Origin of the sequence: Kitasatospora sp. NPDC048298 (assembly GCF_043201465.1) — a bacterium.
Lineage (GTDB): Bacteria > Actinomycetota > Actinomycetes > Streptomycetales > Streptomycetaceae > Kitasatospora.
Genome location: NZ_JBICYZ010000002.1, coordinates 173,015 through 402,281, shown reverse-complemented (window position 1 = coordinate 402,281; position 229,267 = coordinate 173,015). Strand labels below are relative to the sequence as shown.

The 229,267-nt window shown below is 73.3% G+C and carries 189 protein-coding genes, 1 tRNA gene, 1 pseudogene and 2 riboswitches (1 of these 193 only partly in view); of the genes and pseudogenes, 106 read left to right on the top strand and 85 right to left on the bottom strand.

Annotated elements, in window-relative coordinates; all coding sequences use genetic code 11:
- Positions 1 to 131: 131 nt before the first annotated feature.
- The 4 genes from ACGF0D_RS02920 to ACGF0D_RS02905 form a co-directional block, all read right to left on the bottom strand.
- Positions 132 to 734, bottom strand: a complete 603-nt coding sequence (locus ACGF0D_RS02920) for a malonic semialdehyde reductase (protein WP_392873713.1) — start codon at positions 732 to 734, stop codon at positions 132 to 134.
- A 144-nt stretch (positions 735 to 878) separates the two neighbouring features.
- On the bottom strand, positions 879 to 1,136 hold the full coding sequence (locus ACGF0D_RS02915; RefSeq protein WP_355255301.1) for an exodeoxyribonuclease VII small subunit: 258 nt from the start codon (positions 1,134 to 1,136) through the stop codon (positions 879 to 881).
- Positions 1,137 to 1,200: 64 nt separating this feature from the next.
- Positions 1,201 to 2,412 (bottom strand): exodeoxyribonuclease VII large subunit, encoded by a 1,212-nt coding sequence (gene xseA, locus ACGF0D_RS02910; protein ID WP_392913713.1) that lies wholly within the window; start codon positions 2,410 to 2,412, stop codon positions 1,201 to 1,203.
- Positions 2,413 to 2,474: 62 nt separating this feature from the next.
- The gene (locus ACGF0D_RS02905; RefSeq protein ID WP_392913712.1) at positions 2,475 to 3,854 is read right to left on the bottom strand and encodes an APC family permease; all 1,380 of its coding nucleotides are present in this window, start codon (positions 3,852 to 3,854) and stop codon (positions 2,475 to 2,477) included.
- A gap of 110 nt (positions 3,855 to 3,964) precedes the next feature.
- Here ACGF0D_RS02905 and ACGF0D_RS02900 point away from each other — a divergent pair, with 110 nt between their 5' ends.
- Together ACGF0D_RS02900 and ppgK are read left to right on the top strand one after the other, a co-directional pair.
- On the top strand, positions 3,965 to 4,939 hold the full coding sequence (locus ACGF0D_RS02900) for a 4-hydroxy-3-methylbut-2-enyl diphosphate reductase (protein WP_392913711.1): 975 nt from the start codon (positions 3,965 to 3,967) through the stop codon (positions 4,937 to 4,939).
- A 153-nt stretch (positions 4,940 to 5,092) separates the two neighbouring features.
- A complete protein-coding gene (gene ppgK, locus ACGF0D_RS02895) occupies positions 5,093 to 5,839 on the top strand; it encodes a polyphosphate--glucose phosphotransferase (RefSeq protein WP_392913710.1) in 747 nt (248 codons plus the stop codon).
- A 60-nt stretch (positions 5,840 to 5,899) separates the two neighbouring features.
- Here the strand turns inward: ppgK and ACGF0D_RS02890 are convergent, their stop codons facing one another.
- Positions 5,900 to 6,517, bottom strand: coding sequence for a DUF6542 domain-containing protein (locus tag ACGF0D_RS02890; RefSeq protein WP_392913709.1), 618 nt, complete (start codon positions 6,515 to 6,517; stop codon positions 5,900 to 5,902).
- 370 nt (positions 6,518 to 6,887) lie between these two features.
- On the opposite strand from ACGF0D_RS02890, the gene ychF reads away from it, so the two are divergent.
- Positions 6,888 to 7,961, top strand: a complete 1,074-nt coding sequence (ychF, locus tag ACGF0D_RS02885; RefSeq protein WP_392873695.1) for a redox-regulated ATPase YchF — start codon at positions 6,888 to 6,890, stop codon at positions 7,959 to 7,961.
- 88 nt (positions 7,962 to 8,049) lie between these two features.
- Positions 8,050 to 8,658 (top strand): ABC transporter ATP-binding protein, encoded by a 609-nt coding sequence (locus ACGF0D_RS02880; RefSeq protein WP_392913708.1) that lies wholly within the window; start codon positions 8,050 to 8,052, stop codon positions 8,656 to 8,658.
- Positions 8,659 to 8,795: 137 nt separating this feature from the next.
- Here ACGF0D_RS02880 and ACGF0D_RS02875 read toward each other — a convergent pair whose 3' ends face one another.
- Positions 8,796 to 9,458, bottom strand: a complete 663-nt coding sequence (locus ACGF0D_RS02875; protein ID WP_392913707.1) for an HAD-IA family hydrolase — start codon at positions 9,456 to 9,458, stop codon at positions 8,796 to 8,798.
- A 76-nt stretch (positions 9,459 to 9,534) separates the two neighbouring features.
- Positions 9,535 to 10,676, bottom strand: a pseudogene (locus tag ACGF0D_RS02870) (dihydrofolate reductase family protein).
- A gap of 164 nt (positions 10,677 to 10,840) precedes the next feature.
- On the opposite strand from ACGF0D_RS02870, the gene ACGF0D_RS02865 reads away from it, so the two are divergent.
- From ACGF0D_RS02865 to ACGF0D_RS02835, 7 genes are all read left to right on the top strand, one after another.
- Entirely contained in the window at positions 10,841 to 11,659 is an 819-nt protein-coding gene (locus ACGF0D_RS02865) for a methyltransferase domain-containing protein (RefSeq protein ID WP_392873686.1), read from the top strand.
- A gap of 284 nt (positions 11,660 to 11,943) precedes the next feature.
- The gene (locus ACGF0D_RS02860; RefSeq protein ID WP_392913706.1) at positions 11,944 to 13,362 is read left to right on the top strand and encodes a DUF4190 domain-containing protein; all 1,419 of its coding nucleotides are present in this window, start codon (positions 11,944 to 11,946) and stop codon (positions 13,360 to 13,362) included.
- A gap of 158 nt (positions 13,363 to 13,520) precedes the next feature.
- Positions 13,521 to 13,712: an SPOR domain-containing protein gene (locus tag ACGF0D_RS02855; protein WP_392913705.1), complete on the top strand. Its 192-nt coding sequence runs from the start codon at positions 13,521 to 13,523 to the stop codon at positions 13,710 to 13,712.
- Between the two features lie 18 nt (positions 13,713 to 13,730).
- Positions 13,731 to 14,240, top strand: a complete 510-nt coding sequence (locus ACGF0D_RS02850; protein WP_392913704.1) for an NUDIX domain-containing protein — start codon at positions 13,731 to 13,733, stop codon at positions 14,238 to 14,240.
- A 139-nt stretch (positions 14,241 to 14,379) separates the two neighbouring features.
- Positions 14,380 to 17,142 carry a SpoIIE family protein phosphatase gene (locus ACGF0D_RS02845; protein ID WP_392913703.1) on the top strand — a complete coding sequence of 921 codons (2,763 nt, stop codon included), beginning with the start codon at positions 14,380 to 14,382 and terminating at the stop codon, positions 17,140 to 17,142.
- A gap of 228 nt (positions 17,143 to 17,370) precedes the next feature.
- On the top strand, positions 17,371 to 19,971 hold the full coding sequence (locus tag ACGF0D_RS02840) for a SpoIIE family protein phosphatase (protein ID WP_392913702.1): 2,601 nt from the start codon (positions 17,371 to 17,373) through the stop codon (positions 19,969 to 19,971).
- 93 nt (positions 19,972 to 20,064) lie between these two features.
- Positions 20,065 to 21,888 (top strand): ABC transporter family substrate-binding protein, encoded by a 1,824-nt coding sequence (locus ACGF0D_RS02835; protein ID WP_392913701.1) that lies wholly within the window; start codon positions 20,065 to 20,067, stop codon positions 21,886 to 21,888.
- Here the strand turns inward: ACGF0D_RS02835 and ACGF0D_RS02830 are convergent.
- Positions 21,885 to 22,604 (bottom strand): alpha/beta fold hydrolase, encoded by a 720-nt coding sequence (locus tag ACGF0D_RS02830; protein ID WP_392873667.1) that lies wholly within the window; start codon positions 22,602 to 22,604, stop codon positions 21,885 to 21,887. The two genes, ACGF0D_RS02835 and ACGF0D_RS02830, sit on opposite strands and share 4 nt — an antisense overlap.
- Positions 22,605 to 22,938: 334 nt before the next feature.
- Between ACGF0D_RS02830 and typA the strand changes: the two genes are divergently transcribed.
- From typA to ACGF0D_RS02770, 12 genes are all read left to right on the top strand, one after another.
- On the top strand, positions 22,939 to 24,846 hold the full coding sequence (gene typA, locus ACGF0D_RS02825) for a translational GTPase TypA (RefSeq protein ID WP_392873664.1): 1,908 nt from the start codon (positions 22,939 to 22,941) through the stop codon (positions 24,844 to 24,846).
- Between the two features lie 431 nt (positions 24,847 to 25,277).
- Positions 25,278 to 26,912 carry an ABC transporter substrate-binding protein gene (locus tag ACGF0D_RS02820; RefSeq protein WP_392873661.1) on the top strand — a complete coding sequence of 545 codons (1,635 nt, stop codon included), beginning with the start codon at positions 25,278 to 25,280 and terminating at the stop codon, positions 26,910 to 26,912.
- Positions 26,913 to 27,052: 140 nt separating this feature from the next.
- Positions 27,053 to 27,979, top strand: coding sequence for an ABC transporter permease (locus tag ACGF0D_RS02815; protein ID WP_392873658.1), 927 nt, complete (start codon positions 27,053 to 27,055; stop codon positions 27,977 to 27,979).
- Positions 27,972 to 28,916: an ABC transporter permease gene (locus ACGF0D_RS02810; protein ID WP_392873655.1), complete on the top strand. Its 945-nt coding sequence runs from the start codon at positions 27,972 to 27,974 to the stop codon at positions 28,914 to 28,916. The genes ACGF0D_RS02815 and ACGF0D_RS02810 overlap by 8 nt, the downstream gene beginning before the upstream one ends.
- Positions 28,917 to 28,935: 19 nt before the next feature.
- Entirely contained in the window at positions 28,936 to 29,985 is a 1,050-nt protein-coding gene (locus ACGF0D_RS02805; RefSeq protein WP_392873652.1) for an ABC transporter ATP-binding protein, read from the top strand.
- The gene (locus ACGF0D_RS02800; protein ID WP_392873649.1) at positions 29,978 to 30,997 is read left to right on the top strand and encodes an ABC transporter ATP-binding protein; all 1,020 of its coding nucleotides are present in this window, start codon (positions 29,978 to 29,980) and stop codon (positions 30,995 to 30,997) included. Before ACGF0D_RS02805 ends, ACGF0D_RS02800 begins: the two co-directional genes overlap by 8 nt.
- 179 nt (positions 30,998 to 31,176) lie before the next feature.
- On the top strand, positions 31,177 to 32,802 hold the full coding sequence (locus ACGF0D_RS02795; protein WP_392913700.1) for an ABC transporter substrate-binding protein: 1,626 nt from the start codon (positions 31,177 to 31,179) through the stop codon (positions 32,800 to 32,802).
- Between the two features lie 162 nt (positions 32,803 to 32,964).
- On the top strand, positions 32,965 to 33,891 hold the full coding sequence (locus tag ACGF0D_RS02790) for an ABC transporter permease (protein WP_392873644.1): 927 nt from the start codon (positions 32,965 to 32,967) through the stop codon (positions 33,889 to 33,891).
- Positions 33,884 to 34,888, top strand: a complete 1,005-nt coding sequence (locus ACGF0D_RS02785; RefSeq protein WP_392873641.1) for an ABC transporter permease — start codon at positions 33,884 to 33,886, stop codon at positions 34,886 to 34,888. Before ACGF0D_RS02790 ends, ACGF0D_RS02785 begins: the two co-directional genes overlap by 8 nt.
- A gap of 16 nt (positions 34,889 to 34,904) precedes the next feature.
- Positions 34,905 to 35,963, top strand: a complete 1,059-nt coding sequence (locus ACGF0D_RS02780) for an ABC transporter ATP-binding protein (RefSeq protein WP_392913699.1) — start codon at positions 34,905 to 34,907, stop codon at positions 35,961 to 35,963.
- The gene (locus tag ACGF0D_RS02775) at positions 35,947 to 37,074 is read left to right on the top strand and encodes an ABC transporter ATP-binding protein (RefSeq protein WP_392873635.1); all 1,128 of its coding nucleotides are present in this window, start codon (positions 35,947 to 35,949) and stop codon (positions 37,072 to 37,074) included. Before ACGF0D_RS02780 ends, ACGF0D_RS02775 begins: the two co-directional genes overlap by 17 nt.
- Positions 37,075 to 37,231: 157 nt before the next feature.
- Entirely contained in the window at positions 37,232 to 38,281 is a 1,050-nt protein-coding gene (locus tag ACGF0D_RS02770) for an ABC transporter ATP-binding protein (protein WP_392873632.1), read from the top strand.
- Between the two features lie 35 nt (positions 38,282 to 38,316).
- On the opposite strand, the gene ACGF0D_RS02765 is transcribed toward ACGF0D_RS02770, so the two are convergent.
- The 5 genes from ACGF0D_RS02765 to ACGF0D_RS02745 all read right to left on the bottom strand — a co-directional run bounded on the left by ACGF0D_RS02765 (position 38,317) and on the right by ACGF0D_RS02745 (position 44,445).
- Positions 38,317 to 40,035 carry an ABC transporter family substrate-binding protein gene (locus ACGF0D_RS02765; protein ID WP_392913698.1) on the bottom strand — a complete coding sequence of 573 codons (1,719 nt, stop codon included), beginning with the start codon at positions 40,033 to 40,035 and terminating at the stop codon, positions 38,317 to 38,319.
- A gap of 195 nt (positions 40,036 to 40,230) precedes the next feature.
- Positions 40,231 to 42,612 (bottom strand): peptidoglycan binding domain-containing protein, encoded by a 2,382-nt coding sequence (locus ACGF0D_RS02760; RefSeq protein ID WP_392913697.1) that lies wholly within the window; start codon positions 42,610 to 42,612, stop codon positions 40,231 to 40,233.
- A 244-nt stretch (positions 42,613 to 42,856) separates the two neighbouring features.
- The gene (locus ACGF0D_RS02755) at positions 42,857 to 43,315 is read right to left on the bottom strand and encodes a DUF6113 family protein (protein ID WP_392913696.1); all 459 of its coding nucleotides are present in this window, start codon (positions 43,313 to 43,315) and stop codon (positions 42,857 to 42,859) included.
- Complete coding sequence (mshB, locus tag ACGF0D_RS02750) at positions 43,312 to 44,220, bottom strand: N-acetyl-1-D-myo-inositol-2-amino-2-deoxy-alpha-D-glucopyranoside deacetylase (protein WP_392913694.1); 909 nt, start codon at positions 44,218 to 44,220, stop codon at positions 43,312 to 43,314. Before mshB ends, ACGF0D_RS02755 begins: the two co-directional genes overlap by 4 nt.
- A gap of 30 nt (positions 44,221 to 44,250) precedes the next feature.
- Positions 44,251 to 44,445: a DUF2304 domain-containing protein gene (locus tag ACGF0D_RS02745; protein WP_392873618.1), complete on the bottom strand. Its 195-nt coding sequence runs from the start codon at positions 44,443 to 44,445 to the stop codon at positions 44,251 to 44,253.
- 313 nt (positions 44,446 to 44,758) lie between these two features.
- Here ACGF0D_RS02745 and ACGF0D_RS02740 point away from each other — a divergent pair, with 313 nt between their 5' ends.
- From ACGF0D_RS02740 to ACGF0D_RS02725, 4 genes are all read left to right on the top strand, one after another.
- Positions 44,759 to 46,912, top strand: coding sequence for an alpha/beta fold hydrolase (locus ACGF0D_RS02740; RefSeq protein ID WP_392913693.1), 2,154 nt, complete (start codon positions 44,759 to 44,761; stop codon positions 46,910 to 46,912).
- Positions 46,913 to 47,094: 182 nt separating this feature from the next.
- Positions 47,095 to 48,069: an ABC transporter ATP-binding protein gene (locus ACGF0D_RS02735; protein WP_392873612.1), complete on the top strand. Its 975-nt coding sequence runs from the start codon at positions 47,095 to 47,097 to the stop codon at positions 48,067 to 48,069.
- Positions 48,066 to 48,788: an ABC transporter permease gene (locus ACGF0D_RS02730; RefSeq protein WP_392913692.1), complete on the top strand. Its 723-nt coding sequence runs from the start codon at positions 48,066 to 48,068 to the stop codon at positions 48,786 to 48,788. Before ACGF0D_RS02735 ends, ACGF0D_RS02730 begins: the two co-directional genes overlap by 4 nt.
- Before the next feature lie 8 nt (positions 48,789 to 48,796).
- Positions 48,797 to 50,047, top strand: a complete 1,251-nt coding sequence (locus tag ACGF0D_RS02725) for a sensor histidine kinase (protein ID WP_392873606.1) — start codon at positions 48,797 to 48,799, stop codon at positions 50,045 to 50,047.
- An 85-nt stretch (positions 50,048 to 50,132) separates the two neighbouring features.
- On the opposite strand, the gene ACGF0D_RS02720 is transcribed toward ACGF0D_RS02725, so the two are convergent.
- Complete coding sequence (locus ACGF0D_RS02720; protein WP_392873603.1) at positions 50,133 to 50,624, bottom strand: GNAT family N-acetyltransferase; 492 nt, start codon at positions 50,622 to 50,624, stop codon at positions 50,133 to 50,135.
- Positions 50,625 to 50,708: 84 nt separating this feature from the next.
- On the opposite strand from ACGF0D_RS02720, the gene ACGF0D_RS02715 reads away from it, so the two are divergent.
- Positions 50,709 to 51,338, top strand: coding sequence for a response regulator (locus ACGF0D_RS02715; RefSeq protein WP_392913691.1), 630 nt, complete (start codon positions 50,709 to 50,711; stop codon positions 51,336 to 51,338).
- Positions 51,339 to 51,344: 6 nt separating this feature from the next.
- On the opposite strand, the gene ACGF0D_RS02710 is transcribed toward ACGF0D_RS02715, so the two are convergent.
- Together ACGF0D_RS02710 and ACGF0D_RS02705 are read right to left on the bottom strand one after the other, a co-directional pair.
- Positions 51,345 to 52,217 carry a transglutaminase family protein gene (locus tag ACGF0D_RS02710; RefSeq protein ID WP_392874259.1) on the bottom strand — a complete coding sequence of 291 codons (873 nt, stop codon included), beginning with the start codon at positions 52,215 to 52,217 and terminating at the stop codon, positions 51,345 to 51,347.
- Positions 52,218 to 52,302: 85 nt separating this feature from the next.
- Positions 52,303 to 53,157 (bottom strand): GNAT family N-acetyltransferase, encoded by an 855-nt coding sequence (locus ACGF0D_RS02705; RefSeq protein WP_392873554.1) that lies wholly within the window; start codon positions 53,155 to 53,157, stop codon positions 52,303 to 52,305.
- Positions 53,158 to 53,446: 289 nt separating this feature from the next.
- Between ACGF0D_RS02705 and fdxA the strand changes: the two genes are divergently transcribed.
- Positions 53,447 to 53,773, top strand: a complete 327-nt coding sequence (fdxA, locus tag ACGF0D_RS02700; protein ID WP_030061559.1) for a ferredoxin — start codon at positions 53,447 to 53,449, stop codon at positions 53,771 to 53,773.
- Positions 53,774 to 53,793: 20 nt separating this feature from the next.
- Positions 53,794 to 54,942 carry a succinyldiaminopimelate transaminase gene (gene dapC, locus ACGF0D_RS02695; RefSeq protein ID WP_392913690.1) on the top strand — a complete coding sequence of 383 codons (1,149 nt, stop codon included), beginning with the start codon at positions 53,794 to 53,796 and terminating at the stop codon, positions 54,940 to 54,942.
- Between the two features lie 105 nt (positions 54,943 to 55,047).
- Here dapC and ACGF0D_RS02690 read toward each other — a convergent pair whose 3' ends face one another.
- Positions 55,048 to 55,851, bottom strand: a complete 804-nt coding sequence (locus ACGF0D_RS02690) for a hypothetical protein (protein WP_392873549.1) — start codon at positions 55,849 to 55,851, stop codon at positions 55,048 to 55,050.
- 305 nt (positions 55,852 to 56,156) lie between these two features.
- Complete coding sequence (locus tag ACGF0D_RS02685; RefSeq protein WP_392873546.1) at positions 56,157 to 57,227, bottom strand: hypothetical protein; 1,071 nt, start codon at positions 57,225 to 57,227, stop codon at positions 56,157 to 56,159.
- Between the two features lie 176 nt (positions 57,228 to 57,403).
- On the opposite strand from ACGF0D_RS02685, the gene dapE reads away from it, so the two are divergent.
- Positions 57,404 to 58,480 (top strand): succinyl-diaminopimelate desuccinylase, encoded by a 1,077-nt coding sequence (gene dapE, locus ACGF0D_RS02680; protein WP_392873544.1) that lies wholly within the window; start codon positions 57,404 to 57,406, stop codon positions 58,478 to 58,480.
- 111 nt (positions 58,481 to 58,591) lie between these two features.
- Complete coding sequence (locus ACGF0D_RS02675) at positions 58,592 to 59,401, top strand: TIGR00730 family Rossman fold protein (protein ID WP_392873541.1); 810 nt, start codon at positions 58,592 to 58,594, stop codon at positions 59,399 to 59,401.
- Between the two features lie 40 nt (positions 59,402 to 59,441).
- Here ACGF0D_RS02675 and folP read toward each other — a convergent pair whose 3' ends face one another.
- Positions 59,442 to 60,254, bottom strand: coding sequence for a dihydropteroate synthase (gene folP, locus ACGF0D_RS02670; RefSeq protein ID WP_392874256.1), 813 nt, complete (start codon positions 60,252 to 60,254; stop codon positions 59,442 to 59,444).
- A 180-nt stretch (positions 60,255 to 60,434) separates the two neighbouring features.
- On the opposite strand from folP, the gene ACGF0D_RS02665 reads away from it, so the two are divergent.
- The gene (locus ACGF0D_RS02665; protein ID WP_392913689.1) at positions 60,435 to 60,875 is read left to right on the top strand and encodes a DivIVA domain-containing protein; all 441 of its coding nucleotides are present in this window, start codon (positions 60,435 to 60,437) and stop codon (positions 60,873 to 60,875) included.
- The gene (locus ACGF0D_RS02660) at positions 60,872 to 61,459 is read left to right on the top strand and encodes a DNA-3-methyladenine glycosylase I (protein WP_392873535.1); all 588 of its coding nucleotides are present in this window, start codon (positions 60,872 to 60,874) and stop codon (positions 61,457 to 61,459) included. Before ACGF0D_RS02665 ends, ACGF0D_RS02660 begins: the two co-directional genes overlap by 4 nt.
- Before the next feature lie 57 nt (positions 61,460 to 61,516).
- On the opposite strand, the gene ACGF0D_RS02655 is transcribed toward ACGF0D_RS02660, so the two are convergent.
- Complete coding sequence (locus ACGF0D_RS02655; protein ID WP_392873532.1) at positions 61,517 to 62,317, bottom strand: enoyl-CoA hydratase-related protein; 801 nt, start codon at positions 62,315 to 62,317, stop codon at positions 61,517 to 61,519.
- 297 nt (positions 62,318 to 62,614) lie between these two features.
- On the opposite strand from ACGF0D_RS02655, the gene ACGF0D_RS02650 reads away from it, so the two are divergent.
- Positions 62,615 to 62,782, top strand: a complete 168-nt coding sequence (locus ACGF0D_RS02650; RefSeq protein WP_380552276.1) for a DUF3117 domain-containing protein — start codon at positions 62,615 to 62,617, stop codon at positions 62,780 to 62,782.
- Positions 62,783 to 62,918: 136 nt separating this feature from the next.
- On the opposite strand, the gene ACGF0D_RS02645 is transcribed toward ACGF0D_RS02650, so the two are convergent.
- Positions 62,919 to 63,551, bottom strand: coding sequence for an O-methyltransferase (locus tag ACGF0D_RS02645; protein WP_392874254.1), 633 nt, complete (start codon positions 63,549 to 63,551; stop codon positions 62,919 to 62,921).
- A gap of 288 nt (positions 63,552 to 63,839) precedes the next feature.
- Between ACGF0D_RS02645 and sigE the strand changes: the two genes are divergently transcribed.
- The 4 genes from sigE to ACGF0D_RS02625 all read left to right on the top strand — a co-directional run bounded on the left by sigE (position 63,840) and on the right by ACGF0D_RS02625 (position 67,052).
- A complete protein-coding gene (sigE, locus tag ACGF0D_RS02640) occupies positions 63,840 to 64,577 on the top strand; it encodes an RNA polymerase sigma factor SigE (RefSeq protein WP_392874251.1) in 738 nt (245 codons plus the stop codon).
- Positions 64,574 to 65,581, top strand: a complete 1,008-nt coding sequence (locus ACGF0D_RS02635; RefSeq protein ID WP_392873528.1) for a zf-HC2 domain-containing protein — start codon at positions 64,574 to 64,576, stop codon at positions 65,579 to 65,581. The genes sigE and ACGF0D_RS02635 overlap by 4 nt, the downstream gene beginning before the upstream one ends.
- 146 nt (positions 65,582 to 65,727) lie before the next feature.
- Positions 65,728 to 66,162, top strand: a complete 435-nt coding sequence (locus tag ACGF0D_RS02630; RefSeq protein WP_392873525.1) for a sec-independent translocase — start codon at positions 65,728 to 65,730, stop codon at positions 66,160 to 66,162.
- A gap of 221 nt (positions 66,163 to 66,383) precedes the next feature.
- Positions 66,384 to 67,052: a hypothetical protein gene (locus ACGF0D_RS02625; RefSeq protein WP_392913688.1), complete on the top strand. Its 669-nt coding sequence runs from the start codon at positions 66,384 to 66,386 to the stop codon at positions 67,050 to 67,052.
- A 74-nt stretch (positions 67,053 to 67,126) separates the two neighbouring features.
- Here the strand turns inward: ACGF0D_RS02625 and ACGF0D_RS02620 are convergent, their stop codons facing one another.
- From ACGF0D_RS02620 to ACGF0D_RS02605, 4 genes are all read right to left on the bottom strand, one after another.
- The gene (locus ACGF0D_RS02620; protein WP_392873521.1) at positions 67,127 to 68,287 is read right to left on the bottom strand and encodes an Mrp/NBP35 family ATP-binding protein; all 1,161 of its coding nucleotides are present in this window, start codon (positions 68,285 to 68,287) and stop codon (positions 67,127 to 67,129) included.
- Between the two features lie 56 nt (positions 68,288 to 68,343).
- Positions 68,344 to 68,892 (bottom strand): DUF1003 domain-containing protein, encoded by a 549-nt coding sequence (locus ACGF0D_RS02615; RefSeq protein WP_392874248.1) that lies wholly within the window; start codon positions 68,890 to 68,892, stop codon positions 68,344 to 68,346.
- A gap of 76 nt (positions 68,893 to 68,968) precedes the next feature.
- Positions 68,969 to 70,267 (bottom strand): magnesium transporter MgtE N-terminal domain-containing protein, encoded by a 1,299-nt coding sequence (locus ACGF0D_RS02610; RefSeq protein WP_392873518.1) that lies wholly within the window; start codon positions 70,265 to 70,267, stop codon positions 68,969 to 68,971.
- A gap of 128 nt (positions 70,268 to 70,395) precedes the next feature.
- Positions 70,396 to 70,935, bottom strand: coding sequence for a hypothetical protein (locus ACGF0D_RS02605; protein ID WP_392873515.1), 540 nt, complete (start codon positions 70,933 to 70,935; stop codon positions 70,396 to 70,398).
- A 106-nt stretch (positions 70,936 to 71,041) separates the two neighbouring features.
- On the opposite strand from ACGF0D_RS02605, the gene ACGF0D_RS02600 reads away from it, so the two are divergent.
- Positions 71,042 to 72,007 carry a DMT family transporter gene (locus ACGF0D_RS02600; RefSeq protein ID WP_392913687.1) on the top strand — a complete coding sequence of 322 codons (966 nt, stop codon included), beginning with the start codon at positions 71,042 to 71,044 and terminating at the stop codon, positions 72,005 to 72,007.
- Between the two features lie 3 nt (positions 72,008 to 72,010).
- On the opposite strand, the gene corA is transcribed toward ACGF0D_RS02600, so the two are convergent.
- Positions 72,011 to 73,132 (bottom strand): magnesium/cobalt transporter CorA, encoded by a 1,122-nt coding sequence (gene corA / locus ACGF0D_RS02595; protein WP_392873509.1) that lies wholly within the window; start codon positions 73,130 to 73,132, stop codon positions 72,011 to 72,013.
- A gap of 473 nt (positions 73,133 to 73,605) precedes the next feature.
- On the opposite strand from corA, the gene ACGF0D_RS02590 reads away from it, so the two are divergent.
- Positions 73,606 to 74,247 (top strand): suppressor of fused domain protein, encoded by a 642-nt coding sequence (locus ACGF0D_RS02590; protein WP_392913686.1) that lies wholly within the window; start codon positions 73,606 to 73,608, stop codon positions 74,245 to 74,247.
- A 138-nt stretch (positions 74,248 to 74,385) separates the two neighbouring features.
- Here the strand turns inward: ACGF0D_RS02590 and ACGF0D_RS02585 are convergent, their stop codons facing one another.
- The 5 genes from ACGF0D_RS02585 to ACGF0D_RS02565 form a co-directional block, all read right to left on the bottom strand.
- A complete protein-coding gene (locus ACGF0D_RS02585; protein ID WP_392913684.1) occupies positions 74,386 to 75,246 on the bottom strand; it encodes a PHP domain-containing protein in 861 nt (286 codons plus the stop codon).
- Between the two features lie 96 nt (positions 75,247 to 75,342).
- Positions 75,343 to 75,981 carry a DUF6758 family protein gene (locus ACGF0D_RS02580; RefSeq protein ID WP_392873500.1) on the bottom strand — a complete coding sequence of 213 codons (639 nt, stop codon included), beginning with the start codon at positions 75,979 to 75,981 and terminating at the stop codon, positions 75,343 to 75,345.
- 307 nt (positions 75,982 to 76,288) lie between these two features.
- Positions 76,289 to 76,447, bottom strand: a complete 159-nt coding sequence (locus ACGF0D_RS02575; RefSeq protein WP_392874295.1) for a hypothetical protein — start codon at positions 76,445 to 76,447, stop codon at positions 76,289 to 76,291.
- Between the two features lie 425 nt (positions 76,448 to 76,872).
- Positions 76,873 to 77,748: an alpha/beta fold hydrolase gene (locus ACGF0D_RS02570; RefSeq protein ID WP_392913683.1), complete on the bottom strand. Its 876-nt coding sequence runs from the start codon at positions 77,746 to 77,748 to the stop codon at positions 76,873 to 76,875.
- Positions 77,749 to 77,890: 142 nt separating this feature from the next.
- A complete protein-coding gene (locus tag ACGF0D_RS02565; protein ID WP_392913682.1) occupies positions 77,891 to 79,969 on the bottom strand; it encodes a DEAD/DEAH box helicase in 2,079 nt (692 codons plus the stop codon).
- 689 nt (positions 79,970 to 80,658) lie between these two features.
- On the opposite strand from ACGF0D_RS02565, the gene ACGF0D_RS02560 reads away from it, so the two are divergent.
- The gene (locus ACGF0D_RS02560) at positions 80,659 to 81,387 is read left to right on the top strand and encodes a ferritin-like fold-containing protein (protein ID WP_392873491.1); all 729 of its coding nucleotides are present in this window, start codon (positions 80,659 to 80,661) and stop codon (positions 81,385 to 81,387) included.
- 19 nt (positions 81,388 to 81,406) lie between these two features.
- On the opposite strand, the gene ACGF0D_RS02555 is transcribed toward ACGF0D_RS02560, so the two are convergent.
- The 3 genes from ACGF0D_RS02555 to ACGF0D_RS02545 all read right to left on the bottom strand — a co-directional run bounded on the left by ACGF0D_RS02555 (position 81,407) and on the right by ACGF0D_RS02545 (position 82,896).
- Positions 81,407 to 81,733 carry a hypothetical protein gene (locus ACGF0D_RS02555; protein ID WP_392913681.1) on the bottom strand — a complete coding sequence of 109 codons (327 nt, stop codon included), beginning with the start codon at positions 81,731 to 81,733 and terminating at the stop codon, positions 81,407 to 81,409.
- A 141-nt stretch (positions 81,734 to 81,874) separates the two neighbouring features.
- Positions 81,875 to 82,102, bottom strand: coding sequence for a DUF3107 domain-containing protein (locus tag ACGF0D_RS02550; RefSeq protein ID WP_049660675.1), 228 nt, complete (start codon positions 82,100 to 82,102; stop codon positions 81,875 to 81,877).
- A gap of 131 nt (positions 82,103 to 82,233) precedes the next feature.
- On the bottom strand, positions 82,234 to 82,896 hold the full coding sequence (locus tag ACGF0D_RS02545) for a TetR/AcrR family transcriptional regulator (protein WP_392873485.1): 663 nt from the start codon (positions 82,894 to 82,896) through the stop codon (positions 82,234 to 82,236).
- A gap of 222 nt (positions 82,897 to 83,118) precedes the next feature.
- Here ACGF0D_RS02545 and ACGF0D_RS02540 point away from each other — a divergent pair, with 222 nt between their 5' ends.
- The 5 genes from ACGF0D_RS02540 (at position 83,119) to moeZ (ending at position 89,860) form a co-directional block, all read left to right on the top strand.
- Complete coding sequence (locus ACGF0D_RS02540) at positions 83,119 to 84,021, top strand: alpha/beta fold hydrolase (RefSeq protein ID WP_392913679.1); 903 nt, start codon at positions 83,119 to 83,121, stop codon at positions 84,019 to 84,021.
- Positions 84,022 to 84,563: 542 nt separating this feature from the next.
- Positions 84,564 to 86,204, top strand: coding sequence for a DUF3492 domain-containing protein (locus ACGF0D_RS02535; RefSeq protein ID WP_392913678.1), 1,641 nt, complete (start codon positions 84,564 to 84,566; stop codon positions 86,202 to 86,204).
- A complete protein-coding gene (locus ACGF0D_RS02530; protein ID WP_392913677.1) occupies positions 86,204 to 87,301 on the top strand; it encodes a hypothetical protein in 1,098 nt (365 codons plus the stop codon). The genes ACGF0D_RS02535 and ACGF0D_RS02530 overlap by 1 nt, the downstream gene beginning before the upstream one ends.
- A gap of 162 nt (positions 87,302 to 87,463) precedes the next feature.
- Positions 87,464 to 88,453, top strand: a complete 990-nt coding sequence (locus tag ACGF0D_RS02525; protein ID WP_392873474.1) for an NAD-dependent epimerase/dehydratase family protein — start codon at positions 87,464 to 87,466, stop codon at positions 88,451 to 88,453.
- A gap of 228 nt (positions 88,454 to 88,681) precedes the next feature.
- Positions 88,682 to 89,860 carry an adenylyltransferase/sulfurtransferase MoeZ gene (moeZ, locus tag ACGF0D_RS02520; RefSeq protein ID WP_392873471.1) on the top strand — a complete coding sequence of 393 codons (1,179 nt, stop codon included), beginning with the start codon at positions 88,682 to 88,684 and terminating at the stop codon, positions 89,858 to 89,860.
- A gap of 58 nt (positions 89,861 to 89,918) precedes the next feature.
- Here moeZ and ACGF0D_RS02515 read toward each other — a convergent pair whose 3' ends face one another.
- Positions 89,919 to 92,675 carry a flippase-like domain-containing protein gene (locus ACGF0D_RS02515; RefSeq protein WP_392913676.1) on the bottom strand — a complete coding sequence of 919 codons (2,757 nt, stop codon included), beginning with the start codon at positions 92,673 to 92,675 and terminating at the stop codon, positions 89,919 to 89,921.
- Between the two features lie 136 nt (positions 92,676 to 92,811).
- On the opposite strand from ACGF0D_RS02515, the gene ACGF0D_RS02510 reads away from it, so the two are divergent.
- From ACGF0D_RS02510 to ACGF0D_RS02495, 4 genes are all read left to right on the top strand, one after another.
- Positions 92,812 to 93,165, top strand: a complete 354-nt coding sequence (locus ACGF0D_RS02510) for an MGMT family protein (RefSeq protein WP_392873465.1) — start codon at positions 92,812 to 92,814, stop codon at positions 93,163 to 93,165.
- 44 nt (positions 93,166 to 93,209) lie between these two features.
- Positions 93,210 to 96,608, top strand: coding sequence for an ATP-dependent helicase (locus tag ACGF0D_RS02505; RefSeq protein WP_392913675.1), 3,399 nt, complete (start codon positions 93,210 to 93,212; stop codon positions 96,606 to 96,608).
- A 91-nt stretch (positions 96,609 to 96,699) separates the two neighbouring features.
- Positions 96,700 to 100,008, top strand: coding sequence for a UvrD-helicase domain-containing protein (locus tag ACGF0D_RS02500; RefSeq protein ID WP_392913674.1), 3,309 nt, complete (start codon positions 96,700 to 96,702; stop codon positions 100,006 to 100,008).
- A 191-nt stretch (positions 100,009 to 100,199) separates the two neighbouring features.
- The gene (locus ACGF0D_RS02495; RefSeq protein ID WP_392913673.1) at positions 100,200 to 101,414 is read left to right on the top strand and encodes a PP2C family protein-serine/threonine phosphatase; all 1,215 of its coding nucleotides are present in this window, start codon (positions 100,200 to 100,202) and stop codon (positions 101,412 to 101,414) included.
- Between the two features lie 15 nt (positions 101,415 to 101,429).
- Here ACGF0D_RS02495 and ACGF0D_RS02490 read toward each other — a convergent pair whose 3' ends face one another.
- Positions 101,430 to 102,401: an endonuclease/exonuclease/phosphatase family protein gene (locus ACGF0D_RS02490; protein WP_392913672.1), complete on the bottom strand. Its 972-nt coding sequence runs from the start codon at positions 102,399 to 102,401 to the stop codon at positions 101,430 to 101,432.
- A gap of 79 nt (positions 102,402 to 102,480) precedes the next feature.
- Here ACGF0D_RS02490 and ACGF0D_RS02485 point away from each other — a divergent pair, with 79 nt between their 5' ends.
- The 6 genes from ACGF0D_RS02485 to ACGF0D_RS02460 all read left to right on the top strand — a co-directional run bounded on the left by ACGF0D_RS02485 (position 102,481) and on the right by ACGF0D_RS02460 (position 110,549).
- Complete coding sequence (locus tag ACGF0D_RS02485) at positions 102,481 to 103,110, top strand: PadR family transcriptional regulator (protein WP_392913671.1); 630 nt, start codon at positions 102,481 to 102,483, stop codon at positions 103,108 to 103,110.
- Positions 103,111 to 103,180: 70 nt separating this feature from the next.
- Entirely contained in the window at positions 103,181 to 103,945 is a 765-nt protein-coding gene (locus ACGF0D_RS02480; RefSeq protein WP_392913670.1) for an ABC transporter ATP-binding protein, read from the top strand.
- Positions 103,942 to 106,788, top strand: coding sequence for an FtsX-like permease family protein (locus tag ACGF0D_RS02475; RefSeq protein ID WP_392913669.1), 2,847 nt, complete (start codon positions 103,942 to 103,944; stop codon positions 106,786 to 106,788). The genes ACGF0D_RS02480 and ACGF0D_RS02475 overlap by 4 nt, the downstream gene beginning before the upstream one ends.
- Before the next feature lie 146 nt (positions 106,789 to 106,934).
- Positions 106,935 to 108,338 (top strand): dipeptidase, encoded by a 1,404-nt coding sequence (locus tag ACGF0D_RS02470; protein WP_392913668.1) that lies wholly within the window; start codon positions 106,935 to 106,937, stop codon positions 108,336 to 108,338.
- Between the two features lie 151 nt (positions 108,339 to 108,489).
- The gene (nudC, locus tag ACGF0D_RS02465) at positions 108,490 to 109,431 is read left to right on the top strand and encodes an NAD(+) diphosphatase (protein ID WP_392913667.1); all 942 of its coding nucleotides are present in this window, start codon (positions 108,490 to 108,492) and stop codon (positions 109,429 to 109,431) included.
- A gap of 278 nt (positions 109,432 to 109,709) precedes the next feature.
- Entirely contained in the window at positions 109,710 to 110,549 is an 840-nt protein-coding gene (locus ACGF0D_RS02460) for a GntR family transcriptional regulator (RefSeq protein ID WP_392913666.1), read from the top strand.
- 96 nt (positions 110,550 to 110,645) lie between these two features.
- On the opposite strand, the gene ACGF0D_RS02455 is transcribed toward ACGF0D_RS02460, so the two are convergent.
- Complete coding sequence (locus ACGF0D_RS02455) at positions 110,646 to 110,903, bottom strand: mycoredoxin (protein WP_355268016.1); 258 nt, start codon at positions 110,901 to 110,903, stop codon at positions 110,646 to 110,648.
- Positions 110,904 to 111,067: 164 nt separating this feature from the next.
- On the opposite strand from ACGF0D_RS02455, the gene ACGF0D_RS02450 reads away from it, so the two are divergent.
- From ACGF0D_RS02450 to ACGF0D_RS02435, 4 genes are all read left to right on the top strand, one after another.
- Positions 111,068 to 113,335 (top strand): ATP-dependent DNA helicase UvrD2, encoded by a 2,268-nt coding sequence (locus ACGF0D_RS02450; RefSeq protein WP_392873432.1) that lies wholly within the window; start codon positions 111,068 to 111,070, stop codon positions 113,333 to 113,335.
- A gap of 279 nt (positions 113,336 to 113,614) precedes the next feature.
- Positions 113,615 to 114,073, top strand: coding sequence for a hypothetical protein (locus ACGF0D_RS02445; RefSeq protein WP_392913665.1), 459 nt, complete (start codon positions 113,615 to 113,617; stop codon positions 114,071 to 114,073).
- Positions 114,074 to 114,244: 171 nt separating this feature from the next.
- The gene (locus ACGF0D_RS02440) at positions 114,245 to 114,613 is read left to right on the top strand and encodes a WhiB family transcriptional regulator (RefSeq protein WP_392873426.1); all 369 of its coding nucleotides are present in this window, start codon (positions 114,245 to 114,247) and stop codon (positions 114,611 to 114,613) included.
- Positions 114,610 to 115,008 (top strand): hypothetical protein, encoded by a 399-nt coding sequence (locus ACGF0D_RS02435; protein WP_392913664.1) that lies wholly within the window; start codon positions 114,610 to 114,612, stop codon positions 115,006 to 115,008. The genes ACGF0D_RS02440 and ACGF0D_RS02435 overlap by 4 nt, the downstream gene beginning before the upstream one ends.
- A 119-nt stretch (positions 115,009 to 115,127) precedes the next feature.
- Here ACGF0D_RS02435 and ACGF0D_RS02430 read toward each other — a convergent pair whose 3' ends face one another.
- On the bottom strand, positions 115,128 to 116,612 hold the full coding sequence (locus ACGF0D_RS02430) for an ABC1 kinase family protein (RefSeq protein ID WP_392913663.1): 1,485 nt from the start codon (positions 116,610 to 116,612) through the stop codon (positions 115,128 to 115,130).
- A gap of 606 nt (positions 116,613 to 117,218) precedes the next feature.
- The gene (locus ACGF0D_RS02425; RefSeq protein ID WP_392913662.1) at positions 117,219 to 118,307 is read right to left on the bottom strand and encodes a TOMM precursor leader peptide-binding protein; all 1,089 of its coding nucleotides are present in this window, start codon (positions 118,305 to 118,307) and stop codon (positions 117,219 to 117,221) included.
- Positions 118,308 to 118,751: 444 nt separating this feature from the next.
- On the opposite strand from ACGF0D_RS02425, the gene ACGF0D_RS02420 reads away from it, so the two are divergent.
- Positions 118,752 to 119,303 (top strand): M48 family metallopeptidase, encoded by a 552-nt coding sequence (locus tag ACGF0D_RS02420; RefSeq protein WP_392873388.1) that lies wholly within the window; start codon positions 118,752 to 118,754, stop codon positions 119,301 to 119,303.
- 147 nt (positions 119,304 to 119,450) lie between these two features.
- Here the strand turns inward: ACGF0D_RS02420 and ACGF0D_RS02415 are convergent, their stop codons facing one another.
- Positions 119,451 to 120,038, bottom strand: coding sequence for an NUDIX hydrolase (locus tag ACGF0D_RS02415; protein WP_392913661.1), 588 nt, complete (start codon positions 120,036 to 120,038; stop codon positions 119,451 to 119,453).
- A complete protein-coding gene (locus tag ACGF0D_RS02410) occupies positions 120,035 to 121,558 on the bottom strand; it encodes a zinc-dependent metalloprotease (protein WP_392873382.1) in 1,524 nt (507 codons plus the stop codon). Before ACGF0D_RS02410 ends, ACGF0D_RS02415 begins: the two co-directional genes overlap by 4 nt.
- Positions 121,559 to 121,757: 199 nt before the next feature.
- Between ACGF0D_RS02410 and ACGF0D_RS02405 the strand changes: the two genes are divergently transcribed.
- The 4 genes from ACGF0D_RS02405 to ACGF0D_RS02390 all read left to right on the top strand — a co-directional run bounded on the left by ACGF0D_RS02405 (position 121,758) and on the right by ACGF0D_RS02390 (position 125,118).
- A complete protein-coding gene (locus tag ACGF0D_RS02405; protein ID WP_392873379.1) occupies positions 121,758 to 122,906 on the top strand; it encodes an NAD-dependent epimerase/dehydratase family protein in 1,149 nt (382 codons plus the stop codon).
- Positions 122,907 to 123,076: 170 nt separating this feature from the next.
- Positions 123,077 to 123,517 carry a molybdenum cofactor biosynthesis protein MoaE gene (locus ACGF0D_RS02400; RefSeq protein ID WP_392873376.1) on the top strand — a complete coding sequence of 147 codons (441 nt, stop codon included), beginning with the start codon at positions 123,077 to 123,079 and terminating at the stop codon, positions 123,515 to 123,517.
- A 257-nt stretch (positions 123,518 to 123,774) separates the two neighbouring features.
- On the top strand, positions 123,775 to 123,966 hold the full coding sequence (locus ACGF0D_RS02395; RefSeq protein ID WP_392913660.1) for a hypothetical protein: 192 nt from the start codon (positions 123,775 to 123,777) through the stop codon (positions 123,964 to 123,966).
- Between the two features lie 42 nt (positions 123,967 to 124,008).
- Positions 124,009 to 125,118, top strand: coding sequence for a PDZ domain-containing protein (locus ACGF0D_RS02390; RefSeq protein ID WP_392873371.1), 1,110 nt, complete (start codon positions 124,009 to 124,011; stop codon positions 125,116 to 125,118).
- A 193-nt stretch (positions 125,119 to 125,311) separates the two neighbouring features.
- Here ACGF0D_RS02390 and ACGF0D_RS02385 read toward each other — a convergent pair whose 3' ends face one another.
- On the bottom strand, positions 125,312 to 125,884 hold the full coding sequence (locus ACGF0D_RS02385; RefSeq protein WP_392873369.1) for a PPA1309 family protein: 573 nt from the start codon (positions 125,882 to 125,884) through the stop codon (positions 125,312 to 125,314).
- Positions 125,885 to 126,041: 157 nt separating this feature from the next.
- On the opposite strand from ACGF0D_RS02385, the gene ACGF0D_RS02380 reads away from it, so the two are divergent.
- From ACGF0D_RS02380 to ACGF0D_RS02370, 3 genes are all read left to right on the top strand, one after another.
- On the top strand, positions 126,042 to 128,987 hold the full coding sequence (locus ACGF0D_RS02380; protein ID WP_392913725.1) for a UPF0182 family protein: 2,946 nt from the start codon (positions 126,042 to 126,044) through the stop codon (positions 128,985 to 128,987).
- Between the two features lie 64 nt (positions 128,988 to 129,051).
- Positions 129,052 to 129,125, top strand: a tRNA-Met gene (locus tag ACGF0D_RS02375).
- Positions 129,126 to 129,493: 368 nt separating this feature from the next.
- Positions 129,494 to 131,470 carry a tetratricopeptide repeat protein gene (locus ACGF0D_RS02370; protein ID WP_392873364.1) on the top strand — a complete coding sequence of 659 codons (1,977 nt, stop codon included), beginning with the start codon at positions 129,494 to 129,496 and terminating at the stop codon, positions 131,468 to 131,470.
- A gap of 78 nt (positions 131,471 to 131,548) precedes the next feature.
- Here ACGF0D_RS02370 and ACGF0D_RS02365 read toward each other — a convergent pair whose 3' ends face one another.
- On the bottom strand, positions 131,549 to 131,962 hold the full coding sequence (locus ACGF0D_RS02365; RefSeq protein ID WP_392913659.1) for a Fur family transcriptional regulator: 414 nt from the start codon (positions 131,960 to 131,962) through the stop codon (positions 131,549 to 131,551).
- A gap of 104 nt (positions 131,963 to 132,066) precedes the next feature.
- Here ACGF0D_RS02365 and ACGF0D_RS02360 point away from each other — a divergent pair, with 104 nt between their 5' ends.
- Positions 132,067 to 133,542 (top strand): catalase, encoded by a 1,476-nt coding sequence (locus ACGF0D_RS02360; RefSeq protein WP_392913658.1) that lies wholly within the window; start codon positions 132,067 to 132,069, stop codon positions 133,540 to 133,542.
- 115 nt (positions 133,543 to 133,657) lie between these two features.
- On the opposite strand, the gene hisN is transcribed toward ACGF0D_RS02360, so the two are convergent.
- The 5 genes from hisN to ACGF0D_RS02335 form a co-directional block, all read right to left on the bottom strand.
- Positions 133,658 to 134,455, bottom strand: coding sequence for a histidinol-phosphatase (gene hisN / locus ACGF0D_RS02355; protein ID WP_355259466.1), 798 nt, complete (start codon positions 134,453 to 134,455; stop codon positions 133,658 to 133,660).
- Positions 134,456 to 134,496: 41 nt separating this feature from the next.
- Entirely contained in the window at positions 134,497 to 134,820 is a 324-nt protein-coding gene (locus tag ACGF0D_RS02350) for a DMT family transporter (protein WP_392873356.1), read from the bottom strand.
- Between the two features lie 128 nt (positions 134,821 to 134,948).
- The gene (rsgA, locus tag ACGF0D_RS02345) at positions 134,949 to 136,001 is read right to left on the bottom strand and encodes a ribosome small subunit-dependent GTPase A (protein WP_392913657.1); all 1,053 of its coding nucleotides are present in this window, start codon (positions 135,999 to 136,001) and stop codon (positions 134,949 to 134,951) included.
- 15 nt (positions 136,002 to 136,016) lie between these two features.
- Positions 136,017 to 137,348 carry a 3-phosphoshikimate 1-carboxyvinyltransferase gene (gene aroA, locus ACGF0D_RS02340; RefSeq protein WP_392873350.1) on the bottom strand — a complete coding sequence of 444 codons (1,332 nt, stop codon included), beginning with the start codon at positions 137,346 to 137,348 and terminating at the stop codon, positions 136,017 to 136,019.
- A gap of 92 nt (positions 137,349 to 137,440) precedes the next feature.
- Positions 137,441 to 138,166 carry a M50 family metallopeptidase gene (locus ACGF0D_RS02335; protein ID WP_392913656.1) on the bottom strand — a complete coding sequence of 242 codons (726 nt, stop codon included), beginning with the start codon at positions 138,164 to 138,166 and terminating at the stop codon, positions 137,441 to 137,443.
- 151 nt (positions 138,167 to 138,317) lie between these two features.
- Between ACGF0D_RS02335 and ACGF0D_RS02330 the strand changes: the two genes are divergently transcribed.
- The 12 genes from ACGF0D_RS02330 (at position 138,318) to ACGF0D_RS02275 (ending at position 152,101) form a co-directional block, all read left to right on the top strand.
- Entirely contained in the window at positions 138,318 to 139,070 is a 753-nt protein-coding gene (locus tag ACGF0D_RS02330; protein ID WP_392913655.1) for an SOS response-associated peptidase, read from the top strand.
- Between the two features lie 20 nt (positions 139,071 to 139,090).
- Positions 139,091 to 139,729 (top strand): alpha/beta family hydrolase, encoded by a 639-nt coding sequence (locus ACGF0D_RS02325; RefSeq protein ID WP_392873342.1) that lies wholly within the window; start codon positions 139,091 to 139,093, stop codon positions 139,727 to 139,729.
- Between the two features lie 153 nt (positions 139,730 to 139,882).
- Positions 139,883 to 140,788, top strand: coding sequence for a sigma-70 family RNA polymerase sigma factor (locus tag ACGF0D_RS02320; RefSeq protein ID WP_392873339.1), 906 nt, complete (start codon positions 139,883 to 139,885; stop codon positions 140,786 to 140,788).
- On the top strand, positions 140,785 to 141,192 hold the full coding sequence (rsrA, locus tag ACGF0D_RS02315; RefSeq protein ID WP_392873336.1) for a mycothiol system anti-sigma-R factor: 408 nt from the start codon (positions 140,785 to 140,787) through the stop codon (positions 141,190 to 141,192). The genes ACGF0D_RS02320 and rsrA overlap by 4 nt, the downstream gene beginning before the upstream one ends.
- A gap of 412 nt (positions 141,193 to 141,604) precedes the next feature.
- On the top strand, positions 141,605 to 143,020 hold the full coding sequence (locus tag ACGF0D_RS02310; RefSeq protein ID WP_392913654.1) for an HD-GYP domain-containing protein: 1,416 nt from the start codon (positions 141,605 to 141,607) through the stop codon (positions 143,018 to 143,020).
- Between the two features lie 167 nt (positions 143,021 to 143,187).
- Complete coding sequence (locus ACGF0D_RS02305) at positions 143,188 to 144,450, top strand: HD-GYP domain-containing protein (protein WP_392873330.1); 1,263 nt, start codon at positions 143,188 to 143,190, stop codon at positions 144,448 to 144,450.
- A gap of 351 nt (positions 144,451 to 144,801) precedes the next feature.
- Positions 144,802 to 145,794, top strand: coding sequence for a tetratricopeptide repeat protein (locus ACGF0D_RS02300; protein ID WP_392873328.1), 993 nt, complete (start codon positions 144,802 to 144,804; stop codon positions 145,792 to 145,794).
- A 43-nt stretch (positions 145,795 to 145,837) separates the two neighbouring features.
- Positions 145,838 to 146,479: a peptide deformylase gene (gene def / locus ACGF0D_RS02295; RefSeq protein WP_392873325.1), complete on the top strand. Its 642-nt coding sequence runs from the start codon at positions 145,838 to 145,840 to the stop codon at positions 146,477 to 146,479.
- Between the two features lie 264 nt (positions 146,480 to 146,743).
- Positions 146,744 to 147,391, top strand: coding sequence for a two-component system response regulator CseB (gene cseB, locus ACGF0D_RS02290; protein WP_392913724.1), 648 nt, complete (start codon positions 146,744 to 146,746; stop codon positions 147,389 to 147,391).
- Between the two features lie 17 nt (positions 147,392 to 147,408).
- The gene (locus ACGF0D_RS02285; RefSeq protein ID WP_392913652.1) at positions 147,409 to 148,647 is read left to right on the top strand and encodes a sensor histidine kinase; all 1,239 of its coding nucleotides are present in this window, start codon (positions 147,409 to 147,411) and stop codon (positions 148,645 to 148,647) included.
- A gap of 164 nt (positions 148,648 to 148,811) precedes the next feature.
- Positions 148,812 to 149,573: an ABC transporter ATP-binding protein gene (locus ACGF0D_RS02280; RefSeq protein ID WP_392874239.1), complete on the top strand. Its 762-nt coding sequence runs from the start codon at positions 148,812 to 148,814 to the stop codon at positions 149,571 to 149,573.
- Between the two features lie 32 nt (positions 149,574 to 149,605).
- Positions 149,606 to 152,101 (top strand): ABC transporter permease, encoded by a 2,496-nt coding sequence (locus ACGF0D_RS02275; protein WP_392913651.1) that lies wholly within the window; start codon positions 149,606 to 149,608, stop codon positions 152,099 to 152,101.
- 55 nt (positions 152,102 to 152,156) lie between these two features.
- On the opposite strand, the gene ACGF0D_RS02270 is transcribed toward ACGF0D_RS02275, so the two are convergent.
- The 3 genes from ACGF0D_RS02270 to ACGF0D_RS02260 form a co-directional block, all read right to left on the bottom strand.
- Positions 152,157 to 153,218 carry a ferritin-like protein gene (locus ACGF0D_RS02270; RefSeq protein ID WP_392913650.1) on the bottom strand — a complete coding sequence of 354 codons (1,062 nt, stop codon included), beginning with the start codon at positions 153,216 to 153,218 and terminating at the stop codon, positions 152,157 to 152,159.
- 185 nt (positions 153,219 to 153,403) lie between these two features.
- A complete protein-coding gene (locus ACGF0D_RS02265; RefSeq protein WP_392913722.1) occupies positions 153,404 to 154,399 on the bottom strand; it encodes a ribonucleotide-diphosphate reductase subunit beta in 996 nt (331 codons plus the stop codon).
- Between the two features lie 20 nt (positions 154,400 to 154,419).
- On the bottom strand, positions 154,420 to 156,825 hold the full coding sequence (locus ACGF0D_RS02260) for a ribonucleoside-diphosphate reductase subunit alpha (RefSeq protein WP_392913721.1): 2,406 nt from the start codon (positions 156,823 to 156,825) through the stop codon (positions 154,420 to 154,422).
- Positions 156,826 to 157,016: 191 nt separating this feature from the next.
- Positions 157,017 to 157,160: riboswitch (cobalamin riboswitch) on the bottom strand.
- Positions 157,161 to 157,493: 333 nt separating this feature from the next.
- On the opposite strand from ACGF0D_RS02260, the gene ACGF0D_RS02255 reads away from it, so the two are divergent.
- From ACGF0D_RS02255 to ACGF0D_RS02235, 5 genes are all read left to right on the top strand, one after another.
- Positions 157,494 to 158,495: a hypothetical protein gene (locus ACGF0D_RS02255; protein ID WP_392913649.1), complete on the top strand. Its 1,002-nt coding sequence runs from the start codon at positions 157,494 to 157,496 to the stop codon at positions 158,493 to 158,495.
- A 184-nt stretch (positions 158,496 to 158,679) separates the two neighbouring features.
- Positions 158,680 to 160,128 carry a glycoside hydrolase family 26 protein gene (locus tag ACGF0D_RS02250; RefSeq protein ID WP_392913720.1) on the top strand — a complete coding sequence of 483 codons (1,449 nt, stop codon included), beginning with the start codon at positions 158,680 to 158,682 and terminating at the stop codon, positions 160,126 to 160,128.
- Positions 160,129 to 160,303: 175 nt separating this feature from the next.
- Positions 160,304 to 161,092: a hypothetical protein gene (locus ACGF0D_RS02245; RefSeq protein WP_392913648.1), complete on the top strand. Its 789-nt coding sequence runs from the start codon at positions 160,304 to 160,306 to the stop codon at positions 161,090 to 161,092.
- A gap of 111 nt (positions 161,093 to 161,203) precedes the next feature.
- Positions 161,204 to 162,655 carry a glycosyltransferase family 2 protein gene (locus ACGF0D_RS02240; RefSeq protein ID WP_392913647.1) on the top strand — a complete coding sequence of 484 codons (1,452 nt, stop codon included), beginning with the start codon at positions 161,204 to 161,206 and terminating at the stop codon, positions 162,653 to 162,655.
- 15 nt (positions 162,656 to 162,670) lie between these two features.
- Positions 162,671 to 163,867, top strand: a complete 1,197-nt coding sequence (locus ACGF0D_RS02235; protein WP_392913646.1) for a glycoside hydrolase family 113 — start codon at positions 162,671 to 162,673, stop codon at positions 163,865 to 163,867.
- Positions 163,868 to 163,903: 36 nt separating this feature from the next.
- Here the strand turns inward: ACGF0D_RS02235 and ACGF0D_RS02230 are convergent, their stop codons facing one another.
- From ACGF0D_RS02230 to ACGF0D_RS02205, 6 genes are all read right to left on the bottom strand, one after another.
- A complete protein-coding gene (locus ACGF0D_RS02230; protein WP_392913645.1) occupies positions 163,904 to 166,093 on the bottom strand; it encodes an acyltransferase family protein in 2,190 nt (729 codons plus the stop codon).
- A 151-nt stretch (positions 166,094 to 166,244) separates the two neighbouring features.
- Complete coding sequence (locus ACGF0D_RS02225; protein WP_392873298.1) at positions 166,245 to 166,739, bottom strand: GNAT family N-acetyltransferase; 495 nt, start codon at positions 166,737 to 166,739, stop codon at positions 166,245 to 166,247.
- Between the two features lie 116 nt (positions 166,740 to 166,855).
- The gene (locus tag ACGF0D_RS02220) at positions 166,856 to 167,734 is read right to left on the bottom strand and encodes a histidine phosphatase family protein (protein WP_392913644.1); all 879 of its coding nucleotides are present in this window, start codon (positions 167,732 to 167,734) and stop codon (positions 166,856 to 166,858) included.
- Positions 167,735 to 167,888: 154 nt separating this feature from the next.
- On the bottom strand, positions 167,889 to 169,499 hold the full coding sequence (mctP, locus tag ACGF0D_RS02215) for a monocarboxylate uptake permease MctP (RefSeq protein ID WP_392913642.1): 1,611 nt from the start codon (positions 169,497 to 169,499) through the stop codon (positions 167,889 to 167,891).
- Positions 169,496 to 169,759, bottom strand: coding sequence for a DUF3311 domain-containing protein (locus tag ACGF0D_RS02210; RefSeq protein ID WP_392913641.1), 264 nt, complete (start codon positions 169,757 to 169,759; stop codon positions 169,496 to 169,498). Before ACGF0D_RS02210 ends, mctP begins: the two co-directional genes overlap by 4 nt.
- A gap of 393 nt (positions 169,760 to 170,152) precedes the next feature.
- Positions 170,153 to 170,944, bottom strand: coding sequence for a GntR family transcriptional regulator (locus ACGF0D_RS02205; RefSeq protein ID WP_392873287.1), 792 nt, complete (start codon positions 170,942 to 170,944; stop codon positions 170,153 to 170,155).
- Positions 170,945 to 171,281: 337 nt separating this feature from the next.
- Between ACGF0D_RS02205 and ACGF0D_RS02200 the strand changes: the two genes are divergently transcribed.
- The 7 genes from ACGF0D_RS02200 (at position 171,282) to ACGF0D_RS02170 (ending at position 181,058) form a co-directional block, all read left to right on the top strand.
- Positions 171,282 to 172,553 (top strand): extracellular solute-binding protein, encoded by a 1,272-nt coding sequence (locus tag ACGF0D_RS02200; RefSeq protein ID WP_392873284.1) that lies wholly within the window; start codon positions 171,282 to 171,284, stop codon positions 172,551 to 172,553.
- Positions 172,554 to 172,644: 91 nt separating this feature from the next.
- Positions 172,645 to 173,664, top strand: a complete 1,020-nt coding sequence (locus tag ACGF0D_RS02195; protein WP_392873281.1) for a carbohydrate ABC transporter permease — start codon at positions 172,645 to 172,647, stop codon at positions 173,662 to 173,664.
- Positions 173,661 to 174,491 carry a carbohydrate ABC transporter permease gene (locus tag ACGF0D_RS02190; RefSeq protein ID WP_392873278.1) on the top strand — a complete coding sequence of 277 codons (831 nt, stop codon included), beginning with the start codon at positions 173,661 to 173,663 and terminating at the stop codon, positions 174,489 to 174,491. The genes ACGF0D_RS02195 and ACGF0D_RS02190 overlap by 4 nt, the downstream gene beginning before the upstream one ends.
- Before the next feature lie 6 nt (positions 174,492 to 174,497).
- Complete coding sequence (locus ACGF0D_RS02185) at positions 174,498 to 176,051, top strand: glycoside hydrolase family 3 protein (protein ID WP_392873275.1); 1,554 nt, start codon at positions 174,498 to 174,500, stop codon at positions 176,049 to 176,051.
- Positions 176,052 to 176,508: 457 nt separating this feature from the next.
- The gene (locus ACGF0D_RS02180) at positions 176,509 to 177,789 is read left to right on the top strand and encodes an extracellular solute-binding protein (protein WP_392874228.1); all 1,281 of its coding nucleotides are present in this window, start codon (positions 176,509 to 176,511) and stop codon (positions 177,787 to 177,789) included.
- 237 nt (positions 177,790 to 178,026) lie between these two features.
- Positions 178,027 to 179,085 (top strand): SIS domain-containing protein, encoded by a 1,059-nt coding sequence (locus ACGF0D_RS02175; protein ID WP_392913640.1) that lies wholly within the window; start codon positions 178,027 to 178,029, stop codon positions 179,083 to 179,085.
- A 452-nt stretch (positions 179,086 to 179,537) separates the two neighbouring features.
- A complete protein-coding gene (locus ACGF0D_RS02170) occupies positions 179,538 to 181,058 on the top strand; it encodes a sensor histidine kinase (protein WP_392873269.1) in 1,521 nt (506 codons plus the stop codon).
- 478 nt (positions 181,059 to 181,536) lie between these two features.
- Here the strand turns inward: ACGF0D_RS02170 and ACGF0D_RS02165 are convergent, their stop codons facing one another.
- Both ACGF0D_RS02165 and ACGF0D_RS02160 read right to left on the bottom strand, forming a co-directional pair.
- Positions 181,537 to 181,788, bottom strand: a complete 252-nt coding sequence (locus tag ACGF0D_RS02165; RefSeq protein WP_014138019.1) for a WhiB family transcriptional regulator — start codon at positions 181,786 to 181,788, stop codon at positions 181,537 to 181,539.
- 368 nt (positions 181,789 to 182,156) lie between these two features.
- The gene (locus tag ACGF0D_RS02160) at positions 182,157 to 183,128 is read right to left on the bottom strand and encodes a diacylglycerol/lipid kinase family protein (protein WP_392913639.1); all 972 of its coding nucleotides are present in this window, start codon (positions 183,126 to 183,128) and stop codon (positions 182,157 to 182,159) included.
- Between the two features lie 50 nt (positions 183,129 to 183,178).
- Between ACGF0D_RS02160 and ACGF0D_RS02155 the strand changes: the two genes are divergently transcribed.
- Entirely contained in the window at positions 183,179 to 183,607 is a 429-nt protein-coding gene (locus ACGF0D_RS02155; RefSeq protein ID WP_392913638.1) for a hypothetical protein, read from the top strand.
- A 72-nt stretch (positions 183,608 to 183,679) separates the two neighbouring features.
- Here ACGF0D_RS02155 and ACGF0D_RS02150 read toward each other — a convergent pair whose 3' ends face one another.
- From ACGF0D_RS02150 to sodN, 8 genes are all read right to left on the bottom strand, one after another.
- Positions 183,680 to 184,693: an RNA polymerase sigma factor SigF gene (locus ACGF0D_RS02150; protein ID WP_392873261.1), complete on the bottom strand. Its 1,014-nt coding sequence runs from the start codon at positions 184,691 to 184,693 to the stop codon at positions 183,680 to 183,682.
- 179 nt (positions 184,694 to 184,872) lie between these two features.
- On the bottom strand, positions 184,873 to 185,283 hold the full coding sequence (locus tag ACGF0D_RS02145) for an anti-sigma regulatory factor (protein ID WP_392873258.1): 411 nt from the start codon (positions 185,281 to 185,283) through the stop codon (positions 184,873 to 184,875).
- Between the two features lie 191 nt (positions 185,284 to 185,474).
- Positions 185,475 to 185,951, bottom strand: coding sequence for a GNAT family N-acetyltransferase (locus ACGF0D_RS02140; protein ID WP_392873255.1), 477 nt, complete (start codon positions 185,949 to 185,951; stop codon positions 185,475 to 185,477).
- Positions 185,952 to 185,961: 10 nt separating this feature from the next.
- A complete protein-coding gene (locus ACGF0D_RS02135; RefSeq protein ID WP_392873252.1) occupies positions 185,962 to 186,345 on the bottom strand; it encodes a nuclear transport factor 2 family protein in 384 nt (127 codons plus the stop codon).
- Positions 186,346 to 186,433: 88 nt separating this feature from the next.
- Complete coding sequence (locus tag ACGF0D_RS02130; RefSeq protein ID WP_392913636.1) at positions 186,434 to 187,426, bottom strand: ABC transporter substrate-binding protein; 993 nt, start codon at positions 187,424 to 187,426, stop codon at positions 186,434 to 186,436.
- A 27-nt stretch (positions 187,427 to 187,453) separates the two neighbouring features.
- On the bottom strand, positions 187,454 to 188,263 hold the full coding sequence (locus ACGF0D_RS02125) for an ABC transporter ATP-binding protein (RefSeq protein ID WP_392913719.1): 810 nt from the start codon (positions 188,261 to 188,263) through the stop codon (positions 187,454 to 187,456).
- A gap of 5 nt (positions 188,264 to 188,268) precedes the next feature.
- Positions 188,269 to 189,348: a FecCD family ABC transporter permease gene (locus ACGF0D_RS02120; protein WP_392913635.1), complete on the bottom strand. Its 1,080-nt coding sequence runs from the start codon at positions 189,346 to 189,348 to the stop codon at positions 188,269 to 188,271.
- A gap of 91 nt (positions 189,349 to 189,439) precedes the next feature.
- Positions 189,440 to 189,589, bottom strand: a riboswitch (cobalamin riboswitch).
- 88 nt (positions 189,590 to 189,677) lie between these two features.
- Complete coding sequence (gene sodN / locus ACGF0D_RS02115) at positions 189,678 to 190,073, bottom strand: superoxide dismutase, Ni (protein ID WP_045699892.1); 396 nt, start codon at positions 190,071 to 190,073, stop codon at positions 189,678 to 189,680.
- 268 nt (positions 190,074 to 190,341) lie between these two features.
- On the opposite strand from sodN, the gene sodX reads away from it, so the two are divergent.
- Complete coding sequence (gene sodX, locus ACGF0D_RS02110; protein ID WP_392874222.1) at positions 190,342 to 190,704, top strand: nickel-type superoxide dismutase maturation protease; 363 nt, start codon at positions 190,342 to 190,344, stop codon at positions 190,702 to 190,704.
- A gap of 44 nt (positions 190,705 to 190,748) precedes the next feature.
- On the opposite strand, the gene ACGF0D_RS02105 is transcribed toward sodX, so the two are convergent.
- The 5 genes from ACGF0D_RS02105 to ACGF0D_RS02085 all read right to left on the bottom strand — a co-directional run bounded on the left by ACGF0D_RS02105 (position 190,749) and on the right by ACGF0D_RS02085 (position 195,548).
- Positions 190,749 to 191,330 carry a CGNR zinc finger domain-containing protein gene (locus ACGF0D_RS02105; protein ID WP_392913634.1) on the bottom strand — a complete coding sequence of 194 codons (582 nt, stop codon included), beginning with the start codon at positions 191,328 to 191,330 and terminating at the stop codon, positions 190,749 to 190,751.
- 134 nt (positions 191,331 to 191,464) lie between these two features.
- Positions 191,465 to 192,217, bottom strand: a complete 753-nt coding sequence (locus ACGF0D_RS02100) for an amino acid ABC transporter ATP-binding protein (RefSeq protein ID WP_392913718.1) — start codon at positions 192,215 to 192,217, stop codon at positions 191,465 to 191,467.
- Positions 192,218 to 192,264: 47 nt separating this feature from the next.
- Positions 192,265 to 193,239 carry an amino acid ABC transporter permease gene (locus ACGF0D_RS02095; protein ID WP_392873240.1) on the bottom strand — a complete coding sequence of 325 codons (975 nt, stop codon included), beginning with the start codon at positions 193,237 to 193,239 and terminating at the stop codon, positions 192,265 to 192,267.
- A 36-nt stretch (positions 193,240 to 193,275) separates the two neighbouring features.
- The gene (locus ACGF0D_RS02090; RefSeq protein WP_392873237.1) at positions 193,276 to 194,199 is read right to left on the bottom strand and encodes an ABC transporter substrate-binding protein; all 924 of its coding nucleotides are present in this window, start codon (positions 194,197 to 194,199) and stop codon (positions 193,276 to 193,278) included.
- 419 nt (positions 194,200 to 194,618) lie between these two features.
- Positions 194,619 to 195,548, bottom strand: a complete 930-nt coding sequence (locus ACGF0D_RS02085; RefSeq protein ID WP_392873234.1) for an ABC transporter substrate-binding protein — start codon at positions 195,546 to 195,548, stop codon at positions 194,619 to 194,621.
- 581 nt (positions 195,549 to 196,129) lie between these two features.
- On the opposite strand from ACGF0D_RS02085, the gene ACGF0D_RS02080 reads away from it, so the two are divergent.
- Both ACGF0D_RS02080 and ACGF0D_RS02075 read left to right on the top strand, forming a co-directional pair.
- Positions 196,130 to 197,323 (top strand): NADP-dependent malic enzyme, encoded by a 1,194-nt coding sequence (locus tag ACGF0D_RS02080; protein WP_392873231.1) that lies wholly within the window; start codon positions 196,130 to 196,132, stop codon positions 197,321 to 197,323.
- 97 nt (positions 197,324 to 197,420) lie between these two features.
- Complete coding sequence (locus ACGF0D_RS02075) at positions 197,421 to 198,383, top strand: zinc-binding dehydrogenase (protein WP_392913633.1); 963 nt, start codon at positions 197,421 to 197,423, stop codon at positions 198,381 to 198,383.
- A 97-nt stretch (positions 198,384 to 198,480) separates the two neighbouring features.
- On the opposite strand, the gene ACGF0D_RS02070 is transcribed toward ACGF0D_RS02075, so the two are convergent.
- The 7 genes from ACGF0D_RS02070 to ACGF0D_RS02040 form a co-directional block, all read right to left on the bottom strand.
- Complete coding sequence (locus tag ACGF0D_RS02070; RefSeq protein ID WP_392913632.1) at positions 198,481 to 199,521, bottom strand: PadR family transcriptional regulator; 1,041 nt, start codon at positions 199,519 to 199,521, stop codon at positions 198,481 to 198,483.
- 1 nt (position 199,522) lies between these two features.
- Entirely contained in the window at positions 199,523 to 200,431 is a 909-nt protein-coding gene (locus ACGF0D_RS02065; RefSeq protein ID WP_392873222.1) for a DUF4097 domain-containing protein, read from the bottom strand.
- 222 nt (positions 200,432 to 200,653) lie between these two features.
- Positions 200,654 to 200,833 (bottom strand): DUF6104 family protein, encoded by a 180-nt coding sequence (locus ACGF0D_RS02060; RefSeq protein WP_049649445.1) that lies wholly within the window; start codon positions 200,831 to 200,833, stop codon positions 200,654 to 200,656.
- Positions 200,834 to 200,893: 60 nt separating this feature from the next.
- On the bottom strand, positions 200,894 to 202,867 hold the full coding sequence (locus ACGF0D_RS02055; RefSeq protein WP_392913631.1) for a serine/threonine-protein kinase: 1,974 nt from the start codon (positions 202,865 to 202,867) through the stop codon (positions 200,894 to 200,896).
- Positions 202,868 to 203,148: 281 nt separating this feature from the next.
- The gene (locus ACGF0D_RS02050) at positions 203,149 to 206,898 is read right to left on the bottom strand and encodes a multifunctional oxoglutarate decarboxylase/oxoglutarate dehydrogenase thiamine pyrophosphate-binding subunit/dihydrolipoyllysine-residue succinyltransferase subunit (protein ID WP_392873216.1); all 3,750 of its coding nucleotides are present in this window, start codon (positions 206,896 to 206,898) and stop codon (positions 203,149 to 203,151) included.
- A 233-nt stretch (positions 206,899 to 207,131) separates the two neighbouring features.
- Positions 207,132 to 208,319, bottom strand: coding sequence for a sensor histidine kinase (locus ACGF0D_RS02045; RefSeq protein ID WP_392873213.1), 1,188 nt, complete (start codon positions 208,317 to 208,319; stop codon positions 207,132 to 207,134).
- A 92-nt stretch (positions 208,320 to 208,411) separates the two neighbouring features.
- Complete coding sequence (locus tag ACGF0D_RS02040; RefSeq protein ID WP_392874216.1) at positions 208,412 to 209,149, bottom strand: response regulator transcription factor; 738 nt, start codon at positions 209,147 to 209,149, stop codon at positions 208,412 to 208,414.
- Positions 209,150 to 209,710: 561 nt separating this feature from the next.
- Between ACGF0D_RS02040 and ACGF0D_RS02035 the strand changes: the two genes are divergently transcribed.
- From ACGF0D_RS02035 to ACGF0D_RS02020, 4 genes are all read left to right on the top strand, one after another.
- On the top strand, positions 209,711 to 210,478 hold the full coding sequence (locus ACGF0D_RS02035; protein ID WP_392913630.1) for a rhomboid-like protein: 768 nt from the start codon (positions 209,711 to 209,713) through the stop codon (positions 210,476 to 210,478).
- 217 nt (positions 210,479 to 210,695) lie between these two features.
- Entirely contained in the window at positions 210,696 to 213,161 is a 2,466-nt protein-coding gene (gene lon, locus ACGF0D_RS02030) for an endopeptidase La (protein ID WP_392913629.1), read from the top strand.
- A 107-nt stretch (positions 213,162 to 213,268) separates the two neighbouring features.
- Positions 213,269 to 213,838, top strand: coding sequence for a GtrA family protein (locus tag ACGF0D_RS02025; protein WP_392913628.1), 570 nt, complete (start codon positions 213,269 to 213,271; stop codon positions 213,836 to 213,838).
- Between the two features lie 66 nt (positions 213,839 to 213,904).
- The gene (locus ACGF0D_RS02020; protein WP_392913717.1) at positions 213,905 to 215,095 is read left to right on the top strand and encodes an ROK family protein; all 1,191 of its coding nucleotides are present in this window, start codon (positions 213,905 to 213,907) and stop codon (positions 215,093 to 215,095) included.
- A 106-nt stretch (positions 215,096 to 215,201) separates the two neighbouring features.
- Here ACGF0D_RS02020 and ACGF0D_RS02015 read toward each other — a convergent pair whose 3' ends face one another.
- Positions 215,202 to 216,278: an ABC transporter permease gene (locus ACGF0D_RS02015; RefSeq protein WP_392873201.1), complete on the bottom strand. Its 1,077-nt coding sequence runs from the start codon at positions 216,276 to 216,278 to the stop codon at positions 215,202 to 215,204.
- Between the two features lie 120 nt (positions 216,279 to 216,398).
- On the opposite strand from ACGF0D_RS02015, the gene ACGF0D_RS02010 reads away from it, so the two are divergent.
- Together ACGF0D_RS02010 and ACGF0D_RS02005 are read left to right on the top strand one after the other, a co-directional pair.
- On the top strand, positions 216,399 to 216,848 hold the full coding sequence (locus tag ACGF0D_RS02010) for a MarR family winged helix-turn-helix transcriptional regulator (protein ID WP_392913627.1): 450 nt from the start codon (positions 216,399 to 216,401) through the stop codon (positions 216,846 to 216,848).
- A gap of 154 nt (positions 216,849 to 217,002) precedes the next feature.
- The gene (locus ACGF0D_RS02005) at positions 217,003 to 218,559 is read left to right on the top strand and encodes an MDR family MFS transporter (RefSeq protein ID WP_392913626.1); all 1,557 of its coding nucleotides are present in this window, start codon (positions 217,003 to 217,005) and stop codon (positions 218,557 to 218,559) included.
- 120 nt (positions 218,560 to 218,679) lie between these two features.
- On the opposite strand, the gene ACGF0D_RS02000 is transcribed toward ACGF0D_RS02005, so the two are convergent.
- Entirely contained in the window at positions 218,680 to 218,934 is a 255-nt protein-coding gene (locus ACGF0D_RS02000) for a hypothetical protein (protein ID WP_392913625.1), read from the bottom strand.
- A gap of 26 nt (positions 218,935 to 218,960) precedes the next feature.
- Positions 218,961 to 220,139 carry an anion permease gene (locus tag ACGF0D_RS01995; protein ID WP_392873190.1) on the bottom strand — a complete coding sequence of 393 codons (1,179 nt, stop codon included), beginning with the start codon at positions 220,137 to 220,139 and terminating at the stop codon, positions 218,961 to 218,963.
- Between the two features lie 337 nt (positions 220,140 to 220,476).
- Here ACGF0D_RS01995 and ACGF0D_RS01990 point away from each other — a divergent pair, with 337 nt between their 5' ends.
- Positions 220,477 to 222,021, top strand: a complete 1,545-nt coding sequence (locus tag ACGF0D_RS01990) for an NlpC/P60 family protein (RefSeq protein WP_392873187.1) — start codon at positions 220,477 to 220,479, stop codon at positions 222,019 to 222,021.
- A gap of 81 nt (positions 222,022 to 222,102) precedes the next feature.
- Here the strand turns inward: ACGF0D_RS01990 and ACGF0D_RS01985 are convergent, their stop codons facing one another.
- Entirely contained in the window at positions 222,103 to 224,382 is a 2,280-nt protein-coding gene (locus ACGF0D_RS01985) for an FdhF/YdeP family oxidoreductase (RefSeq protein WP_392913624.1), read from the bottom strand.
- A gap of 178 nt (positions 224,383 to 224,560) precedes the next feature.
- On the opposite strand from ACGF0D_RS01985, the gene ACGF0D_RS01980 reads away from it, so the two are divergent.
- Positions 224,561 to 226,450 (top strand): protein kinase, encoded by a 1,890-nt coding sequence (locus ACGF0D_RS01980; RefSeq protein WP_392913623.1) that lies wholly within the window; start codon positions 224,561 to 224,563, stop codon positions 226,448 to 226,450.
- A gap of 45 nt (positions 226,451 to 226,495) precedes the next feature.
- Here the strand turns inward: ACGF0D_RS01980 and ACGF0D_RS01975 are convergent, their stop codons facing one another.
- Complete coding sequence (locus ACGF0D_RS01975; protein ID WP_392913622.1) at positions 226,496 to 228,427, bottom strand: FAD/NAD(P)-binding protein; 1,932 nt, start codon at positions 228,425 to 228,427, stop codon at positions 226,496 to 226,498.
- Positions 228,424 to 229,267: the 3' portion of an amino acid ABC transporter permease gene (locus ACGF0D_RS01970; RefSeq protein ID WP_392913621.1), read on the bottom strand. 110 nt of this gene lie beyond the right edge of the window; 844 of the gene's 954 nt are visible here — the last part of the coding sequence; the start codon falls outside the window, past its right edge; it ends in the stop codon at positions 228,424 to 228,426. The genes ACGF0D_RS01975 and ACGF0D_RS01970 overlap by 4 nt, the downstream gene beginning before the upstream one ends.

The following is a 229,267-nucleotide window of genomic DNA, read 5'->3' as shown; positions in this document are numbered from 1 at the left end:
AGCTTCACAGGCCCCTGGGCCGTCCGGTCCTTGCGGATCTCGAAGTCCAATGCATCCCCTGAACTGGGGTGTTGCAACGACTCCTAGAACCCAAGAACCGGTACGGGGCCCTTCGGCGTGCGCGGGGCGGATCAGACCGTGGTGACGACCTCGTCGTAGGCCAGGCGCGGCGAACGCGGGAACCAGGCGTCCTCGCCCGGCCGGCCGATGTTGACCACGGCCAGCACCGAGTGCTCGCCGTCCTCGAAGAACTCCTTGTTGATGCCGTCGGCGTCGAAGCCGGTCATCGGGCCGGCGGCCAGGCCGGCGGCGCGCACGCCGACGATGAAGTAGGCGGCCTGCAGGGCGCCGTTCAGCGTGGCGGACTGCTCGCGGACGCTGCGCTCCGAGAAGAACAGGTCCTTGGCCTGCGGGAAGTGCGGGAGCTGGGTCGGCAGCTCCTCGTGGAACTCGTTGTCCACGGCCAGGATGGCGACCAGCGGGGCGGCGGCGGTCTTGTCCTTGTTGCCGTCCGCCATCTGCCGGACGAGGCGCTCGCGGCCCTCGGCCGAGCGGACCAGGACGACGCGCAGCGGCTGCTGGTTGAAGGCGGTCGGGCCGAACTTGACCAGCTCGTAGATGGCCTGGATCTGCTCCTCGGAGACCGGCTCGTCGGTGAAGGTGTTCGCGGTGCGGGCCTCGCGGAACAGCAGGTCCTGGGCGGCGGCGTCGAGTACCAGAGCGTCGGTGGTCATGCTTGTGCACCTCATGCGGAAAGGGGTTCGTCGGTGTGACCGGCCGCGGCCGATCACCTCTTCCAACATAGGTGAATATTCAACGATTCCCCAAGTGGATGTGACCCGCCTCACCTTCCGCCCGGTTCCACCCGCCGCGCGGCCTCACTCCCCGCCCGGGTTCGCGCCCTCCTCGGCGGCCAGCGCGGCGTCCAGCCGGGCCCGGGCGCCGTCCAGCCAGCGCTGGCACACCTTCGCCAGCTGCTCGCCGCGCTCCCACAGGGCCAGCGACTCCTCCAGCGAGGTGCCGCCGTTCTCCAGCTGCCGGACGACGTCCAGCAGCGCGTCCCTGGCGTGCTCGTAGCCCAGCGCGTCGTCCGGGTTCGGCGCCGCCGCGTCCTGCTGTTCCTGCTGCTCTGCCATGCGTGCCAGCGTAGGGGCTCGGGCCGACACTCCCCAGCCCCGTCCGGCCGTGGTCGGGGCCTGCCTACCGGGGGTCCACGGTGACGTCGAGGCCGCCGCCCGCCACCCGGGCGTGCAGCCCCTCGCCGGGCGCGACCTGCGCCGGGTCGGTCACCACCGTGCCGTCCGCCCGCTGGAGCACCGCGTAGCCGCGCTCCAGGGTGGCCGCCGGGGAGAGCGCGACCACCCGGGCCAGGGTGTGCCCGAGGTCGCTCTGCGCGTGGTCCAGCCGGTGCCGCAGGGTGCGCCGGGCCCGCTCCAGCAGGCCGTCCACCTCCTGCCCGCGCCCGTCCAGCATCCGGTGCGGGGCGGCCAGCGCCGGACGGCTGCGCACCCCGTCCAGCCCGTGCTGCTCGCGCTCGACCCGGGACAGCACGTGCCGGCGGGCGCGGTCCCGCAGCTGGCGGATCTTCGCCAGCTCCTCGCCGACGTCCGGAACCACCCGTTTGGCCGCGTCGGTCGGGGTGGAGGCGCGCAGGTCGGCCACGAAGTCCAGCAGCGGCTGGTCCGGCTCGTGCCCGATCGCGCTCACCACCGGCGTACGGGCGGCCGCGACCAGCCGCACCAGCCCCTCGTCCGAGAACGGCAGCAGGTCCTCCACGCTGCCGCCGCCGCGGGCCACGACGATCACGTCGACCTCGGGGTGCTCGTCCAGCTCCCGCACGGCCGCGCTCACCCGCTCCACCGCGCTGACCCCCTGCACCGGGACGTTGCGCACCTCGAAGCGGACGGCCGGCCAGCGCCGCCGGGCGTTCTCCAGGACGTCCCGCTCGGCCGCCGAACCGCGCCCGGTGACCAGCCCGACGCACTGCGGCAGGAACGGCAGCGGCTTCTTGCGCTCGGCCGCGAACAGGCCCTCCCCGGCGAGCCGCCGCTTCAGCTGCTCCAGCCGGGCCAGCAGCTCGCCCAGGCCCACCGGCCGGATCTCGGAGGCGCGCATCGACAGCTGCCCGCGCGCCGCGTACCACTCCGGCTTGGCGTGCACGACGACCCGCGCGCCCTCCTGCACCACGTCCGCGACCTGGTCGAACACCGAGCGGAAGCAGGTCACCGTGAGCGACACGTCGGCCTGGGGGTCGCGCAGGGTCAGGAACACCACGCCCGCGCCGGGCCGGCGGCTGAGCTGGGTGATCTGCCCCTCCACCCAGACCGCGCCGAGCCGGTCGATCCAGCCGCCGATCAGCGCGGAGACCTTGCCGACCGGGAGCGGCGCTTCGGGGGAGCTGGTGTTGGCCATGCGTACGAGGCTAGCGGCGCCGGCCGACACGGCTACCGCCACCGCAACGGCCACAGCCGCGCCTACGGCTGTCGGCGCCCGCCGGCCCGGCCGGGGCCGCCGCTTCGGCCGCTCGCCCCCTGGACGGCGAGCACCACCAGGCCGACCGTCAGCCAGACCAGCCCGACCAGCTGCGCGGTGGGCGAGGCCTCGTACACCACCGCCCCGATCACCGCGATCCCCAGCACCGGCACGACCAGGTGCCGCAGCCACCGCCGCGAGCGGTGCCGCACCGCGTACCAGCCGATCACCGAGGCGTGCAGCAGCGCGAAGGCGGTCAGCGCGCCCACGTTCACCACCGAGGTGAGCTGGTCCAGCCCGTCGTCCCGGTCGGCCGCCCAGACCGCCGCCGCCATCGTGATCACCGCGGCCGTCAGCAGCGCCCGGCGCGGCACCGCGCTGGCCGGGTCGACCGAGCCGAGCGCCCGCGGCAGCCGGCCGTCCCGGGCCATCGCGAAGACCAGCCGGCCGGCCGCGGCCTGCCCGGCCAGGGCGGCGAAGGCCGCGCCGATCGCCTTGCCGGCCGCCACCAGCACGTGCAGCCAGTGCCCGACCCCGCTCTCCACGGTGTCGTAGAAGGCCGAGCCCTGGGCCGCCGGGTCCGCCGCGAGCTGCTGCGGGCCGGTCGGCTCCAGCAGCGCCGCCAGGTAGGTCTGGACGACGAACAGCACCCCGGCCAGCGCCAGGCACCAGAGCACCGCCCTGGCCACCGCCGCGGACGCGCCGACCGCCTCCTCCACGAAGGTGGCGATCGCGTCGAAGCCCAGGTAGGAGAGCACCGCGACGGACACCGCCGAGATCACCGCGGTCAGCGAGAACGCCCCGACGGCGGTGAACGGGGTGTCCCAGCCGCGCCGGGCGCCGTCCTGGACCAGCGCCACCACGGCCGCGGCCGTGAACACCAGCAGCACCGCGATCTCCATCGCGAGCACCGCGAACCCGACCGCCGCCGCCGTCCGCACCCCGACCAGGTTGAGCGCGGTGGTCACCACCACCGCGAGCGCCGTCCAGACCCAGCGGGAGACGTCCGGCACCAGGGAGTTCAGCGCGATCCCGGAGAACAGGTAGGCCACCGCGGGGATCAGGAGGTAGTCGAGCATCGCCATCCACCCGGCGACGAAGCCCGGGCCCTCGCCCAGGCCGGCCCGCGCGTAGGCGAACACCGAGCCGGTCTGCGGCACCGCGCGCACCATCTCGGCGTACGAGAAGGCGGTGAGGCCCATCGCCACCGTCGCGGCCAGGTACACGGCGGCGACGGCTCCGTGGCTCCTGGCGTCCAGCACGCCGAACACGCCGACCGGGGCCATCGGGGCGATGAACAGCAGTCCGTAGACCATCAGATCGCGCACGCCCAGGCTGCGGCGCAGGCCGCTCGGCGTCGCCTGCTCGCTCACAGAGCTCATAGACACCACATTTTGAGCGGTATCGACCGAGTCCGCACGGAAAGCGTCCACCGTTGGCGCGGCTCCCCGGCCGGGGCGGCGGGACCCGCCACCGCCCGTACGATGGAGCCATGTCCAAGACCGCGCAGCGCCGTGTCCTGCTCGCCGCCCCCCGGGGCTACTGCGCGGGAGTCGACCGCGCCGTGATCGCCGTGGAGAAGGCCCTGGAGCAGTACGGGGCGCCCATCTACGTCCGCAAGCAGATCGTCCACAACAAGTACGTGGTGCAGACCCTGGAGAAGAAGGGCGCGATCTTCGTCGACGAGACGGAGGAGGTGCCGCAGGGCGCGATCGTCGTCTTCTCCGCGCACGGCGTCGCCCCGTCCGTCCACGACGAGGCGCGGGCCGGGAAGCTCGCCACCATCGACGCGACCTGCCCGCTCGTCACCAAGGTGCACAAGGAGGCCGTGCGCTTCGCCGACGAGGGCTTCGACATCCTGCTGGTGGGCCACGAGGGCCACGAGGAGGTCATCGGCACCATGGGCGAGGCCCCGGACCGGATCCACCTGGTGGACGGTGCCGAGGATGTCGCCAACGTGCGGGTCCGGGACGAGTCCAAGATCGTCTGGCTGTCCCAGACCACCCTGTCCGTGGACGAGACTATGGCCACCGTCGGCGAGCTGAAGAAGCGCTTCCCCGCGCTGGTCAGCCCGCCCAGCGACGACATCTGCTACGCCACCCAGAACCGCCAGGTCGCGGTCAAGCAGCTGGCCGCGGAGACCGACCTGCTGATCGTGGTCGGCTCCAGGAACTCCTCCAACTCCGTCCGCCTGGTCGAGGTCGGCCTGGAGTACGGCGCCAAGGCCGCCCACCTGGTGGACTTCGCCGAGGAGATCCGCGAGGAGTGGCTGGAGGGCGTCACCACGGTCGGCCTGACCAGCGGCGCCTCGGTGCCGGAGATCCTGGTCGACGGCGTGCTGGAGTTCCTGGCCGCGCGCGGTTACGACACGGTCGAGACGGTCAAGACCGCCGAGGAGCACCTGACCTTCTCGCTGCCCAAGGAGCTGCGCCGCGACCTGCGCGCCGAGGCGGCGGGCAAGCTCTGACCCCACCCGGAAGGCCCGGCACCCCCGACGCGGGGCGCCGGGCCTTCCGCTGTGCACGCCCCGGCGCGCTCTCGTAGCTTTGTGCACAGGCTGTGGACAATCCACCGGCCGCGGACCGGCCCGGTCCGCGGCCGACGGCGGAGGGCGGACGTGATGACGGCGGTATTCGGCGTGGACATCGGCGGTTCGGGGATCAAGGGGGCGCCCGTCGACCTCGCCCGGGGCGCGCTCGTCGAGGAGCGCCACAAGGTGCTCACCCCGCAGCCGTCCGCGCCCGAGGCCGTGGTCGCCGCCGTCTGCGAGGTGGTCCGCCACTTCGACCACCGGGGCCCGGTCGGGCTGACCTTCCCCGGCGTGGTGGTCGACGGCCGCACCAGAACGGCGGCCAACGTGGACAAGGGCTGGATCGGCCTGGACGCGGCGGGCCTCTTCCGCGAGGCACTGGGGATGCCCGCGACCGTCCTGAACGACGCGGACGCGGCCGGCCTGGCCGAGCTGACGCACGGCGCCGGCCGGGGCGAGCCGGGCGTGGTCCTGGTGCTCACCTTCGGCACCGGCATCGGCAGCGCCCTGTTCGTGGACGGCACGCTGGTGCCCAACACCGAGCTGGGCCACCTGGAGCTGCGCGGCAAGGACGCCGAGCGCCGGGCCTCCTCGGCCGCCAAGGAGCGGCACGGGCTGGACTGGGAGCAGTGGGCCGGGCGGGTGGACGACTACCTGGACCTGGTGGAGAGGCTGTTCTCGCCGCACCTGATCGTGATCGGCGGCGGGGTGAGCCGCAAGCACGAGAAGTTCCTGCCGCTGCTGAGGGACCGCGAGGCGCGCGTGGTGCCGGCGGAGCTGCGCAACGACGCGGGCATCGTCGGGGCCGCCATGGCGGCGGCCCGGGCGGAGGGCTGAGCGGGCCGGGCCCCGGGCTCGGCACTCGGTCCTCGGCTCAGGCCTCGGGGCAGGGCGGCGTCAGCGGGAGCGGTGGATCCGGCGCTGGGCGACGAACCGCGCGAGCACGATCAGCACGGCCAGCCCGGTGCCGGAGAACAGCCACCCGGCCCGCAGCGCCAGCCCGGTCGCCAGCGAGACCACCTGGGCGGTGACGCCCGGGGAGCTCACCGGCTCGAGCAGCAGCAGCGCGAGGGCGAAGGCGATCGGTCCGCTGATCGGTGCGGCCAGCAGGTCGACGTAGCGCACCCGGACGGCCAACTGGAAGCAGACCACCAGGTAGCCGAGGCCGAACACCCAGCCCAGGCCGTCGAACAGCAGCCGGTCCACGCCGGCCACCGCGAGCGTCGCCAGGACGGCGACCACCCCGGTGCCGACGGCCGTCAGCCGGGCCCGCCGGCCGGTGCGCCGCCGCCCGTCCGACGGTTCCTCGCCGCGCTGCCCGGCCCCCGGCACGCGCAGGCGCAGCCGGGGGCTGGCCGGGGGCTCGGTGGCCGCCGGGCGCGGCCGGGAGCCGCGCCCGGCGGGGGCCCCGGCGCTCTCGGGGGGCCGGCCCGGGCCGGGGACGGCGGCTGCGGCCCGGCCGGTCGGCGGACGGCGTCTGGGCTCTGGCGGCTGGGTACGGATGCTCTGCTCCACCCGCCCAACGTACGGTCCGATCATCGCCACACTGTGTAATGGACCGTTCAGGTCTTGCCCCGTGTCTTTGGACGGAGTGGTGATGTGATCGTCATTCAGGTCGGCTGACCTGCTCGGACGAGCCGACGGGCGATGAGCGCCGGATCCGTACACGGGCTTCCCGCGGGGGGACAACATGACCGATTTCACGTTCGAACGGCTCGATCACGTCCGGCTCGACATCCCGGCCGGCGCCGAGGACGAGTGCCGGGCGTTCCCGGAGCCCGAGGCGGCGACCGAGGAGTGAGGCGGGGCGGGGGCTGCCCGTAGACTTGGGGGTCGGCCCGTACGGTGCCGACCCAACTCCTCCAAGCCCACGGGACTGCGCTTCATGTCGCTCACGATCGGAATCGTCGGCCTGCCGAACGTCGGCAAGTCGACCCTGTTCAACGCCCTGACCAAGAACGACGTGCTGGCGGCCAACTACCCGTTCGCCACCATCGAGCCGAACGTCGGCGTGGTCGGCGTCCCGGACGAGCGGCTGACCAAGCTCGCCGAGATCTTCGGCTCCCAGCGCATCCTCCCGGCGACCGTCGACTTCGTCGACATCGCCGGCATCGTGCGCGGCGCCAGCGAGGGTGAGGGCCTGGGCAACAAGTTCCTCGCCAACATCCGCGAGTCGGACGCGATCTGCCAGGTCGTGCGCGCCTTCACCGACCCGGACGTGGTGCACGTGGACGGCAAGGTGTCGCCCAAGGACGACATCGAGACCATCCACACCGAGCTGATCCTGGCCGACCTCCAGACCATCGAGAAGGTCCTGCCGCGGCTCCAGAAGGAGGCGCGCCTCAAGAAGGACACCGCCCCCGTGCTGGCCGCCGCCGAAGCCGCGCAGGCGGTCCTGGAGACCGGCAAGACCCTCTTCGAGGCGGGCTTCGACACCGCCCCGATCCGCGAGCTCCACCTGCTGACCTCCAAGCCCTTCCTCTACGTCTTCAACGTGGACGAGGACGAGCTGGCCGACGAGGACTTCAAGAACGCCCAGCGCGAGCTGGTCGCCCCGGCCGAGGCGATCTTCCTCAACGCCAAGATCGAGTCCGAGCTGATCGAGCTGGACGAGGCCGAGGCCCTGGAGCTGCTCCAGTCCATGGGCCAGGAGGAGCCCGGCCTCGCCACCCTCGCCCGGGTCGGCTTCGACACCCTGGGCCTCCAGACCTACCTGACGGCCGGCCCGAAGGAAGCCCGCGCCTGGACCATCAAGAAGGGCGCCACCGCCCCCGAGGCCGCCGGAGTCATCCACACCGACTTCCAGAAGGGCTTCATCAAGGCCGAGGTCATCTCCTTCGCCGACCTGGTCGAGACCGGCTCCATCGCCGAGGCCCGCTCCAAGGGCAAGGCCCGCATCGAGGGCAAGGAGTACGTCATGCAGGACGGCGACGTCGTGGAGTTCCGCTTCAACGTCTGATCGGTGACACGGCACGGCACTGCTGATCCGGCGAACGTGCAGGTCGGAGGGGGTCTGTTCCTTTCGGTTCAGACCCCTCGCCGCTCCTGTGCCGAGTTGGTGCCGACCTGGGGACACCCCTGATCACCCCTCGTCGGCGGTCCGGCGCCGACTTCGTGCTGACTCCGGCGACGCACGCCGGGTCACCGCTCTCGACCGGGTCTCCGTCGAGTTCCAGCAGGGCCAGTTCACCGCCATCATGGGACCGTCCGGATCGGGCAAGTCCACGTTGATGCAGTGTCTGGCCGGCCTGGACTCGCCCACCTCGGGCTCGGCCAGGATCGGCACGATGGAGCTGGCACGCCTCTCGGACCGGCTCGGCCACCGGCCCGGAGAGCTCTCCGGGGGGCAGCAGCAACGCGTCGCGTGGGCACGGGCGTTGGCGGGGCGCCCGGAGATCGTCTTCGCCGACGAGCCGACCGGCAACCTCGACACCCGCACGGGGGCCGAAGTCCTCTCCCTGCTCGGTCAGCTGGTCCGGGAGATGGGCCAGACGATCGTGATGGTCACGCACGACCCGGCCGCCGCGGCGTACGCGGACCGCGTGGTCTTCCTCGCCGACGGTCGCATCGTCGACGACCTCTGGCGGCCCGGAACGGGACAGCTCCTGGAGCGCATGAACCGGTTCGACGGCCCGCGGGGACCTCGGGGCCGTTGATCCCACTGTCAGAGCACGCCGCCGCGTCCGGCTGCCGTGGGGCCTCGGCCGGGTGCGCCCGGACACTGCGGACCGACTCGACGGCCGGGCGCGTACCCGTACCGGTCCGGGCCCGGAGCGGTACGGCGTTGCGGGGGTCAGGCGATGGTGACGGTGAGGAGGCCGTCGGGGGTGGTGGTGACGGTGACGGCGGTGAGGGTGTCGGCGTGGGCGTCCGGGTGGTGGGGGAGGGCGCGCGGGCCGATGCCGATGACGCGGACGCCGGCGGCCCTGGCGGCGGCGATGCCGGCGCCGGAGTCCTCGAAGGCGAGGCAGTCGGCGGGTGCGAAGCCGAGGGCGGCGGCGCCCTTGAGGAAGCCCTCGGGGTCGGGCTTGCTCGCGCCGACGGACTCGGCGGTGACCAGGACGGGCGGCAGCGGCAGGTCGGCGGCGGCCATCCGGACCCGGGCGAGCGGCTGGTCGGCGGAGGTGACCAGGGCGTGCGGGAGCCCGGCCAGCGAGGCGAGGAAGGCGGCGGCGCCGGGCACCGGGACGACGCCCTCGGTGTCGGCGCGCTCCTCGTCGAGCATCCGCTCGTTGTCGGCCAGGTTGAGCTCGGCCGGGCGCTCGGGCAGCAGGGCGGCCATGGTCGCGTGGCCCTGGCGGCCGTGGGCGACGGCGAGTACCTCGGCGGGGTCCAGGCCGTGCCGCCCGGCCCAGCGGCTCCAGCAGCGCTCGACCACGGCGTCGGAGTCGACGAGCGTCCCGTCCATGTCGAGGAGGACGGCGCGGGCGGTCAGGCGGACGGGGGTGGCGGGCACGGGGTGGCTCCTCGGGGAGTGCGGCGACGGGAGAGCCGGAGAACGCGAGCTCTTTGTTTCGAAATGATACAAAAGATCATCCGAGCAGGTGGGCGTTGACCGCCCGGGCCTCCTCGGCCAGCTCCGCCAGCTCCACCACCTCGACCTCGGCCGCCGTCAGCAGCGCGGTGCCCTGGCAGTCGGTGACGAACAGGTCCGGCTCGCGCCAGGCGACCACCACCCGCGGCACGCCCGCCGCGACGAGCAGCCGGGCGCACGGCGCCGGCCGCGAGGCGCGCTGCCCGCAGGGCTCCAGCGAGCTGTAGACGGTCGCCCCGCGCAGCCGCGGGTCGCCCGCCGGGAGCTTGGCCAGGGCCGCCTCCTCGGCGTGGTCGTGCGGGTCCGTCTCCCGGCTGTAGCCCTCCGCCAGCACCGTGCCGTCGGCGCCGACGATCACCGCGCCGACCGAGAAGGCCGTCTCCGACGGCGGGCAGCGGCGGGAGAGTTCGACGGCCCGGCGCAGGTGGTCGAGATCGGTGGACGCGGACTGGGTCACGGCGCGGGCTCCTTCGGGGCGTACCTGAGCAGGACGACGTCGCCCACGGTACGTGCCTCCAGCAGCCGCATCCGCCGGGCCGGCCCGCCCGGGAACGCGGCCGGGCGGACGAACCGCGGCGCCTCGGCCTGACCGACCAGCAGCGGGGCGACGGCCAGCTGGAGTTCGTCCGCCAGGCCCCGGGCCAGGAACTGGGTGTGCACGCCCCCGCCGCCCTCGACCATCAGCCGGCGCACCCCGCGGGCGCCCAGGTCGTCCAGCACCGCGCCGAGGTCCACCGTCTCGCCCACCGCGACCACCTCGGCCAGCCCGTCCAGCCGGGGTCGCAGCACTGCCGCCCCGCGGTCCGTGGTGTACGCGAGCCGGGCGCCGCCGGTGTGCCAGAAGCGCAGGCCGGCGTCGAGGTCGCCGCTCGCGCTGAGGGTCACCTTCAGCGGGTACTCGGGCCGGCCCGCCGCCAGCCGGGCCTCCCGGCGCCCGGGGTCGTTGACCAGCAGTCGGGGGTTGTCGACGCGCAGCGTGTTGCCGCCGACCAGGATCGCGTCGGCGGCGGCGCGCTCCTCGTCGACCCGGTCGAAGTCGGCGGCGTTGGAGAGCAGCAGCCGGTCGGGGGAGGCGTCGTCGAGGTGGCCGTCGAGCGAGACGGCGGCGCTCAGCAGGACGAAGGGGCGCGGGCCGGGCATGGGCGGGGACCGTTCTGTCGGAGGCGCCTCCACGGTACGGCGGCCGGGAGCCGGTCGGGCGGACCGGGTCCGTGGGGGTCGGAATGTGAGACGGATCTTCTCGCGATGCGGGACGGGGAGTAGCGTCGGGGAGCACCGGGACCGACCACATCCAGGGGGACCTCATGACCGGACCGCGGCCCGCCGCCGTCTACACCCACGGCCACCAGGAGGCCGTGCTGCGCTCGCACCGCTCCCGCACCGCCGCCGACTCGGCCGGCTACCTGCTGCCCGAACTGCGGCCCGGGCAGGCCCTGTTGGACGTCGGCTGCGGGCCCGGCACGATCACCGCGGACCTGGCCGGGCTGGTCGGCCCGCAGGGGCGGGTGGTGGCCGTGGACACCTCCGCCGAGGTGCTGGAGCAGGCCGCCGGACACGCCGCCGGCCGGGGCCTGGCCAACGTCGTCTTCGAGCGCGCCGACGTCCACCGACTGCCCTACCGGGACGGCGAGTTCGACGTGGTGCACGCCCACCAGGTGCTCCAGCACGTGGCCGACCCGGTGGCCGCGCTGCGCGAGCTGCGGCGGGTGACGGCGCCGGGCGGCGTGGTCGCGGTCCGCGACGTCGACTACACCTCGATGACCTGGTTCCCGGAGGTCCCCGCGCTGGACCGGTGGCTGGAGCTGTACCGACGGACCGCCCGCGCCAACGGCGGCGAGCCGGACGCCGGCCGACGGCTGCTGTCCTGGGCCCGCGCGGCCGGCTTCACCGAGGTCACCGCGAGCGCCTCCACCTGGACGTTCGCGACGCCCGAGCAGCGCGCCTGGTGGGGCGGGATGTGGGCGGACCGGGTGACGGGCACCGCACTGGGCCGGACGGCCGTCGGGCTGGGCCTCGCGGACCGGGACGAGCTGGACCGGATCGCGGACGGCTGGCGGGAGTGGAGCGCCGCCGGGGACGGCTGGTTCTCGATGCTGCACGGCGAGATCCTGGCCCGCGGCTGAGCCGGCGGAAGGCGGGCCGGAAAGAGTGGACGGACGTTCGGAAAGATCGGGTAAAGTCGCGCGACCGTTCAGATTCGGGCCCGTTCGGGTCCGAGCCATGGTGCCGAGCGCCGAGCCGATGCCCGTTCCGGCGGGGTGGGGGAGTCCACGTGTCCAAGCCTGAGACCGAGCCGCCCGTCCTGGGGCCGGAGGCGGAGACTGCAGTGGCGGCGGAAACGGAAACGGAAACGGAAACGGAAACGGAAACGGCGCCGGAGACGCCGGCAGCCGGGCAGGACCCGCGAGTGGACTTCCGCAAGGACACCGCCGAGTCCGGAGCCGAGCCCGCCCCGGCCGGAGCCGAGCCCGCCCCGCCCGCCGACCCCTGGGCCGCACCCGACCTCTCCGCCGGCCCGCCTGCGACCCCGCCCACCGCTCCCGCCCCCGCCCCCGCCCCCGGCCCGGGCCCGACCGAGGCATCGACCGCGGCCCCGGCCCCGCAGGCCGTCCCGCCGTCGGCCGCCCCGCCCCAGCCGCCGCACCCGCTGCCCGCCGGCGGCTGGGCCTCCGTCACCCCCGCCGCCCAGTCCGGCTTCCAGCCGGGCAACCCGTACGCCCCGACCCACGGCCCGGTCCCGGCCGGCGCCCCGCTCCCCGGATTCGCCCCGGGGTTCGCGCCAGGTCCCGGCCCCGCCCCGACCAACGGCTTCGCCGTCGGCTCCCTGGTCACCGGCCTGCTCCTGGTGGCCCCGGTGGCCCTGGTGTTCGGCATCCTCGCGCTGGCCCAGATCAACCGCCGCAAGGAGCGCGGCACCGGCATGGCGGTGACCGGCCTGGTGCTGGGCACGGTCGGCACGGTGCTGCTGGCCCTGATGCTCGGTGCGGCCGACTTCAGCTCGGCGCGGGCCGGCCGCTACGGCCAGGCCCCGAAGGCGCCGGCCGGCTCGGTGCACTGGTCGGACCTCAAGGCCGGCGACTGCTACGACTCGCCCGAGGACGGTTCGACGGTCGACGGGAACGGCGACGCGAAGGTGTACTGGGTGAACCGGGTGGCCTGCGCCAAGCCGCACCACGGCGAGGTGGCGGGCACCGCCGACCTCCCGGACAGGGCCGGCCCGTACCCGGGCGAGGACGTGGTCCGCAAGATGTCCGTCCGGCTGTGCCGCACGGTGCTGGACTCCTACGCGCTCGACCAGTGGGCCGTCCCGGACGGCATGGACGACGTCTACCTCTACCCGACCGCGAAGAACTGGGCGGCCGGCGACCGGTACGTCACCTGCGCCTTCGAGGACGCCGAGGACCGGCACCAGGGGACGGTCCGCACCGACCGGAGCCGCCTGACCGCGCCGCAGCTGGCCTACCTGGAGGCCGCCCGGAGCTTCAACGACGACTACCTGGACGAGCCGGAGCGGGAGGTCTCCGAGGCCGAGGCCGACTACCGGGCCTGGGCCCGCCGGGTGGCCTCCGCCTCCCGGACCCAGGCGGCGGTGCTGGGCCGGACGGGGGTGGCCTGGCCGCTCGACGTCCAGCCGATGATCGCCAAGCTGGCCGAGGCCAAGGCGCAGGCGGCCGCCGCCTGGGACGCCGCGGCCTCCGGCACCGACCTGGCGGGTGACCTCCGCCGGGCCAGGGCGGCGGAGGCCAGGTCGGCCCCGACGATCCTGGAGATCCGCCGCGGGCTGGGCCTGTCGACCGGCGAGCAGGTGCCCGACTTGCGGGTCTGAGCGGCCGCGCATCCGGTTACCGGGCGTTGACCTCGCCCGTACCTGCCGGTAACCCGCCGACCGTACGGTCGTGAGCGCGTCCACGGCGCGTCCCCGGCCCGACCCCCACGCGAGCCGGGGACCGTCCCGTCCCGGGATGGTCCCGGTACCCTCCCGCCATGGGCACCCACCGGGTCATGCGGCAGGACGACAACGGCAACCGCTTCGTGGTCGCCAAGGACCTCGACCCGGCCGAGGCCCGACGGCTGGCCGCCGAGTTCGAGGCCCGCGGCCACAAGCAGATGTACTGGGTCGAAGCGGACGGGGAGGCCCGGCCGGAAGCGGCGGACGGGACGGTCCGCAACGCCTGAACCCGTAGGGTCGGGGCCATGGACGCGACCCACGCCAGTCACCCGGCTCCCGACGGCTCCGACACCCCCGCCGCCCCTGCCGCGCCCCGGATCGTGGTCGGCGGCGCGCTGGTGCGCGGCGGCCGGGTGCTCGCCGCCCGGCGCAGCGCGCCCGAGTCGGTGGCCGGCCGGTGGGAGTTCCCCGGCGGGAAGGCCGAGCCCGGCGAGACCGAGGCGCAGGCGCTGGAGCGGGAGCTGCTGGAGGAGCTCGGCGTCCGGGCGCGCGCGCTGACCCGGCTGCCGGGCGCGTGGGCCGTGCGCCCCGGCCTGGAGCTGCACTTCTGGGCCGCCGAATTGCTGGCCGGTGAGCCGAGCGCACTGGAGGACCACGACGCGCTGCGCTGGCTGGGCCCGGAGGAGCTGGACGCCGTGGACTGGATCGACCACGACCGTGACGTGCTGCCGCATGTCGCACGGCTGCTCACGGGTGCCCCGGCGCGGGCCGTGGACGGCGTGTCGGCGGTCGGCGACGCGCCGTCCTCCGAGTAGGTCAATCGGACAAGACGACCTAGGCGCCGGGATAGCCTGGGTGCTGCTGGGTATGTCACTTTTCGGCACTATTCGTCACCATCGGTGAGCCGTCCCCAGCCGGCGACGCCGATCCCGACCAGAGCCGGAGGCCCCGTCGGTGTCGAGTTCCGGGAACGGCGGCGGGGGAGAGCGGCGGGCAGGCTCCGCGGGGAGCGCCGCCGCCCGCGCCCGACTGCGCCGCGCCGCCCGTCCTGCCGCCCCCCAGCCTCCGGCCGGCCGCCGCCGCGGCGGCACCGTCGAGGCCGCCGGCACCGCCACCCCCACCGCCGCGCGGCCCCACCAACCGGCCCCGACCCTGGCGGTGGCCGAGCCGGCTCCCCGGCCCGGCGGCCTGCGCAGCCGTCCCGGACGGCCGTTCCCCGGCGGGTCCGCCGACGCCCCGGGGGGCTCCGGCACGCCCGCCGAGGGCCTGCTGGACATGCTCAAGGTCGCCATCGCGATCCTGGACACCGCGGGCCGGGTGGTGCTCTGGAGCCCGGCCGCCGAGGAACTGCTGGGCTGGCCGAACGAGCTGCTGGTCGGCCGCCGGATCGACGAGCTGATCCCCGACCGGGAGCAGGTCGCCCGGATCCGGGCCGCGATCCAGTCCACCCTGCGGGACGGCCGCTGGGCCGGCCACGCCGAACTGCTCGACCGGGACGGCCTGGCCGTCGCCATGGACGCCCGGATCTCCCTCCTGGTGGACGGCGACGGCACCCCGTTCCTCCAGGTCAACATGGCCGAGGCGGCCGCCGTCCAGGCCGTCGAGCGGGACCTCGCGGTGCGCGACGCGCTGTTCGAACAGTCCCCGCTGGGCATCGCCATCATGGACACCGACCTGCGCTACACCGCCGTCAACCGGACCCTCGCCGAGATGAACGGCGTCGCCCCGGACGGCCACGTCGGCCGGACCACCGGCGAGACCCTGCCGGAGCGGGCGGCCGACGAGATCACCGCCATCCAGCGCCAGGTGCTGGCCACCGGCGAGCCGGTCATCGACGTCACCCTGGCCTCCCCGGTCACCACCCGGGCCGGCTACCGCTCGATCTCCTACAGCCGGATGACCGACCGCTCCGGCCGGGTGCTCGGCATCTCCGGCACCGTGATGGACGTGACCGAGCGTTACCGGGCGGTGGCCAAGGTCGAGCACGCCCGGCGCCGGCTCTCGCTGCTCAACGAGTTCGGCTCCCGGGTCGGCGACCTGCTGGACGCCTCCCGGATCGCCCAGGAGCTGGCCGGCTCGGTCGTCCCCCGGCTGTCCGACCACTCGGCGGTGATCCTGCTCCAGGCCGTCGCGCACGGTGACGACCTGCCCCGGCACGGGCACGACCGGCGCACCTCGCTGCTCCAGCTCGGCACCGCCTCCGTCCAGGACGGCCCCGAGGTGGACGTGATGCTGCGCCGCGGCGCCCGGATCACCTTCGCCGAGGACTCCGTCTGCGGCCGGGTGCTGCGCACCGGCGTGCCCGAGCTGGTCTCCGGCGCCGACCAGCTGGACGACGTCACCTACCCGGGCGACCCGAAGATGCAGGCCGCCCGGGACCTCGGCGTGCACTCGATGCTGGTCGTGCCGCTGCGCGCCCGCGGCATCGTGATCGGCCTGCTGCTGATCAGCCGGGCCGGCTACCGCGAGGGCTTCGACCGGGACGACCTGGCCTTCACCGTCGAGCTGGCCGACCGGGCCGGCAGCTCACTGGACAACGCCCGCCTCTACGCCCGCGAGCGCACCGCCGCGCTCACCCTCCAGCGCACCCTGCTCCCGCAGCAGGTCCCGCAGCCCACCGGCGTCGAGGTCGCCTACCGGTACGTGCCCGGCAGCAGCGGCACCGAGGTCGGCGGCGACTGGTTCGACGTCATCCCGCTGCCCGGCGACCGCACCGCGCTGGTGGTCGGCGACGTGATGGGCCACGGCCTGCGGGCCGCCGCCACGATGGGGCGGCTGCGCACCGCCGTCCGGGTGCTGGCCGCCCTCGACCTGCCGCCGGACGTCCTGCTGCGGCACGTCCACGAGCTGGCCGACGACCTCGCCCAGGGCCCGGACGAGGCGCTGCTGGCTACCTGCGTCTACGCGGTGTTCGACCCGGCGACGGCCCGGCTCACCGTCGCCAAGGCCGGCCACATCCCGCCGGTGCTGGTGGCGCCGGGCGGGAACGCCGCGGAGCCGACCCGCACCGGCGGCCCGCTGCCCGGCGGCGTCGGCCACATCCTCGACCTGCCCTCCGGCGCCCCGCTCGGGGTGGGCGGAGTCCCGTTCGAGTCGGTCGAACTGAAGATCCCCGAGGGCAGCCTGCTGGCGCTGTGCACCGACGGCCTGGTGGAGTCCCGGGACAAGGACCTGGACGTCGGCCTCGGCCGGCTGGTCACCGTGCTCCAGGAGCCGCACGCCTCCATCCAGGCCGCCTGCGAGGCGGTGCTGGACACCATGGAGCAGGGCCGGGAGCCGGACGACGTCGCCCTGCTGCTGGCCCGGCTCGGCCACGGCCAGGCCGGCACCCCGACGGCGGGCTGGACCCTCCCGGCCGAGCCCACCGCCGTCTCCCGGGCCCGCCGGCTGGTCCGCGCCACGCTCCTCGAGTGGGGCGTCGAGGAGCTCACCGACATCGGCGAGCTGCTGGTCAGCGAGCTGGTCACGAACGCCGTCCGGTACGCCAGCGCCCCCATCGGGGTGCGGCTGACGCTCGGTGAGACGCTGCTGGTCGAGATCTCCGACCCACTGCCCGACCCGCCCCGGGAGCGGCACGCGGCCGTCGCCGACGAGGGAGGGCGCGGCATCGAACTGGTCCACCGGCTGGCACTGCGCTGGGGCGCCCGGGCCGAGGGCGTCGGCAAGGTGGTCTGGTTCGAGCAGGCGCTGCCGGGTAGTGAGCCGGATGGATCGTGATCGGAGCGAACAGCAGGGGAGCGGTGTCGAACATGCCATCGGGCGCCCGGGGGGAGCGCGCGCTCCGGAAGGGGGCGCGAGCGTGGCATTGTGGTTGCGCGGGCGGTAGGACAAAAACCTTCGCCCGATCTGATGTTGTGATGTTGAGGGCGTGTGAACGTACCCCTCGATGATGAATACTCGGTCTTCTCGACATCCGGACGGTCGCGGGTTGGAGGGGTCGGTCCGTTGAACAGCACTCCGGCGCGGAGCGCGTCGCCGAGCAGCAGCGGTCATGCCGCCGTGCCCGGACAGGCCGGGTCCGCGCACCTGCCCGTACGGGACGGCGCGGCCGCGGGCCGCGGCCACCGCCCCGCCGACCGGGACCGGTCCTGGGGTGGCAACGACCCCGGCTCGATCTACGACTACATCCGGGTCGCCACCTTCGCGATCGGCCCCGACGGGCGGATCAGCCAGTGGAGCGAGCGCGCCGCCGAGTTCTTCGGCATCCCGGCCGCCGAGGCCGTCGGAGCCGACCCGATCGCCACCTTCGTCCCCCGCGAGCTCTGGCAGCGCGGCCGCGCCCGGCTGGAGCGCACCCTGGCGGGTGAGGAGTGGGTCGGCACCACCCCGTACCGGGACGCCGACGGCGGCGAGGGCCTCGCCGAGCTCTACCTGATGCCGGACAGCTCGCTGCCCACCGCGGGCGCCACCTGTCTGGCCGTCGACCTCGGGCGGCTGCGCCGGATCGAGACCGACCTGGCCGCCTCCGAGGCCGTCTTCGGGCAGACGCCCACCGGCTTCGTGCTGTTCGACGACCGGCTGCGGCTGCAGCGGGTCAACGACGCCTTCGCCTCCGGGATGGGCCTGGTCCCCACCGACCTGGAGGGCCTCACCCCGCACGACCTCTTCCCGCCGTCCGAGGCCGACCGGCTCACCGCCGCCCTGCGCAAGGTCCTGGCCACCGGCGAGCCCGTCTTCGACCTGCGCTTCCACGGCGCCGTCCCGACCCGCGAGGGCAACCGGCTCTGGGCCGTCTCGCTGTACCGCCTGAACGGCGTCGCCGGGCAGACCATGGGCGTCGCCGGGCAGGTCTCCGACGTCACCAGCCGGCACGTCGCCGAGCGCGAGGCCGACGGCGTGCGCCGCAACCTGGCCCTGCTCAACGAGGCCAGCGCGCACATCGGCTCCACGCTCGACCTGGAGACCACCGCCAAGGAGCTGCTGGACGTCGTCGTCCCGCCGTTCTGCGACCTCGCCACCGTCGACCTGTACACCGCGCTGCTCTCCGGCGAGACCGTGCCCAGCGCGGGCCGGCTCGGCGACACCGTGCTCACCGACGGCAGTGGCGAACTGCGCCGGGTCGCCGTCTCCAGCGTGGTCGGCGGCGCCTCCTCGGTGCTCGGCTCGGTCACCGGCCTGCCGATCGCCGAGGCCGGCGGCACCCTCTGCTACCCGCGCCGCTCCCCGCACGCCCGGGCGCTGCGCACCGGCCGCAGCGTCGTCCCCGAGCCAGGACGCGACCCGCTGCTGCGCTCCACCCTGATCGTCCCGCTGGTCGCCCGCGACCAGGTGCTCGGCCTCGTCCAGCTCTCCCGGGCGATCGGCAGCGAGCCCTTCGACGCCCGCGACGTCGCGATCGCCGAGGAGCTGGTCGCCCGCGCCGCCGTCTGCATCGACAACGCCCGGCTCTACCGGCGCGAGCACGAGCGGGCGCTGATCCTCCAGCGCAGCCTGCTGCCCCCGGGCAACCCGGCCGCCAGCGGCCTGGAGATCGCCTGCCGCTACCTGCCCAGCAACAACAACACCGAGGTCGGCGGCGACTGGTTCGACGTCATCCCGCTGCCCGGCAACCGCACCGCGCTGGTCATCGGCGACGTGATGGGCCGCGGTCTGCGCGCCGCCGTCGCGATGGGCCAGCTGCGCACCGCCGTCCGCACCCTGGCGATGCTCGACCTCGACCCGGCCGAGGTGCTCACCGCCCTGGACGAGATCGCCCGCGGCCTCGGCGACGACTCGGTCCCGGCCGGCCCGCCCACCCCGTACGGTCGGCTCACCTCGACCGCCGACGAGGAGGCCCGCGAGGTCTACCTCGCGACCTGCGTCTACGCGGTCTACGACGCCGTCACCCGCCGCTGCCTCTTCGCCAACGCCGGCCACCTGCCGCCCGTGCTGCTCAGCCCCGGCGAGGGCTCCCGGATGCTCGACGTGCCGCCCGGCCTGCCGCTCGGCGTCGGCGGCGAGCCCTTCGAGGAGGTCGAGCTGACCCTCCCGGACGGCGCCGTGCTCGCCCTCTACACCGACGGCCTGGTGGAGAGCCGCAAGCACCAGCTGGACGAGGGCCTGCGGGCCTTCCGCTCCGCGCTCTCCGACGAGGGCAAGGGGCTGGAGGACCTCTGCGACCACGTGCTCGGCGAGCTCAACCCGCACCACGGCGAGGACGACATCGCCCTGCTGATGGCCAAGGTGCACGCCTTCCCCGACGACGCCGTCGGCAACTGGTTCCTGCCGCCCGAGCCCACCTCGGTGGCCAAGGCCCGGGAGCTGGCGTGCAGCTGGCTGCTCTCCCGGGGGCTGGAGGAGCTGGTCGACACCACCGAGCTGCTGGTCAGCGAGCTGGTCACCAACGCGCTCAAGCACGGCCGGGGCGAGATCCGGCTGCGGCTGCTGCGCGAGCGCAGCCTGGTCTGCGAGGTCTGGGACGACGGCTACGCCCAGCCCCGGCAGCGGCGCGCCCAGGAGACCGACGAGGGCGGGCGCGGCCTGCAGCTGGTCAGCCTGCTGGCCGAGCGCTGGGGCAGCCGGCGCACGCCCAAGGGCAAGATCGTCTGGTTCGAGCTGGCGCTGTAGTCATCGGAAACGGTGGGCCGGACGGGTGCAGTCGCCCGGCGGCCCGCCGTGTCGGCACGGTCCCGGGGCCCCGGGCGGCGTTCGATGGCCGCCATGCGCGTCCGCCAGCTCACCGCCGCAGCCGCCGCGCTGCTGCTCGCCGCCGGTCTCGGCGGCTGCTCCGACGACTCGGGGCCCGCCCACACACCCGCCCCCGTGCCCGTCCCGGCCGATCCCACCGCCACCACCGGGGACGTCGGGCCCGCCGACCGTGCCGCCGTCCGGGACGGCGGCACGCTGCGCTGGGCCGTGGACGGTGTCCCGGCCACGCTGAACGTCTACCAGGGCACGGCCAACGCCGACTCGGCGCTGCTCGCCCACGCCCTGTACCCCTCGCTGTTCCGGCCCGACGAGCACGGCCGGCTCGTCCCCGACCCGGACTACCTGGCCGGAGCCGAGTCCACCCCGCCCGGGCCGGGCCCGCAGGTGGTGACGTACCGGCTCAACCCGAACGCCGTCTGGAACGACGGCACCCCGGTCTCGGCCGCCGACCTCGACGCCCAGCGGACCGCGCTGTCCGGCCTGGACCCGGCGTACGGGGGCGCGCGGGCGGTCGGGTACGACGCCATCGACTCGGTCACCCAGGGCGCCGACCCGTCCGAGGTGCGGGTGACCTTCCGGCGGCCGTACGCCGACTGGCGCTCGCTGTTCGGCCCGCTCTACCCGGCCGCCGAGACGGCCACCCCGGCCGCGTTCGGCCGACCGCTGACCGGAGGCGGGCCGAGCGCCGGGCCGTACACCGTCGCCCGGTACGACGCCGAGGACGGGACGGTCAGTGTGGTGCGCAGCCCGCTCTGGTGGGGCGACCCGCCGAAGGCCGACCGGATCGACTTCCTCGCCGCGCCGCCCGAGCAGCGACTGGACGCGCTGGACCAGGACCGGCTGGACATCGCCCCGCTCACCGCGGCCGTGGACCGGGCGGTCCCGGTCCCGGACGCCGACGCCACCGCCGCCGCCTCGGCCTCCCCCTCCGTCGCGCCGCCGCCCGCGGCCGCGCCCGAGGCGGCGGCACTGGCGCTGCACCGGGCCGAATCGCTGCCCGGCGTCACCGTGCACCGGGCCGCCGCGGCCTCGCTCACCCAGCTCACCCTCAACGCCGCGCGCGGCCCGCTGACCGACCCGCTGGTGCGCCGCGCCCTCACCCGGGCCGTCGACCGGCAGCGGATCGCCGACGCCGCGCTCACCCCGCTCGGCCTGCCCGCCGCGCCGCTGGGCAGCCACCTGCTCGCGGGTGACCAGGAGGGCTACCGGGACAACAGCGGCGCGGCCGGTCCGGGGGACCCGGGCCGGCTGCTGGACGAGGCGGGCTGGAAGCGGCCCGGCGGCGGGGGCACCCGGACCAAGGGCGGCAAGCCGCTCTCCCTCTCGATGCTCGTCCCGGCCGGTTCGGCGACCGCCAAGCGCACCGCCGACGCGCTCACCGCCGGCCTCGCGGACGCCGGGATCGCGGTGCAGCAGGTGCCCGCGCCCGCCGACTCCTTCGTCGGGGAGCACCTGGCCGCCGGGGACTACGACCTCGCGCTGCTCACCTGGCCGGCCGGCCCCAGCCCGGCGATCGAACAGCGCCCCGCCTACGCCAAGCCCCGGCCCGACCCCGACGGGGTGCCCGAGCCGGGCGGCAACTTCGGCCGCAGCGGCACCGAGGAGATCGACCGACTGTTCGAACGGGCGGCCACCGAGCCGGACCAGGCGGCCCGGCTGGACCTGCTCCAGCAGGCGGACGTACGGATCTGGGAGCTCGGGCACTCGGTGCCGCTCTACCAGCGGCCGGAGCTGGTCGGGGTCAGGACCGGGGTGCTCGGCGCGGGCGCGTACGGCTTCGGGTGGCCGCGCTTCCAGGACGTGGGCTGGAGCGAACCGGACACCGGGCAGGACTAGGGCCGCAGCTCCCGGGCGAAGCGGCGCAGGGCGTCGGTGAAGGCCTCCGGGGCGTCGAAGTTGGCGAGGTGCCGGGCCCGGGGCACCAGCTCGATCCGGGCCCGCCCGTGCGAGTGGGCGGCGGCGAAGGCGCGCTCGCCGGAGCGGAAGGCCGAGTCCTTCTCCCCGTTCAGGATCAGCACCGGGGCCTCGACCCGGCGCAGGACGCCGGGCTCGAAGCGGCCCAGCACCGAGGCCCAGGCGGCGGGCAGGGCCTCGAAGCCGTACCCGGCGCGGATCGTCTCCGCGACCACCCGCGCCGGGTAGAGCCGGCGCAGCAGCCCGTCGTTCCACCGGGACAGCCGCGCGGCCGGGACGCGCGGCACCAGCGCGCCGACCGCCCGGTACGGGACCGCCCAGCGCCCCCGGGTGTCGGCGCTCGCGCCGGCCAGCACCAGCCCGCGCAGCAGTTCGGGCCTGCGCAGGGCGAACTCCAGCGCGACGTACCCGCCCAGCGAGTGCCCGACCACCAGCGCGGGCCCGCCGCCCAGCTCCTCCACCCCCGCGGCGACGCTCGCGCAGGCGGCCGTCAGGCTCCACGGCTCGCCGCGCCGGGTGCCGTGCCCCGGCAGGTCGACGGCCACCACCGGGAACTCCTCCCGCAGCGCCGCCAGCTGCGGGCTCCACTGCCCCGCGCTGAAGCGGGTGCCGTGCACCAGGACGATCGGGACACTCATCGGGCCACCTCCGCGGGCTCCGGCATGCGTTCGACATCGGAGATCCGGCGCAGCCGGGCCCCGGGCCGTCGGATCACGAACGGAAGACTGTCGGAGCACGGCCGGTCGGTGAAGGGTGTGTGACCCACCTGTGATCTTGATCCCGCCGGACCAGCTCGTTTCCGCCCACCTCCGCCCTTCCCCGTACGATAGGAGGAAGCCGCGGCATGGCCATGTGCCCGGCGGGTGGACCGGTAGTAGCAGGCGGAACGGGCGGCGGCGATCGACAGGGATCGCAAGTGCGCGTCACGCAGCCGGGCGCCGCAACCCACGATTCCGGGAGAATTCGCAAGGCATGCCCACGCGCAACGACATCCGTAACGTCGCCATCGTCGCCCACGTCGACCACGGCAAGACCACGCTGGTCGACGCCATGCTCAAGCAGGCCGGCGCCTTCGCCGCCCACCAGCAGCTCGATGACCGGATGATGGACTCCAACGACCTGGAGCGCGAGAAGGGCATCACCATTCTCGCGAAGAACACCGCGGTCAAGTACCACCCCAAGGATGGTGGCGCGCCGATCACCATCAACATCATCGACACCCCGGGCCACGCCGACTTCGGTGGCGAGGTCGAGCGCGGTCTGTCGATGGTGGACGCGGTCGTCCTGCTGGTCGACGCCTCCGAGGGCCCGCTGCCGCAGACCCGCTTCGTGCTGCGCAAGGCGCTCTCCCAGCGCCTGCCGGTCATCCTCTGCATCAACAAGACCGACCGTCCGGACTCCCGGATCGACGAGGTCATCAACGAGACCTACGACCTGTTCCTGGACCTGGACGCGGACGAGGAGCAGATCGAGTTCCCGATCGTCTACGCCTGCGCGCGTGACGGCGTCGCCTCGCTGACCAAGCCGGAGAACGGCACCGTTCCCGCGGACAGCACCAACCTGGAGCCGTTCTTCTCCACCCTGCTGGAGCACGTCCCGGCCCCCAGCTACGACGAGGACGCCCCGCTCCAGGCCCACGTCACCAACCTGGACGCCGACAACTTCCTCGGCCGCATCGCGCTGCTCCGCGTCGAGCAGGGCGAGCTGCGCAAGGGCCAGACCGTGGCCTGGATCAAGCGCGACGGCTCGATCCAGAACGTCCGCATCTCCGAGCTGCTGATGACCGAGGCGCTCACCCGCAAGCCGGCCGAGGTGGCCGGCCCCGGTGACATCTGCGCCGTCGCCGGTATCTCCGACATCATGATCGGCGAGACCCTGGCCGACCCGGAGAACCCGATCGCGCTGCCGCTGATCACGGTGGACGAGCCGGCCATCTCGATGACCATCGGCACCAACACCTCCCCGCTGGTCGGCCGTGGCGGCAGCGGCAAGGGCGCGGACGCCAAGTCCGGCGCGGGCAAGGTCGACCGCAAGGTCACCGCCCGCCAGGTGAAGGACCGCCTGGACCGCGAGCTGATCGGTAACGTCTCGCTGCGCGTGCTGGACACCGAGCGTCCGGACGCCTGGGAGGTGCAGGGCCGCGGTGAGCTGGCGCTGGCCATCCTGATCGAGACCATGCGCCGCGAGGGCTTCGAGCTGACCGTCGGCAAGCCGCAGGTGGTCACCAAGGAGGTCAACGGCAAGACCCACGAGCCGGTCGAGCGCCTCACCGTGGACGTGCCCGAGGAGCACATGGGTGCCGTCACCCAGCTCATGGGCGTCCGCAAGGGCCGCATGGACAACATGTCCAACCACGGCTCGGGCTGGGTCCGGATGGAGTTCGTCGTCCCGTCCCGCGGCCTGATCGGCTTCCGGACCGAGTTCCTCACCAACACCCGCGGCACCGGCATCGCCCACTCGATCCACGAGGGCCACGAGCCGTGGTTCGGCCAGCTGACCACCCGCAACAACGGCTCGCTGGTCGCCGACCGCTCCGGTGTGGTCACCGCCTTCGCGATGACCAACCTCCAGGAGCGCGGCGTGCTCTTCTGCGACCCGGGCACCGAGGTGTACGAGGGCATGATCGTCGGTGAGAACTCGCGCTCCGACGACATGGACGTGAACATCACCAAGGAGAAGAAGCTCACCAACATGCGTTCCTCGAACGCGGACGTGGCCGAGTCGATCGTCCCGCCGCGCAAGCTCTCGCTGGAGCAGTCGCTGGAGTTCTGCCGCGAGGACGAGTGCATCGAGGTGACCCCGGAGACGGTTCGCATCCGTAAGGTCGTTCTCGACGCGAAGGACCGCGGCCGCACCGCCTCGCGCGCCAAGAAGGTGTGATCCGGACGCACTGAACGGCCATTGGCCGGAATGATTCGCCCCCCTTTCCCATGGAGAGGGGGGCGAACTTTTTCAACTACTCCAAGTTGTCGGGGCCGCTATTCACGGAATAGCGCTCATCACACCCGGGTGTCCGCTGAGCGGACGTGACAGTTCGTCATCCGTGACGACTGTCCGTTTGGTGCCTGTCTGGCTATGTCTCAAATGTCCGGTTTTCGAAACTTACCGACTGTTCATGTGACCTAATTGAGATCGTCACTGGTCACTTTCGTGTCCGTGCGTGACGGATAGTGGGTGCAGTCAGGCTCGGGTCAAGGGTGAACGCGCAGGGGTGCGCGCCGAAACCACGAGCGCGGACGGCACAGCGGGCCCGGTGACCACCGTTCCGCGATGCCCTCCTCGTTGCAACGTCGAATTCAGGAGGCACACCGATGCGCGGTGCGAGCCAGGCCAAGTGGGTTGTCGCAGCTGTTGCTGTCGCCCTCGCTGCGACTGCGTGCAGCAGCAGCGACTCCTCCGGGGGTAGCTCCGAGGGCGGTGCGGTCAACGCCGCCGCCAGCTTCAGCTACCAGAGCGGTGAGCCGCAGCGTCCGCTCCAGCCGGCCAACGCCAACGAGAACATCGGCGGCCGTATCGTCAAGGAGCTCTTCAAGGGCCTCGTCGACTACGACCCCGCGACCGGTGCGCTGCGCAACCAGGTGGCCGACAAGATCGAGACCACCGACGCCAAGAACTACACCGTCACGCTGAAGTCCGGCTGGACCTTCCACGACGGCACCCCGGTCACCGCCGCGTCCTTCGTCAAGGCCTGGAACTGGTCGGCCAACACGAAGAACAACCAGATCAACTCGTCCTGGTTCTCCGACATCGTCGGCTACGACGCCGTCCACCCGGAGAAGGGCGACCCGACGGCCACCGAGATGTCCGGCCTGAAGATCGTCGACGACACCCACTTCACCATCGAACTGACCAGCCCCGTCTCGTACTTCACGTACAAGCTCGGCTACGCGGCCTTCTCCCCGCTGCCCGAGGGCTTCTTCTCCGACCCGGCCGGCTACGGCCAGAAGCCGGTCGGCAACGGCCCCTACAAGTTCGTCTCGTGGGAGCACAACAAGGCCATCACCGTCCAGACCTTCGACAAGTACGCGGGCACGGACAAGCCGAAGAACGGCGGAATCGTCTTCCGCAACTACAGCGCCGGTGAGGCCGCGTACAAGGACCTGATGTCCGACACCCTGGACGTCCTGGACCAGGTCGACTCGACCGACCTCCCGAAGTACAAGGACGACCTGGGCAAGCGCGCCGTCGACCAGGCTCAGGGCGCCATCCAGAACGTCGGCTTCGCGCTGTACCAGGGCGACTGGAACGCCCCGGGCAAGGAGAAGGTCCGTCAGGGCATCTCGATGGCGATCGACCGCGACACCATCACCAAGACCGTGCTGAACGGCAACCGCCTCCCCGCCGACTCGTGGGTCGCCCCGGGCGTCATGGGCTACAAGGCCGGCACCTGCGGTGAGTTCTGCAAGTTCAACCCGGAGAAGGCCAAGCAGCTGATCCAGGAGGGCGGCGGCGTCCCCGGCGGCAAGGTCACCATCCTGTACAACGCCGACGGCAGCCACAAGGAGTGGGTGGACGCGGTCTGCAACTCCATCCGCCAGTCGACCGGCGTGGACTGCACCGGTGACCCGAAGCCGGACTTCAAGACCGTGCGTGACGTCGTCACCAACAAGCAGGTCCAGAGCATGATGCGTACCGGCTGGGTGCAGGACTACCCGCTGAACGCCAACTTCCTGCGTGACGTCTACGGCACCGGCGCCTCGTCGAACGACAACCAGTACTCCAGCCCGGAGTTCGACCGCCTGGCCAAGGAGGCGGACGCCGCCACCTCGGTCGAGAAGACCGCCGAGCTGTACCAGCAGGCCGAGGCCCAGCTGGCCAAGGACATGCCGTCCATCCCGCTCTGGTACTACAAGACCAGCTCCGGCTACTCCAAGAACGTCCAGAACGTGAAGTTCGACTCCTTCGGCGACCCGGTCTTCACCGACGTCGAGGTCAAGAAGAAGTAATCGGTCGGCACCGCCTGACCCGGTGACAACGGCCGGTGCCCGTCCATCCCCACAAGGGCGAGGACTGGCACCGGCCGTTGGCACGCCGACTTATCTCTTGCCGGGTTGACGGGCCCGGCAGAGCCATACATGGAGGCACGATGGGGCGCTTTGTCGCGAGGCGACTGCTCCAGATGATCCCGGTCTTCTTCGGAACGACCTTGCTCATCTTTGTCATGGTGCACGCGCTGCCGGGTGATCCGGTGGCCGCGATGTGGGGCGACAAGGCGCCGGACCCGGCCCAGGTTGCCGCCCTGAAGCACCAAATGGGTTTCGACAAGCCGATGTTGCAGCAGTACTTCCACTACATGGGGGGCCTGCTCACCGGTGACTTCGGGACCACCCTGGCCAACCGGCCGGTGCTCGACGTGATCACCGAGGCGCTGCCGGTCACGCTCCGGCTGGCGCTGTTCGCGTTCGCCATCGAGATCGTGCTGGGCATCGGCATCGGCCTGTTCGCCGGCCTGCGCCGCGGCAAGGCGTTCGACAAGGGCGCCCTGATCTTCACCCTGCTGCTGATCTCGATCCCGGTCCCGGTGCTCGGCTTCATCTTCCAGACGATCTTCGCGGACGACCTGAAGTGGGTCACGCCGACCGTCCAGGACTCGAACGACATCACCCAGCTGGTGCTGCCGGCCATCGTGCTCGGCTCGGTGTCGCTGGCCTTCGTGGCGCGTCTCACCCGCACCTCCATAGCCGAGAACATCAAGGCCGACTACGTCCGCACCGCGGTGGCCAAGGGCCTGCCGCGGCGCAGGGTGATCGGCACCCACCTGCTGCGCAACTCGCTGATCCCGGTGGTCACGTTCCTCGGCACCGACCTGGGCGCCCTGATGGGTGGCGCGATCGTCACCGAAGGCATCTTCAACGTCAAGGGTGTCGGCAACGCGCTCTTCCACGCGATCAACCTGAAGGAGGGCTCGACGGTCTCCGGCTTCGTCGCCTTCCTGGTGATCGTGTACCTGGTTGCCGGCCTGATCGTCGACCTGCTTTACGCGGTCCTGGACCCGAGGATCCGTTATGCCTGACCTGACCGAGAAGAAGACGGCCGGGGAGACCCCGGCCCCGGCCGCTGCCGCCGCTGCGGTCGCCAAGCCGGAGAAGGCGCGCAGCCTCGGCTCCGACGCCTGGCACGACCTGCGCCGCAAGCCGATCTTCGTGATCTCCGCGCTGCTCATCGTGCTGCTGATCGTCATCGCGATCGCGCCGGGCCTGTTCACCTCGGTGGACCCGCGGGCCGGCGACCTGCGCAACCACTACCTGTCGAAGCCGAACTACAGTCACTTCTTCCAGCCCGACTGGTTCGGCTACGACCTCCAGGGCCGCAGCATCTACGCCCGCGTCATCTACGGCGCCCGCGCCTCGGTCGTGGTCGGCATCTGCGTCACCGTGGGTGTGACCGTCATCGGCGGCATCGCCGGTATGCTCGCCGGTTACTTCGGCGGCTGGATCGACACGATCATCTCCCGGGTCACCGACATCTTCTTCGGTATCCCGCTGCTGCTCGGCTCGCTGGTGGTCCTGAACGCCTTCACCTCGCGCACCGTGTGGAGCGTGGTCTTCGCGCTGGTCGCCCTGGGCTGGACCCAGATGACCCGTGTCATGCGCGGCTCGGTGATCACGGTGAAGCAGGCCGACTTCGTGACGGCGGCCAGGGCCCTCGGCGCCGGCACCACCCGGATCATGTTCAAGCACATCCTGCCGAACGCGATCGCCCCGGTGATCGTCGTCGCGACCATCGCCCTCGGCGGCTACATCGCCACCGAGGCGACGCTGAGCTTCCTCGGCATCGGTCTGCAGGACCCGACCATCTCCTGGGGTATCGACATCAACTCGGCCCAGAAGGTGATCCGTACGGCGCCGTTCGCCCTGTTCTTCCCCGCCGGCATGCTGAGCCTCACCGTGCTGGCGTTCATCATGCTCGGCGACGCGGTGCGCGACGCCCTCGACCCGAAGCTCCGCTGAGAGAAGAGGTGACGACCCGATGACCACCGTGATCGAGAACAACCAGAAGAACGATCGTCTCGAAGTTGGCACCCCTCTCCTGGAGGTGAAGGACCTCCACGTGGAGTTCCACACCCGGGACGGGATCGCCAAGGCCGTGAACGGCGTCAACTACTCCGTCGCGGCCGGCGAGACGCTCGCCGTGCTCGGCGAGTCCGGCTCCGGCAAGTCCGTGACGGCGCAGACCATCATGGGCATCCTGGACATGCCCCCGGGCAAGGTGACCCAGGGCGAGATCCTGTACCGCGGCCAGGACATGCTCAAGATGAGCAACGAGGAGCGGCGGCAGGTCCGCGGCCGGAAGATCGCGATGATCTTCCAGGACGCGCTGTCCGCGCTGAACCCGGTGCTCAGCGTCGGCTACCAGCTCGGCGAGATGTTCCGCGTGCACCAGGGCGCCTCCAAGAAGGAGGCGAGGGAGAAGTCCATCGAGCTGATGGACCGGGTGCGCATCCCCGCCGCCCGGCAGCGGGTGGACGACTACCCGCACCAGTTCTCCGGCGGTATGCGCCAGCGCATCATGATCGCCATGGCGCTGTCGCTCCAGCCCGACCTGATCATCGCGGACGAGCCCACCACCGCCCTGGACGTGACCGTCCAGGCCCAGGTGATGGACCTGCTCGCCGAGCTGCAGGCCGAGTACAACATGGGCCTGATCCTGATCACCCACGACCTCGGCGTGGTCGCCGACGTCGCGGACAAGATCGCCGTGATGTACGCGGGCCGGATCGTGGAGACCGCCCCGGTGCACGAGCTGTACGCGAACCCCGCGCACCCGTACACCAAGGGCCTGCTCCGCTCCATCCCGCGCCTGGACCAGAAGGGCCAGGAGCTGTACGCGATCAAGGGCCTGCCCCCGAACCTGCTGAAGGTCCCGACCGGCTGCGCGTTCAACCCCCGCTGCGACGTCGCCACCGACCTGTGCCGCACCGAGATCCCGGCGCTGCACCACGTGACGGACAAGGACGGCAAGGAGCTCGCCGGCCGCCGCAGCGCGTGCCACCTCTGGAAGGAGACCCTCCATGGCTGAGAACATCCTGGAGGTCAAGGACCTGCACAAGCACTACCCGCTGACCCAGGGCATCCTCTTCAAGAAGCAGGTCGGTGCGGTCAAGGCGGTCGACGGCATCTCCTTCGAGCTGAAGAAGGGCGAGACCCTCGGCATCGTCGGCGAGTCCGGCTGTGGCAAGTCCACGCTGGCCAAGGTGCTGATGAACCTGGAGCGGGCCACCTCCGGCCAGGTGCTGTTCAAGGGCGAGGACATCTCCCGGCTGTCCGGCGCGGCGCTCAAGTCCGTCCGCCGCAACATCCAGATGGTGTTCCAGGACCCGTACACCTCGCTCAACCCGCGCATGACGGTCGGCGACATCATCGGCGAGCCGTTCGAGATCCACCCCGAGGTGGCGCCCAAGGGCGACCGCCGCAAGGCCGTCCAGGACCTGCTGGACGTCGTGGGTCTGAACCCGGAGTACATCAACCGGTACCCGCACCAGTTCTCCGGCGGCCAGCGTCAGCGCATCGGCATCGCCCGCGGCCTCGCGCTCAAGCCCGAGATCATCATCTGCGACGAGCCGGTCTCCGCCCTGGACGTGTCCGTCCAGGCGCAGGTGATCAACCTGCTGGAGCAACTGCAGGGCGAGTTCGGCCTCTCCTACATGTTCATCGCGCACGACCTCTCCATCGTCCGGCACATCTCCGACCGCGTCGGCGTGATGTACCTGGGCAAGATGGTCGAGATCGGCTCGGACGAGGAGATCTACGAGAACGCCACCCACCCGTACACCCAGGCGCTGCTCTCCGCGGTGCCGGTGCCGGACCCGACGGCGCGCGAGTCCCGCGAGCGGATCATCCTCAGCGGTGACATCCCCTCGCCGGCCAACCCGCCGTCCGGCTGCCGCTTCCGCACCCGCTGCTGGAAGGCGGAGGAGAAGTGCTCCGAGGAGATCCCGCTGCTCGCGGTCCCCTCGCTGCTGAAGGGCCCGGCCGCGCACGAGTCGGCCTGCCACTTCCCCGAGGTCCGGGAGCAGGCCGCAGCGGCCTGATCCCCCGGTGGTCCCAGGAAGGGCCCGTGGCGTTCGCGCCGCGGGCCCTTCCGGCGTTCCGGCGCCGCGTCAACTCGACGGGAGGTCACCGCACCCGTCCGGGTGCTCCTGACTCGCGCCGTCGCCGGGGCGCGCTTCTCATGGGGTGTGATGCGACAACACCCTGAGGAGGAACCTCCATGCCCGTAGCCGCCCGTGCTCGCTGGGTCCTCGCCGTCGCGACGTCCGTGGTCCTGGTGGCCACCGGGTGCAGCAACAACGACGGCGGAGGAGGCAGCGGCTCGTCGGACGCCAGCAAGTCCTTCAGCTACCAGAGCAACGAGCCGCAGAACCCGTTGCAGCCCGCCAACGCGAACGAGGTCGGCGGCGGTCGCATCATCCAGAACCTCTTCAAGGGGCTGGTCGACTACGACCCGAGCAACGCCCAGATCCGGATGCAGGTCGCCGAGAAGATCGACACCAGTGACTCGCAGACCTTCGAGATCACGCTGAAGGACGGCTGGAAGTTCCACGACGGCACCCCGGTGCACGCCCGGAACTTCGTCGACGCCTGGAACTGGGGGGCCAACCCGGCCAACAACCAGATCAACAGCTCCTGGTTCTCCGACATCGAGGGCTACGAGGACGTCCACCCGGCCTCCGGCCAGCCCACCTCGGACAAGATGTCCGGGCTGACCGTCACCGACGACCTCCACTTCACCGCCAAGCTCAGCCACAAGGTCTCGTACTTCGAGTACAAGCTCGGCTACATCGCCTTCTCGCCACTGCCCGAGGGCTTCTACTCCGACCCGGCCGGGTACGGGCAGAAGCCGGTGGGCAACGGCCCGTACCAGTTCGTCAGCTGGTCGCACAACAGCAACGTGACGACCAAGGCCTTCCCCGACTACCAGGGCGTGGACAAGCCGAAGAACGGCGGCATCGTCTTCAAGATGTACACCACGTCCGAGGCCGCCTACGCCGACCTCCAGTCCAACAACCTGGACGTGATGGACCAGGTGCCGCCGTCCGCGCTGGCCACGTACAAGAGCGACCTCGGCGACCGCGCGGTGGACGAGCCGCAGGGCGCCATCCAGAACATCGGCTTCACGCTCTACCAGGCCAACTGGGCCCCGCCGGAGAAGGCCAAGGTGCGCCAGGGCCTGTCGATGGCGATCGACCGCGCCACCATCACCAAGACGGTGCTCCAGGGCTCCCGCAAGCCCGCCACCGCCTGGGTGGCCGAGGGCGTCGAGGGCTACAAGTCCGGTACCTGCGGCGACTTCTGCACGTTCGACGCGGCCAAGGCCAAGCAGCTGATCCAGGATGGCGGCGGCGTCCCCGGCAACAAACTGATGATCACCTACAACGCGGACGGCGGCCACAAGGAGTGGGTCGACGCGGTCTGCAACTCGATCCGGCAGAGCACCGGGGTCGACTGCCTGGGCGACCCGAAGCCCGACTTCAAGACCGCGCGGGCCGCGATCACCGGGCACACCGTCAACGGCGCCTTCCGCACCGGCTGGGTGCAGGACTACCCGCTGAACGCCAACTTCCTGGCCGACGTGTACCGCACCGGCGCCGCGTCCAACGACTTCGGCTACAGCAGCCCCCAGTTCGACGAGGCGGCCACCCGGGCCGACGAGGCCGCCAGCGTCGCCGACACGGTGACCGGCTACCAGCAGGCCGAAGCGGTGCTGCCGAGCGGGATGCCGGCCATCCCGCTCTGGTACTACCGCACCAACTCGGGCTACTCGACCAAGGTGCAGAACGTGAAGTTCGACTCCTTCGGCAACCCGGCCTGGACCCAGGTCGAGGTCAAGGGCTGAGCCCCGACTCCTCGCACCGGCCCCGCCCTCCCCGCACGGAGGGCGGGGCGCGGTCTCTCGGCCGACCGGCCCGGTCGGCCGGGCACCCCGACCGGACAGCCGGCCGGACACCCGGTCGGAACCCGGCCGGAACCCGCTCGGACACCTAGGAAGGAGGCTCGGATGGGCAGTTACGTGCTGCGGCGGGTGCTGCAGATGATCCCGGTGTTCTTCGGCACCACGCTGCTGATCTTCCTGATGGTCTACACGCTGCCGGGCGACCCGGTCGCGGCGCTGTTCGGCGAGAAGGCCGCCGACCCGGCCGTGGTCGCCAGCATCAAGCACACGTACTACCTGGACCAGCCGATCTGGAAGCAGTACCTGCACTACATGGGGAACCTCTTCCAGGGGGACTTCGGCACCAGCTTCACCGGCCGTCCGGTCACCGACATCATGGCGGACGCCTTCCCGGTCACGATCCGGCTCGCCCTGATGGCGTTCGTCTTCGAGATGGTCGTGGGCCTCGCCCTGGGCCTGGTCTCCGGACTGCGGCGCGGCAGCATCCCGGACACCCTGGTGCTGATCCTGACCCTGGTGGTCATCTCGATCCCGGTCTTCGTGCTGGCCTACATCGCGCAGACGGTGTTCGCCACCAACCTGGGCTGGGTCACGCCGACGGTGCAGGACAGCTACGACCTGACCCAGCTGATCCTGCCGGCGATCGTGCTGGGCTCGCTCTCGCTCGCGTACGTCGCCCGGCTCACCCGGACGTCGATCGGCGAGAACCTGCGGGCCGACTACATGCGCACCGCGGTCGCCAAGGGCCTGCCCCGGCGCACCATCACCTCCCGCCACCTGCTGCGCAACTCGCTGATCCCGGTGGTCACCTTCCTCGGCACCGACCTCGGCGCGCTGATGGGCGGGGCCATCGTCACCGAGGGCATCTTCAACGTGCAGGGCATCGGCAACGTCCTGTACCGGGCGATCAACCAGAAGGAGGGCCCCACCGTGGTCGGCATCGTGACCGTCCTGGTGATCGTCTACCTGGTCGCCAGCCTGCTCGTCGACCTGCTCTACGCGGTCCTGGACCCGAGGATCCGCTATGCCTGAGCCCGACATCCACGACGAGGAGTCGTACGAACCGCACCCCAAGCCGGGGGTCGTGCGCCTCGACTACGCGGGCGAGCAGGGCATGGCCGTCGAGCAGGAGACTTTAGTCGAACCCGACGTGGAGAAGCGCGAGGCGGCCCGCAGCCTGTGGGGCGACGCCTGGCGGGACCTGCGCCGGCGGCCGATCTTCCTGCTCTCGGCGCTGCTGATCCTGCTGCTGGTGATCATGGCGATCTTCCCCGGGGCGTTCACCGACGCGGACCCGCGCGCGGCCGACCTGGTGAACAACTACCTCAGGCGGCCGGACTGGAGCGACTTCTTCGGGGCCGGCTGGTTCGGCTACGACGCGCAGGGCCGCTCCATCTACGCCCGGGTGGTGTACGGCGCCAGGGCCTCGATCACCGTCGGCATCTTCGTGACCGCCGCCGTCACCCTGCTCGGCGGGCTGACCGGGATGGCGGCCGGCTACTTCGGCGGCTGGATCGACGCACTGCTCTCCCGGATCACCGACATCTTCTTCGGCATCCCGCTGCTGCTCGGCGCGCTGGTGCTGCTGAACGCCTTCGCCACCCGCACGGTGTGGACTGTGGTCGTCGCGCTGGGCGTGCTCGGCTGGACCCAGATCGCCCGCGTCATGCGCGGGGCGGTGCTGACCGTCAAGCAGTCCGACTACGTGGTGGCCGGCCGGGCGCTCGGGGCCGGGACGGGCCGGCTGATGTTCCGGCACATCCTGCCGAACGCGATCGCCCCGGTGATCGTGGTGGCGACCATCGCCCTCGGCGGCTACATCGCCACCGAGGCGACGCTGAGCTTCCTCGGCATCGGTCTGCAGGACCCGACCATCTCCTGGGGCATCGACATCGCCTCCGCCCAGAAGGTGATCCGGACCGCGCCGTACGTGCTGTTCTTCCCGGCCACGGCGCTCTCGATCACCGTGCTGGCCTTCATCATGCTGGGCGACGCGGTGCGCGACGCCCTCGATCCGAAGCTTCGCTGAGCGAGGGGAGCGCATCGTGAGTACAGCGGTGGACACCGCCGGGCGCGAGCAGGAGGCGCCGTACCAGGGGCCGCTGCTCGACGTCCGCGACCTGCACGTCGAGTTCGTCACCCGGGACGGCGTCGCCCGGGCGGTGAACGGCGTCAACTACTCCGTCGCGGCGGGGGAGACGCTGGCGGTGCTGGGGGAGTCCGGTTCGGGCAAGTCGGTGACGGCGCAGGCGATCATGGGCATCCTGGACATGCCGCCCGCCCGGATCCCGCGCGGCGAGATCCTCTACCGGGGCCGGGACATGCTCAAGCTGGGCAAGGAGGAGCGGCGGCGGATCCGCGGCCAGAAGATCGCGATGATCTTCCAGGACGCGCTGTCCGCGCTGAACCCGGTGCTCAGCGTGGGCTACCAGCTGGGCGAGATGTTCCGCTCGCACCGGAAGGTCTCCCGCAAGGAGGCCAAGGAGAAGGCCGTCGAGCTGATGGAGCGGGTGCGCATCCCCGCCGCCCGGCAGCGGGTGAACGACTACCCGCACCAGTTCTCCGGCGGCATGCGGCAGCGGATCATGATCGCGATGGCGCTGGCCCTGGAGCCGGACCTGATCATCGCGGACGAGCCCACCACGGCCCTGGACGTGACGGTGCAGGCGCAGGTGATGGACCTGCTGGCGGAGCTGCAGGCCGAGTACAACATGGGGCTGATCCTGATCACCCACGACCTGGGTGTGGTCGCGGACGTCGCGGACAAGATCGCCGTGATGTACGCGGGGAGGATCGTGGAGACCGCCCCGGTGCACGAGCTGTACGCGCGGCCCGCGCACCCGTACACCAGGGGACTGCTGGACTCGATCCCCCGGCTGGACCAGAAGGGCCAGGAGCTCTACGCCATCAAGGGGCTGCCGCCCAACCTGCTGCGCATCCCCAAGGGCTGTGCCTTCAACCCGCGGTGCCCGCGCGCCCAGGACGTCTGCCGGGTCGAGGTGCCGGAGCTGTTCCCGGTCACCGAGGAGGACGGGACGCCGCTGGAGGGGCGCGGCAGCGCCTGCTTCTTCTGGAAGGAGACGCTCCATGACCACGACCGCTGACGGGGCCGGCGCGCTGGGCGGCGCGGCGCTGCCGGAGGAGGTCGTCTTCGCGCAGGAGGTGCCGCGCGGCGAGCCGATCCTCGAAGTCCGGGACCTGGTCAAGCACTTCCCGCTCACTAGGGGCGTCCTGTTCAGGAAGCAGGTCGGCGCGGTGAAGGCGGTCGACGGGGTCAGCTTCGACCTGATGCAGGGCGAGACGCTCGGCGTCGTCGGCGAGTCCGGCTGCGGGAAGTCCACGCTGGCCAAGGTGCTGATGAACCTGGAGCCGGCCACCTCGGGATCGGTCCGCTACAAGGGGGAGGAGATCTCCCGGCTGTCCGGGGCGGGGCTGAGGGCCGTCCGGCGGAACATCCAGATGGTGTTCCAGGACCCGTACACCTCGCTCAACCCGCGCATGACGGTCGGCGACATCATCGGCGAGCCGTTCGAGATCCACCCCGAGGTGGCGCCCAGGGGCGAGCGCCGCAAGGCCGTCCAGGACCTGCTGGACGTGGTCGGGCTCAACCCCGAGTACATCAACCGCTATCCGCACCAGTTCTCCGGCGGCCAGCGCCAACGCATCGGCATCGCCCGGGGGTTGGCGCTCAAGCCGGAGATCATCATCTGCGACGAGCCGGTCTCCGCCCTGGACGTCTCGGTGCAGGCGCAGGTGATCAACCTGCTGGAGCAGCTGCAGGGCGAGTTCAACCTGTCGTACATGTTCATCGCGCACGACCTCTCGATCGTCCGGCACATCTCCGACCGGGTCGGGGTGATGTACCTGGGGAAGATGGTCGAGATCGGCAGCGACGCGGAGATCTACGACCACGCGACGCACCCGTACACCCAGGCGCTGCTCTCGGCGGTGCCGGTGCCGGACCCGAGGGCGCGGGAGACGCGCGACCGGATCGTGCTCACCGGCGACGTGCCCTCGCCGGCCAACCCGCCGTCCGGCTGCCGGTTCCGCACCCGCTGCTGGAAGGCGCAGCAGCGGTGCGAGGTCGAGGAGCCGCTGCTGGCCGCGCCGTCCTGGCTGGACGGGGCGGCGCGGCACGACTCGGCGTGCCACTTCGCGGCGGAGAGGGGGGCCGATCAGGCGGAGGCGGGGGCGGACGGGCAGGGCTCCGGCTGACCCGGGTCCGATGTCAGGGCGCGTCCCCGCAGGTGGGGGCGCGCCCTTTCCCGTGACGGAAAAGAGATCTGCCGCAGGCTCGCCAAGTGCGGCCCGTTCCTTGATAGTTGCTCTGCGCCCGGCGGTGGACGCGGGGACGCCGAGGAGGGCTGCGCAGATGGACGCGGTGGAGGTGATCGGCGGCGGTCGGGGGAGCCTGGAGCCCGGGACGCCGCTGCTGGAGGTCGAGGACCTGCACGTGGAGTTCCACACCCGGGACGGCGTCGCCAAGGCCGTCAACGGGGTGAGCTACTCCGTCGCGGCGGGGGAGACGCTGGCGGTGCTGGGGGAGTCCGGTTCGGGCAAGTCGGTGACGGCGCAGGCGATCATGGGCATTTTGGACATGCCGCCGGGGCGGATCGCCTCGGGGCGGATCCTGTTCCGCGGCGAGGACCTGCTGACCATGGGCGGCGATGCCCGGCGGTCCATCCGGGGCCGGCACATCGCGATGATCTTCCAGGACGCGCTGTCCGCGCTGAACCCGGTGCTCAGCGTGGGCTACCAGCTGGGCGAGATGTTCCGCTCGCACCGGGGCGTCTCTCGCAGGGAGGCCCGGGAGAAGGCCGTCGAGCTGATGGAGCGGGTGCGCATCCCGGCCGCGAAGCAGCGCGTCGGGGACTTCCCGCACCAGTTCTCCGGCGGCATGCGGCAGCGGATCATGATCGCGATGGCGCTGGCCCTGGAGCCGGACCTGATCATCGCGGACGAGCCCACCACGGCCCTGGACGTGACGGTGCAGGCGCAGGTGATGGACCTGCTGGCGGAGCTGCAGGCCGAGTTCAACATGGGGCTGATCCTGATCACCCACGACCTGGGTGTGGTCGCGGACGTCGCGGACAAGATCGCCGTGATGTACGCGGGGAGGATCGTGGAGACCGCCCCGGTGCACGAGCTGTACGCGCGGCCCGCGCACCCGTACACCAGGGGACTGCTGGACTCGATCCCCCGGCTGGACCAGAAGGGCCAGGACCTGCACGCCATCAAGGGGCTGCCGCCGAGCCTGCTGAGCCTCCCGGAGGGCTGCGCGTTCAACCCGCGCTGCAACCGCGCCCAGGACCGCTGCCGTACCGAACTCCCGCCGCTGACACCGGTCACCGGCGAGCACGGGACGGAGTTGGCGGGCCGGCGCAGCGCCTGCCACTACTGGCGCGAGACGCTGCACGGCTGAGGCCCGCCCCGGACCCGCCCCGCGCCGGCGGGCGGCTACTTCACGAAGCCGACGTTCTCCCAGACGATGTCGGACAGGCCCGGCGCGCCGATGTTGGCGAGGTCGGCGCGGGCCCCGAACAGCTGCGGGCGCTGGTAGAGCGGCAGGACGCCGGCCACCTTCCAGAGCTCGCCGTCGGCCTGGTTGATCGCCTCGGAGGCGGTGGCGGCGTCGCTCGCGGCGGCGGCCCGGTCGAGCGCGGCGTCCACCGCCGGGCTGCCCGCGCCGACGTGGTTGGTGCCGCCGCTCTGGACGAAGTTGGCGCGGTTGCCGCTGGCCGGGAAGGGGGTGCCGATCAGCGAGTAGGCGGCGATGTCGAAGTCGTTGCGGTTGACGTACTTCTCGAAGAACTCGTTGGCGGGGGCGGTCACCGTGGTGACCTTGATGCCGACGTCCTTGAGCATCCTGGTGGTGTTGGCGGCCTCGGCCTGGGCCGGGGTGACGCCGGCCGGGACGACCATCCGCAGGTTCAGCTCCCGGCCGTCCTTCTTCCGTACGTCGCCGTCCGGCTTCCAGCCCGCGGAGTCCAGCTTGCGGGCGGCCTCGGCGGGGTCGTAGCGGGCCAGGCCGAGGGAGTTGTCGCGGTAGCCGTTCTGGTTGGTGACCAGCAGGTGGTTGTTGAGGGGGACGGCCGGCCAGTCCAGGCCGCTGAGGTCGGAGCGGATCACCACGTCCCGGTTGATCGCCTGGAAGACGGCCTGACGGACGGTCGCGTCGCTGAGCGCGGGGGTGCGGGCGTTCAGGGTGAGCTGGCGGAAGTCGGGCCCGCCGGCGCGGCGCACCACGGCGCCCCTGGTGTTCTTGACGGCCTGGTAACCGGCCACGTCCGGGCCGATGTTGACGAGGTCGATCCCGCCCTTGGCGAAGGTGGCGGCCATCGCGTCGGGCAGCATCGCGTGGAAGACGATCCGGTCCAGCACGGGCTTGTCGCCCCACCAGGCGGGATCGGCGACCAGGGTGACGGTCTGGGCGGCGCGGTCCAGCTGCTCGACCTTGAACGGGCCGGCGGTGACCGGGAACCCGTCCAGGTAGGAGGTGTTGAAGAGCTCCGGGGTGGAGATCCGGCTCGCGGGCAGCAGCGGGGCGTTGCCGGCGCTGTTGAACATCGACTGCCACTCGGAGAACGGGCGGTCGAAGGTCATCACGGCCTGGTAGTCGTCCTTGCCGCGCTCGACCGCGGAGACCAGCTCGAAACCGGTGCTGCTGGAGGACTTGTAGGCCGGGTCCTTCCCGTTCAGGGCGCGCCAGTTGGCCTCGATGTCGCGCCAGGTGATCGGGGTGCCGTCGGACCAGTGGGCCTTCGGGTTGAGCGTCCAGGTGACCACCTGCCGGCCGTCCCTGAACTCGGCGTGCGCCTCCTGAAGGTAGGCGGGGTTGGGGGTCTGGGTGCCGGCCGCGTCCGAGCGGAAGAAGGTCGGCAGCAGCGGCTTGCTGACCATGACGGTCGAGGAGTCGCTGCCGTCGGCGTGGATCGGCGACCACTGGCGGGAGAACTGGGCGGCCGCCAGGTTGAGGGTGCCGCCCTGGCGCAGCTGGGCCCGGTCGTGGGGGTTGATGTCGATCGAGGTCAGCTTGGGCGAGGCGAGGGCGGACGGCAGGGCGTCGGCGGCGGTGTCGTCCTGGCCCGAGGTGCAGGAGCAGAGTGCCAGCGAGAGCGTGAGGGCGGTGAGACCGGCGAGCAGGGCCGTCCCGTGGTGCTGGAGGCGGCGGCGCATCGGCGTGCTCCCCGGGGTGGATGTGGCGGATGGTGTGGCGTCACATCTTGCTGACCGGGAGGGGCGTTGTCGAGGGGCGGGCCCGGATGGGGCCCGCCCCTCGGGGCGCGGGTTCGTCGGCCGCCACGGCGTCCGGCCGCTACGGCGTCCGACCGCGACGGGTTCCGAGCGCGACGGGTTCCGACCGTGAACGTGTCAGACCGCGAACTTGAAGGTGCGGTCCTTGTCGCCGGTCTTGTCGAACACCGAGGTGATGCCGTCCGCGACGTCCTGCGGGGTGATCGCGGCGAGCTGGCCGTTCTTCTTGACCTTCACCTTGTCGAACGCGGTGCCCAGCTGGCCGGTGAGCGCGTCGAGGTCCCACTTGGGCACGATCTTGCCGGAGGCGTCCGGGACGAGGGTGAGCGCCTTGGCGGCGGTCTTCGGGCCGAAGTCCCAGGTCTTGGCGCCGGCCGTGACGTGCACCTTGCCGGAGGCCACCTGCTTGCCGAGGCTGTCGGCGGCGGCCTGGAGGGCCTGGGTGGAGATCTTCGGCTGGGCGGCCGTGACGGCCAGGGCGATCGGCTGGTCGGGCTTGCCGTCGGCGCGGCCGCGGTAGGCCTCCTCGATCGCGTCCAGGGCGCTCGCCGAGTCCACCGCCTGGCCGGCCCGGCCGGGCACGACGATCGGCTCGCCGTTGACGTCGCCGAACTTGACGTAGCCCTCCTGGAGGCCCTGGCCGGAGCCGGCCGCGAGGGAGTCGAGGGCGGCCTTGAGCTTGGCCCGGTCGACCTTGACCTCCGGGGCGACGGCCTTGGTGCCGCCCTTGAGCGACTTGATGACGTCGACCGGGTTGTAGCTGTGCTGGGCCAGGCCGTCCACGGTGGCGGTGGTGTCGAAGCTCAGCCCGGCGACCGCCGGGTCGAGGTCCACGGTCTGGTCGCCGATCTTCAGCTTGAGCGGCTGCTGGCCGGCCTTGCCGACGGACTCGTCCAGCTGGTGGATCGCCTGGTCACGGCTGCTGCCGCCGATCTCGGCGCCGAGCACCACAGTGCCCTTGGGGACGTCCGACTGGTTGAGCATCAGGCCGGTGCCGTAGGCGGCGGCGCCGAGGAAGAGCACCGCGGTGACGCCGTAGACGCCCAGCTTGACCAGCTTCTTGCCGGCTCCGCCGCGCTTGGCCTTGGCGGGGGCGGCCGGCTCGGCCTTCGCGGGGGCGGGGGCCGGAGCGGGCGCCGGGGTGGGGGCCGGAGCAGGGGCCGGGGCGGCCTTGTCGCCCTTGGCACCCTTGGGGCCCTTGTCGCCCTTGGGGGTCTTGCCCCCCTTGGCGTTCTTGGCGCCCTCGGGCCTCGGGCCGGGGGCCGGCAGCGGGGTGAGCGCGGTGGCCTCGGGGTCGCCGCCGGGCTGCGGGGTGGCACCGGGCGCGCCCGGGAAGAGGGCGCCGGGGCCCGCCGGGGTGGCCGCGTCCTGGCCGGGAGCGGCCGGGCGCTGGGCGGCGAACGGGTCGGTGCCGGTCGGGGCCGAGGCGAACAGGCCCGGCTGCGGACCGCCGTCGGCGCCGAGCGGGGCGCCGTTCAGGGGCAGACCGGGTATCGGGGCGGGCGGCGGGGTGTTGTCGCGGATCGGCGCGAAGCCGTCGACCGAGGTGTCCTCCGGGCTCGGCTCGGCGCCCGGCCCGGCCTGCGGGTGCGGCGCGGCGGCCGGGTGGCCGTTCGCCCGGAAGCCGTTCTGCGGGCCGGACTGCGGCCGACCACCGGCCTGCTGCCCGCCCCGCTTCCCGCGGTTGCGCTGGGGGAGGCCGTTCTGCGCGTCGGCGTCGGGGACGGAGGTGCCGAACGGGTCGGCAATCGGGGCGAACGGGTCGGCGACCGGAGCGAAGGGGTCGGCGGGCTCGTACACGCCGGGCTCCTCCACCGGGGCCTCGGCGTGGAACGGCGCGGCGGGCGCGGCCGCGGCCTGCTGCTTGCCCTGGGCGGGCACCGGACGGCCGTTCGGGGCGCCGCCCCCACGGGCCGCCGGACGGGCACCCTGCGGGCGCGGTTCGGCGGTGGCGGGCGCGGCCGGGGCCTGCGTCGCGGCCGCGGCACCGGCCGGCACGGCGGCCGGGGCGGGCTCCGCGACCGGGGCCTTCTTCTGCCGCGGCCGGAACCAGGCACCGGTGGACTCCGACTCGGAGGTGGCCGGCGGGATCGGCGGGATCTGCCACTCCGGCGGCAGGTTCGGCGGGGAGGCCTGGTGGCCGCCGTCCTCCATCACACCGAGCACGGGCGAGGCCGGCGCGGAGCGGTGCCGCGGGGCGTCCGGGGCGGCGGCCGGAGCGTCATCGCCCGGGCCGTCCTCGTTCTTGACGGTGCTGCGGACGACGACCGGCGGGATCGGGCGCGAGCCGGGGATGTTGATCCGGACCCGGGTGGTCAGGGTGGTCTCGGTCTTCGGACCGTCGTCCTCGCCGCCCGACGCGGCGCCCGGTCCCGCGTCGGCCCGGTCGCCGCCGGGGAGCCCCGCCGGTGTGCCGTAGGGCGGCGTGCCCGACGGGTAGGCGTCCGGACCCGTGCGCCGGGGCGTCGGGTGGGCGTTGTCAGATTCGCGGCTGCTCAATGCTGCTCTGCTCCGGGTTCGCGGGCGGGCCGTGCGGCGCGACCGCGGTTCGTGGTCGCCGGGCCTTGACTGGGGCGGGCGGCGGTCGGGTACGGCGTTCTGCGGGACCACCATACTGGGAAGAACAGAGCGGCGAACGGCTTCGGACAGATCCTGATACGTCCGGTTCCTCCGGTATGAGAGTAAGGCCGTTCGCTCCTGACTGCGCGTCGTACGCGGTACGGTACGCCGTGCACGACCGGGGTCAGCGCGGGGGGCCGGGCACTCCGGGGAACCAGCTGGTGCGGGTGGGCAGGGTGGCGCAGATCACGCCCAGCACCGAGCCGGCGAACAGCCAGGCCAGCGAGGTGGCGTTGGACCACAGCACGTTGTCGCCCTCGGGACGGGGCACGATCAGCAGCAGCATCGCCAGGAACCAGCCGGCCGCGGGCGCGCCCGCGCCGAGCCGGGTGCCGGTGACCCGCAGGCCGGCGTAGAAGGTCGCGGCGGTCGCGGCGAGCGCCAGCAGGACCCCCACCGGCGGCCACAGGGCCTGCACAAAGGATCCGCAGACCGACACCGCGACGCCCAGCAGGAAGAACAGGACATAGGCCACGATCCGGGCGATGCGCGGGGGCTGGGACTCGGCCAGCCGCTCCTCGCGGGTGCCGAGGACGACGGCGGCGAGCGGGCGGCGGGCCGGCCCGGCGGCGGGCTTGCTCATCGGGTGCCCTCCTCGGCGTGCGCGGCGTCCGGCCCGAGGCCGGCGAACAGGTCGTCCTCCGGCTCGCCCGGCCCGGCCTGGCCGTGCACCAACTGGTAGTACTCGGTGGCGAACAGCGGCTGGGCGAGGTCGTTGGAGAGCGCGAAGAACGCGCCGTCCACGGTGATCTGGGTGGCGTGGGCGGCCATCGCGGCGGCCTTGCGCCCCGCGTACGCGGAACCGTCCAGCACGGTGGTGACCAGCTCGTCGTCGACCACGCCGGGGACGTCGGCGGGCTGCGCGACGCCCGGGAAGGACGCCTTGACGGCGGCCTCGGCGAGCCCGGCCTCGATCACCGAGCGGGGCATCCGGTTCCAGTACACCTTGGCGATCCGCCAGGCCGGGCCCAGCTCCGGCCGGTGCGCCGGGTCGGCGGCCAGCTCGTACGCGCGCGTCGCGACCCGGTGCGCCTGGATGTGGTCCGGGTGCCCGTAGCCGCCGTCCGGGTCGTACGTGACCAGCACCTGCGGGCGCTCCTCGCGGATCACCGCGACCAGGTGGCCGGCCGCCTCCTCGACGTCCGCCCGCCAGAAGCAGCCGGGCACGTCGTTCTCGGGCACACCCATCATCCCGGAGTCGCGGTAGCGCCCCGGGCCGCCGAGGAAGCGGAAGTCGGCCACGCCGAGGGCGCGCATCGCCTCGGTCAGCTCGCCGATCCGGTACGCGCCGAGGGTGTCCTCCCGATCGGCCGTCAGGTGGGCCAGCTCCGGGGGGATCACCTCGCCGCCCTCGCCGAGGGTGCAGGTCACCAGCGTGACCCGGGCGCCCTCGGCGGCGTACCGGGCCATGGTGGCGCCGTTGCCGATCGACTCGTCGTCGGGGTGCGCGTGGACCAGGAGGAGGCGGCGGCCGGTAGTCGCGGTCATGGGAGGAAGCCTACGGCCGCCGCGGCGGGGTCAGAGCTTCAGGCCGTTGATCATCCCGGCGAGGTTGCTGGTGACCTGGCTGATCGACGGGGCGATCGAGCTGGAGGCCAGGTAGAAGCCGAGCAGCGCGCAGACGATCGCGTGCGCCAGCTTCAGGCCGGACCGGCGGATCAGGATCACCACGATGACCAGCATCAGCACGGCGGCGGAGATGTTCATGGCCATGTCGGCTCACACCCCTTCTCGGGCACGCCGCCCCCGGGGAGGGCGGCGAGGGACGGTGCGGGACTGGGGGCTGCGGGCGACCGCGGTCCGGGACGGGCCCGACGATCACTCGCCGGACAAGTCATACCCGATGAGTGAGGGGGTCATTACCCTCGGTGAGTCCACGTGCGCCGGGGCATCGTGGCATCCGAGGGGCGCATAGGCCGGTCGGAGGCGGTTTGGACCTCTTTGGGGCGTACTTGGTGACGATGCTCCGAACGAGTGATCAGCACACGTCCGGGTGCGGTGGCTCGGCGTCATAAGGTCTGGTGCCATGACCTCCCACACCTCTGCCGACACCTTCCCCCGGCAGTACGCGCGGACCCTGCGCTACACCGTCGGCGCGCCCCGCTCCTTCTCCGTCGCGCCGGACGGCTCGCGGGTCGTCTTCCTCCGCTCGCCCTCCGGCCGCGACCGGGCCAACCTGCTCTGGACCCTCGACACCGCCACCGGCGAGGAGCGGATCGCCGCCGACCCGGCCGCGCTGCTCGGCGGCGGCGAGGAGGACCTCTCGCCGGCCGAGAAGGCCCGCCGCGAGCGCAGCCGCGAGGGCTCGGCCGGCATCGTCGGCTACGCCCTGGACGCGGCCGGCACCCTGGCCGCCTTCGCCCTCTCCGGCCGCCTGTTCACCGCCGACCTGGCCTCCGGCGCCACCACCGAACTGCCCGCCGAGGGGCCGCTGTTGGACCCGCGGCCGTCTCCGGACGGCACCCACGTCGCGTACGCCAACACCGCCGGCGAGCTGCGGCTGACCCGCGCCGACGGCAGCGGCGACCGGGTGCTCGCCGAACCGGACGGCCCGAACGTCACCTGGGGCCAGGCCGAGTTCATCGCGCAGGAGGAGATGGACCGCAACCGCGGCTTCTGGTGGTCCCCGGAGAGCGACCGGCTGCTGGTCGAGCGCGCCGACGACAGCCCGGTGCGCCGCTGGTGGATCGCCGACCCGGCGAACCCGGACCGCGAGCCCGCCGAGGTCGCCTACCCGGCGGCCGGCAGCGCCAACGCCGAGGTCGGACTCTGGCTGCTCGACCTGCACGGCGGGCGCACCGAGGTGGCCTGGGACCGCGCCGCGTTCCCCTACCTGGGCCGGGTGCACTGGTCGAAGGGCGGCGTCCCGCTGCTCCAGGTCCAGTCCCGCGACCAGCGCCACCAGCGGATCCTCGGCCTGGACGTCGCCACCGGCACCACCGAGGTGCTGCACGAGGAGAAGGACGGCGCCTGGCTGGAGCTGTTCGCGGGCGCGCCGGCCTGGACCCCGGACGGCAAGCTGGTCCGGATCTCCGACGAGGGAGGGATGCGGGCGCTGGTGATCGGCGACCGCACCGTGACCGGCGCCGACCTGCACGTCCGCTCGGTCGTCGCGGTCACCGAGGAGGAGGTGTTCTTCAGCGCCTCCGGCGGCGTCGGCGAGACCGACCCCGAGCCGGGCTGGATCGCCGTCGGCCGGATCAGCCACGACGGCAAGCGGCTGGGCTGGGAGTCCGCCAACGGGCGGCCGTTCACCTCCGTCACCAGCGCGGTGCACGGCGGCGGCATCACCGTCCGGGCCACCGCCGAGCCCGACCTGCCCGGCACGCTCGTCCAGGTCGCCGGGGACCTGCCCGAGGGCGTGGCGGTCGACGACGTCGCCACCATCGCCTCCCACGCCGAGACCCCGGTCATCACCGCCCGTCCGGTCTTCCGCTTCGCCGGTGAGCGCCGCATCCCCGCCGCCGTCTTCCTGCCCACCGGCTACGACCGCGAGCGGGACGGCCTGCTGCCCGTCCTGATGGACCCGTACGGCGGCCCCGGCGGCCAGCGCGTCTACCAGGCGCACAACCCGCACCTCCAGTCGCAGTGGTTCGCCGACCAGGGGTTCGCGGTGGTCGTCGCCGACGGCCGCGGCACCCCCGGGCGCGGGCCGGCCTGGGAGAAGTCGATCGCCTTCGACTTCGCCGGGGCCACCCTGGACGACCAGGCGGACGCGCTGCGGGCGCTCGCCGGGGAGTTCCCGCTGGACCTCGACCGGGTCGCCATCCGCGGCTGGTCGTACGGCGGCTACCTCTCCGCGCTCGCCGTGCTGCGCCGTCCGGACGTCTTCCACGCGGCGGTGGCCGGGGCGCCGGTGACCGACTGGGAGCTGTACGACACCCACTACACCGAGCGCTACCTGGGCGACCCGGCCGAGCGGCCCGAGGTGTACGCCGCCAACTCGCTGAGCGGGTACGCGGCCGGCCTGGAGCGCCCGCTGATGATCATCCACGGGCTGGCGGACGACAACGTGGTGGCCGCGCACACCCTGCGGCTGTCCTCGGCGCTGCTCGCCGCCGGGCGCCCGCACACCGTGCTTCCGCTGTCCGGCGTCACCCACATGACCCCGCAGGAGGAGGTCGCGGAGAACCTGCTGCTGCTCCAGGTCGACTTCGTGAAGCGCTCGCTGGGCCTGTGACACCCCGCTGACCAGCGCCTTCCGCGGCCGGTGCCCCTGACGGGGGTACCGGCCGCCGGCATGACATCCGTCATGCCGAAGGCACGACGGCGGACACTGCCGCCGCCACCCGCCCGCGCGGGACTCTGAGGTGGTGCGAACAGCACCGGACGTGAAGACCATCAGGGGAGAGGAGCGGGGCGATGGGTACCGAGGTGGCCGCCTTCCGCGGCGTCGGCAAGAGCTACGGGCGGGTGCGCGCCGTGGACGGACTGGACCTCGTGCTGAGGCCGGGCGAGACCGTCGCCCTGCTCGGGCCGAACGGCGCCGGGAAGTCCACCAGTCTGGACCTGCTGCTCGGCCTGCGCGAGCCCGACCGGGGCAGCGTGACCCTGTTCGGCGGCGCCCCGCGGGCGGCGATCGAGGCCGGCCGGGTCGGCGCGATGCTGCAGAGCGGTGGGCTGATGTCCGACGTCAAGGTGCGCGAGCTGGTCCGGCTCGCCTGCGACGTGCACCCGCGCGGTCGGTCGGTCACGGGGGTGCTGACCGACGCCGGGATCACGGAGCTGGCGGAACGGCGGGTCGACAAGCTGTCCGGCGGCCAGGAGCAGCGGGTCCGCTTCGCCCTGGCCATCGCCGGCGACAACGACCTGATCGTGCTGGACGAGCCCACCACCGGCATGGACGTCAGCGTGCGGCAGTCGTTCTGGGCGAGCATGCGCGCCCAGGCCGACGCCGGGCGCACGGTGCTGTTCGCCACCCACTACCTGGAGGAGGCCGACTCGATCGCCGACCGCGTTCTGGTGCTCCACCGGGGCCGGCTGATCGCCGACGGCAGCTCGGCGGAGATCAAGGCCAGGGCCGGCGCCCGCCGGATCGCCTTCGAACTCCACGACACGGACGGCGGGTTCGACGAGTCCGTGCTGCGCGCCCTGCCGGGCGTGCAGTCGCTGGACGTCACCGCGAGGGTCCCCGGGGTGCGGACGGTGCGGATCCGCACCGCGGACGCCGACGCCACCGTGGCCGGGGCCTACCGGGCGGGCCTGTACCCGCGCGGGCTGGAGGTCACCGGCGTGGGCCTGGAACAGGCCTTCCTGACCATCACCGGGGAACTGGACCGCGAGGACGGCGCCCGGGGCGCCGACACCGGGAGCACCGAGAAGGAGAGCGTGCGATGACCACCCTGATCGGGCTGGAGATCCTGCGGACCCTCCGCAACCGGCGCTACCTGCTCTTCACCATCGCCTACCCGGCGCTGATGTACTTCTTCTTCGTCAACGCCTACGGCTCCACCCAGCTGGCCAGCGGCCTGTCGGTGAAGACGTACTTCATGGTCTCGATGGCCACCTTCGGCGCGGTCGGCGCGGTGCTGACCGGCAACGCGCAGCGGATCTCGCTGGAGCGCAAGAGCGGCTGGGTGCGCCAGCTGAGGCTGACCGCGCTGCCCGGCCGGGCGTACACCGTCGGCAAGATCGCGGCGACCGCGGTCACCACGCTGCCGGCGATCCTGGTGGTCTTCGCGGTCGGCGCGAGCCAGGGCGTCTCGCTGGGCGCGGCGCAGTGGATCGCGCTGGCGGCCGCGCTCTGGCTGGGCAGCTTCGTCTTCGCCGCGCTCGGGGTGGCACTCGGGTACGCGGCGGCGCCGGACGCGGTGCAGCCGATCGTGATGATCACCTACATGGCGATGGCGCTGCTCGGCGGCACCTGGTTCCCGGTGAGCGGCTCGCTGGAGAAGTTCGCCCGGTTCAACCCGGTGTTCCTGTACAACAAGCTGGCCGCCTTCATCCAGCCCGGGCACTCCCTGGACACCGTCGCCGTCGCCGGTCTGGCCGGCTTCCTGGTGGTGTTCGCGGCCGCCGCCGCCGCGCTGTACCGCCGCGACACCCGCCAGGCATGATGATCGACATGAGTGACGCGCGCCAGGCCCACCGCCCCGACGAATCGCCGGAGGTGGGCGTGGCGCGCACGTCCTTCATGAACGTCCCCGGTTCCCCGGTGGAGACCAGGCGGCAGCTGCTGGTCAAGGTCGCCTGGATGATGCTGTGGATGCTCTACCTGGCCTACCCGGCCGGGGACCTGCTGCGCGGCGGCCACAGCACGACCGGGACGGTGCTCGGCTGGTGCTGCCTGGCCGCGTTCATGGTCGCGTACGTGCTGCTGGTGATCTTCCGCTCGCAGGCCGGGATGCGGCCGCGGGCCTGCCTGGCGATCGTCACGACGATGGTCGGGCTCGCGATCGCCGCCTCCGTCGGGCTCGGTGACGCGTTCCTGACGCTGTTCATCTACGCCTCGGTGTGCGTCGCGATCATCACCCCGGCCCGCTACGGGCTGCGCGCGCTGGTCGCCATGGCCGCGCTCACCGCCGTCGTCGGCGTGGGCATCGGAGCCGATGTCGACAACGTCTCCACCTTCGCGCTCAGCGCCTTCCTCTCCGGCGTCGCGATGACCGGCCTGCAGCGGCTGGTCGCCACCATGAAGGAGCTGCGCGAGGCCCGGGCCGCGGTCGCGCACCTGGCCGCCTCGGAGGAGCGGCTGCGGCTGGCCCGCGACCTGCACGACCTGCTCGGGCACTCGCTGTCGCTGATCACCCTGAAGAGCGAGCTGGCCGGACGGTTCATGGACGCCGGCAAGGACGAGGCCGCGCGGGCGCAGGTCGCCGACATCGAACAGGTCGCCCGGCAGTCGCTGATCGACGTCCGGGAGGCGGTCACCGGCTTCCGCCGCCCGACCCTGCCGGTCGAACTGGCCGCCGCCCGGACCGCGCTGGCCGCCGCCCAGGTCCGGCTGGAGGCCGCGCCGGAGCTGGTGGACGCCTGGCCGGCGCTGTCCGACGAGGAGCGGGGCGCGCTGGCCTGGGCGCTGCGCGAGGCCGTGACCAACGTCGTCCGGCACGGCGAGGACGCCACCGTCTGCACGGTCACGGCGGACGAGAGCTGGGAGGCGGGCGGCGAGCACTACGCCGTCCTGGAGGTCACCGACAACGGGCGCGGGCCGGGCAAGTCCCATCCGGGCAACGGCCTGTCCGGTCTGGAGGAGCGGCTGGCGCTGGTCGGCGGGCGGCTGGAGACCGGGTCGGGGGAGCGCGGGCGGGGCTTCCGGCTGCGCGCCTCGGTGCCGCTGCGCACGGTGTCGGCCCCGGCCTCCGAGCCGCGTTAGGGCCTGGCCGCCCACCCGGCACGGGCCCTTCGCCCGGTCGTCAGGCCCGCCGTCCCGCCGGTTCCGCCCGCCGGGGCCCCGGCTTTCAGCCGAGGCCGGCGAGGGAGCGGCGGTAGGCGAGGGCGGGGCGGCCGTCGAGGAGGAACTCGTACCGGGGCTTGAAGCCGTTGTGGGCGAGGACGGCCTGCGAGGCGGGGTTGTCGAGGGTGGTGACGGCGGTGAGGGAGCGCAGGCCGTAGGCGGTGGCGGCGAGTCGGCAGGCCTCGGCCACGGCGGCGGTGGCGACGCCTCGGCCGGCGGCGGATTCGGCGACGCGGTAGCCGAGTTCGGCGCTGCCGTCGACGAGGTCGAGGAGGTTGACGCGGCCGACCAGGTCGCCGGCCGCGTCGCGGACGACGTGGAACCTGCAGATGCCCTCGGCCTGTTCGGCGAGGAGGGCGGCGTGGCGGTCCGCGAACCGGGCGAAGTACGCGTCGCCGCGGTCCGGGACGGTGCGGGCGAAGTACGCGCGGTTGGCGCGCTCGAAGGCCAGTACGGCGTCGGCGTGGTCGGGGCGCAGGAGTTCGAGGGTCAGCACCGGGACAGTCTCGTCCGCAGGGCCTCGGCGAACCACTGGAATACGTCGGCCGGGTCCCCGGAGGCAGGCCCTAAGGTCGTGGCCATGAACGACACTGACAACGGGGCCTCGATCCGCGTGCTGCTCGCCGAGGATCAGGGGATGGTCCGGGAGGCGCTGGCCGCGCTGCTCGGGCTGGAGGGGGACATCGACGTCGTCGCGCAGGTCGGCCGCGGGGACGAGGTGGTGGCGGCGGTGCTCGCGAACGACGTGCAGGTCGCGGTGCTGGACATCGAGATGCCGGGGATGACGGGCATCGAGGCGGCCGCCGAGCTGCACCGCCGGGCGCCGCGGACGAAGGTGGTCATCGCGACGACCTTCGGCCGGCCCGGCTACCTGCGCCGGGCGATGGAGTCGGGTGCGGACGCCTTCCTGGTGAAGGACGCGCCGGCCGCCGAGCTGGCGGAGGCGATCCGCCGGGTGCTGCGCGGCGAGCGGGTGATCGACCCGACGCTGGCCGCCGCCGCGCTGGTCGAGGGCGCCAACCCGCTGACCGCGCGCGAGCGGGACGTGCTGGACGCGGCGGCCGACGGCGCGGTGAACGCGGACATCGCCAGGCGGCTGCACCTGTCCGAGGGGACGGTGCGCAACTACCTGTCGATGGCGATCCAGAAGACCGAGGCGCGCAACCGCACCGAGGCGGTCCGGATCGCCCGTGAGAAGGGCTGGCTCTGACGGAGGTCAGTTGAGCCGGTGCCGGGCCGCCCGGGCTTCCTGCCGGACCTTGGCGGCGGTGTCCGGGTCGAAGGCGTCCAGGATCTGCGCGTAGGCGTCCATTTCCGCCGAGCCGCCGAGGAAGTCCCCGGTGCGGACGAGGAGTTCGGCCCGTTCCAGGCGCAGCTGGGCCGGGTGCCGGGGCAGCAGCAGGGCGAGTTCGGTGGCCCAGAGCTGGGTGCGGGCGTGCTCGGGGCGGTCGGCGGCCCAGAGCCGGATGTTGCCGAGGACCCGCAGCACGATCTCCAGCGGCTGGGCCGGGGTGAGCAGGGCGGGGGTGAACTCGTGTCCGGCGGCGGCGACCAGCTGCTCGACGTCCTCCGGGTCGAGCAGCCGCCCGCCGTGGAACGGGTCGGCCAGGACGTAGTCCTCGCCGCCCGCCGGGCCGCCGACCGCGACGATGAAGTGGCCGGGCAGCGCGATGCCGTGGACGGTCAGCCCGGCCCGCCGTCCGACCGCCATCCACACCAGGGAGAGCATGATCGGCAGCCCGCGCCGCCGCCGCAGTACCTCGGGCAGCAGCGAGGACTCCAGCCGCCGGTAGTCCGACTGCCGCCCGTGGAAGCGCTCCCGCCCGCCGAGCACCGCGGCGAGCAGGGCGGCGGTCTCCTCCGGTCCGGTGGGCGCCCGCTCGGCGACCGCCGTCCGGACCTCCGCCGCGTGCCGCTCCAGCGCGGCCTCGCAGGCGGCGAGCAGCGCGTCCACGCCGGGCGGCTCGCCGGGGTCGCCGGGGTCGGGCACCATGCCGTGCTCGGCGGCGGCGAGCAGGCACAGCAGCACCGGGTCGGGCTGCTCGGCGCGGGCGGCGGTCCGGAAGCGGTCTCTGCTCTGCTCGGTCACGGTGACGGCGACGGCTTTCGTACGGCGGACGGACAAGGCGGCGATCGGACAAGCGGGTGATCGGACGGACGGTACGGCCTGGCGGCTACCCCTGGGGGAGGAGCGCGTAGTGGTAAGTGTGACTGGTCGTGAAGCCGAGTCCGTCATAGAGCGCGATAGCCCCCGCGTTCTCCGCCTCGACCTGGAGGTAGGCGCCGCTCGCCCCCTCCTCGGCCGCGCGCGAGGCGAGCACCGCCATGACCGCCGTCGCCAGCCCGGCCCGCCGGGCGTACGGCTGGACCTCGATCGCGCCGAAGCAGGCCCAGGCCCCGTCGATGACGCAGCGCCCGATCGCCGGCGGCGGCTGCCCGGGGGCGCCCGGCACGGTCGCGAACCAGACCGACGGCCCGCCGTTCAGCACCTGTCGGGCCGCCTCCTCCACCGCCGGGTCGCCGCCGACCCGCCGGTACACCGACAGCCACCCGTCGTCCGCCGTGCGCGCCAGCCGCACCCTCTCGTGCCCGGCGCCGCCCCGGGCGAGCCCGGCCAGCGGGGCGGTGCGGACCAGGGTGGGCGCGTACCCGGCCCCGAGCCGGTCGAGCTCGGCGACCAGCGTCGGAGGCGAGCCGGGGGAGAGCACCTCGACGTACGCGGGCAGCCCGCGCGCCGCGTACCAGTCGCGGACGGCCGCCAGCGCCTGAGGCAGCGGCAGACCCGGCTCCCCGAGGGCCTGGACGGAGTTGGCCCGCCGGGTGAACCCGGCCGAGGCGCGCAGCGTCCACTCGCCGAGCGACTCCTGTTCGACGGCCGGCCAGCCGCGCCCCGCGATCCGCTGCAGTTCGACCGGCCCGGTGACCGGCAAGGGGGCGCGCCGGGCCGGAAACGGCGGCACGACCTTGCCTGCGACCAGCAGCTTCTCCGGCAAGAACACCGGATCGCCGGTGCGGGGGACGACCGTCAACCCATGATCGTCCCACGATGTGAGCACCCCGATCGAATCCCGGAACACCGGACGGTCGTCCACGAACTCCGCAAGCCGGCGGACGGACACGCGTCGTCCCACGTCAGAGCGGTCTATCCGGACCTCCGGACGGTCGCCGACCGGGTTGACCGAGGCCATCTGGCCACCTCCTGTGCATTTGCGGTCTCCGACCCGCGATACTAGGGGCGGGCATCGACGACGCCGCGCTCACCGCGCACGGCAGCAGAACAGAACGGGCCACCAGGCCCTTCCGAGGAGGAACGACAGCGTGACCTACGTCATCGCGCAGCCTTGTGTCGACGTGAAGGACAAGGCGTGCATCGAAGAATGCCCGGTTGACTGCATCTACGAGGGCGAGCGATCGCTCTACATCCACCCGGATGAGTGTGTCGACTGCGGCGCTTGCGAGCCGGTCTGCCCGGTCGAGGCGATCTTCTACGAAGACGACACCCCGGAGGAGTGGAAGGACTACTACAAGGCGAACGTCGAGTTCTTCGACGACCTGGGTTCGCCCGGCGGCGCCTCCAAGCTCGGCCTGATCGAGCGTGACCACCCGTTCATCGCCGCTCTGCCGCCGCAGAACGCCGACCACTGACGATCGGTGGCACAACAGCTGTGAGCACCAACAGCACGCACGCGCCGTTCCCGGGCCACCCGGGGGCGGCGCGCCGCGTTTCGGACAAGCTGCCGGTCTTCCCCTGGGACAAGCTGGAGCCGTACAAGGCGACCGCGCTGGCCCACCCCGGCGGCCTCTGTGACTTCTCCGTCGGCACCCCGGTGGACCCGGTCCCCGAGGTGATCCAGAAGGCGCTGGCCGCGCACACCGACACCCCCGGCTACCCGACCGTCTGGGGCCCGCTGGAGCTGCGCGAGGCGATCGCCGGCTGGCTGCACCGCCGCGTGGGCGCGCGGATCGGCCCGCAGGCCGTGCTGCCGACCGTCGGCTCCAAGGAGCTGGTGGCCTGGCTGCCGACCCAGCTGGGCCTCGGCCCCGGCGACCAGGTCGCCTACCCGCGCCTGGCCTACCCGACCTACGAGGTGGGCGCCCGGCTGTGCGGCGCCGAGCCGGTCGAGTACGACTCGGTGGACGAGCTGGACGGCTCCCGGGTGCGCCTGCTCTGGGTGAACTCGCCGTCCAACCCGACCGGCCGGGTGCTGGGCGCGGACGAGCTGCGCCGCGCCGTCGAGTGGGCCCGGGAGCACCGGGCGCTGCTGGTCAGCGACGAGTGCTACCTGGAGCTGGGCTGGGAGGCCGACCCGGTGTCGGTCCTGCACCCGGACGTCTGCGGCGACGACCACGAGGGCCTGCTGGCCGTCCACTCGCTCTCCAAGCGCTCCAACCTGGCCGGCTACCGCGCCTCCTTCGTGGCGGGTGACCCGGTGGTGGTCAGGGAGCTGCTGGAGGTGCGCAAGCACGGCGGCATGATCGTGCCGGCGCCCGTCCAGGCGGCGACCGTCGCCGCGCTCGCGGACGACGCGCACGTGGCCGAGCAGCGCGAGCGGTACGCGGCCCGGCGCTCGGCGCTGCGGGCGGCGCTGGAGGCGTACGGCTTCCGGATCGAGCACTCCGAGGCCAGCCTCTACCTGTGGGCGACCCAGGACTGCCCGTGCTGGGAGACGGTGGCCGAACTGGCCGGGCTGGGCATCCTGGTGGCGCCCGGCGACTTCTACGGGCCGGCCGGCGACCGCTTCGTGCGGGTCGCGTTCACGGCGACCGACGAGCGGGTCGCCGCGGCCGTGGAGCGGCTGGGCGCGGCGCGCTGACCGCACCCGGGGAGCGCACCCCGGGACCGTACGGCGAAGGGGGCCGGTGTCACGGACACCGGCCCCCTTCGGGGTCCTCCCCGGAGGAAACGGGGTGCGGACGGACTACAGCGGCAGGCCGCCGAGGCCGCCGCCGTTGAGGCTGCCCAGCAGGCCGCCGAGCGGGCCGAGCGCGCCGGTCAGGCCGGACAGCGGGCTGTTCTTGCCGAGGTCGGCACCGCCGAGGCGGTTGGCCGAGCCGTGCTCGGCCAGGCCCAGCACGTCGGTGGCGGGCAGCTCGGCCGGCAGGGCCTGCTCGACCGGGCCGAGCGGCAGCGCGCGCTGCACCGCGCCCACCGGCAGCGCGTCGGCGACGGCGGTGCCGCCGGGGACGGCGCCGGTGAGCGTCTCGGCGCCGGGCACGGCCTGGGTGACCGAGCCGGCCTGGGTCAGGCCGCCGAGCGGGCCGGTGCCGGCGGTGGCGCCGCGGGTCTCCGCGCTCTTGCCGGTGACGGCCTCGCCGAGCTTGCCGGCCAGGGCCGAGGCGACCTTCGGGGTGACGGTGGAGAGCTGGCCGGCGGTCGCGGCGGTCTGGTCGACCGGCGCGGTCAGCGAGCCGGCCTTCTCGTTGGCCTCGGGCAGCTGCTGGGCGACGATGTTGCCGGCGGCGTCGGTGGAGGCCGGTACGCCGGCGGCGACGGTGGCCGCCCCGGTGGTGCCGGCGGCCTGGCCGAGCTGGTGGGTGGTGTGCTGGAGCGTCGAGCCGGCGTCGGAGTTGGTCAGCTGGCCCAGCGGTGCCGCGAGGTCGCTCTTGGGCAGCAGGGCGTCCCCGCCCAGAGCGGACGCGGAGCCGGCCGCGAGCAGCGGGGTCGCTCCGGCGGCCACGACGAGCGCGGCCTGGGCGATCCGGCGCGTGAGGGGGTGAGACATGGGGCTCCTCGAAGGGGTCTGGGTCCGTCCCGTCCGCCCTGGGGAGCCGGGCGTTGCCGACCGGGCGGACGACGTTGTTACCGCTTGAGAAGCCAGAAGGTTTCGGCCGGTGCAAGGAAGAGTCCTGACCGACCATCGGATCGTACGACTGCAGCAGGGCCGCTTGCCGGGCCCGGTCGGACGCCGCCGAACCGGCCCCGGACAAGGGGAGTGACGGTTCTTCACCCCGGTTCGCCGGAACGGGCTGTCGGTCCACCGGGGTTGACCGGAATCACTCGTCCGGCGGCAACCCGAACACCAGTGCGTCAGCTCTTCGTGGGCGGGGCCAGGGTGACCTGGACGAGCTTGGTCGAGGTGCCCGAGGTCTGGGTCTGCCAGCCGTCCTCGGACTTGGACTTGCGCCAGATCTTCCCGTCGTAGGCGACCGTCGCGATGCCCAGCTGCTGGGCCTGGGCGACCGCCCAGTGGGCGACCTCCCAGCCGCTCGCCCGCTCGGCGCTCACCCCGCCGTCCGCCCCCGCGTCCGGTCCCGAGGTCAGCGCGGTGGTGGCCGGGTCCGGGGTCAGCGCGACGGCGTTCTCGGCGCCCTTGATGGTCGAGGTGTAGCCGGTCGCCGGGGTCACCGTGCGGCCGAACTCCCGGCGCACCCGGTCGGACAGCACCTGGGCCCGGTCCGGCGCCGCGGCCGGGGTCGCGGTGGCGCCCGGGGCGGTCCCCGCGGTGGGGGAGTCGGAGTCCGCCGGGTCCGGCTTGGCGTAGTCGTGCACCACGCAGGAGAACGAGGCGGGCTCGCGGCCGGCCAGCGCCGAGGTGAGCAGGGTCGCCTTCGTCTCGTGCTTGGCGTAGGCCTGCGGGTAGCCGCTCTTCTGCACCGTCTGGGCGGCGTCGGTCAGCGGCATCCGGGTGTAGCCGGGGACCTTGACCAGGCCGTCCAGGAACTTGTTGGTCGCGTACACCGGGTCCGCGATCTGCGTCGGGGTGCCCCAGCCCATCGACGGCCGCTGCTGGAAGAGGCCGATCGAGTCCCGGTCGCCGCCCGCGAGGTTGCGCAGCTTGGACTCCTGCATCGCCGTCGCCAGCGAGATCGTGGTGGCCCGGTCCGGCAGCCCGCGCGAGCGCGCCACCGCGGCGATCGTCGCGGCGTTGGCGGCCTGCGGCAGCTCCAGCGTGCCGTTGCCGGCCGCGGTCTTCACCGTGCACTCCTCCGACACACCCGGCTTGAAGCCGAACCACCAGATCCCGACCACGGCCAGTCCGGCGACCAGGGCCAGGCCGAGCAGCCCGACGATCACCATCAGCAGGGCGCGCAGCGGCCCGCGGCGGCGAGTGGGCTCCTCTTCGTCGCCCAGCTGCTCGCTGCTCCTTCTCCTGGCCACCGTCGCCCCTCTCGCGCCTGCTCCTTGATCCGACACCGTACCCACTCGGACGGATGTACGGCGCCCCCCGGTTGCCGTCGCCCGCCCACTCGCCACCGAGTCCGAACCGCGTCACGCGGCGGCCGCGCCGGGCGGACCGGACCGGACGAACCGGGCCGCGGACTAGGCTGACGCCCATGAGCAGCCCGAATCCGACGCCCCTGGACCTCACTCTCGACGGCGGGACGCTGACCGCCCGGCTCGTCGACTTCCCCTCGGTGAGCGGCGACGAGCAGGCGCTCGCCGACGCCGTGGAGGCCGCGCTGCGCGGCTACCCGCACCTCACCGTGGACCGCCACGGCAACAACGTGGTCGCCCGCACCGACCTGGGCCGCGCCGAGCGCGTCGTCCTGGCCGGCCACCTGGACACCGTGCCGATCGCCGACAACCTCCCCTCGTACGTCGAGGGCGACCTGCTCTACGGCTGCGGCACCTCGGACATGAAGTCCGGCGTGGCCGTCCAGCTGCGCCTCGCCGCCACGCTGCCCGAGCCCAACCGGGACCTCACCTTCGTCTTCTACGACTGCGAGGAGGTGGAGGCCCACCGCAACGGCCTGGGCCACCTCGCCAAGGACCACCCGGAGTGGCTGGCCGGCGACTTCGCGGTGCTGATGGAGCCCAGCGGCGCCATGGTCGAGGGCGGCTGCCAGGGCACCCTGCGGGCGCAGGTGCGGCTCACCGGCGTGCGCGCCCACGCGGCCCGCAGCTGGCTCGGCGACAACGCCATCCACCACGCCGCCGAGGTGCTCACCCGGCTCGAGCGGTACCAGCCGCGCCGGGTGGAGATCGACGGCCTGGAGTACCGCGAGGGCCTGAACGCGGTCCGGATCGACGGCGGCGTGGCCGGCAACGTGATCCCGGACGAGTGCGTCGTGACCGTCAACTTCCGCTACGCGCCGGACCGCAGCGAGGTCGAAGCGGAGAAGCACGTGCGCGAGGTCTTCGACGGCTTCGAGCTGACCGTCACCGACTTCGCCCCGGGCGCCCTGCCCGGACTCGCCCAGCCGGCCGCCCAGGCCTTCCTGGCGGCCACCGGCGGCCAGGCCCGGGCCAAGTTCGGCTGGACCGACGTCGCCCGGTTCAGCGCGCTCGGCGTCCCCGCGGTCAACTACGGCCCCGGCGACCCGAACCTGGCGCACAAGCGCGAGGAGCACTGCTCGCTGAGCGCCATCGCCGAGGTCGAGGAGCGGCTGCGCGCCTGGCTGACCAGCTGAGCCGCGCGCCGCGCCGACCGTCGGGGCGGCGGCCGAACGCCACCTTCCGGATGCTCAACCGACCTTCCCCCGTTGCCTGAAAACGGGGGAAGGCGGGCGTAGGGTTTCGTCATGACAGGCACAGGAGACGAGAAGCACTACGGTCACGGCCCCGAGCAGGTCGGGGTGCCGCGGAAGAAGAAGGCCTGGCCCGAGAAGCAGAAGGGCCCGGTGCTGGTGCGCCGGGACCAGGTCGGCACGAGCACCACGGACCAGCGCCTGCTGGACACCACCGGTCCCACCGACTGGCTGCACACCGACCCGTGGCGGGTGCTGCGGATCACCTCCGAGTTCGTCGAGGGCTTCGGCGCCCTCGCCGAACTCCCGCCCGCGATCAGCGTCTTCGGCTCCGCCCGGACCCCGGCCGACTCGCCCGAGTACGAGGCGGGCGTGGCCATCGGCCGGGCCCTCGCCGAGGCCGGCTACGCGGTGATCACCGGCGGCGGCCCGGGCGCGATGGAGGCCGCCAACCGCGGCGCCTCCGAGGCCGGCGGCCTCAGCGTCGGGCTCGGCATCGAGCTGCCCTTCGAGCAGGGCCTCAACGAGTTCGTCGACCTCGGACTGAACTTCCGCTACTTCTTCGTCCGCAAGACGATGTTCGTGAAGTACGCCCAGGGGTTCGTGGTCCTGCCCGGCGGCCTCGGCACGCTGGACGAGCTGTTCGAGGCGCTCACCCTGGTGCAGACGAAGAAGGTCACCCGCTTCCCGGTGATCCTCTACGGCAGCGCCTACTGGGGCGGCCTCTACGAGTGGCTGAAGAACACCCTGGTCGAGCAGGGCAAGGCGGCCCCGCACGACCTGGAGCTGTTCCACATCACCGACGAGATCGACGAGGTCATGAAGATCCTCGCCGACGCCCGCCGGCCCGCCGGCGAGATCTAGGAGCCCCGGACGGGTCCTCGGCGGGCCCGGGCCGAGGCGCTCACGCCAGCCCCCGGCGGGCGACCGCCGGGGGGCGGGTGCCCCGGATCGAGGCGACCATGTCCAGCACCTGGCGGGTCTCCGCGACCTGGTGCGCCCGGTAGACCCGCGCGCCCAGCCAGGCCGAGACCGCGGTGGTGGCCAGGGTGCCGAGCAGCCGCTCGTTCACCGGCCGGTCCAGGGTCTCGCCGACGAAGTCCTTGTTGGAGAGCGAGACCAGCACCGGGAAGCCGGTCGCGGTCATCTCCGGCAGCCGCCGGGTGGCCTCCAGCGAGTGCCGGGTGTTCTTGCCGAAGTCGTGCCCCGGGTCGATGATCAGCGCGTCCCGCCGCACGCCCAGTTCCACCGCGCGTTCGGCCAGTCCCACCGTCACCCGCAGGATGTCCGCCATCACGTCCTCGTACCCGGTCCGGTGCGGCCGGGTGCGGGGCTCGGCGCCGCCCGCGTGGGTGCAGACCAGCCCGACGTCGTACCGGGCGGCCACCTCGGCGAGCTTCGGATCCACCCCGCCCCAGGCGTCGTTCAGCAGGTCCGCGCCCACCTCGCAGACCGCCTCGCCGACCTCGTGCCGCCAGGTGTCCACGCTGATCACCGCCTCGGGGTGGCGCTTGCGCAGCTCCGCCACGAAGGGCACGGTGCGCCGCAGCTCCTCCTCGACCGTGACCTCGTCGCCCGGCCCGGCCTTCACCCCGCCGATGTCCAGGATCGCCGCGCCCTCGGCCATCGCCCGGTCCGCGGCGGCGAAGGCGGCCTCGTCGGCGAAGGTCGCACCCTTGTCGAAGAACGAGTCAGGCGTCCGGTTGACGATCGCCATGATCACCAGCTCGTCGTCACCGAATTCCCGCGGTCCCAGGCGCAGTGCCACCGATGTCTCCTCCACAGCTCCTGCGGGTGCGATGATGGCCCCCGGCCTCACTAAGGGACCATGCTGTCATGATCAGTGTGGTTACCTGCGCCACATAGCGGACCGGCCGGGAGTTCGGGAGGACAGCTCGTGTTCTGGGTGATCGTGGTCGCCATGGCCGTGGTGGTCGGCGGTGCCGCCCTGGTGGCGCTCGGCGGGGGAGGCTCGATGCCGGAGGCGGCACCGGACCGCATCTCCGCGCGGCTGCCGCAGGACCGCCCGCTGGGCAAGGCGGACGTGGACGAGCTGCGCCTGCCGATGGCCCTGCGCGGCTACCGGATGGACGAGGTGGACGACGTCCTGGACCGCCTCGGCGCCGAACTCGCCTACCGCGACGCGCGGATCGCCGAGCTGGAGGCCGCCGCCCACCTGCGCGGCGCGGTCGAGGCGGGCGGCGCCCCCGACCCGGCGGCCGAACCGCTGCCCGGCCTGGAGGAGTTCGCCCAGGTGGTCGAGCCGGCCGTGGCGCTCGCCAAGCAGCCGGCCGGGGAGCGGGCCCCCGAGGACGCCGAGCCCGGGGCGGACAAGTGACGGACGACGGAGCTGTGCTCGGCGCGGACGGCCTGCGCCGCTGCGGCTGGGGCGACTCCACCGACGACTACCGGGTCTACCACGACACCGAGTGGGGCCGGCCGGTGCACGGCGACGACGCGCTGTTCGAGCGGGTCTGCCTGGAGGCCTTCCAGTCCGGGTTGTCCTGGCTGACCATCCTGCGCCGCCGCGAGGGCTTCCGGGCGGCGTTCGCGGGCTTCGAGATCGCCAGGGTCGCCGAGTTCGGCGAGGCGGACAAGGAGCGCCTGCTCGCCGACACCGGCATCATCCGCAACCGGGCCAAGATCGAGGCGGCGGTCGCCAACGCGCGGGTCGCCCGCGACCTGGAGGGCGGACTGGACGCGCTGATCTGGCAGTTCGCCGGGGACCCGGACCGGCCGGCCCCCCGCACGACGGGCGAGGTTCCGGCCGTCACACCGGAGTCGACGGCGCTGGCGAAGGCGCTGAAGAAGGCGGGCTTCCGCTTCGTCGGCCCGACCACCGCCTACGCCCTGATGCAGGCCTGCGGCCTGGTCGACGACCACCTGGCGGACTGCCACGTCCGCACCGCCGCCGTCCGCTGACCGACCCGAGGGCCGGCCCGTCCGAGCGGACGGGCCGGCCCGTCGGGGTCGACTTCCCTAGCGGCCCAGGTACTTCGGCTTCTCCTTGGCGATGAAGGCGCGCACCGCGATCCGGTGGTCCTCGCTCTCGCCCGCCATCGTCTGCAACTCGTCCTCCTTGTCGAGGAGTTCGTCCAGCGAGTGGGAGGCGCCGTACGCCAGCGACTCCTTGACGGCGCCGTAGGCGACGGTCGGCCCCTCGGCCAGCTCGCGGGCGAAGGCCCGTGCGGTGGCGGCGAGTTCGTCGGCCGGCACCACCCTGGTGGCCAGGCCCAGCTCCATCGCCTCGGCGGCCTTGACCGTCCGGGGGAGCATCAGCAGCTCGGTGGCCTTGGCGTGCCCGACCAGTCGCGGCAGCGTCCAGGAGGCGCCCGAGTCGGCGGTCAGCGCGATCCCGGCGAAGGCGGTGTTGAAGCCGGCCCGGTCGGACAGGACGCGGAAGTCGCAGGCGAAGGCGAGCGAGGCGCCGGCCCCGGCCGCCACCCCGCCGACCGCGGCGACGGTCGGCTTGCGCATCCCGGCCAGCGCCCGCACCAGCGGGTTGTAGTGCTCGGCGACGGTCCGCAGCGCGCCCTCGCCGGTCTCCTCGGCCCGCTTCAGCAGCGCCAGGTGCTCGTTGAGGTCCTGCCCGACGCAGAACGCCCGCTCGCCCGCCCCGGTCAGCAGCACGGCCCGCACCGCCGGGTCGGCGGCCGCGGCGGCCACGGCGTCGCGCAGCGCGATCTTGGTGGCGACGTCGAGCGCGTTCATCGCCTCCGGGCGGTTGATGGTGATGACGGCCAGGCCGCCGTCCAGCTCGTACAGCACGGAATCGGACATGGGTGAGGGCTCCCGGGGTCGTGGCGGTGTCAGTCGTGTGTGTCAGGATGCCGGAGCACACGGGGGGCTGGGGAGTGTGAGGTATCGCACCTTCCCGCGGCGTCCGCACCGCCGCCACGCCGGGGCTTATGACGTGAATTGCGGTGGTTGGGGGCGGTCCGGCCGTGGTTGCACCGAGAGTGATGTTGGTCATCAGCCCGTGGCATGCGGGATAATGGCTTCCGATCAATGCGTTCGATACCGGCGGTGGACGGACTGCCGGTGCGTAGCTGAGCGGTTGCAGGAAGGGGAACGAGCATGGCGGCCATGAAGCCGCGGACGGGTGACGGCCCGCTCGAAGTCACCAAAGAGGGGCGGGGCATCATCATGCGCGTTCCGCTCGAAGGCGGCGGACGCCTTGTGGTGGAGCTCACGCCTGACGAGGCCGAGGCCCTCGGCGAGGCCCTGAAGAAGGCCTGCGGCTGACCGCAGCAGGTGCTCGCCATCTCCTGGAGATGTGCTGCCGGGCCCGGGTACGACGTCATGTCGGCCCGGGTCCGCACGTTTTCCGGGCCCGGGCCGCGGGGCCTGCGGGCCCGCGGCGCCCCGAGGGGCGCCGGGCTCAGCGCTTGATCGCGCAGAGCAGCCCGTCCGACACCGGCAGCAGTGCCGGCAGCAGGTCCTCGCTCTCCCGCACGTCCCGGACCAGGTCCCGGACGGCGCCGGTCTGTGGGTCCTGGAGTTCCGGCTCGGCCAGCCGGCCCTCCTGGAAGACCCCCTCGAAGCAGACCATCCCGCCCGGCCGCAGCAGCCGCAGCGCCTCGCGCAGGTACTCGCAGGACTCCGCCGGGTCGCCGTCGCAGAACACCAGGTCGTACTGTCCGTCGGCGAGCCGGGGCAGCACCTCCAGCGCCCGGCCCGGTATGAACCGGGAGCGGTTGGCCGCGAACCCGGCCGCCTGGTAGGCCTCACGGGCCAGCTGCTGGCGCACCGGCTCCGAGTCGACCGTGGTGAGCACGCCGTCCGGCCGCATCCCGCGCAGCAGGTAGACCCCGGACACCCCGGTGCCGGTGCCGATCTCGGCCACCGCCTTGGCGTCCAGCGCGGCCGCCAGCAGCCGCAGGCAGGCCCCGCCGCTCGGTCCGATCGCCCGTATCCCGGTCCGCGCGGACTGTGCCCGGGCGTAGGTCAGCACGGCGTCCTCGCCCACGTAGGTGTCGGCGAGGGCCGCGTGCGCGGGCCCGAACTCGCTGATGGCTGCCTCTTTCGGAGCCCCGGGCGGCGGCCCGGTGCCGAGGGATGTCGATATTTCCTGGCACAGATTACTGGCCGACCGGGAACCGCGTACGGCGGCGGGCCGTTGTCATGTCGGACCGGGTGCGCAAGACCTCCCGGGCACTTTTATCCGGGCTTGACGGGTGAGGTGGATATGGTGGTGGCCCTGCTGGGCAGAAGAGCCGACCGAGGAGGTGTGGCCGAGGGCGACGTCCCTGTGCGGCGGCACTTCCGTGGCACTGCGTCGGCCCGTACGCCGAAGCCCGTGATGAACCAGCCTGCGCACTCCGACCTGGACCAGCCCGTGGCCGCGACGCCGGCCGCCGGTGCCACCGAGGCCCCCGCTCTCGCGACCTTCTCCGAGGGTCCCGACGCGCAGACCTGGACTCCGCCCACGTGGGAGGAGATCGTCGAGGCGCACAGCGCCCGGGTCTACCGGCTGGCCTACCGTCTGACGGGCAACCAGCACGACGCCGAGGACCTCACCCAGGAGGTCTTCGTCCGGGTGTTCCGATCGCTGTCCACCTACACCCCCGGCACGTTCGAGGGCTGGCTGCACCGGATCACCACCAACCTCTTCCTGGACATGGTCCGCCGCCGCCAGCGCATCCGCTTCGACGCGCTCGGCGAGGACGCGGCCGAGCGGCTCGCCTCCCGCGAGCCCAGCCCGGCCCAGCACTTCAGCGACACCCACTTCGACGCCGACGTGCAGCACGCCCTGGACACCCTCGCGCCGGAGTTCCGCGCCGCCGTGGTGCTCTGCGACATCGAGGGCCTGTCCTACGAGGAGATCGCCGCCACGCTGGGCGTCAAGCTCGGCACCGTCCGCAGCCGCATCCACCGCGGCCGCTCGCACCTGCGCGCCGCGCTCAAGCACCGCGCCCCCGGCTCGGCCCCCGGCCGTGAGCGCCGCGGCGGCTCGGAGGAGCCGGTGCCGGTGGCCGTCGGCGTGGGGGTGCTCGAGGCCGCGGCCGCGCCCGGTGGGCGCGGACGGAGGCGATCGTGAGCGGAACCAGCCGGTCCGGTTCGGACCGGTCGGACGCCTCCGACCGGTCTCCGAGCCGACGGGGCTGGGCCCTGCCGGGCCGTCGCGGAGGCGACGAACCCGGTGAGCCCGTGCTGCCCGGGGTGGCACTGCCCGCGGACACGGCGCTGCACGCGCTCCCCGTCCGTCCCGCCGCACCCGCCGTCGAGGAGCACCACCTCGGCGAGCGCCTCTCCGCCTTCCTGGACGGCGAACTCGGCCACGACTCGCGCGACCGCGTCCAGGCCCACCTGGCGACCTGCCCCCAGTGCCTCGCGGAGGCCGACGAGGGCCGCGCCGTCAAGCACATGCTGGCCCGCTCCGGCCCGCCCGGCCCGTCCTCCGCGCTGATGGCCCGCCTGATGGCCGTCGGCAACCTCCCCGAGGACGCCCCGGCGGACGGCGACTGGCGCTCCGGGCGGCGCGGGCGCCGCGATGACGACGACGACCTGCCCGGTGGCGGGGTCGCGGCCACCGGCACGCTCGGCGGCAGCCGGCTCGACGGCGGCTCCTTCGGCCGCGGCGCCGGGGCCTCCTTCGGCGCGGGCGCGCTGGGCGCCGACTCCCCGCTGCCCGGGGTCGACCCGCGGGCCTTCGGCCGCGGCACGGTGCTGCGGCCGCTGATGGGCCGGCGCTCCGCCCGCCCCGAGGCCGCCGCCGCCCCGGCCCGTCCGCAGCCCGCCGCGCCCGCCGCCGTCCGGTCCCCCGCGCGGGGCCGACGGCTGGTGTTCGCCGCCGCGGGAGCCTTCTCCGTCGCCGCGGTGACGCTCGGCGGCGTCGGCGGGCTCAGCACGCAGGGCGAGGAGCGCCACGGCACCACCGTCAGCCCGCCCGGCAGCGGCCGCGGCGGCCTCGTCCCGACGACCGCGCAGGTCCCGGTGGACTTCGCCGGCCGCCCGGTCGCCGCGACCCGCGACGCGACCCCGCCGGGCTCCCCGGAGCGCTACCCCGGGGGCTTCGCCGCGCTGCGCCAGCAGATCCGCTAGAACGGCCCCGAAGGACACCGGCGCTCCGGCCCGGACGCCCCGGCCACCGGCAGGTCTTTACCACGGCTTCATCACAGCGTGGGCCAAGGACCCGCCGGTGGCCATTACCCTGTAGGAACCGTCGTCCGACGAGTTAGGGAGCAAAGGTGTTCAGCGACGTCAGTGGGCTGGAGGTCCTGACCCTCGTCGTGATGGCGATCATCATCTTCGGCCCGGACAAGCTTCCCAAGCTGATCCAGGACACCATGGGCTTCATCCGGAAGATCCGATCCTTCGCCGACAACGCGAAGGAGGACATCCGCAGCGAGCTGGGCCCCGAGTTCAAGGACTTCGAGTTCGAGGACCTGAACCCCAAGACCTTCGTGCGCAAGCAGCTCATGGGCGACCAGGACGATCCGCTGGGCCTCAAGGACATGAAGGACACCCTGGACATCCGGTCCGTCCTGGACGACAAGCCCGCGGCGCCGGTCAACGGCCGCAGCGGCAGCGTCAGCTTCGAGAAGTCCGCCCCGGCGCCCGCCTCCACCGGAGCCCCGCTGGCGCCCGGCGAGCGGCCCCCGTTCGACCCCGACGCCACCTGACCGGTACCGCGTCCGGCGCCCCGGCGCCGCGCCACCGCCCCGCCCGGCCACCCGGCTGAGCGGGGCGGCGGCGCGTGCGCCGCTATTGTGCTGATTGTTCCGCTGAGCCGTCCGTCACACCGCGCCCCGTCGTGGTCCGGGAACGGCCCCGGGGAACGCCGCGGTACGCCACCATGGGAGCGCGCCACGGCAGGCAAACGTGTGTTTGAGGAGGCCCGGGGATGGACGCGACGAGTCAGACGGGAGGGGCGACGGCCACGGCCGGCGGCCCGGTGGTCGGCGGACAGGCCGGCCCGGCGGACCCGCTGGTGCCCTACCTGTCCGCCGACTTCCCCTGGTACGGGCTGGACGAGGGCTGGACCGGCCGCCGTTTCCTGGTGCAGGCCGGCGCCGGCCCCCGCACCGCGGGCAGCGTCGACTACGGCTCGCTCGGCCACGGCGAGGAGCCGGCCAGGCAGTACGAGCCGCGCGACGTACGGAAGTTCGCCGTCGTGGTCACGGTGGCCCGCCGGGACAGCCGCCGCAGTGCCGACAACACGGGCACCCTGGAGGCGACCTCCGCCTCCTCCGCCGCCTGGCTGGCCGGCTCCGGCCTGCTCGCCGCGACCTGGCCCGGGCAGCTGGACCGGGCGCTGCGCCAGGACTGGCTGGACCAGCAGAGCAGCCTCGCCTGGGACCTCGCCGACGACCTGGCCGGCCCCGGCTGGTCCACCCTCAGCCTGCCGGTCAACGGCCTGCCGCAGCCCTTCCGCTACCGCGAGTCCGAGTACGGCTGGGTGCTGGCCGGTGAGGCCCCCGGCGTCATGCTGGGCGCCTACGGCCGGGGCGTCAGCGCCTACGGCATCGGCTTCTCCACCGTCCCGGACCTGACGGCCTACACCCGCCCGTAGGGCCCTCGGCAGGACACGGCCGTACGACGGAGGGCCGGGTGGTGCGCCCACCCGGCCCTCCGTCGGTCACGGCCTCAGAACTTGTTCTTGGGCGTCAGGCCCAGCGACATCCCGGACAGTCCGCGCTGGCGGCCGCCGAGCTTGCCGGCCACCGCGCGCAGGGCGGCGCCGGCCGGGGAGTCGGGCGCGGCGAGCACGACCGGGCGGCCGTCGTCGCCGCCCTCGCGCAGCCGCACGTCGATCGGGATCGAGCCGAGCACCGGGACGGTCGCGCCGACCGTGCGGGTGAGCGCGTCCGCGACGGTCTGGCCGCCGCCGGTGCCGAAGACGTCGATCATCTCGTCGCAGTGCGGGCACGGCATGCCGGACATGTTCTCGATCACGCCGACGATCTTCTGGTGGGTCTGCACCGCGATGGTGCCGGCCCGCTCGGCCACCTCGGCGGCGGCCATCTGCGGGGTGGTGACGATCAGGATCTCCGCGTTGGGGACCAGCTGGGCCACCGAGATCGCGATGTCGCCGGTGCCGGGCGGCAGGTCCAGCAGCAGCACGTCCAGGTCGCCCCAGTACACGTCGGCGAGGAACTGCTGGAGCGCGCGGTGCAGCATCGGGCCGCGCCAGACCACCGGGGCGTTGCCCGGGGTGAACATGCCGATCGAGATGACCTTCACGCCGTTCGCCTGCGGCGGCATGATCATGTCCTGGACCTGGGTCGGCCGGCCCTCGACGCCCAGCATGCGCGGCACGCTGTGGCCGTAGATGTCGGCGTCCACCACGGCGACCTTCAGGCCGTCGGCGGCCATCGCGGCCGCCAGGTTGACGGTCACCGAGGACTTGCCGACGCCGCCCTTGCCGGAGGCGACGGCGTAGACCCGGGTCAGGGTGCCCGGCTTGGCGAACGGGATCTCCCGCTCGGGGGCGCCGCCGCGCAGCAGCTGGGACAGTTCCTTGCGCTGCTCGTCGCTCATCACGTCGAGCTCGACCTCGACGCCGGTCACGCCGGGGACCTTCCCGACCGCCTCGCGCACCCGGGTGACGATGGTGTCGCGCATCGGGCAGCCGGAGACCGTCAGGTAGACCGCGACGCGCACCGCGCCGTCCTCGGCGATCCCGACCGATTTCACCATGCCGATCTCGGTGATCGGGCGGTTGATCTCCGGGTCGTTGACGGTCGCCAGCGCCTGGCGTACGGACTCCTCCGTGACGCCGGCCGCGACCTCTGTCTCGTTGGCCATGCCTTGATGGTACGGCGCCCGGCGAAGTCGTTGACCCGTCGGTAGCGTGCCGAGGGTCACAGCGGTTCGGGGGCGTCCCGGCGCTCGTCGATCTCCTTGAGCAGGGACTGGAGTTCGGACCGGATGAAGTCCCGGGTGGCGACCTCGCCGAGCCCGTGCCGCAGGGCCGCGACCTCGCGGGTCAGGTACTCGGTGTCGGCGATGTTGCGGTCGCTGCGGGCCCGGTCCTGCTCCATGTTGACCCGGTCCCGGTTGTCCTGGCGGTTCTGCGCCAGGAGGATCAGCGGGGCCGCGTACGAGGCCTGCAGGGACAGCGCCAGGGTCAGGAAGATGAACGGGTACTCGTCGAAGCGCACGCTCGTCGGCAGCAGGGTGTTCCACGCTATCCAGACGACGACCACCACCGTCATCCAGACGATGAACCGCCCGGTGCCGAGGAAGCGTGCGATCCGCTCGGACAGGACGCCGAACGCCTCCGGATCGTAGGAGGGCAGCGTGATCAGGCCGGGGCGCGCGGTGCGCGGCTGGTCGAGCCGGGCGCGGCCGGTGCCGGTGATCGGCGCGGTGTCGGCGCGCCGGTCCCGGCCGCCCTCGCGGGTGCGCAGCTCGCGCAGCTGCCGCAGCCGGCGCAGTTCGCCCTGGAGGCGCCGGCGCGCGGAGTCGTCCGTCCGGCCGTTGCGGTCACCGTCCACCGGTCACCCCTTCCCTGTCGTCCTGGTGGGTGTCGTCGCCGGGGTGCGTCGCGGCGTCGCGCCAGTCCTCCGGCAGCAGGTGGTCGAGCACGTCGTCGACGGTCACCGCCCCGAGCAGGTGGTCGGCCTCGTCCACGACCGGCGCGGCGACCAGGTTGTAGGTCGCCAGGTAGCTGGTGATCAGCGACAGCGGGGTGTCCGGCGGCAGCGGGTCCAGGTCGTCGTCCACCAGCGAGCCGACCAGGACGTACGGGGGCTCGCGCAGCAGCCGCTGGAAGTGCACGGTGCCCAGGTAGCGGCCGGTCGGGGTTTCGTTCGGCGGACGGCAGACGAAGACCTGCGCGGCCAGGGCGGGCTTGTGGTCGCTGACCCGGACCCTCGCCAGCGCCTCGGCGACCGTGGCGTCCGGCTCCAGCACGATCGGCTCGGTGGTCATCAGACCACCGGCGGTGTCCTCCTCGTACGTCAGCAGGCGGCGCACCGGCGCGGCCTCGTCCGGCTCCATCAGCTGGAGCAGCCGCTCGGCCTCGTCGCCGGGCAGTTCGGAGAGCAGGTCGGCGGCGTCGTCCGGGTCCATCGCCTCCAGGACGTCGGCGGCGCGCTCCTCCTGGAGCTTGCCGATGATCTCGACCTGGTCGTCCTCGGGCAGCTCCTCCAGGACGTCGGCCAGCCGCTCGTCGTCGAGGGCGGCGGCCACCTCGGCGCGGCGCTTGGCGGACAGGTGGTGCAGCACGCTGGCGAGGTCGGCGGGGCGCAACTGCTCGAAGGTGGCGAGCAGGTTGGCCGCGCCCTGGTCCTGCTCGGGCAGCGAGAAGCCGGTGACGTCCTGCCAGTCCAGGGTGAGCCGCTCGCCCTTGCCCTTGCGCAGCCGGCCGGCCCGGCCGACCTGCACGAAGACCTTGCTGATCTCCCACTCGCGCAGCCGGGTCTGCACCATGCCGACGTCCAGCACGGTGACGTCCTCGCCGGTCTTGGACCAGGTGACGGTGCGGTCCAGCAGCTCGGCGAGCACCAGGGTCTCGGACGGGCGCTGCTCGAAGCGGCGCAGGTTGATCACGCCGGTGGTGAGCACCTGGCCGGACTCCAGGCTGGTCACCCGGGTCATCGGCAGGAAGATCCGGCGCCGGCCGACCACCTCGACCACCAGGCCGAGGACGCGGGGCGGGCGGCCGCCGAGCCGCAGCGACACGACCACGTCCCGGACCCGGCCGACCTGGTCGCCGTTCGGGTCGAAGACCGCGATGGCGGACAGATGGGAGATGAAGACCCGGGTGCCTGGCCCTGCCATGGACTCCCTCGACTCGCTCGACGCCGTACCGGGGGCGCCGGGGGCGCACCCGCGGCCAAGGCTACCCGCGTGTTCCGGGCCCGGCCGGGAGGCACGGTAGCCGTCGGACGAGTCCTGGGCGTGAAGCTTTAACGGCGCTTGAACAGCAGTTTGGGCAGGCCGGCCGGGATCGGGCGGCGGGTGGTGGCCGGGGTGGGCAGCGGCTGCGCGACGTGCGAGCCGTCCGGCATCGCCCCGGGGCGCTCGGTGAGCGGGCCGACCGGCTCCAGTCGCAGCACCCGGCACTCGCGGGCCCAGCGGGCGGCGATGGCGTCGGTGTCGGGCGCGTTCAGCCGCTTGCCCTTGAGCTCCTCGACGGCGCCCAGCCAGGCCTCGCTGTCCGGGGCCGGCTCGACGACCCGGGCGCTCCAGCCGGTCAGCCGGCCGCCCTTGTCCTTGCTGCGGACGGTCACCACGGCACCGGCGCCGGGCTCCAGGCCGTGCAGCGGCTGCTCGCCGCCCCCGCCGACCACCACGACCGCGCCGTCGTGCCAGGCGTGCCACAGCGGCCGGGCGTGCTCCTGCCCCTGCGCGCGCACCCAGAGCAGGCCCGACTTCTTCGCGGCCTCCTCCAGCAGGGCCTGGTCGAGGAAGTCGTCGGCGGTCGCGGCGGCGGGCGTACGGTCCATGGCGGACAGCGTACGGCCAGTGGGCCCGTCCCGTGGCGTGGCCGGGAGGCCCGGCCGTCTCAGCCCCCGGGCGACAGTTCCATTAAGCCGCCACGGGCCTTACCGTATGACGGCCCCACCCCCGCGACCAGCAAGGAGCGCCGTGCCCGCCGCCCGGCCCGCGACCGCCCCCGCCACCACCCCGACCGCCGACCCGGGCCCGGCACACCCGCTCCCCACCCTCGACCTGCTGCTGCTCGCCGTCTCGATCGGCGGCATCTCGCTGTCCGGCCCGCTGATCAGCGCCACCGCCGCGCCCGCGCTGGCGATCGCCCTGTGGCGCAACGTCATGTCGGTCGGCGTCCTCGGCCCGTACGCGCTGCTGCGCCACCGCGCCGAGCTGCGCGGGATCGGCCGGCGGGCGCTGCTGCTCGCGGTGGCCGCCGGGGCGCTGCTCGCCGTGCACTTCGCGCTCTGGATGCCCAGCCTGCGGATGACCTCGGTGGCCTCGGCCACCGCCCTGGTCACCACCACCCCGCTGTGGACCATCCTGCTGATGCGGCTGATGGGCGTCCGGGCGCCGCGGCTGGTCTGGCTCGGCACCGTCGTCGCCTTCGCCGGGGTGCTGGTGCTGACCGGCGTGGACCTCTCGCTCTCCCCGCGCGCGCTGCTCGGCGACGCGCTCGCGCTCGCCGCCGGCCTGGCCGCGGCCGGGTACATGCTGCTGGGCGCCGAGGTCCGTAAGACCGTCAGCACCACCGCGTACACCCTGGTCTGCTACGCCACCACGGCGGCGGTGCTGCTGGGGATCTGCCTGGTCGCCGGGACGCCGCTGGCCGGGTGGCCGGCCGGGGTCTGGTGGCAGATCGTGCTGCTGATGGTCGCCGCCCAGCTGCTCGGCCACTCGCTGAGCAACCGCGTGGTGCGCAACCTCGGGCCGTCGATCACCTCCACCGCGATCCTGCTGGAGACCCCGGGCGCGGCGCTGATCGCCGCCCTCTGGCTGGGCCAGTGGCCCCCGGCGGCCGCCTACCCGGCGGTGGTGCTGATCCTGCTCGGCCTCGTCCTGGTCGCCCGCGGCGGGCGCCGGTAGCCGTCAGAGCCAGCCGTTGCGGCGGAAGCCCCGGTACATCCCGAAGCAGATCAGCACGATCGCGCCGAGCACCGTCGGATAGCCGTACTTGTGGTGCAGCTCGGGCATGTACTCGAAGTTCATGCCGTAGACGCCGGTGATCATGGTGGGCACCGCGAAGATCGCCGCCCAGGCGGTGATCTTGCGCATGTCCTCGTTCTGCGCCACCGACACCTGCGCCAGGTTCGCCTGCAGCAGCGAGTTCAGCAGCTCGTCGAAGCCGTGCACCTGCTCGGCGACCCGCGCCAGGTGGTCGGCGACGTCCCGGAAGTACTTCTGGATGTCCGGGTCCACCAGCCGCTGGAGCGGCTCCGACAGCTGCTGCATCGGGCGCAGCAGCGGCACCACCGCGCGCTTGAACTCCAGTACCTCGCGCTTGAGTTGGTAGACCCGGCCGACGTCGGCGCTGCGCCCGCCCTTGGCCGAGAAGACACCGTACTCGATCTCGTCCACGTCGTTCTGGAGCCGCTCGGCGACCAGCAGGTAGTTGTCCACGACGTGGTCGGCGATCGCGTGCAGCACCGCCGACGGGCCCTTGGCGAGCAGCCCCGCCTCGTCCGCGTCCGCCTCCAGCCGGTGGCGCAGCTCCTGCAGCGAGCCGTGGCCGCCGTGCCGGACGGTGATCACGAAGTCCCGGCCGGCGAAGACCATCAGCTCGCCCGTCTCCACCACCTCGCTGGTGGGCGTGAGCTGGTCGTGCTCCACGTAGCGGATGGTCTTGAAGACGGCGAACAACACGTCGTCGTAGCGCTCGACCTTCGGCCGCTGGTGCGCGTGCACCGCGTCCTCGACCGCGAGCGGGTGCAGGCCGAAGCGCTGGGCGATCCCCGCGAACTCGGCCTCGGTCGGCTCGTGCAGGCCGATCCAGCTGAACGAGCCCTCGCCCTCGGGGAGCAGGTGGGCGGCCCTGACCCGGTGGGCGGCCTCGCGCGGGCTGCACGTCTCGCCCCTGCGCTTGCCGTGCTGGTAGACCGCGCAGTCCACGACCGCCGAGGCGGCGTCCTCGGGCAGGACGCCGTAGACGCCGGCCGCGCCGCGGCGGCGGTTGGTGCGGACGGCGGCGCGCAGGCTGTTGATCATCGACATGACAGGCTCCCAGAGGCAGGAACCGTCGCGCGGCGGCACGGAAGGAGAAACGTTCGGCCGCGGTACGACGGCGGAGAACACCGGTGAAACGGGGGATGAGAGTGCTCTCCCGGCCGGTCCGTCCGTCGTGGGGCCCGCGCCCGGGGCTACCGCGGCTGATTCAGCCGATTGGGCCTGCGGGGCGAGGGGTACGGGGAAGTCGGGGCCGGGCAGAGCTGCCGGTACTGCATGGTCGGCCGGTATCCACCGCAACCACCTCCTTCGCGCCGCCGCCCCGGGACGAAACGATCCCGGTGGCCAGTCGCTCACCCTAACATCTGACCGGGCGTCGCAGCCGAGGGGTTCCCGGAGGTTTCCCAAGGCTTTACGGGCCCCTGGCGCGGCCCCGACCGGGCGGGCCTTTACGCCGCCCACGGGCCCCTGCGGCCCGCCCCCGCGCGGCCCGCGAACCCCCGGGGGTTACGCTCACCGGCATGGCGCACGACTTCCCGCTCTTCGGCGACCCCCACGGCGGCAACTCCCCGGAGCTCTCCCGGGAGGCGGTGCTGGCCGCCGTCGAGGCCCGGCTGATCTCCACCTTCGGCGAGCCGGGCGGCCGTGCCGCCGTCACCTTCCTCGGCGCCGACCGGATCGAGGTGCTGCGCTTCGGACCGGACGCCGCGGGCCTGGTGCGGTACGCGACGCTCGGCATGTCCGCCGCGCCGATGGCCGACCCGACCGCGCCGGTCGCCGACCAACTGCGCGGCCCGCGCGCCGAACTGGTGCTGACCGTCCGCGGCGGGCAGGACAGCGTGCTGCGCACCCTGGCCACCTTCGCCGCCACCCCGCAGGTCGAGGGCCTGGTGGTGGCCCCGGGCGGCTCGCTGGACCTCGGCTCCCCGCTCTGGGACGGCGCGCCCTTCACCTCGGTGCTCGCGGCCGAACCGGGCGGCCTGGTCGAGGACCTGGAACTGGCCGACCCGGCCGACCCGGTGCGCTTCCTGCCGCTGCTGCCGATGACGCCCAACGAGGCGGGCTGGAAGCGGGTACACGGCGCGGCCGCGCTCCAGGATCGCTGGCTCGACCAGGGCACCGACCTGCGCGACCCGCAGCGGCGCGGCGTCCGGCTGGACTGACCGGCCGGCTGACGCCCGGTCAGGCGGGGCGTACGGGCCGGTCCGTACACCCGCTCGGCACTCCGAAACGCCGGAACGCGGGACCAGGGGACTCGTGATCCCCTGGTCCCGCGTTCGTCGGGCGAGGCCCGCGCCGGCTCAGCGCCCGATCGGCTTCGCGCCGGTGGCCTGCGCCAGCAGCGCCTCGTACACCTGCGGGTCGGTGGTGTGCTCGCCGAGCCGGACGGTCTTGCGGGAGCCGTGGTAGTCGCTGGAGCCGGTGACCAGCAGGCCGAGCTCGCCGGCCAGGCCGCGCAGCCGCACCCTGGTCTCCTCGTCGTGGTCGGTGTGGTCGACCTCCAGCCCGGCCAGCCCGGCCGCCGCGAGGTCGGCGATCACCTGCTCGGAGACCGTCCGGCCGCGCTTGACCGCGCCCGGGTGGGCGAACACCGGCACCCCGCCGGCGCCCCGGACCAGCCGGACCGCCGCGACCGGGTCGGTCTCGTGCTTGCGGACGTCCGCCCGCCCGCCGTTGGCCAGCCAGTCGGCGGTGAAGGCGTCCGAGACGGTGGCCACCACGCCCGCCTCGACCAGCGCGCTGGCGATGTGCGGCCGCCCGACCGAGCCGGACCCGGCGATCCGCTCCACCTGCTCCCAGCTGATGTCCGCGCCGAGTTCCCGGCAGCGCTCCACGATCGCCCGCCCGCGCCGGAACCGGTCGGTGCGCACCAGGTCCCGCTCGCGCGCGAACTCCGGCTCCGCGGGGTCGAACAGGTACGCCAGCAGGTGCATGCTGATGCCGTCCACGACGCAGGACAGCTCGGCGCCCGGGACGACGGTCAGCCGGGTGCCCTCGGGCAGCGCGCGCACCGCCCCGGCGGCCTCGGCGTGGCCGGCCACGGTGTCGTGGTCGGTCAGCGCCACCACGTCGAGGTCCGCGGCGACGGCCGCCGCGACCAGCTCGGCCGGGCTGTCGGTGCCGTCGGAGGCGTTGCTGTGGGCGTGCAGGTCGATGCGCACGGATCGGACTCCCGGGGCTCGTGGGTGCCGCCCAGGATAGGCCAGTGGGCGGCGCCGTCCCATGGGTCCGGACGGACCCGGCCCGCGGGACGGCCGTCAGCCGAGCAGCCGGGGCGTGAGCGCCCCGCAGGGCAGCAGGTCCAGTTCGGCGCCGGCCTCGCGCAGGTCGGTGAGCACCAGTTCGTCGTACATGACCAGCGCGGACTGCTCGGGCCAGGCGACCGCCCACAGCCAGAGCCCGCGGGCCTCGCCGACGAACACCGCGCGGTCGGCCGGGGCGTCCGGGACGTGGAACATCGGGGTGGGCCGCCCGGCGGCCATCAGCTTGGCGTCGGCGGGCTTGTAGAGGCCGACGGAGTCGCCCGGGTCCGGCCCTGGCAGGCCCGCGTAGCGGGCGCCGAGACCGACCCCCAGCTCCTCGGCGACCAGCACCAGCTCGCCGAAGCCGCCGAGCGGGGCCGGCCCGGAGCAGGCGACGGCGGTGGCCCGGGCGCCCGAGACGTCGTCGCCGACGTGGGCGATGCCGGTGTAGAGCCAGCCGACCGGGAGCGGCCAGGGCAGCCAGACCGGGACCTGGGAGCGGGCGACGGCGACGCCGAGGGCCTCCACACTCGGGGGCAGCACCGGCTGCATCGGGTGCACCGCTCCGTGCCGGTCGCACTGCCAGGTGTCTGAGAACAGACCGGGGGCGCGGACCCGACCGGCGCACCTCGGGCAGCTTGGCTCGCCCCTCATAGCCGTCAACGCTCCTCCCTCCGGACCGCCGCGTCAAGGACGATCACCCGTACGGAGGGCTCGGCGGCACCTGTCGGTGGCGGACGCCCGGACCGGCACCGGGTGGGCGGTCGCGGGCGGTTCCCGTTGGGGGATGTCCCGTCCCGGGCGGCGGCAAACGTCCGGGGCTCCGGCCCCGGACACACTGACGCCCCGTCATCGGCGAATGCGGTGACGGGGCGTCAGTCGGGTATCGGGACGTCCGGATCGGACGCTCCCGGCTCGTCGGCGGCGGCTGGGGGCTCCGCGGAGCGGGCGCCGCGCTCGGTCAGACGGTCGGGCACGGGCGGATGAGCAGGCGCTCGCCGGTGCGGGCGGCGGCCTCGACGACCTCGCGCACGGTGGCGGCGTCGGCGATCAGGCGGTCGGCGGCGGAGCCGTTGATGTCGTCGAGTCGGACGATCTCGAAGCGCATGGTCTTCGTCATGGGCGTCTCCATTCCTGGCCCCGCGGGGCGGGGCGGTCGCGGCTGAGTGGGTATCAGCTCTTTCGGGGTCGTGCGGATCCGGCGGTGCGGCCGGGCCGGGCGGTTCGTCGTCGCGCGTGCGGCGGTCTGCCGCGGCAAGGGCCCCCCTTGCTTGCCTGGTGCGTCCAGTGCCTCGTGAACCACGGTGAGGTGGCGGTGCTACCGGGGCGTTGCCCGCCCGTGAAGTCCGGGTTTCGGGTGATCCGCGCCGAAGTGGAGGCCGGCGATGATTCCCGGACAGAATCAAAGATTACCGTAACTAACGAATTTTGTCCTCTGTTGAAGCCGATCGAAGTTGCGGAAGTGGTACAGACCACTATTGGCGGGGCGGCGGAACCGGCCCCGGCCGGCACGCGTCCGCGTGGACGGCGTCAGGCCCGGAACCGTCAGGCCCAGAACGCGGCCAGCGCCTCGGCCGTGGCGGCCGGCTGCTCGGCGTTGGGGGAGTGGCCGGCGTCCGCGACCACCACCCGGCGGGCGCCCAGGCGCTCGGCCATCGCGGTCTGCTCCGGCACCGGCCAGGCGTAGTCCCGAACCCCGGACAGCACCAGCACCGGCAGCCCGGCGGTGGCGGCGGCCAGCTCCGCCACCCGGTCCGGCGCGGCCACCAGGTGGCCGCCGGTGACGGACAGCGCCCGCGGCACGTTGGCCAGCCAACGCCGGTGCAGGAACTCCGCGACGGCCGGCTCCAGGCTCGGCCGCGGCTGCCCGCTCTCCGCCTCCAGCCGTCGCATCACCTGCCAGATCTGCTCCAGGTCCATCACCCGCAGGGCGTCCAGCAGCAGCTCGGTGCGGGCCGCCTCGGCCGGGTCGATCGCGCCCGGGCCGGTGGACACCAGCGTCAGCGACCGCCAGGGCAGCGGGCCCTCGGCCGCCGCGGCGAGCACCGCCTCGCGCACCACCTGGCCGCCGAAGGAGTGCCCCAGCAGGTGCGGCGGGGTGCCGTCGGCCGCCAGCGCCTCGGTGAGCGCCCGCACGTCCGCCCCGAGCGCCCCGACACCGTACGCCGCCGGGTCGTCCGGGCCGCCGGTCTGGTACTGCCCGCGCTGGTCCACGGCCGTCACCCGGTACCCGGCGGCCGCCAGCGGCTCCAGCAGCGCGATGAAGTCCTCCTTGCTGCCGGTGAACCCCGGCACCAGCAGCGCCGAGCCGCGCACCGGCCCGGCCGGCTCCGCCCGCAGCGCCGCGAACTCCCCGCGCCCGGTCGCCACCCGCTCGGCCCGCGCGCACCCGGGCAGCGTCAGAAACGGCGGCGTGCTCATGGGCTGTACTCCCTGCTGTCCTGCCGGTGACCTGCTGTCCTTCGGGCGACTCCCCGACGCCCCGAGCTTAGGGCGTGGAACGCCCGAGGGGGCGCGCCGGCCGGGTGGCCTGGCGCGCCCCCTCGGGGGAGTCACGGAGGTGTCAGCTCTCCGGGGTGGCCTCCACGGGCGCGGCGGCCTTGCGGGCCCGGGTGCGCTTGCGCGGGGCCGGGACCTCGGCGGCGGCCTCGGCGGCCGGGGCCTCCGGGGCGGTCTCGGCGACGGCCTTCGGCTTGCGGGCCCGGGTGGCCTTCTTGGCCGGGGCCGGAGCCTCGGCGGCCGGAGCCGCCTCGACGGCCTCCGCCGCAGCCTCGGCCTTCGGCTTGCGGGTGCGGGTCGCCTTCTTCACCGGGGCCGGAGCCTCGGCGGCGGCCTCGACGACCGCCTCGGCCTCGGCCACGACGGCCTCCGCCTTCGGCTTGCGGGTCCGGGCGCGGGTGGCCTTCTTGGCAGGGGCCGGAGCCTCGGCGGCCTCGGCAGCGGCCTCGGTGGCCTCGACGACGGCGACGGCCTCGGCGGCCGGGGCCTCGGCCGCGACGGCCTCCGCCTTCGGCTTGCGGGTCCGGGTGCGGGTGGCCTTCTTCGCCGGGGCCGGAGCCTCGGTGACGGCCTCGGCGGCGGCCTCGACGACCGCCACGGCCTCGGCCACGACGGCCTCGGCGACCGGAGTCGCCTCGACCGCCACCGCGGCCTCGACCGCGGCCGAGGCGGCGCCACCGCGCGAGCGGCGGCGGCGACGGCGCGGCGCGGCCTCGCCCTCGGCGCCCTCGACGGCCGGAGCCGCCACGGCGGCCTCGGTCACGGCGGCAGCGGCCTCGCCCTCGGCGCCGACCGCCGCGCCCCGACGGGTGCGACGGCGCTCACGGGTGCGGCGCGGCTTCTGCTCCTCGGTCTCGGCCGGAGCGGCACCGGCGCCCGGACGGTCGGAGCCGCCCTGGCCGCCGCGCCCACCGCGACCGTTGCCGCGGCCCGAGCGGCCGCCGCGTCCACCGGTCTCGCCGAGGTCCTCGACCTCCTCCGCGCCCAGCCCGGCGCGGGTCCGCTCCGAGCGCGGCAGGATGCCCTTGGTGCCCGGCGCGATCTTCAGCAGCTCGTACAGGTGCGCCGAGGTGGAGTAGGTCTCCTCCGGGTCGTTGAACGGCAGGTCCAGCGCCTTGTTGATCAGCTGCCAGCGCGGGATGTCGTCCCAGTCGACCAGGGTGACGGCGGTGCCGGAGGCGCCGGCCCGGCCGGTGCGGCCGATCCGGTGCAGGTAGGTCTTCTCGTCCTCGGGGCACTGGTAGTTGATGACGTGCGTGACGCCCTCGACGTCGATGCCGCGGGCCGCGACGTCGGTGCAGACCAGCACGTCGACCTTGCCGTTGCGGAAGGCCCGCAGAGCCTGCTCGCGGGCGCCCTGGCCGAGGTCGCCGTGGACCGCGCCGGCCGCGAAGCCGCGCTGGGTCAGCTGGTCGGAGACGTCGGCGGCGGTGCGCTTGGTGCGGCAGAAGATCATCGCCAGCCCGCGGCCCTCGGCCTGCAGGATGCGCGAGACCATCTCGACCTTGTCGAGCGAGTGCGCACGGAAGATGTGCTGCTCGATGTTGGCGACGGTCGCGCCGGTGTCGTCCGGGGCGGCGGCCCGGATGTGGGTCGGCTGGCTCATGTACCGGCGGGCGAGGCTGATGACCTGGCCCGGCATGGTGGCCGAGAACAGCAGGGTCTGCCGCTTGGCCGGCAGCATGGTGATGATCTTCTCGACGTCGGGCAGGAAGCCGAGGTCGAGCATCTCGTCGGCCTCGTCCAGGACCAGCGCGCGGACCTTGGACAGGTTCAGCTTCTTCTGCCCGGCGAGGTCCAGCAGTCGGCCCGGGGTGCCGACCACGATGTCGACGCCCTTGGTGAGCGCCTCGACCTGCGGCTCGTACGCCCGGCCGCCGTAGACGGCGAGGACACGTACGTTGCGCACCTTGCCGGCGGTCTGCAGGTCGTTGGTGACCTGGGTGCACAGCTCGCGGGTCGGGACGACGATCAGCGCCTGCGGGAAGTCGGAGAGCTGGTCCTCGGTGGCCCGGCCGGCGTCCACGTCGGCGCGCACGATGGCCCGCTCGATCAGCGGGAGGCCGAAGCCGAGGGTCTTGCCGGTGCCGGTCTTGGCCTGGCCGATGACGTCGTGGCCGGTCAGCGCGACCGGGAGGGTCATCTCCTGGATGGGGAAGGGGTGGACGATGCCGACGGACTCGAGCGCCTCGGCGGTCTCCGGGAGGATCCCCAGGTCCCGGAAGGTCGTCTTGATGGGTTCAGCGGTGGTGGACAGGGTGCTGCCTCTTCCGTTTTCGAAGGGGCCGAGAGCGAGCGGCGGGCGGGCAGCCGCGCGGCTGCCTACGGGCCTGGGCGGCCCTGATACAGCTGCGTGGACGCACAACCGCGCCGGTCCCTGCGGCCGGCCGGTGCGCGCTGCCCTGGTGCGGGGCGCGTCGCCGGCGGCGTCGGGGAGGATTCCCGTGAGGGACCTGCGCGGGACCTCCGCCTCGGGGCGTGGTCTCGGCGGCCCTCGCTCGGCCACTGATGCGGTGCCAAGGCTTGAAGTCCAAGCCATGGTCGGAGCCGATCGGCTCTCCGACCGGGCATCCGCGTACGTGAGTACCCGTGCCACCGGTGCGGACACGTCCGGCTGGACGGTGCCGCTACGGAGGGTTCGCGCGGGGTACCGAGACGGCGGTGACACCATGCGAACACGACGGGCTCCGTACCACCATACAGTCAGGCGACGAGTCGAACACGTGACGCGTCTGACATTGCCCCCGGCAACTGCCACCGGAGCGGCCGGTACGGCCGGTCACCAGGCGCGCCCGGGCACGGGGCGGCGGGGCGGGACTAAAGTTGCGGGTCATGGACACCAGTGGTGAGACGCAGGACGCGGCGGCCGGCTCGATCGGGGACTGGGCCGCGTGCTCGGCCGACCCCGGCTACCGGGCGGCCGTACTGGACCTGCTCGGCGCGCTCGCGTACGGCGAGCTGAGCGCCTTCGAGCGGCTCGCCGAGGACGCCAAGCTGGCACCCGACCTCGCCGACAAGGCGGCGCTGGCCAGGATGGCCTCCGCCGAGTTCCAGCACTACCAGCGGCTGCACGACCGGCTCGCCGAGATCGGCGCCGACCCGCAGGAGGCGATGCGGCCCTTCGTCGAGCCGCTGGAGCTGTTCCACCGGATGACGGCGCCCTCGGACTGGCTGGAGGGCCTGGTCAAGGCCTACGTCGGCGACGCCATCGCGACCGACTTCTACCGCGAGGTGGCCGTCCGGCTGGACGACGACACCCGCGACCTGGTGCTGAGCGTCATGTCCGACACCGGCCACGCGCAGTTCGCGGTCGACAAGGTCCGCCAGGCGATCGAGGCCGACCCGCGGTCCGGCGGCCGGCTCGCCCTGTGGGGCCGGCGACTGATGGGCGAGGCGCTCAGCCAGGCCCAGCGGGTGGTCGCCGAGCGCGACGCGCTGTCCAACCTGCTGGTCGGCGGCGTCCAGGTGCAGGGCTTCGACCTGGTCGAGGTCGGCAAGATGTTCAACCGGATCACCGAGGCGCACACCCGGCGGATGGCCGCCCTCGGCCTGGCGTCCTAGCCGCTCCGGGCCCGCCCGCTCAGGCCGCCCGGTGCCGCCGCGACGTGCGGTGGGCGCCGGAGTGGTGCGGGTGGTGCCGGTGCGCCGGGGCGCGCCCGGCGGCGAGGTCCGGCCGGGCCAGCAGCGAGGTGAGCACGCCCGCGGCCACCGCCGCGGCCACGACGGACACCGCGGGCTGGCGCCCGTCCACGCCGAAGTGCGCGACGACCCCGCCGACCAGCGCCGCCGCCAGCGCGGTGCCCAGCGTCAGGACGCGGGGGCCCCGGAAGTACGCCGGCAGGGCCAGCAGGGCGGCGCCGCCCGTGACCAGGCCGACGAGGGCGAAGGCGATCGACTCGACCAGCAAGGCTGCCTCCCGGGGGGAACGGGCGGGGTACGGCGGAGGGTGCCGCACCTTCCGCCGTACCCCGTCCGACCTGCCCGTACACGCGACGGTGCCCCGTCCCTGGTGGGAACGGGGCACCGGACGATCCTGTGCGGCGGCGCCTCAGGCGGTGCCGAAGCCGACCTTGCGGGCGGCCGACTCGCCGATCTCCACGTACGCCAGGCGCTCGGCCGGAACGATGATGCGACGGCCGTGCTCGTCGGACAGCGCGAAGATCTTCTCCGAGCCCTCCAGCGCCTTCGCGACCGCGCTCTGGACCTCATCGGCAGTCTGCGAGCTCTCGATCACGATCTCGCGCGGCGCGTTCTGCACGCCGATCTTGACCTCCACGGCTTCCGTCCCTCCGGGGTTGCAGCCTCCACGCACGGGCACCGGACCGCCTGGGACAAGCGTTCGCGGCGACCGTGCCGTACGGCTTCACCATAGAGCACCGGATCCCCGGCCCGACGAAGGTCGGCGGATCAGCCCTGGTGGGCGGTGCCCTCGCCGGGCTGCTCGCCCGCGTGCATCGGGAAGCCCTTCAGGCCGCGCCAGGACAGGCTGGCGACCAGCCGGACCGCCTCGTCGCGCGGGATCTCCAGGCCCTGCGAGAGCCAGTACCGGGCGGTGATCTGGGCCAGGCCGCAGACGCCGGCGGCGAGCAGCTTGGACTCCGCCTCGGGCAGGTCGGTGTCCTCCTGGATCACCTTGCTGACCAGCGTCGCGCTCGCCTCGGAGGCCCGCTCGACCCGCTCGCGCACGGCCGGCTCGTTGGTCAGGTCCGACTCGAAGACCAGCCGGAAGGCACCGGACTCGCTGGAGACGTAGTTGAAGTACGCCTCCATGGTGTTGGCCACCCGCTGCTTGTTGTCGTTGGTCGTCGACAGCGCCTCGCGGGTCGACTCGACCAGGGCGTCGCAGTGCTTGTCCAGCAGCGCCAGGTACAGCTCCAGCTTCCCGGGGAAGTGCTGGTAGAGCACCGGCTTGCTCACCCCGGCGCGGTCGGCGATGTCGTCCATGGCGGCCGCGTGGTAGCCCTGCGCGACGAACACCTCCTGGGCGGCACCGAGCAGTTGTTCACGGCGGGCGCTTCGCGGCAGGCGGGCACCGCGCGGGCGCTCCTGCGCCTCCTGGATGGCCGTCACGGCGCTCCTCACTTCGGGGTCTGTTCGCGGCTGGCAAGATGGCCGATTCTACTTTTCGGTAACCGCGCCCGCGTTCGGCGAGGGCGTGAAAAGACGGTCGGCCTTGTTGTCAGGAGCCCACAATACGGCGCTGACCTCGGCCTCGGCAGTGGTGGGACGCGGCCGTCCGGCGGCCGGACCGCCCCGGCGCCTGCGGGGGGAGGCTCACTACCATCGTCCACCATGAGCAGCGCTGAGCAGCAGGTACGTACGGTCGAGGTCCCCGGCGCGGTGCTCGCGGTGCACCGCCCCGCCGCCGGCGGCGCCGCCGACGGGCGCGAGCCCGGGCTCTTCGTACACGGCCTCGGCGGCTCGGCCGCCAACTGGGGGGCCCTGATGGACCGGCTCTCCGGGCACGTCGACGGCGAGGCCGTGGACCTGCCCGGCTTCGGCCGCTCCCACCCGCCCACCGACGGCAACCTCACCGTCTCCGGCCACGTCCGCGCGGTGATCGGCTACCTGGAGGCCTCCGGCCGCGGCCCGGTCCACCTGTTCGGCAACTCGCTGGGCGGGGCGGTCGCCGTCCGGCTCGCGGCCCTGCGCCCGGACCTGGTGCGCAGCCTCACGCTGGTCTCCCCGGCGCTGCCCGAACTGCCCCCGCAGCGCTCCGCCCTGCCGACCGGCCTGCTCGCGGTGCCCGGGGTGCCGGCGCTGCTGCGCCGGCTGTCCGCGGGCGGGCGCGACGCCGAGGCCGCCACCGAGGACCTGCTGCGGCTGGTCTACGGCGACCCGGACGGTCTGAGCCCGGCGACCCGCGCCGAGGCGGTGGCCGAGTACCGGCGCCGGCTGGAGGTGCCGCACGCGATGCAGGCGCTCGTCGGCTCGGCCCGCGGCATCGTCTCGGCGTACACCGAGCGCGGCGACCAGGCGCTGTGGCGGCAGGCCGAGCAGGTCGCGGCGCCGGTGCTGCTGGTGTACGGGCTGCGCGACAAGCTGGTCTCCTACCGCTCGGCCCGCCGCGCCTGCGCGGCGTTCGCGGACGCCCGGCTGCTGGTGCTGCCCGAGTCCGGGCACGTGGCGATGATGGAGCACCCCGAGGAGGTCGCCCGGGCGGTGCGGGAGCTGATCGCCCACGCCGAGGGCTGAGCCCGGGGCCCGCCCGCGGGGCCGGGCACCCGCCCGGGGTCGGGCGCGCGCCGCGGCGGTCCGACCGCGCGCCCGACCGCGCGCCCGGGCGGGCGCCACGCGGGCGGCCGCGCATACCGCCCGGTAACGCCCCGGTTCCGGTCGAGGTCACGTCAGTTCACTCGATCAGGTGGCAGGCAGGCAGGTGACCGATGGATCGGCCCGGGCCGGTCCTACCTTTCTGCTGTCGGACCGAACAGGTGTGGGGGCCCGCGGCCGCCGGAGGAACCGGAGGGCGGCCGCGGCCGAGGGGTCCCGGCGGGTCGGGCCCGACCCGCCGGAGCGAGCGGGCACCCGGGGGAACGGAACGCGGCGCGTCCGCGACCGGACCGCCGGCGGGCCGCACGGAGGCACCGCGGCGCCGGCCGGGGCCGACCGGACTCCCCGGCCCGACCCGTCCCCGCCACCCCGCGGGGCCCCGGGCCACTGCCCGGGCCACCCGGAAATCCGTCGATCCGTCCGTGATCCCGCCCAGCGAATCCGCTCTGCCCCGGAGGTCTCCCGTGCGCGTTGCCCTGCTCACCGAGGGTGCCCGTCCGCATTCCCGGCGTGGTACCGGGGACTGGTGCGACCGGCTCGCCGAGGGCCTGCCGGAACACGGGTTCGAGCGCTACCTGCTCGCCGGCCCGCAGGCCCCGGGCGCCGCGGAGCGGCCGTCGCCCGTGTGGCGCGGCACGTACGAGCTGGCGCCGTGGGGGCGCCGGCCGGGCGGACGGGCGGCGGGGCGTCTGCGCCGCCCGTCCGCGCCGCGCAGACGCCGGTACGCCGGGGCGTACGAACAACTGCTGCGGGCCCTGGTGCTGCCCGCCGAGCGGGCCGGCTTCGGGCCCGGGCTGTACCGGCTGGCGGCACTCGCCCGGGAGGACGGCGCGCTGCCCGCCTTCCTGGCCTCCGCGCACGCCCGCCGGCTGCTGGAACGGACCTGGCGGCTGCCCGGCGCGGACACCTCGGCCGGGCGGCCGCCGGTGTGCGACGTGCTGGTCGCCGCGGACCTGCTGGAGCAGTGCCTGCGCCCGCTGTCCGCGCCCTGGTACGGCACCGGCCCCGGCGGCCTCGGCGCGGCCGACCTGTGCCACGTGGTCGGCGGCGGTCCGGCCGCGCTGCCCGCCCTGGTGGCCCGGCACCTGCACGGGGTGCCGTTCGTGGTCACCGAGCACGGCCCGCACCTGCGCGAGCAGTACCTCCGCCACCGCGAGGCGCCGTACCGGTGGCCGGTGCGCGCGCTGCTGCTGTCCTTCTTCCGGGCGCTCACCGAGGAGACGTACCGGCAGGCCGCGATACTCACCCCCGGCAGTGCCCACGACCAGCAGTGGCAGCGCCGCTGCGGCGCCGACCCGGCCCGTACCCGGGTGGTGTACGAGGGCACGCCGGCGGTGGACCGCCCGGCCGCCGGGCCCGAGCCCGCGGCGCCGACCCTGGTGTGGGCCGGCGCGCTGGAGCCGGGCCGGGACCCGGAGCTCGCGCTGCACGCCTTCGCCCGGGTCCGCGCCGAGCTGCCCGGCGCCCGGCTGGTGGTGTACGGCGAGGAGACGGCGCCCGGCCACCGGACGCACTGCGCGGCGCTGGCCGAGCGGCTGGGGGCGGCCCCGGCGGTGGACTTCGCCGGCCGGCCCGGCTCGCTCGCCGAGGCCTGGGAGTCGGGCACGGTGGCGGTCTTCTCGGGACGGTCCCAGCGCAGCCCCCGGCTGCTGGCGGACGCGATGCTCAGCGGCCGGGCGGTGGTCTCCACGGACGTCGGGGTGGCCCGTGAGGTGGTCGGGCCGACCGGGCTGCTGGTGCCCGCCCGCGATCCGCGCGCCCTGGCCGGCGCCTGCCTGGCGCTGCTGCGCGACGAGGAGCGGCGCGGCCGGCTCGGGCTGGCCGGGCGGCTGCGGGCGCAGGAACGCTTCGCCGTGGAGCCGGTGATCGGCGCCTTCCGGGAGATCTACCTGGAGCTGGTCTCGCAGTACCCGGCCTTCCCCGACGGCGGGGGCGGCGGCGAGGGCGGGCCGGCGCCGCGCCCCTTCGCCCGCCCCGCCGAGTACTGGCTGGCCGACGGACCGCGCGGCGCCGGGCAGGCCTTCGCGCCGGGCGGCAGCGCGGACCCCGGCGGCCCGCGGGAGCCGGCCGGGCGGCGGTCGGCCGAACTCGCCGAGGCCGTCTGATGTCCGCCGCCACCCTGCTCGGCGGCAGCGCGGACCCGGTGCGCGAGGTGATGGCGGAGCACCGCGAGCTGTGCGAGCGCGCCGTCGACCCGCTGGAGATCGCCGCCGGGCTGGAGGAGGCCGGGCTCGGCCGGGACGCCGCCGCCCGCTGCCGGCACGCCGACCTGTTCTCGCTGGCCGAGGAGCTGTACGCCCGGGTACCCCGCCGCCCGCCGGTGCCCGGGCCGGCGGAGCCGCCGCGGACGGGCGGGGCCGCCGCCAGGGCCGCGCTGACCGCGGCCGCGCTGACCGCGGCCGCGCTGACCGCGGCCGCGCTGACCGCGGCCGCGCTGGCCGCGCCGCCCTGCGCGGGGGCGGCCGCGCTCGGCCCGCGCTGGCCGGTGCTGCTGTGCGCCGCCGTCCCGCTGGTGCTGCTGCCCGCGCTGACCGCGCCGCCCCCGGCCGAGCCGGCCCCGCCGGGCGCCGGGCCCGGTCGCCCCGGCGCCCGGCTCCGTCCGGCGGCGCTGGGCCACGGGCTGGGCCTGGCCGCGCTGCTGCTGCTCCCGCCGGCCGCGCCGGGCGGGGACCGCCCGTCGGCCGTCGCGCTGGCGGTGGCGGCGGCGGTGTCGGTCGGGGCGGCCGAGCGGACGGCCCGCTGGTACCGGCAGGTCGGCCGCGGCCACCTGGGCGCGGCGGGCACCCTGGCCGGGTTCCGGGCCCGGATGCGGCCGGTGCTCCCGGTCGCGCTGGCCCTGCACCTGGCGGTGCTCGGGGTGCTGAGCTTCGCCGCGCTGGCCGTGCTGGCCGTCGTCGCGCCACGCCCCGGACCCGGCCACGGCGGCGGGCTGCTGCACCTGGCGGCCGAGCGGGCCGGCCCCGCCCAGTGGGCGGCGCAGGGCGTGCTGGGCCTGCTGCTGGTGCTGCCGGTGCTGCTGGCGCGGTGCGGCCGGGCGACGGCCGCCGCGGCGGGGACGTCGGCCGGGGCCGCCGCGGTGCTCGGCCCGCTCGCCCTGGGGCGCTCGGCCCCGGAAGCGTGGCTGCTCGGCGGCGGCACCGTCGCGGTGGTGCTGCTGGCGTACGCCGGGGCGGTGCTCGGCCGGGCCGGCTCGTACCGCTGAGCGCCGTCCGCGAGCGCCCTCCGCCGGGCACGGCCGCCGAGGGCCGTCCGCCCGTTCCTTCGATCCACTCCGGGATCCACCGCGTGATCCCCGGTTTCGTCCCGTTCGTTGAACTCAGTCCGCCAGGTCGTCCCGAGCTGGCTTCGTGGAAGGACACCCCCGATGAGGGTGCTGCTGCTGGGCGCCGACGGCTTCATCGGCCGCCGGGTCACCGATCGTCTGCTGATGGACCAGGAGTTGCAGGTGACGGTGCTCGGCCGGCGCGACTCGGCCGACATCCGCTTCGACCTGACCACCGGGAGCCCGGGCGCGCTGGCCCGGTTCCTGGACGCGGTCGCGCCGCAGGTGGTGATCAACTGCGCGGGCGCCACCTACGGCAGCTCGCGCACCCTGATCCGGTCGAACACGCTGGCCGTCGCGACCGTCTGCGAGGCCATCCGGCGCAGCCGGGAGCCGGCCCGGCTGGTGCACGTCGGCTCGGCCGCCGAGTACGGGCCGGTGCCCGGCGGGGTGCCGGTGTCCGAGCAGGCCGAGCCGCGGCCGGTCGGCCCGTACGGGGTGTCCAAGCTGGCCGGGACGGAGCTGGTGCTGGCGTCCGGGCTGGACGCGGCGGTGCTGCGGGTGTTCGACGTGGTGGGCCCGGGGGCGCCGACCGCCTCGCTGTTCGGGCGGCTGGCCGAGGGCCTGCGGCGGGCGCTGGAGCGGGACGAGCACCAGGTGCGGATGCCGGACCTGTCCGGATACCGGGATTTCGTGGATGTGCGGGACGTCGCGCGGGCCATCCAGGCGGCCGCGGTGTCGGCCGCCACGGGGGTGGTCAACATCGGCAGCGGGCATGCCGTCCGGGCCCGGGACGCGGCCCAGCTGCTGGTGCGGGCCTCGGGCTTCGAGGGGCAGATCGTCGAGGAGAACCGGCAGGTCCTGCTGCCGGCGCAGGCCGTCGGGGCGGGCGGCGACCACCTGCCGGGCCACCACCTGCCCGGGCACCGGCCGGAGGGGCACCGGCCGGAGGGGCGGCCGGTGCCGGGCGAGCCGGTGCCGTGGCGGCAGGCGGACGTGCGCACCGCACGGGACCGTCTCGGATGGCGGACGCAGGTGCCGCTGGAGGAGTCGCTGGGCGACGTCTGGCTGGAGACGGCCTGTCGGGTGTGAGCGTGCGGGGCAGTGCCCCGAGCCCGTCAACCACGGGCTCGGGGCGCCTTCCGGGGCCCTGGCGCGGGTTCCACGATCCGACGTGGCCCGTCTCGCCCATCGGACGGGCTGTCTCGGAATAGTGTCGGGGCGTGACACTGTTGGCCTAGACAGCCACCCGCGTGGCGGAGCGACAACCCCGCACCGAGGTTGGCCCTGGCCACCCGAACACGACCCATCGGAGTCCCCGTGTCGTTGCCACCCCTGGTCGAGCCGGCCGACGAGCTCACCGTCGACGAGGTCCGCCGGTACTCCCGCCACCTGATCATCCCGGACGTGGGCATGGCGGGGCAGAAGCGGCTGAAGAACGCCAAGGTGCTGTGCGTCGGCGCCGGCGGTCTCGGCTCGCCGGCCCTGCTGTACCTGGCCGCCGCCGGTGTCGGCACGCTGGGCATCGTCGAGTTCGACGTGGTCGACGAGTCGAACCTGCAGCGCCAGGTGATCCACGGCCAGTCGGACGTCGGCCGTTCCAAGGCGGAGTCGGCCCGCGACTCGGTCAAGGAGATCAACCCGTACGTGAACGTGGTGCTCCACGAGGAGCGCCTCGACAACTCCAACGTCATGGAGATCTTCTCCGGCTACGACCTGATCGTGGACGGCACCGACAACTTCGCCACCCGCTACCTGGTGAACGACGCCGCGGTGCTGCTCGGCAAGCCGTACGTGTGGGGCTCGATCTACCGCTTCGACGGCCAGGCCAGCGTGTTCTGGGCCGAGCACGGCCCGTGCTACCGCTGCCTCTACCCGGAGGCCCCGCCGCCGGGCATGGTCCCGTCCTGCGCCGAGGGCGGCGTGCTGGGCGTGCTGTGCGCGTCCATCGGCTCGATCCAGGTCAACGAGGCGATCAAGCTGCTGGCCGGCATCGGTGAGCCGCTGCTCGGCCGGCTGATGATCTACGACGCCCTGGAGATGAACTACCGCCAGGTGAAGGTCCGCAAGGACCCGAACTGCGCCGTCTGCGGTGAGAACCCGACGGTCACCGAGCTGATCGACTACGAGGCCTTCTGCGGCGTCGTGTCGGAGGAGGCGCAGGCCGCCGCCGCCGGTTCGACCATCACCTCGCAGCAGCTCAAGCAGTGGCAGGACGACAAGGAGGACATCTTCCTCATCGACGTCCGCGAGCCCGGCGAGTACGAGATCGTCAACATCCCCGGTGCGGTGCTGATCCCGAAGAACGAGTTCCTGATGGGCGACGCGCTGGAGAAGCTGCCGCAGGACAGGAAGATCGTGCTGCACTGCAAGTCGGGCGTGCGCTCGGCCGAGGTGCTGGCCGTGGTGAAGGCCGCCGGCTTCGGCAACGCCGTGCACCTGGGCGGCGGCGTGCTCGGCTGGGTGAACCAGATCGAGCCGCACAAGCCGGTCTACTAGGAGTGCAACGGAGAAGGGCCCGCCGGACGGCGGGCCCTTTCCCGTGTTCCGGGGCGGCTCAGAGCGCGTTCTTGCGCTGGAGCACGTTGTAGGCGATCCAGCCGGGTATCACCGGCAGCCAGAAGGTGAGCGCCCGGTAGAGGAAGACCGCCGGGGTGGCGACCGCGGGGGAGACGTCGGCGACGGTCAGGGCGCCGATCAGGGCGACCTCGACCGGGCCGATGCCGCCCGGGGTGGGGATCGCCGAGCCGGCCGCGTTGGCGGTCAGGAAGACCACCGCGACGGCCGAGAAGCTGATGTCCCCGCCGAAGGCCTGCACCGAGAAGTCCAGGCAGGCGGTGAAGGAGAGGGTCAGCAGCAGGATGCCGCCGAAGCCGGTGACCAGCTTGCTGGGCGTCTGCATCAGGTCCAGCATCCGCGGCACCACGCCGAAGAACAGCGAGCGCAGCCGGCCCAGCACGAACCGGCGCAGCGGCGCGACGGCGGCCACCACCAGGGCGAGCACGGCGGCGGACAGCACGCCGATGATCACCGCGCGGGAGGCGGAGAGGTCCCCGTTGGTCTGGCTGCCGGTGATCAGACCGAAGCTGAACAGCAGCAGCAGGTGCCCGGCCAGGCCCGCCAGCTGGGAGGCGCCGACCGAGGCGACCGCCTGGCCGGAGCGGATGCCGGCCTTCTGCAGGTAGCGGGTGTTGAGCGCGATGCCGCCGATCGCGGCGGGGGCGACCAGCTTGACGAAGGAGCCGGCCAGCTGGGCGGCGACGGTGCGCCGGAACGGCAGCCGCTCGGGGACGAAGCCGGTCAGGCTCATCGAGGCGGCCACGTAGCTGAAGGCGGCGGCGAGCAGCGCGGCCGCGGCCCAGGCCCAGTTCATCTGGGAGAGCTTCAGCTGGGCCGGCTTGATGGTGGTCAGCGCCAGGTAGGCGGCGAAGGTGAGCGCGATGACCATGATCAGGGTCTTCGGCTTCAGCCGTTCCAGCTTGGCCGGGGCCATCGGGGCCTCGGGGGCGATCTGGAGGATCTGGCCGCGGATGCGGCTCAGCAGGTCCTCGCCGGCCGCCGCGATGTCCTCCTCCGCCTGCTGCTGGGTGCGCTCGCCGGCCGCGACCTGCTCCAGCGCCCTGGCCCGGGCGGCGGTCTTGCGCTCCTTGGTGAGCTTGGCGAGGTCGACCCGGGTGGAGCGGCTCATCCCGACCGGCTGGAGCAGCGGCAGCGCCTGCGCCACCCGGTCGGCGCCGAGCACCGCGTTGGCGGTGGCGACGGCCCGCTCCGGGCCGATCCGCAGCGCGAAGGTGGTGAGCAGCTGGGCGACGTCGATCCGCAGCGTCAGGTCGGTGGCGGCGATGTCGCCGCCGGAGAGGTTGACCAGGCAGCCGGACCGCTCGTCCACCACCAGCAGCGACTCGCCGGTGAGCCGGCGGTGGGCGATCCGGCGCTCGTGCAGGGCGGCCACCGACTGCCAGATCGAGGCCATCACCCGGTCGGTGACCTCCTCGTCGGCCAGCTCGTCCAGGGTGCGGCCCTCGACGTTCTCGTACACCAGGATCGCGGCGTCCGGGCCGAGCTCGGAGGTGGCGACCAGCTGCGGCGCGCGGGCGCCCGAGGCGGCCGCCGCGTACGCGATCAGGGCCTCCTGCTCCAGCGCCTGGCGCAGCGACTGGGGGCTGCGGCGCACCGCGACCGAGCGCAGCCGCAGCCGCCGCCAGGCCCGGTAGAAGAAGCCGGAGGCCTGCTGCTCGCGGTCGATGATGTGGACGTCCAGCTGGGGCCCGGCCTGCTGGGTGACGTGGTAGCGGCGGGTGCCGCCGGGGGCGTCGGGGGCGCGCACGGCGCCGGCCGGGGTGAAGCCGACCTTGCGCAGGCCGATCATCAGGTGCTGGCCGGTGGGCCGGATGTTGGGGGAGCCGATCGCGTACAGCGTGCCGTAGGCGACGGACCAGCCGATCAGCACGGTGAGCAGCAGCGACATCGGGGTGGTGTAGCCGCCGAGCAGCTCGGTGACGCCGCTGAAGACGACCACCACCCACAGGGCGACCCGCCAGCGCGGTCTGCTCGACATGCCGACGGCGGTCATGTAGGCGATCACCGGGGCGAGGTAGCCGTGCACCGGGTCGGTGAGGGTGCCGTTGCTGTCCATCGGCAGCCGGGTCAGCGCGTCCCGGATGTGCTCGGAGGCGCCCTCGGCCACCCACCAGTCGATGCCGAGCGAGACGCCGTACGCCAGCACCGAGGCGAGCACGCCGTCGGCGACCCGCAGGCCGTCGCGTTTGATCAGCCGCTCGACGGCGAAGGCCAGCGGCACGGCGAGCACCGCGACGCTGGAGAGCAGGCCGGTGATGGTGGAGAACACCGCGGAGAAGTGCGGCGCGTTGGAGGCGATGTCCTGCTCGATGCCGGTGGTGGTCGAGGTGGCGATGCCGGCCAGCACGAAGACGGCGACTATCCCGAGGACGCCGGCCAGGAAGCGGATCAGGTCGGACGGGCGGTGCGCGCGGGCGGCGAGCAGCGGCTCGTCGACGTCCAGGTGCGGGGCGTCGTCCAGGGCCTCGTGGTCCTCGGGCGGGGTGGCGGGGGTCTGCGGGACCCGCGCGGCCGCCGGCTCCGGGGCCGCGGTGGTCTCGACCGGGGGCGGGCCGGGCTGTCCGGGGGCCTTCGCTGGTGCGGGGGTCTTGATCGTCCGGTCCTTGATCAGGGAGACTTCCGGCGTCGGCCCCGGTTCGGGCCGGCCCTTGTTCTCGCTCCCGGGCGGCGACGGCACGGCGGCGGTGGACTCGTCGGAGTCCTTGTCCACGCCCACGTCAGCCGTCCCGGTCATCTGGTCTTGTCCTCGTATCACCACTCACCGCCCCGGAAGATGGTGGCATGCCCCGGCGCCCCGTGCGGGACAGGGGGCGGATCGGGCGCGGCGCATCCTTCCTTGCGGGGCCGCGGGTGCGCCCCCGTAGGGAAGGATGCCGCAGGTGACGGACGCAACACACGAAAGCCTTCCGGATGCCCTGCCACCCTTCGTCGAACTGGTGCTCGACCTGACCGAGCGGATTCCACCCGGCAGGGTGATGACCTACGGCGACGTCGCCGAATACCTCGGCCAGGGCGGCCCCCGACAGGTCGGCCGGGTGATGGCCCTGTACGGCGGCTCGGTGCCCTGGTGGCGGGTCATCCGCGCGGACGGCCGCCTGCTGCCCGGCCACGAGCAACGCGCCCTCGCCCACTACGGCGACGAGGGCACCCCGCTGCGCGAACTCGCCGACCCGCCCCGGGTCGACCTCGAACGGGCCCGCTGGGACGGCCGGGAAAGTCGCTGAAACCGCCGCACGGATCGGATTGACGGGGCAGGATCGTAGGCTCGATGCGGGCGGACCCACCACGGGCCCGCCCCCGCCGTGCCCCACCGCCCGACCCCAGGACCAAGTACGTGAGCTCCCCCTACCGGCTCGTGCGCAGCCCGCTCGTCCAGCCCGACCCACCCGTGCTGGACGCCTACCAGCGCGCCGTGGTCGAGCACGCCGGCGGGCCGCTGCTCGTCCTGGCCGGGCCGGGCACCGGCAAGACCACCACACTCGTCGAAGCCGTCGCCCGGCGGATCGAGGACGGCACCGACCCCGAGCGGATCCTCGTCCTCACCTTCAGCCGCAAGGCCGCCACGGAACTGCGCGACCGGATGTCCGGCCGCCTCGGCGGCTCGGCCGCCGCCCCGCAGGCCACCACCTTCCACTCCTTCTGCTACGCCCTGCTGCGCGCCCACCAGGACCCGCAGGACTACGCCGAGCCGCTGCGGCTGCTCTCCGGCCCCGAGCAGGACGTCATGGTCCGCGAACTGCTGGCCGGCGGCGCCGAGGACGCCAGGCTCGGCAACTCCCGCATCCGGTGGCCGCTGGACCTGCGGGCCTGCCTCACCACCCGCGGCTTCGCCGACGAGGTCCGCGCCGTCCTCGCCCGCAGCCGCGAACTCGGCCTCGGCGAAGCCGAACTGGAACGCTTCGCCCAGGGCGTCCAGCGCCCCGACTGGGCCGCCGCCGCGCACTTCCTGGCCGACTACCTCGACGTCCTCGACCTGCGCGGCGTCCTCGACTACGCCGAACTCGTCCACCGCGCCGTCCTCCTCGCCGAACGCCCCGACGTCGGCGAGGAACTGCGGCGGCGCTACGACGTCGTCTTCGTCGACGAGTACCAGGACACCGACCCCTCCCAGGTCCGGCTGCTGCGCCGGCTGGCCGGCGGCGGACGCGACCTCGTCGCCGTCGGTGACCCGGACCAGTCGATCTACGCCTTCCGCGGCGCCGACATCAACGGCATCCTCGACTTCCCGCAGACCTTCCGGCAGGCCGACGGCAGCCCCGCCGAGGTCAAGGTGCTCAGGGTCTCCCGCCGCTCCGGCGCCGTCCTGCTCGCCGCCTCCCGGGAACTCGCCCGCCGGATGCCGATGGGCCGGCTGCCCGCCGACAAGCTCGCCCAGCACCGCGCCCTGCTGCCCTCCCGCGAGGGCGGCCGGGTCGAGGTCTACACCTACCCGACCCCCGGCGCCGAACTCGACTCGATCGCCGACCTGCTGCGCCGCGCCCACCTGGAGGACGGCGTCCCCTGGGGCGAGATGGCCGTGCTCGTCCGGGCCGGTGCCCGCTCCATCCCCGGCGTACGGCGGGCACTCGGGGCGGCCGGCGTCCCGCTGGAGATCGACGGCGACGACCTGCCGCTGCGCGAGGAACCCGCCGTCGCCCAGCTGCTGCTCGCCCTGCGGGTCTGCGCCGAGCAGGCCGCCCGGGACAAGCAGGGCGACCCCGACGCCCCCGACCCGCTCACCACCGAACTGGCACACGCCCTGCTCACCGGCCCGCTCGGCGGCCTCGACGGCTCCGACCTGCGCCGCCTCGGCCGCGCCCTGCGCGAGGAGGAACGCGCCGCGCTGCGCGCCGACGCCAAGGCCCGCCCCGGCCCCGCCGCCGCCCCGCGCCCGGCCGCCGAGCTGATCCGCGAGGCCCTCGCCGAACCCGAGCGCCTCGTCGCCCTCGACCCCGCGCACGCCCGCCGCGCCCGCGACCTCGGCACCCTGCTGCGCAAGGTCCGCGAACAGCTGGCCGGCGGCTGCACCGCCGAGGAGGCCCTGTGGGAACTGTGGGACGGCAGCCGCCGCTGGCGCGAGCGCCTGGAACGCGCCGCCCTGCGCGGCGGCGCGGCCGGCCGCAACGCCGACCGCGACCTGGACGCGCTGTGCGCCCTGTTCGAGACCGCCGCCCGCGCCGAGGAACAGGTCACCGGCCACCGCAGCGCCCTGGACCTGCTCGCCGAACTCGAAGCCCAGGACATCGCCGCCGACACCCTCACCGTCCGGACCGTGCGCCCCGAGGCCGTACGGCTGATGACCGCCCACCGCTCCAAGGGCCTGGAGTGGCGCCTGGTCGTCGTCGCCGGCGTCCAGGACGGCCTCTGGCCCGACCTGCGCCGCCGCGGCTCCCTGCTGGAGGCCGACCGGATCGGCCGCGACGGCCTCGCCGAACCGCTCTCCCCGGGCGCCCTGCTCGGCGAGGAGCGCCGCCTCTTCTACGTCGCCGCGACCCGCGCCAGGGAACGGCTGATCGTCACCGCCGTCAAGGCCCCCGCCGACGACGGCGACGAGCCCTCCCGCTTCCTGCGCGAGCTCTACCGCGAGGACGTCGACCCCAGGACCGGCAAGGTGGTCCGCCGCACCCCGCCCGCCACCGTCGAGGACGTCACCCACCGCCCCCGCCGCCCGCTGTCCGTCGCCGCCCTCGTCGCCGAACTGCGCGCCGTCACCGTCGACCCCGCCCGCTCGCCCGAACTGCGCCGCGCCGCCGCCGAACGGCTCGCCACCCTCGCCGCCGCCACCGACGAGGACGGGCTGCCGCTGGTGCCCGCCGCCCACCCCGAACGCTGGTGGGGCCTGGACGACCCGACCTCCGCGCCCGAACCGCTGCGCAGCGCCGACGCGCCCGTCCGGCTGTCCGGCAGCGGACTGGAACAGCTGGAGAGCTGCTCCCTGCAGTGGTTCCTGGACAAGGAGGTCAAGGCGCGCGGCGCGGGCTCGGCCGCCCAGGGCTTCGGCAACGTGGTGCACGCCCTCGCCGACGAGGTCGGCTCCGGCCGCACCCCCGCCGACCTCGCCGTGCTCATGGAACGGCTGGACACCGTCTGGGACGCCCTGGCCTTCGACGCGCCCTGGAAGTCCCAGCAGGAGAAGACCGAGGCCCGCGCCGCCCTGGAGCGCTTCCTCAACTGGCACGTCCTGGAACGCGGCCGCGACCTCGTCGCCACCGAGCACGGCTTCGACGTCACCCTCGACGTCGGCGGCGTCGCGGTGCGCATCCGCGGCTCGATGGACCGGGTCGAGAAGGACTCGGCCGGACGCGCCTACGTCGTCGACTTCAAGACCGGCAAGCAGATACCCACCGACAAGTCGCTGCCCGAGCACAAGCAGCTCGCCGTCTACCAGCTCGCCGTCCGGGCCGGCGCCCTGAACGAGCTGCCCGGCTTCACCGCGCACCCGCCCGACACCGGCGGCGCCGAACTCGTCCACCTGCGCGAGCCCGCCGCCAAGGCCGCCCAGGACGCCCCCAAGGTGCAGCGCCAGGAGCCGCCCCAGGGCGAGCCCTGGATCGAGAACCTGCTCGCCGAGGCCGCCGGGAAGGTCCTCGCCGAGCGCTTCGTCCCGCAGACCGGCGGCGGCTGCGACCGCTGCGCCTTCCGCCGCAGCTGCTCCGCCCAGCGCGACGGCACCCAGCTGGTCGAGTAGCCGGTCGGGCACCGGCGACACCGCCGGTCGGGCAGCGCACCCGGGCACCGGCGAGGCGAAGCTTGTCCGTCGCTCCGGTTACGGTTGCGGGGTGACCGCCGTGCTCAGCCATCCCGACCAGCTCAAGGAGCTGCTGGGGATCCCGTTCAACCGGGAACAGATGGCGGCCATCGCGGCCCCCCTCGAACCGGCCGTGATCGTGGCCGGCGCCGGCTCCGGCAAGACCACGGTGATGGCCGCCCGGGTGGTCTGGCTGGTCGGCTCCGGCGCCGTACGGCCCGAGGAGGTGCTCGGCCTCACCTTCACCAACAAGGCCGCCGCCGAACTCTCCGAACGGGTCCGCGCCTCGCTGCGTCTCGGCGCGCTGGGGGTACCCCCGGCCGGAGGCTGGGGGAGTGTCGCCGACCGGGACGCCGCCGAGCCGCTCGGAGACCCGGAGATCTCCACCTACCACGCCTTCGCCGGCCGCCTGCTCAAGGAGCACGGCCTGCGGATCGGCGTCGAACCGGACGTCCGGCTGCTCGCCGACGCCACCCGCTTCCAGCTCGCCGCCAAGGTGCTGCGCAGCGCCCGCGGCCCCTTCCCCGCGCTCACCGGCACCTTCGCCAACCTGGTCGCCGACCTCACCGCACTGGACGGCGAACTCGCCGAGCACCTGGTCGAACCGCAGACCCTGCGCGAGTACGACGAGGGTCTGCTGGACACCCTCGCCACCGTCAAGCTGACCAACGACGACCTGCGGGCCGTCCCGGCCGCCGCCCGGGCCCGGCTGGAGCTGCTGCGCCTGGTCGAGGACTACCGGCGCCGCAAGCGCTCCGCCGGGCTGATGGACTTCGGCGACCAGATCGCCGCCGCCGCCCGCCTCGCCCAGCAGCGCCCCGAGGTCGGCGAGCTGCTGCGCGGCCAGTTCAAGGTGGTGCTGCTGGACGAGTACCAGGACACCTCCGTCGCCCAGCGGCTGATGCTCGCCGGCCTGTTCGGCGCCGGCCCCGCCACCTCCCCCACGGGCGGCGGCAGCGGCCACCCGGTGACCGCCGTCGGCGACCCCTGCCAGGCGATCTACGGCTGGCGCGGCGCCTCGGTGGCCAACCTCGACGAGTTCCCCCGGCACTTCCCGAAGGCCGACGGCCGCCCCGCCGACCGCTACGCGCTCAGCGAGAACCGCCGCAGCGGCGGCCGGCTGCTCGCCTTCGCCAACGAACTCGCCGCCCCGCTGCGGGAGATGCACGAGGGCGTCGAGGCGCTGCGCCCCGCCCCCGGCGCCGAGCAGGACGGCTTCGTGCGCGCGGCGCTGCTGCCCACCCACGCCGAGGAGATCGACTGGCTGGCCGACTCGGTCGCCCACCTGGTGCGCACCGGCACCGCGCCCGGCCGGATCGCCGTGCTGTGCCGCGGCGGCGCGGCCTTCCCGGACATCCACGCCGCGCTGGTCGCCCGGGAGGTGCCGGTCGAGGTGGTCGGCCTCGGCGGGCTGCTGCAGCTGCCCGAGGTGGCCGACCTGGTCGCGGTCTGCGAGGTGCTGCAGGACCCGACCGCCAACGCCGCGCTGGTGCGCCTGCTGATCGGCCCGCGCTGGCGGATCGGCCCGCGCGACCTCGCCCTGCTCGGCCGCCGGGCCGCCGACCTGGTGCGCACCGACCGGCCCGAGGGCGTCGAGGCGCTGGCCGCCGCCGTCGCCGAGGCCGACCCGACCGAGGTGGTCTCGCTGGCCGACGCGGTGGAGACCTTCCTCGAAGCCCCGTCCGGTGAGCAGGGGAAGACCGACGAGCTGCCGTTCTCCGCCGAGGCGCGGGTGCGCTTCGCCCGGCTCGCCGTCGAGCTGCGCGACCTGCGCCGCTCGCTCGCCGACCCGCTGATGGACGTGCTGCACCGGGTGCTGTCCGTCACCGGCCTGGAGGTCGAACTCGCCGCCTCCCCGCAGGCCCTGGCCGCCCGGCGGCGGGAGACCCTGCACGCCTTCCTGGACGTCGCCGCCTCCTTCGCCGACCTCGACGGCGACCCGGGCCTCGCCGCCTTCCTCGGCTTCCTGCGCGCCGCCCAGGAGTACGAGCGCGGCCTGGACAGCAGCCTGCCCGGCGGCGAGGACACCGTGAAGGTGCTCACCGCCCACAAGTCCAAGGGCCTGGAGTGGGACGTGGTCGCCGTCCCCGGCCTGGTACGGGGCGCATTCCCGTCATCGAGCCCGCGCGAACGCTGGACGAGCACCAAGCGGGTGCTTCCGCACGCCCTGCGCGGCGACGCCGAAACCCTGCCCGACGTGCGCGGTGGCTGGAACGGGAAGTCGATGACGGCGTTCCGCAAGGAGCTCGCCGAGCACTCAGCCGTCGAGGAACTGCGCCTGGGCTACGTGGCGTTCACCCGGCCCCGGTCGCTGCTGCTGGCCTCCGGGCACTGGTGGGGGCCGAGCCAGAAGACCGTCCGCGGCCCGTCCGCCTTCCTGGAGCAGCTGCGCGAGCACTGCGAGCGGCCCGGCGCCGGCGAGGTCGAGCACTGGGCCGAGCAGCCGGAGAAGGGCGCCGAGAACCCGGCGCTCGCCGCCCCCGTCGAACACCCCTGGCCGCTGCCGCTGGACCCGGCCGCCCAGCACGCCCGCCGCCGCGTCGCCGAGGTGGTGCGCTCGCGCGTGGCCGGGGCGGTGACCCGCCCGCTCACCTCCGGTCCCTCGGGCCAGGCGCAGGGCGGGCCGGAGGAGATGGCCCCCGAGGACCAGCGCCAGGTCGCCTCCTGGGACCGCGATCTGACCGCGCTGCTGGGCGAGTTGGAGCGCTCCCGGCGCACCGCCCGGGACGTGCCGCTGCCCGCCGCGCTGTCCGCCACCCAGCTGCTGCGCCTGGCCGCCGACCCGGACGGCTTCGCCCACGAGCTGGCCCGCCCGATGCCGCGCCCGCCGCAGCCGGCGGCCCGGCGCGGCACCCGCTTCCACGCCTGGGTGCAGTCCCGGATCGAGCCGCTGCTGCTGGTCGAGCCCGGCGCGCTGCCCGGCGCCGACGACGACGGCATCGAGGACGAGCAGGACCTGGAGCGGCTCAAGGAGGCGTTCCTGCGCACCCCGTACGCGCAGCGCAAGCCCCACCGGGTGGAGGCGCCGTTCCAGCTGGTGCTGGCGGGCCGGGTGGTGCGGGGCCGGATCGACGCCGTCTACCGGGAAGATGACGGGTTGTCGGAATCCGGTGGTGCGTCACGCTACGAAGTGGTGGACTGGAAGACCCACCGGGAGGAGACCGCCGACCCGTTGCAGCTCGCGGTCTACCGGCTGGCCTGGGCCGAGCACGCGGGCGTCGATCCCGAGCAGGTCACGGCTTCGTTCCTGTACGTCCGCAGCGGCCGGATCGTCCGTCCGACAGGACTTCCCGGCCGAAAAGAGTTGGAACGGCTCCTGATCGGGAACAGTGACTATTGAGTCACGCAGAGCATCCAAGTCATCACGCCAGTGCCCGAAACCTGTGCGTCGTGCACGTTTCGCGCCTATTGTGGGGTCGGTAACCGGTCAACCCCCGTGCTCCGGCCGCCAGCGAGGCCCGCATTCCCTGACCCTCAGTCATCACCGCAGGTGCCCCCGGGCATCGGCGTCTTCTGCTGGAGAGACCGAAGTTGAGCGCGACCGGATGGATCAGAGAGCGGTTCACCGGGCCGACACCGGGGCCCGCTCCGGGCGCGACCGGCACCTGGCCGAGGACGGCGCTGTCGCTGCCGTTCATCGGCATGGTGCTGATCGTCGCCCTCGACTACCTCAGCGGCACCGAGGTGACGGTCGAACCGGCCCTCACCGCCGTGCCCGCGCTGGCCGCCGTGGTCAGCCGCCGAACCTGGTACCCGCTCGCCATCGGTCTGGGCACCGAGGCGGCGGCCTTCCTGATGGCCTTCCGCAGCGACACGCTCGGCGAGTCCGTGCACGCCGCCAGCGTCTTCGCGATCCTGCTCGTCGCCGCGATCGGCTGGGTCAGCGCCACCCTGAGGCTGCGCCAGGAGCAGGCGCTCGCCGACGCCCAGCTGGTCGCCTCGATCGCCCGCCGGGTGCTGCTGCGGCCCGTCCCCGAGCGGGTCGGCACCGTCCGGGCCGCCGTCCACTACGAGGCCGCCGCCGCGCACGCCCGGATCGGCGGCGACCTCTACGAGGTGGTCAACACCCGGCACGGGGTGCGGGCCGTGGTCGGTGACGTCCGCGGCAAGGGCCTCGGCGCGGTGGAGACGGCCGCCGCCGTGCTCGGCGCCTTCCGCGAGGCCGCCCACCAGGAGGCCGCCCTGGACCGGGTGGCCGGCTGGCTGGCCGTCAGCCTCGACCGCGCCCTGCACGAGAACGACCACCCGGGCGTGGAGGAGGAGTTCGTCACCCTGGTGCTGATCGGCGTCGGGCCCGACGGCACCGCGGAGATCGTCAACTGCGGCCACCCCGCCCCGCTGCTGCTGCGCGGCGGCGAGGTCAGCGCGCTCGAACTCGCCGAGACCGTACCGCCCCTGGGCGTCCTCGACCCGGCCGACGTCTGCCCACCGGTGCACCGGCTGCTGCTCCAGGGCGACGACCGGGTGCTGCTGTTCACCGACGGGGTGATCGAGGCCCGCGACCGCGCGGGCGTCTTCTACCCGCTCGCCGAACGCTTCCCGCGCTGCGCCGACGGCCGCCCGGCCGACGTCCTGCGGCGCCTGCACGAGGACGTGGTGCGCCACGTCGGGCGCCAGCTCGGCGACGACGCGGCCATGCTGCTGCTCCAGTTCGACCCCCCGCCCGCGCTCGGGCCGGCGGTGCCCAGGGCCGCCGCCACCGCCGTCCAACTCCCCCAGCAGGCCGGGATCCTGACGCCCCAGTAGGGAACCGGCCCCGTCCTACAGCGACACCTCGACCAGCAGCGGGCGGTGGTCCGACACCGCCGCCCGCGGCGCCGCCGCCGGGCCGACCGCCGCACGCGGCACCCCGATCGCCAGCACGTGGTCGAACTGCACCGCCGGCCGGTGCGAGGGGTAGGTCGGCGTACGCGCCAGGTCGTACCAGCCCTGCAGCCGCGGCCGCGGCTCGCGCACCCGGCGCCGGCGCGGCTCGGCCAGCGAGGGCCGGGCCCGCCGGGCCGCCCGCAGCTCCCGCACCCGGGCCCGCGGCGCGCTGCGCTCCAGCGCCGTCGCCCCGCCGAGCACCGTGCGCGGCACCGCGCCGACCAGGTTGAAGTCGCCCAGCACCAGGTACGGCTGGGGCAGGTCGGCGATCCAGCGCCGGATGCCGGCCAGCTGCGCCATGTTCCAGCCGGGGACGAACGACAGGTGCGCCGCCACCACGGTGAACGGCCCGCGCTCGCCCTCCAGGACGGCCGCCAGCGCCGCCCGCGGCTCGTCCGGCACCGGGGTCAGGCCGCGCCGCCCGGCCACCCGCAGCGGCAGCCCGAACGGCGCCGGGGCGAACCGCCGGGCCCGCCAGTGCCGCACCGGAAGCCTCGTCAGCAGCGCCGTCCCGTAGGAGGGCGGGGCGCCGTCGCCCGTCTCGTCCGGCCCGTACACCCGCAGGGCGCCCGGCTCGGACGGCTCCCTGACCCAGCCCGCCACCGGCGCCGGGCGGCCGTGCAGCGCGGCGGCGAAGCGCCAGTCCTTGGCACCCATCGCCGCGGCCGCCACCGCCGCCTGGTCGGTGCCGCCGGAGCGTGCCTGGTGCCGGTCCACCTCCTGGAGGGCCAGTACGTCGGCGTCCAGGGCGGCCACCGCCTCGGCCAACGGCCAGCCGGCGTCGGACGGGTAGGGCCGTGGTCCGCCGTCCGGGGCGAGCGGCTGGCCGTGCAGGAGGTTGAAGGTGGCGATGCGCAACTGGCTCACACCGCACGACGGTACCCGCTCCCCGGGGCGGGCGGACCCGGCTTGAGGCGCCGGGGCATACCGGGTATACATACTCGGTATGTCCATCCGTCACGGTCTGCTCGCCCTGCTCGACCAGGGCCCGCGCTACGGCTACCAGCTGCGCACCGAGTTCGAGGCGCGCACCGGCGCCACCTGGCCGCTCAACGTCGGGCAGGTCTACACCACACTGTCGCGGCTGGAACGCGACGGACTGGTCGAGCCCGCGGGGGAGGACGACGAGGGTCACCAGTTCTACGCCACCACCGACGCCGGCCGGGAGGAACTGCGCACCTGGTTCGACACCCCGGTGCCCAGGACCAACCCGCCGCGCGACGAACTGGCGATCAAGCTCGCCATGGCGGTGACCGTCCCCGGGGTGGACGTCTCCGCCGTCGTCCAGGGCCAGCGCCGGCACAGCATCAAGGCGCTCCAGGACTACACCCGCCTCAAGGGCCGCGCCCTCGCGGGCGAGACGCGCCCCGGCGCGGTGCCCTCCACCGGCAACGACCTGGCCTGGCTGCTGGTCCTCGACCAGCTCATCTTCCAGACCGAAGCGGAGATCCGCTGGCTCGACCACTGCGAGACCCGGCTCGCCCAGCAGGCCGAACTCCTGCAGACCCGCACCGCCGAGGCGGCCGACGACGGTGCCGCGCCCGCCAGGCGCGGCCGCCGTCGCCTGCGCACCTGAGCCCCCGCGGTACCGAACCACCAGGCTCGGACCCGACTCCGAGCGCACACCCAGCACAAGGGGGGAATTCGTGTCCCACACCGAAGAGGCCCGGCAGACGCCGGTGCTCCACCTGGAGAACGTCACCCGCGTCCACGGCCAGGGCGCCGCCGAGGTCCAGGCCCTGCGCGGCGTCGACCTCAAGGTCCACCCCGGCGAGTTCGTCGCCGTCATGGGCCCCTCCGGCTCCGGCAAGTCGACCCTGCTCACCCTGGCCGGCGGCCTGGACACCCCCAGCGGCGGCCGGGTCCTCGTCGAGGGCGTCGCCCTGGGCGAACTCAACCGCAAGAAGCTCGCCCAGGTCCGCCGCCGCTCCGTCGGCTACGTCTTCCAGGACTACAACCTGATCCCGGCGCTCACCGCCGCCGAGAACATCTCGCTGCCGCGCGAACTCGACGGGCTGTCCGCCCGCGCCGCCCGCCGCGAGGCCCTCGTCGCCCTGGAGGAACTCGGCATCCCCGAACTCGCCGACCGCTTCCCCGACGACATGTCCGGCGGCCAGCAGCAGCGCGTCGCCATCGCCCGCGCCCTGATCGGCGACCGCCGCCTCGTCCTCGCCGACGAACCCACCGGCGCCCTCGACTCCACCACCGGCGAAGCCGTCCTCGCCGTCCTGCGCGCCCGCTGCGACGCCGGCGCCGCCGCCATGATGGTCACCCACGAGGCCCGGCACGCCGCCTGGGCCGACCGCGTCGTCTTCCTGCGCGACGGCCGGATGGTCGACGAGTCCACCAGCCAGGACGCCGCCAGCCTGCTCGTCAGCGCCGCCGGCAACAGCCTGAAGGTGGACGAGTGAAGCTCAGCGCCTGGCGGGTGGCCCTGCGCATAGCCCGCCGCGACGCCCTGCGCGCCAAGGGCCGCAGCGCCCTCGTCATCGCCATGGTCGCCCTGCCCGTCCTCGGCGTCACCGGCGCCGACGTGGTCTTCCGCAGCGCCGAACTCACGCCCGTCGAACACTCCGTCCGGGTCATGGGCCAGGCCGCCGCCGAAGTGCACATGGTCGAACGCGGCTCCTCCATCCAGCAGGCCCCCGACCCCGAGCAGGGCTTCACGATCAAGGACCCCAAGGACGAGGCCAAGAACGGCGCGGCCCCCGCGTACACCCCCGCGCAGCAGCGCGCCCTCGACACCGCACCCGCCGAACTGGCCCGCCGGCTGATCCCGGGCGCCACCCTGGTGCCCGAGCTCAGCGGCCCGTACACCGCGGCGAGCAGCACCGAGGGCCTGCTCAGCACCCGGGTCAGCGAGGCCGACCTGGCCGACCCGGTCTGGCGCGGCCGGATCGACCTGCTCAGCGGCCGGGCCCCCACCGCCGACACCGAGGCCGCCGTCACCCAGGACTTCCTCAAGCGCTCCGGACTCAGGATCGGGGACAAGACCGCCGTCCGCGGCCTGGAGTCCAGCCCCTTCACCATCACCGGCGTCTACGAGTACCCCGGCGAACTGCGGGCCACCGAACTCACCGCCCGCCCCGGCACCGTGCTCCACAAACTCCCCGAGAACCCCGACGACCCCGGCAAGGGAGAGCCCACCCGCTGGCTGGTCAAGCTCCCGGCCGGCGCCACCGTCGACTGGCAGAAGGTCAAGGAACTCAACGAGTACGGCTTCGCGGTCACCTCGCGCGCCGTCCTGAGCGACCCGCCGGCCCGCGCCGACGTCCCGTACTACGTCCAGCAGAAGCAGTACGGCGGCGGCACCAGCTACTTCAACCGGACCGACGTCGTCATCCTCGCCACCGTCGCCGGCATGGCCCTGCTGGAGATCGTCCTCCTCGCGGGCCCCGCCTTCGCCGTCGGCGCCCGGCGCTCCCGGCGCCAGCTCGGACTGCTCGCCGCCGCCGGCGGTGAGCGCGCCAACGTCCGCGCGGTCGTGCTCGGCGGCGGCATCGTCCTCGGCATCACCGGCGCCGTGGTCGGCCTGGGCCTCGGCATCGGCCTGGTCGCCCTGCTGCAGACCACCGCCGAGGAGCGCTCCGGCCGGCGCTTCGGCCACTTCGCCCTGCCGCCGCTCGACCTGCTCGGCATCCTCCTCGTCGGACTCGTCACCGGCCTGCTCGCCGCCGTCGTGCCCGCCGTCCAGGCCTCCCGGCAGGACGTCGTCGCCGCGCTCACCGGCCGCGACACCCTCAAGCCGCCGAGCCCCAAGCTCGCCGTCTTCGGCCTGCTGATGCTCGCCGGCGGCGCCGCCCTCGCCCTGTTCGGCGCCACCGGTGGCATCGGCAACCGCAGCTTCGCCGTCCTCGGCGGCTCGGCCGTCGCCGAACTCGGCATGGTCGCCCTCGTGCCCTACCTCGTCGGCCTGTTCGGCCGGCTCGGCCGCTGGCTCAGCCTCGGCCCCCGGCTCGCCCTGCGCGACTCCGTGCGCCACCGCGGCCGCACCGCGCCCGCCGTCGCCGCCGTGATGGCCGCCGTCGCCGGCTCCGTCGCCGTCAGCGTCTACATCGCCAGCTTCGAGGAGCAGTACCGGCGCGAGTACGTCGCCTCCGGCCCGTCCGGGGCGGTCATCCTCGGCAGCGGCTGGTCGGCCGACGACAAGCTGCTGCCGCAGATGCGCGAGGCCGTCGAACGCAGCATCCCCGACCTCGGCCCGCGCGCCGACGTCCAGCGCGTCGAACCCAAGGCCGACTGCGGTGCCGGCAGCTACTGCGGCTACGTCAGCGTCGAGCTGCCCAAGGAGGACCGCTGCCCGCTCATGGACTCGGAGGAGACCCTCTCCGACACCGAGCGCGAGCGGATCCTCAGCACCGACAAGCGCTGCCGGTCGAACCACCACTGGGGCAACCCCTCGTACGGCCCGGTCACGGTCGGTGACGCCACCCTGCTGCGCAACCTCTACGGGATCACCGACCCGGCCGCCGGCCAGGCCCTCGCGGGCGGCAAGGCCGTCGTCTTCGACGCCCGCTACATCAAGGACGGCAAGACGATCGTCCGGATCACCGGTCCGAACCCCACCACGAACGACGGGAGCCGCGCGAGCAAGCCCACCCACACCGACGTCGCCCTGGACGCCGTCCTCGCCCCCTCCTCCCCGGCCGCCCCGGCCCAGGTCGTGGTCGGCCAGGACACCGTCACCCGACTCGGCCTCAACACCCGGCCGGCCGGCTCGGTCTGGCTGCCCGCCGCCGTGCCCACGGACGGCGCCCAGCAGAAGGCCGACGGCACGCTGGCCAAGCTCAGCGACCACAACGTGCTCAAGATCGAACGCGGCTACGAGTCCCCGGCCGGACTGATCCAGTTCGGGCTGAACGTCTTCGCGGCCATCGTCGCCCTCGGCGCGGCCGGCATCGCCACCGGACTGGCCGCCGCCGACTCCCAGCGCGACCTGACCACCCTCGCCGCCGTCGGCGCCGAGCCCCGCATCCGGCGCTCGCTCTCCGGCTTCCAGTGCGGGGTGATCGCCGCCATGGGCACCTTGCTCGGCGTGGTCTGCGGCGTGGTGCCCGGGGTGGCGCTGCGCAAGGTCGAGGCCGCGGCGAGCAGCTACCCCGGGATGAGCCCCGAGGAGCTCGCCAACAAGGCGGCCCTGGTCTTCCCGTGGCCCACCATCGCCGCCACCGTGCTGCTGCTGCCGGTGATCGCCGCCGCGCTCGCGGCGCTGATGACCCGCTCGCGGATCACCCTGCTGCGCCGCTCCGGCTGAGCCCCGGGGCGCGGGCCCGCGCCCGCTCCCGTCACCCCCGTCCGCGGCACCGCCGCGGCGGGGGTGACGGAGGTTACAGCCCCGACGGCGCCCGGCAGCCGGACGGTCGGGGCGGGCACCCGCACGGGCGAACTACAGTCGTCGGTATGACGAGAACCCCGGACAGCGTCGTCCGCTCCTACATCGATCAGCACCAGGCCGCCTTCCTCGCCGACCTCGCCGAGTGGCTGGCCATCCCCTCGGTCTCCGCCGACCCGGAGCGGGCCGGCGACGTGCGGCGCTCGGCCGAGTGGCTGGCCGCCAAGCTGGGCGAGACCGGCTTCCCGGTGACCGAGGTGTGGGAGACCGACGGACTGCCGGCGGTGTTCGCCGAGTGGCCCTCCGGGGACCCGTCCGCGCCGACCGTCCTGGTCTACGGGCACCACGACGTCCAGCCCGCGGCCAAGGAGGACGGCTGGGAGACCGAGCCGTTCACCCCGACCGTGGTCGACGGCCGGCTGTACGCGCGCGGCGCCGCCGACGACAAGGGCCAGGTGTTCTTCCACACCCTGGGCGTGCGCGCCCACCTCGCCGCCACCGGCCGCACCGCGCCGGCCGTCAACCTCAAGCTGCTGATCGAGGGCGAGGAGGAGTCCGGCTCGCCGAACTTCGCCGACCTGGTCCGGCGCGAGGCCGCGCGGCTGGCCGCCGACGTCGTCGTCATCTCGGACACCGGCATGTGGTCCGCGACCACGCCGACCGTCTGCACCGGCATGCGCGGCCTGGCCGACGCCCAGATCGACCTGTACGGGCCGGACACCGACATCCACTCCGGCTCCTTCGGCGGCGCCGTCCCCAACCCGGCCCAGGTCGCCGCGGAGCTGGCCGCCGCCCTGCACGACACCGACCGCAAGGTCGCGATCCCGGGCTTCTACGACGGCGTCGTCGAGCTGACCGAGACCGAGCGCGAGCTGTTCGCCGAGCTGCCCTTCGACGAGGAGCAGTGGCTGAGGGTCGCCAAGTCGTACGGCACCCGCGGCGAGGCCGGCTACTCCACCCTGGAGCGGATCTGGGCCCGCCCGACCGCCGAGGTCAACGGCATCTGGGGCGGCTACACCGGCCCCGGCGGCAAGACCATCGTCCCCGCCTCGGCGCACCTCAAGCTGTCCTTCCGGCTGGTCGCCGGGCAGGAGGTGGAGAAGGTCCGCGAGGCGGTGCGGGCCTGGGTGGCCGGGCAGGTGCCCGAGGGCATCCGCCACGAGCTGGTCTTCCCCGGCGCGACCCGGCCCTGCCTGACCCCGCTGGACCACCCGGCGCTGCAGTCCACCGTCCGCGCGATGGGACGGGCCTTCGAGCAGAAGATCCTCTTCACCCGCGAGGGCGGCTCCGGCCCCGCCGCCGACCTCCAGGACGTGCTGGGCGCGCCGGTGCTGTTCCTCGGCATCTCGGTGCCCTCGGACGGCTGGCACTCGGTCAACGAGAAGGTCGAGCTGGACCTGCTGGCCAAGGGCGTGGAGACCGCCGCGTACCTCTGGGGCGACCTGGCCGAGAACTTCCGGCCGGGGGCATGACCTCCGCAGTGCGCACCGGGGGCGTGACCCCCGCAGCGCGCGCCGAGGGCGTGAGCACCACCGCGCGCACCGGGGGGACAGCCCCTGGTGCGCGCACCGAGGCAGCCAGATCACTCATCCGGATGATTCACCACGTGGGGATGGAACAGACGTGAGCACCGTGCCTGAGACCGAGCGCCCGCTGCCCCTGGCACTGGCCCGGTCCGGGGTGGACCGGGCGGCCGAGCACCGTTTCGACGAGCCCTGGCTGGCGGCCGCCTGGAGCCACCCGAGCACCCGGGTCCTGCCGATCGCCGGCGGCGAGGCGTTCGTGGTCGACACCGCGCAGGGCACCGAACTCGTGCTGCTGCCCTCCTTCGAGGCGCCGCAGACCGGCGACCGGTACTTCCTCGGCACCGACGAGGACGGCGTCTCGTACTTCGCGCTGGCCGGCGAGAGCCTGCCCGGGCGCCTGGACGGCGACGCCCGCCCGGCCGGGCTGCGCGAGGTCGGCGGGCTGCTGTCCGACCGGGACGCCGGGCTGTTGGTGCACGCCGTGGCGCTGGAGCACTGGCACCGGCTGCACAGCTTCTGCTCGCGCTGCGGGCACCCGACCGAGAAGGCCGGCGCCGGGCACGTGCGGCGCTGCACCTCCTGCGCGGCCGAGCACTACCCGCGCACCGACCCGGCGGTGATCATGGTGATCACCGACGAGCAGGACCGCTGCCTGCTCGGCCGCCAGGCGCTGTGGCCGGAGGGCCGCTGGTCGACGCTGGCCGGCTTCGTCGAGCCGGGGGAGTCGATCGAGCAGGCGGTGGCCCGCGAGGTGCACGAGGAGGCGGGCGTACGGGTCGGCGAGGTGCGCTACGTCGCCAGCCAGCCCTGGCCGTTCCCGTCCAGCCTGATGCTCGGCTTCCTGGGCAAGGCGCTGCCCGGCGGCACCGAGATCACCGTGGACGGCGAGGAGCTGGCCGAGGCGCGCTGGTTCTCCCGCGAGGAGCTGCGGGCCGGGATGGAGGCGGGGGAGATCCTGCCGCCGTCGGGCATCTCGATCGCCCGGCACCTGGTCGAGCTCTGGTACGGGGAGCCGCTGCCGTCGGCGGCGCGCTGGTAGCCCCGTAGGGTCCCGTAGGACGCGTCGGCGGTCCCGCCGGTTCCACGGAAAGGGCGCCGGCGCGAAAGGGCCGCACGAAAGGGGGGCGCGTGGACAATTCCATGCGCCCCCGTTTTTCTCTCCAATCCCGTCCCGCATTCACCACGACCAGCTGTTCGTATCCGGACGGGCCAGTTCTGCTACCGGGAGGGTGGCGCGCGGGCCCGTTGTCAACCCGCTCGGACGATATTGCCGGAAACCGCTGAAACCGGCTCGCCCCGCTCGCTACATTCACCAGGGTGACAATCCCCCGGGGCACCGCCCAATCCCCCAAATACCAGCGCCTCGCCGCCGACCTGCGCCGCCGGATCGCCGAAGGCGAGTTCACCGCCGACGCCGCCCTGCCGGTCGAGAGCGAACTGGAGCGCCAGTACGGCGTCGCCCGCAACACCGTCCGGCTCGCCGTCGACGTCCTGGTCAACGAGGGCCGCCTGGTCCGCCTCCAGGGCAAGGGCACCTACCTGCGCGAACACCCCGTCCTGGACCACCGCGCCTACGGGCCCAGCCCGACCCCCGCACCGCGCGACTGCCTCGCCGCGCCCTCCGCCGTCTACCTCGGCGAAGCCGCCGAAGCCGGACGGGAACTCGGCACCGACTTCGAGATGATGATCGTCCGGGCCCGGGTGGACATCGCCGAACGCCTCGGACTGCGCCCCGGCGAGGCCATCGTGGTCCGCCGCCAGCTGCGGCTGCTCGACCGCGAGCCGTACTCCATCGAGGAGAGCCACTACCGGGCCGGCCTCGCCGCCGGCACCCCGCTGATGGAACCCGACCCCGTCGAGGGCGGCGACGAAGCGGTGCTCGCCGTCCTCGGGCGCACCGAGATCGGCGCCGTGGACCACCTGGTCGCGCGGATGCCGGGCCCCGAGGAGGCCCAGTGGTTCCAGGGCGGCCCCGGCGTGCCGCTGCTGGTGCAGACCCGCGTCACCTACGACCGGCGCGGGCCCGTACGAGTCATCGAGACCCGCTACTCGGCCGACCGCAGCCGGCTCGTCTACGGCGTCGGCGACCTCGGCGCCCGCACCACCCTGCCTGCCCCCGCCACGCCCGTCGACCCGGCCAGGGCCGACGCGCAGTGACGCGCGCCGGCCCCGCCGGCCCCGGCGGTTCCGTCCCCGGCCCGGCGGGGTCGGGGGCCGGCCCCGGCCGGGTCGACGGGTCCGGGGCCGCGGGGCTCAGGCCGCCAGGGCCTTCTTGACCTGCAGCAGGCTCGGGTTCGTCATCACGACCTGCTCGCCGCCGCCGGCCGGCGTCACCAGCACCGTCGGAACGGTCTGGTTGCCGTTGTTCACCGACTCGACGAAGGACGCCGACGCCGGGTCCTCCTCGATGTTGATCTCGGTGTAGCCGATGCCTTCACGGTCCAGCTGGCTCTTGAGTCGGTTGCAGTACCCACACCAGGTCGTGCTGTACATCGTCACGGTGCCGGACATCGAGGGGGCTCCTTCGAAAGAGAGGTGCGAACGGTCTCCGGAGGGAACGTCCACCGAACGGCGGGCATTCCGGCACGCCGTCGACCACCGCGCGGAGCGATCATCCTGCGATCGCACCGGCCCTGTGGACAACTCCGTCCGCAATGTCCCCCCGGGCTGAGAGGATGGAACGCATGCAGGAAGACCTCTTGAGCGGCAGCCCCTACGACGGCCCCCACGGCTCCCCCTGGGCCGACCCCGGCGCCGCCACGGGCCCGGACGCCGTGCTCGCCGGGCTCGACCCCGAGCAGCGCGCCGTCGCCACCGCCCTGCACGGTCCCGTCTGCGTCCTGGCCGGCGCCGGCACCGGCAAGACCCGCGCCATCACCCACCGGATCGCCTACGGCGTGCGCAGCGGCGTCTACCACCCCCAGCAGGTCCTCGCCGTCACCTTCACCGCCCGCGCCGCCGGCGAGATGCGCGGCCGCCTGCGCCAGCTCGGCGCCGACGGCGTCCAGGCCCGCACCTTCCACGCCGCCGCCCTGCGCCAGCTCCAGTACTTCTGGCCGCGCGCCGTCGGCGGCCCCGTCCCCCAACTCCTGGAACGCAAGGTCCAACTCGTCGCCGAAGCCGCCGGCCGCTGCGGCCTGCGCGTCCAGCGCACCGAACTGCGCGACCTCACCGCCGAGATCGAATGGGCCAAGGTCACCCAGATCGCCCCCGAGGACTACCCCTCCGCCGTCGCCAAGTCCGGCCGCGACGCCCCCCGCGACCCGGCCGAGACCGCCCAGGTCTACCGCGTCTACGAGGAGACCAAGAGCCGCCGCGGCAACATCGACTTCGAGGACGTCCTGCTGCTCACCGCCGCCATCCTGGAGGACCGCCCGGACATCGCCGACCAGGTCCGCTCCCAGTACCGGCACTTCACCGTCGACGAGTACCAGGACGTCTCCCCGCTCCAGCAGCGCCTGCTCGACCAGTGGACCGGCCCCGACGGCGGCGCCAGCCTCTGCGTCGTCGGCGACGCCAGCCAGACCATCTACTCCTTCACCGGCGCCACCCCCGACTACCTCCTCAACTTCCGCAGCCGCCACCCCGGGGCGACGGTGGTCAAGCTCGTCCGCGACTACCGCTCCACCCCCCAGGTCGTCCACCTCGCCAACGGACTGCTCGCCCAGGCCCGCGGCGAGGCCGCCCGGCACCGCCTGGAACTCGTCTCCCAGCGCGAGGCCGGCCCCGAACCCGTCTACACCGAGTACGAGGACGAACCCACCGAGGCCGAGACCACCGCCCGCCGGATCAAGGACCTGCTCGCCACCGGCGTGCGCGCCAGCGAGATCGCCGTGCTGTTCCGCACCAACGGCCAGTCCGAGGTCTACGAACAGGCCCTCGCCGACCTCGGCGTCCCCTACCAGCTCAAGGGCGCGGAACGCTTCTTCGAACGCCCCGAGGTCCGGGACGCCGGCGTCCTGCTGCGCGGCGCCGCCCGCGCCGCCTCCGACCCGCTCACCGACGGAGCCCCCGACCTGGCCGGCCAGGTCCGCGCGGTCCTCGCCACCCGGGGCTTCACCGCCGAGCCGCCGGCCGGCTCCGGCGCCGTCCGGGACCGCTGGGAGTCACTGGCCGCCCTCGTCCGACTGGCCGAGGAGTTCGAACGCACCCGCACCGCGGCCGGCCAGGACACCGACCTCGCCGCCTACGTCGCTGAACTGGACGCCCGCGCCGCGGCCCAGCACGCCCCCGCCGTCGAGGGCGTCACGCTCGCCTCGCTGCACGCCGCCAAGGGCCTCGAATGGGACGCCGTCTTCCTGGTCGGCCTCACCGAGGGCACCCTGCCGATCATCTACGCCAAGACCGACGAACAGGTCGAGGAGGAGCGCCGCCTCCTCTACGTCGGCGTCACCCGCGCCCGCAAGCACCTCACCCTCTCCTGGGCGCTCTCCCGCTCCCCGGGCGGGCGAGCCAGCCGCAAGCCCAGCCGCTTCCTGGACGGGCTGCGCCCCGGCTCCTCCGCCCCCGGCGCGCGCACCGGCGCACGCGGCGGGCGAGGGGGCGTCGAGCCCGGCGAGCGCTCCGCCGCTCGGCGGGTCCGCGGGCCGGTCAAGTGCCGGGTCTGCGACAAGGTGCTCACCGAGGCCGTCGAGCGCAAGCTGCGCCGCTGCGAGAGCTGCCCGTCCACGATGGACGAGGGGCTCTACGAACGGCTGCGCGAGTGGCGGGCCCGGCAGGCGAAGAAGCAGGGCGCGCCGGCCTACGTGGTGTTCACCGACGCCACGCTGATGGCGATCGCCGAGGACGTGCCCGCCGGCCGCGGGGAACTGGCCGCCATCTCCGGGGTCGGCGCCATGAAGCTGGACAAGTACGGGGCGGCCGTGCTGTCGTTGTGTGCGGGGGAGGAGCCCGAAGAGGATCCGGACGACGTCGAGGACGGCGGTCCGGCCGATCCGGCCTGAGCCGGTACGGGCGCGGTCCACGGGGCCGCTTCGAGGGCTTCGCAACCCGTCGTGTGTCGTGCCGAAGAACTCGCGTGAAAAATAGTTTGCGCCGCGTACCGGGAGCGCAATAGCCTGCCGGAGCGGTCAAGGGGACGCGGTCGCACGGGGTGAAACCTGTGCCGGTGCCCCTCGCCCGAGAGCTTCACAACGCTTTACCGAGCTTCACCGAGACAGACATCCGAACATTCGGAGCCAGGGAGACCAGGCTCCGCGAGACGCCGAGAGGAGGCGAAGACAGTGGGAAACATCATGATCACCAAAATGACTGGCCAGACCGTTGTCGCTGCCTCCCTGCGTGCCGCCCGCCTGCGGGCGTTCGCCGAGCTCGGTGGAACCGGTCTGGGTCTCGACACCACCGGTGTCCTCGCCGTCCCCGCTGTCAGTGGTCTTGGACACACTGATCTGTGCCTCACGGGCAGCAGGAGCGTCGACGGGACCTTTGTCGAGACCGGTCTGTCCCGTGACCGGGCGTCGTTCGGCACGTCGTGCTCCCTGCGCGACGAGCGACCGACCCAGGCACCGAAGGCGGCAGTAGCCGCCGCCATGCATGGCGGCTATGCGCAGGTCATCGGTGCCGGAAACACCCAGAAGCAGAACGAGCAGCAGATTAACCAGGCCGCGGTCGCCCCCATGGGCGCCAAGGCCGTCCGGATGTGGGCCTTCCGCGGCCCTGAACCCTGGAGAGAACGAACCTGAGCCAGCCTCAGGTCGGCACCTCCAGGGCCGCGGAACCCGTCACCACCGGGATCCGCGGCCCTTCTGTTTTGTCCGGTACGCAAGACCACCCAGGCCCTCCGGGGCCTCCGGCCCAGCACCACCAGTCCCCTGGGTCGGAACCACTGAGAAAAGACGAGGAAGACGCCAACAGTGTCCACGGTCATCACGCCGCCCACCCCGTCCGTACCGCAGACAAGCCAGATCACCAAGGCCGACCAGGCCGACCCCCCGGAGGTTCCTTCCATGCAGCTCAGCTCGATCGAGCAGGCCGAGTCCCTCGGTCTCCCCATCCCCTGCCGCGCCTTCGACCCCGAGGTCTTCTTCGCCGAGACGCCGGCCGACGTCGAGTACGCGAAGTCCCTCTGCGGCACCTGCCCGGTGAAGGACGTCTGCCTGGCCGGCGCCCTGGAGCGGCGTGAGCCGTGGGGCGTCTGGGGTGGCGAGCTGTTCGTCCAGGGCGTCGTGGTGGCGCGCAAGCGTCCCCGTGGCCGTCCGCGCAAGACCGAGGTCATGGCGTGAACCCCGCCCACGAGGCCAGGGTCGTCCGCCGGGGAGAGCAGCCCCCGCTGGACAGCGCCCTCCGCCGATCCGTGCGGATCGCCGCCGCCAAGGCCGACGCCGCAGCCCGCATCCCGTTCCCGAGCAAGCACCACGAGCAGGACCACGACATGAACCCCGCCGCCGTCGATCCCACCGCCCGCGCCGAGCAGGCCACCGAACTTCAGACCCAGAACAGGATCCTCGAGATGCAACTCCTCCACGAATCCCTGGCCCGTGCCCATATGCAAGACAGGCGGCACGAGGCCGAGAACCAACGGCTCGTCAGCCGGGTCGTGCGGGCCCACAAGCTCAGGCAGCGGGCCGAGCGCGCTTCGATGCGCGCCCGCAAGGCGCTCGCCGTCGCGCTGATGTAGGGCCCCGGCCCGAGGGCCCGTCCGCCGCAGGCCCTCCCGGACTCCGGTCCACCCCCGTCGTGCCGCAGGCCGCTCCCCGTCGTCGGGGAGCGGCCTGCGGCCGTTGTCGCGGTGCCGGGTCAGTCCTTGCGGACCCGGGCCCGCTCGGCGTCCTCGCGGGCCGGACGGGCCTGCCGCGCGGGGCCGGTGAGCTTGCCGGGCTTCGCATGGCTCCCGGGCTTCTCGTGGCTCCCGGGCGTTGCGGAGTTCCCGAGCCCCGCGGGGCCCGCCGACCGCTGGTGGGCGAACTCGGGCAGCCACTCCAGCATCTCCGCGCGGAACGGCGCCTTGGCGCCCAGCTGGCAGAGCACCCCGATGGTGCTCAGCGTCACCCGGTGGATCAGCAGGTACGCCGGGGGCAGGTTCAGCTGCTTGCCCAGGTTGTAGGCGGGCGAGCGCGGGTCGGCGATCCGGGCCGCCTGGGCGCGCATCCAGGTCCGGGTGAAGTGGAAGTTCTCCACCGCGGCCGGCTCGATGATCGGCAGCAGGTAGTCGAGCACCGCGTCCGGGTCCAGCCGGATCGAGGGCTTCACGAAGCCCTCCTCGCGCAGCATCCGGAGCACGCCCGCCGCGTCCCCGGCCAGCGCCATCCGTAGCGAGGCCCCGATCGGCGCGGGCAGCCCGCCGGGCAGCCGGTCCACGGTGCCGAAGTCCAGCACGCCCAGCCGCCAGCCCGACACCGGGCCGTCGTCCTTCAGCAGCCGGAAGTTGCCCGGGTGCGGGTCCGCGTGCAGCAGCCCGGTCCGGGACGGGCCCGCGAACAGGAACCGGGCCAGCAACTGCCCGGCGCGGTCGCGCTCCTCCTGGGTGCCGCCCGCGATCACCTCGGCCAGCGGGGTGCCGCCCATCCACTCGGTGACCAGCACCTGGTCGGCCTGGGCCACCACGCCCGGCACCACGATGTCCGGGTCGTCCGTGAACTCCTCGGCGTGCCGGTGCTGGGCCTGCGCCTCCAGCTCGTAGTCCAGCTCCTCCGAGACGCGCTCGCGCAGCTCGGTGATCAGCGGCTTGACGTCCAGCCCGGGGATCAGTGGGCCCAGCAGCCAGGCCACCCGGCTCAGCTGCGAGAGGTCCGCGAGCAGCGCGTCACCCGCGCCCGGGTACTGCACCTTGACGGCGACCGTACGGCCGTCGTGCCACACCGCCTTGTGCACCTGGCCGATCGAGGCGGCGGCCGCGGGGCGGTCGTCGAACTCCCGGAACAGCTCGCGCCAGTCCTCGCCGAGTCGCTGGGCGAGCGCGGTGTGCACCTTGGCGGCGGGCATCGGGGGAGCGGCGTCCTGGAGCTTGGTGAGCGCCGCCCGGTACGGCCCGGCGACCTCCTCGGGCAGCGCGGCCTCGAAGACGGACAGCACCTGCCCGAACTTCATCGCCCCGCCCTTGAGTTCGCCGAGGACCTTGAACAGCTGGTCGGCGGTGGCCTGTTGGAGCTCGGCGGTGACCACCTCGGCGGAGCGGCCGCCGATCCGCTTGCCCAGGCCGAGCGTGGCGCGACCGGCTATCCCCAGCGGCAGGGCGGCGAGCCGTGCCGTGCGGGTCACTGCCTTGCGCGGAAGATCGCTCACCCCGGGCCTCCAATCCCTGGCCGCCCGGTTCCGGGCGGCCGACCATCTCTACGCCATTGTGCCCGCTCCCTGTCGCCCGCCCCGCGGAATTCCGCGGGGCGGGGCGGGGAGTGGCTTCCCTTTGTGGGGAGTTGGGCGGCTTGGGGTGGTGGGGTAGGGGAGGGGGTGGTGGTTCTGCGCAGGAAGTCGGCTCGGCCGACTTCCTGCGCAGGGGTGTGATGTCGCCTTTCCCCGGGGCCCCCTCCCCCCTCCCCCCTCCCCCACCCCACCCACCCTCGCCACCCGCCCACCGCACCCACCATCCACTGCCCTGCGCCCACCACCCGCCCGCCTCGTGCCCCGTGCGGTGGCTCCCCGCCCTCCTACGGCCCGCGCCCTGCCCCGGGCAGGGCGCAGGCCGTAGGAGGGCTCGTGCCTGCCCCTGGGGGCCTCGACCCCGGCGAGGGGGGTTCGTCGGTACCGCGGGCTCACCTGGCCGTCGGCTCGTACGGCCGGTGGGTGCCCGTGGTGCCGTGGGGAGGCCAGGGGCTGCCGAGCCGTGCAGCCGCCGGGCCTGCTCCCGTCAGACTCGTCTTCCTCCTTCCGCTCCTACTCCTCCTCCGTTCCTCACCCCGGCGGCAGCGGCTGCCACAGGCAGCCGCAGTCCGGGTGCCCGCGCAACCGCAGGCGCCGTGGCATGCCGTCCCGGGCCGACACCTCGCACCAGCCGTCGACGCTCGGGGGCCGGCCGCCGTCCAGGAACACCTGGATGTGCAGTGCCGCCAGTCCGGCGACCGCCGTCGCCAGTGCCGTGTCGCAGGCCGGTGTCCGGGCCCGGCCGGGGCCTCCGTCGGCCAGCTGGGCCAGCACCCGCGGCCAGGCCGCGTCCTCGTCCTCCCGCCGCAGCACCAGGCAGTGCCCGCAGGCCGACATCCCGGGGATCACCAGCGGCCCGATGACGCCGAACTCCTCGACCACGCCCACGTAGAGGTGTGGCACCCCGGCCCGTAGCAGCAGCCGGGCCTCGTACGTCCCGCCCGCGAAGGCGGCGCTGCCGTCCCGGGGCGCGAGGACCACGAAGTCCGGTGGCGGGTCCCCGGGCCGCCGCCGGGGCACCGGAACCGGAGCCCGGCCCGCGGCGCGCTGCACCGCCTCCCGGGCCGCCGTCGCGCGCAGCCGTCCGACGTCCCCGGGCGGCAGCCCGGCGGGGGAGCAGTCGCCGGGCTTGACCCGGCCGCCGTCCGCGACGGTGACCGTGCCGGTGCCGCCCGCGGCGAGCACCGCCGCCACGGCGGTGCCGACCCGGCCCGCGCCGCGCACCTCGATCCGTGCGTCGGCCCGGCGGCCCAGGACCGCCGGTGCGGCGCCCGGGCCGGAGTGGACCAGGGAGAGCGAGGCGAGGTCAGGCCCGAGCAAGTCCCGCTGTTGATGGGGGAAGCGGGCCAGTGCGCGGTCGCCGGCCTCCGCGTCGTCGAGCAGGCCGGTCTCCTCCAGGTCGGCGAGCAGGGCGTCGGCCGGTTCGCGGCCGAGCCCGATGCGTTCGCCCTCGTTCAGGAGTTCCGGTCGGTCGCGCGTCCCGTCGAGCAGCGCGAGGAAGTCGCAGAGGGTCTTGTCGGCGTTGCCGAGCACCCCGGCGAACCGGGTGACGGTGCCGAACTGCAGGGTCTCCGAGTCCCGCCAGCTGCGGGACAGCGCGGGTTTGAGGGTGAGGCGCACGACGATCTCCCTTCCGATCGTTTCCGGACGGCTGACCGCAGCTTGCCCCATCGCGTGGGTGTCGTGCGGAAGGTTATCCACAGGTCCGCGCGTATCATCGGGCCATCCGTTCGCATGCCCTGTGGATAACGCGGCATCCGCCCGGGCGTCGGTTTCCGGACACCCGCCGTCGACTTTTCGTTCGCGATCGCTCCATGAAAGATTCCGGCCAGGGCAGCGGACTTCTGTCAGGGGTACCGGGTAACGTCGTGTGCCATGGCAGCCGAGCGGGACTCCCATCCACCGGCGTCGCGTCGGCGTGCCCGTGCAGCGTCCGGGTCGCAGGTCGAGGGGCCGAACACGCGCGGGCGCCCGGACCAGCGGCAGCAGCCGAGGCCGGGCCCGTCGCAGCCGCCGCCCGCCGGCGCCGCGGCTCCCGAGGCGCAGGACCGGAGCCGGGTCGAGGTGCGCCGCAGCGCCCGCCGCAGCCGTACCGTCTCCGCCTACCGCGAGGGCGACCGCACCGTCGTGCTGATCCCGGCCCGGATGTCGCACGCCGAGGAGCAACGCTGGGTCGCGCAGATGCTGGAGAAGCTCGCCGCCCAGGAGTCCCGGCGGATTCCCGGGGACGAGGGGCTGATGGCCAGGGCCCGTGAGCTGTCGGCCTCGTACCTGGGCGATCGGGCCCGGCCCAGCCAGGTCCGCTGGGTCACCAACCAGAATTCCCGCTGGGGTTCCTGCACCCCGAGCGAGGGGACGATCCGCCTCTCGCACCGTCTCCAGGGCATGCCGGAGTACGTGCTGGACTACGTGCTGCTGCACGAGCTGGCGCACCTGCTGGTGCCGGACCACGGCCCGGCGTTCTGGGCCCTGTTGGAGTCCTATCCGCGGACCGAGCGGGCCCGCGGCTATCTGGAGGGCGTGGTCTCCGCCGCCCGGCTGCCGCACATCCCGGGTGCTCGGCACGCGGCCCCGAACCCGACCGGGCCGGATCCGGCGGCGTCCTCCTGCGGCTGAGGGCGCGCGGGGGCGGCGCGGGCCAGGCCAGGCCGGGCCAGGTCGGGACGGTGCGGCAGGAGCCGTGGGCCCGGTCGGGTCCGACCGGAGGAGCGACGGAAGGGGGCGCGGGCCAATAGGCTCCGCGCCCCCTTCGGGTGTCACGCCTCAGCCGGTCAGCTGCCGTGCCCGGGAGACCAGGTCGCGCACCGAGTGGTCGGTGAGCTCCGGCAGCCGGTCGTAGTCGAACCAGCGCAGGTCCAGCGACTCCTCGCTGATCAGTGCCTGAGCGCCGGCCGGGGCCAGCGCGATGTACTGGACGTCCAGGTGGGTGTTCTCCGGCCGGTCCTTGCCGGTGCAGCGCACCAGGTGCCGGTCCAGCTTCGCCGGCACCGGGGCGCCGTCGCTCTCCAGCAGCACCAGGTCGGGGATGCCGGACTCCTCGACGGCCTCGCGCAGCGCGGCCGAGGCGAGGTCACGGTCACCGGGCTCGCAGTGCCCGCCCATCTGGAGCCACATGCCGACCTTGGGGTGCAGCGTGAGCAGCACCCGCCCGGCGGCCGGGTCGACGACCGCCGCGCTCGCGGTGATGTGCGCGGGCAGGCAGGACCGGTACAGGCCGTCGGGCCGCGCCGCGAGGTGCTCCAGGTAGTCGAGCCGCAGCCGCTCCTGGTCCTGGTCGGCGGGCCGCCACCCGGTCAGCGTGCGGACGGCGTCCGCGTGCAGGGTGGCGGCGGGCGTCTCGGTGTCCGTCATGCGGTGGGCTCGCCCTTTCCGTCGGTGCCGTCCTCGTCGGTCTTCGGCTGCTCGTCCTTCTTGGTGAGGTCGGGCTTGCCGGCCGCGGCCTCGCCGAGCAGCCTGTCGAGCGCGTCGAAGTCGATGCCGCCCTCCAGGTCGTCGGCGGAGCCCCGGTGCACGAAGGCGTCCGGGTCGTCCAGGTCGGCGGCGGTGGGCAGCATGTCCGGGTGCTCCCAGAGCGCGTCGCGGCCCTCGACGCCGCGGGCGTCGGCGAGCAGCGCCCAGAGCCGGGAGGCGTCGCGCAGCCGGCGCGGGCGCAGCTCCAGGCCGACCAGGGTGGCGAAGGTCTGCTCGGCGGGCCCGCCGGCGGCGCGGCGGCGGCGGACGGTCTCGCGCAGCGCGCCGGACTGCGGCAGGTGCGGTTCGGCGGCGGCGTGCACGACGGCGTCGACCCAGCCCTCGACGAGCGCGAGCGCGGTCTCCAGGCGGGCGAGCGCGGCCTTCTGCTCGGGGGTGTCCTCGGGCTGGAGCAGGCCGCCGGCCAGGGCCTCCTGGAGCGCTTCCGGGTTGCTCGGGTCGAGCTGGCCGACCAGTTCCTCCATCCGGGAGGTGTCCACCTTGATGCCGCGGGCGTAGGCCTCGACGGCGCCCAGCAGGTGGGCGCGCAGCCACGGCACGTGGGCGAAGAGCCGCTGGTGGGCGGCCTCGCGCAGGGCGAGGTAGAGCCGGACCTCGTCGGCGGGCACGTTCAGGCCCTCGCCGAACTCGGCGACGTTCTGGGGCAGCAGCGCGGCCTTGCCGGCCGGGGCGAGCGGCAGGCCGACGTCGGCGGAGCCGACCACCTCGCCGGCGAGCGCGCCGAGCGCCTGGCCGATCTGGGTGCCGAACATGGCGCCGCCCATCGAGCGCATCACGCCCATCAGGGGGCCGGCCATGGCCTGCATCTCCTCGGGCAGGACGCCGCCCATGGCGTTGCCGACGCGCTCGGCGACCGGGTCCACCAGGTCCTTCCAGACCGGGAGGGTGGCCTCGATCCACTCGGCGCGGCTCCAGGCGACGGCGGTGCCGGCGCCGGAGGGGAACTCGGTGGAGCCGTCGAGCCACAGGTCGGCCAGGCGGATGGCCTCGGCGACGGCGGAGCGTTCGGCGTCGCCGACCGAGCGGTCCTTGCTCTTGCCCTCGGCAGGCTCGGCGACCACGGTCTGGCGGGCGATGTTCTTGGCGAGGTCCCAGTTCACCGGGCCGCCCTCGAACGAGAGCATCTGGCCGAGCTGCTGGAAGGCGGCGCCGAGGTCGCCCGGGTTCATGCCGCCGAACATCGCGGCGAAGGGGTTGTCGGCTCCGGCGCCGCCGGGGCCGCCCGGGGTGCCGGGCAGGCCGAACATCGCGCCGAAGGGGTTGCCGCCGCCGAAGCCGAACGACTGCGGGCCGCTGCCGGACTGCTCCTGGTCCTTCTTCTTCTGCGCGTCGTCGGGCTTGGCCTTGCCGTCCTCGGGCTCCTCGGGCGGAACGCCGAATCCGAAGGGAAGGTCGCTCACGGGGTCCTCGATCCGGTCGGCCGTCATGCGGGTGTGGCGGAAAAGTCTGCGCCCGGGGCGGCGGTGGAGTGGGGGACTCGGGGGCGGCTCCCGCGCGGCAGGCCCGCGCCGGGTGCACCGCCGGGCCTTCGCCTCGGGCAGGATGGACGTACGTGACACACGTCCGTACGCACATAAAGCTAACCGTGGAGGATGGCCGGTGAGTTCCCCGCCCTCGGACGTTCGCTCTGGGCTGACCGGAGGAGAGGACGCGTCGGACACCACGGCGTCGCCGCCTCCAGCCTACGGCGGTCGGCTGCTGACCGTGGCGGTCACGGGTGCCGCGGGGGTGCTGGGCGAGCGGGTCGCCGCCCGGCTGGTGGCCTCTCCGCACGTGCGGAAGGTCCTCGCGGTGGACGACCGGCGGGGCGACGTTCCGGGCGTGCAGTGGCGGGTGCTCGACGTGCGGGACCCGGCGGTGGCCGAGCGGCTGGCCGGGGTCGACGTGGTGGTGCACCTGGCGATGGACTTCGGCATGGAGTCCGACGCCCGGGCCCGCAGCGCCTACAACGTGCGCGGCGCCCAGACGGTGCTGACCGCGGCCGCGGCCGCCGGCGTGCACCGGGTGGTGCTGTGCACCTCGGCGATGGTCTACGGGGCGCTGGCCGACAACGAGGTGCCGCTGGCGGAGGATTCCGAGCTGCGGGCGACCGAGGAGGCCTCGCTGGTCGGGGACCTGCTGGAGATCGAGCGGCTGGCCCGCCGGGCGCCGCGCGCCCACCCGGGCCTCCAGGTGACGGTGCTGCGCCCGGCCGTGGTGGTGGGCCCCGGCGTGGACACCGTGCTGACCCGGCACTTCGAGGCGCCCCGGCTGCTGGTGGTGGCCGGGTCCCGGCCGTGCTGGCAGTTCTGCCACGTGGACGACCTGGCGGCGGCGCTGGAGTACGCGGTGCTGGGCCTGGTCGAGGGCGAGGTGACGGTCGGCTGTGACGGCTGGCTGGAGCAGGAGGACGTGGAGCGGCTGTCCGGGATCCGGCGGATGGAGCTGCCGGCCTCGCTGGCGCTCGGTACGGCGGCGCGGCTGCACCGGCTGGGCCTGACCCCGGCCCCGGCCGGGGACCTGGCGTACACGATGTACCCCTGGGTGGTGTCCGGCAGCCGGCTGCACGAGGCGGGCTGGCGCCCGGCGCACACCAACGAGCAGGTGCTGGCCGAGCTGCTGGAGCAGGTGTCCGGCAAGCACGCGGTGGCCGGGCGCCGACTGGGCGGCAAGGAGGCGGCGACCAGCCTGGGGGCGGCCGGGGCGACGGTGGCGCTGGTCGGTACGGCGGCGCTGGTGCGCCGGGCCCGTAGGCGGCGGCGGTTCTGACCGGCCGGTGACGCGTCCGCGAGCGGCGGTTCCGACAGGGCGGTGCCGACGGGGCGGGTCGGGTCGGCCGGGCGGCGCCCGGCGGGGGTTTCTCGCGATGCGAAATCCCCGCCTCGTGATGCGGAAGGGGGGCTTGCCCCGGCCCGTGCCGGATGGGGAATCATGGGGCCATGTCCGAGAACCACGACCCCATCCGCCTGCTCGCCATCCGCGACACCCCGCTCTCGCTGGACGAGGTGTACGAGGCGGTCGGTGACGACGCGGCGGGCGGTACCACCGTCTTCGTCGGGACGGTCCGGGACCACGACGGCGGCAAGTCGGTCTCCGCGCTGGAGTACAGCTGCCACCCCACGGCCGAGCGGGAGATGCGCCGGATCGCCGAGAAGGTGGCCGCGGACTTCCCGGTCCGGGCGCTCGCCGCGGTCCACCGGGTGGGCCGGCTGGAGATCACCGACAAGGCCGTGATCGTCGCCGTCTCCTGCGCCCACCGCGGCGAGGCCTTCGCCGCCGCCCGTCGGCTGATCGACGACCTCAAGCACGAGGTGCCGATCTGGAAGCACCAGGTCTTCTCCGACGGCGAGGAGGAGTGGGTCGGCGCCGGCGGCTGCTGAGGACCGCTCCCGGGCCGGCGGAACCGATCGGCACGCCTCGGGGAACCGGTCTGCACACCTCGCGGAACCGGCCGGCACACCTCGCGCGTCCGACGGGTGAGGCGCGCCGGGATGTCACTCCAACGGCCCCGTGACGGCGCTCCGAATACTCCCCGGAAGTGAGCCGATCGGCCGTCCCGTAACCCGGACGGCGCCGGCCGCGTTGTCCGCCGGAGTGGTTAATCTGCTCATAGACACGACGAGCTGGGAGTACTGGTATGAGTGCGCTCGCCTGGCTGATCATTCCGGGTGTCGCCGGTGTCGCCGCCGGCCTCTGGGCACTGTGGGCCCAGCGGGAACCGCGGGCCGCCGGGGATCCGGCCTCACTCGCCGAACACCAGCGCTTCATGGCCGCCATGGAGCGCACCACCGCGGGCACCGCGGCCCCGGGGGAGGGCTCCGGCAGGTAGCCCGGCGGGCGCCTGTTCACGCCCGTCCCGTACTGTCGAGGCATGCCACGCCGCTCCGCGACGATGCTCGCTGCCACCCTGCTGCTCATAGCGCTGCTCTGCGTCTCGGTGCTGATGAAGGTTCCGTACACGGAGATGAGCCCGGGGCCGACGTACAACACGCTCGGCAACCAGGGCGGCAAGCCGGTGATCAGCATCAGCGGGCACGACTCGTACCCGACGACGGGCAACCTCAACATGACCACGGTGCAGGTCACCGGGGCCAAGTACGAGCCCAGCCTGGTCAACGCGGTGGTCGGCTGGCTGCGGGACGACGTGCTGGTGGTGCCGCACGACAACGTCTACCCCAAGGGGCAGTCGGACGCGGAGGCCAAGAAGCAGAACGCCGAGGAGTTCGCCTCCTCCGAGGACAGCGCCCGCACCGCGGCGCTCAAGCAACTGGGCATCCCGGTCGGCAGCGAGCTGATCGTGAAGTCGGTCACCGCGGGTGCCCCGGCCGAGGGCCGGCTGCACGCGGGCGACCAGATCGTGGCCGTGGACGGCACCCCGGTCGGCTCGGTCGAGCAGGTGGTCGCGGCCGTCACCAAGCACAAGCCGGGCGAGTCGGCGGTCTTCACCGTCGTGCCGCGGGTCAAGGACGGCAACGGCGCCGCCGCCGCGGGCGGGAAGACCGACGTCACGGTGCCGACCGCACGGGCCAAGGACCTCGACCCGCAGGCCCCGGCCGAGCGGGCGGAGCTCGCGGTGGTGGGCATCGGCACCGGGCTCCGGCACACCTACCCGTTCCAGATCGACATCGGCCTGCAGGACGTCGGCGGCCCGAGCGCGGGCCTGATGTTCTCGCTCGGCATCATCGACAAGCTCACCCCGGGCGGCGACCTCACCGGCGGCAAGTTCGTGGCCGGCACCGGCACCATCGACGACGACGGCAAGGTCGGCCCGATCGGCGGCATCTCGATGAAGCTGATCGCCGCCCGGGACGCCGGGGCCCAGTACTTCTTCACCCCGTCCTCGAACTGCGCCGAGGCGAGCAAGAACGTCCCGTCCGGGCTGACCCTGATCAAGGCGGACACGCTGGACGGCGCGCTGAAGTCGCTGGAGCAGGTCCGCTCCGGGCAGACCTCCGCGCTGCCGTCCTGCGCCGCCAAGTAGCCGCCGGGCCGGGCGGCCGCCGGGCCACGGAACGGCCGGCCAAGTAGCCGCCGAGCCACGGAACCGCCGAGCCATGGAACGGCCGGCCAAGTAGCCGCGGAACCGCCGGGCCGGGAAGCCGCCGCCGGGCCGGGAAGCCGCCGCCGGGCCGGGAAGCCGCCGGCGGCCCCGGGAGGCCGCCGCCGGGAAGGCGTCAGGCGAAGGTCGCCAGCAGCGCCTCGGTCAGGCCGGGCACCAGGTCGGGGCCGGTCAGCACCTCGCGGGCGACGTCCTTGGAGCGCAGCCGCAGGGCGATCTCCTTCTTGCCGTCGCGGAGCACCGCGGCGGTGATCCGCACCTCCTCGCGCTTGGGGTGGTTGGCCACCCACTCGGCGAGCTGGGCGTCGCTGGCGCCCCGCGGGCGGGACTGCTCGGCGCCCGGGGGCAGCATCAGGCGCTCGACGACCAGGGCGCAGCCGGCCACGGAGTCGGGCCAGGCGATGGTGCCGAGGAACTTGTCGAGCTCCATGCCGGCGGGCAGCTCGTCCTGCTCGATCGGGGTGAGGCCGGCCTCGTCGCCCTCGGCGAGGCCGAGCTGCTTGGCGATCTTCGGGTTGGCCTTGCGCAGGGCGGCGCTGTCCACCAGGGCGAAGAGTCGGGCCGGGAGGTCCCAGCCGAGGGTGGCGGCGTACTCGTCGATCTCCAGCGCGGCCCGGGTCAGCGGGGTGGCGGCCGGGAGCTTGGAGACGTCGTCGGGGGAGTTGTTCAGATCAGACGCGTCGGACATGCCTCAATCCTCACACGCCGGGCGGGGCGCGCCCGCCGGGCGGGTGGCTGTCGTAACCGTCTGCTAACGGTGGGAACTCGACCAAAGCCTGGTTAAGTTTCTCTGACGACCGACCCCATTCAGACGACACAGCCGAGGTGCCACCGTGGTCTTCCAGATGCCCGAACGCTCAGGGCCGGGTTTCCGGCGAAGGGTAGGCCCGCCCTCCCGGCGGGCGCGGGTGGCCCTGCTGACCCTGGGCGTGCTCGCGGTGCTCTTCCTGTTGTTCGTCATGTTCGCGGGCTTCTGGACGGACTGGCTGTGGTTCAAGTCGGTCCGCTTCTCCTCGGTGTTCACCACCCAGCTGTGGACGAAGGTCGGGCTGTTCGGGGTCTTCGGCCTGTTGATGGCGGTGATCGTCGGCTTCAACATCTGGCTGGCGCACCGGTTGCGGCCGCCGCTGTCGGCGATGTCGGTGGAGCAGCAGAGCCTGGACCGCTACCGGTCCGGCCTGGCGCCGTTCAAGCGCTGGGCGCTGATCGGCGTCTCGCTGGTGATCGGCCTGGTGGCCGGTGCCGCGGCCTCCGGGCAGTGGCGGACGTGGCTGATGTGGACGAACGCGACCTCCTTCGGTGAGAAGGACGCCCAGTTCGGCATGGACGTCTCGTTCTACGCGTTCGACCTGCCGTTCTACGAGTTCGTGCTGGGCTTCGCGTTCAGTGCGGTGATCGTCTCGCTGCTGACGTCGGCGATGGTGCACTACCTGTACGGCGGGCTGCGGCTGCAGGGTCCGGGCCGCCGGGCGAGTGTGGGGGCGCAGGGACACCTGGCGGTGCTGCTGGGCGTGTTCGTGCTGCTGAAGGCGGTCGCGTACTGGCTGGACCGGTACGCGCTGGCGGTGAAGACCGGCTCGTACAAGGGTGTCTCGGGGTGGACCGGCCTGCGGTACGTGGACGCCAACGCGTTCCTGCCGGCCAAGACCATCCTGTTCTTCGTCGCGATCATCTGCGCGGTGCTGTTCTTCCTGACGCCGATCCGCCGCACCTGGGCCCCGGCCCTGATCGGCCTGGGGCTGATGGTGCTGTCGGCGGTGCTGATCGGCGGGCTGTACCCGGCGATCGTGCAGCAGTTCCAGGTCAAGCCGAACGAGCAGGCCAAGGAGACGCCGTACATCCAGAAGAACATCGACGCGACGCGTCAGGCGTACGGGATCGCGGACGCGCAGACCATCCCGTACACGCCGCAGGGCACGGCCACCGCGGACGCGCTCAAGCCGGACGCCCAGACCATCTCGGACATCCGGCTGCTGGACCCGAACGTGGTCTCGCCGGCGTTCCAGTCGCTGGAGCAGCAGCGCAACTACTACGCCTTCCCGAACACGCTGGACGTGGACCGGTACGGCAGCGGGCAGGACAAGCAGGACAGTGTGATCGGCCTGCGTGAGCTGGACCTCAACGGCGTGCAGCGCAACTGGATCAACGACCACTTCAAGTACACCCACGGCTACGGCGCGGTGGTGGCCAAGGGCAACCAGGTCGACGACAAGGGCCAGCCGGTGTTCACCGAGTCGGGTCTGCCGGCCACCGGCACGCTGGGCGACTACCAGCAGCGGATCTACTACGGCGAGAAGACCACCACGTACTCGATCGTCGGCGGCTCCAACAAGGAGATCGACTACACCGACACCAAGACGGGCCAGAACGCGGAGACCACGTACCAGGGCGACAGCGGGGTCTCGCTGGACAACCCGCTGACCCGTGCCGCCTACGCGGTGCGCTTCGCGGAGCCGCAGATCCTCTACGCGGGGGCGATCACCGACGGCGCCAAGGTGATCTACAACCGGACGCCGAAGGAGCGGGTGGAGAAGGTCGCGCCGTGGCTGTCGATCGACGCCGACCCGTACCCGGTGGTGCAGGACGGCCGGATCCTGTGGGTGCTGGACGGCTACACCACCTCGGACGGCTTCCCGTTCTCGTCGAAGACGACGCTGGGCGCCGCCACCAAGGACTCGCTGACCAACCAGCGCGGTGAGCTGCTGACCGCCGCGAACCAGGTCAACTACATCCGCAACTCGGTCAAGGCCACGGTGGACGCCTACACCGGCGAGGTGAAGCTCTACCAGTGGGACGACAAGGACCCGGTGCTGAAGACCTGGATGAAGGCCTTCCCCGGCACCGTCGAGCCGAAGGCGGACATCCCGCAGACGCTGGTGCCGCACCTGCGCTACCCGCAGGACATGTTCAAGGTGCAGCGCGACCTGCTCGGCCAGTACCACGTCACCGACGCCAACTCGTTCTTCAACGGCAGTGACATCTGGCAGACCCCGGTGGACCCGACCAGCGACACCAAGCAGGTCCAGCCGCCGTACTACGTGACGGTGCGGATGCCGGACACCAACGCCGCGAGCTTCTCGCTGACCAGTACCTTCGTGCCCAACCAGCGGCCCAACCTGGCGGCGTTCATGGCCGTCAACGCGGACCCGGGGGACGACTACGGGAAGATCCGCATCCTGAAGATGACGGGCGAGAGCGGCGCCCCCGGCCCCGGCCTGGTGCAGTCGAAGTTCAACTCCCGCCAGGAGGTGGCCTCGCAGATCACGCTGCTGAAGAGCGGTGGTGACTCCGAGCTGGAGTACGGCAACCTGCTGACCCTGCCGGTCGGCGGCGGTCTGCTCAACATCGAGCCGGTGTACGTGCGCGGACGCGGTGCCAAGTACCCGACGATGCAGAAGGTCCTGGCGGTGTACGGGGACGACAACGTGGCGTTCGAGGACACCCTGGAGGCCGCGCTGAAGAAGGTGTTCGGCGGGGCGCCCCCGGCGACCACCCCGACCGTGCCGACCACGCCCGGTACCGGGACCACACCCGCCCCGACCACGCCGGCGCCGGGCGGGACGATCTCGCCGGAGCTCCAGAAGGCGCTCACGGACGCGGAGAAGGCGTACGGCGACAGCCAGACGGCGTTCAAGAACGGCGACTGGGTGGCGTACGGCAACGCCCAGAAGGCGCTCGGCGACGCCCTGAAGGCCGCCGAGGCGGCGCGCGGCGCCGGTGCCGCGCCGGCCCCGGGCGGCACTCCCGCCCCCGGTGCCACCGGCGCCGGATCGCCCGCTCCGCAGCCGTAGGCCGCTGAGCTGCGGCAACCGTTTTCCGTTCCACCCCGCATCCGTGCTAAGGTTCAATCACCGACGCGGGGTGGAGCAGCTCGGTAGCTCGCTGGGCTCATAACCCAGAGGTCGCAGGTTCAAATCCTGTCCCCGCTACAAAGGCCAGAGGCCCGGAGGATCCTTCCTCCGGGCCTCTGGTGTTTTCCGTGCCGTTCTCGCCCCGGAAGCGGCGGGAACCGCTCCGGTACTATCGACCGTCGCCAAGGACGACGGCAGCGGGGTTTGTGGGGTTGAAGTGTCGGGAAATCGACAAAGCGCCGAAGCAATTCCGTCGGCTTCGGGTCGGCCCCGCCGGAATTCGGCCGGGGCAGGTGTACGCGGGTACTGGGTGATGCGACGATGGGACACATGGGGGACGGTGCACGGCCGCTGACCGGCCGTCGGGTCCGGCGCCTCTCCTGGGAGTCCCCCCGGCCGCGCGCCGGGGCACGATGCCGCGACACTCTGGGGGAGCGGGAGTCGGCATGAGGCTGATCGGCAAGTCAGGCGCCAGGTCCTCGGCGGCCGCCGAGGCGGACACCGACGCCTGGGCGGAGAGCGCCGAGGCCACCGCCAACCACCCCGGAGCCCTGCCCGCCCAGCGCACCAGCGGACTGTCCGAGCGCCCCCCGACCCCGGGCTACGGGCCGGACAGCCTGGTCCACGTGTCGACCCGTCAGTTCGCCGCCGCCGTCGGCGCGTACGGGGAGGACTCCGGCGGGAAGTCGGCCGCCGGCGCCGCGCTCGACCCGGCGGGCCTCGACTCGACCAGCTTCGAGACCGCCCTGGCCGCCCGCGAGTCCGCCGCCCTGGAGGCCCGCCACCGGCAGGCCGCCGACGGCGGCGACCCGGACGCCGCCTGCCGGCTCGGCACCCTGCTGCTGCGCCGCGGGGAGCTGGAGGACGCCGAGCCGTACCTGCGGGCCGCCGCGGCCGCCGGAGTGCGCGCCGCCGCCAACAACCTCGGCGTGCTGCTGCACCAGCAGGGCCACCGGGCCGAGGCCGGCCAGTGGTGGCGCCACGCCGCCGTGGCCGGCAGCGCGCCGGCCGCGCACGCGCTCGGGCTGCAACTGCGCGACCAGGGCGAGGAGGAGGCCGCCGAGTACTGGCTGCACTTCGCCGCCGACCACGGCCACCCGCTGGGCGCGTACGCGCTGGGCGACCTGATGGAGCACCGGCGGGACGTGCGCGCCGAGCGCTGGTTCAAGGTCTCCGCCGACGCCGGGCACCGGGAGGCCTCCTACCGGCTGGCCCGGATGCGCGAGGCCGCCGGGGACAAGGAGACCGCCGAGACCTGGTACCGCACCGCCGCCGCCCGCAGCCACGCCCGCGCCGCGCTGCGCCTGGGCGTGCTGCTGGAGGAACGCGCCCGCACCGACCGGTCGCTGCTGGACGAGGCGGCCCGCTGGTACCGGCAGGCCGCGCAGAACGGGGAGTCGCGCGCGGCGTGCGCGCTGGGCTTCCTGCTGCGCGACTCCGGGGACCTGGCGGCCGCCGCCGAGTGGTGGCAGGAGGCCGCCGAGGCCGGGGACGGCAACGCCGCCAACGCGCTGGGGGCGCTGCACGCGAGCCGCGGCGAGGCCGCCGAGGCCGAGCGCTGGTACCGCGCCGCGCTGGACGCCGGCGACCAGAACGGCGCCTTCAACCTCGGCCTGCTCTGCGCCGGCACCGGCCGCGAGCAGCAGGCCGAGCAGTGGTACCGCCGGGCCGCGTACGCCGGGCACCGGGAGGCCTGCAACGCGCTGGCCGTGGTGCTGCTGCAGCGCGGCGACGAGTCCGGCGCCCAGCCCTGGTTCTCCAAGGCGGCCGAGGCCGGCAGCGTGGACGGCGCGTTCAACCTCGGGGTGCTGCACGCCGGGCGCGGCGAGCAGCAGCAGGCCCACGAGTGGTACGCGCGGGCCGCGGCCGAGGGGCACGGCGAGGCGGCGCTGCAGCTGGCGGTCGTCCAGGAGCAGCGCGGCAACCTGGCCGGGGCGCTGGAGCGCTACCGGCAGGCGGCGGCGGGCGGTTCGGCCGAGGGCGCTTTCCGGCTGGCCTCGCTGCTGGACCGGCGCGGGGACGCGGACGCCGAGGCCGAGCACTGGTACGCGCTGGCGGCCGACGCCGGGCACCGCCGGTCGCAGGTGCGGATGGGGGTGCGGGCGGCGGAGCGCGGGGCGCTGGAGATCGCCGAGAGCTGGTACCGGCGGGCCGCCGAGGCGGGCAGCCGCAGTGCCGCGTTCAACCTGGGGCTGCTGCTGGCCCGGCAGGACAGCGAGGCGGAGGCGATGCTCTGGTACACCCGGGCCGCGGACGCCGGGCACGGTCGGGCGGCGCTGCGTCTGGCGCTGCTGGCGCTGCGGCGCGGGGAGCCGGTGCAGGCGGAGAACTGGTGCCGGCGGGCGATCGACTCCGGGCCGGCCGAGGTGGCCGAGCGGGCCGGGCGGCTGCTGGGCGCGCTCGACGCGGAGTTGAGCGCGTAGCGGCGGGCCCTGCCAAGTCCCGGGCGGGTGGCGGGAGTTCGGTCGGATCCGGCGGTTGGGTCGGATCCGGCAGTTCGGTCAGGGCCGGCAGTCGGGGCACAGACCGCGGTAGGTGACCTCGGCGCCGGTGACGGCGAAGCCGAAGCGCTCGGTGGCGGGGAGGGCGGCGAGCGGGTCGCCCTGGGGGTGGACGTCGCGGATCGCGCCGCAGCCCGAGCAGACCAGGTGCTGGTGGGTGCGGTGCGCGTTGGGGTCGTAGCGCTTGGCGCGGCCGTCGGTGGCGACCTCCATGACCTCGCCGAGGGCGACGAGTTCGCCGAGCGTGTTGTAGACGGTGGCGCGGCTGATCTCCGGCAACCGGGCCGTCGCGCGGGTGTGCACCTCGTCCGCGGTGAGGTGGACGTGCTCGCCGTCCAGGACCTCGGCCACGACCCGGCGTTGCGAGGTCAGCCGCCAGCCTCTTCCGCGCAGTCTCTCCAGCAGGTCGCTCATGCCATCCAGAGTAGGTCAAGCTCTGAGATTGGTTCCAGTATTGACTTGGACAAAGTCCAAGTTAGGATCGTGTCATCACGACCGGACATCGCGGAGGCACACCCATGACGACCCAGGACGAGCTGCGCCCGACCCTGACCACGGAGGCGGGTGCCCCCGTCGCCGACAACCAGAACACCGAGACGGCCGGCATCGGCGGCCCGGCGCTCATCCAGGACCAGCAGCTGTTCGAGAAGCTCGCGCACTTCAACCGCGAGCGGATCCCGGAGCGCGTGGTGCACGCCCGCGGCGCCGGCGCGTACGGCACCTTCACCGTGACCGCCGACGTGACGCCCTGGACCCGGGCGGCCTTCCTGTCCGAGGTCGGCAAGCAGACCGAGGTCTTCCTGCGCTTCTCCACCGTGGCCGGCAACCTCGGCGCGGCCGACGCGGTGCGCGACCCGCGCGGCTTCGCGGTGAAGTTCTACACCGAGGACGGCAACTACGACCTCGTCGGCAACAACACCCCGGTCTTCTTCATCAAGGACGCCCTGAAGTTCCCCGACTTCATCCACACCCAGAAGCGGGACCCGTACACCGGCTCCCAGGAGGCGGACAACGTCTGGGACTTCTGGGGCCTGTCGCCCGAGGCCACCCATCAGGTGACCTGGCTCTTCGGCGACCGCGGCATCCCCGCCTCGTACCGGCACATGAACGGCTACGGCTCGCACACCTACCAGTGGCAGAACGAGGCCGGCGAGCACTTCTGGGTCAAGTACCACTTCAAGACCGACCAGGGCATCCGCAGCCTCACCCAGGACGAGGCCAACACCCTCGCCGGCCAGGACCCGGACAGCCACCAGCGCGACCTGCGCGAGTCGATCGAGCGCGGCGAGTTCCCCAGCTGGACGGTGCAGGTCCAGATCATGCCGGCGGCCGACGCGGCGAACTACCGCTTCAACCCCTTCGACCTCACCAAGGTCTGGCCGCACGCCGACTACCCGCCGATCGAGATCGGCAAGCTGGAACTCAACCGCAACCCCGACAACATCTTCGCCGAGGTCGAGCAGTCGATCTTCTCCCCGGCGCACTTCGTGCCCGGCATCGGCCCGTCCCCGGACAAGATGCTCCAGGGCCGCCTGTTCGCGTACGCCGACGCCCACCGCTACCGGGTCGGCATCAACGCCGACCACCTGCCGGTGAACCGCCCGCACGCCACCGAGGCCCGCACCAACAGCCGGGACGGCCACCTGTACGACGGCCGCCACGGCCGGCAGAAGAACTACGAGCCGAACAGCTTCGGCGGCCCGGTGGAGACCGGCCGCCCGCTGTGGGCCGCGACCGCCGTCGACGGTTCCACCGGCACCCACGCCGCGCCCTCGCACGCCGAGGACAACGACTTCGTGCAGGCCGGCGACCTGTACCGACTGCTCTCCGAGGAGGAGAAGCAGCGCCTGATCGGCAACCTGTCGGGCTTCATCGCCAAGGTCTCCGCCGACCGCGAGGACATCGTGGAGCGCGCGGTCGACAACTTCCGCAAGGCCGACGCCGACTTCGGGCAGCGGCTGGACGCGGCGGTCCGGGAGCTGCGCAAGCAGTAGGCGCCGGGCCTGGCACGACGGCGGCCCCCTGACCGGCTCCCACCGGTCAGGGGGCCGCGACCGTCTCTCAGGCGCTCGGATGCTCAGGTGCTCAGGCCTCCGAAGCCCCGGCCGCTCAGACGCTCAGCCGGCGCAGGGCCTCCTCGTGCAGCAGGCCGTTGGAGGCGACCGCGTCGGCGCCGCCGGGGCCCGGGACGCCGTCCAGGCCCGTGAAACGGCCGCCGGCCTCCTCGACGATGATGCAGTTGGCCGCCATGTCCCACAGCGACAGCTCGGGCTCGGCGGCGATGTCCACGGCGCCCTCGGCGACCATCATGTACGACCAGAAGTCGCCGTACGCGCGGGTGCGCCAGCAGGCACGGGTGAGGTCCAGGAACGGGTCCAGGCGGCCGCGCTCCTCCCAGCCGGTGAGCGAGGAGTACGAGAAGGACGCGTCCTCGATCCGGGAGACGCCGGAGACGTGCAGCCGGGAGGCCTTGGCCAGGCTGCGGCCGCCGAACGCGCCCAGGCCCTTGGCCGCCCACCAGCGGCGCTGCAGCGCCGGGGCCGAGACGATGCCGACCACCGGGCGCTCGACGCCGTCCGGGCCGTCCTCCAGCAGGGCGATCAGGGTGGCCCAGACCGGGACGCCGCGGATGTAGTTCTTGGTGCCGTCGATCGGGTCGATCACCCAGCGGCGCGGTCCCGAGCCCTGCAGGCCGAACTCCTCGCCGAGGACGGCGTCGCGCGGCCGGGCACGCTGGAGCACGCTGCGCACGAGTTCCTCGGCGGCCTTGTCGGCGTCGCTCACCGGGGTGAGGTCCGGCTTGGTCTCGATCTTCAGGTCGAGGGCGCGGAAGCGCTCCAGGGTGACCGAGTCGGCCGAGTCGGCGAGGACATGGGCGAGTCGGAGATCGTCGTGGTAGTCGGCCATGCCGGAAACCCTAGCCGGTCGGTGCGCCGCGGTGCTCGGTCTCAGCGCGCCGTGCCGCTGAGCTGGAGACCGATGACGCCGGCGATCACCAGCGAGATCGAGACCAGCTTGAGCACCGAGGTGCTCTCGCCGAGGAAGAGCATGCCGTAGATCGCGGTGCCGGCCGCGCCGATGCCCGTCCACACCGCGTAGGCGGGGCCCACCGGCAGGGTCTTCAGCGAGAGGGTGAGCAGGCCGAAGCTGCCGAGGGCGAACACGCAGAAGCTGATGGTGGGCCAGAGCTTGGTGAAGCCCTCGCTGAGCTTGAGGTTGACCGCGAAGCCGGTCTCCAGCAGGCCGGCCAGGACCACCAGGGCCCATGCCATCGGGTGCCCTCCCTGTCGATCGACGGTCGGACCGCGGATGGCCCGACTTTCCTATGATCGCCAGGAGGGGCCGCTCCGACACCTCGAACGGGCCACCAACCCCGGGGAAGAGCGGAGCAGGGCCCGACTCAGTCGGCCTCGCCCTCCTTGCTGGCCAGCAGCCGGCGCAGCGAGTAGAGCCGGGCGGCCTCCGCGTGGCCGTCCGCGACCCAGGCGTCCAGCGCGCAGTCCGGCTCGTCGTGGCTGCACGCGCGAGGGCAGTCGACGGTGCCGGGCTCCAGGTCGGGGAAGGCGTGGATGACCCGGGACGGGTCGATGTGCGAGAGACCGAAGGAGCGGAAGCCGGGGGTGTCGATCACCCAGCCGGGGTTCAGGGCCTTCTTCGAACCCGGCTTGGCGCCGGCCGGTGGGGGCAGCCGCAGCGCCAGGGCGGAGACGGTGGTGTGCCGGCCGCGGCCGGTGACCGCGTTGACGTGCCCGGTCTGCCGCTGGCGGTCCGGGACGAGCGCGTTGACCAGGGTGGTCTTGCCGACGCCGGAGTGGCCGATGAACACCGTGGACAGCCCGCGCAGGTGCTCGCGGACGGCCTCGGCGCCGGTGGTCTCCAGTTCGTCGCGGCGGGTGACCACGTACTTGATGCCGAGCGGGGCGTAGGAGTCCAGCATCGTCGCGGCCGGGGCGAGGTCGGACTTGGTGAGCACCAGCAGCGGCTCCATGCCCGCGTCGTAGGCCGCCACCAGGCAGCGGTCGATCAGCCGCGGGCGCGGCTCCGGGTCGGCCAGCGCGGTGACGATGGCCAGCTGCTCGGCGTTGGCGACCACGATCCGCTCGTACGGGTCGTCGTCGTCCGCGGTGCGGCGCAGCACCGAGCTGCGCTCCTCGACCCGGACGATCCGGGCGAGGGTGTCGGCGTCCCCGGAGAGGTCGCCGACCAGGTTGACCACGTCGCCGACGACGACGCCCTTGCGGCCCAGCTCGCGGGCCTTCATGGCGACGACCTGGCGCTCCTGCTTCGTCCCCGGGTCGACCAGGCAGGTGATCCGACCGCGGTCGACGGTCAGCACCATCGCCCCGGCGGCGTCCTCGTGTTTGGGCCGGATCCTGGTCCGCGGCCGGGATCCCCGGCGGGCGGGGCGGTTGCGGATGTCGTCCTCGTCGGCGTCCTTGCCGTAGCGGCGCATGTGCTCAGTCTCCGCTCAGGCGCCCGCCGCCGCTTCGCCGAGCAACTCGGCCCACATCGCCGGGAAGTCGGGGAGGGTCTTGGCGGTGGTGGCGACGTTCTCGACCTCCACGCCGGGCACGGCGAGGCCGAGCACGGCGGCGGCGGTGGCGAGGCGGTGGTCCTCGTAGGTGTGGAAGATGCCGCCCCGCAGCGGGCGGGGGCGGATCCGCAGGCCGTCCTCGGTCTCGGTGACGTCGCCGCCCAGGTCGTTGATCTCCTTGGCGAGCGCGGCGAGCCGGTCGGTCTCGTGCAGGCGCAGGTGGGCGATGCCGTACAGGTGCGACTCGGAGTCGGCGAGCGCGGCGACGGCGGCGATCACCGGGGTGAGCTCGCCGACGTCGTGCAGGTCGGCCTCGATGCCGTGGATCCGGCCGGTGCCGGTGAACTGGAGGCCCTCGTCGGTGAACTCGCAGGCGCCGCCCATCCGGGTGTAGATCTCGCGCAGCTGGTCGCCGGGCTGGGTGGTGTGCCTGGGCCAGTCCCGCACGGTGACCCGGCCGCCGGTGACCAGGGCGGCGGCGAAGAACGGCGCGGCGTTGGAGAGGTCCGGCTCGACCACCAGGTCGCGGCCGATCAGGGCGCCGGGGGTGACCCGCCAGACGTCCTTCTCGCCGCCGTCCTCGGGGGCGTCGACCTGGGCGCCGGCCAGCCGCAGCATCTCCACGGTCATCCGGATGTGCGGCAGCGACGGGACCGGGCCGCCGACGTGGCGGACCTCGATGCCGTGGTTGTAGCGGGCGCCGGAGAGCAGCAGGGCGGAGACGAACTGGGACGAGGAGGAGGCGTCCAGCTCGACCGGGCCGCCGTCCAGCGAGCCGGTGCCGTGCACGGTGAGCGGGAAGGCGCCGCGGCCGCCGTCGTCGATCCGGGCGCCGAGCGCGCGCAGGGCGTCGATCACGCCGTGCTGGGGGCGCTCGTAGCAGCGCGGGTCGCCGTCGAAGTGCACCGGGCCGTCGGCGAGGACGGCGAGCGGGGGCAGGAAGCGCATGACCGTGCCGGCGTTGCCGACGTCGACCGAGGCGGGGCCGAGCAGGGCGGGGGCGGGGATGACCCGCCAGGCCTCGCCGCCGCCGGTGCCGCCGGAGTCGTTGTTGACCTTCTCCTCGATGGTGACCCCGAGGGCGCGCAGGCCGTCGGCCATCAGCTGGGAGTCGCGGCTGCGCAGCGGGCGGCGCACCCAGCCCGGCCCGTCGGCGAGTGCCGCCAGCACCAGGGCCCGGTTGGTGACCGACTTGGAGCCGGGGATGGTGACGGTGGCGTCGACGGGGCTGGTCGCGACGGGGGCGGGCCACAGGGTCTCGGTCATGGGGCAAGTCTAGGGCTCGTCGTGTGGACCCCTGCCGGAACAGTCCTGGCGGCGGTCGGACGGCGGGACGCCTGCTGGAGACGGCGGGACGCCTACTGGAGGGGTTGGAGCAGCCAGGCGGTGCCGAGGGCGAGGCAGGCGAGGGCGACGAGCAGGAAGACGGTGACCCAGGCGAGGGCGGGGACGTGGGTGAGCCGGGCGAGCTGGTCGGCGTCGGAGTCGCGGGCCCAGCCGATCCGGCGCTGGTGCTGGAGTTCCAGGACGGGGCGGACGGCGCCGAACAGCAGGAACCAGCAGCCGAGGTAGGCGAAGCCGGCCTGGACCTCGGCGCTGCCGAACCAGGAGACCAGGAAGAAGGCGCCGCCGGCGACGAGCACGCTGAGGAAGCCGAAGGCGTTGCGGATGCGCAGGAGCAGGGCGAGCAGCAGCAGGATCGCCAGCCAGAGCAGCAGGGTGATCCGGTCGGCGGCGAGCAGGGCGGCGCAGCCGAGGCCGAGCAGGGCGGGGGCGGTGTAGCCGGCGGCGGCGGTGAGGACCATGCCGGGGCCGGTGGGGCGGCCGTAGGAGAGGGTGAGTCCGGAGGTGTCCGAGTGCAGTCGGATGCCGGCCAGTTTGCGGCGGGTGGCGACGGCGGCCAGGCCGTGGCCGCCCTCGTGGGCGATGGTCACGGCGTTGCGGGCGACGTGCCACAGCGGGCGGGCCAGGACGGTGAGCAGGGCGGCGGCGCCGGTGGCCAGGACGAGCCAGCCGGGTGGGGCGCTCTGGGTGCCGGTCACCTGGTTCCACAGGTCGCCGAGGGTCCGGTCGTTCGCGTTCATCGGTGTCTCTCCGCCTCCGTCCGCCGCACTGGGCCGTCGCGTTGGGCCGTTCGGGGCAGCCTCCCATGCGGGGACGGGTGGGAGGGGGCGGGTGGTTCTGGCCGGGGGATGAGGAAGTCCTGAGGACGGGCGGCATGGCAAGCTGGCCCGCATGTGCGGTCGGTTCGCAGCGAGCGGCAAGCCCGAGGACATCGTCGAGCTGTTCGGTGTCGAGCAGTGGGACCCCGAGGAGACCCTGGACCCGAACTGGAACGTCGCGCCGACGAACAGCGCCTTCGTGGTGTTGGAGCGGCTGGGCCGGGAGCAGCCGCGGCCGGTGCGGCAGTTGCGGGTGCTGCGTTGGGGGCTGGTGCCGCAGTGGTCGAACTCCGCCGAGACGGCGGTGAAGATGATCAACGCGCGGTCGGACACGGTGCACGAGAAGCCCTCGTACCGGCAGGCCTTCGCCGCGCGCCGGTGCGTCCTGCCGGTGGACGGCTACTACGAGTGGCAGACGGTGCCGGGGGAGCGGGGGAAGGCCCGCAAGAAGCCGTACTTCGTCTCCCGCGTGGACGGGAGCCCGCTGGCGCTGGCCGGGTTGTACGAGTTCTGGCGCAACCGGGCGGTGCCGCCGGGGCATCCGGAGGCGTGGCTGGTGACGTTCACGATCGTCACCACGGATGCCGAGGAGGCGCTGGCGCCGATCCACGAGCGGATGCCGCTGTTCCTGGACCGGGCGGACTGGGACGAGTGGCTGGACCCGCGGCTGACCGACCCGGACGGGCTGCGCCGGTTGCTGACGCCCCCGCCGCCGGGGGCGCTGCTGGCCACCCCGGTGTCGCCGGCGGTCGGCAGCATCCGCAACAACGGCCCCGGGCTCAAGGAGCCGTGGGCCGAGGCCGAGTACGAGACCACGCTGTTCTGACCACTTCTGGAGTCGCCGAGATGAGCACCACCGAACCGGTCCCCACCGACGCCGGGGAGGCCCGGATCACCTGGCACCGGGCCGCGAAGCCCGTGGCGGTGCTGGCGCTCGGCCACGGCGCGGGCGGCGGGATCGAGGCCCGGGACCTGGTGGCGCTGGCCGGGGCGCTGCCGGCCCGGGGGGTCACCGTGGCGCTGGTCGAGCAGCCCTGGCGGGTGGCGGGCAAGCGGCTCGCTCCGGCGCCGAGGACGCTGGACCTGGGCTGGCGGCCGGTGGCCGAGCGGCTGGCGGGGGCGGGGCTGCCGCTGGTGGTGGGCGGGCGCAGCGCCGGGGCGCGGGTGGCCTGCCGGACGGGGGCGGCGAGCGGGGCGGTGGGGGTGGTGGCGCTGGCGTTCCCGCTGCACCCGCCGGGCAGGCCGGAGAAGAGCCGGGCCGAGGAGTTGCTGGGGTCGGGGCTGCCGACGCTGGTGGTGCAGGGTGCGGCGGATCCGTTCGGCGGGCCGGGGGAGTTCCCGGAGCTGCCGGCGGGGCACGAGCTGGTGGCGGTGCCGTACGGCAGCCACGGGTTCGAGGTGCCCAAGCGGGCGCCGGTGGGGCGGGACGAGGTGCTGGACCTGATCTGTTCGTCGGTGGGGGACTGGGTGCTGCGGCTGGTGTGAGGCCGGGCGGTGGCGGGGCCGCGGGGCCGTGCGCGGACCGCTGCCGTTCGATCACTCGTGCGAGTGAATGGTGCCGGGGGGCGGGAATGCGGGCGGGGCCGGGGTGGTTGTCGTGTCCGTCAGCACGAGTCACCGGTGAGAGAGGCAGGGCAGATGGGTTCGATCGCGTGCCCGGAACGGCCTGAGGAGCGCGAGGCCACCGCGGCGTTCGCCCCCTCCTGGTCGGAGTGGCTCGACGCGGGCGAGAAGCCCGTCAGCCCTATATCCTCCATTTCTGGGCGGCCCGCCGTGGGCCGTTCCCGTCATGCCGAGGAGGTGGGTCCGGTCGTCGGGACCGAGCACGAGGCCGATCCGGGCCGTGGCCCGGGCGACGCCATGCCCGCGGGCGAGGCGCTCACCGGTGAGGAGCTGGCCGAGGCGATCGGTGAGGACACCTACCGGGTGTCGGCGGAGGAGAGCGAGGAGGCCCGGCGGGAGCGCTTCGAGCGCGACGCCCTGGGCTACCTGGATCCGATGTACTCGGCGGCGCTGCGCATGACGCGCAACCCGGCCGACGCGGAGGATCTGCTCCAGGAGGCGTTCGCCAAGGCGTACGCGTCGTTCCACCAGTTCCGTGAGGGCACGAACCTCAAGGCCTGGCTGTACCGCATCCTCACCAACACGTTCATCAACTCGTACCGCAAGAAGCAGCGGGAGCCCCAGCGCACCGCGGCGGAGGAGATCGAGGACTGGCAGCTGGCCCGGGCCGAGTCGCACATGTCGACCGGTCTGCGTTCGGCCGAGACCCAGGCGCTCGACCACCTCCCCGACAGCGATGTGAAGGACGCGCTCCAGGCCATCCCGGAGGAATTCCGGATCGCCGTCTATCTCGCGGACGTAGAAGGCTTTGCGTACAAGGAGATCGCCGACATCATGGGTACTCCCATCGGTACGGTGATGTCCCGGCTGCACCGCGGCCGTCGTCAGCTGCGCGGCATGCTGGAGGATTACGCCCGTGAGCGCGGGCTCGTCCCGGCCGGCAGCGGGGCAGGGCAGGAAGCGAAGGGCTCGGGCTCATGAGCTGCGGCGATCCGCACGAAACCGAGTGTGGCGAGGTCCTCGACCACCTCTATGAATTCCTCGACAACGAGATGCCCGAGGGCGACTGCGTAAAGTTGCGGGTGCACTTCGAGGAGTGCTCGCCCTGCTTGAAGCAGTACGGGCTGGAGCAGGCGATCAAGGCGCTGATCAAGCGTTCCTGCGGGTGCGACGACACGCCGACGGACCTGCGCAGCAAGGTGCTGGCCAGGATCGACTCGATCCGGGCCGGGCAGCGCTCGGGCGAGCAGGTGGTGGTCGCGGTGGAGACCACCGTCGAGGTGCACGCCGAGTCGGCGCGGCCGGCGCCCAGGCCGGGCGGAGCGGCCGGACAGGAGCCGGCGCACCCCGGCGCACCGGTCGAGGCCGGCGCCCAGGCGGAGTGACGGCCCGTCGGCCGAACGTCCGCGCGGTGGTCGACCGGTCGGTCGACGACCGGGTGCGGTAGTCCGCCGGCCCACCGCCGAGAGCGGGGTCGGTGGTTCGGGCAAGGAGTACAGCGGCCCCGGGAGCGTGAGCTCCCGGGGCCGCTTCCGTTTCCGCCCGCGAGCGCCCTCACTCGTTCGGGTGAGTCGGCGGTGCGCCGCCTGTGCCGTTGCGGCATCATGCGTCCCCATGCCCGGGTGGCCGCCTATTCTCCTGACGGTCACTCACCGTCGGTCCGTCCGGCGGGTCGAGGCAGCACGGGGTCCGTACGGCGGGGAGGTCGAGATCGCTACCGACTGTGGAGGATCGGCCCTGCCGCGGGGGGCGGCGCGCTACCTGGCGGCCGTTCCGGCGGCGGCGCTGTGCTGCCTGGTGCCGCTGCTGCCCGCCGCGGCCGCCCCCGGGGTGCCGCACTGGCTCGGCGCGCCGGTGGACTGGCCCAAGGTCGCGCTGCTGGCCTTCCTGCACGGCTGCTGGGAGTCCCTGGCCCAGGGCCTGCCCACGCCCTGCCTGGTGCTGGTGCGCCGGCTGCTGCGCCGGCCGGCGCTGCCCGAGCGGGTGCCCGCCCGGCCCGGGGTGAACGCCTTCTTCCCGGTGCTGTTCGCCGGGGTGCTGATGCTCCCGCCGGCCGCCGCCGCCCTGGTCGCCGCCCCGGCCGCGGTGCTCGGCGGACCGAACGGGCGCGGCTGCCGCCCGCGCCAGCTGTTCAACGGCTCCCAGCTCGCGCTGTGCGCCTTCGCCTCCTCGGCCGCCTTCCACCTGCTGCGCGGCCCGCAGCTGCTGCTCGGCTCCCGCTTCCCGGCCGCACTGCTGCCCGGATTCGCCGCCGTCGCGGTGTTCTGCCTGGTCAACGGGGTGGTGGTGGGTGTCATGCTGATGCTCAGCGAGGGCCGCGGGCCGTGGGTGCTGCTGCGCGGGGCGCACTCGGTGTACGGGCTGCCGGTGCTGGTGCACGCGGCCGGCGGGCTGATGGTCGCGGTGCTCTGGCAGGGCCCGTACGGCGCGTTCGCGGCGCTGCTCGCCCTGCTGCCGCTGTCCATCTCGGCCTGGGTGTTCGCGCAGGGCCAGCGCGAGCGCGACGCCCACCAGGCGACTGTGCAGTCGCTGGTGCAGGCCGTGGAGATCAAGGACTCCTACACCCGCGGCCACAGCGAACGGGTCGGCCTGGCCTCGGTGCTGATCGCCACTCAGCTCGGCATGGAGGCCGAGCGGCTGCGCACCCTGCGCTTCGCCGGCATCCTGCACGACGTCGGCAAGCTCGGGGTGGCCACCGAGCTGCTGCGCAGAAACGGTCCCCTCACCGAGGCGGAGCGCCGGGCGGTGGAGATCCACCCGGTGTACGGGTACGAGCTGGTGCGCGGGATCGACTTCCTCGGCGAGGCGCACGCCGGGATCCTGCACCACCACGAGCGGATGGACGGCCGGGGCTACCCGAGTGGGCTGGCCGGCGAACAGATCCCCGAGTTCGCCCGGATCATCTCCGTCGCCGACGCCTTCGACTCGATGACCTCCACCCGTTCCTACCGGCGCGGACGCCCGGTCGGCGAGGCGGTCGCCGAGCTGGAGCGCTGCTCGGGCAGCCAGTTCGACCCGGTGATGGTGCGGGCGCTGATCGACGCGCTGGCCGGGCACGACTGGCAGCCGGTGGTGCACTCCGAGGACTCCATCCAGGCGGTGCCGGACATCCCGCTCGGGGTGCCCGAGCCGGTCCGGGCGGCGCCGGTCCGGGTGCCGCCGGGCCGGGTACCGCCCCAGGGCGGGAGCTTCCCCCCGGTGGGGCAGCCGTGAGGGCCGCCGGGCGCGGCGACGTGGGCCGTACCGCGGCCGGGCGGACGGCCGCCGGGCGGGCGGTGCCGGGGTCCGGGCGGGCGGTGCCGGGGGCCGGGGTGGTCGGGCTCCGGAGGCTGGGGCGCGTGCTCCTGGGGTGCACGCCCCGAGGGCGCACCACGCGCGGGGTGCATGCCGCGGCCGCCGCGCTGCTGGCGCTCGCGCTGGGCGCGGTCGCGGTGCGCGGGGTCGCGGAGCCGGGGGTCGCGCTGGCGTTCACCGCGCTGATCACGCTCGGCGAGTGCGTCCGCATCACCCTTCCGGGCGATCGGGAGCAGGCGCCGATCGGCGCGGCCGCCGCGCTGGCGTACGCCGTGCTCGGGCCGCTGCGCGGAGTGCCGACCGCGCACGGGACGCTCCAGGTGGTCGCGGTGACCGGGGCCGGCCTGCTGCTGGGCTGGCTGGTCGGCGGCGCCGGTCACCCGCACCGCCGCCCGCCCTGGGCCGACCCGGCCCGCCGCGACGGCGCCGCCCGCCGGCTGCTCGCCGTCGGCTTCGCGGCCGCCGTCTTCCAGCCGCTCTACAACGGCGGCATGGTCGACCGCTTCTCGCCCGAGGGCCCGGCGTACGGGGTGTTCCTGACCGCCGTGGCCGGGCTGGCCGCGCTCTGCGACGCCACCCTGGCGGCGCTGCTGCGCCGCTCCGGCGGCGGGCCGCGGTTCCCGGCCGCGCTGGAGGACGAGCTGCGCTCGCTGTTCGGCATCGGCTCGGCGATCGTCGCGACCGGGATGCTGGTCAGCCTGGCGGCCGGCGAGGTCGGGCTGTGGGCGCTGCCGCTGTTCTGCACCCCGCTGCTGCTCGCCCAGGTGTCCTTCCGGCGGGCCGCCGCCGTACGGGCCACCACCGGGCAGACCATCGCCAGCCTCGCCCGGGCCACCGAAGTGGCTGGCTACACCCCGCACGGGCACGCGCGCAGGGTCGCGGACACGGCGTGCGCGCTCGGCCGCGAGCTGGGCATGAGCACCCACGAGCTCGCTCTGCTGGAGTACGCCGCGCTGATGCACGACGTCGGCCAGCTGTCCCTGGTCGAGCCGGTGCCGGACGGCGCCACCGCGCTGCTGCCCGGCGCCGAGCAGCAGCGGATCGCGCGCCTCGGCAGCGAGGTGATCAGCCGCACCAGGGTGCCCCGGCAGGTCGCCGAGCAGGTCGCCCGGCTGGCCGACCCCTGGACCGGACCCGCCTCCGGCGAGGGCCAGGTGCCGCTCGCGTCCCGGATCATCCGGGTCGCCAACGCCCACGACGACCTGCTCACGGCGGCCCGCGGCCGGGGCATCGGCGAGGCGGTCGGGCGGCTGGAGGTGCTGGAGGTGCTGCGACTGGGCCGCGGCCGGGTCTACGACGCCCGGGTGGTGGACGCCCTGGCCAGGCTGAACGGCCGGGGCCGCCGCTGAACGGCCGGGGCCGCCGCCGGGCCCGGCCGGCCCGCCCGGCCAGGGCGTCCAGGGGGCGCCGGGGGCTGCCGAGGGGCGCGCCGGGCCCGTGCCGAGCGGGCCCGGCCGCCGCCGTCGCGGCCCCCGGGAACCGGGCCGCGGCCGTCAGGGGTTGAGCGGGCGGGATCGGACAGGCAGGCTGGGGAGGGGCGGGCCCCAACCTCGGCGGTGGGGAGCGCGGGCGGGGGCGGGCGTGGTTGGATGCGGTCGTAGCGTGGAACACCGACCCGGGGCACCGGGCCCCGCACACGTCGGAGGCGGTACGGGCACGGTGGCACGGGACTTGAGCGGACGACGACGGCAGGGACGAACGTGAGGATCTTCCACCGGGCACGGCACCGGCCGTCCGCCACCTGGCGGCAGACGACCGACCGGGCCTTCACGCTGATCGGCGACGGCCGCTACGAGGACGCCGGCGCGCTGCTGGTGATGGCCGCCGACCTGGAGCCGTGGCTCTCCGACTCCTGGTTCAACCTCGCCCTGCTGCACAAGTTCCGCCGGGACTGGGAACAGGCCCGCTCGGCCGGCCTGCGCGCCGTCGCCCTGCTGGACCGCGAACACGGCGCCCCGGACTGGTGGAACCTCGGCATCACCGCCACCGCCCTCCAGGACTGGCCGCTGGCCCGCCGCGCCTGGCAGGCGTACGGCCTGAAGCTGCCCGGCGGCCCCGGCGCGCAGCAGGACGGCCCGGTCAGCCTGGACCTCGGCACCACCCCGGTGCGGCTCTCCCCGGACGGCGAGTCCGAGGTGGTCTGGGGCCGCCGGCTGGACCCGGCCCGGATCGAGGTGCTGTCCATCCCGCTGCCCTCCTCCGGCCGCCGCTGGGGCGAGGTGGTGCTGCACGACGGCGCCCCGCACGGCGAGCGGGTCACCGACGGTGTCGCCTACCCGGTGTTCGACGAGATCGAGCTGTGGGCGCCCTCCCCGGTGCCGACGTACGTGGTGCTGCTCCAGGCCGCCACCGCCGGTGACCGGGACGCGCTGGAGCGGCTGGTCGCCGACGCCGGCTACGCGGCCGAGGACTGGACGTCCTCGGTGCGGCTGCTGTGCCGGGCCTGCTCGGAGAGCCGGATGGCCTCCGACGACGGCGTCGCCGCCCACCACGACCCCCACGACGACGGCGACGCCGCCCACCCAGGCCACCTCAGCCACCTCAGCCAGGGCGGCGCGGCCGGGATGTCCTGGCTGGTCGAGCGCGAGTGCGGGATCGCCGCCCCGGCGCACCTGGTGCGCACCCTGCTGGACCGCTGGGTCGCGGCGGCCCCGGGAAGCCGGGCTTACCGGGATCTCGAAGAGGTGTGCTGAGTACCCTGGTGAGGTAACGCGTACACCTACGGAAGCGGAAGACATGGCGGAGCAGGCCGAGCAGCACGAGCACGAGCACGACGTGGAGGGGACGGCGCCCGAGACGCCCGTGAAGGTGATCGGTGAGGAGCCCGACCTCAGCAAGGGCACCGCGCGTCCGATCACCGTCGTCGGCAACCCGGTCCTGCACCGCGAGGTCAAGGACGTCACCGTCTTCGACGGTGAACTGTCCGCGCTGATCGACGACATGTTCCAGTCGATGTACGCCGCCGAGGGCGTCGGCCTCGCCGCCAACCAGATCGGCGTCGACCTCAAGGTCTTCGTCTACGACTGCCCGGACGACGACGGCGTGCGCCACATCGGCCACGTGATCAACCCGGTGCTGGAGGAGTACCCGGCCGACCGCCGCCGCGTCCTGGACGACGGCAACGAGGGCTGCCTCTCCGTCCCGACCGCCTACGCCGAGCTGGCCCGCCCGGACTACGCCGCCGTCACCGGCGTCGACAAGGACGGCAAGGAGATCCGCGTCGAGGGCACCGGCTTCTTCTCCCGCTGCCTGCAGCACGAGACCGACCACCTCTACGGCACCCTCTACATCGACAAGCTGTCGAAGCGGGACCGCAAGGACGCCCTGCGGCAGATGGCCGAGGGCACCCCGAAGTACGCGACGGTGCCGAACGCGTAAAGCCCGGAGGCGAGTCGGGGGCCGGCACGGGGGAATCCCGGGCCGGCCCCCGCGTTTCGTATCGGCCGGGTATCAGGGGGCGCTCGGCCCGGCATCGACGTGGGCGGCGGGGCCTTCGCGTCCGCTTTCTGCCGTATCGTTCCCCTGGCCGCCGCCCCCTGCAGCGGACCGTTCCGCCCCGTGAACTGGAGCCCTCCGCCCGTGTCCTCGCCCGAGCCCTCCCCGCGCCCCGTCCGTGTGCTGCTGGTCGAGGACGACGAGCTGATGCGCCGCTCCTTCACCGTCGCCCTGGAGCGCTACGGCTACGAGCTGCGGGCCGCGGCGGACGGCCTCACCGGGCTGGAGCTGTTCCGGGACGAGCCGTTCGACCTGCTGATCCTCGACGTGATGCTGCCCGGCCTGGACGGGATCGGCCTGTGCCGCAGGGTCCGGGAGAGCAGCCTGGTGCCCGTGCTGATGATGTCCGCGCGCGGCGACGGCCTCGACGTGGTCGCCGGCCTGGAGGCCGGGGCCGACGACTACGTGGTCAAGCCGGTGGACACCTATGTGCTGGTGGCGCGGATCCGCTCGCTGCTGCGGCGGGCGACGTACGCGGCGGCCGCGCCGCCGGAGGAGGCCGCCGGCGGGGAGGTGCTGGTCTTCGGGGACCTGAGCGTCGACACCGCCGGGATGGAGGTGTCCGTCGGCGGGAAGCCGGTGGCGCTGACCCCGACCGAGCTCAAGCTGCTGCTGGAGTTCGCCGCCCACCCCGGGGTGGTGCTGGAGCGGCACACCCTGCTGCGCAACGTCTGGGAGTACGGCTGGGACGGCGACAGCCGGGTCGTCGACCTGTGCGTGCAGCGGCTGCGCCGCAAGCTCGGCCGGGACCGGATCGAGACGGTCCGCGGCTTCGGCTACAAGCTCAGGCGCTGAGCGCGGTGCGTGCCCGGATGAAGCGCCCGGCGTCGCTGCGCCGGAAGATCGCCGCGCTGGCCGCCGCCACCGCCTGCCTGGTCGCGGCGGCGGTCGGGCTGCTGGTGCACCTGTGGACGGCACAGGACATCCGCGCCCGGGCCGAGGCGCGGGCCTTCAACACGGTGTACTCGGCGATGGACGTCTACCGGCGCACGGGCGCACTCGCGGACGGGGCCGAGCTCGACCCGCCCGACCTGCCCGCGGAACTGCGGCACCCGGCCGACGACCGGCGGCACACCGCCTACGACGGGCGGGCCGAGGGGAACGTCGGCCCGAGCTACTGGGCCGCCCAGCGCACCGGCGGGCCGGGCAGCCCGGTGCTGGCCGTCCGAATCAACATGGCGCCGGAGCTGTCCGACCTGCCCCGGCTGGACGTGGCGATGGCGGTGGCCTCGCTGGTCGCGCTCGCGGTGGCGCTGCCGCTCGCCGGGTACGGGGCCGGGCTGCTCGCCCGCCGGCTGCGGCGGGTCGCCGAGACCGCGGGCCGGATCTCCGCCGGGGACCTCGACGCCCGGACCGGCCCCACCGGGGGCGGCGACGAGGTGGCCGAGATCGCGGCGACGGTGGACGCGATGGCCGACAGCCTCGGCCGACGGCTGCGCACCGAACGGCAGTTCACCGCGGACGTGGCGCACGAGCTGCGCACGCCGGTCGGCGGGCTGCTGGCCGCCGTCGACCTGCTGCCGGACGGGGAGACCGAGGACCTGATCCGGGCCCGGGTGCGGGACCTGCGGGGACTGGTCGAGGATCTGCTGGAGGTCTCCCGGCTGGACGCGGGGGCGGAGCAGCCGGTGCGTGTCCCGGTGCCGCTGGGGGAGGTCGTGCGGGAGGCGGTGGCGCGGACCGGGTTCGAGGCCGAGGTCTCCGTGAAGGACGCGGAGCCGGTGGAGACCGACCCTCGGCGGCTGGAGCGGATCGTCCAGAACCTGGTGGTCAACGCCCATCGGCACGGCGCGGCCCCGGTGCTGGTCACCGTCGAGGGCCGGACGGTCGTCGTGCGCGACCACGGCCCCGGCTTCCCCGCCGAGCTGTTGCTGCACGGTCCGCGCCGGTTCCACACCGGCGCCGCCGAGCGGGGCGCCGGGCACGGGCTGGGGCTGACCATCGCGGTGGGGCAGGCGCGGGTGCTGGGCGCGGAGTTGAGCTTCGCCAACGCGGGGGACGGCGGCGCGGGAGGCGGCGGGGCGGTGGCCACGCTGCGGCTGCCGGGCTGAGCGCCCGGCCGCTACCGGACTGCCGCACAGCGGAGCGGTCCCTGATACACGGCGGGCCGGGGCGCTGATACGTGGCTCGGACACCATCCGAAGTGCAGTGATTCGCACTTCGGACAGGAGCCCCCCACGTGATCGCCACCCCCCTCGGCCCGCAGAACCCGAACGTGACGCCGGGAATCGCGGCCGCCACCGCCGACCTGACCAAGGTCTACGGCGGCGGCGACACCCGGGTCACCGCCCTGGACGGGGTCAGCGTCGCCTTCCGGGAGGGCGAGTTCACCGCGATCATGGGCCCGTCGGGCTGCGGCAAGTCCACCCTGCTGCACTGCGCGGCCGGGCTGGACACCCCCACCTCGGGCTCCGTGCGGATCGGGACCACGGAACTGGGCGGCCTGAACGACCGGCGGCTCACCCGACTGCGGCGCGACCGGGTCGGGTTCGTCTTCCAGGCGTTCAACCTGCTGCCCACGCTGACCGCGCTGGAGAACATCACCCTCCCGCTGTCGCTGGCGGGGCGCAGGCCCGACAAGGCGTGGCTGGACCGGGTGGTGGCGATGGTCGGCCTCTCCCAGCGCCTCGGGCACCGCCCGGCCGAGCTGTCCGGCGGGCAGCAGCAGCGCGTCGCGGTCGCCCGGGCGCTGGTCGCCCGCCCCGCGATCGTGTTCGGCGACGAGCCGACCGGCAACCTCGACTCGCGCTCCGGCGCCGAGGTGCTCGGCTTCCTGCGGGACTCCGTACGGGAGTTGGGGCAGACGGTGGTCATGGTCACCCACGACCCGGTGGCCGCCGGGTACGCGGACCGGGTGGTGTTCCTGGCCGACGGGCGGCTGGTCGACGAGATGGCGCACCCGACGCCGGACCGGGTGCTGGACGTCATGCTGCGTTTTTCCGGGGGGAACCCCGAGACCCCCGCCTTCGCCGGCTGAACCCGCGCCCCCTCTACCTCCGAAAGCTGCTCATGCTGACCACAGCCCTGCGCAACGTCCTCGCGCACAAGGCCCGGCTGCTGATGACCGTGCTCGCGGTCTGCCTCGGCGTCGCGTTCGCCTCCGGCACCCTCGTCTTCGCGGACTCCACCGCCGCCGCCCAACGCGCCGCCGCGTCACGGAACTTCGCCGACGTCTCCGTCACGGTGACGGGCAAGGAGCCCGGCGTCCTGACCGACGCCCTCGCCCGCCGGCTCGCGGACGTGCCCGGCGTCGCGGCCGTGCGGCCCACGGCGGACGGGAGCGCCACCCTGAACGCGGCGGACGGCACCCCGCTGCGGGTGAAGCGGGGAGCGAACCTCGCCGCCGCGTACGAACCCGGGCGCCACCCGCTGGTGGAGGGCCGGGCTCCGGCCGGTGCCGAGGAGATCGCCGTCGACCGGGGTACGGCGGACGCGGGCCGCTTCCACCTGGGCGACACCGTCACGCTGGCCACGGACGGCCCGGTGCTCACGGCGCGCCTGGTCGGGATCGTGAGCACCGCCGACACCCGGGTCACGGCCGGCGCCACCCTCACCCTGTTCGACCGGGCCACCGCGCAGCGGCTGTTCGCGGCGCCCGGGGGGTACACCGGCATCGACCTCGTCGCCGCTCCGGGGACCGACGAGTACGAGCTGGCCGAGCGGATCGGGGGGATGCTTCCCGCCGACCGGGCCGAGGCCACCACCGGGCGGGCGCAGGCGGAGCAACAGGCCGTCTACGTCGGCACGTTGACCCGCGGCTACCAGAAGATGCCGATGGTCTTCGCCGGGGTCTCGCTGTTCGTCGGGTCGTTCCTGGTGGTCAACACCTTCACCATGCTGGTGTCGCGGCGCAGCCGGGAGATCGCGCTGCTGCGGGCGGTGGGGGCGACCCGGCGCCAGGTGGTGCGCTCGCTGCTGGCCGAGGCGGCGCTGGTCGGGCTGGTGGCGTCGGCGGTGGGGTTCGCGCTCGGGCTCGGCATCGCGGCCGTGATGCCCGGGCTGCTGAGCGGGGACGGCAGCCGGCTGCCGGAGGGCCCGCTGGTGATCGGGGCCCGGCCGGTGGCGGCGGCGCTCTTCGTCGGGGTCGGGGTGACGGTGTCGGCGGCCTGGCTGCCGTCGCGGCGGGCGGCGCGGATCGCGCCGGTCGAGGCGCTGCGGGCGGCCGCGCGGCCGGCGGACGGGTCGAAGGTGCGGGCGGTCGTCGGAGCGGTGCTGTTGCTGCTGGGCTTCGGGTTGTCGGTCTCGCTCGCCGGCTCGGCGAAGGACGCCTCCGAGGAGAACCTGCGCAGTGCGATGCTCGGCTGCGGGGTGCTGGTGGTGGCGCTGATCGTGCTGGCGCCTTCGCTCGCCGGCCCGGTGATCCGGCTGACGGGACGGCTGACCGGCCGGTTCGGCACCGCCGGTGTCCTGGCCCGGCAGAACGCCCTGCGGGACCCCCGCCGTACCGCGGCGACCGCCGCCACCCTACTGATCAGCACGGCGTTGGTCAGCGGGCTCGCCACCATCGGCAACTCGACCGGGCAGGCCCTGGACCGGCAGACGGCGGACGGGCTCGGCGCCGACTACGTGATCAGCACCGGCGACACCATGACGGGCATCGACCCGGCGGCCGTCGGGCGGGTGGCCGGTGTGCCCGGGGTGCGGGAGGCGAGCGCGGTCGCGGACTCGACGGCGGTCGTCGGGGGGCGGGTCCGGGAGATCTCCGGCGTCGACGCCGGCGCTGTCGGTCAGGTGATGAAGCTCGACTTCGTCAGCGGCTCGGCCGAGGACCTCGGACCAGGCCGGATCGCCCTCTCCGGCAGCGTCGCCCGGGAGAGCGGGGTGAGCACGGGCGGGCAGGTCGACGTCCGGGTCGGCCGGAGCAAGGAGTTCGCGAAGTACACCGTGGCGGGCGTCTACCGGGACAACCCCACCGCGCGGGACGCCGTCGGTGCCCGGGAGGACGTGCAGCGCGACGGCTACAAGCCCGGCTCCGTCCAGCGGATCCTGGTCCGGGCCGACGGCACCTCCACGGACGCGCTGCGCGCGGCGGTCGGCAACAACCCGCTGCTGAAGGTGCAGGACCGCTCGCAGCTGGTGCACGAGGCGGCGGGGACGACGGGTGACCTGCTGACGCTGATGTACGGGCTGCTCGGCATCGGTGTGGTGATCGCCGCGCTGGGGATCGTGAACACCCTGGCCATGTCGGTCGCCGAGCGGACGCGGGAGATCGGGATGCTGCGGGCCATCGGTATGGATCGTGCCGGCGTCCGTCGGATGATCCGCCTGGAAGCCGTGACGGTCGCCGCCTTCGGCACTCTGCTGGGGTTGGCGGGCGGCCTGTTCGGCGCCTGGGCGGTCGGCGCCCTGGCGGGCGGCGCGATGGACGGGTACGCGCTCGCCCTGCCCTGGGGGACGCTGGCCCTGGTCTGCCTGGGCTCGCTGGTCATCGGTGCGCTGGCGGCCGCCCTGCCGGCGCGGCGGGCGGCGGCGCTGAGCCCGCTGGAGGCCGTCGCGGAGGGGTGACGCACGGCTCGGCCCCCGCCCGGCGTTCGTGCGCCGGGCGGGGGCCCGCGTGCGGTCAGCCGGTGACGAAGAGCCACTCCGGGCCGTAGGTGAAGCGGGGGTCCGCGGGGAGCTTGATGGCGTTGATCCGCTGGGCGGTGTCGGCCAGGTCGCTCATGTTCCCGATCGCGGTGAAGAGCTCGTTCGGGTTGCCGCCCCAGGCGTGTTCGAGGGAGGTCAGCATGGTGCTGTAGGTCGAGTTGAAGTCGTGCAGCAGGGCGGCGGTGGACTGGTCGGGCGCGTTGCCGGGGTCGTTGGCCCAGCCGCCGGCGGGGACCCGGGCGACCGGCGAGGTGTCCGGGAGCGGCACGTCGGGGCCGGTGAACTCGAACGTCCCCGTCGCCGGGTTCTGCACGAGCTTCTTGCCGACGGCGATCTCCTTGAACGCGTAGTAGTGGGCGAGTTCGCCCGGGGCGCCGGGGAAGGGATTGTCCGGGGAGGCCGTGGTGCCCTCGCCCTGGGTCTGGATGATGTCGATCGCCTTCAGAACGTCGTCGATGGTGTTCATCGCGACGATGTCGTTGCCGGCGCCGTGGCCCGACCCGAGCGGGAAGGTCACCTGGTTCTGCCCGGTCAGCAGGTGGGCGAAGTTCGGGAAGACATTGGCGATCCGCTGGTAGAACGCGCCGATCGTGTTCCCGTCGGCGGCGAAGGCGAGCGGGTTCTCGGGCTTCTCGATGTCGGAGAAGAGGCCCGCCGACTCCCGGGTCAGCCCGCCGAGGGAGACGATCAGCCCCGGGTTGACCCCACCGGGCAGCTCGCCCGGGTACTTGGGGACGGTGGCGGGGTCGGTGAGGACGACGGTGCCGCCGATGCTGGTGAGCATGTTGCAGACCAGACCGAAGTGCGACATCTCGTCGAAGACGATCTCGCGGATCGTGTGGCGGACGGGCTGGGAGTCGTCCTGGCTGGTGATCGACCAGAGCGCGGTGGCGTAGGGCGGGATGGTGGAGAGCTCCAGCATGATCGCCCGCTGCAGCGCGTCCTTGAGCTCCTGCTCGGTCCAGTCCCCCTCGGCCATGCTCATGAGCTGGACGATCGCGTCGCTCTCGTAGTCCAGGATTCCGGTCGCCGCCATGGTGTTCCCCTTTCGCTCGGCTGTGCGCCGGACCGTAGCCGGAGGCGGGCCGTGCCCGGACGCATGCCGCCGGTGCGGCCGAGGAGTTCATCCGGACGGGCGGCGCGCGGAGCGGCCGCCTGAAACGACAGTGGTGCCCCGCACGGGCTGTCGCCGTGCGGGGCACCACTGTCATGCGCGCTTCTTTAGAAGTCGTCGTCGAAGGACACCGAGCCCTCGACGGCCACCTGGTACGCCGACACGCGGCGCTCGAAGAAGTTGGTCAGCTCCTGGACGTTCTGGAGCTCCATGAAGCCGAACGGGTTCGTCGACCCGTACCGGATCGGCAGGCCCAGGCGGGCCAGGCGCTGGTCGGCGACGGCCTCCAGATACTGGCGCATCGACTCGGTGTTCATGCCGGCCAGGCCGTCGCCGCAGAGGTCCTGGGCGAACTGGAGTTCGGCCTCGACGGCCTCCTCCAGCATCTCGGTGACCTGCTTGGCCATCTCGTCATCGAAGAGGTCGGGCTCCTCCTCGCGGACGGTGTCCACGACCGACATGGCGAAGTCCATGTGCATGGACTCGTCGCGGAACACCCAGTTGGTGCCGGTGGCCAGGCCGTGCAGCAGGCCGCGGCTGCGGAACCAGTACACGTAGGCGAACGCGCCGTAGAAGAACAGGCCTTCCACGCAGGCGGCGAAGCAGATCAGGTTCAGGAGGAACGCGCGGCGGTCGTCCTTGGTCTGCAGCGAGTCGATGTGGTCGACCGCGTTCATGTACTTGAAGCAGAACTTGGCCTTCTGCGCGATCGACGGAATGTTCTCCACCGCCGCGAACGCCGCCGTCCGGTCCTCCGGGTCGGGCAGGTAGGTGTCCAGCAGCGTCAGGTAGAACTGCACATGGACGGCCTCCTCGAACAGCTGACGGCTCAGGTAGAGCCGCGCCTCCGGGGAGTTGATGTGCTTGTAGAGGCTCAGCACCACGTTGTTGGAGACGATCGAGTCGCCCGTCGCGAAGAACGCGACCAGTCGCCCGATGAGGTGGCGCTCGCCCTCGTTGAGCTTCGCCAGGTCGGCGACGTCGGAGTGCAGGTCCACCTCCTCCACCGTCCAGGTGTTCTTGATGGCGTCCCGGTACCGGTCGTAGAACGACGGGTAGCGCATCGGGCGCAGGGTCAGCTCGAAGCCGGGGTCGAGCAGCATCTTGCGGTCTTCAGGGGTGCTCACTGGCAGGCCTCGCAGGACTCGGGGTTCTCCAGGGAGCAGGCGATGGCGGCTTCCTGCTCCGGGGTGAGGGAGGGGGTGTTCACGGGCACCGGCGCGGCGGCCCGGGCGGTGCCGGACGCGGCCTGGGCGATGCGGGTGGCCGGGCGCGAACGCAGGTAGTAGGTGGTCTTCAGACCGACCTTCCACGCGTAGGCGTACATCGAGCTGAGCTTGCCGATGGTCGGCGCCGCCATGAACAGGTTCAGGGACTGGCTCTGGTCCAGGTACGGCATGCGGGCCGCGGCCAGGTCGATCAGGGCGCGCTGCGGCAGCTCCCAGGCCGTGCGGTACAGCGACCGCACCTCGGCCGGCAGCCAGTTCAGCTCCTGGACGGACCCGTTGGCGTCGCGCAGGGCGTCGCGGGTCTGCTGGTCCCAGACGCCGAGCTCCTTGAGCTCGCGCACCAGGTACGGGTTGACCTGGAGGAACTCGCCGGACAGCGTCTCGCGCTTGAACAGGTTGGACACCTGCGGCTCGATGCACTCGTACACGCCGGCGATGGAGGCGATGGTCGCGGTCGGCGCGATGGCCAGCAGCAGCGAGTTGCGCAGGCCGGTCTCGGCGATCCGGGCGCGCAGCGCCGTCCAGCGGTCGGCCCACTGCGGGGCGGCCGTCGGGAAGTGGTCGATGTGCAGCTCGCCGCGGGCGGCGCGGGTCTCGCCGTACGCCTCGTGGCGGCCGAGCTGCTCGGCCAGGTCGGCGGAGCGCTCGTACGCGGTGAGCATGATGCGCTCGGCGATGAGGGTGGAGAGGGTCTTGGCCTCGGCCGAGTCGAAGTCGATCCGCAGCTTGAAGAAGACGTCCTGGAGGCCCATCACGCCGAGGCCGACCGGGCGCCAGCGGGAGTTGGACGTCCCGGCCTCGGTGGTCGGGTAGAAGTTGATGTCCACCACGCGGTCGAGGAAGGTGACGGCGGTGCGCACGGTGGCGTCCAGCCGCTGCCAGTCCATCGCGCCGATCAGGTCGTCGGCCGAGGCGCCGGCGGCGACGTGGGCGCCCAGGTTGACCGAGCCCAGGTTGCAGACGGCGGTCTCGGAGTCGTCCGTGACCTCCAGGATCTCGGTGCACAGGTTGGAGGAGTGCACCGTGCGGCCCGGCAGGGCGGTCTGGTTGGCGGCGCGGTTGGAGGCGTCCTTGAAGGTCATCCAGCCGTTGCCGGTCTGCGCCAGGGTGCGCATCATGCGGGCGTACAGGGTCTGCGCCGGGATGGTGCGGACGGCCTTGCCGGCCTGCTCGGCCTTGCGGTAGGCCTCGTCGAAGTCGGCGCCCCACAGGTCGACCAGCTCCGGCACGTCGGCCGGGGAGAACAGCGACCAGTCCTCGTTGGCGTTGACCCGGCGCATGAACTCGTCCGGGATCCAGTGCGCCAGGTTGAGGTTGTGGGTGCGGCGGGCCTCTTCGCCGGTGTTGTCGCGGAGCTCCAGGAACTCCTCGATGTCGGCGTGCCAGGTCTCCAGGTAGACGCAGGCCGCGCCCTTGCGGCGGCCGCCCTGGTTGACGGCGGCGACGGAGGAGTCGAGGGTGCGCAGGAACGGCACGATGCCGTTGGACTTGCCGTTGGTGCCGCGGATCAGGCTGCCACGCGAGCGGATGCGCGAGTAGGACAGGCCGATGCCGCCGGCGTGCTTGGAGAGGCGGGCGATCTGCGCGTAGCGGTTGTAGATCGAGTCCAGGTTGTCCAGCGGCGAGTCGAGCAGGTAGCAGCTCGACATCTGCGGGTGCCGGGTGCCGGAGTTGAAGAGCGTCGGCGAGGAGGTCAGGTACTCCAGGCGGCTCATCAGGCCGTACAGCTCGGCCACCTCGCGCACCGACTGCTCGCTGTCGCCGACCGCCAGGCCACAGGCGACGCGGAGCAGGAAGTGCTGCGGGGTCTCGATCACCTTGCGGGTGATCGGGTGGCGCAGCAGGTAGCGGGACTGCACGGTGCGCAGACCGAAGTACTCGAAGCGGTCGTCACCGGTGGTGTCGATCAGCGCGTCCAGGGCGGTGGCGTGCTTGGCGACGAAGTCCGCGGTGGTGTCGCCGATCAGGCCCTCGGTGTGGCCGACGGCGATCGAGGCGGAGAAGGACACCGAGCCCTGGCTGTTCGCCTCGTCGACGATCTCCAGGGCGAGCAGGCGGGCGGCCAGCTTCGAGTACTGGGGGTCCTCGGCGATCATCGATGCGGCGGCGTCCACGGCCAGCCCGCGCAGCTCGGCGAAGTCCGAGCCGGCGTGGCGGCCGCGCAGCGCGGCGGCGGCGACATGGCCGGGGTCGACCTCGGTGAGGTCGGTGCTGCGGTCGGTGAGCAGCCGCAGCAGGGCGCCGCCGGGGTCGGAGACCGTCGGGTCGGTGAAGGCGGTACCGGTGCCCTGGGTGGGCAGGGTGGCTGAGGCGGCGGTGGTCAAGGCGCTCTCTCCTGGCGGCGATCGGCGGCGGTGATCGGGGGCCACCGGGCCGATCGGGGCAGGGGAGCACGGCACGAACGCAGACGGCGTCGCGCGACGGTGACTCCCCGGCCCGCCCGCGAGGCCCGGAGGGGTACTGCTCGTGCCGGCGCGGCCTCTGCGGGAGGGCCGTGGCGCACGCTGCCGGCAGGTCATCGGACTCGCGGGTACGGCTGCTGGAGCCGCCCGCACACCGCTGCGGGGCAGTCCCGGATTCGCACCGGGTTCCCCTGCATCGACAGCAGAAGCGAGCATACATGTAGTGGTGTCTCCCTGAAGCGACCCCAGATGTAGTACGGCGCCGCGTGTCGGGGCGATGACCGGTGGTACCGGAAACGTGGCCCCGGATGGCTGTCCGAGGCCCCGGAACCGGGCCGGGGGCGTCCTGGTTTCGATACGGAATGGTCACCGGGAGGATCGGCGGACGCGAGGATGCCCTACGATCTGGGCGCATGAGCGACGGAACTGGCGTACCTGGGCAGGGGCCGCAGGGAACGCCTCCCGCCGGGCCGGGGGGCGCACAGAGTCAGCAGCCGGTGGTACCTGGTCCGGTACCGCCGCCGAGCGGGGGTTTCGGGCCGCCGCCGGCCTCGTACGGGCCGGTCGTGCCGGCGGCGCAGCCGGTCGCGCAGCCCATCCCGCCGGTGCCGCAGCCGGTCGCGCCCGCGCCGCAGCCGGCTCCGCCGGTCGGGCAGCCGCCGCACGCCCAGCCGCAGGCGCAGCAGCAGCCGCCGCAGCCCCAGCCGGCCCCCCAGCCGCAGCCCCAGTGGCACCTCCAGCAGCAGCCCCAGCAGCCGGTCCCGCCGCAGCGGGCCGAGCCGGACTGGGGCGCACTGGCGGACCGCAACGAGGCCGAGGGCAAGCGCCGTCGCCGGATGAGGGTCATCGGCGTGGTGGCCGCGGTCGCCGTGGTGGGCGGCCTGGCCGCCGGCGGTGTGGTGCTCCTCAACGGCAAGAAGGACGACGGCTCCCCGACGGCCGCCAAGAGCACCCAGCCGGTCGTGTCTCCGAGTACGTCCGGCACGCCGGGCGGCCAGCCGGAGGACCCGTCCAAGCCGATCTGGGAGGCCGCCACCGACCCGGCGCCGCAGGACGCGGGAGCGCTGTTCTCCGCGCCCCAGGTGACGATCAACGGCGCCACCTGGAACCGGACCGTCGTGGCGCTGGACTCGCCCTGCTGGGACGGGAACTCCACGACCGGCGGGCTGGGCAAGGTGCTCGGCGACCAGGGGTGCCAGCAGGTGCTCCGGGCGACGTACGTCTCCGGTGAGAGCGCGGTCACCGTCGGGGTGGCGGTCTTCGACCGCAAGCTCCAGGCCGAGACCGCGCTGAAGAACTTCACCGGGCAGCTCAAGGGCGCGCCGGCGGCCGGGTCGCCGGCCTTCTGCGCCGGTGCCGGCTGCACCGGCACCCACAACAGCCTGGGCCGGTACGGCTACTTCACGGTCGAGGGCTCGGCGAAGGGCGGCAACGCCCCGGACGCCACGGCGACCGCGGCGGCCTCCGGGTTCGCGGAGCACGTGAAGGGGCAGTTGCTCAAGCGCGCCAAGGCCGCGTCCTCGGCCGCGCCCGGCGTCCAGGGCACCGCTCCGGCCTCGGCGGGCTGATCCGCCGGGGCGTCCCGCGGGCGGGCGCGGCGGGCTGATCCGCCGTGACACCCCGGCCCCCGGCCGACCGTTCGCGCAGGCCGGGGGAGTGTGGCAGGCTCTCGGGACAGTCATGTCGTACGCGTTTCCGGTTGCGTCCGTGGGGGGCGGCGCCGGCGAGCAACCGGAGGAGCGGTCCGTGGCCATGCCCAGAGCCCTGCGCGGCAAGCCCGCCGTCCTGGCCGCGGCCGGGATCGTCGCCGCCGCGGGAGCGGTCTTCCTGCTGGACCACGACGGCCGGGCCGACGGCGAACAGCCCCCGCGCGTCCCGGTGTCGGTCGGCCTGCCCGGGCGCACCCTGCCGCCGGAGGTGGGCCGGGACCTGCTCGCCCGGGATCCGCAGGCCTCGCCGAACGCCCGCGCCGTCCAGCAGTTCCTCGCCGACCTGGAGTCCCAGGCCCGCACCGGGCAGAGCGGCGGCACGGTGATCGGCCAGCACGTCGAGGCGCACAACGAGCGCAACAACCCCGAGTACGGGGACTACCGGGGCACCAAGCAGGTCGGCTACTACTACAAGAAGGCCGCCGACATCACCGGCAAGCTGCCCGGCTTCGTGGAGACCGACCTCGGCCCCGGCTACGGCCAGAACGGCTGGGGCGTCGGCAACCCCCGCTCCTACTCGGCCGGCCGCTGGCCCACCTGCCGGGCCGGCTGGCAGTACACCGACGACGCCATCGACCTGCTCTCCGCCGTCTGGAACGGCCACCCGCGCGCCGAGGACGGCGGCTACGGCGCGGCGGGCGTGCAGCAGAACTGCGACGGCAGCAGCACCGAACTGCCCGACAACGGCGGCGGCCCGGCCGGGATCGTCGGCATGTCCTTCCACCAGCCCTACCCCGGTTCGGACGTCAAGTCCTTCGACCGGGTGCTCTGTTCGAACTCGCCGGCGGCGAAGGACCCCGACTGGTTCGGCCGGGTCGTGGACAGTGCCCACGACACCCCCGAGTACCGGGCACTGATCACCGACCTGTCCTACCTGGCCGACCACCTGGAGTACCTGGCCGCCCACGACGTGCCGGTGCTGCTGCGCCCGTACCACGAGATGAACGTGCTGGACTGCTCCCGCCGGTTCTGGTGGGCGGGCCAGAAGCCGGCCGACTACCAGGCGCTGTGGAAGATCACCTACAGGTACCTGGTGGAGACCCGGGGGCTGCACAACCTGCTGTTCGTCTGGACGCCGGTGTCCTGGGACGGCGCCCCGGGCGTGGACCCCTGGGACTACTACCCGGGCGGCCAGTACGTCGACGTGGTCGGCGTGGACGACTACAGCGGCAGCCCGGCGCACCCGATCGGCACCGGTGAGGTGTGGACCAAGCGGTACTACGACGGGCTGTCCGCCTACGGCAAGCCGCGGATGCTGGCCGAGTCCTTCGCCGTCCCGGTCAACTCCCGCCAGCCGGAGACCCTGCGGCGCACGCCCTGGACGATCTGGACGGTCTGGGGGCAGTCCCTCACCGCGAACAACCTGACCCCGGACCAGCCGCGCAACTCGGCCGCGGACGTCACCGCCACGTACCGCAGCCCGCTGGCGCTCACCGGCGGCTCCGGTCCGTTCGGGGCGAACGTCGACTGGGGTGGCCTGCACGTGCGCTGAGCCGACGCCACCTCCGGCGCGGTGCGGCGGGTGGTGCCGCGGGGCTCGGCCTTACGGGTGGAATTCCGGCGCGGTTGTGCCGTGTGGCATCCTGTGGCGGCGAAGCCGAGGGTGGGCCGACGGCCGGGACGGGCCCGGAGGGGGCGGGGGATACGGGATGACACGGACGGGTCCGATGCGCGCGGCCGGAGGCGTGGCCGTCGGCTGGGGCGTACTGCTGCTCTGCTGGGCCGGGTACAACTGCTTCGGTCAGGTCGGCGTCGCCACCTACCTCAAGGGCATCTTCTACTACGGCGGCTCCTCGGTGTTCGCCGAGACCGGAAGCCTCAACTACGGCCTGCTGTACCTGGTTTCGGGCATCCTTCTGCTGCGCGGGCGCAACTGGGCGCTCGGCGTGGCGGCCGGTGTCGCGCTGGTCGAGGGGTACAACCGGGTGCGCAGCCTGGTGGGCGCGCTGCTGGACAAGCCGCAGCGGGAGTGGTTCACGGGCACCACCGAGGGCTGGCTCAAGCTCGCGACCTTCGGGCTCGGGGTGGCCGTCACCGCGGCGCTGATCGTGCTGCTGGCCCGGTCGGTCTGGCGGGAGCAGCCGGCGCCGGCGCCGCTGTCGTCCGCGCAGCCGCAGCCCGCGTGGTCCCAGCCCGCCGCCTGGCCGCAGCCCCAGCTTCAGCCGCAGCCGCAGCCGCTGTCCCAGCCTCAGCCCGCGTGGCCCCAGCCGCTGCCCGGACAGCCCCAGCACCAGCTCCAGCCCGGACAGCCGCAGCCCCAGCCCGGTTGGGGGCAGCCGGTGCCCGGCCAGCCGACGCCGTACCCGCCGCAGCAGCCCGCCCAGCCGGGCGCGTACCCGCCGGCCGTCGCCCAGCCGTGGCCCGCCGCCCCGCCGCAGCCCGGCGCGCCGGCCCCCGGCCCGGTGCCGCCCGGCCCGGCCGTGCCGCCGCCGGCGGACCGGCCACCCCAGGGCTGACCGCCCGGGGCCGACCGCCGCGGGGGCCGACCGCCCCGCGGCTGAACGCTCACGAACGACCCGTTCCCCGCCCGGGGCCGGGACGACACCAGACGAGGAAGCGCTACCGCCATGTCATCGACCACCGCCGAGCGGACGGTGCTGACCACGTCCCGCGAGGCCGCCCGGCTCGCCGAGCGACAGATGTCGTGGAAGCCCCGGGTGACGCCGTTCTACGTCTCCTTCGTGATCATCTTCTCGTTCTCGCTGTGGGCGTACGTGCCCAACCCCACCGCGCTCGGCTGGGCGATCACCATCCTGTGGGGCATGCCGGTCTTCGGTGTGCTGATCGGCTTCCAGGGCGTGCTGATGGTCCGCCGCCGGCTGCGCCAGGTCAGCCGGATGACCCCGGCCGCGCCCGTCGAGGACGACTTCCTGATCGTGCTGGTGCCGACCATCGGCCGCCACGACACCTACCCCGCGCTGGAGCGCTCGGTGCTCTCGTACGTGGAGCACCTGCCGCCGTACTTCCCGTGGATGCGGGTGGACATCCTCACCGAGGAGGGCTGCGCCGCCGCGGAGAAGATCGACGAGCTGGCCGAGCGCCACCCGCTGATCCGCGTGGTGACCGTGCCGAAGGCGTACGAGACGCCCAACGGCACCAAGTTCAAGGCCCGCGCCAACCACTACTCGCACGAGCTGCGGATCGAGGAGGGCGAGGCCGAGGACGACGTCTGGGTGCTGCACATGGACGACGACACCGGCGTCGGCCCGGACACCGCCGCCGCCGTCGCGCAGTTCGTCAACCGGCAGCGCCGGGCCGGGGACGACGCCAAGCACATGGCGCAGGGCATCCTGACGTACCCGCGCGAGAACGCCGTCTCCACCTTCACCTGGCTCGCCGACGCGATCCGCCCCGCCGACGACATCGCCCGCTTCCGCGCGATGACCGGCACCGGCACCCCGATCGCGGGCGTGCACGGTGAACTGCTGATCGTGCGCTCCTCGGTGGAGGCCACCATCGGCTGGGACTTCGGCCCGAAGACCATCGTCGAGGACGCCCAGATGGCGCTCAACTTCTGCCAGCGCTACCCCGGCCGCAGTGACTGGTTCAACGGCCGCTGCTACGGCGCCTCGCCGGCCGGCGTCAGGGACTTCCTCAAGCAGCGCGAGCGCTGGGCCTGGGGCCTGGTCGCGCTCTGCTTCAACAAGACCATCCCGCTGCGGTACCGGCTGTTCATCGGGATGGGCATGGTCAGCTGGGTGCTCGGCCCGCTGCAGCACGTCGGCCTGGTGCTGCTGGTGGCGTGGTTCACCGGCACCTGGAACACCTCGCCGGTCACCCAGTCCGTGGTGCTGGTCTGGTCGATCAACTTCGCGTACGTCATCTGGACGTACTGGGAGGGCCTGCGGCTCAACGTGGTGGCCTCGGCCAACCACCGGCGCAAGTGGTGGGAGCCGATCGTGGTGGTGGCGGCCATTCCGCTGTTCTCCTTCCTGGAGGGCTGGGGCGGGCTTCGGGGACTGATCAAGTTCCTGAAGCGCGAGGAGAACAAGTTCGTCGTCATCGCCAAGCCGGCCTGATCGGAGAGCACGACCGTGAAGCGCCCCGTCATCTTCATCCTCCCGACCGTGGTGGTCGCCCTCACCGTGGGCGTCCCGGTGGTCTGGGGGGACCATCCGATCAAGTTCGACCACCGCCGCCCCACCACGGTGCACTGGGCCGGTGCCCCGACCGAGCAGGGCCGGGTCTGGGGCTTCGGCAAGGACACGCCGCAGGTGGAGGACGACGGCCCCAAGGTGGCCCGCCCGTGGACCAAGGGCAGCCCCGAGTGGGGCGTGCAGGTGTACTGGCTGGACGACCCGGCGGACCCGGAGAGCTTCGTCCAGGGCAAGGTCGACCGCATCGTCAAGTACGTGGTCGGGCTGAACGCCAACTCCCTGTCGGTGACCTTCCCGTACTACACGACCGGGCCCAAGTCGAACGCCGTCGCCGCCCGGGCGACCACCCCGAGCCCGGAGCGGCTGGCCCTGCTGCTGGACTCCGCCCACCGGGCCGGCCTGCGCACCACGGTGCGGCCGATCATGGACGAGGAGGTGTTCGACTACTCCGCCACCGGCGTGTGGCGCGGCAACATCGCGCCCGCCGACAAGGACGCCTGGTTCGCCAGCTACGCCGCCTTCCTGACGCCGTACCTGAAGACCGCCCAGGAGCACTCCGCGACCGAGTTCACCGTCGGCACCGAGTTCAACTCGCTGGAGAACGACCCGCACTGGGCCGGCCTGATCGAGCAGGCCAGGAAGGCCTTCCGCGGCCAGATCGTCTACGACGCCAACTGGGACAACTGGTCCAAGGGGCCGCTCCCGCTGCCGGCCGACGGGACCGGCGTGGACGCCTACTTCCCCGCCAAGTCGGCGGGCGACGACGCCCCGGTGGCCGACCTGGTGGCCAGCTGGAACGGCTGGCTCGACAAGCGGGGCGCGGGGCCGCAGCCGGCCACCAAGCTCACCGAGGTGGGCATCCCGGCGCAGAAGGGCGCCTACAAGACGCCCGGGGACTTCTACACCAAGCGGGAGCTGAACGAGCCCGTCCAGGCCGCCTGGTTCACCGCGGTCTGCCAGGTGGCGCAGGAGCGCAAGCTGGGCGGGGTGTACTTCTGGTCGCTCTACTTCGGCATCGACCCGACCCTGCCGACCAACCAGGACACCCCGCGGATGGACTTCGCCGGGCGCCCCGCGTCCGAGCAGGCGATCCGCACCTGCTTCGCGCAGTCCTACGAACTGCCGCCCTCCTGAGGCGCGTTGCCCGCCGGGGCCCCGGCGGGCAACGCCCTAGCCCTGGGGCGCGGTCGTCTTGGCGCTCGGGGTCCGGGTGGGCTTCGCCGAGGTGTGGCCGGCCGTCGGCTTGGTGGACGAGGTCGGGGTCGGCGTCGGCGTGGGGGCCGGTGTGGTCGAGGCCGTCGGCGTCGGCGTCGGGGTGGGGGTCGGGGTCGGCGCCGCGGCGGGCTGACCCGGTGCCGCGCCGGCCAGCGCGCCCGCGATCTCCTTCTCCAGCCACGGGGTGACGAACCGCATGCCGGCCTGGGTGAGGTGCACCCCGTCGTTGGCCGGGGAGACCAGGTGGCCCTCCTTGTCCTTCCAGGCGCAGGTCTCGTACGGGCAGTAGAAGGTGTTGAGGTCGAGCAGCCGGACGGCGCCGCCGGAGGCCTTCACGAAGTCGCCGACCTGCTGGTTGTAGCAGGTGCCCCAGGTCTTGTTGATGGCGCCGTTCTCGACCCGCTCGTTCATCAGCAGCACCTGGGCGCCCTGCGCGCGGCGGCGGATCTGGTCCACGGCCTGGGAGAGCTGGACGCCGTAACGGGTCCGGTAGTCCTCGTCGCACGGGTTGAGCCAGCTGCCGTCGAGGTACTGCTCGGCGGCGTCCCAGCCGAGGTGGACCACCACGGCCTGCGGCCCGGCGCCGAGCTGCCGGTCCCAGGCGGCGTTCCGGTCGCGGCACTCCTGGCTGGTCTCGAACTCCTCCCCGGAGGTGGTGCGCACCTTCTCCGGGCCGAACACCCCGCACCCGCTGATCCCGCCGTCGACGACGCGGTAGCGGTCCCCGTGCCGGTACAGGCCGGTGGAGAGGTCCTGGGAGAAGGAGTCGCCGAGCAGCAGGACCATCGGCTTGCCGTTCGGCCCGGACTTCATGTCGTGCGTGACCCAGGCGGGCAGGTACCAGGCGCCGGTGGTGGCCACCGCGGCGGTGACGGCCACCAGCGGGACGGCCGGGAAGGCCCGCCAGCGCAGCACCCGCAGCTTCTCGGTGCCGGTGTGCAGCAGCCAGGCCAGGACCCAGGAGACGGGTGCGCCGATGGCCAGCAGCTTCTTCGGCGAGATGTCGTCGACGTAGTGCTGGAGCAGCCAGTACACCGGCAGGTGGAGCAGGTAGAGGCTGTAGGAGATGGTGCCGGTGAGCCGCAGCGGGGGCAGCGACATCAGCCACACCAGCGGTCCCCGCTCCTGGCACAGCGAGACGGTGAGGACGGCGGCGAGGGCCGCGACGACGGCCAGCCCGCCCTGGTAGAGCCACGGTTCGTGGTAGGTGCCGACGGCGAGGCTGGCCCACACCAGGCCGCCGAGCGCCGCGGTGCCGACCAGGGTGGGCAGCACGGGGCCGGCCGGCAGGCGCAGGCGGGGGCGCGGCCCGCCGGTGCCGTCGGGGGCCCCGGCGCGCACCTTGCGGCGCAGCCACAGGTAGACCCCGAAGGCGGCGGTGGCGCCGGCCGCGAAGCCGACCGCGCGGGTCTCGGTGCCGAGGTAGAGGCGGTCGCTGTTGTGGCCGTTCCACAGCAGCGGGGCGACCAGCGCGGCGGCGACGAACAGTCCGGCGGTGGCGAAGCCGGCCGCGCGCACGGAGCGGCGGCAGATCCCGTGGACGGCGAGCAGCAGCAGCGGCCAGAGGGCGTAGAACTGCTCGGTGATGCTGAGCGACCACATGGCCGCGAGCGGGTCGATCGACTCGAAGTGCTGCCAGTAGGCGTCACCGCGCGACAGCTGGGCCCAGTTGGCGATCTGGGCGAGCGTGGCCAGGGCCTGCGGGCGGAGGTCCCTGACGTCCCGTAGCGGACTGACCAGGGCGGACAGCCCCACCACCAGGATGATGGTGGCGAACAGGCCGGGCAGCAGCCGCTTGGCCCGGCGGCGGTAGAAGACGCCGAGTCGGATGCCGTCGGTGCGGTCCAGCTCGCGGACCAGCACCAGGGTGACCAGGAAGCCGGAGAGGACGAAGAAGACGTCCACGCCGAACAGGCCGTTCTGGAACCAGTTGGTGTGGTACAGCAGCACCGAGGCGATGGCCAGGCCGCGCAGGCCGTCCACCGCCTTGAAACGGACGGACGGCGGCAGCGGTCCGCGGGGCTCCGGGATCGGTGCGGGGATCGCGTAGCGGCTGGTGGCGGGGGCTTCGACGCCCCTGCTCCTGCGCATGTCCTGGAGCGTGGGCCCGCTCGCGGGCGCGCCGATGCCGGGCCCGTCGTCCATGTGGTCTGTTCCCCCGGGGTCGGTCGACTGTCGCGACGTGTCCATGGGCACGTCTTGATCTGTGGTTTATATCAAAAGACGTCTGCTGATCGTCCGTCGGTCACCGGCCGGGAACGCGGCCGGTGATCCCGGAGGGTGTCTCGGGGCCGGGTCAGAACGCCATGGTGTAGACCATCAGGTCCATTCCCGGGTACGGGGCCCAGTCCCGCTCGGGCGTGCGGCGGAAGCCTATTCGCTCGTAGACGCGGTGGGCGGTGGTCATCTCCGGGCGGGTGGAGAAGGCCATGCCGGCCAGGCCGAGTTCGTGGCTGCGGGTGACGGCGGCGCGGACCAGGGCCTCGCCGACGCCGCGGCCGCGGGCGGCGGGGGCGGTGGCGAGCATCCGGATCTCGCCCTCCCGCGGGGTGGCGATGTCCGCCCACTCGGTGCCGCCGACGGCGAAGGTCACGCAGCCGAGGACCCCGGCTCCGGCCGCGTCGACGGCGACCAGCAGCTCGGCCTCCCGGGCCCGGCGCTCCGAGTCGCGCAGCAGCTCGACGTAGCTGCCCGTGGGGTTGGTGAAACCGTCGCCGACGAAGGCCTCGACGGTGATCCGGCCGGCGTCGGCGAGGTCCTCGGGGAGGGCCTGGCGGATGAGGAAGTCCATCGGGCCAGTGTGCCGGAGCCCGGTGCGGGGCGGTTCTGCGGGGTCGAACGGACCCGGTGGGCGGCAGGGCGGGTGGCAGGGCGGGCGGCCGGGAGGCCCGCCGGGGAGGGCGGCCGTCAGTCCTCCCCGAACGCCAGGTGCCCGACCCCGTTCCAGCCGTCCGGCCGCAGCCGCCCGTCCTGGGCCCGCCAGAGGCTGGTGGAGCAGTTGTGCACCGGCCCGAGCGCGGTGAGCTGGTCCTCCGTGAGCCGGTCCAGCGCGTAGCGGAGCATCAGCACCGTGCAGTCGTGGGCGACCAGCAGGACGGGCCGTCCGGCCTCCTCCTCGCAGAGGTCCCGCAGCAGGCTGCGCACCCGCAGCGCGACGTCGGCCCAGGACTCGCCGCCCGGCGGGCGGTAGTACAGCTCGCCCATCTTGCGCCGCCGGGCCGCCTCCTCCGGGTGCTTGGCCTCGATCGCGGCCTTGGGCAGCATCTCCAGGACGCCGAGTTCGCGGTCGCGCAGCCGCTCGTCGTAGCGGACGGCCAGGGTGACCGGGACGGCGCCGAGCCCGGCGGCCTGGGCGAGCGCGATCCGGGCGGTCTCGGCGGTGCGCACGTACGGCGAGCACCAGACGCTGCGCGGGCGGTCGGCGCTGGGCAGGCCCGCCCACCAGTGGCCGAGCGCCTGGGCCTGCCGCCGGCCGTTCAGTGACAGCGGGATGTCGGCGTCGCGGCAGCTGATCGGGACGCTGAGGGCGCCGACGGCCTCGGCGAGCTGGAACTCGACGTTGGCGGTGGACTCCCCGTGCCGGGTGGCGATCAGTACGGACGGCAGCCGGCCGGCCGTCGGCGGGCGGTGGGCGGCGGCGTGCTGCCCGTGACCGCCGGCGTGCGGGCCGTGGCCGGTGCCGTGCTGGCCCGGGGCGGTGCCGTGCTGGCCCTGCGTGGTGGCGTGGTGGTGCTGGCTCTGGGTGGACTGGTGCTGGCCGTTGAGGGTGGTGCCGAGTTCTGCCATGGCCGCGAGCTCCCCGTGGTCGATCAGGTCCCGGCCGGATGCCGGTCCGGTCTGGTGGTGCCCGGCGTGCACGCCTGTTCATACATATGATCGCGCCGCCTTCTCCAGTGTTCACGGAGAAGGCGGCGCGATCACAGGGCGCGTACCGCGTCAATCAGTGCGCCGCTACGGGCTCCGGCGCGTTCTTCGGCTCTTCGTCGCCGGCTTCGGCGCTGTAGTCGGACGGCTTGGTCTCGTCCGGGAGCTCCGGCGCCTTGGCCGCCCGCAGCACCAGGGTGAGCGCCACCGAGACGATCAGGTTGAGCGCGAAGGCGGTCAGGCCGATGTAGCCGATCTCGCCGATGACGGGGATCTCGGCCGAGTTGCCGCCGAAGTGCTTGGTGGCCTTGCTGGAGATCCCGTACGCCTCCCAGGTGCCGTACACCATGCCGGCCGCCCAGCCGGCGAACAGCGCCCAGTGGTGGAACCAGCGGGTGAACAGGCCGCCGACGATCGACACGAAGGTCTGCAGGATCCACAGGCCGCCCAGCAGCTGGAGGTTGATCGCGGCCTGCTTGTCCATGCCGAGCACGAAGACCAGCGCGCCGACCTTCACCAGCAGCGAGACCAGCTTGGCGATCCGGGTCTCGTCGGCGGGGGTGGCGGCGGGCTTGAGCCACTCCTTGTAGACGTTGCGGGTGAACAGGTTGGCCGCCGCGATGGACATGATGGCGGCCGGCACCAGCGCGCCGATGCCGATCGCGGCGAAGGCCACGCCGGTGAACCAGTCCGGGAACATGTCCGCGAACAGCTGGGGCACCGACAGCTGGGAGTTGTAGCCCTTGACGCCCTTGCCGACGCCCGCCGCGACCGCCATGAAGCCGAGCAGCGCCAGCAGGCCCAGCATCAGCGAGTAGGCGGGCATGATCGCCATGTTGCGGCGCACGGTGTTGCGGGACTTGGAGGCCAGCACGCCGGTCACCGAGTGCGGGTACATGAACAGCGCCATCGCCGAGCCGAGGGCGAGCGTGGCGTACGTCCACTGCTTGTTCTCGGGGATGGTCAGCGAGCCGGCCTTGGCCTCCTTGAAGTGCTGGGCGGTGGCTTCGAAGATGTGCCCGTAGCCGCCGAGCCGGATCGGGATGTAGATCACCGCGACGATGATCACGATGTAGACCAGGGCGTCCTTGACGAAGGCGATCAGCGCCGGGGCGCGCAGGCCGGAGGAGTAGGTGTAGGCGGCCAGCACGCCGAAGGCGATGAACAGCGGCAGGTCCTTGACGAACCAGTTGGCGTTCTCCCCGCCGCCGACCCCCAGCACGTCCAACACGGCCTGGATGCCCACGAGTTGCAGGGCGATGTACGGCATGGTGGCCAGGATGCCGGTGAGCGCGACCACCAGCGACAGCGGCCGCGAGCCGTACCGGCCGCGCACGAAGTCGGCCGGGGTCACGTAGCCGTGCACCCGGGAGACCGACCAGAGCCGGGGCAGGAAGAGGAAGACCAGCGGGTAGGCGATGATCGTGTACGGCACCGCGAAGAAGCCGGCCGCGCCGGTCGCGTACACCGCCGCCGGGACGGCGACGAAGGTGTACGCGGTGTAGAGGTCGCCGCCGAGCAGGAACCAGGTCACCCAGGTGCCGAAGCTGCGCCCGCCCAGGCCCCACTCGTCCAGGTGCGCCGCGTTGTCCGCGCGGCGCCAGCGCGAGGCGAGGAAGCCCATCACCGTGACCAGGGCGAAGAACAGCACGAAGACCACGAGGGCCGGCACGTTGACGTCCTTCATCGCGCACCGCCCTTCCGGGCCGCCTTGCGGGCCTTCTCGTCACGGTTGATCAGCAGGTAGGCGGCCACGGTGAACACGGCCGACACCGGCACCCAGAGCAGTTGGTACCAGTAGAAGAACGGCATGCCGGCCGCCGCCGGGTCGCTCTTGTCGTACGAGGACACCCAGAGCATCGCGACGATCGGCACGAGCAGGGCCAGACCGGCCAGCACCCGTTCGGGCGTCACCGCCGGGACGGGCCTCCAGGCTGGCTCGGGCATGACATCTTCGACGGTGAGGGGATCAGACGGCATCTTCGGCTCCGCTCCGGAGGGTTCCCCGTCGGCGCCGCAGCCCGGTCGGCGCCGAGCGCCGTACGGGCCCGCCGAGCAGCACCATCGGTGATCGGCAGTCAGGTCTGTACGGCTGCGCAATCTAGAGCATGGGGTGATCCATGTCACCGGAATTGACGCAACTTCCCACCAGACGGACGCGAGCGGCCGATGTCCGCCCCCGTGCGGCGGAAACGCGGCGGGAGCAGTGGCGGAAACGCGGCGCACGTACGGCGGGAAGGCGCTGCCGGCGCGGGACCCGGAGAAGCCGTCGCGGAACGCGAAGGGCACCGGCGCGCGGGTCGCGCGCGCCGGTGCCCGAAGTGCGGTGGGGGAGTGCGGCTACTCCGGACGCTTCAGCCGGGTGATGAACTTGTAGCGGTCGCCGCGGTAGATCGAGCGGACCCACTCGACCGGCTCGCCCTCGGCGTCGAAGGAGTGCCGGGAGAGCTGGAGCATCGGCAGGCCGAGGTCGGAGCCGAGCAGGCCGGCCTCGCGCGGGTTGGCCAGGGTGGTCTCGATGGTCTCCTCGGCCTCGGCCACGGTGACCCCGTACACCTCGCGCAGCGCCGCGTAGAGCGAGTTGTGCTTGGCCAGGTTGCGGCGCAGGGCCGGGAAGCGCTTGGCGGACAGGTGAGCGACCTCGATGGCCATCGGGTCGCCGTTGGCCAGCCGCAGGCGCTCGATCCGCAGCACCCGGCCGCCCGGCTTGATGTCGAGCAGCGGGGCGAGCCGGTCGTCGGCGGTGATGTAGCCGATCTCGATCAGCCGGGAGGCGGGCTCCAGGCCCTGGGCGCGCATGTCCTCGGTGTAGGAGGTCAGCTGGAGGGCCTGGGCGACCTTGGGCTTGGCGACGAAGGTGCCCTTGCCCTGGATGCGCTCCAGGCGGCCCTCGACGACCAGCTCCTGGAGGGCCTGGCGCACGGTGGTGCGCGAGGTGTCGAACTGGGCGGCCAGCGCTCGCTCGGGCGGCACCGGGGTGCCGGCGGGCTGGGTCTCGGTGAGCTGCAGCAGGTGCCGCTTCAGGCCGTAGTACTTGGGGACGCGCGCGGTCGGATCGGTTCCGGCCTGCGTCGGGAGGCTGTTCACCTCGGGGTCGTCGACCTGGGCGGTGGATCCCCCGTCGCTGCTCATCGGACCTGTTCTCCCGCTTCTCGCGAGGTCCTCACTGACCCCGCCACATCGTTAACGGCTCACATCGTTGCATGTATGGCTACGGAACGAATACCTCATCACGCGATGAACGATGTGCGGTGTCGGCTTGATAACGGGTGGTCGAGATCGGTCGAACAGCCGTTGACAGGCCCATTGGTCTAGGCCAAGCTCCAGGCAGCTGGTCTACACCACTAGGCCGGTAACTATGAATCCCCCCACCCGTTCGAAGGGGTCCGCGGCACCATTCCCCCCGCTTTGTGTGGGTCTGCCGCTGCCGCCCGACGGGGGCAACCCAGGCATCCCTCAGGAGGATGGCGTGAAGCGTCAGCTCATCGCGGCGGTCGGCGTCGCAGCAATGGTCGTCGGCGTGGCGGCTTGCGGCTCGGACGACAAGAAGGAGGGCGGTTCCTCCTCGGCGGCCAAGAACTACGACGGCAAGACCCTCACCGTGTGGCTGATGGACGGCTCGGCCCCCAAGGGCTGGGAGGACAGCGTCAAGGCGGACTTCGCCGCCGCCTACCCGGGTGCCAAGCTGGAGATCCAGACCCAGAAGTGGAACGGCATCGGCCAGAAGGTCACCGCCGCCCTCTCCGAGGGTTCGGTGGACGTCCTGGAGATCGGCAACACCCAGACCGCGGGTTACGCGGCCACCGGTGGTCTGCTCGACATCACCAAGGACAAGGCCGACCTGGGCGGCGCCGACTGGGCCGCCAACCTGAGCGAGTCCTCGATCATCGAGGGCAAGCAGTACGCCGCCCCGTGGTACTTCACCAACCGCGTGGTGACCTACAACAAGGACATCTGGACCAAGGCCGGCATCACCGCCCCGCCGAAGACCCTGGACGAGCTGTACCAGGACCTGGACAAGGTCAAGGCCGTCCCCGGCGTCAACGACGCCCTCTACATGCCCGGCCAGGAGTGGTACGTCTACTTCGGCCTGCTGCAGAGCGAGGGCGGCAAGCTCGCCAAGAAGGACGGCGACAAGTGGGTCGGCGGCCTGTCGAGCCCCGAGGGCCAGAAGGCGTTCGAGACCTACAAGAAGCTGCAGGGCTACTCGGCCACCGCCCCGAAGGACAAGGACGAGGCCACCCCGCAGCAGAAGGACATCTTCGCCAAGGGTGACATCGGCACCATCATCGGCCTCGGCTGGGAGCTCCCGAAGCCCGAGGAGCTGGCGGCCGACAAGATCGGCTTCTTCGCCCTCCCCGGCAAGACCGCGGACAAGCCGTCCAGCGTCTTCCTCGGCGGCTCGAACCTGGCGATCGCCCAGCAGAGCAAGAACCCCGAGCTCGCCAAGGGCTTCATGAAGATCGCCATGAGCGACAAGAACGAGGGCCTGGTCGCCTCGTCCGGCCTCATCCCGAACAAGGTCGCGCTCAACGGCCAGGTCACCGGCGACTTCGCCAAGGCCGCCCTGCCAGCCTCCGCCAACGGTGCGACCACCCCGAACGTCCCGACCTGGACCAACGTCGAGAACGAGCCGAACCCGATCAAGGACTTCCTGACCTCGGCGCTGACCGGCGACTACGCCGCCGCGGCCAAGAAGGCCGACGACGAGATCGCGAAGCGTCTCAACCAGAAGCAGTAAGGCAGTCGAGCGGCGTCGCTCACCGGCTCCCGGCGGGGGGCCGGTGGGCGGCGCCTTCCGTCGTGGTCGGGTTTGCAAGGAAGAGAGAGCGATGGCTGCGCAGTCGGAACGGGTGCAGACACAGTCCCCGGAGCCAACGAAGTCCGTGGTGGCGTCCACGCCCACCACCCCCGGTGCCGAGCGCACCCCGAGCAGGGGCGGCAGACCGTCGGACGGGCCCGGCGTGGCGTCCAGGTTCGCCCCGTACCTGCTGCTGCTGCCGGCCATCGCGGTGACCCTCGTCCTGCTGCTCTGGCCGTTGGTCGAGACGGCCGTGGTGTCGTTCCAGAACCTCAACAAGCGGCAGTTCATCCAGCACCTGACCGAGTGGAACGGCTTCGGCAACTACACCGACCAGCTCACCGGCTCGGAGTTCTGGACGATCACCCTGCGCACGGTGATCTTCACGGCGGTCAACGTCGTGCTGATCATGGTGTTCGGCACGCTGATCGGCCTGCTGCTCAACACCCTCGGCAAGTGGATGCGGCTGGCGCTCTCGGTCGCCCTGCTGCTGGCCTGGGCGATGCCGGTGGTCGCCGCGACCACCGTCTACACCTGGCTCTTCGACCAGAACTTCGGCGTCGTCAACTGGTTCCTGGACAAGCTGGGCTGGCACTCCATGGCCCACTTCAACTGGACCGGCGGCCAGTACTCCACCTTCTTCGTGATCATCCTGCTGATCGTGTGGCAGTCGGTCCCGTTCGTGGCGTTCAACATGTACGCGGGCCTGACCACGATCCCCAAGGAGCTCTACGAGGCCGCCCGGATGGACGGCGCCGGCTCGGGCAAGATCTGGACCTCGGTGATCTACCCGATCATGAAGCCCTTCCTGCTGGCCACGACCTTCCTGGAGGTCATCTGGGTGTTCAAGGCCTTCACCCAGGTCTACCTGATCAACAAGGGCGGACCGGACGGCCTGACCCGCACCCTGCCGGTGCACGCCTTCCTCGAGGGCATCGGCTCCCAGCGCTTCGGCGTCGGCTCCGCGATCGCGGTGCTCACCATCCTGATGCTGGCCGCGCTGATGGCCTACTACTTCCGCATCATTCTCAAGCAGGAGGACGAGCTGTGAGGCGCTCGCTCATCGGACGCACCTGGCCGAACCTGATCGCGGTCGTCCTCTTCGTCTTCTTCCTGTTCCCGGTCTACTGGATGTTCACGACGGCGTTCAAGCAGAACAAGGACATCGTCAGCCGGGACCCCGTCTTCCTGCCGCTGAACGGCACGTTCGAGCACTTCGACCGCGCCGTGCACGTCCCGCACTTCTGGACGTACGTCACCAACAGCCTGATCGTCACCGTCGGCGCGGTGCTCGGCTCGCTGGTGATCGCCACCCTGGCCGCCTTCGCGATCGCCCGGATGCGCTTCCGCGGCCGCAAGGGCTTCGTCCTGGTCGTGATGGCCGCCCAGATGGCGCCCTGGGAGGTCATGGTCATCGCGGCGTACCTGATCGTCCGTGACAACGACATGCTCAACAGCCTGGTGCCGCTGACCGCCTTCTACCTGATGATGGTGCTGCCCTTCACGATCTGGACGCTGCGCGGCTTCATCGCCGCCGTGCCGAAGGAGCTGGAGGAGTCGGCCATGGTGGACGGCTGCACCCGCACCCAGGCCTTCGTGAAGGTGATCTTCCCGCTGCTCGCTCCCGGCCTGATGTCGACCTCGCTGTTCGGCTTCATCACCGCGTGGAACGAGTTCCCGCTGGTCAACATGCTGAACAAGAAGGAGGCGGCGCAGACCCTCCCGCTCTGGCTGTCCTCGTTCCAGACCGCGTTCGGCACCGACTGGGGCGCGACCATGGCCGCGTCGACCCTGTTCGCCGTACCGATCCTGATCCTGTTCATCTTCCTGCAGCGCAAGGCGGTCAACGGACTGACCGACGGCGCCGTGAAGGGCTGAGTCCACGTGAGCATCCTCGTTCCCACCGTGCCGGACAGCGACCAGCTGCACCGCGACGCCCTGACCGTCCTCCAGCCCGGCTTCGTCGGCACCGAGCCGCCGGAGTGGCTGCGCCGCCACCTCGCCGCGGGCCTCGGCTCGGTCGCGCTGTTCGACCGCAACGTGGTCGACCTCGGCCAGCTGTCCGCGCTGACCGGGGCGCTGCGTGCCGAGAACCCCGACCTGCTGATCGCCATCGACGAGGAGAGCGGTGACGTCACCCGGCTGGAGGCGGGCTCCGGCTCGTCCTGGCCCGGCAACCTCGCGCTCGGCGCGATCGACGACCCGGCGCTGACCCGGGACGTCGCCCGCGAGCTGGGCCGGGCGCTGGCCGCGGCCGGCGTCAACTACAACTGGGCGCCCACCGCGGACGTCAACTCCAACCCGCGCAACCCGGTCATCGGCGTCCGCTCCTTCGGCGCCGACCCCGAGCTGTGCGCCCGGCACACCGCCGCCTGGGTCGAGGGCCTGCAGTCGGCCGGCGTGGCCGCCTGCTCCAAGCACTTCCCGGGCCACGGCGACACCGCGGTGGACTCGCACCACGGCCTGCCGGTCATCGACGTCGACCTGGACGTGCTGCGGGCCCGCGACCTGATCCCCTTCCAGGCGGCGATCGCGGCCGGCACCAAGGCCGTGATGACCGCCCACATCATGATCCCGGCGCTGGACCCGAAGCTGCCCGCCACCCTGAGCCCGGCCGTGCTGCGCGACCTGCTGCGCGCGGCCCCGGCCGACGGCGGCCTGGGCTACCAGGGCCTGATCGTCAGCGACGCCATCGAGATGGGCGCCATCGCCGACACCTTCGGGATGGGCGAGGGCACCGTGCTGGCCCTGGCGGCCGGCGCGGACGCGATCTGCGTCGGCGGCGGGCTCGCCGACGAGGAGACCGTGCTGATGCTGCGTGACGCCATCGTGGCGGGCGTGCGCTCCGGCCGGCTCGCCGAGGAGCGGCTGGCGGACGCCGCCGAGCGGGTCCGGGCGCTGGGCAGCTGGGGCCGGATCGCGGCCCAGGGCGAGCGGATCGAGCCGGACCTGGCGGTCGGCCTGCGGGCCGCGCGCCGGGCGCTCCGGGTGGTCCGGGCGCCGGGCCTGGTGGTGCCCCCGGTGAGCGAGCGCCCGTACGTGGCCTCGTTCTCGGACGAGCCGAACATCGCGGTCGGCGACGTCACCCCGTGGGGCGTGGCCGGCATGCTGGCCGACCGCTTCCCCGGCACCCGCACCCGCGAGGTGTCGGCGGCCGAGGCCGCGCCGGAGCTGCTGGACGCCCTGGTCGGCGAGCTGGTGGCCGGCGCCGAGGGCCGCCGCCTGGTGCTGGTGGTCCGGGACGCGCACCGGCACGCGTGGATGTCCGCCGCGCTGGGCCGCCTGGTGGCGGCCAGGCCGGACGCCGCCGTGGTCGAGATGGGCCTGCCCCAGTCCGAGCCGGTCGGCGCCCTCCACATCGCCACCCACGGCGCCGCCCGGGTCTGCGGACTGGCGGCCGTGGAGGTCCTCACCGGACAGCCGGGAGCGGTCGGCTGAACCGACCGACGAGGCGTCACCGGCGTGTCCGGGGACGTCGGCCCACGGGCCCGTCATGCGCATGTCGCATGGCGGGCCCGTTCCGTTTCCCGGGCGTCGACCTGCGGATCCTCCGGGTGACCGTGTTCCCTCAAGCAGGCCTTAAATCCACCTTAAGATTCACTTGGGGTGACGGAACGGCGACTGGCCGCCACGCGGTACAACAGCTCTGCAACGGCCGCCCCGAGGAGGGCTTTTGGTCGTTGACACCACCTATGGTCTAGGCCAGAGTCCAGTCATCCGGTTCGAGATTCAACCTCGCCGGATGTGGTATCGGCCCTCCCCGAAGCTCTTCGCCGCCCCCTGTCCGGACTCTCCGCCACGGGCGACGCCAATCACGCTGCCGGCGGGCAACACGGCTCTACAACCCTCGGAGGATGGCGTGAAGAAGCGTCAGCTCATCTCGACGCTCGGGACCATGGCACTGGCGGTCGGTCTGACGGCCTGTTCCTCGGCCGCGAAGCCCGCGGGCGGCGGCGCTCCCGCCGGCTCCGCGGACGCGAAGGGCGCCGCCGGCACCGTCACCGTCTGGCTGATGGACGACGCCCAGAAGAACTGGCCGGACCTGGTCCAGCGGGTCAACGACGAGTTCGCGGCGAAGTACCCGAACATCAGCCTCAAGCTCGTCTACCAGGGTTGGGCCGACAAGGTCGGCAAGCTCGACAAGGCCATCGCCGACGGCAGCGCCCCCGACGTGGTCGAGCTGGGCAACACCGAGACCATGAAGTACGTGCTCTCCGGCGCGCTGGCCCCGGTGGACCGCAGCACCTTCGACAACTCCGACACCTGGATCAAGGCGCTCGCCAACACCTGCACGTACCAGGACAAGCTCTGGTGCGTGCCCTACTACGCCGGCTCCCGGGTCGCCATCTACAACTCCACCGCCTTCCAACAGGCCACCGGCAGCGCCGACTTCCCGAAGACGGAGACGGAGCTGCTGGCCGCGCTGGACAAGATCGCGGACCGGAACAAGGCCGACAAGACCTTCTCCCCGCTGTACCTGCCCGGCCCGTACTGGTACGCCGCGATGAGCTACGTGGCCGCGTACGGCGGCGCCATCGCCAAGTTCGACGGCTCCGGCAACTGGCACGGCACCCTGCACGACCCCAAGTCCCAGCAGGGCATAGCCCACTTCGTCGACCTGGTGCGCAAGTACAACAAGGGCGACCTGACGGTCAACGAGCAGAACCAGTTCGAGTCGATGGCCCGCGGGCACGCCGCGTCCTTCTACGGCAACGGCTACGAGGCGGCGAGTGTCACCGCGCCGGTCACCGGCGACCCGAGCCTCAAGGACGCCGTCAAGGTGGCCACCATGCCCGGCCCGGACGGCAAGCCGCTGCCGACCTTCATCGGCGGCTCCGACCTCGCCCTCACCGCCAAGTCCCAGCAGGCGGCGGCGGCCGCCGACTGGATCCGGATGTTCACCGGCACCAAGTCCCAGCAGGCGCTGGCCGACAAGGACATCCTGCCGAACAACCTGACCCAGCTGAACCCGCTGAAGAACAAGCCGACCACCGCCGCCGCGGCCAACGCCGTCCCGGACGCCTGGTTCACCCCGCTGGCACCCGGCTGGGGCGCGATCGAGAAGCAGAAGATCATCCCGGACATGCTGGCCTCGATCCTCAAGGGCAAGTCGGTGGACCAGGCCACCAAGGAGGCCGACGCCGCGATCGACCAGCTGATCAACAAGGCGTCCTGACCTTCCGTCGCGGATCGTCGCGGTGCGCCCCTCCGGCTTCCGGAGGGGCGCGTCCGTCCGGCCTCCGGGGGCGCACCCCGTCCTCGCGGGGCGCGCGGACGGAGTGCCCGGCGGCAGGTGCGACCGTAGGATTGCCGCACGAAGTACCGCAGCGAGTGTGCGGACTCGCCGCCGTGGAGGTCCCCGCCGGGCAGCCGCCCGAGCGGGGTCGAACCGTCTCATCGGAGGCAGACCCAGATGTCCGACCCGCAGACTGTTTCCGTCCCCGGCCGGATCATGGCGGCGGAGATGGCCGAGCAGCCGGCCGTCCTCCAGCGCATCCTCGACGAGGGTGCCCCGAAGATCCGCGAGGTCGCCGCACAGATCGCCGCCCGCAAGCCGCGGTTCGTCCTGCTCACCGCGCGCGGCACGTCCGACAACGCCGCGCTGTACGCCAAGTACCTGATCGAGATCCTGCTGGGCAAGCCGGCCGGACTGACCTCGATGTCCACCACCACCGCGTACGGGGCCAAGCCGGACCTCACCGACGTCCTGGTCGTCACCGTCAGCCAGTCCGGCGGCTCGCCCGACCTGGTGGCCTCCACCAAGGCCGCCCGCGAGGCCGGCGCCGTCACCCTCGCGGTGACCAACAACGCCGCCTCGCCGCTGGCCGAGGTCTCCGAGTTCCACATCGACGTGCTGGCCGGCCCGGAGAAGGCGCTGCCGGCCACCAAGACCTACACCGCCGAGCTGCTGGCGCTCTACCTGCTGGTCGAGGGACTGCGGGGCGGTGACGGCTCGGCCGCCGAGGGGCTGCCGGGGCTGGCCGCCGGGGTGCTGGCGCGCAGGGCCGAGGTGAAGGCGCTGGCGGAGCGCTACCGCTTCGCCCAGCGCCTGGTGATCACCTCGCGCGGCTACGGCTACCCGACCGCCCGCGAGGCGGCGCTCAAGCTGATGGAGACCACCTACATCCCGGCCACCCCGTTCTCCGGCGCGGACCTGCTGCACGGTCCGCTGGCCATGGTGGACAACGTCTCGCCGGTCATCGCGATCGTCCCGGACGGCAAGGGCGGCGAGGCCCTCCAGCCGGTGCTGGACCGCCTGCGCGGGCGCGGCGCGGACCTGGTGGTGGTCGGCCGGCAGGCGCAGGTGGACGCCGCCTCGGGGGGCTTCGCGCTGCCGGCCGGCGTGCCCGAGGAGGTGCAGCCGATCCTGGAGATCCTGCCGCTGCAGCTGCTGGCCTACGAGGTCACCATCGCCCGCGGCCAGGACCCGGACGCCCCGCGCGCCCTGGCCAAGGTCACCGAGACGCGGTAGCCCGCCCCGGGCGAGGAGTCGGCCCCCGGTCCACAGGCCCTGTGGACCGGGGGCCGACTTCCTGAGCGGCGGACAAGTGGTTCCGGGGGTGGAAAGCACTACGGGCCACGGCGCCGACACGGGACCCTCAACCCGTGCGGCACCGCAGCCCGGAGCTGTCGTCGGGCGCCGGAGTCGGTCGAGAACTGTGCGGGGTCCTCGATCTGTGGCGTCCGACCGAGGAGGGGTCGCGCGCGGTCAGGGCAGTTGCGCGGGGGCCTCTCCTTGGTGCTCTTTCATTGTGGACTAGACCAATCTCGGTTGTCCAGGCCTCTCGGCAAATTGGTCTAAACAACTCCGGGGGTGACAGGACCCCGCGCCGGGCCTCCCGCCGGACCCCGCCCGGGCCCTCCCGCAGGCCCGCTCCCAGGTCCGCCGCGCCCCGCCGGGACCGGCGGCGATACGCTCGCCATGTGCCCTCGCTGAACGAACTCGTCCGCCGCCACACCACCCTCACCGGGGCCGACGTGGAATGGCTCCACCACCTGGTCTCGGAGTGGCAGCTGCTCTCCGACCTCTCCTTCGCCGACCTGGTGCTGTGGATCCCCACCTGGGACGGCATCCGCTACGTCTCGGTGGCGCAGATGCGGCCCAACACCGGGCCCACCTCCTACCAGGACGACATGGTCGGCCACCTCGTCCCGCGCGGCCGCCGCCCGCTGCTGGACGCCGCCTTCGACGAGGGCCGGATCGTGCGCGAGGGCGACCCGGAGTGGCGCGAGGAGGTCCCGGTCCGGGTCGAGTCGATCCCGGTCCGGCGCGAGGGCAAGGTGCTGGGCGTGATCGCCCGCAACACCAACCTGCTGACCGTCCGCACCCCGAGCCGGCTGGAGCTCACCTACCTCCAGAGCGCCTCCGACCTGGCCCAGATGATCGCGGCCGGCTCCTTCCCGTTCCCCGACGTCGAGCAGGCGGACATGGACGCCGCGCCCCGGGTCGGCGACGGCCTGATCCGGCTGGACGCGGACGGCATCGTCACCTACGCCAGCCCCAACGCCCTCTCCGCCTACCACCGGCTCGGCCTCACCACCGACCTGGTCGGCAGCCACCTCGGCCGGGCCACCGCCGACCTCGCCCCGCCGTCCCGCTCGGCCGTGCACGAGGCGCTGGTGAAGCTGGCGAGCGGCTGGGCGCCCCGGCAGACCGAGGTCGAGGCGCAGGGGGGAGTGGTGACCCTGCGGGCGATCCCGCTCAAGCCCAAGGGCACCCTGACGGGTTCGCTGGTGCTGTGCCGGGACGTCACCGAGCTGCGCCGCCGGGACCGCGAGCTGATGACCAAGGACGCCACCATCCGGGAGATCCACCACCGGGTGAAGAACAACCTCCAGACCGTCGCGGCCCTGCTGCGGCTGCAGTCCCGCCGGATGGACTCGGAGTCCGGCCGGGCCGCGCTGGACGAGGCGGTGCGCCGGGTCGGCTCGATCGCGATCGTGCACGAGACGCTCTCCCAGGCACTGGACGAGCAGGTGGCCTTCGACGAGATCGCCGACCGGGTGCTGGCGATGGTGATGGAGCTGTCCCAGGACGGCCGGGTGGCGACCCGCCGCACCGGCAGCTTCGGCATCCTGTCCGCCGAGGTGGCGACCCCGCTGTCGATGGTGCTGACCGAACTGCTCCAGAACGCCCTGGAGCACGCGTTCGGCCCGACCGCCTCCGGGAACCTGGAGGTCAGCGCGCTGCGCGGCCGGGCTCCGGCGACGGGGAAGGGCTGGTCGGACAGCTGGAACGGCGGCGCCCGGCCGGAGGAGTACCTGCTGATCACGGTGCAGGACGACGGCCGCGGCATGCCGGAGGGGTTCGACCCGAAGACGGCGGGCAACCTCGGGCTGCAGATCGTCCGGACGCTGGCCACCGGTGAGCTCGGCGGCACCTTCGACATGGTGGCCGGCCCGAACGGCGGGACCAAGGTGATCCTGGAGATCCCGGTCCGCTGAGGCCGCGCGAAGGTGTGCGACGTTGCGTGAAGGTGCGTGGCGGGGGCGTGCACGCGGCGGAAGCGCCGGGTGCACGCTCCACGCACCGGCGTGCGGAGCGCGGGACCGGAGTGCGGAACCAGGCACGCAACCGGGTGCGCAACCGGGGGCGGAAACAGAAACGAGGCCCTGTCGACCGGGGGGGGGTGGGTCGACAGGGCCTCTCAACCCGTTCCGGCCGTCGGGGGGAGTCGGCCGGAGCGGGGGCTCTGGGTGGTGCGACACCTCGCCGGTGCGTTGCACACGGTGAGCGCCATAGCTCCACAATATTGCTCTAAGTGAACAGTATCAAGTGCCTGGGCGGGTCCGGTGTCGCGGGACCTGGCTGGGCGAGGTCCTTTGTGCGGAAGGCTTCACCAGGAGGTGCAGGGAAGCCTTTGATCATGTGTCGATCGGTACTGCGTTGCTGCTGGTGCTACGGCGTGTGATCGCCGGGCGATCAGGCGGTGCGGGCGCGGTTGCGGGCGGCGCGGCGCTTCATCGCGCGACGCTCGTCCTCGCTCATGCCGCCCCAGACGCCGGCGTCCTGGCCGGTCTCGAGCGCCCACTGGAGGCACTGCTCCATCACCGGACAGCGGCGGCACACGGCCTTGGCTTCCTCGATCTGCAGCAGAGCAGGACCGGTGTTCCCGATCGGGAAGAACAGCTCCGGGTCCTCTTCGCGGCAGACAGCGCGGTGGCGCCAGTCCATGGTCGTCCAACTCCTCCTGCCGCGGGGGGTGGCCCGATCGGCACAATCGAATGGCTTGTGAATGTGAACGCTTTCACGAATCCCGCAACAGCAAAAGAGACCAGAGGCCCGCCGGGCCCGGGTGGTCTGTGCTGAGGGGATTCGGCGATTCGAGGGACGAACCGCGGTCGGCGCTCCTGTGGTTCCGGAGTTGCCGTCGCTGCGATGTGTCCCGATCGCCATGTAGAGGTTCGCAAACCTCGGGCTCGGATACAACCCCCTTCGGGGAGGAATTTTGGATTCTTCGGTGTCGCCTAGCTCACAGCCAGTACTTCTATGGAGTGAAGGGGGCTTGTGCGTTCGAGAAGAAGGAGGAACCCCCCTTCCAGTCACACAATCACACGCAGTGCCCGCCGTACGCCTGTGAAACTGACGCGACTCCTGTCTCCAAGATGGTCCCCGTCGACCTGGAACGGGGCCGCTTCCTCCGAAACCAAGGTGAAGTGTCTGACGTCGTGATAGGAGACGACGTGCTTCCCGGAGGGGCCGGCCGGAGGGGCGCCGTCGCTCGAAGGCGCGTACGACCGCAGGATCTGACGGACCGTTCGAGCCGTGCCGAACGCCGTCATCCGGGTGATGCCGAAGACGTCCAGATCCGTGTCGAAGGAGGCGAGCGGTGAGGGGTAGACCGGACGGTTGCCGAGGAAGGTCCACGGCGAGGTGTTGCTGACTATCGACAGGACCAGGCCCGAAACCCGCTCGCGGCCAGGCAGCTCAAGGGAGACCGGGCCGGAACGGCGCTGCTCACGCTGGGTGAAGTAGTGCCGCAGGGCCTGGCCGACATACAGGGCGTGGGTGGACTTGCGCCCGGCCCGTCGCTGCTCCTCGACCCGGCCGACCACCCCGGCGTCGAAGCCGAGGCCGGCGGTGAAGGTGAACCAGCGGTCCGGCAGCCCCTCCGTCATCGCCTTGCCCAGCCCGATCGGCCGCTCCCGGCCGTGTTCCAGCGCGTCCAGCAGGGCACCGGTGGCCTCCACCGGGTCGTTGGGCAGGCCCAGCGCGCGGGCGAACACATTGGTCGAACCGCCCGGCACCACGGCCAGTCGCGGGACCTTCTCGCCCGGGCCGTGCGCCAGCAGCCCGTTCACCACCTCGTTGACGGTGCCGTCCCCGCCCAGCGCCACCACCAGGTCGACCGTGCCGTCCTCCGCCGCCTCGCGGGCCAGGTCGCGCGCGTGGCCCCGGTACTGGGTCTCGGCGACCTCCAGCTTGAGATCGCTGCGCAGGGCGTGGATCAGGACGTCCCTGGTCCGGCCACTGGTGGTGGTGGCCTTGTGGTTCACGACCAGGAGAGCGCGCATGGGGAAAGCCTACGGGTCGGTACGGACCAACCGGCGGCTACCCTGCTGGAGTGACCGCAGAAACCTCCGCCCCCGCACCCTCGGCCGGCTCCGGGCGCCCGGCCTCCCTGACGCTGGGCGCCGCCATCACCGCCCTGGAGGGCGTCGCGCTGGCCCTCGTCGGCGTCTCGGACATGGTGTCCGCGCTGTCCGGCCAGGCCAAGCAGCTCGCCCTGAACGAGTTCGGCGGAGCGGTCATCGTGCTGCTCGGCGTGCTGCCGGTGCTGGCCGCCCGCGCGCTGCTCAGGGAGCGCCGCTGGGGCCGTAGCCCGGCCGTGCTGACCAACTCGATCTGCCTGCCGGTCGCCTACTACATGTTCGAGAGCGGCGGCGCGATGATCGCGGTCGGCGCGCTGGTCGGCGTGCTCGGCCTGGTGGGCATCGGCTGCCTGCTGAACCCGAAGTCGACGGCGGCCCTGTATGCCCCGTCCGAGGACTAGGGCACACAGGGCCGGGGGCACACGGGGCCGGGAGTCGTACGCGCGGCCGCCCGAACTGAGCGGCCGTCAGTCCTACTCCTCCACCAGGAGCTTCTCCCGCAGCTGCGCCAAGGTCCGGGCGAGCAGCCGGGACACGTGCATCTGGGAGATCCCCACCTCGGCGGCGATCTGCGACTGGGTCATGTTCCGGAAGAACCGCAGCACCAGGATCTTCTGTTCCCGGGGCGGCAGTTGGGCCAGCAGCGGCTTGAGCGACTCGCGGTACTCGACGCCCTCCAGCGCCTCGTCGGTGGCGCCCAGGGTGTCCGCGACGGCCGGCGACTCGTCGTCGCTGTCCGGCACGTCCAGGGACAGCGTGGAGTACGCGTTGGCGGACTCCAGGCCCTCCAGGACGTCCTCCTCGGAGATCCCCAGGTGCTCGGCCAGCTCGTGCACCGTGGGGGAGCGGCCGTGCCGCTGGGAGAGCTCGCTGGTCGCCGTGGTGAGCGACAGCCGCAGCTCCTGGAGCCTGCGCGGGACGCGCACCGCCCAGCCCTTGTCGCGGAAGTGCCGCTTGATCTCCCCGACGATGGTCGGCGTCGCGTAGGTGGAGAACTCGACCCCGCGCTCGTGGTCGAAGCGGTCCACCGACTTGATCAGGCCGATGGTGGCGACCTGGGTCAGGTCGTCCAGCGGCTCGCCCCGGTTGCGGAAGCGCCGGGCCAGGTGCTCGACCAGCGGGATGTGCATCCGCACCAGCTGGTTGCGCAGCTCGACCCGCTCCGGGGAGCCCTCGGGCAGCGCGGACAGCCGGACGAACAGCGCGCGGGCGGCCTCCCGGTCCGGGGCGCCGGTGCGGTGCGAGCCCTGGGTGGGGACGGTGCCGTGCAGCTCGGCCTCGCCCGCCGGGTCCGTCCCGTCCGCCGGGTCCGGCGGGGGCGCGGCGGCAGGCGTCGGCTCGGACGTCGGCTCGGTGGGGTGGCTCATCCGCTGGGCGTCCTTCGGGTGCGCTTCGTCGTTGGCGGCGAGGCCGGGAACGCTCGCCTGGGTCGGTACGGCAGGTCCCGCCGTCGCGAGGCCGGTACGGTCCAGATCACTCACGGCCATTCCCCCGTTCCGTTCCGGGAGCACCGGGGCCGACGGCCCCGGAATCGTCTCGTTGGTCGTACCGCGTGGGCGGCGGTACCGGGAGCCGTCCGTCGGGCCCCGGGGCGGGGATCGGCGGACGGCCCTTGCGCGGGTGCTGCTCGGTGCTGCTCGGTCGTGCGGTTCGGCTCGGCGCCCGGCTAGTGGACGGGAGAGCCGCCGCGCTTCTTGTGCAGGCTGATCGACACGGTTTTGTCCTCGGCGACCGAGGAGTCGACCTCGCCGGCCAGGGCGGAGAGCACCGTCCAGGCGAAGGTGTCCCGCTCGGGGGCCTTGCCGTCGGTGGTCGGGGCGGAGACGGTGACCTTCAGCGAGTCGCCGACCAGCCGGAACTCGCAGGACAGGACGGAGCCGGGCACCGCCTGCTGGAGCAGGATGGCGCAGGCCTCGTCGACCGCGATCCGCAGGTCCTCGATCTCGTCGAGTGTGAAGTCCAGCCGGGCCGCCAACCCGGCCGTCGCTGTTCGCAGGACGGAGAGGTAGGCCCCCGCTGCGGGCAGCCTGACCTCCACGAAGTCCTGAACACCGAGATCGCCGTCGATCTGGGACACCCTTGCCTCCTGGGTGACGCGCTGTGCCTTCTTTGGTACCCCGCTTGTTACCGCTTGCTGCCCCCGAAGGGGGGTCCGGCGCGGCGGATCCACCATCGCTCTGCCTTCCGCAACCCCGGTTCGGGAGTTACTCATGGTAAGGCATTGCGACGCAGGGTGGCAGACCCTTTCTCCGGACTCCGGAGAGCCGTTCAGCGCCGTCCGGCGTCGGCCAGCGCCTCGTCGGTGAGCCGGTACACCGTCCACTCGTCCATCGGCACCGCGCCGATGGACTTGTAGAAGTCGATCGAGGGCTGGTTCCAGTCCAGGACCGACCACTCGACCCGGGAGTAGCCGCGCTCGACGGCGATCCGGGCCAGTTCCAGCAGCAGCGCCTTGCCGTGGCCGCCGCCGCGGGACTGCGGGCGGACGTACAGGTCCTCCAGGTAGATCCCGTGGGTGCCGCGCCAGGTCGAGAAGTTGCGGAACCAGACCGCGAAGCCGACCGGCTCGCCGGTGGTGTCGTCCTCGGCGATCAGCCCGAACAGGGCCGGGTTCTCGCCGAAGAGGGCCTGGTGCAGCTGTTCCTCGGTGGCCTTCGCCTCGTGCAGTGCCTGCTCGTAGTCCGCGAGTTCGCGGATCATGGCGTGGATGACGGGGACGTCGGTGGCGACGGCGGTGCGGATCATGCCACTGAGCCTACTGCTCGGGACCGGTCTCGTCCCAGGCCTGGACGGAGGTCTGGTCGACGATCCGGCCGTCCCGCAGCCCGGCCATCGAGGACATCAGTACCCGGACGCCGTCCGGGTACCGGCAGGACTCCAGGAAGGCGACGTGGTCGCCCTGGACCACCACCTGTTCCAGCTTGTGGGTCATCTCGCGGCTGTAGATGTCGTCCAGCATGGCGCCGATCTCCTCCCGCCCGTGCATCACCAGGGGGTGGCTGGGCTGGGTCTTGCGATCGACCATGCGCAGTTCGGCGTCCTCCGCGTAGAGCGCGAGGAGGGTCTCGGCGTCGCGGCGCTCGATGCCCTGGCGCAGTGCGCGGGTGTCGAAGGCGGCGGGGGCCGCCGTGGTGGTCATGATCTCGCTCCTCCGGTCGGGTTCCGTCGGCTCGTACCTTGAGCGTACGCCCGGCCGCCCGGGGCCGGAGGAGCGAGAGCGGGGCCGGTCAGCGGGCCGGGACGGTGCGCAGGTACCCGGCCAGCGCGCCGATCGCGGCCGGGTTGCGCGGGCTCTCCACCAGGTCGACGTAGTCCATGACGAAGAACCGGTCGTTGCGGATCGCGGCGACGCCGGCCAGCGGCGGGAAGGACTTGAGGAACTTCCGCTTCTCCTCGGCGCCGGTGCTGCCGTAGTTGTTGATCACGATCACCTCGGGGTCGCGCTCCACCACGCTCTCCCAGCCGGCCGTGAGCCAGGTGTCGGTGAGGTCGCCCATGACGTTGGTCCCGCCGGCCTTGGCGATGATCTCGTTGGCGGCGGCGAACTTCCCGGCGGTGTACGGCTTGTCCTGCCCGCTGTCGTACAGGAAGACGGACGGGCGGCGCTCGGGCTGCGGGACGGCGGCGATCCGCGCCTTGAAGTCGGCGATCAGCTTGTCGGCGCGGTCCTTGACGTCGAAGACCTCGCCGAGGTTGGCCAGGTCGGTGTAGAGCGCCTCCAGCGGGTCCATCACGCCGCGCTCGGTGCCCTTGCCGCTGCGGCAGGACTCGCTGAGCACGTACGAGTCGATGCCGAGCGCCTTGAGGGTCTGAGGGGTGACGCCGCGGCCCTCGTCGAAGCCGTAGTGCCAGCCGGCGAAGACCAGGTCGGCCTTGGCGTCCAGGGCGATCTCCTTGGTGATGATCTGCTTGGAGAGCCACTTCGCCTGCTGGTAGCCGTCCTTCCAGGCGACCTGGTCGATCTTCCCCTTGTCGTCGGGCATCACGTAGCCGGCCATCCGGTCGGCGAGGCCCAGGGAGAGCATCAGTTCGGTGATGCCGACGTCGTTGGTCACCACCCGGGCGGGCTTCCGGTCGAAGGTGAGCTTCTCGCCGCAGTTGTCCACCGTCACCGGGTAGTGGGCGGAGGCGGTGGCGGTCTCCTCGGGGGCGATCTCGGCCCCGCAGGCGGTGAGTCCGAGGGTGAGCAGGGCGGTGGCGGCAACGGCCTTGGTGCGCACGGTGGTTCCTCTGAGCAGGGGGGCGGATCAGGCGGGGCGGTCGAGACGGTCGAACAGCAGCTGGAGGGCGCCGCTCTCCGGGTGCCGCACCGGGGTGGCCCGGACGCCGAACACCTCGGCCAGCAGGGCGGGTCGGAGCACCTTCTCGGGCGTGCCGGAGGCGACGATCCGGCCGGCCCGCAGCACGTACAGCAGGTCGCAGTGACCCGCGGCCAGGTTGAGGTCGTGCAGCGCGGTGAGCACCGTCGGGCCGGCCTCGCGGGCGAGCGCCAGCACCTCCAACTGGTGGGCGATGTCGAGGTGGTTGGTGGGTTCGTCCAGCACCAGCAGGCGCGGCTCCTGGACCAGGGCGCGGGCGAACAGCACCCGCTGCTTCTCGCCCCCGGACAGGCTCAGGAAGCCGCGCTCGGCCAGGTGTCCGGCCCGGACCTTGCGCAGCGCCTCGGCGCAGCGCTCGGCGTCCCCGTCGGTGGGGGCGCCGAAGCCGCGGCGGTGCGGCAGCCGGCCCATCGCGACCACCTCGGCGACGGTGAAGTCGAACTCGGCGGAGTGCTCCTGGGTCAGCGCGGCCACCCGGCGGGCCGCCTCGCGGGCGGTGAGGGCGTGCAGGTCGTCGCCGGCCAGCCGGACCGCGCCGCCGGCCGGCTTCAGCACCCGGTAGACGCAGCGCAGCAGCGTCGACTTGCCGCTGCCGTTCGGGCCGATGAGCCCGACCACCTGTCCGGCGGCGGCCGCCAGGCTCACCTCGTGGACCAGCCGGGTGCCCGCCAGTTCCACCGAGACGGCGTCGACGGCGAGGTCCTGGGCGTGCGCGGCCACGGCGGCCGCCTCGGTCACGTCGGTCACCGGGTGCCTCCGAAGGACTGGCCGCGGCGCCGCATCATCAGCAGGAAGGCGGGCACGCCGAGCACCGCGGTGAACACCCCGACGGGCAGTTCGGCGGGCGCCAGCAGGGTGCGCGAGGCGATGTCCACCCAGACCAGCAGCAGGGCCCCGGCGAGCGGGGCGATCACCAGCACCCGGCGGTGCCCGGCGCCGACCAGCATCCGGGCCAGGTGCGGCATCAGCAGCCCGACGAAGCCGATCGCCCCGCTGACCGCGACCACGGTGCCGGTGACGGCGGCGGTCACCACGAACAGCTCGCGGCGCAGCCGGTCCGGGTCCACGCCGAGCGAGGCGGAGGTCTCGTCGCCCATCGCGAGCGCGTCCAGCCGTCCGGCGGCGCAGGCCAGGTAGGCGAGGCCGGCCAGGACGGTGACGGCGGCGATCGGCACCGAGCCCCAGGTGGCGCCGCCGAGGCTGCCGAGCAGCCACATCATGGCGTCCCGGGCGGCCTCGCCGCGGTCGGCGGCGAAGACCATCAGGGTGGTGGCGGCGGAGAACCCGTAGGACAGGGCGGTGCCGGTGAGCACCAGGCGCAGCGGGGTGAGCCCGAACGCGGTGCGGGCGGCGAGGTAGACCAGCGTCATGGCGGCCAGGGCGGAGCCGAAGGCGGAGGCGGAGATCGCCCACACGCCGAGCGAGGCGAAGGCGCCGAACAGCAGGACGGCGTTGGCGCCGACGGCCGCGCCGGAGGAGATGCCGAGGACGAAGGGGTCGGCCAGCGCGTTGCGCACCAGGGCCTGGACGGCGACGCCGCAGGCGGCCAGTCCGGCGCCGACCACGGCGGCCAGCACGGTGCGCGGCAGCCGGATCTCCCAGACGATCGCGTACGCGGCCGCCTCGTCCGCCTCCAGCCGACCGCCCGTCAGCCCGGCGCCCAGCAGCCGCAGCACCCGGGGCAGGCCGAGCCCGGAGGAGCCGAGGGCGACCCCGCAGACCAGCGAGAGCAGGAGGGCGGCGCCGAGGCCGGCGGCGAGCGGGACGACGGGTATGCGACGAGTGGGCGGGCCGACTGCCCGGTCTGCGGGTGCGCGGTTCACGGGTGCGCCTTGCCTCGGGCCGGGGGTGCGCCGGGGCGGGCGCGGGCCGGGGCGTGCCGGGGCGCCGTTCCCCTCGCAGTCCACGGCGAGTTGTCGGGAGTTCGGCGGCCGAGGGCGATCGGGCTGGCGCGGCCGTACGGGCTGGTACGGGCCGTGCTCACCGTTGCGGGTCAGCGCCGGATTCACACCGGACTTCCCCCTCGGACGCCCTGGCAGCATAACAGCCACTCAGGGCAGGCAACCCTTACCGGCCGGGGGTCGGGCGTGAACGCACGACCGCCCCCGTCCGGTGGTCCGGACGGGGGCGGTCGGGTGGCGACGCGTCAGGCTCAGGCCTGCTTGGTCTCCCAGAAGATCTTGTCGACCTCGGCGATCAGGTCCAGCAGGGCCTGGCCGGTGGCCGGGTCGGTGGACGCCTTGGCGGCCGAGGCGGCCTTCAGGGTGTCGTTGATCAGCTGGTGCAGCTGCGGGTACTTCTCGAAGTGCGGGGCCTTGAAGTAGTCGCTCCACAGCACCGAGATGTGGTGCTTGACGGCCTCGGCGCGCTGCTCCTTGATGATGATGGCGCGGGCGCGGAAGTGCGGGTCCTCGTTGGCCTGGTACTTCTCCTGGGTGGCCTTGACGGACTCGGCCTCGAGCTTGGCCTGCGCGGGGTCGTACACGCCGCAGGGCAGGTCGCAGTGGGCGTGGGCGGTGGCGCGCGGTGCAAACAGACGAGAGAACATGGGAGTCCTTCCTTAGATCGTCTTCCCGCGCCCGAGATTACCCTTCCGCCCTCCCGGTTTCGCGATCGGGCGGCGGGCCTAGGGCGAAAGACGGACCCGGAACCGGGGTATTCCGGACATCGGAGCGCTGACGGCCCGTACGGCAGACTGGGGGACGGGCGGAGCGGGAGGAGGAGTCGTGGCGCGGAGCACGCGACCGGAGGACGTCGGAGCCGGGGACCGGGGCGGAGTGCTGCCGTTCGGGCTGGTCGAGGTGGCGGGGCCGTCGATGGTCCCGACCCTGCGCGAGGGCGACCGGCTGCTGGTCCGGTACGGCGCGCCGATCCGGCCGGGCGCGGTGGTGGTCTTCCGGCACCCGTTCCAGCAGGACCTGCTGGTGGTGAAGCGGGCCGCCGAGCGCCGGCCCAAGGGCTGGTGGCTGCTGTCCGACAACCGCCCGGTGGACAGCGACAGCCGCAGCTACGGCGCCGTCCCGGACGAGCTGGTGCTCGGCCGGGTGCTGCTGCGGCTGAGCCCGAGCCCGGCCTGGCTGGCGCCGGGGCGCCGGCTGGAGCGGCTGCTGCTCACCCCGCGGCTGGCCCGGGTGCCGGGCCTGGCCCGCCGGCTCGGCGCCTGGGTCGAGGAGGTCTGAGGCCCCAGGGCCCCGAACTCCCGAGGCCCTGAGTTCGCGAGGGCCTAGGCCCGGGCCGCGGCCTCCGCCTCCTGGCGCTTGCGGGCCCGGTAGGCGGCCACGTTGGCGCGGGTCGCGCAGCGGTCCGAGCAGTAGCGGCGGGAGCGGTTGGTCGAGGTGTCCAGGTAGGCGTTGCGGCAGGGCGCGGCCTGGCAGATGCCGAGCCGGTCGGCGCCCAGCTCGGTCAGGTGGACGGCCAGGCCCATGCAGGCGACCGCGGTGAAGTGCGCGGTGGCGGTGGGGGAGTTGTCGGCCAGGTGCAGGTGCCAGCGCGGCCGCCCGGCGTCGTCCAGGTAGTCGTGTCCGGAGACCAGCGGGCTGACGGGGTACTCCATCAGCAGGCTGTTCAGCAGGTCGACGCCGCGGACCTCGTCGCCCTCGGCGGCGGCCTCGAAGACGCCGCGCAGCCTGGTCCGCACCGCCCGCAGCCGGGGCAGGTCGGACTCGTCGGCGAGGGCGGCGGCCCGCGAGGAGTCGGAGAACAGGCCGCGCACCGCCTCCACGGAGGTCAGCGTGTCGGTGCCGCGCTCGGGCTCCTCGGTGTTCACCAGCCGAACGGCGAGATCGGCGTAGGCGGCGAGCTCCACAGGGGTCCTTCCAGATTCGGTAACGGGCTGACTGCTTCCAGCCTATTACTCGTACGGCGTTCCGGCCTCCTTTCCCCGGTGGGAAAGGGGTCGGCGCCCGGCAGGACGGGTCTGCCGGGCGCCGACGGTACGGCCTAGAGCACCTTGGACAGGAAGGCCCTGGTGCGCTCGTGCTGCGGGTTGGTGAGCACCTCGCGGGGGTTGCCGGACTCGACCACCACGCCGCCGTCCATGAACACCAGGGCGTCGCCGACCTCGCGGGCGAAGCCCATCTCGTGGGTGACGACCACCATGGTCATGCCCTCCTCGGCGAGGCCGCGCATGACGTCGAGGACGTCGCCGACCAGCTCCGGGTCGAGCGCGGAGGTGGGCTCGTCGAAGAGCATCAGCTTGGGCTTCATGGCCAGCGCGCGGGCGATCGCCACGCGCTGCTGCTGGCCGCCGGAGAGCTGCGAGGGGTAGTTCCCGGCCTTGTCGGCCAGGCCGACCCGCTCCAGCAGGGCCATGCCGCGCTCGCGGGCGTCGGCCCTGCTCTCGCCCTTGACCTGGACCGGCGCCTCCATGACGTTCTCGATGGCGGTCATGTGCGGGAACAGGTTGAAGCGCTGGAAGACCATGCCGATGTCGCGCCGCTTGAGGGCGACCTCGCGGTCCTTGAGCTCGTGCAGCCGGTCGCCCTTCTGCCGGTAGCCGACCAGCTCGCCGTCCACCCAGAGGCGGCCGCCGTTGATCTTCTCCAGGTGGTTGATGCACCGCAGGAAGGTCGACTTGCCGGAGCCGGAGGGGCCGATCAGGCAGAACACCTCGCCCTGCTTGACCTCCAGGTCGATGCCCTTGAGCACCTCGACCGGGCCGTAGGACTTGTGCACGTTCTCGGCGCGGACCATGGGCTCGGTGGACGCCGCGGCGTCGGCGGGGGTCTTGCTCAGGTCGGTCATACGTGACCACCTCCCTCGAGCCCCGGGACGACGTCGGCGTTCGTCTTGGGGGCGGGCTTCCCGGCGAACAGGCCCCGCAGCCGCTGCAGCGGGGTGGGCGGCAGGGTGCGGTTGGAGCCCCGGGCGTAGTGGCGCTCGATGTAGTACTGGCCGATGGTCAGCACCGAGGTGAAGAACAGGTACCAGAGGCTGACCACGATCAGCAGCGGGATGTTCTGGTAGTTGCGGGAGTAGATGACCTGGCCGGCCCGGAAGATCTCCTCCAGGGAGATCACGGAGACCAGCGAGGTGGTCTTGAGCATCGAGATGGTCTCGTTGCCGGTCGGCGGGATGATCACCCGCATGGCCTGCGGCAGGACGATCCGGCGCATGGTCTGGAACCGGCTCATGCCGAGCGCGTGCGAGGCCTCGGACTGGCCCTCGTCGACCGACTGGATGCCGCCGCGGACGATCTCCGCCATGTAGGCGGCCTCGTTGAGGCCGAGGCCCAGCAGGGCGGCGACGAAGGTCGGGATCAGCACGTTGGTCTGCTCGGACCAGAACTCCGGCCCCCACGGCACGCCGATCGACAGCTTGGCCCAGATCAGGCCGAGGAAGTTCCAGAACACCAGCTGAACCAGGACCGGGGTGCCGCGGAAGATCCAGATGTAGACCCAGGCGACGCCGGCCAGCAGCGGGTTCGGGGAAAGGCGCATCACCGCGAGGACGATGCCGCCGACCACGCCCATGAGCATGGCGAGAACGGTCAGTTCCAGCGTCACCAGCAGGCCGTGCATGATGCTGTCGTGGAACAGGTACTGACCGACGATGTCCCACTTGAAAGCGGGGTTGGTGAAGAGGGCGCTCACGAGCATCGCCGCGAGTACGGCGATGACGACGGCGCCGGCCCAGCGTCCGGGGTGACGGACGGGGACGGCCCTGATGGTCTCGGGCCGCCCCTTCTCCGCCGTCCCCTTGTCCAAAGAGTTCACGGTGTGGCCTCGGGGGAGAAGTGAAGCGTACGAGGGTCAGGAGGCGCCGTTGACGACCGACTTTTCGATGGCGCCGGCCTCGACACCCCACTTGTTGAGGATCTGCTTGTAGGTGCCGTCGTCGATCAGCGACTGGACGGCGCCCTGGATGGCCGGGGTGAGCTTGGAGCCCTTGGCCAGGGCCACGCCGTAGGGGGCCACGCCGTAGGTCTCGCCGACCTTCTCCAGCTGGCCGCCGGACTGCTTGACCGCGTAGTCGACGACCTGGGAGTCGGCCATCAGCGCCTGGTCGCGGCCGGAGACCACGGCGTTGGTGACGTCCGTCTGGAGGTCGAACTTGTCGCCCCCGTTCTGGATGCCCGGCTTGCCGGCCTTGGCGCAGTCGGGGTCGCGGGTGTCCTTGATCTCGTCGGCCTGGGTGGTGCCGGTCTGGACGGCGACCTTCTTGCCGCAGAGGTCCTTCGGGTCGATCTTCTCCGGGTTGCCCTTCTTCACCGCGACGGCGCTGCCGGAGTTGAAGTAGGTGACCATGTCGACGATCTGCTCGCGCTCCTTGTTGTCCGTGAAGGACGACATGCCGAGCTGGAACTTGTTCGACTGGATGCCAGGGATGATCGCGGTGAAGCCGGAGTCCTGGACCTCGGCCTTCAGGCCGAGCTTGGCGGCGATGGCGTTGGCCAGGTCGACGTCCATGCCGATGACCTTGCCACTGTCGTCCTTGAACTCGTCCGGCGCGTAGGAGGCGTCCGCGCCCACCACGAGCTTGCCGGCCGCCTTGACGTCATCCGGGACGAGCGAGGCCAGCTTGGGATCGGCCTTGACCTCGTTGACGGTCGCGGAGGCGTTGGGGGCGCCGCTGCCGTCGCTCTTGCTGCTGCTGCAGCCGGTCAGCACGAGGGAGACCGACGCGGCGACCACACCGGCTGCGAGGAGCCGGCTGCGCTGGGTACGGGTGGTCATGAGGGGGATCTCCATCCTGGGGGAGAGAGGTCGGGCGGAGCGCGCCGCGGGAGCGGCGCACCGGAACGGCGAGCCGCGCGGCTCGGTACGGGTGCGTGTCGCCGTACGTCGTCGTACGTGCAGGCCGGGTCGTGCAGTTGCCCGGGCGCGGGGGTGCCGCCCGGGGGTGTACGAGGTACTGCTTCCGCCACCCTCCGCCGAGGTGGACGTTGACCGGTCGGCCTCGACCAGTGGCCGGCTCGATCCGAGATGGGGGGAATCCTGCCATCTGATGACAGTCAGGTGGCCCTCATCCAGATCAAAATCGGATAACGAGGGGTCGCACTGTCCGCTATTCGGACTTATCCCGTGTCCCTGTCACTCTGCGCATAGGTATGCAGACCCGTCCGTGCCGTACCCGGGGGTCCGCCGCCCGCCGGTCAGATGCCCCCGTTGACCACCGCGTTCTGCGCCGCGCCGGCGCTCACGTTCCACTTGGCCAGGATCTTGTCGTACTCACCGCTGCGGATCAGCTGGTCGATCGCCTTGGCCAGCACGTCGCGCAGCTGCCCGTCGTCCTTGCGCAGCGCGATCCCGTACGGGTTGGAGGTGGACTGCCCGCCGGTCACCTCGAAGCGGGCGCCGCCGTCGGTGGTCTTCGCCGCGTAGGCGGCCACCGGGAAGTCGTTCAGGCCGGCCGCGGCCGCGCCGGAGGCGACCTCGGCCAGCGCCTTGGTGTCGGTGTCCAGCTTGTGGGGGACCAGCGCGGGACGGCCGGCCCGGGTGCAGACGGACACCTGACGGGTGACGATCTCGTCCTGGGTGGTGCCCTGCTGGAGCGCGACGGTCTTGCCGCACAGGTCGTCCAGGCTCTTGATCGCCTTGGGGTTGCCCTTCGGGACGACGATCGAGGTGCCGGCGATGAAGTAGTCCACGAAGTCCACGCCGGGGCCGGCCTGCTTGCCGTTCTCGTCCAGGGCGTCACGGCGCTTGCGGGTGTCGCTGAGCGCCGACATCGCCACGTCGTACTGCTTGGCCTGGAGGTTCGGCACCAGCTTGTCGAAGGGGGTGTCGACGAACTCGACCCGCACGTCGAGGATCCGGCCCAGGGCGGCGGCGAGCTCCGGGTCGAGGCCGGTCGGGGTGCCGTCCGGGCCGCGGAACTCCACCGGGGCGTAGTTGACGTCCATGCCGACCCGCAGCACCCCGGCCGACCGCAGGGTCTTCGGCAGCTTGCCGCGAAGGTCCTTGACCGGATCCTCCGCGGCGGCCTGCCCGCCACTGCCGCAGCCGGTCAGCAACAGGGCTCCGGCGGTCGTCAGGGCGGCGGCGGCCGGGATCGGACGGCGGGCGAGGCGGGCGTGACGCATGAGGGCGGCTCCTGTGGGAGGGACGGGCGCCGCCACGGTGTCGCGCGGGTGTACGCGAAATGGCGGACAAGCGATCCTGCCATCCCGGCCTGCCGGGCCCGGCAGCGGGTGTGTCAGAATTCGGTACCGGGTGACCCCCGAACGCTCGAACCAGACCGACGAGCCCCGACAGGCTCGCGGTGCTCGGGAACGGAAGTCCTCACGCGGCTCCGTATCCGGGGCGCCGACTCCCTTCGGACCTGCGTTCACTCCTGCGGGTGCGCGTGCGCTCATGCCGCTGCCGCCGCCGGTGCCCTGCGCTGAGACGCCGGGCTTCCGTGACGCGACAGCTCGGCGATGAACCGTACGTGACGAGGACGAAAAGGCATAGGTGCGATGCCGTCGTCCGACCTACGCTCGGCCCGTAAGCACAACGCGGACAACAGAAGACCCAACAAAACCCTCATCCGAGGGCGCCGCCCGACGGCAGCGCCCCGACCCTGACCCCGGGTCCGCTTCGGCGTACCCGGTTTCCGGTTTCCGGCCGGGTCGTCCTCCCGTCGGCCGCGCGTCCTCGCCAGATCAATGACGAAGAGGTCATCGTGGCAGCGGAGATCATCAGCAGCACCCAGGACACCGACGATCCGGTCGACGCGGTTTTCGCGCTCCACCGCGGCGGCAAGATGGAGATCCGGGCGACCGTCCCGGTGCGCGACGCGGACGACCTGTCCCTCGCCTACACCCCCGGTGTCGCCCGGGTCTGCACGGCCATCGCCGAGCAGCCGGAACTGGTCAACGACTACACCTGGAAGTCCAACACCGTCGCGGTGGTCACCGACGGCACCGCGGTGCTGGGCCTCGGCGACATCGGCCCGCAGGCCTCGCTGCCCGTGATGGAGGGCAAGGCCATCCTGTTCAAGCAGTTCGGCGGCGTGGACGCGGTGCCGATCGCGCTCGCCTGCACCGAGGTCGACGAGATCGTCGAGACCGTGGTCCGGCTGGCGCCCTCCTTCGGCGGCGTCAACCTGGAGGACATCTCCGCGCCCCGCTGCTTCGAGATCGAGCGCCGGCTCCAGGAGGCCCTGGACATCCCGGTCTTCCACGACGACCAGCACGGCACCGCGATCGTCACCACCGCCGCCCTGTGGAACGCCGCCAAGGTGACCGGCCGTGAGATCGGCTCGCTGCGGGCCGTCATCTCCGGCGCCGGCGCGGCCGGCATCGCCATCGCCAAGATGCTGGTCGCGGCCGGCATCGGCGACGTGGCCGTCTGCGACCGCAAGGGCGTGGTGTACGAGGGCCGCGGCGACCTCACCGACGTCAAGGCCGAGATCGCCGCGCGGACCAACCGCACCGGCCTCAAGGGCTCGCTGGCCGACGCGATGGCCGGCGCCGACGTGTTCATCGGCGTCTCCGGCGGCACTGTGCCGGAGGAGGTCGTCGCGACCATGGCCGAGGGCGCGTTCGTCTTCGCGATGGCCAACCCCACCCCGGAGATCCACCCCGAGGTCGCGCACAAGTACGCCGCGGTGGTCGCCACCGGCCGCAGCGACTTCCCGAACCAGATCAACAACGTGCTGGCCTTCCCGGGCATCTTCGCGGGCGCCCTCCAGGTCCGCGCCTCCCGGATCACCGAGGGCATGAAGCTGGCCGCCGCCAAGGCGCTGGCCGGCGTCGTGGCCGACGAGCTGACGCCGCAGAAGGTCATCCCCTCCCCGTTCGACGAGCGGGTCGCGCCGGCGGTCACCAAGGCCGTCGCCGAGGCCGCCCGGGCGGAGGGCGTGGCGCGGATCTGACGATCCGACCGGACACCGCCGATCGGCCCGGGGCCGGGACACGCGTCACACGTTCGCGTGGTTCCCGGCCCCGGCCGTCGGGGCTATCGTCCGGGGCATGTTCGCTGCCTACGCCGCACGTATCGACGCCGCCGACCCGCTGAGCGGGCTGGAGCTGGGCGAGCTCCCCGAGCCGCAGGCCCGTCCCGGATGGAGCGTGGTCACGGTCCGGGCCGCCAGCCTCAACCATCACGACCTCTGGTCGCTGCGCGGGGTCGGCCTGCCCGCCGAGAAGCTGCCGATGATCCTCGGCTGCGACGCCGCCGGCGTCGACGAGCACGGCAACGAGGTGGTCGTGCACTCGGTGATCGGCCAGAGCGGCCACGGGGTCGGCCCGGACGAGCCGCGGTCCATCCTGACGGAGCGCTACCAGGGCACCTTCGCCCAGCGGGTGGCCGTACCCACCTGGAACCTGCTGCCCAAGCCCGCCGAGCTGAGCTTCGAGCAGGCCGCCTGCCTGCCCACCGCCTGGCTGACGGCGTACCGGATGCTGTTCACCAACGCCGGGGTCAAGCCCGGGGACACCGTCCTGGTGCAGGGCGCGGGCGGCGGGGTGGCGACCGCGCTGGTCGTCCTCGGCAAGGCGGCCGGCCTGCGGGTCTGGGTCACCGGGCGGGACGAGGCCAAGCGCGCCCGGGCGGTGGAGCTCGGCGCCGACGCGGCCTTCGAGAGCGGCGCCCGGCTGCCCGAGCGGGTGGACGCGGTCATGGAGACGGTCGGCGCCGCGACCTGGTCGCACTCGGTGAAGTCGCTGCGCCCGGGCGGCACCATCGTCATCTCCGGGGCCACCTCCGGCCCCAGCCCGAGCTCCGCCGAGCTGAACCGGATCTTCTTCCTGGAGCTCAAGGTGGTCGGCTCGACCATGGGCACCAAGGAGGAGCTGGCCGGGCTGCTCTCCTTCTGCGCCAACACCGGCGTCCGGCCGGTGATCGACTCGGTGCTGCCGCTGGCCGAGGCCAGGGACGGCTTCGCCCGGCTCGCCAAGGGTGACGTCTTCGGGAAGGTCGTCCTCAACCCCTGACCCGGGGCCCGCCCGACGGCGCCCTGACGCCCCGGCACATGTGGCGGCCCGGCGCCTCCCGAAGGGGGCACCGGGCCGCCGTTCCGGACCGTCGGCGTCAGCCGAGCAGTCGCTTCAGCCGCTCGCCCGCGGCGCCCAGCACCGTACGGGCCTCGGCAAGCCTGTCCGCGCCCACCCCGCCGTCCCTGGCCGCGTCCCGCACCTGGTCGCGGAAGCGGTCGAGCAGCCGCTCCAGCTCACGGGCCGGATCCCCGGCCGGGTCGGTGTGGGCCCACGACGGCAGGTCGGCCGGGGTTCCGGGCTCGTTCTCGTCCTTGTCCAGGTCGATCCTGGTCACGTTGACCTTCTCGGCGGGCTCCGCGGCCGGCTCCTCCGGGCCGTGGCCCCAGCGGGCCGCGTCGGCCAGCCCGGCCAGGCCCTTGGTCAGCTCGGACAGGCCCTCGGCCAGCCCGGTCGGCCAGTCGCCCTTCGCGGCGTGCTCGCGCACCTGCTGCTCGACCCGGCGCTTGATCCGCAGCGCCTCCTGCTGCGCGGCGGTGCGCGAGGCCTTGGCCTGCTCGCGCAGCCGGCGGGCCTCCGCCTCGGCGGCCTTCGCCTTGGCCTTGGCGGCCTGCTCCTGCTCCCGGGCGCGCTTGGCCTGCTCCTTGGCCTGCTGCTTGAACTGGGCGAACTCCTCCTTGGCGCGCTGCCAGGACTCGTTGTCGCCCCAGGGCCCGGCCCACGGGTCGCCGTTCTCGGCGCGCTCCGGCCGGGGCGCCTGCTTGGCGGCGTTCCACAGCTCCTCGCGCAGGTCCTTGGCGCTGTCCCGGACGTCCTCGCGGATCGCCCCGGCGAGCTGCGCCACGGAGTCGTGGATCTCCAGCTCCAGCTCGTCCAACTCGCCCTGTCGGGCTTCGAGTTCGGCGCGTCCGGCGTCGGTCAGCCGGTAGACCTTGCGGCCGCCCTCGGTGCTGTGGGTGACCAGGCCCTCCTGCTCCAGCTTGGCCAGCCGCGGGTAGACCGTCCCGGCCGAGGGGGCGTACAGGCCCTGGAAGCGCTCCTCCAGCAGCCGGATCACCTCGTAGCCGTGCCGCGGGGCCTCGTCCAGCAGCTTCAGCAGGTACAGGCGGAGCCGACCGTGGCCGAACACAGGGGTCATCTCAGGCCTCCTTGGTGAGGTTCGGCGTGCCGGGGCCGGCCGGGAGTTCCTTGACCACCACCGGGCCCTCCTCCTCCGCGTCGGGGCGGCGCAGCACGGTGACCGCGCCGGAGACGGTGGTGACGTTGAGGTTGCCGCGGCCCTCGCCGAGTCGGCCGGAGATCTTCTTGGCGCCCCAGGTGCTGCTCATCTGGAGCTGCTCGAAGGTGCTGGAGACGTCGCCGCTGGTGGAGCCGGCCTCGACGGTGGCGTCGGCCGCGGAGGGGATCCGGACCACGACCGCGCCGCTGACGGTGTTGACCTTGACGTCGGTCTCGCCGGCCACGTCGAGGTCCAGGGTGACGGCGCCGGTGACGGTGTTGGCCTGGATCCGGTCGGCGGTGCCGGCGATCACGGTGAGCTGCCCGGAGACGGTGTTGACCTTGAGCCGGCCGCCGACGGCCTGGGCGTCGACGTCGCCGGTGACGGTGCTCGCGTCGATCCGGCCGGTCACCCCGGCGAGGGTGGTGTCGCCGTTGGCGCTCTGCACCGAGACGTGCCCGTCGATGCCGCTGACGGTGGCGTGGGCGGACACGGTGCCGACCTTGACCTCGACGTCGGCGGGGACGGTCACGGTGACGCCGGCGATCCGCTTGCGCTTGAAGGAGCCGAAGAAGTTCCGCACCGAGCCGACGGACTTGACCCAGTCGCCGAACTCGCCCCAGCTGTTGATGTCCTTGTAGGTGACGGTCAGGACGCCGTCCACCAGCGTCACGTGCAGCGGGTCGCCGACCAGCTCGGTGACCTCAAGACGGGCCGGGCCGTCGGCCGCCACCACGTTCACCGTGCCCTCGATGGTCCGCACGTGCAGCGCGCGCACCGACTCGTCGAAGGTGATCCTCTCGGTGCCCTCGACCGTCCACTGGCTCATCTCTGCCGCCTCCCGTTGGCGATCGCGATGTATCGCGTTCTCTTTTAAAGACGATATATCGCGTACTGGCAGAGTCAAGCGCTCCGGCCCCCGTCCCGACCCCGATCCGTCCCGGATCCGTCCCCGAGGCCTCCCCTACGGGGACGGCGGAGCTCCGTGCCCGAACACGCGTGAGGCCCGGGAGGCGGTTGCCTCCCGGGCCTCACGGCGGCCGTCACCGGGTCACTCGTCGTCCTCGTCGTCGAGCCGCGCCAGCCAGGTGGCCAGCCGCTCGACCGGGACCTCGAAGTCCGGGTTGAGGTCGACGAACGTGCGCAGCTGCTCGGCCAGCCACCCGAGGGTGACCTCCTCCTCGCCGCGCCGGTTCTCCAGCTCCTCGATGCCTCGGTCGGTGAAGTACACGGTTCGCTCCGGTCCGGTGGGGATTGACCTGGTCAGGATAGGGCGTGCGCCCTGGTCGGGTCAGCTCGCCCGCCAGGTGCTGACGGTGACCTTGGCGGCCCCGGAGGTCGGGTCGGCCTGCTCGATCGCCACGATGGCGATGTTGCGGGTGACCCGGTCCCGGACGCAGAGCAGCCGGCCGGGCGCGACCCGGTTGTACGAGAGGTCGGTGTCCGGCCGGGAGTCGATCGCGGCGGCGCACTGCTCGGCGGTGACGGACGGCTCGGTGATCACCGCGAAGTCCGACTTGTTGTCGCCGTAGCTGGCGAAGGCGTTGGCCTTGCTGCCGCTGCTGTTGTTGGTGACCCCGAAGCCCCACTTGAGGTCGGTGGAGCGGGGCACCACGGTGCCCGAGTCCAGGTCGATCCGGTAGGCGTCGGAGGAGTAGTCGGCGCTGGGGATCGCCAGCGACTTCTTGTCCAGCATCGGGGAGTAGCCGGTGGGCCGGGCCGGGGCCGAGACGGTGCTCTGGCCGGGCTTGGGGGTCGAGGCCGTCACCGGGTCGGTGGAGGCGGAGGCGCTGGGGGAGGAGGCCGGCTTGGTCGGATCAGGGCCCTGGGTGACGGTGACCGCCGGGGCCGGCTTGGCGCCCGACGCCTTGCCGTCGTCCAGCTTCTTCATCAGCACCACGCCGCCCGCGGTGCCGCCGACCGCCATCACCAGGGCGACGGTGAGCAGCACCTTCCAGGACACCCCGCCCTTGCGCCCGGGCTCCGGCGCCGGGGTTGGGGCGGGCGCCGGGTCGGCGGTCAGTGCCGGGCCGGGCGGCGGGGTGTCGTAGGACGGCGGCTCCGACTGGAGCCGGACGGTCGGCGGGGTGGGCAGCACCGGCGCGGTCGGCGACTCGGTGGGCGGCTGCGGGGCACCGTACGAGCCGACCGGCGGCGGCGTGAAGCCGTGCGGGGGCGTCGGCGGCTGCTGCGGCGGGTGCACCGCGGTGGCCGGGTGGGTCGGCGCGCCGGGCGGCGGCGGGGGAGTGGCCGGCATCGCGGGCGGCGGGGTCGGCGGGGTGGCGGGCGCGGCCGGCAGCGGGGTGGGCGGGGCCAGAAGGAATTGTTGCTGCGGCAGGTCCGAGCGGCGGGTGATCTCGGTGTTGACCTCGCGCGGCAGCCAGTCGTCCCCGAACCGCAGCTGGCCGCCGACCTCCGGGTGGTTGCGGGCGACCCGGATGATCTCGGCGGGCGTGGGACGGTCCTCCGGGGACTTCGCCAGGCAGCGCTGGACCAGCTCGCGCAGGTCCGCCGGAACGGCGGTGAGGTCCGCGTCCTCGTGCACCACCCGGTAGAGCACCGCGGTGTCCGGGCCGTCGCCGAACGGCGCGGTGCCGCCGGCCACGTACGCGGCCAGGGCGCCGAGCGCGAAGACGTCGGTGGCCGGGGTGACCGGGCGGCCCTGGGCCTGCTCGGGGGACATGAAGGCGGGGGAGCCGATCCGGTAGCCGGTGCCGGTCAGCGCGGTGGCGTCGGCGGCCCGGGCGATGCCGAAGTCGATCACCCGCGGGCCGTCCCCGGCGACCAGCACGTTGGCGGGCTTGAGGTCGCGGTGGACCACCTCGACGCTGTGGATCGCCTGGAGGGCCTCGGCGATGCCGCCCATCAGCAGCAGTACGGTGCGCACCGGGAGCGCGCCGTTCTCGCGCACCACCTGCTGGAGGGACGGGCCGGGGACGTACGCGGTGACCAGCCAGGGGGCGTCGCCGTCCAGTCCGCCGGAGTCGATCACCTGCGCGGTGTAGAGCCCGTGGATGCGCTGGGCGTTGCTGACCTCCTGGGCGAAGCGGCGGCGGAACTCGCCGTCCTCGGCGAACTCCGGGCGCACCACCTTGAGCGCGACCGGGCGCCCGCCCGGGGTGTACGACAGGTAGACCCGGCCCATGCCGCCGGCGCCCAGCCGGGCGAACAGCCGGTAGCCGCCGACCTCCCGCGGGTCGTCCGGGAGGAGCGGCTGGAAGACCGGTGGGAGCTTTCCGGCGTCCCGAGGCGTGTCGGCGGTCATGTGGTGGTCCCCCTGGGAGAGCGGTGAGGCGGTACGGCCGTGGCGGTCGGGCGCGCGGACGGGCGCCGGGGCCGCCGGACGGCGAGGCATAACCTACCGACCCGTCAGGAGCTCGCGCACCGCGGTTCCGCTTTGGTTGCAGAGCTGGGACCAAAAGGTCGGCACGCACGGACCCCTGACGGGCACGCGGGAACGCCCGACCGGCGCGCGGGAACGCCCGCGGCCCCGCCCTCCGGTGGGAGGACGGGGCCGCGGGCGTGGAGAGTGCGGGCTTCAGCGCGTCAGAGCGCGAAGACCTCCTCGACCAGGGCCTGCTGCTCGGCGGCGTGCCGCTTGGCCGAGCCGACCGCCGGGGACGAGGCCGCGGTGCGGGCGACGCGGCGCAGACGGGCGTCGCCGCCGCTGCGGCCGATGACGACCTGCAGGTGGTCGACCAGGTTCATCGCGATGAACGGCCAGGCACCCTGGTTGGCCGGCTCCTCCTGCGCCCAGACGAACTGGACGTCGTCGCCGTAGCGGGCCAGCTCCTCCTGGAGCTCGGCCACCGGCAGCGGGTAGAGCCGCTCGACCCGGACGATCGCGGTGTCGGTGACGCCGCGCTCGGTGCGGGCCGCCTCCAGGTCGTAGTAGAACTTGCCGGCGGTGATGACCACCTTGCGGACCTGCGCCGGGTCGACGGTGTTGTCGCCGATGACCGGGCGGAACGAGCCGGACAGGAACTCCTCGGTCGCACTCGCCGCGGCCTTCAGACGCAGCATCGACTTCGGGGTGAAGACGACCAGCGGCTTGTGGTGCGGGTTGTGCGCCTGCCAGCGCAGCAGGTGGAAGTAGTTCGACGGCAGGGTCGGCATGGCGACCGTCATGTTGTTCTGCGCGCACAGCTGGAGGAAGCGCTCCGGGCGGGCGGACGAGTGGTCCGGGCCCTGGCCCTCGTAGCCGTGCGGCAGCAGCAGGGTGACGCCGGAGTGCTGGCCCCACTTCTGCTCGGCGGAGGCGATGTACTCGTCCACCACGGTCTGCGCGCCGTTGACGAAGTCGCCGAACTGCGCCTCCCACATGACCAGCGAGTTCGGGCGGGTCAGCGAGTAGCCGTACTCGAAGCCCATGGCCGCGTACTCCGACAGCAGGCTGTCGTAGACGGTGTAGCGGGCCTGGTCCTCGGTGAGGTACTGCAGCGGGGTGTAGTCCTCGCCGGTCTTGCGGTCGATCAGGACGGCGTGCCGCTGGCCGAAGGTGCCGCGGCGGCTGTCCTGGCCGGCCAGGCGGACCGGGTGGCCCTCCATCAGCAGCGAGCCGATGGCGAGGGTCTCGCCCATCGCCCAGTCGATGGTGTTGTCCTCGACCGAGGCGGCGCGGCGCTGCAGCTGCGGCATCAGGCGCGGGTGGACGGTCAGCCAGTCCGGCAGGTTGACCTGCGAGGCGGCGATCCGCTTGACCATCTCCTGGGAGATGCCGGTCCGGATGGAGACCGGGAAGTCGGCGACCGGCTTGCCGGCGGTGGTGGCGGCCGGTGCCTGGGCCGCGTCGCGGACCTCGGCGAAGACCTTCTCCAGCTGGCCCTGGAAGTCCTGGAGCGCCTGCTCCGCCTCTTCCATGGTGATGTCGCCGCGACCGATCAGGCCCTCGGTGTACAGCTTGCGCACCGAGCGCTTCTTGTCGATCAGGTCGTACATCAGCGGCTGGGTGAACGACGGGTTGTCGGCCTCGTTGTGACCGCGGCGGCGGTAGCAGATGAGGTCGATCACGACGTCCTTGTGGAACGCCTGGCGGAACTCGAAGGCGAGCCGCGCGACGCGGACCACGGCCTCCGGGTCGTCGCCGTTCACGTGGAAGATCGGGGCCTCGATCATCCGCGCCACGTCGGTGGAGTACATCGAGGAGCGGCTGCTGGCCGGGGCGGCGGTGAAGCCGACCTGGTTGTTGACCACCATGTGCACGGTGCCGCCGGTGCGGTAGCCGCGCAGCTGCGACATGTTCAGGGTCTCCGCGACGACGCCCTGGCCGGCGAAGGCCGCGTCACCGTGGATCTGGATCGGCAGCACCGGGAAGGTGGTGCCGCCCTGGTCCAGGATGTCCTGCTTGGCGCGGGCGATGCCCTCGACGACCGGGTCCACGGCCTCCAGGTGGGAGGGGTTCGCGGCGAGCGAGACCTTGATGGTCTCGCCGTCCAGGCCGGTGAAGGTGCCCTCGGAGCCGAGGTGGTACTTGACGTCGCCGGAGCCGTGCATCGACTTCGGGTCGAGGTTGCCCTCGAACTCGCCGAAGATCTTGCCGTACGGCTTGCCGACGATGTTGGCCAGCACGTTCAGGCGGCCGCGGTGGGCCATGCCGATGACGGCCTCGTCGAGGCGGTGCTCGGCGGCGGCGTCGATGGTGGCGTCCAGCAGCGGGATGAGCGACTCGCCGCCCTCCAGCGAGAAGCGCTTCTGCCCGACGTACTTGGTCTGCAGGAAGGTCTCGAAGGCCTCGGCCGAGTTCAGGCGGCGGAGGATCCGCAGCTGCTCCTCGCGCTCCGGCTTGGTGTACGGCTTCTCCAGGCGCTCCTGCAGCCACTGGCGCTGCTTCGGGTCCTGGATGTGCATGTACTCGACGCCGACGGTGCGGCAGTACGTGTTGCGCAGCAGGCCGAGGATGTCGCGGAGCTTCATCATCTTCTGGCCGCCGAAGCCGCCGACCGCGAACTCGCGCTCCAGGTCCCACAGGGTGAGGCCGTGGGTGGTGACGTCGAGGTCGGGGTGCTTGCGCTGCTTGTACTCCAGCGGGTCGGTGTCGGCCATCAGGTGGCCGCGGACCCGGTAGGAGTGGATCAGCTCCATGACGCGGGCGGTCTTGTTGACCTCGTCGTCGTGGGTGGTGGCGACGTCGGTGGCCCAGCGGACCGGCTCGTACGGGATCCGCAGCGACTCGAAGATCTCGTCGTAGAAGCCCTTCTCGCCGAGCAGCAGGCGGTGGATCTCGCGCAGGAACTCGCCGGACGCCGCGCCCTGGATGACGCGGTGGTCGTAGGTCGAGGTCAGCGTCATGATCTTGGAGACGCCCAGGCGGGCCAGGGTCTCCGGGGCGGAGCCCTGGAACTCGGCCGGGTACTCCATGGCGCCGACGCCGACGATGGTGCCCTGGTTCTGCATCAGGCGCGGCACGGAGTGCACGGTGCCGATGCCGCCGGGGTTGGTCAGCGAGACCGTGACGCCGGTGAAGTCGTCCATGGTCAGCTTGTTGGCGCGGGCCCGGCGGACGATGTCCTCGTAGGCCTGCCAGAAGCCGAAGAAGTCGAGCGTCTCGGCCTTCTTGATGGCCGCGACGACCAGCTGGCGGTCGCCGTTCGGCTTGACCAGGTCGATGGCCAGGCCGAGGTTGACGTGCTCCGGCTTGACCAGGAAGGCCTTGCCGTCCTCCACCTTGTAGCTGTGGTTCATGCCCGGGGCGGCCTTGATGGCCTGGACCAGGGCGTAACCGATCAGGTGGGTGAAGGAGACCTTGCCGCCGCGGGCGCGCTGCAGGTGGTTGTTGATGACGATGCGGTTGTCGATCAACAGCTTCGCCGGGACGGCGCGGACCGAGGTCGCGGTCGGCACCTCCAGCGAGGCGTCCATGTTGGTGGCGACGGCCTTCGCCGGGCCGCGCAGCTGGATCAGCTCGGGGCCGGTGGCGGCGGCGGGCGCGGCCGGCGCCGGGGCGGCGGCCTTGGGGGCCGGGGGCGCGGCGGGCGCGGCGGCGAGCGGAGCCGGGGCGGCGGCCGGGGCCGGGGCGGCCGGAGCAGCCGGGGCGGCGGGCGCGGCCGGAGCAGCAGCAGCGGCGGGCGCGGGGGCAGCGGCAGGGGTCGGCGCGGGGCCGGCCTGGGTCGCGGCCTGGGTCACTGGGGTCACCTCGGTACCGGGCTTGTAGTCGGCGAAAAAGTCCCACCAGGCTCGGTCGACCGAGTTCGGGTCCTGGAGGTACTGCTGGTAGATCTCGTCGACGAGCCACTCATTGGGGCCGAAGCCAGTGGAGCTTGCCGAGCTGTTGGGGGTTTCAGGGGACTGTGGCGACACGGCGGCAACCGCCCTCTTCCGCTTCCTTTTGGGATGTTTGGACAGCGGGGATTAAGGCTACGCCCCTGACCAGTGATCGCGCAGTCCCCGGGGCCCAGGCGTCGCCCAGATCACAGTGTTGACCTGCACTTTGGCTGAAAAAGTGCGTTAGGAAGCCGCATCTGGGGGGAAGCGATCGGCGCCGAACAGGGTCTATATCCGGACCAAACCGGACAAAAACTCGGTCGAATCCTTTAACGATCTTCGTATGCGTCTGTGTCGGATCTGTGACAAATGTCCCGACCGTCACCCTGGCGCTGCCCCGGAAGCCGGACCTCGATCCGGCAGCCGCGCGGGGACTCGGCCACCGCGATCCGCCCGCCGTGCAGGTCCACCGCCCAGCGGGCGATGGCCAGGCCCAGCCCGGTGCCGCCGTCCGCGCCCGGCCCGGCGGCGGTGGCGGTGCCGCTGCGGCCGAACCGCTCGAAGACCCGGGTGCGGTCGGCCGGCGGGATGCCGGGACCCTCGTCCTCGACCTCCAGCAGCAGGCCGCCCGGCTCGCCCTCCGGTCTCGCCCGCACCGTCACGGTGCCGCCGGGCGGGGAGTGCTTGCAGGCGTTGTCGACCAGGTTGGCGACCACCTGGTGCAGCCGTTCGGGGTCCGCCACGCCGGTCAGGCCGGTCGGGCTGACCTCCAGGGCCAGCCGGACGTCCCCGCGCCGGGAGAAGGCGCCGCCGGCCGTCGCGCCGTCCACGGTGACCCCGCGCAGCACGCCGTCCAGGAACTCGCGCACCTCGAAGGGGCGGGCGTCCAGGTCGACCACGCCGTCGTCGATCTTGGAGAGGTCGAGCAGGTGGGTGACCAGCCGGCCGAGCCGCTCGGTCTGCTCCAGCGCCGCCTCCAGGGTGGCCGGATTGGGCTGGACGACGCCGTCCACCACGTTCTCCAGGACGGCGCGCAGCGCGGCGATCGGCGTGCGCAGCTCGTGCGAGACGTTGGCGACCAGCTCGCGGCGGTGCCGGTCGGCGGCCTGGAGGTCGGCGGCCATGGCGTTGAAGGCGGCCGCCAGCTCGCCGATCTCGTCGCGTGAGCTCGCCTCGACCCGGCGGCTGTAGTCGCCGGAGGCCATCGCGCGGGCGGCGGCCGTCATCTCGCGCAGGGGGGCGGTGAGCCCGTGCGCGAGGAACTGCATGAAGAGCAGCGAGGCGATCATGGAGAAGACCACGATGATCCGGATCTGGGTCTCGGACCGGATCGCCACGACCACCATCCCGGTGGCCAGGAACACGGAGACGATCACGAGCAGGGCGAGTTTGCCCTTGATCGAGCGGACCGGGTCGAGCGGCCGGATGTCGGCCCAGACCCGGCGGGCGGCGCGGGCGGCCAGGTTCTGCTGCCGCGTGCCGTCGGATTCCCCGTTGCGTTGCTGTGGAAAGGTCATTGTCCCCTGTGGTCCCGCGTTGTCCCCCGCGTGGTGGCACGGCGTCGTCCGGACACGGGCCCCCCGGTGGCCCGTCGCCCGTGAGGCGAACGCTAGGAGAGCGGTGCTTCCAGCGCGTAGCCGACGCCGTGGACGGTGCGGATCCAGCTGGCGCCGATCTTCCGGCGCAGCGCCTTGACGTGGCTGTCGACGGTGCGGGTGCCGGAGGCGTCGGTCCAGTCCCAGACCTCGGCCAGCAGCTGCTCGCGGGTGAGCACGGCGCGCGGCTGGGCGGCCAGGCAGGCGAGCAGGTCGAACTCGGTCGGCGTCAGGTGGACGTCGCCCGAGGCCAGCCGGACCCGGCGCTGCACGTGGTCGATCTCCAGCTCGCCGAACCGCAGGCTGCCCAGGGCGGGCGTGCGGGCGGCCTGCTGGGCGCGCTCCACGCGGCGCAGCAGGACGTTGACGCGGGCGGCCAGTTCGCGCATCGAGAACGGCTTGGTCATGTAGTCGTCCGCGCCCACGCCGAGGCCGACCAGCAGGTCCGTCTCGTCGTCGCGGGCGGTCAGCATCAGCACCGGCACCGGGCGCTGGGCCTGGATCCGGCGGCACACCTCCAGGCCGTCGAAGCCGGGCAGCATGATGTCGAGGACGACCAGGTCCGGCTGCCAGGTGTGGAAGCCGTCGACCGCGCCGGGGCCGTCGTGGGCCACGGCGACCTTGAAGCCCTCGGCGCCCAGCCGGGCGGCGATCGACTCGGCGATCGTGGGCTCGTCCTCCACCACCAGTACTCTGCGCTGGCTGCTCACAGTGCCACCGGTGTGCTGGTTGTCCTGCTGGATTTCTGTCACGGTCACGCCACCGCCCCCAGGGCTGCGGGCCGGCCACCTGTGGGGATGGCGGGGCTCCGCTCGTAGTCTTGTTCCGTCGTGGACTGTGCCGGGTCCGCCGTCCCGCCGCGCGATCGGGAGACGGGGACGGATGGTCGGCCGCCCACTTCTCCCGCGCACTTCGCAGCGTACGGACAGCGGATGCTTCCCGGCAGGTGGACCGGACGTTTCCGGCCCGTGGGCCGGCTCTCGGGCCGCCCTCGGACCCACTGCACGAGTGGGCACGGGCCGATACCTTACCCGGCGAATTTTCTCTGCGTAACGGTACGTATGCAGTCCAGTTGACGCCAAGGCGCCGGTCAGAGGCCCTGTTGCCGCGTTGTGGGGGAGAAGGTCTGGACCAATGTCGGGAATCCGGCGGTCCGCCGCGGCGACCGTCTTCACGGGCTTTTCCCAGGTGCCTCTCAGAACCTCGACGTACCGTGGCCGCGACAAGACCCGACCGGGCGGAATCCGCGGCGCGCGCCGGTACGTTGGGCACCTGACGAGGAGTCGGTGGCTGCGGCGTGGAGCGGAGGCGGCATGGCGGGACTCGGGCGGGGCGCCGAGGGGTTCGGGGCCGCGGGGGCGCCGTACGGAATGCTCCGCCTTGGGCTGCGCGCCGGCGTCGTGGAATGGCTGCTGGAACGGGTGCCGACACCCCGGAGAACGCCCTTCACCATCGGATACCTCGCCGTCGTGGGAGCCACCACGACCTTCGCGAGGCTCGCCGATCCGGAACTCGTCCAGCGTCTGCAGGAGGCGTCCAGTTCGGACGGGCACAACCTGCTCCAGCACCCTTTGCGCGCTCTTGTGCTGAGCGGATTCTGGGTGGCCGGCGAGGTGTGGATGCCGTACCTGTGGGGATTCGCCCTCACCCTCGCGCCGCTGGAGCGCAGGGTCGGTCCGGCCCGGGCGGCGGCGGTGTTCGCGGCCGGGCATGTCGCCGCGACGCTGCTCTCCCAGGGTGTGGTGATCACCGCGGTGGAGACCGGGCGGATGGCGCCCGAGGCGATGGACTACCTGGACATCGGGGTCAGCTACGGCGTGCTCGCCTGCCTGGGCGCGGTGGCCGGGCTGCTCTCCTGGCGCGGGCGGCTGCTGGCGCTGGGCGGTGCCGGGCTGATGATCGCCGAGCAGATCGCCTCCGACCGGGACGTGATCACCGGGGTGGGGCACCCGGCCGCGGTGCTGACCGGGGTCGCGCTGTGGCGCTGGCTGCGCCGGGTCGAGCGGCGCCCGTCCAGGCCGAGTCCGGTCGCCGCGACGGCCCCCGGCGGTGCGCCGGCGCGGGTGCGGGCGGTGCGTTGACGCCGTCGCCCGGTCGGGGTTCACCCAGGCTCGGGCGCTCGTCTGTCAGGACTTCCCCAGGAGTCCTTGGCCTCCTCTTGGCCTCCTTTTGACGCGGTCGCGGGAAGGGCTTTTCGTACCGCATCCCGTTCGCTCACAGCGAACAGAGCGTCGGGAACATCCGGCGGCCGCCAGGCCTTAGTCAGGTCGACTCAAGTTCGCTGACTGGGGAGAGATCATGGCATCGACGTCCACACCGCTCACCCTGCCCGTGCTGCCGCTCGACGACGAGGTCGTCCTGCCGGGCATGGTGGTCCCGCTGGACCTGAAGGACACCGAGGTGCGCGCCGCGGTCGAGGCCGCCCGGGCCGCCGCCACCGGCAACGGCAAGCCGCAGGTCCTGCTGGTCCCGCGGGTGGACGGCTCGTACGCGGCGGTCGGCACGCTGGCCACCGTGGAGCAGGTCGGCCGGCTGGCCGACGGCCCCAACACGCTGTTGCAGTCGGCCGCGCTGGTGCGCGCCGTGCGCCGGCTCCGGATCGGGGTCGGCACCACCGGCCCCGGCGCCGCCCTCTGGGTGGAGACCACGCCGTTCCGGGAGTCCTCGGTGGGCACCCCGGTGGCCGGCCGGGCCGCCGAGCTGGTCAGGGAGTACAAGGCGCTGTCCACCCAGTGGCTGCGCAAGCGCGGCGCCTGGCAGATCGTCGACCGGGTCGACCGGATCGACGTCGTCGGCGAGCTCGCCGACAACATCGGCTACGCGCCCTTCGCCACCGCCGAGCAGAAGCTCAAGGTGCTGCTGGAGGCCGACCAGGTCGCCCGTCTGGAGTACGCGCTCACCCTGCTGCGCGACCACCTCGCCGAGGAGGAGGTCAACGACACCATCCGCAAGGACGTCGAGGAGGGCGTGGCCAAGCAGCAGAAGGAGTTCCTGCTCCGCCGCCAGCTGGAGGCCGTCCGCAAGGAACTGGCCGAGCTGAACGGCGAGGCCGCCGACGAGGAGGGCGACTACCGCGCCCGGGTCGAGGCCGCCGACCTCCCCGAGAAGGTCCGCGAGGCCGCGCTCAAGGAGGTCGACAAGCTGGAGCGCGCCTCCGACCAGTCTCCCGAGGGCTCCTGGATCCGCACCTGGCTGGACACCGTCCTGGAGCTGCCCTGGAACGAGCGCACCGAGGACGCGTACGACATCGCCGGCGCCCGCGCGGTGCTGGACGCCGACCACGCCGGCCTGGCCGACGTGAAGGACCGGATCGTCGAGTACCTGGCCGTCCGCAAGCGCCGGGCCGACCAGGGGCTCGGGCCGGTCGGCGGCATCAAGGAGGTGCAGGGCGAAGCCCATCCCGAGAAGGGTGGCGGTGGGCGGCGGGCGGGCGGCGCGGTGCTGGCCCTGGTCGGCCCGCCCGGCGTCGGCAAGACCTCGCTCGGCGAGTCGGTGGCCCGCGCCATGGGCCGCTCCTTCGTCCGGGTCGCGCTCGGCGGCGTCCGGGACGAGGCGGAGATCCGCGGCCACCGGCGCACCTACGTCGGCGCGCAGGCCGGCCGGCTGGTGCGGGCGATCAAGGAGGCCGGCTCGATGAACCCGGTCGTCCTGCTGGACGAGATCGACAAGGTCGGCTCCGACCACCGGGGAGACCCGGCGGCCGCCCTGCTGGAGGTGCTGGACCCGGCACAGAACCACACCTTCAGGGACCACTACCTGGAGGTCGAGCTCGACCTCTCCGACGTCGTCTTCCTCGCCACCGCCAACGTGCTGGAGGCCATCCCCGAGCCGCTGCTCGACCGGATGGAGCTGGTCCGGCTGGACGGCTACACCGAGGACGAGAAGATCGTCATCGCCCGGGACCACCTGCTCCCGCGCCAGCTGGAGCGGGCCGGTCTGAACGGCGAGCAGGTCACCGTGGACGAGTCGGCGCTGCGCGGGCTCGCCGGGGAGTACACCAGGGAGGCGGGCGTCCGGAACCTGGAGCGCTCGATCGCCCGGGTGCTGCGCAAGATCGCCGCGCAGGCCGAGCTGGGCGAGCGCGAGCTGCCCGTCTCCGTCGGCGCGCAGGACCTGCGCGCCCTGATCGGCCGGCCGCACCACGTGCCGGAGTCCGCCCAGGCGCCGGCCGAGCGCCGCACCGCCGTCCCCGGCGTGGCCACCGGCCTCGCGGTGACGGGCGCCGGCGGCGACGTCCTCTACATCGAGGCCTCGCTGGCCGACGCCGAGACCGGCGGCACCGGGCTGACCCTCACCGGGCAGCTGGGCGACGTGATGAAGGAGTCCGCGCACATCGCGCTCTCCTACCTGCGCTCGCGCGGCGCCGAGCTGGAGCTGCCGGTCACCTCGCTGCGCGACCGCGGCGTGCACCTGCACATCCCGGCCGGGGCCGTCCCCAAGGACGGGCCGAGCGCCGGCATCACCATGACCACGGCGCTGGCCTCGCTGCTCTCCGGCCGCAAGGTGCGCACCGACGTGGCGATGACCGGCGAGGTGTCGCTGACTGGGCGGGTGCTGCCGATCGGCGGGCTGAAGCAGAAGCTGCTGGCCGCCGACCGGGCCGGGATCACCACGGTGATCATCCCCAGGCGCAACGAGGCCGACCTGGACGACGTCCCGGCCGAGGTGCTGGAGCGGCTCGCCGTCCACCCGGTGGCGGACGTGCGGGAGGTGCTGGAGCTGGCGCTGGAGCCGGCCGGGGCCGCGGTGCTGGTGGCCGCCTGACCGGGAGCCCGGGCCGCCGCGGTGGCGGCCCGGGCACCCGGCGCCGGCCCGGGCGGACGGCGGCGATCTGACGGGCCGACGGCATCCCCGCGTGCGAGACTGCGGAGATGCCGTCACCCACGCAGCGCGCCCTGGCCCGGGTGCCCGACCGGCTGCGCCCCTTCGTGGTGCGGCACCGCCGGCTGGTGAAGTTCCTGCTGGTCGGGAGCGGCTGCTTCGTGCTCACCACGCTGGTCAACTTCGAGCTCAAGCTCACCGTGCTGCAGCACAAGCCGGTGGTCGCGCTGACCGTCGCGACCGTGATCGGCACCGTCGTCTCGTACGTGCTGAACCGCCGCTGGGCCTTCCGGGCCGCCGGCAGCCGGCGCGAGGCGCTGATGTTCGTCCTGGTCAGCGCGGTGGCGATCGTCGTCAACGACGTACCGCTGGCGGTCTCCCGGTACCTCCTGGACCTGCGCGAGCCGTACGTCGACCCCGTCGGGCAGGAGGTCGCGGACTTCCTCAGCGGCATCGTCGTCGGCACCTTCGCGGCGATGGTGTTCCGCTACTGGGCGATGCGGCGGTGGGTCTTCGCCCCGTCCGCCCGGCCGACCCCCGGTCGGCCCGTCCCGGCACCGACGACGGCGCCCCGGGAACCCGGTTACGCTGCACCCGAGATGCCACGGGACGTGCCGTAGAGGGGCGAGGTGAGCCTTGTGCAGGAGCCGGACCCCGTTCGGACCGGGCCCGCCAGCCAGCAGGGGATGCGCCGGGCCAACCTGGCCCTGGTGCTCGGCACGATCGCGAGCGGACCGCGCTCGCGCGCCGAGGTGGCCGCCGGGACGGGGCTGACCAGGGCCGCCGTCTCCTCCCTCGCCGAACAGCTGATCGCCGCCGGCCTGGTGGTCGAGGAGGGCCCCGCCGCGCCCAGCGGCAAGGTCGGCCGCCCCGGCACCGCGCTCGGCCTCAACCCGGCCGGGCCCGGCGGCCTCGGGGCCGAGATCGGGGTGCGGCACCTGGGCGCCTGCGTGGTCGACCTGCGCGGGGAGGTCCGCGCCTGGCGGCGCCGGGAGGTCTCCAACCACGGCCGCGAGCCCGCCGCCGTGATGGCCGAGCTCGCCCACCTGCTGCACGAGGCCGTCGCCGCGTCGGGGCTGCGCCCGGCCGGACTCACCCTGGCCGTGCCCGGGCTGGTCGGCGGCTCCGGCGGGGTGCTCCGGCGGGCCGCCAACCTCGGCTGGCGGGACATCCCGCTGGCCGCCGCGCTGCGCCCGGCGCTGCGGGCGGCCGGGCCGGGCCCGGTCGGCGACGGCCTGGCCGAGCTGCCGATCGAGGCGGACAACGAGGCCAACCTCGGCGGACTGGCCGAGCGCTGGCTGGGCGAGGGCCCGGAGAACTTCCTGTACGTCTCCGCCGAGGCCGGGGTCGGTGCGGCGATCGTGGTCGGCGGCCGGCTGCTGCGCGGGGCCGGCGGCTACGCCGGCGAGTTCGGCCACGTGCCGGTCCACCCGGACGGACCCGCCTGCGCCTGCGGGGCGCGCGGTTGCCTGGAGCAGTACGCGGGCGAGGCGGCGGTGCTGCGGGCGGCCGGCCTGACCGGAGCCCGGGGCGACTGGGTGACGCTGCTCGCCGACCGCGCCGGGGCCGGGGACACGGCCGCCCTCGCGGCGCTGGCCGGGGCCGGTGCGGCGCTCGGCACCGCGGCCGCCGGCGCGGTCAACCTGCTGGACCCGACCGAGGTGGTGCTGGGCGGCGGCTACGCCCGGCTGGCGCCCTGGCTGCTGCCCGCGATGCGGGCCGAACTGACCGCCCGAGTGGCGGTGCGGCCCTGGTCCGGGGACCGGCTGACGGTCTCCCGGCTGGGCCGGCGGGGCCCGCTGCTGGGCGCGGCGGCGCGGGTCGTCCGGGCCGTCCTGGCCGACCCGGGAACGCTCGGGGCGGGCACGGGGGCCTGAACCGCAAGGGCCCGGAACGCGGGGGCCTCGGAAGACGGGGGTCGGAAAGCGTGCGAGCCCCCGGCCGTGGCGGCCGGGGGCCCGGTGACGATCAGCGGCGGGCGACTCAGGCCTTGGCCGCGGCCTCGGTCCCGCTCTCGGTCTCCTCGGAGACCAGCTCGCGGCCGCCGGAGCGCGGGCCGCGCAGCACGGCCAGCAGGGCGACGCCGATGCCGATCAGCGCCCAGACCACCATGACCAGGATCGGCATCCCCAGGTTGGTGGAGTCGAAGTAGGCGATCGACTTGGTGGCGGTGGTGCCGGCGCCGTTCGGGAGCCAGGAGCCGATCGCCCGCCAGAACGGCGGCGTCATCGGAGCCGGGTAGACCCCGCCCGCGCTGGGGTTGCCGAGCACCACGAAGATCAGCACCGCGACGCCGATGCCGAGGATGTCGAACAGGCACTGCAGGGCCATGGTGAACGCGCCGACCGTGAACACCACCAGGGCGCCGATGGCGCTGAGGGCGAGCACCGAGCCCGGCAGGGCGTCCAGCACCGGCCCGGCGATCATCGTGCCGAGGGCGCCGGCCCCGATCGAGTACACCGCGAGGACGCCGAGGCGGATCAGCAGGCGGTGGACGTTGGCCGGCTTGGAGCCCGCGCTGATGCCGAGGATCGAGGCGACCAGGTAGCCGCCGACGCACCAGCCGATCACCAGGTAGAAGGCGGAGAGGCCGTTGTTGTCGCCCTTGGCGAGCGGCACCACGTCCTGGACCTTGACCGTACGGCCCTGGCTCTGGTCGATCGCGGTGGTGATGCTCTCGGCGGCCTTGGCGGCGGCGGTGCCGCGGGCGTTGGCCACCAGCAGGGTGTCCTGGGTGGAGGTCGGGTTCACGACCAGCGCGGCGTAGAGCTTCTGGTCCTTGATCTGCTGGATCGCCGTCTCGGCGTCCGGCGCGGTGACGGCCCGGACGGCGTCGTTCGGCACCGACTCCAGGGCGCCGACCAGCTTCGGGGTGACCTGCGGCGGGGCGACCACCGCGATGGAGAGGTTCTGCGGGGCCGGCTTGTGCAGCGCCCCGATGTAGGAGGTGATGAAGCCGAGCTGGAGCAGCAGCACGCCGATCACGAGCAGTGCCGCGCGCGGGGTGACCGCACTCTTCAGTTCGGCGACGAAACCCTGCCCCGGGGCTGCCATCCACATCTCCTTGCGTAACGGGGAAAAACGGTCCTTCCAGAACCGATACTTCATACCATGAAGTAGTTGGCTTGTCGCACCGGCCGCGCCGGACCGTGGCCGGTGCCACTGCGCGATACTGGCGCGGTGAGCGACGAGGAAGCCCTGGTGGCGGTGGAGCGCGAGGTCGCGCTGATGTTCCGGCGGGGCCGGGCCAGAGTGGCGGAACTCTCACGGCGGGTGCACCCCGGACTGGAGGGGATGGCGTACAGCCTGCTCGGCTACATCGAGCAGGCCGGGCCGGTACGGGTGACCGACGTCGGCGTGCACTTCTCGATCGGCAAGGCGACGGTGAGCCGGCAGATCCGGACGCTGGAGGAGCTGGGCCTGGTGGCCCGGGAGACGGACCCGCTGGACCGCCGGTCCGCGCTGGTCTCGCTCACCGGGGACGGGCGGCGGCGCTACCTGGTCGCGCACGACGCCCGGATGCGGCGGGTGCGCGAGGTGATGGGCGGCTGGTCGTCGGAGGACGTGAGCCGCTTCGCGGAGCTGCTGCACCGCTTCAACGACGTGCTGGAGGAGCCGGCGGCCGAGTGACCGGGCGGTCGTCGGCGGCGTGAGCGGGCCCGCACCTGCGGGCTTTACTTTCCCTTGAAGAAAGTTGCCTAACTCAACCATCTCGTCTTATGGTTGCTTACGGCAACGAAATTTCATGATCCGCGTATCCCGCGCGCCTCGCCGAAGGACCCAGATGACCGTGACCACCGAGGCCGCGAGCGGAACCGCCGCCGCGGCCGACAGTCAACAGATGACGCACCGGCAGGTGATGGAGGCCCTCTCCGGCCTGCTGCTCGGCCTCTTCGTGGCCGTGCTCTCCTCGACCGTCGTCTCCAACGCCCTGCCGCACATCCTGGCCGACCTGCACGGCGGCCAGTCCGCCTACACCTGGGTGATCACCGCGGCCCTGCTCAGCCTCACCGCCTCCACCCCGATCTGGGGCAAGCTCTCCGACCTCGTCAGCAAGAAGCTGCTGCTCCAGATCGCGCTGCTGATCTACGTCGGCACCTCGGCGCTGGCCGGCCTCTCGCAGAACACCGGCGAGCTGATCGCCTGCCGCGCGCTCCAGGGCATCGGCGCCGGCGGTGTCGTGGCGCTCGGCCAGATCTGCCTGGCCGCGATGGTCCCCGCGCGCGAGCGCGGCCGCTACAGCGGCTACTTCGGCGCGGTCTTCGCGCTCGCCACCATCGGCGGGCCGCTGATCGGCGGCGTCATCGTGGACACCCCCTGGCTGGGCTGGCGCTGGTGCTTCTACGTCGGCATCCCGTTCGCGCTGGTCGCGATCCTGGTGGTGCAGCGCACCCTCAAGCTGCCGGTGGTCAAGCGCCAGGCGAAGATCGACTACCTGGGCGCGCTGGTCATCACCGCCTCGGTCAGCCTGCTGATGATCTGGATCACCCTGGCCGGCAAGAACTACGCCTGGCTGTCCTGGCAGACCGCGGCCATGGTCGGCGGCGGCGTCCTGCTGGGCGCCCTGGCCATCGTGATCGAGCGCCGCGCCGCCGAGCCGATCATCCCGCCGAGCCTCTTCAGGTACCGCACCGTCACCCTGGCCGCGGTCGCCAGCGTGCTGGTCGGCGTCGGGATGTACGGCGCGACCACCTTCCTCAGCCAGTACTTCCAGCTGGCCCGCGCCAAGTCCCCGACCATGGCCGGCCTGATGACCCTGCCGATGATCCTCGGCCTGGCGGTCTCCTCGGCGGTGGCCGGCCGGCTGATCACCAAGTACGGCAAGTGGAAGGCCTACCTGGTCTCCGGCACCGCGCTGCTCGCCATCGGCTTCGGCCTGCTCGGCACCGCCCGGGCCGACACCGACTACGTGCTGCTCTCCGTCTACATGGCGATCACCGGCGTCGGCCTCGGCCTGACCAGCCAGAACCTGGTGCTCGCGGTGCAGAACACGGTGCCCCGGCACGAGCTCGGCGCGGCCAGCTCCGTGGTCACCTTCTTCCGCACCATGGGCGGCGCGATGGGCGTCTCCGCGCTCGGCGCGCTGATGACCAACAAGGTCGGCCACTACCTGGCCGAGAACCTGGCCGCCGCGCACGTCCCGGCGTCGCCCGCGGCCTCCGGCGGCGGCATCCCGGACCTGGCCAAGCTGCCGGCCCCGATCGTGCCGCTGGTGACGGACGCCTTCGGCCACGGCGTCGGCACCGTCTTCCTGTGGGCCGCCCCGTTCGCGGCGCTGGCCTTCGTCACCGTGCTGTTCATCCGGGAGACCGCACTGAAGACCACCACCCAGGAGGGCTGACCGGCCGGCGGGACCGACCGGCCGTCGGGATACGCGAACGGGCCGGGGAGTGTGGAGACACTCCCCGGCCCGTTCTGCTGCGTCCGGCCGTCCGGCTGTGCGGCCCGAACGTCCGTGCGGTCAGTGACCGGCGATCAGCGACAGCCCGTAGAGGACGACCCCGCCGCAGAGCGCGAAGCAGGCGTACGCGCCGGCCAGGGCGAGCTTGCCGCCGCCCGCGGCCCCCGCGGTGCCCCCGCTCTCACGGGCGGCGCCCACCGCGGCCTCGCGGCGGGACAGCGCCAGGATGCCGAGCGCGAAGACGGTGACCACGGCGACGGTGATGCCGAAGCTGAGCCCGGCGGTCTGGGCCAGGGCGTTCCACTTGATGTGCATGGTGAGTGCTCCTCAGCTTGGGGCGCTCAGGCCGCGACGGTGGTCGAGGCGGGGGTGGGGGCGTTCGCGGTACCGGCCGGTGCGACCTCGACCGGGGTGACGTCGACGTCGTTGACGTTGTCCGCGCCGACCGGCTGGCGGCGGGAGATCAGCCACATCGCGCCGGCGCCGGCCACCAGCACGGCGCCGACCAGGGCGACGCCCCAGCTGCCCTGCTCGGCCAGCAGGGCCGCGCCGCCGGAGACCAGGGCGGCGGCCGGCAGGGTCAGGCCCCAGGTGTAGACCATGCGGCGGACCAGGCTCCAGCGCAGCTCGCCCTTCGGGCCGCCGAGGCCGGCGCCCATGATGCCGCCGGAGCAGACCTGGGTGGTGGAGAGGCCGAAGCCCATGTGCGAGGAGGTCAGGATGACGGTCGCGGCGGCCGACTCGGAGGCGAAGCCCTGCGGCGGGCGGATGTCCGCCAGGCCCTTGCCCATCGAGCGGATGATGCGCCAGCCGCCCATGTAGGTGCCGAGCGCGATCGCGGCGCCCGCGGAGACGATCACCCAGGTGGGCGGCAGCGCGCCGTGCGGCAGGGCGCCGACCGAGACCAGGGTCAGGGTGATGATGCCCATCGTCTTCTGGGCGTCGTTGGTGCCGTGCGCGAGCGAGATCAGCGAGGAGGAGAAGACCTGGCCGGTCTTGAAGCCCTTCTCGGTGGCCGCGGTGTTGCCCTTGCGGGTGATCAGGTACGCCATCTTGGTGGCGCCCCAGGACGCCAGGCCGGCGACGAACGGCGAGGCGACGGCCGGGATGAGGATCTTGGTGATCACGGTGTCGAAGTTGACGCCGTTCATGCCGACCCCGACGATCGTGGCGCCGATCAGGCCGCCGTACAGGGCGTGCGAGGAGCTGGACGGCAGGCCGCGCAGCCAGGTCAGCAGGTTCCAGAGGATCGCGCCGGCCAGTGCGGCGAAGATGATCTCGGGGTGGACTCCGGCCTTCTCGTTGACGATGCCGCCGGAGATGGTGGTGGCGACCTTCACGGACAGGAACGCGCCCGCGAAGTTGAGCAGGGCCGCGATGGTGACCGCGACCTTCGGACGAAGGGCTCCGGTCGCGATCGCGGTGGCGGCCGCGTTGGCGGTGTCGTGGAACCCGTTGGTGAAGTCGAAGGCGAGCGCAGTGATGATCACAACGGCCACCAGGAACGAGATGTGTTCCATACCCAAACAATCGTCTTAGTTGTCGCACGGACGTTGATGACGTCGCGACCGTAGGTCTGCCGGGTAAACGGAAGGTGAACTGAGCCGGGAATCGTGGTTCCGATGGTTGACTCGTGGTGACCATTGGCTTTCTTCAAGGTGACCCAGGGCGCGCTGAGCTGGACTTTAGCGAAGAACGCACCGGTTCGACCCGGTTTGCTGAGAGCTGTCTCACAGATCAATCGAGAATTAACCTCCCAGTCCGCCCGCGCCCTGTTTCCGGCGAGTAACCCGTGGGAGGATCTGCGGGATCCGGGTACCCGGGACAGGGGCAGTGCGCGGCGGGGAGGGCCAGGTCATGGGCGGGGCGGGACAGAGAGCGGAGACGGCAGGCGTACGGCCCTGGGTACGGGCGGCGCTGCGCTGCGGAGCCGTCCTCGCGGCCGCGGCGCTCGCACTGCCGGTGGGCGCCCAGGCCGCCTGGGCCGTACCCGACCCGGGCACCGGCCGGGTCGCCGCCGACGCGGACCCGCTCGCCGCCGCCAAGGCCACCCTCGGCCCGCTGCTCGACCAGCTGCACGCGCTCTACCAGGGCGCCGAGGCCGCCACCGAGCAGTACAACGGCGCCGTCGCCAAGGTGGCGGAGCAGCAGACCTCGCTCACCGACCTCCAGGGCCGGCTGGACCGCCAGCAGAAGCAGGTCGACGCCGGCACCGACATCGCCTCCCAGCTCGCCGCCGCGCAGTACCGCAACGGGTCCGCCTCGGCCTACGCCGAGCTGCTGCTCTCCAAGGACCCGTACGAGGCGGTCGTCATCGCCGAGCTGCTGGCCTCGGCCAGCCGCTCCCAGTCGGAGTTCCTGGACAAGCTGAAGAGCGACCGGGACGAGCTGGACGGGCTGAGGAAGCAGAACGAGGAGGCGCTGAAGACCTCCCAGACGCTGGTCGCCCAGCAGGACGCGGCCAAGGCCAAGGCCGCCGCCGACCTCGCCTCGGTCGAGCAGCTGGTCTCCTCGCTGACCGGCGCCCAGCGGGCCGAGCTGGAGCAGCTGGAGAAGGCCAAGGCGGACGAGGCGCAGCTCGCGTTCCTCGCCTCCGGGGCGCTCGGCAAGGGGGAGCGCACGCCCTCGCTGCAGGGGCGCGGGGCCGTGGCCTTCGCGCTGGCGCAGCTGGGCAAGCCGTACCTGTGGGGCGGCACCGGCCCGGGCGCCTACGACTGCTCCGGCCTCACCTCGCAGGCCTGGCTGCACGCCGGCAAGCCGATCCCGCGCACCAGCCAGGAGCAGTGGGCGCAGCTGCCGCACGTGGCGCTCAACCAGCTGCGGCCCGGCGACCTGGTGATCTACTTCCAGGACGCCTCGCACGTCGGGATGTACATCGGCGGCGGGCTGATCGTGCAGGCGCCGCGGCCCGGGGCGTTCATCAAGATCTCGCCGATCGGCTCGATGGCGATCCTCGGGGCCGTCCGGCCCGACCCGTCCGGCACGGCGGACGACGCCGGCGGCGCGTGGAAGGTGCCGGACCTCCCGGCGGGCTGGGACTCCGTCACGCCGATCGCGCCGAGCCCGGCCAACCAGGTTCCGGCCCCGCCGGCCCCGGGCGGAGCGGTGACGCCGCCGGTCGTGCCGGGCACGCCGACCGACCCGGCCACTCCGGGCGGGGCGGGTACGCCGACCGACCCGGCCACGCCGACCGCGCCCTCGACCGGCACGCCGACCGGGCCGGGCACACCGACACCGACCCCGACCGGGACCGGGACGCCGGGCACCCCGAGCGGGACCGGCACGCCCACCCCGACCGGGACGGGCACCCCGACGGAGGGCCCGAGCGGCACCGGCTCGGCGACCGCCTCGGCCCCGGGCAGCGCGACCGCCACGCTGCCGCTGGGCAGCCCGACGCACTGACGGCCACCCGGCCGGTACGAAGGCCGCCCCGCGTCATCGGACGCGGGGCGGCCTTCGTGTTGTTCGGAGCCGGCGGACGCCTCAGGCGCCGCTGTCGGGGGCGAAGCGGATCACGACGGCCTTGGAGGTGGGGGTGTTGCTGACGTCGGCGGTGGAGTCGAGCGGCACCAGGACGTTGGTCTCGGGGTAGTAGGCCGCCGCGCCGCCGCGGGCGACGGGGTAGTGGACGACCCGGAAGTGCGGGGCGCGGCGCTCCACGCCGTCGCTCCACTCACTGACCAGGTCGACGTACAGGCCGTCGGCGAGCCCGAGTTCGGTGGCGTCCGCGGGGTTGACCAGGACCACCCGGCGGCCGCCCTTGATGCCGCGGTAGCGGTCGTCGAGGCCGTAGATCGTGGTGTTGTACTGGTCGTGCGAGCGCAGGGTCTGGAGCAGCAGCCGGCCCGGCGGGACCTCGGGGGCGGTCAGCGGGTTGACGGAGAAGTTGGCCTTCCCGGTCGCGGTCGGGAAGGTGCGGGAGTCGCGGGGGCCGTGCGGCAGGGTGAAGCCGCCGGGGCGGCGGGCCTTCTCGTTGTAGTCCTCGAAGCCGGGGACGACGCGGGCGATCCGCTCCCGCAGGGTGTCGTAGTCCTCGGCGAAGTCCTCCCACGGCACGGTGTCCTGCGGCCCGAGCACGCCGCGGGCGAGCCGGCAGACGATCGCGGTCTCGGAGAGCAGGCCGGGTGCGGGCGGGCGCAGGCCGCCGCGCGAGGCGTGCACCTGGCCCATCGAGTCCTCGACGCTGACGAACTGGGCGCCGCGCGAGGTGACGTCCTTGTCGGTGCGGCCCAGGGTGGGCAGGATCAGGGCGCGGGCGCCGGTGACCACGTGCGAGCGGTTGAGCTTGGTGGAGACGTGGACGGTCAGCCGGCAGCGGCGCATCGCGGCCTCGGTGACCTCGGTGTCCGGGGTGGCCGCGACGAAGTTGCCGCCCATCGCGAAGAAGACCTTGACTTTGCCGTCGCGCATCGCGCGGATGGTGTCCACCGAGTCGAGGCCGTGCTCGCGCGGCGGCTCGAAGCCGAACTCCCCGCCCAGCGCGTCCAGGAAGGCGGTGGTGGGGCGCTCGAAGATGCCCATCGTCCGGTCGCCCTGGACGTTGCTGTGCCCGCGCACCGGGCAGACCCCGGCGCCGGGGCGGCCGACGTTGCCGCGCAGCAGCAGGAAGTTGACCACCTCGCGGATGGTCGGCACGGAGTGCTTGTGCTGGGTGAGGCCCATCGCCCAGCAGACGATGATCCTCTCGGACTTCAGGACCAGTCGGCCGAGCTCCTCGATCTGCTCCCAGGGCAGGCCGGTCGCGGCGAGCACCTCGGCGCGGTCGGTCGTCCGCGCCTGGGCCTCGAACTCCTCGAAGCCGTGGCAGTGTTCGGCGACGAACCCGCGGTCGACGCCGTCCCGCTCCAGGACGATCCGGTTCAGCGCGCGGAACAGCGCGAGGTCGCCGCCGAGGCGGATCTGCAGGAAGAGGTCGGTCAGCTTGGTGCCGTGGCCGACCAGGCCGCGCGCCTGCTGCGGGTTCTTGAACCGCTCCAGGCCCGCCTCCGGCAGCGGGTTGACGCTGACGATGGTGGCGCCGGCCCGCTTGGCGCGCTCCAGCGCGGAGAGCATCCGGGGGTGGTTGGTGCCCGGGTTCTGGCCCGCCACGATGATCAGGTCGGCCTGGTAGAGGTCCTTCAGGCTGACGCTGCCCTTGCCGACGCCGAGCGTCTCGGTGAGCGCCGAGCCGGAGGACTCGTGGCACATGTTGGAGCAGTCCGGCAGGTTGTTGGTGCCGAGCCGGCGGGCGAACAGCTGGTACGCGAACGCGGCCTCGTTGCTGGTCCGGCCGGAGGTGTAGAAGGCGGCGCCGTCCGGGGTGTCCAGGGCCTTGAGTTCCTCGGCCACCAGCGCGAAGGCCTCGTCCCAGGAGACCGGCCGGTAGTGGGTGGCGCCCTCGTCCAGCAGCATCGGCTGGGTGAGCCGGCCCTGCTGGCCGAGCCAGTAGCCGGAGCGCTCGGCCAGGTCGGCGACCGGGTGGGCGGCGAAGAACTCGGCGCGGATGCGGCGCTCGGTGGCCTCCTCGGCGACGGCCTTGGCGCCGTTCTCGCAGAACTCGGCGGTGTGGGTCTTGTCGGGCTCCGGCCAGGCGCAGCCGGGGCAGTCGAAGCCGTTCGGCTGGTTGACCTTGAGCAGGGTGGCCAGGGTGCGGCGGGCGCCCATCTGCTCGGCGGCCATCCGCAGGCTGTGGCCGACGGCGGGCAGCCCGGCGGCCGCGTGCTGGGGCGCGGACACCTCGGGGGCGTCCTGGGCCGGGTCGCTCTGCGGGGCCTGCTTGGCCATGGCCGCTCTCCTCGGGCTGCTGGTCCGGGCCGCCGCACCGTCGCGGGGCTCACCGTGCATCCTTCCACCTGCTGCTCGAGAGGGGGAGGGCCGTCTTCACGGCGGGGGGGGCCGTCGCCGTCGCGGGGGGCGCGCCGTCGGTAGAGTCTGGGCGTCATGGCGGGAGGGGAGAGGGCGCGTGCGAGTCGGGGACGTCCTGGACGGCCGGTACGAGCTGGTGGAGAAGCTCGGGCAGGGCGGGTTCGGGGTGGTGTGGCGGGCCCGGGACACCCGGATGGGGCGGCCGGTGGCGGTCAAGGTCATCGGGCACCACGGCGGTGACCGGGCGAAGGCCGCGCTGCGGTTCGTCCGGGAGGCCGGCGCGGCCGGCAACCTCTCGCACCCGCACATCGTCACGGTGCACGACCTCGGGCAGTGCGAGCTCGGCGGCGAGGAGGTCACCTACCTGGTGATGGAGCTGCTCACCGGCCGCACCCTCACCGAGGTGCTGCGGGCGGGGGTGCCCGGGCCGGCGCTCAGCCTGCGCTGGGGGCGGCAGATCAGCGGCGCGCTGGCGGCGGCGCACGACGCGGGCATGGTGCACCGGGACATCAAGCCGGACAACGTGATGATCACCGACGCCGGGCACCTGAAGGTGCTGGACTTCGGCATCGCCCAGCTGGACACCGGCGCGGGCGGGCTGACCACCACCGGGACGATCGTCGGCAGCCCGGCGTACATGGCACCCGAGCGCTGGACCGGCGGCCGGGTGGACGGGCGGGCCGACCTCTACGCGCTGGGCTGCGTCCTGGTCGAACTCTTCACCGGGGCACGGCCGTTCGGCGGGGACTCGACGCCGGTGCTGATGTACCGGCACCTCAACGAGGTGCCGCCGCCGCTGGACCCGGCGCAGTTCGGGCTGCCGCCGCAGGTGGCCGGTCTGGTCGCGGAGCTGCTGGCGAAGGACCCGGCGGCCCGGCCGGCCGACGCCCGTACGGTCGAGCGGCGGCTCGCCGAGCTGGCCGGGTGGCAGGGCGGCCAGGCGGCGGCACCGGTGCCGGTGCCCGTACCGGCGGTGGTGGAGCGCCCGGCGCCGATGGTGCCGCCGCCGCCGAGCGCCCCGCCGGTCGTGCCCGCGCCGGTCGTGCCTCCCGCTGTGCCTCCCGCCGTGCCCGCGCCCGCGCCGGTCGTGCCTCCCGCCGTGCCCGCCCCGATCGTCCCGTCGGTGCCGTCCCCGGTCTCCTCGGTGCTGCCGCCGCTGACCACGCCGCCGGTGACGGCCACGCCGCCGGCCGAGTCGGTACGGGCCGCGCTGAGCGAGCGCCGCTCGGCGGCGTACCGGGCGGCGACCGCCGGCGAGTCGGCGATGCTGCTGCAGGCCGTCGCCCAGGACTGCGTGACCGCGCTCGGCGCGAGTGACCGGGACACCCTGTGCACCTGGCGGGACTTCGCCTGGTACCTCAGCCGCACCGGTGACCTGGACGGCGCGATCCGGCTGCTGACCGCCCTGGTGGCCGACATGCGCGCGGCCCTCGGCCCGATCGACCCGGACACCCTCGGCGCCCGCTACCACCTGGTCTGGTGCGTCGGCGAGAGCGGTGCGCCCGTCACCACGGTCCGGCTGATGAACGAGCTGCTGCCTGACCTGCACGCCGCCTGGGGCCCGTACGACTCGCGGGTCCTGAAGGCCCGGCACGACCTCGCGCTGCACCACGCCAACCGGGGCGACCTCCAGGGCGCGGTGATCCAGCTGCACGGGCTGCTGCCGGTGCTCGCCCGGGTGCTGGGCGAGCACCACCCGAGCACCGTGCAGGCCTGGCAGGACCTGGCCGGCTACCAGCAGCAGCTGGTCCAGGCCGGCCGCAAGGGGCCGGGGCCGCGCCGCCGCACCCCGCGGATGAGCCCGATGGAGGCGCTGGTGCTGGTGCGGCGGCTGCGGGTGTGGGACTTCGCCACCGACGCGCAGGCCCGGGCCTGCATGGACGCCCTGGACCGGGGGATCGGCCTGAAGGGCGTCGCGGACGTGGTGTTCGAGGCCCCGGACCACGTCTCGGACGAGGACCTGGTGGAGGAGATCTTCGGCGCCTGAGTGCTCCTCGGTACCGGGGTGCCGACGCCGCGGCTCTCACGGCGCTCACGCCGCCAGGGCCCGGGCCGTCGGCAGGGCGGCCAGGGCGTGGAGCAGGGCGCGGGCGGCGGCGTCGTTCTGGCGGAAGGCCGGGGCGTCGGTGCGGGGGCGGGCGAAGGCGGCGGCCGCGCGCAGGCTGGTGTGCGGGCCGAGGGCGGTGCGGCGCGGGTGCGGGGCGCCGCCGAGGGCCGGGTCGAGCAGCCGGCTGTCGGCGGGGGCGATGGTGACCAGGCCCGAGCGGTGGGTGTGGTCCGGGTCGGTGACCACCTCCTCGACGACGCGTCCGGTGCGGTGCAGCTCGCCCAGCAGCGGGTCCAGGGTGCGGGCCAGCGCGTGCTTGGGCAGGTACGCCTCGACCAGCGCCGTCGCGGTGACGTGGTGGCCGGGCACGGTGGCGCCGGAGGCCCGCCAGGTGCCGCTCTCCTCGTCCCGTTCGATCCGGACGTCCGCGCCGAGGAAGCGCACCACCCCGGCCTCGGAGAGGGCGAGCAGCTGGCGCAGCCGGAAGCCGGGCGGGCCGGAGGCGAGGAAGCCGAAGTAGCCGAAGAACCACTCGTCCACCTCCTCGGCGATCGAGCGGGCGGTGAGCCGGCCGCTCGCCGTCACCCGGGGGAGCTGGCCGAACAGCGACAGCAGGGCGAGGAAGGCGCCGAGGTCGGCGCTGTGGGCGGGGTCGGCGCGGCGGTCGGCGTCCGCGCCGACGTACCCGCGCAGGTGCTCCTGGAGTTCCTCGTCGCTGCCGAGTTCGAGCCCGGCCAGCGGGTGGTCGAGCCGTTCGAAGTCGATCCGGTCGGCGGGGTCGGGGACGGCCTCGGCGACCAGGGCGGCGCGTTCGGGGGTGTACCAGCCGTGCCGGTCGTAGCGGGTGAGGAACTCCGGCCAGGGCAGGGTGGTGCGCTCGGGGTGGGCGTGGAACAGCTCGTGGTAGTGCCCGAAGGCGATTTCCTTGGCCATCAACGGCCAGAAGTCGCGCCGCAGTTCGAGCTGTCCGCCGGTGGCGAGCACGGTGTCCACGGCGGCCGCGTCGAAGTACCGGGGGAGCGGGGCGGGCGGCCCCTGGAGGCGGTAGCCGGTCTTGGAGTGGTACGGGACGCCGCGCCGGGAGCCGAGGTGCAGCACCGGCTCCCGGCCGGACGGCAGGTAGCGCAGCGCGGGCCCGTCCCCGGTGGGTTCGAAGCGGCCGCCGCGGCCCTCGGTGAGCAGGGCGACCAGGTCCACCGAGGCGAGGCCGAGCCCGCGCAGCACCACCGGCTCGCCGGGGGCGAGGGCGGCCAACTCGGCGGTCACGTCGGCGGAGTAGGCGGGCGGGAGGTGGAAGCGGCCGTGCCGGGCGGCGAACTCGGCGTCGGCCGCGTGGCGCGGGTGGGGGGCGGAGTCGAGGTGGCCGAGGGTGAGCACCACGTGGTCGGCGGTGAGGGTCCGGTCGCCGAGGTGGACGGTCTGCGGGCCGTCGGCCGGGCCCTCGATCCGCCGGACGGTGTCGCGGTGGACGGTGACCGTGATGTGCGCCGGCAGGTCGGCGACGGCGCGGCGGAACACCCAGTCCAGGTAGGCGCTCTGGGCCCGTCGGGTGGGGAAGTCGGTGGGGGCGAGGGTGCGCAGCTCGGCCCGGACGGCCGGGTCGGCGACCTCCCGGTAGGGCGTGAACTCCCGCTGCCGCCGGGCCCATTCGGCGAGCGAGGGGCCGGGGCGGACCGGCCCTTCGAGGGTGGAGCGCTCGTCGGTGAACATGGTGACGTCCTCGGCCATCGAGTTCATCCGCAGCAGCGGGGACTGGTCGTGGCGCCAGATCCGGCCCGCGCCGGGCGGGTGCGGGTCGACCAGGTGGATCGCCAACGGCCGGTCGGCGGGCAGCAGTTCGGCGGCGTTGGCGGCGATCCGCTCCAGCAGTCCGGTGCCGCGCGGGCCGGCGCCGACGATGACGAGCGACGACGTCATGCCCGCACCGCCCTGGTGAGGGCCGCACGGGCCCGTTGCAGCGGGGTGGGTGGCAGGCCGTCGCGGGTCGCGCCCCGGGCGAAGCGCCGCTCCACGTAGTACTGGCCGACGGACAGCAGGGTGGTGACCACCAGGTACCAGAGGGTGGCGACCATCAGCATCGGGATGACCTGGTACGACTGGAGGTAGACCAGCTGCACCGAGTAGAGCAGGTCGGAGACGGCCAGCACGCTGACGATGCTGGTGCCCTTGAGCGCGCCGATCAGCATGTTCCCGGCGCTCGGCACGATCGCCCGCATCGCCTGCGGCACCACGATCCGGCGCAGCACCCGCCACCGGCCGAGTCCGAGCGCGGCCGCCGCCTCCAGCTGGCCGCGGTCCACGGAGAGGATGCCGCCGCGGATCACCTCGGCGGCGTACGCGGTCTCCAGCAGGGTGAGGCCGATGACGGCGGTCAGGGTGGGGCCCATCAGGTTGACGGTCCTGACCGTGACGAACTCGGGGCCGAACGGGAGGCCCAGGCCGAGGGTCGGGTAGAGCGCGCCGATGTTGAAGAAGAACAACAGCTGCACCAGCGGCGGGGTGGAGCGGAACACCCAGACGTAGCCCCAGCTCAGCGTGCGCAGCACCGGGTTGGCGGACAGCCGCATGGTGGCGAGGAGGGTGCCGAGCAGGAAGCCGAGGGCGAGGGTGGCGGCGGTCAGCCAGAGGGTGAGGGCGAGCCCGTTGAGCACGGACCGGGCGGTGAACCAGTCGGCGACCACGTCCCACTGGAAGGCCTTGTTGCGGATCACCGAGTTGACCGCCATCGCGGCCAGCAGCAGGGCGACGCCGGCGGCG

Bases quoted from the DNA above. Each gene is read 5' to 3' on its own strand.
- ACGF0D_RS02135 (WP_392873252.1), bottom strand. From the start codon at position 186,345: ATGACCACCACGGCGGCCCCCGCCGCCTTCGACACCCGCGCACTGCGC.
- ACGF0D_RS02775 (WP_392873635.1), top strand. From the start codon at position 35,947: ATGACCACGACCGCTGACGGGGCCGGCGCGCTGGGCGGCGCGGCGCTG.
- ACGF0D_RS02035 (WP_392913630.1), top strand. From the start codon at position 209,711: ATGGCGGGACTCGGGCGGGGCGCCGAGGGGTTCGGGGCCGCGGGGGCG.
- ACGF0D_RS02725 (WP_392873606.1), top strand. From the start codon at position 48,797: ATGAGTGACGCGCGCCAGGCCCACCGCCCCGACGAATCGCCGGAGGTG.
- ACGF0D_RS02055 (WP_392913631.1), bottom strand. From the start codon at position 202,867: ATGACCGCCGACACGCCTCGGGACGCCGGAAAGCTCCCACCGGTCTTC.
- ACGF0D_RS02655 (WP_392873532.1), bottom strand. From the start codon at position 62,317: ATGTCCGATTCCGTGCTGTACGAGCTGGACGGCGGCCTGGCCGTCATC.
- ACGF0D_RS02830 (WP_392873667.1), bottom strand. From the start codon at position 22,604: ATGAGTGTCCCGATCGTCCTGGTGCACGGCACCCGCTTCAGCGCGGGG.
- ACGF0D_RS02600 (WP_392913687.1), top strand. From the start codon at position 71,042: ATGACGGCCCCACCCCCGCGACCAGCAAGGAGCGCCGTGCCCGCCGCC.
- corA (WP_392873509.1), bottom strand. From the start codon at position 73,132: ATGTCGATGATCAACAGCCTGCGCGCCGCCGTCCGCACCAACCGCCGC.
- def (WP_392873325.1), top strand. From the start codon at position 145,838: ATGGCGGAGCAGGCCGAGCAGCACGAGCACGAGCACGACGTGGAGGGG.
- ACGF0D_RS02005 (WP_392913626.1), top strand. From the start codon at position 217,003: ATGACCGTGACCACCGAGGCCGCGAGCGGAACCGCCGCCGCGGCCGAC.
- typA (WP_392873664.1), top strand. From the start codon at position 22,939: ATGCCCACGCGCAACGACATCCGTAACGTCGCCATCGTCGCCCACGTC.
- ACGF0D_RS02650 (WP_380552276.1), top strand. From the start codon at position 62,615: ATGGCGGCCATGAAGCCGCGGACGGGTGACGGCCCGCTCGAAGTCACC.
- ACGF0D_RS02150 (WP_392873261.1), bottom strand. From the start codon at position 184,693: ATGGCCGTGAGTGATCTGGACCGTACCGGCCTCGCGACGGCGGGACCT.
- ACGF0D_RS02210 (WP_392913641.1), bottom strand. From the start codon at position 169,759: ATGCCCGAGCCAGCCTGGAGGCCCGTCCCGGCGGTGACGCCCGAACGG.
- ACGF0D_RS02625 (WP_392913688.1), top strand. From the start codon at position 66,384: ATGGACGCGACGAGTCAGACGGGAGGGGCGACGGCCACGGCCGGCGGC.
- sodN (WP_045699892.1), bottom strand. From the start codon at position 190,073: ATGTTCTCTCGTCTGTTTGCACCGCGCGCCACCGCCCACGCCCACTGC.
- sigE (WP_392874251.1), top strand. From the start codon at position 63,840: ATGAACCAGCCTGCGCACTCCGACCTGGACCAGCCCGTGGCCGCGACG.
- ACGF0D_RS02905 (WP_392913712.1), bottom strand. From the start codon at position 3,854: ATGAGCTCTGTGAGCGAGCAGGCGACGCCGAGCGGCCTGCGCCGCAGC.
- ACGF0D_RS02590 (WP_392913686.1), top strand. From the start codon at position 73,606: ATGGCGCACGACTTCCCGCTCTTCGGCGACCCCCACGGCGGCAACTCC.
- ACGF0D_RS02000 (WP_392913625.1), bottom strand. From the start codon at position 218,934: ATGCACATCAAGTGGAACGCCCTGGCCCAGACCGCCGGGCTCAGCTTC.
- ACGF0D_RS02075 (WP_392913633.1), top strand. From the start codon at position 197,421: ATGTTCGCTGCCTACGCCGCACGTATCGACGCCGCCGACCCGCTGAGC.
- ACGF0D_RS02045 (WP_392873213.1), bottom strand. From the start codon at position 208,319: ATGACCTTTCCACAGCAACGCAACGGGGAATCCGACGGCACGCGGCAG.
- ACGF0D_RS02485 (WP_392913671.1), top strand. From the start codon at position 102,481: ATGTCCATCCGTCACGGTCTGCTCGCCCTGCTCGACCAGGGCCCGCGC.
- ACGF0D_RS02275 (WP_392913651.1), top strand. From the start codon at position 149,606: ATGCTGACCACAGCCCTGCGCAACGTCCTCGCGCACAAGGCCCGGCTG.
- ACGF0D_RS02810 (WP_392873655.1), top strand. From the start codon at position 27,972: ATGCCTGACCTGACCGAGAAGAAGACGGCCGGGGAGACCCCGGCCCCG.
- ACGF0D_RS02515 (WP_392913676.1), bottom strand. From the start codon at position 92,675: ATGACCGGGACGGCTGACGTGGGCGTGGACAAGGACTCCGACGAGTCC.
- ACGF0D_RS02745 (WP_392873618.1), bottom strand. From the start codon at position 44,445: ATGGCCATGAACATCTCCGCCGCCGTGCTGATGCTGGTCATCGTGGTG.
- ychF (WP_392873695.1), top strand. From the start codon at position 6,888: ATGTCGCTCACGATCGGAATCGTCGGCCTGCCGAACGTCGGCAAGTCG.
- cseB (WP_392913724.1), top strand. From the start codon at position 146,744: ATGCGCCGCTCCTTCACCGTCGCCCTGGAGCGCTACGGCTACGAGCTG.
- ACGF0D_RS02560 (WP_392873491.1), top strand. From the start codon at position 80,659: ATGGACACCAGTGGTGAGACGCAGGACGCGGCGGCCGGCTCGATCGGG.
- ACGF0D_RS02380 (WP_392913725.1), top strand. From the start codon at position 126,042: ATGCCCGAACGCTCAGGGCCGGGTTTCCGGCGAAGGGTAGGCCCGCCC.
- ACGF0D_RS02100 (WP_392913718.1), bottom strand. From the start codon at position 192,217: ATGGTCCGCGCCGAGAACGTGCACAAGTCCTACGGCCCGGTCGAGGTG.
- ACGF0D_RS02015 (WP_392873201.1), bottom strand. From the start codon at position 216,278: ATGTGGATGGCAGCCCCGGGGCAGGGTTTCGTCGCCGAACTGAAGAGT.
- ACGF0D_RS02325 (WP_392873342.1), top strand. From the start codon at position 139,091: ATGAGCACCACCGAACCGGTCCCCACCGACGCCGGGGAGGCCCGGATC.
- ACGF0D_RS01975 (WP_392913622.1), bottom strand. From the start codon at position 228,427: ATGACGTCGTCGCTCGTCATCGTCGGCGCCGGCCCGCGCGGCACCGGA.
- ACGF0D_RS02915 (WP_355255301.1), bottom strand. From the start codon at position 1,136: ATGGCAGAGCAGCAGGAACAGCAGGACGCGGCGGCGCCGAACCCGGAC.
- ACGF0D_RS02195 (WP_392873281.1), top strand. From the start codon at position 172,645: ATGGCTGCGCAGTCGGAACGGGTGCAGACACAGTCCCCGGAGCCAACG.
- ACGF0D_RS02850 (WP_392913704.1), top strand. From the start codon at position 13,731: ATGGACGCGACCCACGCCAGTCACCCGGCTCCCGACGGCTCCGACACC.
- ACGF0D_RS02020 (WP_392913717.1), top strand. From the start codon at position 213,905: ATGCGCCGGGCCAACCTGGCCCTGGTGCTCGGCACGATCGCGAGCGGA.
- ACGF0D_RS02795 (WP_392913700.1), top strand. From the start codon at position 31,177: ATGCCCGTAGCCGCCCGTGCTCGCTGGGTCCTCGCCGTCGCGACGTCC.
- ACGF0D_RS02270 (WP_392913650.1), bottom strand. From the start codon at position 153,218: ATGGCGGCGACCGGAATCCTGGACTACGAGAGCGACGCGATCGTCCAG.
- ACGF0D_RS02085 (WP_392873234.1), bottom strand. From the start codon at position 195,548: ATGCGTCACGCCCGCCTCGCCCGCCGTCCGATCCCGGCCGCCGCCGCC.
- ACGF0D_RS02765 (WP_392913698.1), bottom strand. From the start codon at position 40,035: ATGCGCCGCCGCCTCCAGCACCACGGGACGGCCCTGCTCGCCGGTCTC.
- ACGF0D_RS02350 (WP_392873356.1), bottom strand. From the start codon at position 134,820: ATGGCATGGGCCCTGGTGGTCCTGGCCGGCCTGCTGGAGACCGGCTTC.
- ACGF0D_RS02575 (WP_392874295.1), bottom strand. From the start codon at position 76,447: ATGACGAAGACCATGCGCTTCGAGATCGTCCGACTCGACGACATCAAC.
- ACGF0D_RS02245 (WP_392913648.1), top strand. From the start codon at position 160,304: ATGCGCGCGGCCGGAGGCGTGGCCGTCGGCTGGGGCGTACTGCTGCTC.
- ACGF0D_RS02265 (WP_392913722.1), bottom strand. From the start codon at position 154,399: ATGCTGCTCGACCCCGGCTTCGAGCTGACCCTGCGCCCGATGCGCTAC.
- ACGF0D_RS02250 (WP_392913720.1), top strand. From the start codon at position 158,680: ATGCCCAGAGCCCTGCGCGGCAAGCCCGCCGTCCTGGCCGCGGCCGGG.
- sodX (WP_392874222.1), top strand. From the start codon at position 190,342: ATGGTCCCGACCCTGCGCGAGGGCGACCGGCTGCTGGTCCGGTACGGC.
- ACGF0D_RS02225 (WP_392873298.1), bottom strand. From the start codon at position 166,739: ATGGACTTCCTCATCCGCCAGGCCCTCCCCGAGGACCTCGCCGACGCC.
- ACGF0D_RS02770 (WP_392873632.1), top strand. From the start codon at position 37,232: ATGGACGCGGTGGAGGTGATCGGCGGCGGTCGGGGGAGCCTGGAGCCC.
- ACGF0D_RS02385 (WP_392873369.1), bottom strand. From the start codon at position 125,884: ATGTCCGACGCGTCTGATCTGAACAACTCCCCCGACGACGTCTCCAAG.
- rsgA (WP_392913657.1), bottom strand. From the start codon at position 136,001: ATGCGCCGCTACGGCAAGGACGCCGACGAGGACGACATCCGCAACCGC.
- ACGF0D_RS02470 (WP_392913668.1), top strand. From the start codon at position 106,935: ATGACGAGAACCCCGGACAGCGTCGTCCGCTCCTACATCGATCAGCAC.
- ACGF0D_RS02740 (WP_392913693.1), top strand. From the start codon at position 44,759: ATGACCTCCCACACCTCTGCCGACACCTTCCCCCGGCAGTACGCGCGG.
- ACGF0D_RS02400 (WP_392873376.1), top strand. From the start codon at position 123,077: ATGTCCGAGAACCACGACCCCATCCGCCTGCTCGCCATCCGCGACACC.
- aroA (WP_392873350.1), bottom strand. From the start codon at position 137,348: ATGACCGAGACCCTGTGGCCCGCCCCCGTCGCGACCAGCCCCGTCGAC.
- ACGF0D_RS02335 (WP_392913656.1), bottom strand. From the start codon at position 138,166: ATGAACGCGAACGACCGGACCCTCGGCGACCTGTGGAACCAGGTGACC.
- ACGF0D_RS02395 (WP_392913660.1), top strand. From the start codon at position 123,775: ATGAGTGCGCTCGCCTGGCTGATCATTCCGGGTGTCGCCGGTGTCGCC.
- ACGF0D_RS02620 (WP_392873521.1), bottom strand. From the start codon at position 68,287: ATGGCCAACGAGACAGAGGTCGCGGCCGGCGTCACGGAGGAGTCCGTA.
- ACGF0D_RS01995 (WP_392873190.1), bottom strand. From the start codon at position 220,139: ATGGAACACATCTCGTTCCTGGTGGCCGTTGTGATCATCACTGCGCTC.
- ACGF0D_RS02675 (WP_392873541.1), top strand. From the start codon at position 58,592: ATGACAGGCACAGGAGACGAGAAGCACTACGGTCACGGCCCCGAGCAG.
- ACGF0D_RS02805 (WP_392873652.1), top strand. From the start codon at position 28,936: ATGACCACCGTGATCGAGAACAACCAGAAGAACGATCGTCTCGAAGTT.
- ACGF0D_RS02715 (WP_392913691.1), top strand. From the start codon at position 50,709: ATGAACGACACTGACAACGGGGCCTCGATCCGCGTGCTGCTCGCCGAG.
- ACGF0D_RS02690 (WP_392873549.1), bottom strand. From the start codon at position 55,851: ATGTCTCACCCCCTCACGCGCCGGATCGCCCAGGCCGCGCTCGTCGTG.
- ACGF0D_RS02090 (WP_392873237.1), bottom strand. From the start codon at position 194,199: ATGACCACCCGTACCCAGCGCAGCCGGCTCCTCGCAGCCGGTGTGGTC.
- ACGF0D_RS02205 (WP_392873287.1), bottom strand. From the start codon at position 170,944: ATGAGCAGCGACGGGGGATCCACCGCCCAGGTCGACGACCCCGAGGTG.
- ACGF0D_RS02330 (WP_392913655.1), top strand. From the start codon at position 138,318: ATGTGCGGTCGGTTCGCAGCGAGCGGCAAGCCCGAGGACATCGTCGAG.
- lon (WP_392913629.1), top strand. From the start codon at position 210,696: ATGGCATCGACGTCCACACCGCTCACCCTGCCCGTGCTGCCGCTCGAC.
- ACGF0D_RS02730 (WP_392913692.1), top strand. From the start codon at position 48,066: ATGACCACCCTGATCGGGCTGGAGATCCTGCGGACCCTCCGCAACCGG.
- ACGF0D_RS02365 (WP_392913659.1), bottom strand. From the start codon at position 131,962: ATGAGCGACCTGCTGGAGAGACTGCGCGGAAGAGGCTGGCGGCTGACC.
- mshB (WP_392913694.1), bottom strand. From the start codon at position 44,220: ATGACCGCGACTACCGGCCGCCGCCTCCTCCTGGTCCACGCGCACCCC.
- ACGF0D_RS02525 (WP_392873474.1), top strand. From the start codon at position 87,464: ATGAGGGTGCTGCTGCTGGGCGCCGACGGCTTCATCGGCCGCCGGGTC.
- ACGF0D_RS02070 (WP_392913632.1), bottom strand. From the start codon at position 199,521: ATGACCCCTGTGTTCGGCCACGGTCGGCTCCGCCTGTACCTGCTGAAG.
- ACGF0D_RS02505 (WP_392913675.1), top strand. From the start codon at position 93,210: ATGCGGGCGGACCCACCACGGGCCCGCCCCCGCCGTGCCCCACCGCCC.
- ppgK (WP_392913710.1), top strand. From the start codon at position 5,093: ATGACGGCGGTATTCGGCGTGGACATCGGCGGTTCGGGGATCAAGGGG.
- ACGF0D_RS02790 (WP_392873644.1), top strand. From the start codon at position 32,965: ATGGGCAGTTACGTGCTGCGGCGGGTGCTGCAGATGATCCCGGTGTTC.
- ACGF0D_RS02820 (WP_392873661.1), top strand. From the start codon at position 25,278: ATGCGCGGTGCGAGCCAGGCCAAGTGGGTTGTCGCAGCTGTTGCTGTC.
- ACGF0D_RS02540 (WP_392913679.1), top strand. From the start codon at position 83,119: ATGAGCAGCGCTGAGCAGCAGGTACGTACGGTCGAGGTCCCCGGCGCG.
- ACGF0D_RS02320 (WP_392873339.1), top strand. From the start codon at position 139,883: ATGGGTTCGATCGCGTGCCCGGAACGGCCTGAGGAGCGCGAGGCCACC.
- mctP (WP_392913642.1), bottom strand. From the start codon at position 169,499: ATGAAGGACGTCAACGTGCCGGCCCTCGTGGTCTTCGTGCTGTTCTTC.
- ACGF0D_RS02285 (WP_392913652.1), top strand. From the start codon at position 147,409: ATGAAGCGCCCGGCGTCGCTGCGCCGGAAGATCGCCGCGCTGGCCGCC.
- ACGF0D_RS02390 (WP_392873371.1), top strand. From the start codon at position 124,009: ATGCCACGCCGCTCCGCGACGATGCTCGCTGCCACCCTGCTGCTCATA.
- hisN (WP_355259466.1), bottom strand. From the start codon at position 134,455: ATGGCCGACTACCACGACGATCTCCGACTCGCCCATGTCCTCGCCGAC.
- ACGF0D_RS02370 (WP_392873364.1), top strand. From the start codon at position 129,494: ATGAGGCTGATCGGCAAGTCAGGCGCCAGGTCCTCGGCGGCCGCCGAG.
- ACGF0D_RS02530 (WP_392913677.1), top strand. From the start codon at position 86,204: ATGTCCGCCGCCACCCTGCTCGGCGGCAGCGCGGACCCGGTGCGCGAG.
- ACGF0D_RS01990 (WP_392873187.1), top strand. From the start codon at position 220,477: ATGGGCGGGGCGGGACAGAGAGCGGAGACGGCAGGCGTACGGCCCTGG.
- ACGF0D_RS02920 (WP_392873713.1), bottom strand. From the start codon at position 734: ATGACCACCGACGCTCTGGTACTCGACGCCGCCGCCCAGGACCTGCTG.
- ACGF0D_RS02025 (WP_392913628.1), top strand. From the start codon at position 213,269: ATGCCGTCACCCACGCAGCGCGCCCTGGCCCGGGTGCCCGACCGGCTG.
- dapE (WP_392873544.1), top strand. From the start codon at position 57,404: ATGAGCAGCCCGAATCCGACGCCCCTGGACCTCACTCTCGACGGCGGG.
- ACGF0D_RS02240 (WP_392913647.1), top strand. From the start codon at position 161,204: ATGTCATCGACCACCGCCGAGCGGACGGTGCTGACCACGTCCCGCGAG.
- ACGF0D_RS02735 (WP_392873612.1), top strand. From the start codon at position 47,095: ATGGGTACCGAGGTGGCCGCCTTCCGCGGCGTCGGCAAGAGCTACGGG.
- ACGF0D_RS02570 (WP_392913683.1), bottom strand. From the start codon at position 77,748: ATGAGCACGCCGCCGTTTCTGACGCTGCCCGGGTGCGCGCGGGCCGAG.
- ACGF0D_RS02455 (WP_355268016.1), bottom strand. From the start codon at position 110,903: ATGTCCGGCACCGTGACGATGTACAGCACGACCTGGTGTGGGTACTGC.
- ACGF0D_RS02565 (WP_392913682.1), bottom strand. From the start codon at position 79,969: ATGACCCTCCCGGTCGCGCTGACCGGCCACGACGTCATCGGCCAGGCC.
- ACGF0D_RS02785 (WP_392873641.1), top strand. From the start codon at position 33,884: ATGCCTGAGCCCGACATCCACGACGAGGAGTCGTACGAACCGCACCCC.
- ACGF0D_RS02835 (WP_392913701.1), top strand. From the start codon at position 20,065: ATGCGCGTCCGCCAGCTCACCGCCGCAGCCGCCGCGCTGCTGCTCGCC.
- ACGF0D_RS02230 (WP_392913645.1), bottom strand. From the start codon at position 166,093: ATGGACGACGGGCCCGGCATCGGCGCGCCCGCGAGCGGGCCCACGCTC.
- ACGF0D_RS02415 (WP_392913661.1), bottom strand. From the start codon at position 120,038: ATGACGGACACCGAGACGCCCGCCGCCACCCTGCACGCGGACGCCGTC.
- ACGF0D_RS02580 (WP_392873500.1), bottom strand. From the start codon at position 75,981: ATGAGGGGCGAGCCAAGCTGCCCGAGGTGCGCCGGTCGGGTCCGCGCC.
- xseA (WP_392913713.1), bottom strand. From the start codon at position 2,412: ATGGCCAACACCAGCTCCCCCGAAGCGCCGCTCCCGGTCGGCAAGGTC.
- ACGF0D_RS02510 (WP_392873465.1), top strand. From the start codon at position 92,812: ATGCCGCAGGTGACGGACGCAACACACGAAAGCCTTCCGGATGCCCTG.
- ACGF0D_RS02065 (WP_392873222.1), bottom strand. From the start codon at position 200,431: ATGAGCCAGTGGACGGTCGAGGGCACCGAGAGGATCACCTTCGACGAG.
- ACGF0D_RS02180 (WP_392874228.1), top strand. From the start codon at position 176,509: ATGGCACTGGCGGTCGGTCTGACGGCCTGTTCCTCGGCCGCGAAGCCC.
- ACGF0D_RS02360 (WP_392913658.1), top strand. From the start codon at position 132,067: ATGACGACCCAGGACGAGCTGCGCCCGACCCTGACCACGGAGGCGGGT.
- ACGF0D_RS02605 (WP_392873515.1), bottom strand. From the start codon at position 70,935: ATGGACCGTACGCCCGCCGCCGCGACCGCCGACGACTTCCTCGACCAG.
- ACGF0D_RS02175 (WP_392913640.1), top strand. From the start codon at position 178,027: ATGTCCGACCCGCAGACTGTTTCCGTCCCCGGCCGGATCATGGCGGCG.
- ACGF0D_RS01985 (WP_392913624.1), bottom strand. From the start codon at position 224,382: ATGGCCAAGCAGGCCCCGCAGAGCGACCCGGCCCAGGACGCCCCCGAG.
- rsrA (WP_392873336.1), top strand. From the start codon at position 140,785: ATGAGCTGCGGCGATCCGCACGAAACCGAGTGTGGCGAGGTCCTCGAC.
- ACGF0D_RS02140 (WP_392873255.1), bottom strand. From the start codon at position 185,951: ATGATCCGCACCGCCGTCGCCACCGACGTCCCCGTCATCCACGCCATG.
- ACGF0D_RS02610 (WP_392873518.1), bottom strand. From the start codon at position 70,267: ATGGCAGGGCCAGGCACCCGGGTCTTCATCTCCCATCTGTCCGCCATC.
- ACGF0D_RS02815 (WP_392873658.1), top strand. From the start codon at position 27,053: ATGGGGCGCTTTGTCGCGAGGCGACTGCTCCAGATGATCCCGGTCTTC.
- ACGF0D_RS02220 (WP_392913644.1), bottom strand. From the start codon at position 167,734: ATGGCAGAACTCGGCACCACCCTCAACGGCCAGCACCAGTCCACCCAG.
- ACGF0D_RS02865 (WP_392873686.1), top strand. From the start codon at position 10,841: ATGACCGGACCGCGGCCCGCCGCCGTCTACACCCACGGCCACCAGGAG.
- ACGF0D_RS02855 (WP_392913705.1), top strand. From the start codon at position 13,521: ATGGGCACCCACCGGGTCATGCGGCAGGACGACAACGGCAACCGCTTC.
- ACGF0D_RS02450 (WP_392873432.1), top strand. From the start codon at position 111,068: ATGGAACGCATGCAGGAAGACCTCTTGAGCGGCAGCCCCTACGACGGC.
- ACGF0D_RS02755 (WP_392913696.1), bottom strand. From the start codon at position 43,315: ATGAGCAAGCCCGCCGCCGGGCCGGCCCGCCGCCCGCTCGCCGCCGTC.
- ACGF0D_RS02900 (WP_392913711.1), top strand. From the start codon at position 3,965: ATGTCCAAGACCGCGCAGCGCCGTGTCCTGCTCGCCGCCCCCCGGGGC.
- folP (WP_392874256.1), bottom strand. From the start codon at position 60,254: ATGGCGATCGTCAACCGGACGCCTGACTCGTTCTTCGACAAGGGTGCG.
- ACGF0D_RS02165 (WP_014138019.1), bottom strand. From the start codon at position 181,788: ATGGACTGGCGCCACCGCGCTGTCTGCCGCGAAGAGGACCCGGAGCTG.
- ACGF0D_RS02800 (WP_392873649.1), top strand. From the start codon at position 29,978: ATGGCTGAGAACATCCTGGAGGTCAAGGACCTGCACAAGCACTACCCG.
- ACGF0D_RS02160 (WP_392913639.1), bottom strand. From the start codon at position 183,128: ATGCGCGCTCTCCTGGTCGTGAACCACAAGGCCACCACCACCAGTGGC.